We start from the raw sequence: 174767 nt of genomic DNA, 5'->3' as shown, positions 1-174767 counted from the left end.
ACCGAGTACGCCGTCGGGTCCGTCCTCGTCGTCGAGGACGGAGCACTGCACGGCATCGTCACCGACCGCGACCTCGCCCTGCGCGGCATCGGCGGCGGCCTGGACCCGACGGCACGGGTGGACGCGGTCATGTCGGTGAAAGCGGTCACGGTCGAGGCCGGCGACGACCTCCAGGTGGCCTACCGGACGTTCCGTCGCACCGGAGTCCGCCGGCTGCCGGTCCTCGACGCGGAGCGGGTGGTGGGCGTGCTCACGATCGACGACCTGCTCCTCGACGTCTTCCGGCGGCTCGCCGACCTGCTGGGTCCGGTCACCTGGAGCGTCCTGCAGGAGCCGCCGGGGCCGCCATCGAGGACGGGGGGTCCCGTATGAGCCCCGAACCGGCCCGGCTGGGCACGGCGGCTCTGCGCGAGGGCGGTCCACCGACCTGCGTCACGGCCCCGGCCCCGGAGCCGCCTGCCGACCAGCCGGGCGTCCCCGCGTCGTCCTTCCCCTGCCTGCCGGTGCCCGACGTCTTCACCGCCCTGGGCAGCTCCCCGCGCGGGCTCACAGCGCCCGAGACGGCCGCGCGGCAGGCCCGTTACGGCCCGAACGTGCTGCCCGGTGCGGGCCGCGGCCAGGTGTGGCGCCGGCTCCTCGCGCAGTTCACCGACCTCTTCGCGGTGGTGCTGCTTGTCGCGTCGGCGATCACCTTCCTCGCGTACGCCCTGGGGCGGCCTCGTGATCCGGCCACCCTCCAACTGGCCCTGGCGATCCTCGGGGTGGTGTTCCTGAACGCCGGTATCGGGTTCGCGCAGGAGTACTCCGCCGAACGCACGGCGCAGTCCCTGCAGGCGATGGTGCCGCACACCTGCCGGGTGCTGCGCGAAGGAGAGCGGAGGGAGCTGCCCGCGCGGGAGCTGGTGCCGGGCGATGTGGTGATCCTGGAGGCAGGGGACGCGGTACCGGCCGACTGCCGGCTGGTCGAGGCTCAGGAAGCGGCCGTCAACAACGCCGCGCTCACCGGAGAGAGCGATCCCGTCACGCGGGTCGCGGAGCCCGTGCCGTCGGGGCTAATGCTGGAGGCGCGCAACTGCGTGTTCATGGGCACCGATCTGGTCGCGGGCACCGGGAAGGCCGTCGTGTTCGCCACGGGTACGGCCACCGAGTTCGGGCGGATCTTCCGGCTCACCGCCGCCGCCCCGAGGCAGCAGACCCCGCTGCAGCGCCAGGTCGCCGCCATGGCCCGCCGGGTCGCGAGCGTCGCACTCGCGACCGGCGCCCTCCTGTTCGCGGTGCGCGTGCCCAGCGGGCAGCCGTTCGTCGACACGTTCGTCTTCTCGCTGGGCGTGATGGTCGCCCTCGTGCCGGAGGGCCTGCCGGCCACGCTGTCGGTGTCTCTGGCGATCGGGGTGCGCCGCATGGCCCGTCGGCACGCACTCGTCAAGCAGCTGCTCGCCGTGGAGGCACTGGGCTCGACCAGCGTGGTCTGCACCGACAAGACGGGCACTCTCACGCAAGCCGAGATGACCGTCGTACGGCTGTGGGCGGACGGTGTCTCGCACACCGTGACCGGAGTGGGATACGCGCCAGCCGGCGAGATCACCGACGCGGGCCCCGTACGGGAGTTGCTGCGGGCGGCGGCCCTGTGCAGCAACGCCCGGCTGGTGCCCCCGACCGGGAGAGACGCGTGGCGGGTGCTCGGGGACACCACCGAGGGGGCACTGCTGGTGGCCGCCGTGAAAGCCGGCCTGGATCCGGCACAGGAGGAGGCCCGTACGCCACGGGTGGCGGAGCATCCCTTCGACTCCGCACGCAAGCTGATGAGCACCGTGCACCGCGACGGCGACGGCACGTTCTTCGCGTACGTCAAAGGCGCACCGCTGGAACTGCTGGCCCGCTGCGATGCCATCGACCGGCGCGGCACGAGGACACCGCTGACGGACGCCGACCGCACCCAAGTGGCCGCAGCCGCGGACGGGATGGCCGGACAGGGTCTGCGCGTCCTGGCGGTCGCCCAGCGGCGGGTCGCCGGTCCCCGGCCGCCCCTCGGGGACGTCGAGTCGGAACTGACCCTGCTGGGGCTCGCCGGGATGTACGACCCGCCCCGGCCGGAGGTGCGGGACGCGGTGGACGCCTGTCGGCGGGCCGGTATCCGCATCATCATGGTCACCGGTGACCATCCCCTGACCGCGGAGGCGGTCGCCCGCCGCGTCGGTATCGTGCGCGAACCGGACCCGACCGTGGCGACGGGAAGCCAACTGGACGCGCTGGCTGACGACGGCCTGGACGCCCTGCTCGCGCGGTCCACCGAACTGCTGCTGTGCCGGGTCAGCCCCGAGCACAAGATGCGGGTCGTCACGGCGTTGCAGCGGCGCGGCGAGGTCGTCGCCGTCACCGGCGACGGGGCCAATGACGCCCCCGCCCTCAAGCACGCGGACATCGGCGTCGCCATGGGTGCCTCCGGTACCGACGTCGCCCGCGAGGCCGCCGTGATGGTGCTGCTCGACGACTCCTTCGCCTCCATCACCACCGCGGTGGGACTGGGCCGTTCGGTCTACCGGAACATCCGCAAGTTCCTGATCTACCTCTTCAGCCACAACATCGCCGAGCTCGTGCCGATCCTGGCGGCGACCTTCGCAGGGTTCCCGCTGGTGCCGATCACGGCCGTACAGATCCTCGCCATCGACCTCGGCTCGGACGTGCTGCCCGCCCTGGCGCTCGGCGCGGAGCCGATGGAGCCCTACGTCATGAACAGCCCGCCGAGGCCCCGCAAGGAACGGCTCTTCTCGGCGGCGGTCATGGGCCGGGTCCTCTTCCTCGGCGGCATCCAGGCCTTCGGCGTGTGCGCCGTCTTCTTCTGGCACATCCACGCCTCCGGCATCCCCTACGCGGACTTCACCAAGGCCGATCCCGTCTACCGGGAGGCGATCACCATGGTCCAGGCCGGCATCGTCGTCAGCCAGTTCTTCAATGCACTCGCGGTGCGCACCGACCGGCGGAGCGTCTTCCGGGCCGGGCTGCTGAGCAACCCCTGGCTGATCGGCGCCGGCTGCGTCGGTATCGCGCTGATGGCCGCCATCAGTTACGCGCCGCCGCTCCAGGCCGTCTTCCACACCGCTGCACTGGCTCCCGCCGACTGGGCGGTCCTGGCCGCGTTCGGTGCGCTGCTGCTGGCCGCCGAGGAAGCCAGGAAATGGGTGCTGCGGCGCCGGAGTGCGGCTCCGAAGGGAGGAAGGCGATGAGAGTCATCATCGTGGGGTGCGGCCAGGTCGGCGCCACCCTGGCCACGCAGTTGGTCACCGAGGGCCACGACGTACGGCTCGTCGACCGGCAGCCGAAGGCACGCAGAATGCTGCCACCGGGCTTCCCCGGCGCCTTCCACGTGGGCAACGGCTTCAGCCGCTCCGTGCTGGAGACGGCCGGAATCGCCCACGCGGACGCGTTCGTCGCGGTCACCTCCGGGGACAACAGCAACATCGTCAGCGCGCGGACCGCCAAGGAGACGTACCGGGTCCCGATCGTCCTCGCCCGTATCCACGATCCTCGCCGCGCGGACATCTACCGGGACCTGGGCATCCCCACGATCTCCAGCGTCCGCTGGGCCGTCGGCCGCATGCACCAGATGCTGCTGCACCGCCATCTCACCCCCGAACTCTCCTTCGGCAACGGCGAGACCATCCTCGTACGCTCGCAGCTGCCGGCCTATCTCGCCGGACGGCCGGTGACCGGCTTCGACGTCGACGGCGAAATCCGGGTCGTGGAGATCACCCGGGGCGGCCGCTCACTGCTGCCCGGGCACGGTGTGCTCGCCGAGCCCGGGGACCTGGTCACCTTCGCCGTCGCAGCGACCGCGCTGAGCCGGCTGCGCGGCTTTCTCGACAAGGAGCTGGGAACGTGAAGGTCCTCATCGCGGGCGCGGGCCGGCTCGGCACCCAGATCGCCCAGGTGCTGTCCGCCGCGCGCAATGTCGTCACCCTCGTCGAGTCCGACGACGACCGGGTGGCCCAGCTGGCAGACCTGCCGCATGTGCGCCTGGTGGCCGGGGACGCCTGTGAGCCGGACGTGCTGGAGCGCGCGGGAGCTTTCACCTCCGATCTCGTCATCGCCGCCACCGGCCGCGACGAGGACAACCTCGTCATCAGTCTGCTCGCGAAAGGGCAGTTCGGGGTGGGACGGGTGGCTGCGCGGGTCAACGAGGCGGAGAACGCCTGGCTCTTCGACGAGCGGTGGGGCGTGGACGTGTCGGTCCCCGCGGCGACCCCGCTCATCTCCCTCATCGAGGAGGCCACCGGCGCCACGGACACGGTGGCGCTCCTGCGCTTGAGCAAGGCGGGCGTCGAGGTCATCGAGACCGCGATCACCGTACAGTCCCGGGCCGCGGGGCGCGCACTGGGCGAGATCGCCCTGCCCGCCGGCACCGTGGTCGCCACCGTCGTACGCGACGGCCGGCCCACCGTCCCCGGCCCCGAGGTACGACTGCAGCCGGGCGACGAACTCCTGCTCGTCTCGCACGAGGCGACCGAGCAGGAGATCCACGCCGCCTTCCAGTGACCGCACGATCGGCTGACCGCACGATCGGCTGACCGCACGATCGGCTGACCGCACGATCGGCGGGGCAGTTCGCCTGCTGCGACGATGTCGCCGTCAGCGGCCGTAGCGCGTCACCCAGCCGGGCTCGACGCGTTCCCATTCGCGGTCCCAGTGGGAGAGACGGCTGCGGTCCATGCTTCTGCCGAGGGCCCACCACAGGCCGTAGGCGGTGGCAACGCCGCCGAACGACGTCGCGAAGGCCACCGCCGCACCGGCGGTCGCCGCGAAGTCCCGGCCCTCGGGGGGCGTGGCGATGGTGCCCTGGGCATCCAGCCACACGGTGGTGGCAGCCCCGCGGTGGAGCCAGGCCCGCACCGGCGCGACGCCCGTATGGCCGCCGTCCCGGTCGCTCCAGCCCACCGCGGCGTGGAAGCCGGACTGTGCTCCAGCACGGTCGTCGGCCGATCGTGCGTCGGTCACCAGACGCGCGGTGACGGGATGCAGTCGCGCCAGCTTCGCCTGCCGTGCATGTGTGTAGTGGCTGTACACCGCCTGCCCGGCGGCCCACGCCGTCAGCGGCAGCACCACGAGGGCGACGGCCGCCAGGACGACGCGAAGTCTGCGCTCCAGCCGGTCCACCGGCCGTTCCAGGGGGCTGCGTCTGTCGTCGGGTCCGTGCGGCGCCCGCTTGCCGGGCGAGCCGGAGGCGGGCCGGTGACTGGAGGGATCGGGTGTCCGCATGGCACGACCCTCCGCTCTGGAGTCGTCGGTTCCGTGTGCCCTCTCACCGTCCCGCGCCCCGGACCCGCCGGGTATGGGCCCCACGGTCCTCGTGAGTGCCGTTCGGCCCCACCCGGCCCGGTGCCTCGGGGTGATGATGTGTACGGAGGGATGATGAGCGAGCGCACCCAAGCCGACTCGCGTGCCGAGCGCGGTGACTGTGGTGCCGTGTTGCCGTGGGCCGGGAACGCGCGGCGAGGGACCACACGGCCGACAGTCGGCTCCGTCCGCTCGCAGGCCCGCGGTGCGGGTGGCGATCGGGTGCTGCTGCTCGACGGCACGTGGCGGCGTGTCGAGACGATCCGCGTACGGAGTCTGTTCGGCTGAGCTCACTGCCTCTGCGGTACGACCGCGACCGGGGACTGGGCGTGGTGCAGCAGTGTGTGGCTCACCCGGCCGAGCTGGAGTCCGAAGTGGCCCGCTCTGCGCCGTGCTCCGATGATCACGAGATCCGCGGCCGCCGACCGGTCCACGAGGATCTTGCCCGCCGGGCCCTCGACCGTCGTCCGGCGTGTCCGAACGTGCGGGTATTCGGCGCTCGGGGCTTCGAGCTGCGCGTCGAGAAGGGCGGAGGCTCGCGCTTCGTACTCTTCCACCGGTCCTGCGGCCGACAGCCGGTCGCCGCTCCTGTCGTAGGCGGGCGTGCGCCAGGCGCGCACCACGTCCAGGATGCAACCGCGCACCTCGGCTTCCCGGAAGGCGAACCGCACGGCCTCCGCGCACGTGTCGGCTTCGCCCAGGCCGAGCAGGATCCGCTCGTGCGTACCCGCGAGGCCCGCCCGGTCCCCCCGGACCACGACCACCGGGCAGTGTGCCCGGGCCGCCACGGCCAGACCGACCGACCCGAGCAGCAGGCCCTTGAGCGGGCCACGGCCCCGTGACCCCGTCACCACCGCGAAGGCGTGGCTGCCCTCGCGTACCAGGGCGTCGGCCGCGTCTTCCGGGATGATGTCGGTGGTGACCTTCACATCAGCGTTTCGCCGCGCGGCCCGGTCGGCCGCGGAAGCCACGATGTGCTCCGCCAGCACCTGCTCGGAGGGCCGTTCGTGGCCCACTGAGGGGAGACCGCCCTCGTAGCGCTCCCAGAGCGAGCCGTACACCAGCCTGAGCGGAAGACCGTGGCGGACGGCCTCGTCCACGGCCCAGTCGACCGCCGGCAGACATGAGTCCGATCCGTCGACGCCCGCCACCAGAGGGAGTGTCATGTTCCCCACCGCCTTTCGTGGAGCCGTCACATCGTGCAAGCACATGGGGGTGAACTTCACCGTCGCACCGCCGTGAGCGGAGTCGCGAGGGCGCTTCGGCCCGCGTCACAGGACCTTCGGCCCCTACGGCCCGTGGATTCAGTCGGATGCCTGCCTTACGGAGGTGGCGGCCCGGTCGATCAACTCGGGGAGCGCCGTTCGCACCGCTTCGCTCAGACCGGCGCCCAGTTCGACGTCGGCCACCTCCACGGCGTGCACCACGAGCCTTGGCGGCAGCTGGTCGAGGGCCTCCGCCAGGGCCAGGCACTCCCCCAGCCCGAAGGCATGGGTGCTTGCCGTCCCCCGCGCGTGGCCGCCTGCTTCGTCCGGTGTCAGGGTGTGCAGCTCGCCCGCCCTGGCCGACCGTGTGTGGAGGGCTTCCACGACGACCACGGTGTCCGCGCCGCGCCACAGGTCGAGCATGCGTGCGGGTTCACCGTCACTGACCACCAGGACGGTGTCGTCGGGAACCCGGCCCCGCAAAGCCTCCACCACTTCCGGGCCCGCCCCGTCGTCACCGCGCAGCGGATTGCCCACGCCGACCACCACGACCCGGCCGCTCATGTGTGTTCCACGGTGAGGTCGAGGAAGTGGGCGGCGCAGGAGATGCAGGGATCATGGTTGCGAATGGCTCGTTCGCACAGGTGGGTGAGTTCGTCGTCGTCGGCAGCGGGCCCCTCCCTGTCCAGGCGCGCCTGGACCGCCTTGCGTACGTCCTCCTCGATGGCCGTCTGGTTCTGGGCCGTGGGCGGGACGATGCGGGCCTCGGTGAGCGTGCCGTCCTCCGTGAGGGCGTAGCGGTGGTACAGCAGACCCCGGGGCGCCTCGGTGGCTCCGCGGCCGACACCCTGGCGCGGCAGGACCTCGACGGCCGGCAGGGGAGGTGGTTCGTATCCGTCGATGATCCGCAGGGCCTCCTCCACGGCATGTGTCACTTCCACGGCGCGTACGACGATGCTCCGGAAAGGGTTGTCGCAGACGGCGCCGGTCAGTGGGTCCCCCAGCCCGGCGTCCCGCGCCGCCTCGGCGGCCACGGGGTGCAGCCACCGGCCGTTGATCGCATAGCGGGCGATCGGGCCGGTCAGGTAGCGACGGCCGTCGAGCGTGGCTGTCAGGGCGGTGGAGTGGGGCACCTGCCCTTCCCGGACGTGCTGTTCGAAGTCGGGCAACTGGAACGCGCGCAGCGCAGGGCCCTGACCATGGGCGGTCAAGACCGTCGGCGTTCCGGAGTCGATGGCGTAGCGGCCGGGGTCACGCAACCCGAACAGATCGTGGTCACACACCGCGTCCGGAAAGTCGAACGCCGCCACCCAGCGGACGGTCTCCAGCGCGTCCTCGCGGGCCTGTCTCAGCCGTTCCGCGAGCGGGCGGAGTTCCTCCGGGGCCGGAGTCCGGTAGAAGCCGCCGACCCGGACATTGACCGGGTGGATGGGGCGGCCGCCGAGCTGTTCGAGGATCGCGTTGCCGGCCTGTTTGAGCCTCAGGCCGCGTTCCACGACGGCTCGTTGCTCGCGGGCCAGGCCCACCATGTCCGCATGGCCGAGAAAGTCCGGAGCGTGCAGCAGATAGATGTGCAGGGTGTGGCTCTCGATCCATTCGCCGCAGTACAGCAGGCGGCGCAGTTCCGCGAGAGGGCCGTCCACCGTGACACCGCAGGCGTTCTCGATCGCCTGGCAGGCGCTCATCTGGTAGGCGACCGGGCAGATGCCGCAGACACGAGCGGTGATGTCAGGGGGTTCGGTGTGGCCCCGGCCGGTCAGGAAGGCCTCGAAGAAGCGTGGCGGTTCGTAGATGCTCAGACGTGTCTCGGTGACGGAACCGCCCTCGACGCGCAGGTGGAGAGCCGCTTCGCCTTCCACTCTGGCCAGCGCGTCCAGCCGCAGGACACGGGTTCCGCGAGCGTTCATGCGGGCCTTTCCGGGCGGGGTTCGTCGTCAGGCCCGAGGGCTGTGCTGCCCCTCGGCCATGAGGTCGGCTACGGGGGCATATTCCGGCGACGCGGCGTTGAAGGTGCGGAAGACACGCTGGATGTCGTGCTCGCTCATCCCGTCGTGGCGCAATTCCTCGACCATGGAGCGCAGGTTGGGTTTGCGAGTCGGTCCGAAGCAGCCGTAGCACCCGCGTCCGAAGGCGGGGCAGATGGCGCCGCATCCGGCGTGGGTGACCGGTCCCAGACAGGGGGTGCCGTGGGCCACGGTGATGCAGGTGGTACCGCGCCTCTTGCACTCGAAGCAGACGCTGTGACTGGAGATCTGAGGCCTGCGCCCGGCCAGGTAGGCGGTGATGACCTCGACGAGCTGGCGGCGGTCGATGGGGCAGCCGCGCAGTTCGAAGTCGACCGGGACGTGGGCCGAGATCGGTGTGGAGGTCTCCAGGGTGGCGATGTACTCCGGCTGGGCGTACACCGCGGCGAGGAAGTCGTCCACGTCGGCGAAGTTGCGCAGTGCCTGGATGCCGCCCGCCGTGGCGCAGGCTCCGATGGTCACCAGGTACCGGGAGATGCGGCGGACGTGCTGGATCCGCTCGGCGTCCTCGGCGGTGGTGATCGAGCCTTCGACCAGGGAGAGGTCGTACGGTCCCCGGCCGGCCAGCCGCGCTCGCTCCCCGTCGGCGCCCTCGGCCGGGGTCATCTCCAGGAAGTGGTCGATCCGTACGCGCTCGGTGAGGCCGAGGAGTTCGTCCTCGCAGTCGAGCAGAGTCAGCTGGCAGCCGTCACAGGAGGCGAACTTCCACACGGCGAGCGTCGGCCGTGGGTCGGTACCCGGTCCAGGCTCGGTGGCCATGTCACAACTCCCTTACGTCACAGCTCCCTTACCAGGAGCAGCTGTGCCACACGGTCGTAGCCGACGACCGGCCCGTCCCGGCACAGCAGGAGCGGGCCGAGCTGGCAGTGGCCGCAATGGCCCGTGGCGCAGCGCATGTTCCGTTCCAAGGACACCTGGACGCGGTGCGGGACCAGGCCCCGGGCCACGAGGTCACCTGCCGTGTGCCGCATCATCACCTCGGGCCCGCACACCAGCGCGCAGGTCTGTTCGGGCCTCAGGTCGAGGCGGTCGAGGAGCGTGGTGACCACGCCCACCGCACCGCGCCAGCCCGCGCCGGGGCGGTCGACGGTCACCTCGACCCGGGCCGGGCCGCGCCAGCTCTCGATCTCGTCCCGGTAGACCAGGTCGGCAGGCGTACGGGCGCCGATGAGGATCGTGGGCCCACCGTACTCGGCCGGCCGGTCCAGGACCGCGTGAATGGCCGGCCGCAACGGAGCCAGCCCGATCCCGCCGGCGATCACCAGCACATCGTGGCCGGCTGCCGCATCGAGGTCCCAGCCGGCCCCGTACGGCCCGGTGAGCCCGACGGTGTCACCCGGGCACAGCCGGTACAGCGCGGCCGAGACCGCGCCCACCGCGCGCACGGTGTGCACGAGACCCCCGTGGCGGCCGCGCAGGGCGCTGGCCGATATGGGCACCGCGCCGACCCCGAACGCGTAGACCATCGCGAACTGCCCCGGTGAGAAGGGCGGGAGTTCCCGCCCGGCCGGTACCAGCTCGATCGAGCGGGTATCGGCGGTCTCCTCCCAGGCGTCGGCGACGCGGTACGGCAGCGGGGGCGCCACGGTGCTCATGGTGACTCCGGTGCCGATGGCGAGGCCCCGGACCGTGTCCAGTCGTGCAGGGCGGCGGCTTCCTCGGTGATGTCGATGCCGACCGGGCACCACACGATGCAGCGTCCGCAGCCCACGCAGCCCGACGAGCCGAACTGGTCGTACCAGGTGCCGAGTTTGTGGGTCATCCACTGCCGGTAGCGGCTGCGCGAGGAGGCCCGGACCGGGCCGCCGTGCAGCTGGGAGAAGTCCAGGTCGAAGCACGAGTCCCACAGCCGCCACCGTTCCGCGTGGTCGCCGGTGAGGTCGGTGACGTCCTCGGTGGTGGTGCAGAAGCAGGTGGGGCACACCATGGTGCAGTTACCGCAGGTCAGGCAGCGCCCCGCCACATCGTCCCAGCGGGGCGCGTCGAGCGTTCCGGCCATCAGCTCCCGCAGATCGGCTTCGGGCATGGTCCGTCCCATACCGTCCGCTGCCGCTGTGACGCCCGCGCGTGCCGTCTCCCGGGTTTCGGGGTCGGCCGGACGGCCGGGGAGTTCGGCCAGGATGTCGGCCCCTTCCGCGCTGCCGCTGCGGACCCAGAAGCGGTGCCCGTCCTCATCCACCACTTCGGTCATCACCAGGTCGTAGCCGCGAGAGGCGGCGGGTCCGGTGCCCATCGAGACGCAGAAGCAGGTGGCGCCGGGCTCCGTGCACTCGACCACGATCAGCAGTGCTCCGGAGCGCCGCCCCTCGTAGACGGGGTCGCGGTACGCCCCACCGGTCAGTACCCGGTCCTGGATGGCGATGGCCCGGAGGTCGCAGGGACGCACGCCCAGGAAGGCGTACCGGGGAGGCGTGACCTGGTCGGTCGTGAAGACCACCTGGTCGCCCACCCGGTCGGCGCTCCACTCCCGTACCCGCGACGGATGCAGGAACGACTTCCACGACTGGGGGCCCGCCGAGTTCGCGAAGGCCGCCCCGTCCGACCGCTCCCGCAACCGGTACCGCCCGGCCTCCAGCTCCACGCCCCACCCGTACGGCAGCTCGTCGGCCGACCGCAGCTCCGCCAGCACAATCGCGCCGTCCCGGACCGTGGGCCCGATCACGGTGAAACCGCGCCTGATCAGCTCGTCCACGAGCGCGGCCATTCCGTCCTTGCCCATGACGAGCCCGTCGGACGCGGGGGCATGGGAGGCGTTCGCACCGGCGTCGAGACTCATGACCGACCTCCACAGCGCTGCGGACGGCACGTTGATCCCTACCGTCCTTTCAGGCCCATGACCACAGCGTTTCCGGCATCGTCGGAGCGCCGACAGAGCCACACGGGCACGTGTCGGGTCCATTGGTCCCCTTGACCTGGTCGATACGACGATGATCAGCGCGCTCGGCGGTTCGGGAAGAGGAGGTACGTGTGACCCTCCCGGCCCCACTCCCCGTACTCGGGCGTCAGACCCGCGTCCATCGCCCGCAGACAGGGGCGGCCGATGTGCGCGTAGACCAGGCGTCCGACCCGGCTCCGTGCCGCTTCGGCGCCGACGTCACGCACGGGAGCGTGCCCGCCCACTCCACCGCGGAAGCGGATGGGACGGTCCCAGCCCGAGGCTTCGGCGAACATCAGGTCCGCGTCCGCCGCCCAGGCCGGGAAGGTCCAGAACTCCGGTGCCCACACAGCGGTCCCCGGCTCTGCCTCGATGCGATATCCGCAGGTGGGATGGGAGGTGTGCGCGACCGGCAGTGCACGGATGCGCAGCTCGCCGAGGTCCGCGTCCGCCATGTGCGGCACCAGCCCGCGCTCGGTGGCGAGACACCGCAGGGCGGAGCGGAGTTCGGCGTGCTCATCGGTGACGAGCCAGGCGTCCAGCCGGCCCTCGGGCGGCTCCGCCCCCGGGCCGCCGTCGAACGCGACGCGATGGCGTCCGCAGACGACCAGGAGGCCGGCCGGTGCGAAACGCGGGGAGGCCATCGCGCCCACGCCCAGCAGTGTGAGCCGCAGCCGAGACGCCATACGGGTCACCTCCCGGAAAGCGTGCCCCGGTCATCGTCTCAGGCAGGCGGCCGGCCGTGGGCCTGAGCCGTCCGGCCGGATACTCGGGCCGTTCGACCCAGTGCGCACGGGGTGGGCCGGGCGGATCGTCGAAGAAGGCCCCAAGGAAGGAGGGGGCGGCATGCGCTGGGAGACCATCCGGAAGGACGCGCTGCCCCGCGTCGCGCCCAATCTGCTCGACTACGGCAAGGAATGTGCGGCCTTCTCCTGGCCGGAGGCGCGGGCCAGATTGCAAGGGCTGCCCGGCGAGCGAGGACTGAACATCGCGCACGAGGCCGTGGACCGACATGCGGCATCAGCCCACGCGACAGCGGTCGCGCTGCGCTGTGTCGGGCGTGACGACTCGGTCACCTCGGTGACCTACGGGGAACTGGCCCGTACGACGGCACGGTTCGCCAACGTGCTCCGTGGCCTCGGCATCGGTCACGGCGACCGGGTGATGACGCTTCTGGGGCGGTGCCCCGAGCTGTACACCGTGGTCCTCGGCACACTGAAGAACACCAGCGTCCTGTGCCCGCTGTTCTCCGCCTTCGGACCGGATCCGGTCCTCCAGCGGATGACACTGGGCGACGCACAAGTACTGGTCACCACGGCGGAGCTGTACCGCAGGAAGGTCGCCGGGCAACGCGGGCGACTCGCCACCCTGAGCCACGTACTGATCGTCGGCGAGGGCGCGGACGACCTGCCCGGCACCGAATCCCTCTCCGCCCTGATGGCCGACGCTGCCGACAGCTTCACCATTCCACCGACCTCGCCCCACGACATGGCCCTGCTGCACTTCACGAGCGGCACGACGGGCATCCCCAAGGGCGCGGTGCACGTGCACGAGGCGGCCGTCGCCCACTACATGACCGCGCTCTACGCCCTCGACCTGCACCCGGACGACGTGTTCTGGTGCACCGCGGACCCCGGCTGGGTCACCGGCATGTCCTACGGGATCATCGCCCCGCTCATGCACGGCGTGACGGTCGTGGTGGACGAGGGCGACTACGACGCCCGCCGCTGGTACCGGATCCTCGCCGAGCAGCGGGTGAGTGTCTGGTACACGGCGCCGACGGCCCTGCGCATGCTGATGCGAACGACGCCGAGGACCGGGCCGTACGACCTGCCCCGCTCGTTCGACCTGAGCGCGCTGCGGTTCATCGCCTCGGTCGGCGAGCCGCTGAATCCCGAGGCCGTGGTGTGGGGACGGGAGGTGCTCGGTCTGCCGGTGCACGACAACTGGTGGCAGACCGAGACCGGCGCCATCATGATCGCCAACTTCGCCGCCTGTGACATCCGCCCCGGCTCGATGGGGCGTCCGCTGCCCGGTGTGGAGGCGGCCGTGCTGCGGCGCGGCGAGGACGGCCGGGCCGAGGTCGTCGCAGGGCACGTCACCATACTCGAAACACCGGGCGTGGAGGGCGAGTTGGCGCTGCGGCCCGGCTGGCCGTCCATGTTCCGCGGTTATCTGCACGACGAGCCGCGCTCCGCGGCGGCCTTCGCGGACGGCTGGTACCTGACCGGCGACGTGGTGCGGCGCGACGCGGACGGCTGGTACTGGTTCGTCGGGCGCGCCGACGACGTCATCAAGTCGGCAGGGCACCTGGTCGGGCCGTTCGAGGTGGAGAGCGTCCTGATGGAGCATCCGGCGGTCGCCGAGTCCGGGGTGATCGGCCGGCCCGATCCCGTGGCCGGGAACATCGTCAAGGCATTCATCACGCTGCGGCCGGGCTTCGACGCGACCGCCGCGATGCGGCAGGAACTGCTGGCCTTCGCCAGGCGCCGACTGGGCCCGGCCGTAGCGCCCCGCGAGATCGCCTTCGACCAGCACCTGCCGCACACCCGCAGCGGCAAGGTCATGCGCCGCCTTTTGCGGGCACGAGAACTCGGCCTGCCCGAGGGCGACATCTCCACCCTTGAGGACCCCACTCCGGAGGACGCCTCCACGGCGAGGACGGAGCAGCCCGCATGACCACCACACATACCCCGCGCACACCGCGGCCCGCGGCTCGGCCGAACCGTCAGGCCGCGCACCGCCTGGCCCTGCTGGAGGCGATGCTGCGCGTCCGCCGGTTCGAGGAACGCTGCGTGGAGCTGTACAGCGCGGCGCGCATCCGGGGTTTCATGCACCTCTACATCGGTGAGGAGGCCGTGGCCGTCGGCGTCAACGAGGCGCTCACGGACGACGACGCAGTCGTGTCGACGTACCGCGAACACGGCCACGCCCTCGCCCGCGGGGTTCCGGCCGAGGCGATCATGGCGGAGATGTTCGGCAAGGTCACCGGCTGCAGCCGGGGCCGTGGCGGCTCGATGCACCTCTTCGACGCCGGGCGCCGCTTCTACGGCGGCAACGCGATCGTCGGCGGCGGGCTCCCCCTCGCGGCCGGCCTCGCCCTCGCCGACCACTTGACCGGCCGGGGCCGGGTCACCTGCTGCTTCTTCGGCGACGGCGCCTTCGCCGAGGGCGAGTTCCACGAGACCGCCAACCTCTCCGCCCTCTGGGGGCTACCCCTGCTGTTGGTCTGTGAGAACAACCTGTACGCGATGGGCACGGCCTTGGCCCGTCATCAGGCCCAGACCGACCTCGCGCTGCGCGCGGCCGGGTACGGCATGGTCTCCTGGGCCGTCGACGGCATGGACGTGTTCGCCGTCGAGGGCGCGGCCCGACGGGCGGCCGAAGGCGTGCGTGCCGGGGGCGGGCCGCACTTCCTGGAGATGCGCACGTACCGCTTCCGCGCCCACTCCATGTACGACGCCGACCGTTACCGCGACAAGGCCGAGATCGAGCACTGGAAGGAGCGCGACCCGGTCGAGGGCCTCGCCCGGCGGCTGCGGGAGGCGAAGGAGCTGTCCGACAAGGCCCGTACCGCCATGGAGGATCGCCTGGCCGCCGAGATCGACCAGGCCGTCGAGGCGGCCGAACAGGCTCCCGAAGAGCCCGTAGAGGACCTGCTGAAGTACGTCACCAGCCCGGTGGAGGCGAGCCGGCCATGACCGCGACCCACACCCGCAGCGCCGAGCCCGCCGCCCCCTCCGACCGGAAGACGACCTACCGGGAGGCCATGCGCGAGGCCCTGCGCGAGGCGCTCCACACGGACGAACGGGTGTTCCTGATGGGCGAGGACGTGGGCCGGTACGGCGGCTGCTTCGGCGTCACCCTCGGCCTGCTGGAGGAGTTCGGCCCCGAACGGATCAGGGACGCCCCGTTGTCGGAGTCGGCGTTCGTCGGCGCGGGTATCGGCGCGGCCCTGGCGGGCATGCGACCGATCGTCGAGATCATGACGGTCAACTTCAGCCTGCTGGCCCTGGACCAGATCCTCAACAACGCGGCGACCCTGCTGCACATGTCGGGCGGCCAGCTGCCCGTGCCGATCGTGATCCGGATGACCACGGGCGCGGGACGCCAGCTCGCGGCCCAGCACTCGCACAGCCTGGAGGGCTGGTACGCCCACATCCCCGGCCTGCGGGTCCTGGCCCCGGCGACACTCACCGACGCCCGGTACATGCTGGCCCCTGCGCTCGCCGACCCCGACCCCGTGCTGATCTTCGAGCACGGCAGCCTGTACAACGTGTCGGGCGAGCTGCCCGCCGACGCAGGCCCGGTCGACATCGATCACGCGGCTGTCCGCCGACCCGGCACGGACGTCTCCCTGATCACCTACGGCGGCTCGCTGCCCAAAGCACTGGCCGCGGCCGACGACCTGGCGAGTGGCGGCATCAGCGCCGAGGTCGTCGACCTGCGCACCCTGCGCCCGCTGGACGACACCACCATCGGCGCATCAGTGGCGCGCACGCACCGTGCCGTCGTCGTCGACGAGGGCTGGCGCACCGGCAGCCTCGCCGCGGAGATCTCCGCACGCCTCACCGAACAGCACTTCTACGACCTCGACGCCCCCGTCGAGCGGGTGTGCAGTGCCGAGGTACCCATGCCGTACGCGCGCAGACTGGAGCAGGCCGCGCTGCCCCACGCCGACGGAATCGTCGCAGCCGCGCGCCGCGCGGTCGGCGAGCCCGCGCCGACCGGAGCCGACGAGGCGGAACGGCGGCCGGTCACCGGAAGGTCGGGCTGAGATGACCGCGTTCACCATGCCGTCACTCGGCGCGGACATGGCCGAGGGAGTCCTGCAGGAGTGGCTCGTGAGCCCCGGGGACCGGGTGCACAAGGGTGACGTCGTGGCGGTCGTGGAAACCGACAAGGCGGCCATCGAGGTCGAGTGCTTCGCGTCCGGGACCGTGGGACGGCTGCTCGTCGTGCCGGGGACCCGGGTGCCGGTGGGGACACCGCTCGCGGTGATCGAGGGCGAGGCGGCACCCGGCATGCGGACGGTGGTGGAAACAGCCGCCCGACACGAACATGAGAAGCCGCGCCGTAAGGCTGTCCGCGGACCGAAGACGGTCCAGGAGCCTGCACGCACGGCAACCCGGGAGGAGGTGTCCGGGCAGCCCGCACGGGCGACGGGCAACCCCGCGCACCCGCCGCTGGAAGTATCCGCCGGGACCGAGCCAGCCCTCGGACCGCTCGTGCGGCACCTGGCGGAGCTGAGGGGCGTCGACCTGACGGCACTGCACGGCACCGGGCCGGGCGGACGGATCACCCGCGCCGACGTGGAGCACGCTGCGCCGCCGCTCACGCCCAGGGTGCGGGCCACCCCGTACGCACGACGCCTCGCCGGTGATCTCGGCATCGACCTGACGGCGGTACGGGGCACCGGAGAGGGCGGGGCGGTGCGAGCGACGGACGTGCACGCGGCCGTGCACGCACGCGCCGCAGGAGATGAACCCGAGCGACCGGTTCGGCGCCGAGAGGACGGCGAACGACGTACGCGTGCAGCCGAACCGACCGACAGCCGCCCGGAAGAGCGCACGGACGCCATGCGCCGTGTCATCGCCGACCTCATGAGCCGCTCCAAGCGGGAGATCCCGCACTACTACCTGTCCACCACCATCGACCTCACGGCGGCCGAGGAGTGGCTGCACCGGATCAACCGCGGCCGTTCGCCCGCCGACCGCCTCGTGCCCGCGGCCCTGCTGCTGAAGGCCGCCGCGGTGGCGGTACGCGAGGTGCCGGGCCTCAACGGCTACTGGCAGAACGGCGGGTTCGTCCCCGCCGCCGAGGTCAATGTGGGTGTCGCGGTGTCGCTCCGGCAGGGCGGACTGCTCGCGCCGGTCATCCACCGCGCCGACACGTTGCCGCCCGACGCCCTCATGGCCCGCCTCAAGGATCTGGTCCAGCGCGCCCGGCGGGGACGGCTGCGGAGCAGCGACACGACTGGCGCCACCCTGACCGTCACCAGTCTGGGCGACCAGGGCGTGGAGACGGTGTTCGGTGTCATCCATCCGCCCCAGGTGGCCCTGGTCGGCTTCGGCGCGGTCGTCGAACGGCCGTGGGCCACCGGCGGCATGCTCGGCGTGCGTCCGGTGGTGACCGCGACCCTGGCCGCCGACCACCGGGCCACGGACGGCGCCGTAGGGGCGCGCTACCTCACAGCGGTCGACCGACTGCTGCAGAAACCGGAGGAGCTGTGAATCAGATGAAGCCTCTGAACAACGCGGAAGCTCTGTCCGTGGTCAAGGAGTCCATCGCTCAGATCATCCCCGACGCCGACTTCACTCGGGTCGAACCGGACGACAAGTTCCGCGACGTCCTCGAACTGGATTCCCTCGATTTCCTCAGCCTGGTGGAGCTGCTGTCCGAGCGCACGGGAATCCGTATCGATGAGGAGGACTACCCGGAACTGACCACGCTGTCGGCTGCCTCGCGGTTCCTGGTCGAGAGATCGAAGGACGGGACCGGCTCAGCGCCGTGAGCGCCCGCTGTTCATACGCGCCCTGTTTCACATACCCGCCCGGTGCCCCGGACGACAGCGACGGGACAGTGTGCCGACCACGCCGAGCGAGGTGGTGCGCGACTCGACCTCCAGCACCGTCGGCGGCTCACCGCTACCGGGCGGCTCAGTCGCGACGGAGCACGACTTTGACGGCGCCCGTGGTGGTGCCGTGTGCGAACACCTCGTAGGCGTCTTCCATCCGGTCGAGGCCGAAGGTGTGGGTGATCAACCGGGAGACGGGCAGGCGTCCGAACCTCATCAGGTCCAGCAACCGGGGGGTGGAGGACGTGTCGACCTGTCCCATGCTGATCGTCACGTTCTTGCGCCACAGGGACTCGAGATGGAGCGTCGCCGGTTTGCCGTGCGTGCCGATGTTGGCGATGTGCCCTCCCGTGCGGACGGCGCGTGTGCACAGCACGAAGCCGTCCGGATCGCCCGACGCCTCGATGACCACGTCGGCGCCCGGCCCCTCGGCCAGGTCGGCGATCATCTTCCCCGGCGATTCGGCGGCATCCACCCCCAGACGGGCGGCGGTCTCCAGCCGGGCGGAGGCCAGATCGACGGCGATGATCCGGCGGGGCGAGTAGAGCCGCGCGACGATGACGACGGCGAGACCGACGGGGCCCGCGCCCACCACCACGACGGTGTCTCCCGGGCACACATGTCCGTTCCGCACTCCGACCTCGTAGGCGGTCGGGAGGAGTTCCGCGAGCAGCACCGCGTCGTCGAGTGGGAGGTCCGAGGGACGCCGGGTGGTGGAGTGGTCGGCGAAGGGCACCCGCACCAACTCGGCCTGGGTCCCGTTGATCAGGTTCCCCAGGATCCATCCGCCGCCTCCGCGGCACTGCCCGTACATGGCGTCACGGCACTCCCGGCAATCGCCGCAGGCCGAGACGGACGACACGATCACTTGGTCGCCGGGGCGCAGGTGGTGGACTTCGCCGCCGATTTCCACGACCTCGCCGACGGCCTCGTGGCCGAGGACCGTCCCCGGCTTCACCTCGGGAAAGTCTCCCTGCCGGATGTGCAGATCACTGCCGCAGACGGTGGTGGCGTCGATACGCACGATCGCGTCGGTGGGCTCTTCGATCACAGGGTCCGGGACGGTGTCCCAGGAGGTCTGTGCCGGGCCGTGGTAGACGAGCGCTCGCACGGTACTCACTCCCTCGCTCCCCCACCTCCACGGTCACCCCCGCTGTGCTTCCGGGCAACACGGCGGCCCGTGCGCCGTCGTCGAGGCCAGGGTGCCGACTGATTGCGTGGCGGCGGCCTCCGTCTCGTACGAAGCTGGACATGGAACCCGGACATGAAGGTGAACGGTGCGACCGAGTGGCCGGGCCCGGCGTCGCCCGCGTACGGGATGAGAGGAGACCGGGCGGTGGCGATTCCCCTGGTGGTGGGTGTCGACGGATCCGAGGGGAGCCTTGAGGCGGTCGACTGGGCCGCCGACGAGGCTGCCTGGCATGGCGTCCTGCTCCAGCTTCTGTGCGCGGCGGCCGGTGAGCGTGAGGCATCCGCGGTGATCAGCGCCGCCTCGGCACGTGCCGGGAAGCGGGCTCCCGCGGTCCCGTTGTCCAGTGAGGTGTCGCACGAGGACGCGGCCTCCGCCCTGATCGACATCGGACGCAATGCCTTCGCGCTGGTCCTGGGGTGCAGAGGGTCTGGAGACCTCGACGACATGCTCCTGGGCTCGGTCGGCCTCGCCGTGGCGGCGCGGGCCGACTGCCCGGTCGTCGTGGTGCGCGGCACCGTGGAGCACCGTGATGCCCGGTTCGGGAACGTCGTCGTGGGTGTCGAGGACGGGGAGGGCAGCGGCACGGCCGTGGACTTCGCGCTCCGCGAGGCCCATGTGCGGCAGTGCCGGCTCGTGGCGGTGCACGCCTGGAGCGCACTGTCCGGGGCGTACACGACACCGCAGGCCCCGTCGTGGTTCCTGGAAGCCCATCGGCGCCCGCCGGCGCAGGTGCTGGACGACGCCCTGCGCCGTCCAGCGGCTCAGTACCGCGACGCCTCCGTGAGCCGACTGCTGATCGAGAAACCGGCGCGCCCGGCACTGCTGGAAGCCGCATCGACGGCGGATCTGCTGGTCGTAGGAGCCCGACGGCGGCTTGGGCATCCGGGTCTGCAACTGGGCCTGATCAACCACGCGCTGCTGCATCACGCGCCGTGCCCTGTCGCGGTGGTCCCCCAGAGGTGACGGCTATGGTGAGAAGACCCGGGGGACCGGCCGGCGACCTGCTGAAGGCCGGCCGCCCGGTTCCGCCGCGTCCAGCTCGCCCGCGTCTACTGACGGAATGTCACATACGAATGGACGTTGTGGAGTTCGGCGGGACTCGGCTGCGAGGCAAGGAGAGAGCGATGTCGCACACAGGAGAGTGGAACGTACGTCTGCACCTCTTCGAGGACGACAACGGAACGACGAAGGCACACGTGGTCCTGGACACCGGCGCCACGACGCTCACGGGCCACGGGGACGCCCACCGCAATCCGGCGGACACGAACGTGCCGGAGATCGGCGACGAGCTGGCGGCGGGCAGGGCCATGCAGGACCTCGCCCATCAACTGCTGAACACCGCCGAACGCGACATCCAGGGCATAGCGGCGTCCCAGTCCCGTCACATCGTCGGACGGACCGTGTGAACCCAGGCGGATTCAGACCTTGAGCTCACGTCCCGGTGGGTGAGTCGAGGGTGTCGTCCGTCCGGTGGGCGAGGTTCCCGGAGACCGAGACCACCCCGTCGACGCCACGGCACAGCTGCTCGACGACCGGAATCATGCTTCGGTACTCCACTGTGCCGGTGAGGGTGACCCGCCCGTCGCGCACCTCCGCGGTCACGTCCCGCGGATCGAGGCCCAGTGCGCGCCGCAGCAGGTCACCGGTGATCTCCTCGCGGATCGCCTCGTCCCGGCGCAGGAAGATCCGCAGCAGATCACCGCGGCTGACGATGCCCAGCAGCCGGTCCGCCTCGTCCACCACGGGCAGCCGCTTGACGTGCTGGCTCTCCATCAGGCGGGCGGCCTCGACCACGGTCCACTCGGGACGCGCGCACACCGCGGGCGCCGACATCAGTTCCTCGGCCCGGGACCCCTCGGCCTTGGCCCGCTCCCAGGCTTCCAGGTGCGGAAGGGGAGTCCGGCCCGACGGGTCGGTCTGGTCGGCGCTCTTGCGCAGCAGGTCGGCCTCGGACACCACGCCCATCGGGCGGTCCAGTTCGTCCACCACGGGTACGGCGGTGACGTCGTTCTCCTCCAGCAGTCTGACGAGCTCCTTGAACGGCGTGTCGCGCCGCGCCCGGACGACGTCCCGGGTCATGAGCTCCTCGACCGTTCGGTGGTGCATGGTGCCTCCCGGATCCGGGCCGCCCACCACGCGGTGCCAGGGCCCTCGCCCCGTGCGGCGGTGTGTCCCGCGTGGCAGGTTGGATACAGCACCATTCTGAGGAGAGGGCGGCGACCATGCGAGCTCACCTCGGCGACCAGCTCGTCATAGAAAGCCCCTCGACCGGCGCCGCCAGGCGCGACGGCGAGATCGTCGGACTCCACCACGCGGACGGCACGCCTCCCTACGACGTGCGCTGGTCGGACACGGACGAAGTCACGCTCGTGTTCCCCGGGCCCGACGCCCACATCCGCCATCTGGAGCAGGGACAGCCCGCGTCCACTCCCGTGGCACCACCAGGAACGGGTGAGGGGGCGACCGTGTCCACGGCCGTCCGCCCGACCGAGCCGGCGAATCCCGGCGACATCGGCCGGCGCGTGGGCGTCGAACGCCGCCGAAGGGGGCTCAGCCGGGAGGAGACGGCCGGCCGCGCCCGGATGTCGCCCGACTACCTGGCCTACCTGGAGGAACGGCCCGCCGACCCGACGTTGGCGACTCTCATCAGGCTGGCCGACGCGCTGGACACCACCGTCGCCGCACTCCGTGGCGGAGGCATCGATCTCCCGCCAGGTCAGGGGCACGCCCTGCTGCACCCCCGACTGCGGGACCTCAGTCCGGAGGAATGCCGCACCCTGCTCTCGACACACGGTGTGGGGCGCGTCGCGGTGACGGCGCCCGACGGCCGCCCGGCGGTCGTTCCGGTCAACTACGAGGTCGTCGACGACACCATCGCCTTCCGGACCGTACCCGACTCCGTGCCCGCGGCGGCCGTGGAGAGGGAGGTCGCTTTCGAGGTCGACCACGTGGACGAGGCGCTGAGCCAGGGGTGGAGCGTGCTCGCCGTGGGCCCCGCGAGCGTGGTGACGGATCCCGAGGCCGTGCGCAGCCTCACCCAGCGGGCTCACACCATGCCCTGGGCGGGTGGTGAGCGCGAGATGTGGGTGTCGATCCGGCCCACGAGCCTCACCGGCCGCCGGATCACCCCGGCGGATCAGTAGACGGCCACGGTTTCACTCGACGCCACCGAGCCGGGTCTCGACGCCTACCACGCCCTCCATCCCTCGGACGAGACGCTCGGCGACCCAGATGAGAGAGGTGTCGTGGACGGGTCCCCGCAGCGTGACGATCCCGTCCCGCACCGACACACGGATGGCATGAGCGAGCGTCGGGAACAGGTAGGACACCACCGTACGGCGGACTTCCTCCTCGATGTCCGCGTCCGGCCGCAGGAAGACCTGCAGCAGGTCGCCACGGCTGACGACGCCCACCGGCCGGTCCTTGTCGTCGACCACGGGCAGCCGCTTGACACGGTTCACGGCCATGAGACGAGCCGCCTGAGCCAGGGTGACGTCCGGGCGGACCGTGACGGCGGGTGTGCTCATCAGCTCCTCCGCCGTCATCCCCTCGGCCTTGGCCAGCTCGGACCGGTACCGGATCCGCTCGAGACGGGTGAGCCGGCGGCCCCGGAACTCCTCCTTGGGCAGCAGGTCGGCCTCGGACACCACACCGACGACCCGCCCGTCAGCACCCACGACCGGCACAGCACTCACATGCCGCTCCTCCATCACCCGGACGATCTCCTTGACCCGTACATCGCGCCCGACAGCCACCGCGGGCGCGGTCATCACATCGCTCACGATGTGCGGAGCGGCGACAGGCATGTCCTCGGTCCTCGCAAGGCGCGCTGGAAGGGCCGGCTCGGCCATCGCCTCCAGCATCACCACAATCCGGCCCGCGGCAAACCGGCCGGAGCCCCACCCGGTCCGGACCCGGTGGCGTGTCGCGGCGCCGCGCGGGCAGTGCGACGGTAGTCACAGGGGCTCTCGGCAGCCGGGCGGCGAAGGCGGTGACGGCGATGGAACTCCCACTGATCGTGGGCGTCGACGGGTCGGACTCCAGTCTGGCGGCGGTCGACTGGGCGGTGGACGAGGCGGCGCGACACGGGCTCGCCCTGCATCTTGTCCATGCCTCCCTGTGGGAGACCTACGAGGGAGCCCAACCGTCCTTCAGCACCGACCGCCCCGCCGGTGAGGTCATGGCGGAGCACATCGTCGCCTCCTGCCTGGAACGGGCCCAGCGTCGCAATCCCGAGGTGAAGGTGTCGGGCAGGGCGGTGCCCGAGGACGCCGTGTCCGCGTTGCTGCGCGCGGGGCCCGATGCGTTCGCTCTGGTCACGGGCTCACGCGGGCGTGGCGAGGTGGCCGGGATGCTGCTCGGGTCCGTCAGCCTCTCGGTGGCGGCGCGTGCCGTCTGCCCGGTCATCGTGATCCGTGGCGCTGAACCCAACTGTCAGGGAAGCTTCGGCCAGGTCGTGGTGGGGGTCGGGGACCCCACCGGAGGTGCGGGCGCCGTACGCTTCGCCGTGCGCGAGGCCGAGGTGCGCGGCTGCGCCCTGACGGCCGTACGGGCCTGGCGCAACCCCGTGCAAGAGCCTGTGGACCACATGCTGATCGCGGACGACGCGGCACGGCTGCGTGAGGAGCGGGCCTCGACCGCCCTGGAGGAGGCCCTGCGTGAGACCGTGGGGGAGCATCCTCGGGTCGATGTCCGGCGCCGGCCGCTGGAGGGTCCCGCACACCGCGTCCTGCTGGAGGCATCGGCCGAGGCCGACCTGATCGTCGTCGGCGCCCAGCGCCGGCACGGCCGCTTCGGTCTGCAGCTCGGCAGGGTCGCCCACGCCCTGCTGCACCACTCGCAGTGCCCCGTCGCCGTCGTCCCCCAGCCGGCCTGAGGCTCGCCACGCACACGCGGGCCTCCATCGTGCTCCGGAGAAGAGGGAAGCGTGGCGGATGTCGGAATGGACATGGGAGTGGACGGGCTACGACCCCGCTGCCGAGCGATTGCGTGAAGCGCTCTGCACGCTGGGCAACGGCTACTTCGCGACGCGGGGCGCGCTGCCCGAGTGCCGGGCGGGTCTGGTGCACTACCCGGGCACCTACGCGGCGGGGTGCTACAACCGCCTGGCGTCGACCGTGGCGGGGCGGCAGGTGGTGAACGAAGACCTGGTCAACCTCCCGAACTGGCTGCTTCTGCGGTTCCGTGTACGCCGCGGCGAGGGAGCATGGGGCCCGTGGTGCGCCCCCGGCACTCACACCCTCCTGGACCACAGGCACATCCTGGATCTGCGCCGAGGCACCCTCACCCGGTCCTCCCGCCACCACGGCGAGGAGACGGGCCTCCTCGGCGTCGAGCAAATCCGTCTGGTGCACATGGGGGATCCGCACCTGGCCGCACTGCGGACGGTCTTCACGGCCGAAGGCTGGTCAGGGGAGATCGAGATCGAAAGCTCCCTGGACGGCGAGGTGATCAACGGCAATGTGCACCGATACCGCGCCCTCGACCGCCACCACGTGACCCGTGTGCGGACCGGCGCGCAGGAGCCCCATACCGCCTGGCTGAGCTGCCGGACCAGCGCCTCGGACATCGCCGTGGCCATGGCAGCCCGGACGACGGTCGTCGCCGACCGTGCTCCGGCCTCGTCGGGGCTTCGTGCGACCCGCCACCGGGCCGTTCACCGCCTCGTCGTCCCGATCGTTCCAGGCCGGCCCGTCACCGTGGACAAGACCGTGGCGCTGCACACTTCCCGCGACACGGCGATCAGCGACCCGCTCGGCGAAGCGGTCGACCGCGTGAACGCGGCGGAGGACTTCCCCGCGTTGCTGGACTCACACGCCGCCGCGTGGGAGCGGTTGTGGCGACGCACGGACATGCAGGTGCCCGGCGAGGCCGGCCGCATCCTGCGCTTCCACCTCTTCCACGTCCTGCAGACGCTGTCGCCGCACACCGCGGACCTGGACGTGGGGGTTCCCGCGCGGGGGCTGCACGGCGAGGCGTACCGGGGCCATGTCTTCTGGGACGAACTCTTCGTCCTGCCCTATCTCAACCTGCACTTGCCGGAGGTCTCCCGGGCGCTGCTCGACTACCGGTACCGACGCCTGCCGCAGGCCTGCAAAGCGGCGGCCGCGGCCGGCCGGTCCGGGGCAATGTATCCGTGGCAGAGCGGCAGCAACGGCCGCGAGGAAACCCAGGAGTGGCATCTCAATCCCGCCTCGGGCCGCTGGCTGCCGGACCGCTCCCGGCTCCAGCACCACGTCGGCTCGGCGATCGCCTACAACGTCTGGCAGTACTGCGAAGCCACCGGCGACACGGAGTACCTGCACACCAGGGGTGCGGAGATGCTGCTCCAAATCGCCCGCTTCTGGGCGGACTTCGCGACCTTCGACCCCGACACCCGCCGCTACCGGATCCGCGGTGTCGCGGGCCCCGATGAATACCACGACGGCTACCCGGGTACCGACCGGCCCGGGCTGGACGACAACACGTACACCAACGTCACCGCCGCCTGGGTCCTCACCCGCACCCTGGAGCTGCTGCGGCGCCTTCCCGCATGGCGCCGCGAGGAACTGTTCGACCGGGTCCGGCTGAACTCCGACGAACTGCCCCGATGGGAGGAGATCTCGCGTCGGTTGCGGGTGCCGTTCCACCAGGGCGTCATCAGCCAGTTCGAGGGCTACGACGAACTCGCCGAACTCGACTGGGAGGCCTACCGAAAGCGCTACGGCACCATCCGCCGACTGGACCGAATCCTGGAGGCCGAGGACGACACGGTCAACCGCTACAAAGCGTCCAAGCAGGCCGACGTCCTCATGCTCGGCTACCTGTTCTCCCCCGTCGAACTGCAGGCTCTTTTCCGGCGTCTCGGGTACGACCTGGACGACGACATCTGGCGCAGAACCGTCGACTACTACCTGCGGCGCACCAGCCACGGCTCCACCCTCAGCGAACTCGTCCACGGCCTGGTCCTCGCCAAAGCACGACGGGCCGAGGCATGGCAGTATGTCCACGAGGCGCTGGAGGCGGACATCGCCGACATTCAGGGCGGCACGACTGGCGAGGGCATCCACCTCGGGGCCATGGCCGGCACCCTCGACCTGGTCCAGCGCGGTCTGACGGGACTGGCCACACGCGAGGACGCCCTGTGGCTGGACCCCGTGCCGCTTCCGGCACTTTCCGAGTACGGCTTCGCGTTGCGCTATCGCGGGCACTGGGGGGTCGGCGTGCGGCGCAGGAGCGGCCGACTCGAGATCAGTGTGCCCGACTCGGAGGAGTCCCCGATCCGGGTGGTACTGGCCGATCGTGCGGTGACCATCCGCCCTGGGGAGACCTGCTCGCTCGCGGTGCCGAACAGTTCGTCGCCATGAGCTGGCTCGGGCCAGGCCAGTAACGGGCGCCGACACCGACGACGAGGCGGTACTGCGGACCCTGGCCGCTGCGGCCGGTGTGGCGATCGACAACGCCCGGCCGTACGAGGACGCGCACCGCCGGCAGCGGTGGCTGCCGGCCAGCAACGAGCTGACCCGCAGCCTGCTGTCGGGCGCGGATCCGCCGTGGTGCTGGAGTCCATCGTGACCACCGTGCGGGAAATGGCCGGCGCGGACCTAGTCACTCTGGCGGTGCCGGTCGGCGATCGCGGAGAGCTGGTCATCGAGGTCGCCTCGGGAGCACCGGCGGAGCAGGTGCATGGGCTGGTACTGCCCGCCACGGCGCTGGCGGCGAAGGTCTTCGAGTCCGGTGAGACGATCACCAGCGACGCGTGAGCGCCGACCCACGCGCCGAGGGCGGCAGCGCCTCGGTGGTGGCGCTGGGACCGGCGTTCTTCGTCCCGCTGGGCACCCCGGAACATGTCCGCGGGGTGCTGCAGGTGGCGAACGTACCGGGGGCTTCGCTCTTCACCGACGCCGTGATCGACATGGTCACCGGCTTCGGCAACCAGGCCGCGCTGGCCATGCACGTCGCCGAGCACCGGTGCGCCACCGAGCGCATGCTCGTGTTGAACGACCGCGACAGGATCGCCCGAGATCTGCACGACCTGGTCATCCAGCGGCTGTTCGCCGACGCGCTGTCCCTGCAGTCCACGCTGGGCAGTGTCGCCGACCGCCCCCAGGTCGGCGAGCGGATCCAGCGCGTCGTGGGACGACCAGGATGACACCATCAAGATCATCCGATCCACCATTTACGGCCTGCACGAGCACGATCAGGCGCGTCGTGGCAGCGGGCCGCGCGCCCAGTTGGTGGCGGCCACCGAACGGTCAGCCGAATCGCTCGGCTTCACCCCGGCACTGCGCATGACCGGGCTGCTGGACACGGCCGTGTCCGCCGAACGGACCGAGCAGTTGCCGGCCGTGCTCGGCGAGGCCCTGTCCAACACCACCCGGCACGCACACGCCACCACGGTCGACGTCAGCGTCGAGGCCACCGACGCCGACCTGAAACCGCGTGTGGCCGACAACGGCCGCGGGATCGACCCGGCGGTCACCCGCCGCAGCGACCTGGCCAACCTCCGCAAGCGCGCGCAGGATCTGGGCGGCACTTTCAGCCTGTCCTCGAACCAACCGAGCGGCACCGTCGTCGAGTGGGTCGTCCCGCTGCCCTCCATGGCCTGATATGGCTACTGCTCGCCTTCACCGTCGATCAGACGCCTGTGGAGTTCCGTGGTCATCACATGGATGGCCCGGGTCAGCTCGGTGTTGGTCTTGAGCTCCAGCTCCTGCTCGACGAAGTCGTGGTCGGCCTTGATCTGCTGGAAGGCCGCCTGCCGGTTCTGACCGATCATGACGAATGTCGACAGGAAGATCGCTTCCAGCGACACCACGAGGGTCAGCGTCGGCCAGGGGCTCGATTCGAGGAACACCATCCAGACGGCGAAGACGACCGCGTGGATGTAGACGAACGGCATCGATCCGGCGAATCTGGTGATGGCGTCGGCGACACGCAGCTGGACGTCTTCGGTACGCCTGCGGTGGTGGACGACCACCGGGGTGGTGCCGGACCTCGGTCGCGGACTGACTCATCTCGGCACACCTCTCACGTGGCGATCACTCCGTTCTCAGCCGTCCCACGTCCAGTCCCCCACGTCGGGCAGATGCGGGCCGGACGGGCCGGGCTCAGCCCCCGACGCGCCGGCCAGAGCACCCTCCTGTCGTGCAAGGCCGCCGGCATCGGACAGGGACAGTCCCGCCGGGGCGACAAGGAGCGCGAACAGCTCGCCGGTCGCGGCCTCAAAGAAGCCCGGCAGCCCGGCGGACTTCACCTTCCCCCCGGCAGGGTAACCACCAGTTGCTCAGGTACGTCACACGGGCGAGCGGCCGTGCCCTCCAGCACTCCGCCACGGCCCGTACCCCGAGGCGTCCTGCGCCCGCAGCACCTGGGTGATGCAAGCAAGCGGCATCCCCACCGACCTCATCAGGCCGATCAACCAGGCCCGCTCCACCTGGTGCGCCCCGTACCAGCGCGCTCGCCCCGCTTCCGCCACCCGGGCGGGCACGAGCGGGGCCGCGGTCCCGTTACAGCCGCAGCGTCCACCGGCTCAGCCGGGTACGGACGTCCGGCTCTCCGATCGTGATCAATCCGTCTACCGGCCGAGCATGAGCTCTTCCCCAGGGGCACGGGCAAGTCACGGCCCGATCAGCGCCAGTCGGGCCCCGTCCCGGCGCTGCAGCCGTCCGCCCGGCGGCAGCGGCGCGCCGGGCGGACGGGCGGGACGAGGAAGCCGAGGGAGACGACGAAGGAGAGACGTCAGGTAGCCGGCTGCGGCATGCGCGTGCCGACCCGGGCACGGACCGCTTCGACGGCCTCCCACTGCTCGGTGTCCAGCACGGCCAGGGCTGCGGGGAACACGCCGTCCTGTTCCTTGAGGATGTGCGCACGCAGCAGGTCGAGCACCTCGATCAGGCGGTCCGGCCAGGTGGGATCGGTCAGGAACGGTCCGTCCGCCTCGGCCAGCACGGCCTCGATGCGGCGGTGCTCGGCCTCCAAGGCGGCGATCTTGTCGGGGAAGTCGGCGGCCAGGGCGGGGTACAGGCCCCGCTCCTCGACCTCGGTATGCGGGCCGAGCACGGCGGCGATCTCCCGGGCCAGCTCCGCCATACGCGTGACCTTACCGTCGCGCCGGGCATCGCGGACGTGGCTGATGAGACGCACCACCGTCTCGTGCTCCAGGGTCAGCTGGTCGATGGATTCCAGCGCCTGGCAGCCGCAGTACTCACACATCGAGCGATCCTCCTCTGATCAGTGGACGTGGGCTGCAGCGACGCGCTGGGTGACCGTGCGCCGTACCCCCGTGCCGGTGAAGAGCAGGGCCGCGGCGGCCACCGCCGAGAGCAGGACCAGACCGAGCCCGTACGAGCCGTAGGCGCCGCACAGCGAGCCCACCACCAGTGGCGGGACGAAGCCGCCGAGGCCGCCCGTGGCGCCCACGACGCCGGTGGCCGAGCCGACCTCGTTCGTCGGGGCGAGCAGCGCGACGAGGGCGAACGGCACCGCTGCCCGCGCCGAGCGCGGCGGCCATCGCCAGGAACGCGATCGTGCCCACCGGCGCCAGAGCGGGCGTGAACGCCTGGACGAAGGCTCCGGGCCCTGGATCTGCTTCAGGACGTAGCCGGGCGCGCCCGCCATGATCGAGTCGAGCAGCGCCTCCTCGTCGTCGAAGGAGGTGAGCATCAGGCAGGCCAGGTCCGGCATACGTGAACGCAGCTCACGGCAGACGGTCACGCCCTCGCCGTCGGGGAGCCGGACGTCGAGGACCGCCACCTGCGGGCGCAGCGCGGGTACGCGCACCAAGGCCTGCTCCACCGTGCCGGCCTCGCCGATCGCACTGATGTCCGGCTCGTCGTCCAGCAGGTCGCGCACCCCACGTCGTACCACCTCGTGGTCGTCCAGGAGGAAGACCCGGACCGGATCGCCGGGGCCGGGCCGCTCGCGCTCCGCTGTCACTTTCTCCACCGCTCCGCGTTCCTCACCGCTGTCCCTGCACGGACCGTACTGACCGTACTCGCCGGTTTCCGTACCGTGATCCTTGTCGAATCCGGGCCGAAGGACCAGGGCCGGTCGGCCCTGCTCTCACGGTGTTCGGCAGTAGGAGGGCACGGATCCCCGGCGGCTCCCCGGGTCCCGCACCGAGGGGAAGCGTCTCGCAGCCCGGCCGCTCCCCTGCCGTGGCGCCGCGGCGGGGCGGTCAGCCCCCGGAATCGGAGTCTCCCGGCCCTCCGGGGCACGGGCGGGTCGGCCCTCCTTCGTGCACGTCTCGGCCCTGGTCGGCGGCGCGGGCGGCGGCGAGGCTGAAGAACAGGGCGGCCGGTCTGCCGCCCTCCCGCCCGCACCGCTGAAGGAGGGAAGGACCATGAAGGCGCGCACCGTCGGCGAGGTCATGACCGACGAGGTCGTCCGCGCACGCCGCCAGACGCCGCTGGACCACCTGGCACGGCTGCTGGACCTGCACCGCATCAGCGCACTGCCCGTCGTCGACCACGACGACAAGGTGGTCGGTGTGGTCGCCGACACCGATCTCGCCCCCGGCTGCGCGGCCACGACGACCGCGGAAGAACTGATGGCGAGCCCCGCGGTCACGATTCATCCGGAACAAAGTGTCTCGGACGCCGCACGGCTCATGGAACGTCAGGGTGTCGATCGGCTCCCTGTGGTGGACGAGGAGGACCGTCTCATCGGCATCGCCACCCGCCGCGACCTGCTGCGGGTCTTCCTGCGTACGGACGAGGACATCCGCCGGCAGGTGATCGACGAGGTCCTGATCGCGGCGCTGGGTTTGCCATCCGGCGCGGTCGCCGTCTCCGTGCGGGACGGCATGGTCACGCTGGAGGGGCTCATCCACCGCCCAAGTGACGTCCCTCTGGCGGTTCGGTCGGCATGGCGCGTGGAGGGCGTCGTCGGCGTGGTCAACAGACTGGAACCCGGCATCGAAGACTGCAGCCTCAAGCAGTCGGCCGGGCACGGAAAGTCCTGAGCCCACTGCCGGAGGCGCGGTGCACGCCGGATGCATGTAGCCGGGGTTCGTAGCGCTGGATCGAGTCGCAGTCAGCGAACCTTGGCACTCAGGATGTTCACGCTGGCCGACGGTTGTCGACCACGACGAGCGAGGCGGTGCGCGGCTCCTGGATGGCTGGTACGCCACCTGGCGTCCAGCCACCCTGACCGACCATCTCGGGCGCTACGGGCCGCCCCCGGTCACCACGGTCGGTGGCAGCCGTACGCCCATGCCGCTGGTGGAGGCCGTCGAGGCGGCCGGGCTCACCGGGCGGAGCGCAAGCTTTCCCACGGCCCGCAAGTTGCGCGCTGTTGCGGAACGCCGTGGCCGTCGTCAACGCCATGGAGAGCGAACCGGCCAGCCGCAAGGACCAGTTCATGCTCACCGTCGCACCCCGCCTCGTGCTCGACGGTGCCGTACTGGCCGCAGCCACGATCTGCGCTGACACCATCCGGGTTCTTCCGGATGCGGGGGCATCCGGTGCGTATCCGGGTGCTGGAGCTGCTGCAGGACGGCCCGAAACCGGTGCGAGAACTGCTCGCGGCATCGAGGTCGAGCTGTCGAACCTCTCATAGCAGCCGACGGTGCTGCGCCGCTCCGGGATCGTCACCGCCACTCGCACCGGCACGACGGTGGTGTACGAACCGGCCGGCGATCATGTGGCCGAGCTGCTGACCGCCGCCCGCCGGATTCCCGCCCGCGGGTTTCGTCATGTCTTGTTGGGCTGCTCTCGCATCTGGATGAAGCGGCCGTGCCAGGCGTGGTACCAGACGTCACCGGTGCCGGAGTTGACCGAGAGCATACCGACGATGCGGTCGCCGCGGAGGGTGTGCAGGGTGTAGTAGCCGGGGAACCGGTCGGGTTCGGCGGCGTGCAGACCGGTGTGGTGCTCGCTCAGCCAGCGGTCGGCGATCCGCACCGCCTGGTCGGGCGCGATAGCCACGGCGCCGGATTGGCGGGGGCCGGGCATCATGCCGTAGGCGGTGTTCCACATCATGGCCGGGCCGAACTCCAGCCGGACCGTGCCGCTGCCGGGGTCGATGAGGACCTCGGTGGCGCGGCCGCCGTCAGAAGCGAGGAGCTGGGCATAGTAGCCGTTGCTGAACTGCATGACCTCCCCGACGCGCAGACCCCACCGGTCGGCGAAGCGCGCCGCGGCGCGGTCGGCGTCAGACAGGTTGTGCACTGCTCCACTGCGGGTCACCACGCCCATCATCGCCCTGGGACCTGACTGCCAGGAGGGAGAGCCGCCGCCCGCCGCCCAGACCAGGGAGACGATCAGCGCGGCCACCGCGGCGACCAGCACCGTCAGCGGAAGCCAGCGCCCACGGAACCCGGTCATCCCGGCCCCCGCTGGTACACGGCCAACTGCTTGCGGGCCTCGGTATAGGTGTCCGTGTCGATCTCGCCCGAGGCGTAGCGGCGGTCGAGGATCTCCTCGGGTGTCTCTTTCGGCGCAGGCCCGCGACTGGTGCCTTCGCCACGAGACGCGGGGTGCTGAACGAGACGGATCACCGCCCACACCGCCAGCGCAATCAGCGCAATCCACAGCAACGGCATGAAGGCCATCCACGCCCAGCCGCCGCCATCCCAGTACATCACCGCAGCCCACCTCCCCACGAGGCTCCTGCTATCTGCTCTCTCCACTCTCCGCACAAGCCCTGGACGACGGGAGGGCCCTTCGGCCCCCACGCCGGACCACTCGGCCTCGGCGCACGACTGGTGTCGCTCGGGCCACGTCCAGGTGAGTCCGAGCCCGGGGATGTGCACGGTTCAGTGACGCCGACGGCCGAGTGCGGCCGGGTCGCCGCCAGGCGGCCACCAGATCCTCCAAACTTGGTGGACAGCAAGTCAGGCAGGCCGAGCTTGCGTACATCGTTCGGCCTGTCGATCTCCGTCAGCAACGAGTCCAGCCGATTGCGGGTACCGCGGGCGAGCGTCCCGGAGAAGCCCGACCTCCGCCGGGAGCTGTGCCCGAGTGGTGAACACCTCTGAGCCCGGCCCCGTCAGGGGTCTGGGAGGATGGATCTCCTATGGTGATGAAGGTCTACTCGCCCAAGTTCAAGGCGGACGCTGTCGGGCTGTGCCTGTCGGACCCGAGCCGCACCTTCGAGGGCGTCGGCAAGGACCTGGGGATTAGCCGGAAGACGCTGCGCAACTGGGTGCGGGCCGAGCGGGTTCGCCGCGGCCAGGCCGACGCCATGATCAAGAGCACGAAGGACGTCCCGGTGAGCGAGGCCATCCCCACACACGCGATCGCCGCCAACACCGTCGGCCCCGTCGCACAGACGCACAGACGCACAGACGCACAGACGCACCGCGCGATTCTGCGCCGCGTTGAGGACGGATGCCGGCAGGTGTTCGCGGCGAAGCGGTACACCGCCGTTCGGCATCGACACCTGCCCACAGACGACGCAGCGCACCATGGAACGGTTCGCCGACCGCGACCTACATCCGTTCGTCGACAAGGACGGCTGCACATGGCATCCGTACTGCACAAAAGCTGCGTGCACCGTCGACTGACTGGACGCAACGAACCGTAAAGCCACCGTCGCAGGTGACCTTCGCTGCCGCAAGGTCGATACTGCCCACAGACGGGACAGGCGGCCCCCTCCATCGGGTAGCCGCCAATACCTGACGCCCCGTCACCGAAATCCGCACTGAGTCAGCAACAAACTCGCCACGACCAGCCGCGGACCGCAGCGCTCCGCCAAGATCAAATACCGCACTCACCACTGGCGACCTGCGATGACGCAGGTCCTGAGCTCTAGTGCTAAGCCCCCGAGGAGACACCGACGAAGATGTAGACGAACGTCATCGAACCGGCGAACCTGGTGATGGCGTCGGCAACACGGAGCTGGACATCTTCGGCACGCTTGGCGTGATGGGCGATCACCGCCGGGTGGTGCCGGACCTCGGTCGCGGAGTGGCTCATCTCGTTGCACCTCTCATATGGGCGATCGTGCTGACGGTACCCGAGGGCCGTCCGGCGGTGATCAATACCCTCTGCTGCCTGCACGCGCCCCGGCGGCCCTGTCGGGCATCGCATCGCCGGGGCGCGCCCGGGACAGGACCCGGCTGCTCAGCCGTCCCAGGTCCAGTCGGCCACCTCGGGCAGGTCCGTGCCGTGTTCGCGGATCCAGTCGTGGTGGCGCTTGCGGGCGTCTTGCATGTGCTGGCGTACGGCCGCGGCGCGGACCGCGAGGCCGGGGACACGGTCGATGACGTCCATGACGAGGCGGTACCGGTCGAGGTCGTTGCGCACGACCATGTCGAACGGCGTGGTCGTGGTGCCGATCTCCTTGTAGCCGCGCACATGCAGGTTGCGGTGACCGTCGCGCCGGTAGGCCAGACGGTGGATGAGCCACGGGTAGCCGTGGTAGGCGAAGAGGACCGGCTTGTCCGGGGTGAACAGCCCGTCGTACTCGAAGTCGCTCATCCCGTGCGGGTGTTCCTCGCTCGGCATCAGCCGGGCGATGTCCACGACGTTCACCACCCGCACCGCCAGTTCCGGCAGATGGCGGCGCAGCAGTTGGGCGGCGGCCAGAACCTCCTGGGTGGGCACGTCGCCGGCGCAGCCCAGCACGACGTCCGGTTCGCGTGAGCCGTCGTCGGTGCCGGCCCACTCCCAGATGCCGACGCCCCGGGCGCAGTGGGCCTCGGCCTGCTCCATCGACAGCCAGTCGAAGCAGGGCTGCTTGCCGGCCACGATCACGTTGACGTAGTCCCGGCTGCGCAGCGCGTGGTCGGCCACCGACAGCAGCGTGTTGGCGTCCGGAGGGAAGTAGACCCGTACGGCCTCGGGGCTCTTGTTGAGGATGTGGTCGACGAAGCCGGGGTCCTGGTGCGAGAAGCCGTTGTGGTCCTGGCGCCACACATGCGACGTGAGCAGGTAGTTGAGCGAGGCGATGGGGGCGCGCCAGGGCAGACGACGGGTCGTGCGCAGCCACTTGATGTGCTGGTTGACCATCGAGTCGACGATGTGGACGAACGCCTCGTAGCAGGAGAACAGTCCGTGCCGGCCGGTGAGGAGGTAGCCCTCCAGCCAGCCCTGGCAGGTGTGTTCGGAGAGGATCTCCATCACCCGGCCGTGCCGGTCGAGGTGTTCGTCCACCGGCAGGGTCACGGCCTGCCAGGCCTTGCCGCTGGCGGCGTAGACGGCCTGGAGGCGGTTGGAGGCGGTCTCGTCGGGCCCGACGAGACGGAAGTCGCGGCGTTCGGCGGTGGCCCGCATGACGTCCTGGAGCATGTCACCGAGGACGCGCGTCGGCTCGTGCAGCGTGGCGCCCGGCTTGTCGACCTCGACGGCGTGACGCTCCAGCGGAGGCAGCGGCAACTCCCGCAGCAGCAGGCCGCCGTTGGCGTGCGAGGTGGCGCCGAGCCGACGAGTTCCTTCGGGGACGCAGGCCAGTACCTCGGCGCGGGGGGCGCCGTGCTCGTCGAAGAGTTCCTCCGGGCGGTACGACCGCAGCCACTCCTCCAACTGCCGCAGATGCTCCGGGTTGTCCCGTACGGCGGCCAGCGGGACCTGGTGGGAGCGCCACGTGCCCTCCACGGGCAGGCCGTCGACCTCGGCAGGGCCGGTCCAGCCCTTCGGAGTGCGCAGTACGATCACCGGCCATCGGGGCCGGTCGGTGACTCCGCCTTCGCGCGCGGCGCGCTGGATCCCGGCGATGCGGTCCAGGGCGGTGTCCATGGCCCGGGCCATCGCGTGGTGGACGACACCCGGGTCGTGGCCGGTGACATGGATCGGGTCGTGGCCGTAGCCGCGCAGGAGCTCGTCGAGTTCCGTCTCGGGCAGCCGGGCCAGCACCGTCGGGTTGGCGATCTTGTAGCCGTTGAGGTGCAGGATCGGCAGCACGGCGCCGTCGTCGACCGGGTCGAGGAACTTGTTGGAGTGCCAGGACGCGGCCAGCGGGCCCGTCTCCGCCTCGCCGTCACCGATGACACAGGCGACGAGCAGGCGGGGGTTGTCAAGGGCGGCCCCGTACGCGTGCGAGAGCGAGTAGCCCAGCTCGCCACCCTCGTGGATGGAGCCCGGCGTCTCCGGGGCGACATGACTGGGCACCCCGCCGGGGAAGGAGAACTGCCGGAACAGCCGGGCCATGCCGTTCGCGTCGCGCGTGATGTCGGGATAGGTCTCGGTGTACGACCCCTCCAGCCAGGAGTTGGCCAGCACGGCGGGACCACCGTGTCCTGGGCCCCAGATGCACAGCGCCTCCAGATCGCGGGCCTTGATGACGCGGTTGAGGTGGGTGTACACGAGGTTCAGGCCGGGCGAGGTGCCCCAGTGGCCCAGCAGCCGCGGCTTGACGTGCTCCGGGCGCAGGGGCTCGGCCAGCAGTGGATCGGCCATGAGGTAGATCTGTCCGACGGACAGATAGTTCGCGGCGCGCCAGTGGGCGTCCAGGGACCTCAGTTCGTCATCCTCCAGCAGGGCGGGCGCCTGCTGCGTGTCGACGGACATCCGAGTTCCTTTCCTTCGGTCGAACTGTCGGGGAATCAGGTATGCCGGTCTGTACGACCCACCCTCCGCCGCCACGCCGAGAACCCGACAGGGGCCGTTCGGGCTACTCCGCGAGAGCCGACCGAATGGAGCAACGCGGCGACAGAAGTCCGGCGATGTCGCTCTCAGGTCAGCCCTCGGCGTGGGCCAGCCGCAGGTCGGGCCCGAAGACCTCGTAGCGGATGCTGCGCGCGGGGACGCCGGCGTGGAGCAGCTGGGTGCGCACGCCTCGCATGAAGGGGACCGAGCCGCACAGGTACACATCGGCGTCGGCGGGCACATCCAGGCTGTCGAGGTCCATCAGGCCCCGATGGGAACCGGGTTCGTCGGTCGCGTCCTGTTCGTACCAGAACTCGGCTCGCCCGTCCGGCAGTTGCTCCACCAGGCGCCGGGTCTCGGCGCGCAGGGCGTGGTCGGCCGGGCCGCGGTCGGCGTGCAGGACCCACACCGGCCGGGTCGAGCCAGTGGCTGCGAGGTGTTCGAGCATGCCGACCATCGGGGTGCAGCCGATGCCGGCGGAAGCGAGCACCAGCGGGGTCTCGGCGTCGTCGAGGACCACGTCTCCGAACGGAGCCGACAGGGTGAGCTCGTCACCGGCCCGTACGGTGCGGTGCAGCTGGTTGGAGACCTCGCCCTCGGGGGCACCGGCGACGCTCGCCACCCGCTTGACGGTGATACGCCGCAGACTGTCGCCGGGGGCGTTGGACAGGCTGTACTGGCGGGTCTGGTGGATGCCGTCGGGCATGAACACCCGGACGCTGACGTACTGGCCGGCTCGCGCCTGCGGAAGGGGGCCGTCGTCGGCTGGGCGCAGCAGGAAGGAAGCCACGTCCGGGGTCTCCTCCCGCCGCTCCACCACGGCCCATTGCCGCCACGGCTTGCGCGGGTCCACCTGTGCCTCCTGGTAGTGGCGGGCTTCCTGGGCTATGAGCGCGCCGGCCATCAGCCAGTACACCTCGTCCCAGGCGGCGGCCACGTCCGGCGTGACCGCCTCCCCCAGTACGTCGCCGATCGCGCGGAACAGGTACTTGTGCACGATGGTGTACTGGTCCTCGGTGACGCCGAGCGCCGCGTGTTTGTGGGCGATCCGGGACAGCAGCGCTTCCGGCCGGGCGTCGGGGTCGGCCAGCAGGGCCTGGGCGAAGCCCGCGATGGATGCGGCCAGGGCTCGGCGCTGCTCGCCGCTGGCCTGGTTGCCGCGGTTGAACAGGCCGTCCAGCAGCTCAGGCTGCTCGGTGAACATGGTGTGGTAGAAGCGCGTCGTGATCTCGTCCAGGGCCCCGCCGACGGCGGGCAGGGTGGCGCGGACGACAGCGGCCGACTCGGGCGAAAGCATGGGACTCCTCGGAGACACAGGGGTGCAGGCACGGAGAGGGACGGTGGTCACCGACCCAGCCGGTATCCGTCGCGCGGATCCGGCGGGCACATCGATGGTTGCGATGGAGCCCGCCCCGGGAACAGGGCCGAACTTCCCTGCGGACTGGGCCTGTCGGTCCGGTCCCCGGCGGAGCGTGTGCCGGCCGGCGGTCTGCTCATGCCAGGGGTGCCTTGAGTAGGCCGCGTCGGCGGTCATCCAACCGAGGGTGAGGAACGCGTAGTCGGCGTCGGCAAGGTCGTAGGTGCCGGGCCGGGCCACCGGACGTCCTGGATGCCCGCCTCCGCGGGGTCGAGGGCCGCGCGGGGACAGAGGTACGGCTGATCCGGCCGGAGGATCCGGCCGGAGCCGTTGATGCCGGCTCGTACGGTCATGGTGGTGAACCGTCTTCCGGTCAGGGACCTCAGGTAGTCCGGTTGCGGTCGCCGGGACCGGCGGTGGCGTACGTTCTTCGCGGGAACGTACGGTGGCGTCCTGGTGCCCGGTATGTGGTGCGTGAGTGACTCGGTGAGTCGTCGGGTGGTGAAGGGCATGTCCGGTAAGAAGACGGCGAAACTGACGCGTGAGGTGTACGAGAAGGAACTGCTGCGCCTGCAGACGGAGCTGGTGAAGCTGCAGGAGTGGGTTCGGGCCGAGGGTGCCCGGCTGGTCGTGGTCTTCGAGGGGCGCGACGCGGCGGGCAAGGGCAGCACCATCAAGCGGGTCACCGAATACCTCAACCCGCGTGTGGCGCGCATCGCGGCACTGCCCAAGCCGACCGAGCGCGAGCGCACACAGTGGTACTTCCAGCGGTACGTGGAGCATCTGCCGGCCGGCGGGGAGATCGTCCTGTTCGACCGGTCCTGGTACAACCGGGCCGGCGTCGAGCACGTGATGGGCTTCTGCACGCAGCAGGAGCACCAGCTCTTCCTGCGCCAGTGCCCGATCTTCGAGCGGATGCTCGTGGAGGACGGGATTCTGCTGCGCAAGTACTGGTTCTCGGTGAGCGACAGCGAGCAGCAGGAGCGTTTCCGGCGCCGTCTGGAGGATCCGCTGCGCCGCTGGAAGCTGTCGCCGATGGACCTGGAGTCGATCACCCGGTGGGAGGCCTACTCCCGGGCCAAGGACGAGATGCTGGTACACACCGACATCACCGAGGCGCCCTGGTACATCGTGGAGAGCGACGACAAGCGCCGTGCCCGCCTGAACACGATCGCCCATCTGCTGGACTCCGTGCCGTACCACGAGGTGCCGCCGCAGGTCCTGGAGCTTCCGCAGCGGCCACCGTCGACCGGCTACGAGCGCCCGCCGCGGGATCTGCAGACCTACGTCCCCGACCACACGGCGGGCCTCTGAGCAGCCGGTCATCTCGTCTCACGCCACTCCTGCGGGTTGGTGTGTCAGCCGTGTGAGACGACGGCGACGGGGGCGGTGGCGTGGTGCAGGACGGCGTGGGTGACCGTGCCGATGTGGGCACCGACCCCGGAGCGGCGGACGCGTCGGCCGACCACGAGCAGGCCGGCCTCGCGGGAGGCGTCGGTCAGGAGGAGCGAGGGGCTGCCGCAGCGGGACTCCGTGATCACCTCGACGTCGGGGTACTTCTGCCGCCATGGGCTCAGCACCTCGTCCAGGGCGGCGGCGTCGCTCCGCGCCACAGTCTCGGTGACCTCGGGGTCGGCGGCCATGCCGTAGGCGTAGTAGTAGGGCGGGTTCCAGCCGTGCACCACCCGTAGCGGCACCTCGCGGCGTGCGGCGGCATCGAAGGCGAACTCGATCGGCGCCGCGTCCGGGTCGGCGGTGTCCAGTCCGAGCAGGACGGGTCGGAACGGTGCGGCCGCGGCGAGGCTGCCCGCCCGGTCGCTCTCGTGCCCGTCCGCGGCCTGCTCGCCGGCACGAACCAGGACGACGGGCCGTTCGGTGTGCGCCACGACCGCGAGACCGACCGAGCCGACCAGGAAGCCGCCGATCCCGCCCAGGCCGCGCGAGCCGAGGACGAGCAGGTCGGCGTCCTTCGCGGCGGTGACCAGGGCTTCGGCGGGCCGTCCGGAGAGCTGTTCGGTGGTCACGTCGATGCCTGGGTGGCGCAGCCGCAGGCCTTCGGCTGCCTCGCGGAGGATCTTCTCGGTCCAGTGCCGGTAGGCCTCGACGCCCCGGAGCGGGGCCTGGGCCATCGGTTCCGGTACCGGTTCCCAGACCTGGACGAGTGTCACCGGCAGTCCGCGCAGCGTGGCCTCGCGGGCCGCCCATTCGGCCGCGGCGCGGCTCTCGGGCGAGCCGTCGAGGCCGACGGTAATGGTGCGGGGCATGTTCTCCACCTCCTGAATCGGCATCCCGAGGGGACCCGATTCCAGGGTCGTGTTCGGGGGGTTCTGCGAGGCAGGGGCCACTGGTCCTTCAGTAGGGACCATGGGCCCCGCGTGCGGGTCGGCGGGACGGGTCCGGGGCGGGATCCTTCCCGCCGGGTGCGGATCAGCGCAGCCAGGTGCGATCGCGGACGACCGGCAGCCGCACCCGCAGGTGGCCCAGGCCCCGGGCGGTGCCCGCGCGCGCTGCCGTCAGGGCGATCAGCGCGACGGCGTGGATCACGTGGGAGTCGGTGAACGGATTCGTCGACATGCGCGGTGATCCGTCCGACAGGTGCTTGGCGGGGGCCACTTGGCGATCCACCTCAGCACCATCATCGCCGTGAGGCTCCTTGCGCGAGTGGCTGGGGACGGGGCTCAGTCAGCCCAACTGGCCCACTGCTCAGGCCCGTTGACAAGGAATCAAGGGCCGTTCGGCCCACGGCACGGCCCTGTCGGCCCCTCGTCGGCAGCGCGCCGAGCCCGACAATGGAAGCCACGAACTGCAGCCGGTCGCTCGTATGACGCGGTGTCAACAGGCCTGGCTCGCATACCACGTCCTTACGGCTCGTTCGAGCTGGGGCGGTTCTTCCGCAGGCCCCGGGAGCCGTGAGGACATCCGCGCGGGCTTCGTGTCGGGGGAGGCACGATCCTCTCGCCACGGCCGCCGCCCTCGTCGATGTCGGGGGCGGCGGCCGCTTTCGGGTGCCGGGGAATTCAATCAGCGGTGGCTGCCTACGTCTTCGGCGCTCAGCGACCGTCCCGCCTCCGCCGGTCCTGGACCTGGGTGGCGATGACAGCGGCCTGGATGCGGCGCTCCACGCCGAGCTTGGCCAGCAGGCGCGAGATGTGGTTCTTCACCGTTTTCTCGGCCAGGTAGAGGCGCTCGCCGATCTGGCGGTTGGTCAGGCCTTCACCGATCAGGGCCAGGATCTCCTGTTCCCGGTCGGTCAGCCCTTGCAGGCCGTCCGGCTCCTCCTCCCGCTGCTGACCGCCGCGCAGCCTGGCCATCAGCTTGGTGGTGGCGTTCGGGTCGAGGAGCGACTGGCCCGCGGCCACGGTGCGTACGGCTGACACCAGGTCCGAGCCCTGGATCTGTTTGAGGACGTACCCGGAGGCGCCCGCCATGATCGAGTCCAGCAGGGCCTCCTCGTCGTCGAAGGAGGTCAGCATCAGACAGGCCAGCTCGGGCATACGGGAGCGCAGCTCCCGGCACACGCTCACGCCGTCACCGTCGGGCAGCCGGACGTCCAGCACCGCCACCTGCGGGCGCAATGCGGGAACGCGGACGACGGCCTGCGCCACCGTGCCGGCCTCGCCGATCACGCTGATGTCCGGTTCGTCGTCCAGCAGGTCGCGCACGCCACGCCGTACCACCTCGTGGTCGTCCAGCAGGAAGACCCGGATCGGGCTGCCCTGCTCGCCGTCCGCCATCGCATGCTCCTCGCTCCGCGGTCCATGCCGATGCCGTTCGTGGACGGGATCGGCCTCGCTCGCAAGATCCTTCCCCCGTCAGGGGCGAACGGCCAGGGCCGGTCGGCCCTCTTTCCCGCACGGTCTTTGCGGGCTGGAGACCGCGTCCGACCCGTCACCCGTGATCGTGTCAGCTCACTGCGCAAGAGAGGGCCCTGCCGGGACTGGTGCAAGGGCTTCGGAGAGGCGCACGTACATCTCGAATGCGCCATCCAGACCCGCTGCGCTCGCTACTCGCGCGGCGCGCGCCGAGGACACCCGCGGCCCGGACTGCCTCGAACGGGTCGAGAAGGAACCGTGCACCGGCCGGGCCGGTTTCGGTGCATCGGCCCGTTCAGCCACGGACCGACGGCGCGCCTGCCCGGGCACTGAGCACGCCTTGCGGCAGGTAGGCAGATCCCACGTGCAAGTCCCAGCCGTGTACCTGGACTGCCAGTGCGGCCGACACCCGATCATGATCACGCCAGAGGTGAGCTCGCGCTCAGGGGCTGGACGTGGATGAGCGGTGGGAGTTGAGTCGGGCGGCCTGGCGGGTCAGGTGGTCGCGTTCGGCGAGGTTGGGTGCCTTTCGGGCCGCCTCGGCGTACAGCTTGGCCGCCGTTGTCAGGTTGCCCGCGCGTTCGTGGAGGTAGGCCGCCACCGCGGTGTGGCGGGGCAGTGAGTCGTGCAACTCCGCGAGCGCCGCCAGGCCGGCACGCGGTCCGTCGGCCTCGCCGATGGCGACGGCGCGGTTGAGCCGTACGACCGGGCTGTCGGTCAGGTGCGTGAGCTCGTCGTACCACTCGACGATCTGCACCCAGTCGGTCTCCTCGGCGGCGGGCGCGTCGGCGTGGAGTGCCGCGATGGCGGCCTGGGCCTGGAACTCGCCCAGCCGGTCCCGGGCGAGTGCCGCTTGCAGGATCTCGACGCCCTCGGCGATCAACCCGGTGTCCCACCGGCTGCGGTCCTGGTCGGCCAGCGGCACCAGACTGCCGTCGGACGCGGTACGGGCCGCTCGCCGGGCGTGGTGGAGCAGCATGAGGGCGAGCAGCCCGGCCACCTCGGGGTGGTCGATAGCGGCCGCGAGCTGCCGGGTGAGCCGGATGGCCTCGGCGGCGAGGTCGACGTCGCCGGAGTAGCCCTCGTTGAAGACGAGGTAGAGGACGCGCAGCACGGTCGCGACGTCGCCGGGCTGGTCGAACCGTACGCCGGAGACGGTGCGCTTGGCCCGGCTGATCCGCTGCGCCATGGTCGCCTCGGGCACGAGGTAGGCCTGGGCGATCTGGCGGGTGGTCAGGCCGCCGACGGCGCGCAGCGTCAGTGCGACCGCGGACGCGGGCGTCAGCGACGGGTGGGCGCACAGGAAATAGAGCTGGAGCGTGTCGTCCACCGCGGGCGTGGGACCGGGCGCCGGCTCCTCGTCGACGAGGTCCTCACGCCGGCGGCGGGCGGTGTCCGCCCGGGTCGCGTCGAGGAACCGGCGCCAGGCCACGGTGACCAGCCAGCCCTTCGGGTCCCGCGGCGGGTCGGCCGGCCAGGCACGGACCGCCTCGACCAGTGCGTCCTGCACGGCGTCCTCGGCCGCCGCGAAGTCGGCTCCGCGGCGGACGAGGATCCCGAGGACGCTCGGCGTGAGGCTTCGGAGCAGGGCCTCGTCCACAGTGGTGGTCACTCGGTGATGGTGTGCGACGCGGCCAGGAACGGGCGCACCTCCAGCCACTCGTGGATCGGCTTGCCGCCCGCGCCGGGGGCGGCCGACAGTTCCCCCGCCAGCTCGACGGCGCGCTCATAGGTGTCGACGTCGATCACCATCCAGCCGGCGATGAGGTCCTTGGTCTCGGCGAACGGACCGTCGGTGACCGGCGGACGCCCCTCACCGTCGTACCGGACCCATGCCCCCTCGGGGGCGAGCGCCTGGCCGTCGACGAACTCTCCGGTCTTCTCAAGCCGGGCCGCGAAGTCGTTCATGTACTGCACGTGCGCCGAGATCTCCTCAGGCGTCCACTGGTCCATGGGCACGTCGTTGATCGGAGCCGGAGCGCCGCGGTAGTGCTTGAGCAGCAAGTACTTGGCCATCGTCGTTCTCCTCGGTGCTGGTGCGCCCCATTGTGGTCGCGTTCACCTCGGGGACGGAGCCGATCACGGCTTCTCGACATCACCGTCGGAAGTTTTTTGGGCTCTCGTGGATGAGTCACCTTCGTTCGGTATGGAAGTATGAGCGTTCGACTTGACGAACAGCGCTTCACAGCGATCCGATCAGTGAAGGACTGACGATGAACGACGTGCTGCCCTCCGTCGTGGAAGCCGTCGGGGCGACCCCGCTGGTGCGGCTCGACCGGATCACGAGCGGGCTCGACGGGACCATCCTGGCCAAGCTCGACTATCTCAACCCGGGCGGGTCCAAGAAGGACCGTGCCGCGAAAGGGATCATCGAGGAGGCCGAACGCTCCGGACTGCTCGGGCCCGGGCAACCCGTAGTCGAGCTGACCAGCGGCAACATGGGCACCGGACTGGCCATCGTGTGTGCCGTCAGGGGCCATCCGTTCATCGCGGTGATGTCCAGGGGGAACTCACCGGAACGAGCCCGGATGATGGCCGCGCTCGGCGCCGAGGTGGTCCTCGTCGACCAACTGCCCGGCTCCGTACCAGGGCAGGTTTCGGGCGGAGACCTGGAACTGGTCGACGCCGCGGCGCAGGAGATCACCCGGAGCCGGGGCGCGTTCCGCGCCGACCAGTTCCATCGCGACGGCAACTGGCTCGCCCATTACCACGGCACAGGCCAGGAACTGTGGCAGCAGACAGGCGGCGCCCTCGACGGCTTCGTCGACTTCCTCGGCTCCGGCGGGACATACGCGGGCGTCACCAAAGCCCTCAAGGAGCACAACCCGGCCGCGCTCTGCTACGTCGTCGAACCGGCCGGCGCCGCGGTCGTGGCCGGCCGGCCCCTCACCCACCCCGATCACCCGATCCAGGGAGGTGGCTACGCCATGAGCGACCTGGACTTCCTGACGGGTGTGCCGATCGACGGCTTCGTCCAGGTCACCGGTGCCGAGGCGCGAAGCGCCGCCCGCCAACTGGCCACCCGGGAAGGCATCTTCGGCGGCTACTCCTCCGGCGCCAACCTCGCCGCGGCCCTGAAACTGCTCGACGGCCGGATGCGGGGAAAGACCCTCGCCATCATCATCTGCGACTCCGGGCTCAAGTATCTCTCCACCGACCTGTGGGCCGACGTCTGAGACACCGCAGGACACCCAGGCACAGGCACCGGGTGAGCCACATCCCTCGTGGCTCACATGGTCGCCCGGGTGGGCGCCGGCGTCGTTGCCTTCGGCTCGGCGCGGTGGCGGGCCGCGCGGTCCAGTGCGTACTGGGCGGTGAGGCAGGCGGCGGTCCAGCAGGCCAGGAGGGTCAGCCCGGCCGCGAGGTGCGCTGCGTGGAAGTACGACGCTCCGCGCAGGGCACGGACGGCGATACCGGGTGGCATGCCATAGGCGAGGGGCTCCAGCCAGCTGGGCAGGTACTGCGGGGGCAGGATGCCGCCGCTGGATGCGTTGCCGAGGATGAGTAGGGCGATGGAGGCCAGCGGGATCCCGGCGGGCCCACAGGCGCGCATGATCAGGCCGGCGGAGGCGGCCAGGGCGAAGGCGAGCAGGGCGGTCACGGCCGCGGTGGTGGCGAAGGGGGCGGGGATCGCGCCGAGGCCGAGGCAGGCGATGGCGGCCACGGTCACGCCGGAGGCGACGGAGAAGGCGGCCATGCTGGCTGTGCGTGCCGCGAGGGCCATGCGGGGGGCGATCTGGTACGAGGACACGGCGAACAGGTAGCCGGCCAGGACGACTCCGAAGCAGGAGTAGAAGATCGACAGTCCGCGGGAGTCTTCGTGGGCCAGCGGTACGACATCGGTCACGGGGATCGGGTGGCCGAGCGCGGCGGTCAGTGTGGCCTGGACCGAGCCGGTGGCGGAGGGTCCCTGGGCACCGGCCACCAGCAGCTTCAGGTTCTGGTGCGCATCGGTGACGAGGGCGGCGGGGACCTCGTCATGCCTGATCGCGGTGCGGGCGGCCGCTGCCGTGGGGTAGCGGTGGAAGGTCATGGCCTGGCGGTCGAGGTCGTTGATCTCGAGTTCGACGCGGGCTGCGGCGCTGTCGGACGCGGCTACGCCCAGGGGCAGCCCGTGGGAGGTCGGCGCGTGGAACGCCGCGAGGAATACGGCGATGAACGCGGCGCCGACGAGCAGCGAGGTGATCACCGGGACGGTGATCGCTTTGCGGGGCGGGGCACCGGAGGCGAGGACCGGGGCGGGTATGCCGTGCTCGGTGTCGTCCAGGTGGTGGGGCTGGCGGTCGGCGTGGGCCGCGCGGTGGCGCGGCCGGCTGGGCTCGACGGCTGCCGGGGAGTTCAAGGGGGGCATGGTCTCTTCTTGTCGACGTCGGCTCGGCTGTGCCGACCGGGTGGTCGCGTGGGTGGTCACGGAAACCGGCGCGGGCCTGGGCCGGCGGATGCTGGTCTCCGCAGGAGGGCACGGGGGGCGGCTGCTCGGGGTGGTCTAGGGCCTGTCCGGCGGATCCTGTCGCAGACGCGGGGGCCTGATCTGCCGGACAGGCCCTAGAAGAAGCCGCCGTCGACGGGGAGGGTGCGGCCGGTGAGGTAGGCGGCGTCGTCGGAGGCGAGGAAGGCGTATCCGGCGGCGACTTCCCGCGGCTCGGCGAGGCGGCCGAGCGCGCCGTGGACCTCGAGCCACTGGGGCAGGGGCATGGTGCCGCGGAGTGCGGGGTGCTGGTAGCCGGGGGCGTGTTCGGCGGCCATGTCGGTCGCGGTGCCTCCCGGGGCGATGGCGTTGATGGTGATGCCGCGCTGTCCGAGCTCGGCGGACAGGTTGAGGACCATCGCCTCCACGGCCGCCTTGGACGCCGCGTACAGAGTGTGGCCGAAGACCGCGCGGGAGGCGCTGACGGACGAGGTGAGCACGATCCTGCCGCCGGCGCCCATGTGGGCGGCCGCGTGCTGGGCGGCGAACAGCTGGCCGCGGGTGTTCACGGCGAAGACACGGTCGAAGTCGGCCGAGGTGATGTTCTCCAGCGCGTCGAAGTGCTCGACGCCCGCGCACGAGGCCAGGACGTCGAGCCGGCCGAACTGGTCCATGGCTCGCTCGAACAGGGCCCTGGTCTGGTCGGGTTCGGCGACGTCGGCGCGTAGTGCGACGGCGCGGGCGCCCTCGGCGCTGAGGGCGGAGACGACTGCCTGTGCCGCCTGCTCGTTGCCCCGGTAGCCGATCACGACGGCGGCCCCCTCGGCGGCCAGCCGCGTCGCGACCGCCGCGCCGATACCCCGGCTGCCGCCGGTGACGACGGCGACTTTGCCTGTGAATCGCGAGCAGTGCCCTGCGGTCATCGGATGTGTTCCTTCCACTGGTGGGTGCGCCGCGCCGAGCTCCGCCCTTCGCCCGGTGCCGTCGTACACCGCGCAGGCGTGGCTGACGTGCAGCGCGTACACGGTGCTGACCTGCACCGCGTAGGCGCGGCTATGGCAGCGGGCGCCACGGCTCCGCTGTGGCGGCACGCCGAGGCTAACACTAACCGCAGGGATTCCTTCACTTATGGAGGTGTCGTAGTCTCTCGGCTGGCAGGCCACGACGACAGCAGGGGTGAACCAGTGACCGCCCGACCGGCCCAAGGGCGCGCGACCGCGCGGTTGCGCACCGACGCGGCTCGCAACCGCGCCCAGATTCTGAGTGCCGCCCGCAGTGCCTTCCTGGAGGCAGGGACCGCCGTTCCGCTGGAAGAGATCGCCCGTCGTGCAGGCGTGAACATCGCCACTCTCTACCGGCGCTTCCCGAACCGCGAGGCGCTGATCGCACAGGTCGTCGTCGACGGATTCGGCATCGTGCTGGACGCCGCACGGGCGGCGGCGACGTCAGCGCGGACGGATCCGCCCGCTGCCGTCCAGGCGTTCCTGCAGAGCGTGGTCGACAGCCGGGACATGCTCGTTCTGCCCCTGATCGGCGGCCCCCAGACCGACGCCCCGGAGGCACGCGAGCTGCAACGGGACATCGCCGCCGCCCTGGAAGACGTCCTCGAGCAGGGGCGCCGACACACCATGATCCGTGCGGACGTGACGGCAGTGGACCTGATCACCACCGCCGCGCTGCTGTGCCGCCCCCTCCCCCACCTTCCTCCCCAGCAGGCCGCCGCACTGACGGCGCGTCACCTCGGCGTCTTCCTCGACGGACTACGTCCCGACCCCTCCATCACCCTGCCCCCGCCCCCGAGCCACCAGGAAATGGCCGACCACCTCCTCGCGGGCCCCGCCGAGTCCACCCCGAGCCGAAACGGACGGGACTGACGGGGGAACGTCGGCGTCCAGGACACCCCCCGAGGATTACGGCGCCACGCTGGACTCCGGGGCCGGCGCGGCGTCCTTCCAGACGGTGTGGAAGGCCAGCCGCAGGCAGCCTGCGAGGGCCGGATGCTCGATGAAGAGGGTGGTGGTGGAACCCGCGCCGGCCACCGGGTCGGGCATGTCGCACAGGACCAGGGAAGCGTCGGCGATGACGAGCTTCAGGGGCAGTTCCGGGGCGAAGCGGGCCTCCTCCCCGGCTGCGGCGAAGCGCCGTACATGCTCGACCGTCTCGGGGTCGTCCAGGGCCTCGTCGAGGTAGAGCGCCCGGACGGTACCGCCCGCCCGGTGGAGTCGGTGGACCACCGCCAGGCCCTCCGTGTTCTCGGCGGGGGCGACGAACGGCGGCTTGCAGAAGGTGAGCAGCTCATGCCGCGCCTGCCGCTGGATGTCGGCGAAGCGCTCGGAGATCGCTTTGGGGTCGCGCAGGATCTCGATGTAGTCCAGCGGATCGGTGTGCTCCCGCCCCTGGGACCAGAGCGGCTGCAGGACACCGGCCAGCTCCTGCGAGACCCGCTCCAGCCGGTCGACGGACTCCCGTTGCACGGTCATCAGCCGGGCGAGGGCCAACTCGGGCGTGACGGCGGAGTATGTGGCCACCCGTCCGGCGTGTGCGATGACCAACTGCCGCCGTACGAGCGCGTCCAGCACGTCGTACACACGCTGGCGCGGCACGTCGGCTTCCCGTGCCACCTCGGCCGCCGTGTAGGAACCACGCCTGATGAGGGACAGGTAGACCCGTGCCTCATACCGGGGCAGCCCCAGTGACATGAGGTCGTTGATGGTTCCATCTTTCAGCTCCATGGCTGCACAAGGTATATGCCCGCGCTGAGAAGTTGGAGGCAAAGTTTTTCCAACTGCCTCTGTTCTCTTCGGCAAACAGTCAATAACCTCATCCATAGCCACCACTGACCGTGGTGGCAGCATCAGCAGTATGCCCGGAAGCAGGTTCCGCACGGCTACCCCCAACGGAAAGCGCTTGTCATGTACGTGGCATCGCCGCCCGGCCGCCGTCACGGAGCCACCCATCCCCCCACGGAGGGCAGTTCATTGCATTCTCATCGCAGAAGGAACTCCATACGTCGCGGCGCGCCCGCGCTCCTGTCTGCAGCAGCTCTGATCACCGGCGGTGTGGCCATCGCCACTCAGTCGTCGGCCTTCGCGACGACGACCCCCGCATCATCCACGGCCTCGACGGTGCAGACGCACCGGCTCTGTTCCCAGCCGAGCAAGCCCGGCTACATGGCCTGCCAGGCAGAGGTCCGCACCGACCTCGCCCCGCAGAAGACCCTCGGCCGGCACGACACCCCCAAGGGCTTCGGACCAGCCGACCTGCAGGCCGCGTACAACCTCCCCAAGGACGGCGGCAAGGGCGCCACCGTCGCGATCGTCGACGCGAACGACGACCCGAACGCCGAGAAGGACCTGGCGGCCTACCGGTCCCAGTACGGCCTGCCGGAGTGCAGCACCAGCAACAGCTGCTTCAAGAAGATCGACCAGGACGGCGGCTCGAACTACCCGACGCCCGACGCCGGTTGGGCCGGAGAGATCTCCCTCGACGTGGACATGGTCAGCGCGGCCTGCCCGCAGTGCAAGATCCTGCTCGTCGAGGCCAAGTCCGCGAACATGGACGACCTCGGTGCGGCCGTGAACCAGGCCGTCAAGCAGGGCGCCAAGTACGTGTCCAACAGCTACGGCGGCGGCGAGGAGTCCAACGACACCTCCGCCGACGACAAGTACTTCAAGCACCCCGGCGTCGCCATCACCGTCAGCTCCGGCGACAGCGGATACGGCGTCGAGTACCCGGCGGCCTCCCAGTACGTGACCGCCGTCGGAGGCACCTCGCTCAAGAAGGACAGCAGCACCCGCGGCTACTCCGAGTCCGTCTGGGGCACGTCCGCCGGCGGCAACGGAGCGGGCTCGGGTTGCTCGCAGTTCGACGCCAAGCCGTCCTGGCAGAAGGACACCGACTGCGGCAAGCGCAGCGTCGCCGATGTCGCGGCCGTCGCCGACCCGGCCACCGGGCTCGCCGTCTACGACACGTACCAGGCAAGCGGCTGGAACGTGTACGGCGGCACCAGCGCCTCCTCGCCGTTCATCGCCGGTGTCTACGCCCTCGCGGGCGCCCCGGGCGCCAGTGACGTCCCGGCCTCGTACCCCTACGCCCACCCGGACAAGCTGAACGACATCACCGAGGGCTCCAACGGGTCCTGCAGCAACTACCTGTGCAAGGCGGGCAAGGGTTACGACGGTCCGACGGGCCTGGGTACCCCGAACGGTGTCGCGGCCTTCACCAAGTAAGCAGAACATGAGTCCCACGCGGCAGGCCTGAGGCGACACCAACGGCCACCGGCCGTCGCTCACGGCTCCGCGGCACTTCGCCCCGTCGGTCCTCCGGCGGGGCGAAGTGCTGCCTTCGGCTGTGCCGAAGAACCTTGGGCATCCGTCGCGAGCGATCTGAAAGATGCCGCCGGCCGTGCAGCGCACCGCGGGCAAGCCAGTCGGCTTCGTGCCGGAACGGGCCTCTCACCAGGTACGACATCCGCTGCTGATCACTGGAAGTAGATGAGAATGCGTCCGGTGTTGCCGCTGTCGACCTCACGCCGGACGTACAGCTTCCTGATGTGCTTCTGATCCAGGAACGCGAGAACCCGGGCCTTCAGCCGCCCGGAGCCCTTGCCCGGAATGATCTCCACGACCCGCTCGCCCGAGTTGTTGGCTCTGAAGAGGAACTGGCGCAGCGCAAGTTCGATGTCGCGGTTGTTGCGGAAGATCGGGTGGAGATCGAGCGACAACATGCGGAGCCTCCTGGCGATGCGGCACGGGCGAGAGTCACCGCCGTAGAGCCTGCCATGCAAGAGGGGCCTTTGCCTCCGTGCTTCCATGCACCTGCTTCCATGGTGGTGCAATGTCGCATCGTGGAAATATGATGCCGCGAAGCGGAAAATATGACCTTGGGGGCTTGGGTATGCGGCGCCGCATGCGGATGGATGTGCACGGCTGCAGAGATGTGTCCGGGAAGGGGTGGGACAGGCGATTGCCGGCCCGTCCCCATGGGCGGGAACCGAGACGCGGCCTGGAGTTCGGGGTGCGCGTGCTGCGCGGCCTCGCCCAGGTCATGTTCCTGGACAACGCCTGGTCAGGCACTGTCTTCGGCCTCGCGTTGTTCACCGCGGACTGGCGGTACGGCGCCTACGGTGTGGGCGGCGCCGCTCTCGGCACCGGTGTCGCATGTCTGCTGGGCGTGGCCCGCGACCGGGTGCGGGCGGGGCTGGAAGGCTTCAACTCCTGTCTGATCGCGCTGTGCTTCGCCGTGTTCCTCGATGCGCGGAGGCCGGCCACGGCACTGCTCGCGGCCGCGGCCTGCCTCGTGGTCACCGTCGTCACGGCGGCCGTCGTCCAGCTGCTGCACGTCTGGAATTTGCCGACGCTGACCCTGCCCTACTGCCTGCTGGCGGGCGCCGTCACCGTGGCCGCGCCCGCCTTCCAGCGGATCTGGACCCGTGGCGGCAGCGTCGCCGCGCTGCCCCACGCGGCATCCGGACCCACCATCCTTGGACCGTACGACGTGGCAGGAGCGTTCTTGCGCAATCTGTCCCAGGTCTTGTTCATGGATCAGTGGTACGCGGGGGCTCTGCTGCTCGCGGGCCTCTTCCTGGCGAGCCGGGCAGCGGGGTGCGTGGCCTGTTGCGGCAGCGCGACGAGCATCCTGACGGCGTGGGCGCTCGGGGCACCGGCCGCACGGATCGCCGACGGCACGATGGGCTACAACGCGGTGCTCGTCGCATCGGCGCTGTGCGGGGTGTTCCTTGCGGTCACCCGAAGGACGCTGCTGTACGCGCTGCTCGGTGCCGCGACCGCGACCGCCCTCACCCCGGCCGTCGCCGCCCTCCTCGCCCCTTCCGGCGGCCACGCGTTCACCTGGCCGTTCGTGCTCACCACACTCGGCTTCCTGCTGGCCGCCCGCCGCTTTCCGCACCTGACCGTCCCGAGCGCCGACCGCGGTCCGGACCGTCCCGCCGACCCACTCCGCGACGACCGAGCCGCCGCCCGGAGGCAGCTCGGCTCCGCCTGAACGAGGTCCCGCTCGACTGGATGGACTGCCGCTGCGGTCGCCGCCCCAGCCGGAGCAGTGGGCGCGGAGGCCGTCGGTCGTAGTCGGCAGGGCGGTCAGGGCCAGGGATCGTGCCCCTGTTCCTGACCGCCCTGGGGTGGTTGGACTTCTTCCATGTGCGGTTGTGCGGTTGTGCGGTTTGCGGGCAGGAACTATCGCCCGTTGTCCGTCAGTTGCAGAAGTTGAGGAGGTCGAGGAGGCCGTTGCCGCACTTGTTTTCCTCCCCTCCCCCGCCGCCGCCGTAGGCCGGGGCGGCCTTTGTCACGACGTGCGTGGCGGGCGTCGCGGCCACGGCGGATGTGGCAGTCGCCACCCCCGCCGCACAACTGATGCCCACGGCGGCACACACCGCGAATACTCGCGGAATCCGGGAAACGGTCTTCTTGGGGTGAGGTGTAGTGATCATGAAATCACCATGCACACGCTCGCGACCGGTGTCGCGCCGAGCGCATCCGAGCGGGTGAGCAGCCCCACCAGAGGCGGATCAGAACTCGTATCCGGGTTACCCACGCGCGAAGTTCGCCGTGAAGCAAGGCGTCCCGGGACCGTCGCGCGGGCGAGCAGGCCCTCCCTTTCGGCGCCGTCGGCTCCCCGGGGCGCGGCGGCACGGACGGTCGCGGTCGCTTCACCTGCCCTGGCCGCGTGATGGCGCGGGACCCGTGACGATGACCTCACGCTGAAGCTCGGCCACTCGGTGCAGAGCCGTCCTGAAGGCGGCGTACTCCCACTCACCCAGTGCCCTCGCATGGCGCTCCTCGATGGCGCGCATGATCGAGGCGGCGGTCTGCATCTGGAGGAGGCCACGTTTCGGTGGGGTGGATCAGTTTGGCGCGGCGGTCCGCGGGGTCGGGTTTGCGTCCGAGGTCGTCGACGAGGGAGCCGATGACTTGCATGTGCTGTCCCGAGGCGCGGGCGAGTGCGCTGGGCCGGATGCCGTCGGTGCGCAGGTGGGCCAGGACGGCACCGGCGCGCGGCTGGATGTCGTCGAAGCCCTGCTCGGCGAGGGCGGTGAACAGTTCGCGTTGGACGGAGAAGAGGACCTGGGCCGCGAGCACGCCGAGGTCCGGCTCTGGGGTCGGGTGCCCTGTCAACGCCTCTCCCCTGTCGACGCTCGCCGCTCGTCCGCCGCTGGGCTGTCTGGCCGGCGAATTCACCGCCCGTCCGGCGGAACCGTTCGTCGCCGTCCGGCTCGCTGGCCAGGCCCGGACATCGCGGCCTCGACCCCCTCGCGCCATACCCGTTCCTCGCCGCTCCGCATACCCCAACCACGGTGGAGTCCTGCTCCCTGATGCCTTGCGCTGGTTGTGGCGGTCGGATGATCGCCCGGACCAGCCGGTCGGCTGGGGCGGGGCCACTGCGCAGAGGCGCCGGTCTCGGACCAGGGCCCAAAGCACGTTGACTCGGCGGCGGACGAGAGCGATCACGCCCTGGGTACGGCGTTTCTCCTCGGCCGGCTTTCGGTCGCAGAAGGTTCGGGAGTTGGGTCGTAGCGGACGCTCATCAGGGCGGACATGTAGAAGACTCGCTGGAGACCTCGGTGGCAGTGGCGGGGGCGGTGCAGGTTGCCGTTCCGCTTTCCGGAATCATTCGGTGCCGGAGCCAGGCCGGGAAAGGCCGCGAGTCCGTCCGGGCTGTCGAAGGCCGTGCGGTCGTCGCCGATCGCTGCGAGGAACTCGGCGCCCGGCAGCGGCTCGATGCCGGGCATGCCGGGCACGATGTCGGCCAGCTCGTGGGTCCGGAAGCGGGCCTCGATGAGCCGGCATTTACCGCGACCAGGTCCGCGATCGGGGCGTCGTGCCTGCGATCGCCCGGCGCGGCACTCGCCACGGCACCGGACTGGGCACCTACCGATGGGTGATCGAGCGGAGTTTCGCGTGGCTGCGCGGCTTTCGAAGTCTGCGGATCCGATGGGAACGACGGGCTGACACCACGAAAGGCTCCTCAAGCTCGCCTGCTGCCTGATCACCCATGGGCCGCGGCGCGGCCCCGGCGTGAGCAAACCTCGCCAGCCCTCCTCGGTCGCCCACCCTCAGCCTGACGACTTCTCGATCCGCGCCCGGCGGGCACCGTGGCCCAGCATCGGGATCGGGCGGTGCCCGGTCGGATCATGCTCGGGTGAGCACGATCTTCTTACCGCCGGCCCGTCCGGTAACCACCCGGGCGAACGCAGCGGGTCCCTGGCTCAGCGGCAGGGGTTCCGGTGCGAGTTTCAAGGTCTCCGTGGCAACCTGCTCCGCCAGCTGGACAAGCTGCGTGGCGTTGGGCTCGACGTAGAGGTCCCAACTCGTGATGCCTCGTTCCTCCGGAGGCGCGTCCGAGGTCAGGGAGCACAGCCGGCCGCCGTCCCGCACCAAGGGCAGGGCGGCTTCCGCCGTGCTGGTGGCGATGATGAGGGCGGCGTCGAACCCGCCGCGTACCTTGGCCGACCAGTTCGGGTCGTGGTAGTCGACGACCTCCATCGCTCCCAGACCGAGCAGGCGCTGTGCGGCGGCAGTAGACGCGGTCGCGGTCACCTCGATGCCCTTGGCCGCGGCGAGCTGGACGGCCAGGGCTCCGGTGGCCCCGCCTCCGTTGGTGATCAGGAGCCGCTGTCCTCGGCTGAGGTCCAGCTTCTCCAGGGCCTGCAACGCGGTGAGCCCGTTGACCGGCAGCGCCGCCGCGTGCACGGCGTCCAACCCGGGTGGGCAGGCTGCCGTGTGATCCGCGTTGATCAGAACGCGTTCGGCCCAGAAGCCGCTTCCCCCGGGCAGCGGGGCCTCGTGTGCGAGCACCCGGTCGCCTACGGCAAACCCGGTGACACCCGCGCCGACCGCCAGCACCTTGCCCGCGCCCTCGACCCCCAGCGCCGCCGGGGGGTGCAGCCCCACGTCCCAACCAGCGCCGTTCAGCAGTTCGTCCCACGGGCCGACCCCGGCCGCCTCAACCGCCACCAGGATCTGACCGGGCCCGGGAGATGACGGTTCGGGCAACTCCAGCAGGGCGACTTCCTTCTCGGCCCCGGACACTCCGCACGCCTTCACAGCAGATCTTTGTCCTCTCACTCAGTCCGACCGACCGGTAGGTACGGGCCGGAAACCCACAGCAGGCACCAGTGTCGACCTCGGGATCCCCTACAGAGTTCGCTTGCGGTCTCAGCCGCATCGGTGTCGAGCCTATGCAGCCAGTTGCCCGGGCATCTGGTCCATTTGAAGAGTGACCAACTGGGCCAATCGTGGAATAGACCTGCACCTGGACCTTGGGTCGGGTGCGGGCGTAAGTCACCGTGTTCGAATGGCGTACGTCACCGTGTCCGAACAGGGAAAGCGGCCCTCACGCTGCGGCAGCAGCAGCGCACTTCCCAATCCGCCGGCCGGGGCCGTCGTGGGGCGCCGGGCGGCCGAGCCACTCCAGCCATGGACGGCAGCCAGCCAAAAGCCACTCCCGGCTCCCCCAGGCGGTCTGACCGTACAAAGGGCTCGACCATCCCGTCCCTGGAACGTCAGGCCAACTACCGCTGCGAGTCACGTCCGTCGGCGCGCTGCAAGCAAGCCGCTCAACCACCACTCGACAAGGTGAACGGGCCTTCGAGAATCGGCGTGGTCAGCGCAACTGCCGCTAATTTCCGAGGGAATTGCCGGACGAGATCACAAGGACCATGCCCGTGTCACGCAAAGCCACCCCCCGCATTCGCACGACCGTATTGGCCCTCGGAACCGCACTCCTCTGCGCGAGCGCCCCCGCCGCCTACGCGACGTTTGTCGACGGAGGCGGGCGCCCGGCCCACGTCTCGGCGCCCGACAGAGCACCGGGTAAGCCCTACATCAAGACCGAGCTTCTGTTCGGAACGGCCAAGCCCGACGGTGGCTCTCCGGTGACCGGCAAGCAGTTCCACGCTTTCGTCGACGAGTTCATCACTCCGCGCTTCCCGGCCGGCCTGACCATCGAGGATGCTTCCGGCCAGTACCGGGACTCGCACGGGATCATCGAACGCGAGCGCTCGTACAAGCTCACTCTCCTCTACCCGCTGAACGAGGCCGACGCCGACAGCGGCAAGATCGAGAAGATCCGTGCCACCTACGACAAGCGGTTCCGACAGGAATCCGTGGCCCGCGTCGACGACACCGAGATCGTCGACTTCTGATCGGGCCACCTCACGAGCGGGCGTGGCCGGCAGCACGCTGTCCCACGTTCCGTGTCCGCCGGTCACATCCGCCGGGCGAAGACCATCCACGCGACGCCGAAGGTGCCCAACAGCCCGGCCCAGGCCAGCTCCAGGACGTTGCCGAGCAGGACGCCATGGACCACCATGACGAACGGGACGGTCAGCCACAGCCATCCGAAGTTCGGGAACGCGATCAGTTCCGACGGCCGCCCGCTCACGCCCGCCCACGACGCCAGGCCCAGGAACAACCAGGCCCCGCTCAGCCGCCAGGCCATCGAGTCCGAGGAGGGCGGGGAGTAGGTCTCGGTGTGGCCGTCCACCGTCATGCGTACCACCGCACCGTGCCAGCTCCGCAGGTCCACGGGGTCGCCCCGGTGTGCATCCTGGTACGTGCCCTCGTCGACGCCGAGCCACTGCGTGCGGTCCGGGCGGCGCACCCGAACCTCGTACCTGGTGGTGCAGTGCTCGACGCCGTTGCTGTCCGTGGTGCAGGACTCACTGGTGCGCCGGTCGACGACCGTGCCCGGCGCCGGCAGCAGACAGCCGTGGTGGGCCGTGCCGTGGCAGACGGACGCGTGCCGGAAGTCCATGACGTCGTCGTACTGCCCGGCCGCCCATAACGCACAGACGACGATCCCGCCCGCCGCCGCCAGGAGGATCAGCACCCGCAGCCACGGCCACAGCGGCTCGCGCCAGAAAGTCATCGTCGCGTCCCCCGAGCTTCTTCGCCGATTGGGTCGCTCTCCAAGTCAGATGACGCTCACCGGCCCCGACCGGTTTCCTGTCTCCGCCTCGCTCGGCCCGCACCAGACACCACCTTCCGCCGAACAGACGAAAGCGCCGGTCTCCCGACGTAGGTCCAAAGCCCGATTCGGCTCCCGTCGGGCACGTGGCAGGATCGCCCCATGGCACACTCCTGGCCCAGCCACCTCGACGTCGGAGCGGTCCGCTTCGCCCGGCCGACCGCGAAGTACGACGAGGTCCTCGTCTTCTACCGTGACGTCCTCGGCCTGCCGGTACTCGCCCAATGGCGTGGCCACCAGGGCTATGACGGCGTCGTCTTCGGCCTGCCAGGCACCCCGGTGCACATGGAACTTCTGCAGCACGGCGACCCACCCCGCATCCCCGAGCCGCACCCGGAGAACCAGTTGGTGCTCTACCTTCGCGGCACCGAAGCCGTCGCCGTCGCCGCCCGGCGGCTCACCGAGCAAGGGCGCAGCCCGGTTCCGGCCGCGAACCCCTACTGGCCGGAACACGGCGCGGTCGTCTTCGAGGACCCGGACGGCTGGCAGGTCGTGCTGGCGCCCTGGGTCTTCGGCGAAGAGCCCCCACCGGCTGGTTGAGTCGAGCGAAGGATCACGGGATCTCGCGCCGGCGTAGACCTGATCGCACTGGCGCCGGTCCGGGCCGGGAGCGGTCAGAGAGGGCCGCCCCTTTCGGGCCGCGGTAGCCGGGCCGCGAGGAGGCGTCGATGCCGACCTCGTAACGGACGCGGGGGTTGGTCCTGTTGCCGCGGACGGGGGCGCTCGTGGAGTGGATGGCCAGGCCGATGGCGTGGTCGGTGGGGGCGGCGAAGGTGTTGTGGACGATGGTGACGTGCTGAACGTCCTCGAACATCAGGGCCTGGGACGCCTTCAGGGTCTCGCAGTTGTTGTCGCGGATCGTGAAGTCGAAGGTGTGGGGGTTGGAGGCGCCGCGCACGGTGTTGTGCTGGATCTTCAGGTCGTCTCCGAAGAAGCGCATCCCGTCACCGTCGCCGCCGTGCGGGCTGGTCACGGTGTTGTTCCGTACGGTGATGTCGTCGCCGGTGATCTCGATGCCGGGCGCCTTGGGCCGGGTGACCCGGTAGTTCTCCACGATCACGTGGTTCGCCTCGACCGTGATGCCGGCGACCGTGCGACCGTGACCGTCGTACACGGCTGGGTGTGCCGTGGTGCCGCCGTGGGTGACGACGAGGCGCGGGTGCGCGGCGGCCGAGGCGGATGACGGGCACGACGCGGTCGCGCCCATGGCCGCTGCCGCGGCGAGCAGGGCGGCGGTCCGGAGCGCACGTCGTGATGAGGTCGGCATGGCGGGGAACGTAGGGCCGGGGTCTCGGGCTCGGTTGTCCATGGTGGCTCGCGGGCGGGGCTTCGGCCTCAGGTCGCCTCGACGAGGGCCAGGTCCATCGGGACGAGCGTCGTGGAGGCCAGCAGGGCGCGCAGGAGATGGTCGTTCAGGGCGTTGCCGACCGGTTCGCCGACCTCCTCGCGGGTCAGATACGGCACGCCATCGCGGGACAGCCGGGTGCGCACAGCGTTGACGATGTGCTCGACGCGCTTGTCCGTCCAGCCGGCCCCCGGTTGCGACTCGACGAGCTGAGCGGCCGTCTGCTTCCAGGTCAGCGGCTGCGGCTTCGGCTCGTGCAGCAGATAGCGCCGGCCGAGTACGACGAGGGCCAGCTTCTCCTGCTCGGTCAGCACCCACACCCGCGGCGGGCGGGTGGTGTCCGTGTGCCGGGGGCGCGGAGGCTCGTCGTCGGCGCCGGTGACGAAGACCTCGAACAGGTGCTCGCGTCCCCGCGAACCCTGGACGAACAGCGGGGTGTAGCCGGTGGACAGCGGAAGCGGTTCCTCGCCGCGGAAGAACAGCCGGCCCTCGGGGCAGCGGATCGGCAGCTGCCCGCTGGTGCTCAGCCACCACCGGCCGTCCCGATGCGTGAGCGTGCCCTGGTAGCGGCTGACGCGCGGATCGTCCTCGCCCAGACAGACGTGGACCTCGGGCCTGTTACGGCCGAACAGGACCTCGCGCCCCTCCCCCGGCCGGAGTGTGATGCCGCCGGTGAGCGCGAGGGCGAAGAGCGTGCCTGGCACCGGCGCGGAGACGCCGCGCGCCAGGCTGCCGTGGGTGGCGGGGAGAACTCGGGTTGGTGTCCGTGTCATGCCGGTTGGTGTCTGTGTCATGTCCGTATTCCGGGGCGGGTCTGTCGTCCGGCCAGGCTCATTGCCCATGCAGAGTCATTGTGTGGGGCGGCTCATTTGGCGGGCAGCCTCTTCGCGATGTTCTGTACGGCGGCGCCCGCGAGCGACTTGGCGCCGTCGCACACCGTGGCGTTCTGCTCCCCCTGCTGCTGAAGAGTCAGCCGGAACAGCTCGATGGTCGGCTCGCCGACGGAGTCCGTGAACGTACGGTGCGGTGTGTAGACGACGCAGCTGTCGTCCCCCTCCTCCTTGGGGGAGACATAGCTGGTCGTTCCGGCGACCCGCGCGGGCCGTCCGTTGTTGGACAGGTCGTTGTCCTGCGTGAACTGCAACTGCACGTAGGCGCGTTGACCGTCGGGGCTGGCCCAGTCACACGTCCAGTCGGCAAAGCCCCGGTCCTTCGGCCGCTGCGCGAGGCCGGGGACCTTCTTCAGCGTGGCCGGGTCCAGCACCGCGCAGGCGTTCAGCCGGCCCAGGGAGTCCGCGGGCCACGCCGCCGAACGCCGGGGTACCGGGCCCTTGTCCAGCACCGTGACCGCGTAGTCGACGGCGGCGTCCGACAGGGCGCACGGGTCGGGCGCGCCGGCTCCGTCCCGCTTGCCGCTGACCACGATCTGCTTGCGGTCGGGGGTCGTGATGAACCGCAGGCACTGGTCCCCGTCGCGCTTGAGGGACGCGACTTCGACGTTGCTGACTTTCCTGACGGCCACGCTGCTGTCGAACTGTTGGAGATCATTGCTGAAGTCGACCTCGGCGTCGGCGATCTCGCCCCCGCCGGAGTTCAGCACCAGTACGTCACACCGGTTCAACTGCCCGTAGGCGGGGGCGAGTTCCGTGTGACCGAAACGGCTCAGCGACGCGGCGTCCATCACCTTGCAGGGATCGGCGCTCGGGGCGTCGCCCAGGGCACCGGCCTGAGCCTGCGTCGTCGTCGAGGGCTTGGCGTCGGAGCGGTGCCCGGTGCCGCCCTTGTGCCCGAACGGCCAGAGACCGAAGAGAGCGAGCAGCCCGATTGCGAGCCCTGCTACGGCCAGGGCCGCCGCCATGACCGTCAGCGCGCGGCGCCGGCCGGTCAGCCGGCCACGCAGCTTCCGCGGCAGCCACAGCGTGAGGGACGACAGGGCCTGCGTAGGGCGGAGCCGCAGCGTCGCCCGCGTCGCCGACTCCTCGCTCTGGCTCTGGCTCTGATGCTCCTGGATGTATTCCTGGATGTGCGTGGGCGGCGGTGCGGCGCGCGTGAGCAGGCTGCGTGCCTCGGCGGCGTCCGGGCGGTTCCAGGGCTCGACCTGCAGCAGGGCGGTGAGCGGTGCGGTGAGCGGGCCCGCCTGCTGCGGGGCGTCCACGTGTCCTTCGAGGGCTCTGGCGAGATAGCCCATGACGTGCTGGAACTCCCCGTAGGGCGAGCGGCCTTCGACCGCCGCGAACAGGCCGGCGCCGAGGGAGAAGACATCGGCCTTCGCGTCCGGCGCCTTGCCCTTGGCCACCTCGGGGGCGAGATAGCGGGGCTTGCCGCGCACCGTGCCCGTCGTGGTGTGCGTGGCCGTCTGGGTGACCTCGCTCCACAGGGCCCGCGCGATCCCGAAGTCCGTCAGCCGAGCCACACCGTCATCGGTGACCAGGATGTTCTCCGGCGTCACATCGCCGTGCACCACGCCCTCGCCATGGGACTTCGCCAGCGCGGCCGCGATCTGGCTGCCGATCGAGCCGACCTCCTGCGGGGAGAGCGGGCCGCGCTCGTGCATCAGTTGGGCCAGGCTGCGCGAGGGCACGTATTCCATGACGATCCAGCAGGCGTCGCCCTCGGCGACGTAGTCGAAGACGGCTACGACGTTGGGGTGGTGCAGCCGCGCGGCGTACCGCGCTTCCTTCTTCAGCCGCTGGGCGGCCTTGGCGTCGTCCGGGCGGGCGCACTTGACCGCGACACGCCGGTCCAGCAGTTCGTCCCGGGCCTGCCAGACGACGCCCATCCCGCCCTGGCCGATCGGCTCCTGCAGCTGATACCGGCCCCCGACCCTGTAACCGGCCTCCGGTGTCACCGGCACCGCCCCACTCCCTGCCCACACCGACACGCCTGGTCCCGTACGGGTCACAGAGTGTACTCAGTGGCGATCAGCCCCAGGAGCCGTCGGGCCAACCGTCACAGGATCCCCCCAGGAGCGGATCACGGGCTGATGCCGCCCAACTGCCGTGTGCAGTACGGCGTTTGGCCGGCACCCTGCTCGATCGGCGGGCGCCGAGGGTGACCTGCGGCTGGGCTGTCGCGGTGGACTCCGCGATTGCGGCCGCCCAGGACAGGCCTGGCCGGGGCCCTGAAGAGGAGCCCCGGCCAGGCGTCGTGACCCAAGAGAAGAGCGCTGGGCAGCGCCCGGAAGGTCGACCGCGTGGCCTCATCGAGGGGCCACGCGGTTGAGGTCGCCGACCTCAGACCAACTGCGCGGACACGATCGTCACGGGCTCCACCGGCACATCGCCGTGCCCGGCTCGGGACGTGGTGCGCACTCCGTCGATCGCATCCACCACCTCGGTGCCCGCGGCGACCTTGCCGAACACCGCGTAGCCCCAGCCGTCCTGGCCCGGGTAGTTCAGAAAATCGTTGTCGCTGGTGTTGATGAAGAACTGCGCGCTCGCCGAGTGCGGGTCCGACGTCCGCGCCATCGCCACCGTGTACTTGTCGTTGTGCAGGCCGTTCTTGGCTTCGTTCTCCACCCGCTGCGGTGCGGCCTTCTGCTTCATGTCCGCGGTCATGCCGCCGCCCTGCACCATGAAACCGGAGATCACCCGGTGGAAGATGGTGCCGTCGTAGTGACCGGACCGGACATACTCGATGAAGTTCGCCACCGTCTTCGGCGCCTTCGACTCGTCGAGCTCCAGGGTGATGTCCCCGGCGGAGGTATTCAGCAAAACTGTGGTCATTCGGCCATCGTATGTCTCCGGCTCGAAGAACCACGGGAACGGCCCGAAGCCTTTCCAGGCTGTGTCCGGTGAGCATGCTCGCTTCACAGAGGACGGCCGGCCTCCTAAACTTCCGGGACGACGTGAGCTGGACCACACGTCGTGAGGTCTTCCGCCACAGCCGATGGAAGCGTAGGTTCCGTTTACCCCGCGAGAGCGTCCGCAAGGGCGCCGGTCCGCCAGTCCCGGGGCGGCGGACCAGCGGGGGCCAAAACCGCACACATCATCGGGCCGGGCCACAGCCCGGTGCCGCACCCATCTCCCCCGATCGGCGGCAGGTCGGACGCGAGGACCCAGCCGAGCGAAGGTGCGCCGCCGTGCCTCTTGGGTGGCCATCGGTGACCCACAGCGACTAGGGTTGCGATAAGCGATTGCTCAGGCACTTCGGGTGGCCTATGGGCGGCGATGCCAGGAGAGGGGCGAGGAGCCCGTGTCGGTCGTCGATGTGTGGATGCAGCACCCCACGCTCCGTCACTCCAACCACGAGATGTTCGAGTCGTTGCGTCGCTGGACGGGGCAGGGACTCCTGGAGGAGCCGTTGCCGGTCAAGGCCACTGTGGCCGCCATGGCCGCGGCAGACGTGGAGATCGGTCTTTCGGCGGCCTGGTACGGCCCTCAGGGCCCGCTGATCAGCAACGACGAGGTGGCCGAGTTCGTCGCCCAGTCCGACGGACGGCTGCGCGGGGTCGCCGGCGCGGACCTCTCCCGGCCCATCCAGGCCGTACGCGAACTGCGCCGCGCTGTTGAGGAGCTCGGCTTCCTGGCCCTGCGGATCGTGCCCTGGCTGTGGCAACTGCCGCCCACCGACCGGCTGTACTACCCGCTGTACGCCGCCTGCGTCGATCTCGGCATCCCCTTCTGCACCCAGGTCGGCCACACCGGCCCGCTGCGCCCTTCCGAAACCGGACGCCCCATCCCCTATATCGACCAGGTCGCGCTCGACTTCCCCGAACTGACCATCGTCTGCGGGCACATCGGCTATCCGTGGACCACGGAGATGATCGCCGTGGCCGACAAACACGTCAGCGTCTACATCGACACCAGCGCCTACACCGCCCGGCGCTACCCGCGAGAACTGGTCGACTATCTGCGCGGCCGGGGCCGCAGGAAGGTGCTGTTCGGCACCAACTACCCCATGATCACCCCGGCCCAGGCACTGGAACACCTCGGCGATCTCGACCTGGACGAAGAGGCCACCGAGCTGTTCCTGTCCGGGAACGCCCGCCGGATCTTCAACCTGTGATCGCACAGGTCGGCCCGGCCGGATCCCGACAGCGCGCCCCCCGGGTCGGCACGTGGAGGCGCGTCGTGAACGCGCGGTCACACTCGGCAAGCCCGCGGCCGGCCTTCGCTGGATCACGTCCGACGGGACGCACAAGGCGAGCGCCATCACATGGCGGGGCCAAATTCGCGCGACATGGCGTGACGACTCTGGAACGCTGACGCCCCGGATAGGTGCGGACGGTCTGCGCCGACAGGGAGTGGTGATCAGTGGGATTCACGCTTGAGGGCCCGGTTCTCGAAGGATCGCTCGTGCGTCTGGAGCCCCTGGGTCATCGCCATGCCGCAGACCTGGCTGCTTCGGCCGAGGAGGACCGGGGCGCATACCGGTTCACATGGGTGCCTCGGGCGAGCGAGGTCGAGGAGTACATCGACCTGCAGCTCGCTCGTGCCGCTGCCGGAAAGCTCGCTCCGTATGCACAGGTCGAGAAGTCGACGGGGCGGGCCGTGGGGGCCACCGCCTACTGGGATCCGCGGCTGTGGCCCACCGGGGACGGCCTCTGCGCGATCGAGGTCGGTTTCACCTGGCTGACCGCGTCGGCCCTGGGCACGGGACTGAACACGGAGGCCAAGTTCCTGCTGTTCCGGCACGCTTTCGAGAACTGGGGCGTGGCGCGCGTCGACTTGAAGACGGACGCACGCAACGGCCGTTCGCGAGCCGCTATCGAGAAGGTGGGAGCACGGTTCGAGGGCGTGCTGCGGAACTGGTCACGGTCGTGGGCGCCGGGCGAGGACGGTCTGCTCCGCGATTCCGCGATCTTCTCGATCACCGCGGCGGAGTGGCCCGACTGCCGTACCCACCTGGAACGGCGACTGGCTCGGATCCCGGACCGCCACCGAGGCGTCGACATCCTGGCCCACTCGCCGGACAACTGACGACGACGCGGCAGAGCGCGCCGAGCAGCGGCAAGTTCTCCCCCTGGTATCGCTTGAGCGGACGGTGTGTCAGATCCCGTTCCGTGCAGACTCATTGACCTTGATCGTCCACGTCCTTGGCCTCCATCTTCATATGTAGACGCTCCACCTCATGTGGGGACCTGGTCCATTGAGGCGATCGCGGTGCAAAGGGGAACAGGCCCATGCCACTGGTCGTCGTAGCCATCGGTGTGCTGATCCTGCTCTTCCTGATGACGAAGCTGAAGCTCAACGGCTTCGCCGCCCTGCTGCTGGTGGCCGTGGGGGTCGGCCTCGTCCGGGGCATCCCGCTGGAGAAGATCCCCGACGTGCTCTCCGAGGGCATCGGCGGGCAGATCGGCGACACCATGCTCACCATAGGGCTCGGCGCGATGGTCGGCCCGGTGATGGGTGACTCCGGCCCGCCCAGCGGATAGCCGGCAGACTGCTCGACCTGTGCGGGCCGCGCTGGGTTCAGCTCGCCATGGTGCTGTCCGCCATGCTGATCGGCGTCACCATGTTCTACGAGGTCGCCTTCGTCATCATCGTGCCGGTCGCCTTCACGCTCGTACGTGTCACGCGGGCGAATCTGCTGTGGGTCGGGCTGCCGATGTCGATCGCGCTGTCCACCATGCACAGCTTCCTGCCACCGCACCCCGGCCCGACCTCGGTCGCCGCGACGTTCCACGCCTCGCTCGGACTGACGCTGTTCCACGGCCTGTTCATCGCCGTCCCGGCCGGTGCGCTGATCGCTCTGATCTGGCCGCGGCTTCCGTTCATCCGGAGGATGGGCCCCTCCATACCCAGCGGCCTGGTCAGTGACCGCGTTTTCACCGACGAAGAGCTGCCGGGCATGGGCTGGTCGCTCTCGGTGGCCCTCCTGCCCGTCGTACTCATCGCCGGAGCCGCGGTGACCGACGTGGCCACCTCCGGGTCGGGGCCCGTCCTGCACTTCATCGCCTTCATCGGTTCCGCGCCCATCGCCCTGCTGCTCACGCTGGCCGTCGCGATCTGGGCGTTCGGCCCGCGGACCGGCCGCAGCCTGGAAGAGGTCAGTGCGTCCTGCCGGTCGGCCGCCCAGGCGATGGCGATGATCCTGCTCGTGATCGGCGCGGGCGGCGCCTTCAAGCAGGTCCTCGTGGACGGCGGGATCTCGGACTACATCAAGAACGCCACCCACGGCTGGTCACTGTCGCCGATCATCCTCGCCTGGCTCATCGCGGCCATCCTCCGCGTGGCCCTCGGCTCGGCGACCGTCGCCGTCGTCACCGCCTCGGGCGTGGCACTGCCGCTGCTCGCCGGCAGCGGAGTCCATCCGGAGATCATGGTCCTCGCTATACGACCATGCTCGCGGTCCTCGGCCTCGGCGGTGTCCTCGCCATGGAGTCGGTTCTGGACGCCCTCAACGTGTGAGTCCGGCCACGGGGGCGGGTCGCGAAGTGACTCATATCTTCCCTTACTTCAGGCAGGACTTGCGGACCAGGAGTGACTATGTGATGAAATCTGGCGATGCGTACCCCCCACATACACACGCATCAATCTGCTCAGTCGGACGGGCCACCCACCGCTCAGGTTCCGTCCGGCCGCAATCCATACGACGAATTGGCGTCGCTGGCGGACAATCCGCTGGACGACTTCCTGACCGAGGACGGCGCGGAGGCCCAGCAGGACGACGGCGAGGAGTCCTGGGAGCCGCCCAATCACCGGCGCGGCAGCCGTCGTCGTAATCGCGCCACCGGTCTGCCCACCATCGTCAGATTCCTCGTCTGGGTGCTGACCCTTGTCTGCCTCGTCGTCCTGGCCGACCGGTGGGCGCTGCTCTACGCCGAGCACAAGGCTTCCCAGCGGATCAAGGACTCGATGCATCTCGCCGCGGCCCCCGAGGTCTCGATCGGCGGATTTCCCTTCCTGACCCAGGTCGCCGCGGGGCGCCTGGACTCGGTCCGGATCACCGTCCCCGACATCCCCGCCCACCGAGTCACCCTCACCCAGGTCACCGCGACCGCCGACGACATACGCATCGACGGCGACGGACCGACCTCGGTGCGCGGCGCACTCGTGCGCCAGGTGCACGGCCAGGTTCTGCTGTCGTTCGCCGACATGAACCGTGAACTCGGCGCCTCGCAGGTGGCCTTCACGGCTCAGGGACCCGGCCGCGTGCAAGCCCAGGGCACGCTGCGCATCGGAGGCCGTGCCCTGAGCGTGCGGGCCGATGCCCAGATCCGGCGCGAGGGAGAACGCGGCATCGCCACCTCCGTGGACGGCATACAGCTCGACATCGACGACCTCGCGACATACCGGCCCGGCACCAGGCCCTCCGAGGGCCTCCACCTCACCCCCGCCTCAGCACGCCGTATCACCCGCGAGGCTGATCAGATCAAGTCGATGCTGACCGTCCCGGCGATCGTGCACCGCCTGGGTGTCCCCGACAGCGCGGTGAGCGCCGCGCTCCACGACGAGGACAAACTCCATCAACTCACCGGCGCGCCACGCTTCCTGCACGATCTGACCGAGATCAACCTCGTGGACGTGGCGCTCGCCCACCCGAGCCTCCTCAAGCGACTGGGCCTCGACCTGTCCCTGCTCACCACCCTGACCAAGCTCACCCGTCCCCAGATCGCCGACCGCTTCTCCTTCGCCTTCCAGTTGCCGAAACCGCCGGGAGGCTCGCTGCAACTGCAGCGCGTGGCCGTGGACAAGGACGGCATCCGCGCCGACGTGTCGGGGACGGGGCTGCTTCTGGGCCACTGAAGTCACCGCTCGTACGAGCGGGCACCTGATCTGCACCCGACGGCATCCCGTTGCCGACGGGCTCAGCCCCGCAGCGCGAACGCCTCCGCGATGTCGCCGTGTCCGGCGCCGGCCGCCAACAGCAGCCGGAGCAGCACCCGGGCCTTGTACGGGTCGAGGTATCCGCCGTCGATCAGCCCGCGCCGGCGCAGGTCCTGCTCCGAGCCGGGCGCACTGTAGGTGTGCCGCAGAACCGAACCGCTCCCGGTGCGGGAGGTCAGCACGACCGGCATGTGCTCGGCCAGCGTGCCGAGCCGGGGCGCGAGCACGCCGGGTACGTGACCGACGCCGAAGCCGGCGACGACCAGGCCGCTGTGCGTGGCCTCAAGCCCCTGGAGCTGTGTGCCGTCGTCGTCCAGGGTGACGACGTGCAGGGCGACGCGGGTGGCCTGGAGCCGCTCCCGGTCGAACCCGGCCGACAGCGGCTCATGCCGGGGCGGCGCGAGGAGCATCCGTACCCGGTCCTCGACGACGTGCCCGAGCGGACCGGTGCTCGGCGAGGCGAAAGTCGCGGTGCTCGTGCTGTGCGTCTTGCGCACCCATCGCGCCGCGTGTACCTCGTCGTTGAGGACGACCAGCGCACCCGCGCCGCGCGCCTCCCGTGCCATGGCGACGCGCACACCGGCGAGCACGTTCGCCGGGCCGTCCGCCCCCGCCATGGCCGGCTGCCGCATCGCGCCGGTCAGCACGAACGGCGCCTCGTGCGGCCACACCAGATCGGCCAGGAAGGCCGTCTCCTCCAGGGTGTCCGTGCCCTGCGTGACGACGACCCCGTCCGCGCCCTCGGCCACGGCCCGCGCGGCGACAGCGATGACATCGAGGATCTGCGCGAAGGTGAGGCTCCCACTGGGTACGGCGTGCACGTCCCGTACGTCCAGATGGACCCCCAGCTCCGCCAGACCTGGTACGGCCGCAGTGATCTCGGCACCGCTGAGCCGCGTCCCCCGCGCGGCGCCCGGCACCGATATCGTTCCCCCAAGTGCCAGCAGTACGACGCTCAACGCCCGCCCCCTCACACCGATTCCGCCGAGCGGAGACCCGCTGGGCGCCCCCAACGTACAACGCCTGTTTCACCGATCTGTTTGCGTCACCCGTCCCGCTCGGACGCCACCGCATCACGCCCACCGAAGGAGGGAGCTCTCCGTGGCCTCCGCGGAACCGTTCACCCGTATCAAGATCCGCGTCGCCGCAGCTCTGTTCAACGGCGATGAGATGGCGCTCATCCATCGCGCCAAGAACGGCCAGGACCAGTACACCCTGCCGGGTGGCAACGTCGAACCGGGCGAACCCGTCCTTGAGGCCCTTGCACGCGAACTGGACGAGGAGCTGGGCCTGAACGGCACGGATGTGAACAGCCCCCCGCAGCTGACCTGGATCCAGGACGCCATGGTCACCCGCCCCGGCGGCGCTCCACCTCGCAAACTTCACCTGGTCTTCCGCGTCCACATCTGCGACCTCGTCCGCGCCCGCTTGCGCACGGTCGAGTACGACGACGTCGTCGGTGCCGGCCACCTCATCTGGAGTCATTACAAGGACACAGCCGACAAGGCGCTGTTCCCACCGGTGCCCGTCGCCGAACTCCCCACCCCCAGCGCGCCGCTCGACGCCGCCCGATGCCTCCTGCCGACCCTGGACGACACCAACTACCACTGGATCTGAGCCGCCTGGGCCAACTGTCCGGGGCACCCCCTCGCCAGACGCAAGCGCGCAAGGAAGCCGAGACGTGGGGCCCGTGCAGCGTGGCCCCCCGGTGCCCCCTATGATCATGGACATGTCCGCCCTCCGTGAGCGTTCCGCACACAGTCAACTGACCCCAGGTGAGCAGCTCTTGGGGTACGGTTCCGTCGTCCCCGCCAGCAGCGCCAGAGGCGTCGGCATCGGCGCGGCCATCGCGAACCAGCTGGTCAACAACATCGGCGCTCAGTCCGCCCAGGTCGGCAGCATCGCCGCAGGGATGCCACGCACGTCCGGCGCGCTGCTGCTGCGCGTGACCGACCAGCGCGTCGGGCTGGTCCGGCCCCTGGACGGCACCCCGGTGTGGGAGGTGCCGCGGGCCTGGGTGATCCGGGTCGAACGCCGGCCCCGCACACAGCTGATGGCCCGCTTCCGGCTGCACTACTCCGACGGCTCCTGGCTCGCCTTCCTCACCATGCGGCGCCGTACGATCGAGCAGTTCCACTCACTCATCGGCTGATCCCGGAGCCGAGAACGACGCGGAGCCCGAGGCGGTCCTCCCGTACACGGCGTGCCATGTGGTGAGGCGGCGTTCGAGAGGGATGCGGTAGCAGGGGGTGACTCTGGTGCCATCGAGGAAGGCCAGGGCGTCCAGTTCCACGGCACCCCGTCCACCGAGCGAGCGGCTCTTCGCCTCCGCCTGGGCTGTGCGCCGGCGCGCTGCCGGGACTCGTACGGCTTGCCGGGGAAGGTGACGCACTGCTCACGCAAGTTGGTTGTCTCTACGGCGAGTTCCGCGGCAGTGGCCCCACCGCGCGCGGCCGGCGCCTCCAGCACAGGCCGCTCCACCACAGCGCAGCGGCGCTCGTCCCGGCCGGGCGCCCGTGCCCCGACCGCCGCCGCCATCGACCGCTCCGTCTGTCACGCCCCGCTGGTGTTCCCGGACTGGAGCGCATCCGCTGTGTGCGGCACACCATGTGCGTCGTCCCTGCCCATCTGGCCCCGGCGATCCAGTCCGCCACCATCCGCGACACCCACCGCCACCGAGCCCACGGCACAGCCCAGTTGCGCGGGCAGGACGGTCATTCCAGCGGTGTCGGGATCAGGTCAGTGGGTCGGGAGCATGTGCGCGTACATCTCCATGCCGCGTGCGCCGGCGAGCGGGCCGAGCAGCTTGGTCGAAACCTGCACCATGTGGCTCAGGCCGCGGCTACGGCGCACGCCACATCGGTCTCCTCAGTCCGCCAGGGCGCCCATCGGGTCCCAGGCCGGGAGGACGATCGGCGGTTGGTCGAGGGCGGCGGCCAGCTCCGGCGGAAGCGCGGAGCGTCGGACCGCGATCTCGAAGACATGCTCGCCGAACCACGAGTCGTTCATGGTCCAGAAGCCCTTGTCGGCCTTCTCCTCGCCCCAGCTGTTCTCCACCCGCCAACGGCGCGGGCTCCCGTCGACCACGTCGACGCCGGTGAACAGCATCGCGTGGGTCATCTGCGTGTCGTGGTACATCAGCCGGGTGGCCTTGTCCATGGTGAAGGGGGTGTCGTAGACGGCCGCGTAGTCGAAGAGCCCGGCGTCCCAGACGCCGGCGTCCGAGCGCATCATCTTGGTCACGTCACAGCCGAACCACACCGGCTCGCCGCCGACGATCGTGTCCATCGCCAGCCGCTTCAGCAGCTCCATCTCAGCGTTGAGATAGACGACCGGCGGGGCGTCCACGATGTTGCCGAGGTACTCGACGGTGAAGGTGCGGCCGACCGGGCTCGACTCCCGCGGGTCGTGCACCAGGCAGACATACTCGTCCAGCGGGAGCTGGACATACGAGGCGGCGAACTCCGCCGGGGTGAGCCAGCCGTCGCGGTGGAACGCCTTGTCCTTGTCCTCCCACTGCCACAGGAACCGCTGCGGAGGCGTGCCGAGGTGAATGCTGAGCACCCGGTGGACGGCGGCCAGCACCTCCCGCTTGTGCTCCCGCTGCGCTTCGACTCCCTCGGTGGCCCGCCCGCGCAGGTCGTGGGCGCCCTGGCGGAGGAGGGTCTTCAGGGCCCGGTTCATCGCCCGGGTCGCGGAGGAGCTGTCGGTCTCCGGCATGGCCGATTTGGGTACGAGACCGTGCTTGGCGACCAGCGCCACGAACATGTTCCACTGCCCGCCGTCACCGATCGGGTCCGCCAGCAGGTGCGCGACAGTACGGTCGTCCACATCCCGGTCCGAGGTCTCGATGATCGCCTCTAGGACATGGTTGGCCCGCTCGAACTTGTCCCACCAGAGCAGGTAGTTCTGGGAAAACTCGAAGTCCTTCACGCCCAGCTTCCGGGCGGCTCCGACCCGGAGCAGGTTGAGCCCGGCGAACATCCAACAGCGGCCGCTCTGCCTCTGGTTGGTGGCCTTCCAGTCGTCCAGGTGATGGGAGACGGAGTGGTCGATGCCGGTGAGGATCCGGCGGTCCAGGGCCACATCGTCCACGGCTGTCTGGGTGACGGCGTTCTGCATCAGCCGGTTCACCGGCCGGGCGGCGAACTCCTTCTCAAAGACATCAAGCTGATCCGGTGTCAGTCTGCGATCCATGGCCTGGCGGGAGTTGTCGTTTCCGAAGGACACAGCGTTCAGCCTCCCGTACCCAGTGATTCTCGAGAAAAGCGCGTCCTCACCGTTACACGGCCGTTCAGCCGGAGTCAACGGAGCATCGAGGGTGAGCCACCGCCACCGCGCGTCCGATCCGCGGTTCTCCCGCTTCCGCCGCGCCCGCTGAAGGGCAGTGCCCCTTTGGTTCAATGTGATCAAGCGGCAACTGCCGCCCGGTAATAGGAGATTCGATGACCACGACTCGCCCCACACTGATCGACGCCGCAGGTGACCTCGCCCCGACCTCCCCCGACAACACGGACTCCTGGTGGTTCTGCGCCAAGCTGCACGCCGGTGAGAAGGTCTTCTGGGTGAAGATCCACACGATCACGATGCAGGGCGTCTGTCACAGCACGGTCGCCCTGCGCGAGGAAGGCGACGGCCACGCCGGCGGCAGGTACGCCGACGAAGCCGTCGACGATGTGAAGGTGTCCGCGGATTCCCTCAATGTGCAGACATCGGTCCTCGCCGTGAGCGGAGACCTGGACCGACTCGAAATCTCGGGTACGACGGACACCGCGTCGATCCGGCTCACCCTGCGACGCGAGGAACCCGTCCTCTACAACGGCGGCGGTGGAGTCTTCCCCTTCTTCGGCGGGACCACCGGGCAGTACGCGCTGCCCGGCCTGATGACGTCAGGAACCATCACCGTCGAAGGCATCACGCATCAGGTCGACGGACGCACCTGGTTCGACCGGCAGTGGGTCGCCGGCATCACCCGGCCGCCGCGCTTCACCTGGCTCGGGCTCGACCTCGGCGGGGGCCGGTATCTGAGCGTCTGGGACACCGCGGGAGACGGCACGTCCTGGCTCACCCGACTCACGGCCGACGGCACACATCTGATCACTCACGCTCAGCGAACCGACCACGACGGCAACTGGGTTCTCGCCGTTCCCGCCCTCGACGCCTCCCTCGAAGTCTCCCATCAGGCACTCTCCGACGTTCCTGGCGCCTACACCGGCGCATGTCACGTGACCGGCACTCTCGCGGGAGAGGACATCACCGGACACGGCTTCACGGACGTCATCGGCTGATGCGGCTGATGTCCGCCGGGCGGAACGGACGGTTTGCGGAACGGACGGATTTACGGAAGCACTACGGCGAGGTTGTCCACCACGGCTCGTAGGCCGTCCTCGTGCTGTTGCGCGACACGTCTCTGTCGCGCGGAGCCGGGCCCGTTGAGCTGGACATCGCCCAGCCAGTCGCCGACACGCCGGTCGTCGCCGTGCCGGCTGAGGTGTGGCTCGACCCGTTTCCACAGCTCCTCGATCAGGCGGCCGACGGCCAAGGGGGCGCAGTCGCGGGTGTGGGTGCCGGGCAGGGCGCCGATCGGCCCCTGCCGGGCGGCCTGCCAGCACGCCGCCCGCAACAGCAGATCGGGGACCTCGGGCGCGCGTTCGCCGGCGCGTACCATCTCGACGGCGTGCGCGACGAGGGCGCGCACGAGCAGCGCGTACGCGGTGGTGGTCCCGGCGTCGGGCATCACGTCCGCGACGCGCACCTCGATGGTGGGGAGGTGTGCGGAGGGGCGCACGTGCCAGTAGAGCATGGCCGGATCCATCGCCGCTCCGCTGGCCACGAGTTGGTCGACGACCCATGCGTAGTGGGCCACACCACGCAGGTAGGGCGGAGGTCCCGCCGAGGGCCAGCGGCTCCAGACCATCGAGCGCCAGCTCGCATAGCCGGTGTCCGCCCCGTCGCTGTACGGGGAGTTGGCGGTGAGGGCCAGCAGCAGGGGCATCCAGCCGCGCAGGTGGTTGACCGCCTGTACGGCTTCCTCGCGGTCGGCCACGCCGACGTGCACGTGGCAGGCGTTCACTCCCTGCCCATGGACGACGGGTCCGAAGCGGCGGGCGAGGGCGCGGTAGCGTGCCTGGTCGAGGACGGGTGGCGGCCCGGGACGGCCGAGGACCGCCATGCCGCTGGGCACCAGCAGGCAGTCGTACTCGGCCGCGGCGACGGCCGCACCGGTGCGTAATCGTACGATTTCCGCCTCCAGTTCCACGGCGCTACGACACACCGCGCTGACGGTCTCCACCTGCGACAACGAGAGCTCGGGAGTGGCGTGCGGCCCGCCGAGGTGAGCGCGCGCGGCAGCCACGACGGACAGGGACCTGTGGACAGCCGACCGGCTGTGCCGGTCGGCCAGGACGAACTCCTCCTCCACCCCGAGCGTCGGCGGTGCGGGCGCCTCCGGTGGGAACCCGGGTCCGCCGGCGACGGCAGGAGTCATGGCATCAAACGGCTCTGGCACGTCCAGCCCCTTCCGAAAGGACACAGGACCCCGCTGTCCGCCCGTCGCGCTCTGCGCGGTTCGCGGCCCCTGCGCACGCCCTCGGGCGCAGGGGCCGCTCGCTGCCGAACAACGGGTGGGAAGGGCCATGCTGAGGGCTCGACGGGGCCGCTGCAAGCGGTTGCCCGGCCACCATCAGGGCAGGCAGACCGACCGTGACCCGTGCGTCGGCCGTGGACCAGAGCGCCGTAGGTGCACGAAGGGGGGAGAAACCGACCCGCCCGGCGCCCTTTCCGGCAGCTGTGCGCCATCTGTTGAATTCCTGTGTACGGGTTAATTGTGCGGGAGGCAATGCACAGCACTCCCCGGATTTAAGGCCAGGCAAGGCCAGTAAAGAATCTGCCTCGATCTGACAAGAATCTCCTTGAAAGTCGCCACTTCTCGATGGACGGGCTCGGACGGTGTCGAAGAATGCCGGGCATGGTTACGACAGTTCTCAGGCCGGCCGCCTCCCTACGCGCCGTTCGTCGCGCTCCGTGGCGGTCGCCGGCGGGCCAGCCCGGATATGTGCGTCCGACGCTGCTGGTCATCACCATGCTCGCGGCCGTGCTGTACACGTGGGGTATCGAGCACAGCCAATACCACACGTTTTATGCGACCGCCGCACGCAGCATGGCGGAGAGCTGGAAGGCTTTCCTCTACGGTTCTTTCGACCCGGGAAACTCCATCACCCTGGACAAATTGCCGGGGTTCCTTTGGCCACAAGCCATTTCTGCCCGTATCTTCGGATTTCATCCGTGGGCGCTGGTTCTGCCCCAGGTCCTGGAGGGAGTGGCCAGCCTGCTGGTGCTGCACCGCGTGGTGAGCCGATGGGCCGGTGTCCACGCGGCGCTGATCGCCGACGCGGCGTTCCTGGTGACCCCGGTGGCTGTGGGGCTCTTCCGCACCGCCGTCGAGGACCCCGCCTTCACCCTCTGCGTGCTGCTGGCGGCCGAGGCCACCCAGCGCGCCGCCGTGAACGGCCGCCTGCGCCCTCTGGTGATCGCGGGTGTGTGGGTCGGCGTCGGCTTCCAAGCCAAGATGCTGGAAGCGTGGGCGGTGCTGCCGGCGCTCGCCCTTGTCTACCTCGTCTCGGCGCCGATCGCCCTGCGGAAGCGGCTGATACATCTCGCGCTGTCCGCCGTGGTGATGACTGCCGTGTCGGTTTCGTGGATGCTCGCGGTGACGCTCGTCCCGGCCAAGGACCGGCCCTATGTGGATGGCACCACGAACAACTCCGCGTTCAGCATGGTGGTCGGCTATAACTTCCTGAACCGCTTCTCCTCACTCGGTATCAGCGCGGCCTCCACCGGCAGTGTGAGCGCCACGCAGGGCGGCGGAGGCGGCCGGCACGGCCAGGCGTCGCCTTCGGACAGCGGAGCCGGTGGCGCTGGCGGTGCCGTAGGGCGCGGGGCGGCCAACCGTCGTCCCACCGGGGCGGGCGGGGCGCAGGGTGCGCAGAACGCCGGGGGCCGGGCACTGGGGGCGGCGGCAGGATTCGGGTCCGGGGCCGGGGGCAGGTTCCGCGCCGGGGGCGGTTGGGGCGGTGACCAGAACGGCTGGTCGAAGATGTTCGGCGCGTCGCTGGCCTCGCAGACCGGCTGGCTGTATCCGATGGGTGCCTTCGCCGGAGTCTGTGGTCTCCTCTGGCGCCGCGGCAAGCCGCGCACCGACCGTCTGCGTGCCGGATTCGTGTTGTGGGGCACCTGGCTGGCCACATACTTCCTCGTCTTCAGCGCGGGCAGTGTCGGCGGCCACACGTACTACATGGGCGTGATCGCGGTCCCCCTCGCCGCGCTCACCGGTGGCGGCGTCGTTCTGATGTGGCGTGCCTACCGGGCGGACGGCCCCCGTGCGTGGGCACTGCCCGGTGCGGTGGCGGCGACGGCGGCATGGGGCGCGTACCTCGCCGGCCGGTTCCCGTCGTTCCTGCCGTGGCTGGTGCCCGTGGTGGGTCTGCTCGGTCTCGCCGCCGTCGTCATGCTGGTGCTGGCCAGGACCGTTCGTACCGCGTCCGGCGGCAGGCTCGCCCTGGTCGGGCTGGTCGTTTCCCTCGTGGCGATGCTCATCGCGCCGGGTTTCTGGGCGGCGCAGGTGCTCAGGCCTTCGTACCGGGACTCCGGGATGGGCGCGGTGGGCCCGTCCGGCATGAGCCGCGGCCACGGTTCTGTGACCTCGGCGGGTCGTCGTACCGGACGGGTGTCGTGGGCGGGCGGAACACAGCGCGGCCGGGCGGCGGGAGCCGACGGGACGCGCGGCCTGGGCGACTTCGGCGGCTTCGCCGGTGCCGGTGGCATCGGCGGTCCCGGCGGCTCCAGCATGGGCGGTCAACTCACCGCAGATCAGCGCAAGTTGCTCGCCTACACGTCCGCGCACCGCGGTTCGGCAACCTACGTCTTCGCCACCGCGAGTTGGAGCGGCGCGGCGCCGTACATCCTCGCCACCGGGGCCCATGTGCTGCCGCTCGGCGGCTTCAGCGGGAGGGTGCCGTTCCCGAGCACGGCGCAGTTCCGGCAGCTGGTCGACTCCGGCAAGCTGAAGTACGTGGTGCTGGGCGGCGCGGGGCGCGGTGGGGGCGGCATGTTCGGCGAGAGCAGTGGGAAAACGGCCGACGGGCAGATCACCGCATGGGTCGAGTCGTCCTGCCGTCGCATCCCGAACGCCGCCTACGGCGCCACCGAGCAGATTCTCTACCAGTGCCGTCCCGGGCGGTGACAGACAGCCTGATCGGGCACCTGGGCGCCCGGCCTTGGTGCCACCACCCGCCCTGGCAGTCAGGAGGACTCCGCCCCATGAGCAACGGCTACGCGTACGAGTACAAGGTCGTCACCTTCCGGGAGTCGCTGATCGGCGACGCACTGGACAGCGACAAGCTGGAGAAGATGCTGAACAAGCACGCCGAGGACGGCTGGGGCCTCAAGGCCGGCTGCTGACCTTCGAGCGCCCGGGCCGTCGGCACGAAGACACTCCGGGGTGCATGTGAGACCGTGGTGTCAGGTAATCCGCCTGCGGACGCGGCCGACACGATGGATCTCAGGGATCTGGCTGACAAGGACCGGGGCGATCCGTTCGGCATCATGTCTGCCGCCGTCGCCCTCGTGGATGCACGCGGCCTGATCCGGTACTGGAGTCAGCGGGCGGAAGGTCTTCTCGGGTATCCGGCGCCCAGCGTGCTGGGGCGGCCCGCCGCCTCGCTCCTCACGAGCGTCACGGGCGGGGACTCGACCACGGACTCACCGGTGTCCGCGCTGTCCGTGGCGGAGCGGATCGGGGAGGGCTGGGAGGGCCTGATCACCGCGCGTCACCGTGCGGGACACCCGGTCGAGCTGGCCGTACGGGTGTGTCCGCTGCGCGCGGAGCAGGGCTCCGTCTGGCTCGCCGTGGCATGTGAGGCCTCCGACTCGCGCCGGTGGGAACTCGACCAGGCCGTGCTGCGCGGCCTCCTGGAGGACTCGCCGATCGGCATCGCCGTCCTCGACAGTGAGCTGCGCTTCCAGTGGGTGAACCAGGTACTGGCTGCCATGGAGGGCCTGCCCGCGCACCTCGGGGACCACCTCACAGCCGCGGCCGCCGGACCGGGGCAGGTGCCGTCGGCCGTGGACTGGCAGGCGCGCCAGGCCCTGCTGTCGGGTCGGGCCACACCGGCCGTGGAGCATGTGCCGCCCCCGCAGGGCAGGAACCGCAGGAACTCGCATGGCCATCTCCGGCTCCGCTCGTCGTTCCCGCTGCGGGACGGCGACGGCAAGACGCTCGGGGTGTGTCACACCGCCGTCGACTTCACCGCCCAGGACCGGGCGCGCGAGCGGCTCGCGCTGGTCAACGAGGCGGCGCAGCGCATAGGCACCACACTGGACCTGGACCGCACGGTGCAGGAACTGGCCGAGGTCCTGGTGCCGCAACTCGCCGACTTCGTGGCGATCGACCTCTTCCAGGGCGTCCTCGCGGCCAGGGATCTCACCCCGGGGCCGGTCACCGGTGGCACGCTGCAGCGGGCGGCACACGTGTCGATCCACGAGGAGCAGCCGGAGGCGGTCGTGCCGATCGGGGGGCCCGCCGAGTACCCGCCGAAGTCGCCGCAGCAGCGTTGCCTGACCACGGGCCGGCCGATCCTCGATCCGGTGCTGGACCGCACGACATGGTGGCTCGCCGACGATCCGCAGCGCATGGCCAAAATCGTCGGTCTCGGTCTGCACACCCACCTGGTGGTGCCACTGCGGGCGCGGGGCACGACCATGGGCGTGGTCAGCCTGCTGCGCTGGGAGAATCCCAATCCGTTCGACGAGGACGACCTGCTGCTCGTGGAGGAGCTGGTGGCGCGGGCCGCGGTGTGTGTGGACAATGCCCGGCGTTTCGTCCGCGAGCATCACGCGGCCCTCGCCCTCCAGACCAGTCTGCTGCCCCCGGTCCTGCCCGATCACTGCGCCGTCGAGGTCGCCTACCGCTATCTGCCGACCGACGCCGAGGCCGGCGTGGGCGGCGACTGGTTCGATGTCATCCCGCTGTCCGGCGCCCGCGTCGCCCTTGTCGTGGGGGACGTCGTCGGCCACGGCATCCACGCCGCGGCCAGCATGGGCCGGCTACGGGCGGCGGTGCAGACACTCGCCGACCTCGACCTGCCCCCGGACGAGCTGCTCGCCCATGTCGACGATCTCGTCCTGCGCCTGGCGGACGAGGCGGAGGCGGCCACGGACGGACCGGTGGTGATCGGGGCGACCTGCGTCTACGCGGTCTACGACCCGATCTCGCGGAAACTCAATGTGGCGCGGGCCGGCCACCCCACCCCCGCCATCGCCCACCTCAGCGAACCGGTGGAACTGCCCGACATCCCTGCCGGCCCCCCGCTGGGACTGGGCGGTCTGCCCTTCGAGTCGGCCGAGATCGAGCTGGAGGAGGGCAGCGTCGTCGCTCTCTACACCGACGGGCTGATCGAGGCCTCGGACCGCGATGTCGACGTCGGCTTCGAGCGTCTCTGCTTCGCCCTGGCCCACCCCGACCGGCCGCTGGAGGAGATCTGCGACACGATGGTCCGCATTCTGCTGCCCGACCATCCGCACGACGACGTCGCGTTCCTCATCGCCCGGACGCGCGCCCTGGCCCCGGACCTCGTCGTCTCCTGGGAGGTCCCCGCCGACCCTCAGGCGGTCCACGAGGCGCGTGACAACGCCACTCGTCAGTTGGCCGCGTGGGGTCTGGACGACATCGCCTTCACCACCGAGCTGATCGTGAGCGAGCTGATCACCAATGCCATCACGCATGCCTGCGGACCGATCCGCCTGCGTCTGATCCACGAACGGACTCTCATCTGCGAGGTGTCGGACGCCAGCAACACCTCGCCCCATCTGCGCCGTGCCCGCCACACCGACGAGGGAGGGCGGGGTCTCTTCCTGGTCGCGCAGGTCGCCCAGCGCTGGGGCACGCGGTACACCGAGACGGGCAAAACCATCTGGGCGGAGCAGCTGCTGCCGGCCAAGGCTCCCTGCTGACGGCCGGCCGGTCGCCCGTCAGCGGACGGCGAGCGCTTCCAGCATCGTCTGTGCGGTGTCCGTCGCGTCGTAGCCCTCGGTCACGCCCGGCACCAGGACGATGTCGCCCTCGATGTGCCGTGCGCGCAGGGGCGCGATGGCCTGGTAAGCGTCGGAGTCCCACCAGGCGCGCGCCTTCGCGATCGACGGGAAGCCGATCACGACGACGTGCCCGGGCCATGCGCCCTCCTTCACCTCGTGCGCGGCGCCGTGGACCAGGAAGCGGCCGCCGTACGGTTCGAAGGTGGCGGTGATCCGCGCGATGTACTCGGCGATCTCGGGATGCGGGGCGGCTTCCTGAAGGTGAGCTATCGCGTAGGCGGTCATGGCGGCGTCCTTCCGGCTGGTCGGCTGCTGATGTGCACGATCCTGCCGCCCGGATGGGCCACGGTCGATGACCTGCCGGGTAATCAACGCGGAGGCACGGGTCACCGGATGTCGAGGAAGCGTCCGAGGTGTGCGGCGACCTCGTCCGGGGCCTCCACCTGGGGGTAGTGGCCGACGGCGGGTGGTCCGGTGAGTTCGACGACGGTGGCGGACGGCACCCGCTGTCTGATGCGCGCCAGCACATGGGCGCCGCTGATCGGGTCGGCGGGTCCCCAGAGGAACAGGGTGGGGCCCGAGTAGCCCTCCAGTGCCGGGACCCAGCGAGCCTCATGGGCGCGCCGCTCGTCGATGTAGCGCAGCAGCCGCGGAGCCAGCAGACGGCCTCCGTCATGGCTGATGCCCTCCCACATGGCATGCAGGTCGGTGTCCGGGACGGGTCTGCCCAGTACCTGGCGCATCGTCGCGCGGAAGCCGCGTTCGGTGACGGCGTGGGCAAGGAGCGGGCCGAGGGGGCCGTGGAGCAGCCGCTGTACGCGTACGGGCCGGTGCAGGTCCGGGTAGAGACCGCCGTTCAGCCAGGCCATGCGGGTGATCCGGGCGGGGCCGCGGGCGAGCAGTTCCTGGGCCACGCTGACGCCGTAGTCGTGGGCGACCAGAGCCGTGTCGGCGATGTCGAGGTGCCGCCAGGCGTCCTCCACCAGGTCGGCCTGTTCCAGCACCGAGTACGTGTGCCGTCGTGGTTTGTCGCTGTGCCCGAAGCCGAGCAGGTCGAAGGTGATGACCCGGTGCCCTCGCGCCGCCAGCCCGGGCACGATCGGGGACCAGTCGTGGGAGGAGGTGGGAAAGCCGTGGACGAGGGTCACGGGCGGGCCGGCGCCGGGACCGTCCTGGCGGACGAACAGCGTGCGCGGTCCCGTGCGCCCCTGAACGGTGATCCTGCTCCCTCCGGTGGCCCAGTGCGCGTTGGCGGGCATGGCGTTCTGGGACATCAGCGGCTCTCCCGTGTCGCGGCGAACAGGCAGGTCATGGCAGCGCGTTCGGCGTGTGTAGGCGCCGCTCCCCCGGTGTCAGACACGGCAGTACTCGGCACTTCACTCCGTGCGGTGGTGCGCTGAGCCATGTGCGATCCGACCGTCCATGAAGGGGCAGGGAGCACGGTGTCGCGGACGCATCGCCCGCGCCACTGGCGTCGGGAGCCGACGCGTCCACCGGACGCACTGTATGCGTCCGGTGGACGCCCCACAAGCAATGGTCTCGCGCGCGACTGGGCCTCCCACTCAGAGCTCCTGCGGCCGTCCGACGAATCCGTCGGTCGCGCATCAGCCGGCGAAGACCCTGCCCTGCTTCACGACGTAGTGCGCCGGCTCGGAGCAGCCGATGGACGGTGTGACCAGCAGGCTGACGGTGAGCGGCGCGGGCTCCGTGCTCGCGGTCGAGAACTCGCAGACGGCGCCGCTGCCGGTGAGCGGGTACCAGAACCACCCGTCGACATCGCCCACGGTGACCTGGTCGGACTCCTTCCAGCCGCCGTCGGTGTGCTTGTAGACCTGCAACCGTACGGAGGCGGCGTACTGGTCGTGCGTCGAGCGCAGCGCGGTCAGCGTGACCTTGTAGTCGCTGCCGAGGACGGTTGAGGCGATCACCTGGGTACCCGGTGCGGCGGTGCCGGCGCTGGACGCTCCGGCGCCGGCGGCCCCGAGACCGGCCGCCATGAGCAGAGTGCAGGCCGCGGCCGCGACGCCCCGAGTGTGGCGGGGTACAAGGCGCATGTCTTCCCCCCGTAAGAACAAGTTGGACCAACTGGCCGGACGGGTTCGTACGGTGATGAAGACCAGCCACCTGGTTCCAGGGTTGTACGGGGATCTGTACGCGCCGGGCATCCCCCGGTCAGCCACTTCCCGTCGGTGGCGGGTCAGGCGTAGAAGCGGGACAGGCTCTGCAGGACGGCGGCGGGCTTCGTGCCGCCGTCCAACTCGATCGTGCCGTCGACGGTGATCTGAACGCCGCCGGGCACGTCCTCGACCGAGGCGAGCCGGGCGAGGAGCCGGATGCGGGATCCCACCTTCACCGGTGCGGGGAAACGCACCTTGTTCAGGCCGTAGTTGACCTTGGTGGTCACGCCCTGCACGTCCAGCAGTCCGGTGAAGAGTGGGATGAACAGGGACAGGGTGAGGTAGCCGTGCGCGATCGGTGCGCCGAAGGGGCCCTGGGCCGCTCGTTCCGGGTCGGTGTGGATCCACTGATGGTCGCCGGTGGCGTCGGCGAAGGTGTCGATGCGCTCCTGGGTGACCTCGATCCACTCGCTGGTGCCGAGGTCGCCGCCGGCGAGCTTCTTCAGTTCGTCCAGACCGATGACGGTGATGCTCATAAGTCGCCTTACTTATCAGGTGGTTGAGATTCCGCAGAGGTGCCGCACGCGGGACTTGAGGAGTTTTCCGGAGGCGGTGCGCGGGAGTTCGTCCGTGACCACCACCGACTTGGGGATCTTGTACTTGGCGAGCCGTCCGGCCAGTGAGGCCAGGATTTCCTCCGGGTCCGGTTCGGCACCCGCGGCGGGGACGACGACCGCACACGGCACCTCGCCCCATGTGTCGTCGGGGACGCCGATCACCGCGCACTCGGCGATGGCAGGGTGGGCGAGGAGCAGGTCCTCGATCTCGGCGGGGTAGATGTTCTCGCCACCGGAGATGATCATGTCCTTGATCCGGTCGACGATGCGCACATAACCGTCCTCGTCGACCCGGGCCGCGTCCCCGCTGCGGAACCAGCCGTCCGCGAAGGCCGCTTCCGTCTCCTCGGGCAGCCCCCAGTAGCCGGGCATGACATGCGGTCCGCGCACCATGACCTCGCCGGTCTCGCCGACGTCGACCGGGGTCAGGTCGGGCCGTACGACCCGTACGTCGCTGAAGAAGTGCGGTACGCCGGCCGAGCCCGCCTTGTCGGAGGCGTGCTCCGCGTCCAGGAAAAGCGTGCCGGGCGCGGCCTCGGTCATGCCGTAGCCCTGGAGGAAGGTGAGCCCGCGCTCCTGGTAGGCGGCGATGAGCGGGGTAGGCACCGGTGATCCGCCGCAGGTGAGGATGCGGAGCGAGGACAGGTCGGCCCCCGCCCAGCGTGGATGCCGGGCGATCCGGTCGAACATCGTCGGCACCCCGAACATGAAGGTGATCCGGTGCCGTTCGATCAGATGGAAGGTGGCCTCGGGGTCGAAGGCCTCCACCAGGACACAGGTGCCGCCCTTGAGCAGCACCGGCAGGGTCAGCATGTTCAGGCCGGCGGTGTGGAACAACGGGGCGGAGACCAGGGCGCGTTCGTCGGCGATCAGGTCGTGGTCGACCAGGACGTTGACGGCGTTCCAGGTGAGGTTGCCGTGGGTGAGCATCGCGCCCTTGGGGCGGCCGGTCGTCCCCGAGGTGTACATGATGATGCAGGTGTCGTCGGGGGTGACGGGTTCGTCGATCGGCTCGTCGGAGGCGGCTGCCAGGGCTTGCTCGTACGCGTCGCCGGTCTCGACATGGATCCGTAGGTCCGTGCTGCCCGCCAGTTCCGCGACGAGTCCGGCCTGTGCGGGGCCGTGGACCAGCGCCTTGGCGCCGGAGTCGGCGAGCTGGTAGGCGATCTCGGGGCCGGCGAGACGGGTGTTGAGGGGGACGAAGACGGCGCCGAGGGTGCCGGCAGCGAACAGGGTCTCCAGGTACGCGGGGTGGTTGGGGCCGAGGTGGGCGATGCGGTCGCCGCGTCTGATGCCCCGGGCGCGCAGGGCGTGCGCGAGGCGGGTGACACGGGTGTGCAGGGTGCGATAGTCGGTCGGCCGTTCCTCGTGGATCAGGGCTGTGCGGTGCGGGGTCTTGCGGGCCCTGCGGGCGGGCCACGATCCCAGTCCCTCGTTGCGCATCTGACGCCCCTTACGATGTCGTCAGCCCGAGCAAACGGGCCGCGTTCTCCTTCAGGATCTTCGGCCTGACCTCGTCCTTGACGGAGAGCTTCGCGAAGTCGGCCAGCCATCGGTCCGGGGTCAGCACCGGGAAGTCGGAACCGAACAGGACCTTGTCCTGCAGCAGCGTGTTGGCGTAGTGCACGAGCTGCGGCGGGAAGTACTTCGGCGACCAGCCGGACAGGTCGATGTGCACGCCGGGCTTGTGGGTCGCCACCGCCAGGGCCTCGTCCTGCCAGGGGAACGACGGGTGCGCCAGGATGATCTTCAGCTGCGGGAAGTCGGCGGCGACGTCGTCCACGTGCAGCGGGTTGGAGTACTTCAGACGGATGCCGCCTCCGCCAGGGACTCCGGCGCCGATGCCGGTCTGGCCGGTGTGGAAGAGCGCGATGGTGCCGGTCTCCTCGATCACCTCGTACAGGTCGTACGCCACCGTGCGGTCGTTCGGGAAGAAGCCCTGGATGCCGGGGTGGAACTTGAAGCCCTTCACCCCGTACTCCTCGACGAGCCGGCGGGCCTGCCGCACACCCGCCTTCCCGCGGAAGGGGTCGATGGAGGCGAACGGGATGAGAACGTCCGCGTTGGCCGCGGCGGCCTCGGCGACCTCCTCGTTGGGGACGGGCGCGGTGCCGGTGGCGGACTCCGCGTCCACCGTGAAGATGACGGCGGCCATCCGCCGCTCGCGGTAGTAAGCGGCGGTCTCCTCCAGCGTGGGCTTCCGCTTGCCCGCGACCTTGAAGTAGGCGGAGGAGGCGTCGTGCAGGTCGTCGTCCAGGGAGGAGTGGCCCTTGGCGGAGACCTCGGCGTGGGTGTGCACGTCGATGGCGACGAGGTGCTCGATGTCCATCACGCCTCCGGGAGCTTCGGGGCCGGAATGCCGACCGTCTGGAGCTCCGCGCCGACCGATGCCGGGAAGGCGTCGGCCAGGGTCTGGGGAGTCCAGCCGCCGTCGGCGTAGGCGGCCCGGATCTCCTGCGGATGCGACCACAGCGCCACCTTGTCCCCGCCGATGCCGATGCACTGGCCGGTGATGCCGCGGGCGGCCTCGGAGGCCAGGAAGGGGACGAGGGCCGCGCAGTCCTCGGGGGTGCCGAAGCCCTCCCCCTGACGCAGGAAGGCCGGCAGCGGTCGGCCTTTGTGGAGGGCCTCGATGTACGGGGCGAAGGCGGGGATGGTCTCGGTCATCGCGGTGGCGGCGACCGGCACGATCGCGTTGACGGTGATGTCCGCGCGGGCCAGTTCCATGGACCAGGTACGGGCCATGGCGGCGATCCCGGCCTTGGCGGCGGCGTAGTTGGTCTGGCCGAAGTTGCCGCGCTGCCCGGCCGGGGAGCCGACGAGGACGAGGGTGCCGCCCTCGCCCTGTTCGCGCATGCGGACGGCGGCGGCGCGGGCGCAGGTGAAGGTGCCCCTGAGATGGGTGGTGAGCACCGCGTCGAAGTCGTCGTCTGTCATCTTCCACAGCACCTTGTCGCGCAGGATGCCCGCGTTGGTGACGAGGATGTCGAGCCGGCCGAACTCCTCGACGGCGCGCCGCACCAGCCGGTCGGCCGCCTCGGCGGTGCCGACCGCGACCACTTCGGCGACGGCGGTGCCGCCCGCCTCGGTGAGGGACTTGACGGCCTGTTCGGCCACGGCTTCGTCGATGTCGTTGACGACCACGGACGCGCCGTGGGCGGCGAGGGCGTGCGCATAGGCGAGGCCGAGGCCACGGCCGCTGCCGGTGACGACGGCGGCCTTGCCGGTCAGATCGATGGGGGGCACGAGCGGATCCCTTCGCATGGGGTGCGACTGCGAGATCGAAGCTAAGAGCAATAGTTGATGTCGTCAATAGTTGTCGGCGACCTTCAGGTGCGTCATGCTGGAATCCGCACACGAGACCGACACGCCTCAGGGGAGCCGAGAACAGCCCCCCGAGACCGAGACCAGGGAGCCCGCCATCGCCCGCAAGCACACCGAGAACCCGACCCCCATCGACGCGGACGAGCCCTGGATGCGGGCACTGCACGCGGACACGGGCTATCTGCTGTACCGCCTGGGCCTGCGTTCCGGTCAGCTGTTCAACGCGTTCCTGCAGGAGTCGGGGCTGCGGCTGCGGCACTACGCCGTGCTGCGCTTCCTCGCCACCTGCGAGGGCGCACTCCAGCGCGAGCTGAGCGCCCGGCTCGGCTACGACCCGAGCGCGATCGTCGGCCTGGTGGACGACCTGGAGAAGCAGGGCTTCGCCGAGCGCCGCCCCGCCCCGGACGACCGCCGCAGCCGCATCGTCGTACTCAGCGAGGACGGCCGCGCGTTCCTCCGCGACACGGACCAGGCCGGCCTGCGGGTGACCGAAGAGCTGCTCACCCCGCTCTCCCTCGCCGAACGGGACACACTGCACACACTCTTGCTGCGCGCCGCCGGGGACGGGCTCGACTGACACCGCGGCCGACGGGCGCCGGCCCTCCGGCCATGGCCGTCGGCCACCCCGCGCCCGACCCACCGCCACCCGCCGCGCGTGTCGAGGAGAGACAGGGCCTCGTAATGTATCCGCGTGACCGGTCCCGCCCCGCGCCCCCAGTCCCTCCTGCTCAGCTTCCTCGGTGACGAGGTACTGGGCCGTGGGGTGTGCGTGTACACGGGGAGCGTCATCGAGGTGTTCCGGCGCGCCGGTGTCGGAGAGCAGGCCACCCGGTCCACCCTCACCCGCATGGTCGGCCGCGGTCTGCTGAGCCGACGACGGGAGGGCCGTCGGACCTACGTCGGCCTCACCGACCGCTCGGAGGCGATCCTGCGCGACGGTGAGCGGCGCATCTGGAAGACGGGCGCGGTCAACCGGGGCTGGGACGGGACCTGGACCCTGCTCGGCTTCTCGCTCCCGGAGTCATGGCAACGCCAACGGCACGACCTGCGCTCCCAGCTGACCTGGGCGGGCTTCGGCGCCCTGTTGAACGGGCTGTGGATCGCACCGGGTGAGGTCGACGTCTCCGGGATCGTCGCCGAACTGGGCCTGGCCGCACAGGTGAAGGTCTTCCGCGCCCACGCGGACGCCGGGATGGACATCGCCGAGATGATCGACGACACCTGGGACCTGCACGAACTGGCCGTCCGTTACCGGGACTTCGACACCGCGTGGCGGCCGTACGCCTCGGGGCGCGCGGACCTGGCCGTCGAGGACGCCCTCGCGCTGCGCCTCCGGCTCACGGCCGAGTGGCTCCAGGTCATCCGCGGCGATCCCCGGCTGCCGGAACGACACCTGCCGGCGGACTGGCCCGCCGCCGGGGCGGAGAAGACGTTCCGCGTGGTACACGCCGCGCTGGAAGCACCCGCCCGGGACGCGGCGCGCCGGCTGATCGAGACGATTGCGGTGACGTAACGCCTGTGGCGCTCCACCGCACCACCGCACACTCGCACCGGAACCGATGTTGTGCATTCTATTGACGGCCGCGAGAAATTCGCCCTACATTCCTCCACGCCTTCGTTCAGTGCACTGAGCATCTGCGAGGTCTCCGTCGCTCCACAGTCACCCACAAGGAGCCACTCTCATGCCTGCCGGCATCCGCCCCCGAACTCCCCGCACTCGCCTCCGCATCGCCCTGGCCACCCTGGCCACGCTGACGTCCGCGACCCTCGTCACCTCCCCCGCGCCGGCCGCCCAGGCGGACACGGCGGCCACCGCCCACCTCACCGGCACACTGTCCGACGGCGCCACCTGGATCGCGGACGTCCCCACCCACTGGAACGGCACCCTGCTGCTGTTCAGCCACGGCTTCGGCCCCACCGTCGCCCAGGACGCCCCCTCCGCCGCCGTACGAAGCGAGTTGCTCGCCGAGGGGTATGCGATGGCCGGGTCGTCGTACGACCCCCATGGCTCGATGTGGGCTTTGAACAGCGCGGAACACGACCAGTTCGGCACGCTCGACGCCGTCACCGCGAAGCTCGGCACCCCACGGCGCACGCTGGCGGTCGGGCAGTCCATGGGCGGGCTCGTCAACGCGCAGATCGCCCGCGACGGCGCCGGACGCGTCGACGGAGCGCTCGGCCTGTGCGGGCTGGTCGCGGGCGGCACCGACCTGGACAACTACCAGCTCGACGCGGAGTACGCCATCGCCCGGCTGCTCCTGCCGGGGCAGGAGGCCGGCCTGGTCCGTTTCGGTTCCGCCGACGACGCGGCCGCCACCGCCAAGAAGCTCACCGACGCGGTCACCACCGCTCAGGCCACCCCGCAGGGCCGCGCCCGGATCGCGCTGGCCGCGGCCTTCCTCAACCTGCCCGCCTGGGCGCCCGGACAGGACCGGCCCGCCCCGTCCGACTGGGTGAGGCAGGAGGATCAGCAGTACGTGTGGTTCGCGCAGGGCATCCTGTCGTTCGTCGAGGGCGGCCGGTACGCCGTCGAGCAGTCCGCCGGCGGCAACAACTCCTGGAACCGGGGCGTGGACTACGCCCGACTGCTCGCCGGTTCCGTCCACGCCCCGCAGGTCCGCGCCTTGTACCGGACGGCCGGACTCGATCTGGACGCCGACCTCGCGTCCCTGACCCGGAGCGCCTCGATCACCGCCGATCCGGCCGCGGTCCGCGCAGCGCAGCGCACCTCCTCCGCCGGTCAGGGGCTCGGCGTACCGCTGCTGGACGTGCACGCGATCGCCGACAACCTTGTCCCGGTCGAGCAGGAACGGCAGTTCGGCGACCGGGTGCGCAGGGCCGGGGACGGTGCGCTGCTGCGGCAGGCGTATGTCGAGCGACAGGGCCACTGCACGTTCACCACTGCCGAGACCGTGGCCGCGCTGCGCGCGCTCGAACACCGCGTCACCACCGGCCACTGGGACGACGCCGCGACCCCGGGCGCGCTACAGAAGTCCGCCACCGCGCTCGGTCTGGACGGCGCGGCGTACATCCCGTACCGCCCGGCGCAGCTGACGGTCGGCCGCGACCGCCCCAAGTACCCCACCCACCACTGACGTTGGGACCCGCTCATGTCCGACGCTTCCACTGCCCCACGTACGCCCCTCCCCCTCGGCACGCTCGTCGCCGGCTGTCTGGCCGTCTGCCTCGCCCAGATCGGCCTCGCGATACCGGCCACTCTCAACGGCCTGTTCCAGGAGCACCTCCATCCGGTGGGCTCCCAACTGACCTGGATCTCCGACGCGTTCCTGCTGCCCGTCGCCGTTCTCGAACTCTCCTTCGGCGTGCTCGGCGACCTCTTCGGCCGCAAGCAGCTCCTCGTCGGGGGCGCCGCACTGCTGTGCGCGGGCGAGGTCGTCGCCGCGAGCGCCTCCGGCATCCACCAGCTGTGGGCGGGGCAGGCGCTGGCCGGTCTCGGCGCCGCCGCGCTCTTCCCCACCTCGCTCGCCATGATCGCCGCCGGCACACACACCGGTGCCCAGCGCGCCCGCGCCATCGCCCTATGGGCCTCCAGCCTGTCCGCGGGCGGCTTCCTCGCCCCGCTGCTCGGCGGGATCACCGGCACCTACGGCTCCTGGAGAGCGGCGTTCGCGGTCGTCGCCGTACTGGCTGCGGTCAGCGCTCTGGTGAGCCTGTGGCTCGCCACCAACTCTCTTGCGCCGGAGGGGCGTTCGCTGGACATCGGCGGACAGATCACGATCGGTGTCGGGCTGTTCGCCCTGCTGTACGCCGTCATCCAGGGGCCGACGGACGGCTGGGGGTCGGCTCCGGTGGTCGTGGCGTTCGTGATCGCCTCGGTGTTCGTGGGCCTGTTCGTGGTCGCCGAGAGCCGGGCCGGCTCCCCTCTCCTGCGCCTGGACCTGTTCCGTAACCGTTCCTTCGCGATCGCGTCCGTCGTAGCGGTCGTGGGCATGTTCAGCTTCCTGGGCACGGCCTACGCGGCGAGCATCCGGCTAGGCCCCATCCAGCACCAGAGCCCGATGCGCACCGCGTTCGCGTTCCTGCTGCTCAACGGCATCACCCCGGTCCTCACCCCGCTGACCTCCCGGCTGCTGCACCGCTTGCCCGCGCGGGCGCTGCTCACCGCCGGTCTGACACTGATCGCCGCAGGGGACTTCCTGGCCGCCGGGCTCGCCGTCGGCGACCGGAACCTGCCCGCGCTGATCCTGCCGCTCGGGCTGGTCGGGATCGGCTTCGCCTTCACGGTGTCGTCGATCACCGCGACCGCCGTCAACACGGTGCCGCTGCCGCTCGCGGGCATGGCCAGCGCGGCCACCAACCTGCTGCGCGACTTCGGCTTCACCCTCGGCCCCGCGGTCATCGGCGCGGTCGCGCTGAGCCAGGCGGCCTCGCGGGTGACCTCCTCGCTGACCACCTCGTCATCGTTGAACGCGGAGTCGAAGGCGGCGGCACACGAGGTGCTGAAGGAGGGCGGCCCCCTCGCCCTGAACTCCGTCCCCACCAACTCCCCGCCGGGCGCGGCCCGCACCTACGCCCTCGACGCCCTCGGCCACGGCTACGCGCTCGGGTTCGTGGTCTGCGGCTCGGCCGCCCTCTTCTCAGCGCTGCTGGTCGTGACGGCACTGCGCGGGCGTACGACACAGGAGGACGCGTCGCGGCCGGACGACGGTACCGAGCAATCGACCTCGCCGAGCGCTCAGACGCCGGCGAGCAGGCCGTCGAGTGGGGCGGGTACGCGGCCGGGGTCGAGGGCTTCGACGAGGACACGGCCGTAGCGGATCTTGCGCCCTTTCTTCGTGCCGAGGAAGCGCCGCAACTGCTGCTGTGCGGTGCGACCCCGCTGTGCGGGCTGGCGCAGGAAGGTCTGCAGGGCGCGCAGGTCGCCCTCCGCCCGGACGAGTTCCTCCACCCGTGCCACGCCCAGCGCGCGGATCAGCTCGTCCTCCAGATCCGCCGCGCAGACGAAGAATCCTTGCTCTGCCGCGCCGGCCCGATCCAGGCCGCGGGCGTAGTAGCCACGCTCCCGCTCGTCGCACAGTCCCGTGAGGCGAAGCCCCAGGCCCGTGGGCCCGAGAAGGCGTGCGAAGCGCCCGACGCTCATCGCACCGCCCATCGGCAGGACACAGACCCCTTCGGCCGCCAGATCCCGGCCGCGACGGGCGGCCAGCGCGTCGACCGCGGCGACATCGCTCGGCCCTTCGAGCAGAACGGCCGTCCGGACGGACAGCCGCGCGGCCAGCTCGCACGCCGGCTCGCCGGGACCACCGGCCGCCCACACGGTGACTGCCTCCCGGAACGCCCCCATGTCAGCCATGGAACGAGCCTCCGCCCTTTCCGGCCACCACGCCAGGGATTTTCCGCCGCCCGCGTCCGGCCCACCAGCCTCGGGGACACCTTGGTCGACCGTCGGCACGAAGCGCGACCGTCGTCGGCCAGGCGAGGATTCATCTGCTGAGTTTCTTCGTGAGACTGGCGCCTATCATCGGGAACATGAAACGAACGTCGTTCGCCAACTGGCCGTGTTCCATCGCTCGCACTCTTGACCTGCTGGGTGACCACTGGACGCCCCTCGTCGTACGGGAGGCGTTCTACGGCATTCACCGCTTCGACGAATTCCAGCAGGAGCTGGGCATCGCGCGTAACACCCTGACCGACCGGCTGCGCCGCCTGGTGGAGGAGGAGGTGCTGGAGAAGCGGCTCTACGAGAGCGAGCCGCCCCGCTATGACTACGTTCTCACGGAGAAGGGACGTGACCTCTTCACCGTGCTGGCCACGATGTCCAGATGGGGTGACCGTTGGCTGGCCGGCGAGGAGGGCGTCCCGGTCGTGTTCCACCACGACGCGTGCGGCCACGACACCACCGCCGAGGTGGTGTGCTCCGTCTGCCGCAGGCCCCTGGCGGCCCAGGAGACGTCGATGCGGATGGGGCCCGGCTATCCCGAGCGACTCAAGCGCAGACCGGATGTCGTGCGACGATTCGGGGCGGCCTGATCACAACCGCCGGCCCTGTGACGCCCCCTTGACAGGTAAGTCTCATATCGCAACTCTGAAGGTCACACCCCTTTACAGCGAGGAGGCCTGCGGACGTGGAGTGGACGGGCGCGCGCTACGTGGACAAACCCACGGTCGAGGTACGAACCTGGATCGACGCCACGACGGAGCGGGTGTGGGCACTGATCAGCGACATCACCTTGATGCCTGCCATGAGTGGGGAACTCGAGTCCGTCGCATGGCTCGACGGTGCCGATGCTCCGGCCGTGGGCGCCAGGTTCGTCGGCCGCAGCAGGCACGAGGCGTTCGGTGAATGGTCGACGACTTCGCATGTGATCGAGTGCGAACCGGAGCGGGTTCTCGCCTGGGCGGTGCAGGACCCCGCCACCCCCTCCGCGATCTGGCGCTTCCGCCTTCGCCCCGAGAACGGGGGGACGGAGCTTTCGGAGTGGATGCAACTGGGCCCGGGGCGCTCCGGGCTGTCCGTCGCGATCGACCGGATGCCCGAGAAGGAGCAGAAGATCGTGTTCGTGCGGCTGCGCGAGTTCGAGCGGAGCATCGCCTCGACGCTTGAGCACATCAAGAAGCAGGCGGAGGCGTGATGCGTACGGCCACCACGATCGAGGCCTCGGGCAGCGAGAACTGGGCTCAGCAGGCGGACTTCGTCGTCGAGGCGGAGAAACTGGGCCTGGACATCTGCTGGGTGGCCGAGGCCTGGGGCTCCGACGCCCCCTCCGCGCTGGGCTACTACGCCGCCCTCACCGACCGAATGCTCCTGGGCTCCGGCGTCATACAGCTGGGCACCCGCAGCCCGGCCGCCGTCGCACAGACCGCGATCACGCTGTCCAACCTCTCCGGTGGGCGCTTCCTGCTCGGGCTGGGCGCCTCGGGCCCGCAGGTGATGGAGGGCCTGCACGGGGTGCCGTTCGCCCGGCCCCTGCGCCGTATGCGGGAGACCGTCGACATCGTCCAGCAGCTGGTCAACGGCGGCAAACTCGCCTACTCGGGCAGGGAGTTCACCATCCCCCTGCCCGGCGGCGAAGCGGTGCCCATGCGGCTGTCCATGCGGGCCGAGCATCGCATCCCCCTCTATCTGGCGGCGCTGTCACCGGCCATGTTGCGTCTCACCGGGGAAGTCGCCGACGGCTGGCTGGGGACCAGCTTCGTCCCCGAAGGCGCGGACGGTGCCTACTTCGCCCACCTCGACGACGGCCTGGCCCGCAGCGGTCGTACACGCGGCGACCTGGACGTCTGCCAGGGCGCCGAGGTCGCCTTCGCGCCCGACGAGGAGTCCCTCGGCGCGATGACCGCCCGGCGCAAGAAGGAACTCGCCTTCAGCCTGGGCGGCATGGGCTCGGCGTCCACCAACTTCTACAACAACGCCTACAGCAGGCAGGGCTGGGCCGAGGTCGCCGCCGAGGTGCGTGAGCGGTGGCAGGCCGGTGACCGGGACGGCGCGGCGGCGCTGGTCACCGACGACATGGTCCTGGGCACGACGCTGATCGGCACCGCAGCCATGGTGCGCGAGCGGCTGCGGGTGTGGCGTGCCGCCGGCGTCGACACCGTGCGTCTGTACCCGGCCGGCGACACCATGGAAGCCCGGCTCGCCACCTTGGCCCAGGCGATCGAGCTGGTGCGGGAGGTCGACGGCTCCTGATGAGCGTTGCCGGTCACAGCGCCCCTCGCGCGGGTCACCGCAATTGCCAGTCGAGGCATCCCGAAAGGCGGCGGCTCCGCGCCCGGCGAGCGGGCGGCGTTCACGTGTCGGTGCGTACCAGGTCGAGCCGCGGAAAGGCCACCGGCTCGGGGGCACGGCCTGCCTGCAGTACATACGCGCACCCCGCCTCCTCGCTCGCCGCGATCTCGGCGACCGACGCCGCGATCTCGGCAGGCTCCGCCAGGGCGAAGCCCTCGCCGACGATGTAGTCGATCGCCTCCGGCGGCAGGATCGGCGTGCGGACGAACCCCGGGCAGATCGCATTGATCCGCACACCCTTGTCCCGCCACGTCGGGGCCAGCGAGCGGACCAACCCGATCACGCCGTACTTGGTGGCCGCGTACACCGGGTCGAAGGGCGCCATGCCGACCCCGGCCATGCTGGAGGTGACCACCAGTGAACCCCCGCCATGTGCGGACAGCACCGGAAGTGCCGCGTGCAGCCCGAACATCACGCCGTGCAGGTTCACCGCCAGCACCCGGTGCTGCCGCTCCGCGTCGTAGTCGTCCTGGCCGAACCCGCCGCCGTCGCCGATCCCGGCGTTGAGGTGGACGAAGTCCAGCCCGCCGTAAGCCGCCACGGTGGCGTCGATCAGCGCCAGGTTGTCCTTCTCCCGCGTGGTGTCGGTACGGACGAACAGCCCGCCCACCTCCTCGGCGACGGCGGCACCGCCCGCCTCGTCGATGTCCGCCACGACCACCTGCGCACCGAGGCGGCCGAAGTGCCGCGCCACCGCCGCACCGATCCCGCTCGCCGCACCCGTGACCACTGCTACCTGCGCCATGCCCCTGCTCCTCCGTGTTCCTGATGGACCGTCAGACCGCTGTCCCCGCCGCTGCGGCCTCGTTGTGGATGATGGCTATCCGGGCCGGCTTGCGCCCGTAGCGACGGCTGAAGACCTCCAGGGTCACGAACAGCGCGACGTACTGGAGCGTGGTCACCAGCATCACCGAGTCGATGGGCAGCGTGTAGGCGAGCACGACCCGCACGACCGAATCCAGCAGCAGACCCATCCCCCACACCACGGTCAGCAGCCGCATCAGCCGGCGGAAGGTGGGCGATGCCTGCCAGTTGCGTTCCAGCTCCTCACGCTTCTCTCCCTTCGCCACGGACGACAGGACCCGGTAGATGATCGGCTGCCCGCGCAGCGTGGCCAGGAACACCAGCCCGACGATTCCCGTCATCCAGCCGTCCTTGGCGAACATGAACCGTGGGCTCCCGGTCACCAGCGACAGCACCGCACCCAGGGCGACCATGCTGAGGACCAGGACGCCCAGCATCCCGACGCGCCGCTCCCGTGCCACTGTCAGCAGCGCCTCCACGGTCGGCGGCACGGCGCTCGCCAGCACCGCCCACCACAGGCCGACTCCGGCCGCCCGCAGGCCGTAGAACATCGCCAGCGGCGCAGCGACGTTCAGCACCAGGCTCTGCAGCAGCGGCCCGTTCGACGACCCCTCGGGCTTCTTCGCCATGTGCATCCCCGTCATGTCCTTCACCCTGACCCCTGGTTCGTGATCCGTGTCCGTTCTTGATGTCTTCGACGCTACGGACCCGCGGGAACGCGCACATTGGGCTCAGGCACCGAGTCGGAGTGGGGCTAGGCCCACCCCCGAGCGGGACCCGGACACACCCTGTCCGGCCTAAGTGCGCGTCACACTGGTGAACCGGTGCAGACGACGAACCGCGAAACCCTTTGGAAAGGCAGGCCGATGACCACCACCGCCGGACGCGCCGTCGGCACCGCCCTGCGGCGCTTCGGCCGGCGACACCGGGAACTGGGGTACTGCTGGGGAGTCGGCTGGTGCAGCCCGGCGGCCCTGGTGATGCTGTTCATCTGTCTGCCGGCCTGGCTCTTCACGGACGGTGACCCGGACCAGGGCTGGCTGCACGCGATGCGCAGGCTGACCGGCCTCTACCGCAGGGTGCCCGCGCGCTGGGGCGGTACGGCCGTCGTGAGCCCCTATCTCCATGACAGCCCACCGCGCGAGGACCCGGCCACCCGCCGTGACCTGTTCTTCCTCGCACTGGAGCCACTCATCGGGGCGGTGGTGCTGCTCGGCCCCAGCGCGATGGTGTGGTACGGCCTCTTCGACCTGCTCGCCTCGGGCATCGTCGCAATCTTCGGCGGCGAAGGCGGCGTGTCCCACGCCTCGGTGTTCGACGCACCGGCCGTGGCACTACCCAGTGGCCTCGCCCTCTACTACGCCGGGCTGCGGCTGGCCGCTCCCGCCTCGCGCCTGCACGCCCGCCGCTGGCTGCCCCGGCTGCTCGGCCCGGACCCTTCCGTCGCCGCCGAGGTGGAACGCCGCCGGCTGGCCGAACGGGTCGAGGAGCTGACCGAGACCCGCGCCGCCGCCGTGGACAGCCGCGAGGCGGAACTGCGCCGTATCGAACGCGACCTCCACGACGGTGCGCAGGCCCGGCTGGTGGCCATGGGCCTCGCACTCGGCGCGCTGGAGACACTGATGGAGACAGACCCGGACCGGGCGCGCGAGCTGGTGCGGCAGACGCGCGAGAACTCCGCGCGCGCCCTGACCGAGCTGCGCGCCCTGGTGCGCGGCATCAACCCACCGGTACTGGCCGAGCGCGGACTCGTCGACGCGCTGCGTGCGCTCGCGCTGGACGCCCCGTTGGAAGCCGAGGTCGCTGCCGACGGGCTGACGGGCCGTCCGGAGGGGCCGATCGAGGCGGCGCTGTACTTCGCCGTCGCCGAGCTGCTGACCAATGCGGCCCGGCACGGGGACGCGGCACACGCCCGCGTCGAACTGAGGCACACCGGCCAAGTGCTGCGCTGCACTGTGTGGGACGACGGTTGCGGGGGCGCCCACGAGGAGGAAGGGCCCGTGCTCGGGGCGGGCGGCAGCGGCCTGCGCGGCATCCGCCGACGCCTGTCGGCCTTCGACGGTAGCATCGCCATCCGGAGCCCGGCCGGAGGGCCGACCCTGGTGACGATGGAGCTGCCTTGCGTGTTGTCCTCGCCGAAGACCTCTTCCTCCTCCGGGAAGGGCTCTGCACCCTCCTGACGGCGCACGGCTTCACCGTGGCCGCCGCCGTGGCCAGCGGGCCGGAGCTGCGCCGCGCCCTGGCCGAGATGGAGTTGGACGTCGCCGTGGTGGACGTACGGCTTCCGCCCACCTTCACCGACGAGGGCCTGCAGGCGGCGCTGGAGGCCCGCCGCCGCCGACCGGGACTGCCCGTGCTCGTACTCTCGCAGCACGTCGAGCAGTTGTACGCACGCGAGCTGCTGGCCGACGGCACGGGAGGCATCGGCTATCTCCTCAAGGACCGAGTGCTCGGCGCCGCAGAGTTCGTCGAAGCCGTACGACGCGTGGCGGACGGCGGCACCGCCATGGACCCCGAGGTCGTGGCCAAACTGCTCGGCGGCCGCCACCGCGACGACCCCCTGGCCACGCTCACACCGCGCGAGCGGGAGGTGCTGGCGCTGATGGCCGAGGGATATTCCAACGCCGCCATCGCCGCCCGGCTGTTCATCAGCGAGAGCGCCGTCGGCAAGCACTCGGCGAGCATCTTCGGCAAGCTCGGCATCACCGCCTCCGAGGAGACCAACCGCCGGGTCCTGGCTGTGCTGGCCCATCTGAACGGGTCCGCCCGTCAATGACCCGCGCGGGTCAGCACTCCCTGTCGCTACCGCCTTCGCCGCGCCCGTACGTAGGTGAGCCACGGCCGCACAGCGCCGCGGCCGTTCAGCTCGAAGCCGACGTCAGTGACGAGCGTCTCCAGCAGGTCCACCCGGTTGTGTGCCATGGCGTGGGCCACCCCGCCGTGCACCAGGCGGCGGCCGATCCGGCTCTTCGGCGGCCGGAACTCCACCACCAGCAGCCGCCCGCCGGGCCGTAGCACCCGGTACATCTCGCGCAGGGCCGCGGGCCGCAGCTCCTCCGGCAGGTGGTGCAGCATCAGGCTGGTGACGACGGTGTCGAAAGAGGCATCCGGAAAGTCGAGGGACTCGGCGATGCCCTCCCGGTAGACACAGGGGGCACTGTCCGGGCGACTCCTCCTGCTGCGGGCGTACGCGAGGACCGGCGGCAACCGGGGGTGCGTGCCGCTGGAGTGCGTTCACTGGAGCGCGTTACTAGTGCGCTCTAGTGGCCCGTACTATGAGGCGGCCTACGGTCGGTGTCAATAGATATGTCAGGACGTTCCAACAAGGGTCGCCAAGGGCTTCAGGGGTTCTGCCCCAACAGCAGGCTGCCCAGCGCGGTGCGGCGATGCAGGACTGCCTTCCCGGCACGCTCGGTGGAGATCAGTCCGGCGCCGCGAAGGGCCGCTGTGTGGGCCGAGATCGTCGGGGCACTGACACGGAGCCGTCGGGCGAGTTCGGTCGTCGTACGTGCTTCGGCCAGCAGATGCAGCAGTTCTGCGCGCGTGTTGCCGATCACCTTGACCAGTGCCTGAAAGCCGGTGGAGCCGTCGGGCTGCGGCGGAAGGCCAGGGCCGACCGGGTAGGTGACCACGACCGGGCGGTCCGGGAGGTCACACAGCAGCGGCCCTCCGGCCCCGTGGAAGGTCGGCAGCAGGAGGAGCCCTCGCCCACCGACGTGGACTTCCCGAGGCATGCCGGGAAGTTCCCAGACGCTACCGTGCAAGCGCGCGCCGGGTAGTAGCCCGGAGAGCATCGAACCGACACCGCCTTCGGCGAGTTGCACGGCTCGGCGCACGAACTCGGCGCGGTGCAGATCCTGCACCTGTGCCCAGACAGGACCCAGCAGCGCCTCGAACGCCGCGTGCTGCGCGCGGTGGATCAGCCGCCAGGCCCGGCTGTCGCCCCGCCGCAGGTCGTGGATCCATGCCGGTGCGGGAATCCGGGTGGGCGCGTAGACACGCTCCAGTTCGGCGCTCACCACCTTGGGCGGGGCCGAGCGCACCTGTTCCAGAGCGTCCGGCAGGGAGTCCGCCATCACGTCCAGGAAGCTCGGCGCTCGCCCGGCCGGGACGAGATCCGCAAGCGGGTGGGCCGCCTCCGGCAGGGTACGCAGCGCCTTGCGTCGCCAAGATCCGTGCAGGAGTTCGCCGTCCTGGCGGCACATCATCGTCAGCGCCACGTGGAGTTCCTGGAGCGGGGCGGGCCGAGGCGCAAGGCTGACCTTGGCGAAGTCGTCCGGCGTGAAGTGGATCCGGAGCACGACGCCCCCTGTTCGTCGACACGGACGCCGTCCACGGCGCCATCCTTGAGCCTCCAAGCTAAACGATCGCCCACGCTGCGCCAGGCGGGCCAGCATGTGCCGCGTGACCCACGACTTCTCCCTCAGCCGACGCCTCGTCACCAAGTCCGCCCTGCTGGGCTCCGCCACGCTGTTGCTCGGTGCCGGGGGCCCTGCCCAAGCCGGATCCCGGGCCGCCGCCGCGGCACCGGCCCGGAACGATGCCGTACTCCGCCTGCCTGCGCCCACCGGCCGCCACCCCGTGGGGTGTCAGTCGGTCTACCTCGTCGACACCTCCCGGCCTGACCCCCTGACGCCCGAATTCCCGGTTCGGGAGCTGATGTTGACGGTCTTCTACCCGGCTCGCGACGTCACCGGACTCGCCCGCGCTCCGCAGCTCCCGCCGCGAGCGGCAGGCCTGTTCGGACGGATCGCTCCACTCGGCCCCCTCCATCTGCCGGCGGCGGGCGTGGACTGGCGTGCCACTCTGTCCCACTCGTTCGTGGGCGCCACACCGCGGCCGGGCCGGCGCCCGGTGCTCGTGTACAGCCCGGGTGGCGGCGACCCTCGCGGGTGGGGGACCTCCTTGGCCGAGGACCTGGCCAGTCATGGCGCCGTCGTCGTCACGGTCGACCACCCCGGGGACGCGGCCGCGGTCGAGTTCCCGGATGTCACCCCGTTCAGGCGGGATCGGGTTCGTATGACAGTCCTGCGCGGCGATCCGCGGGACCAGCCGTCCTTGTGGCGCACCGTGATCGACGCACGGATCGCCGACCTGCACTTCGTCCTCGACCGGTTCGAGCACGCGGCCGACCTGCCGCTGCCACATGGGCTCGCCCGCACGCTCGATCTGAGTCGCGTCGGCGTATACGGCCACTCGGCCGGCGGAAGTGCCGTCACCGAGGTGCTCTTCGAGAACCGGCGGGTCCGCGCCGGCATCAATCTGGAGGGTTACCTCGATTACCCGCCCACCACGCCCGGCGGCGCTGCCACGCCGTTCCCTGTGACGTCGGAGGGAGTGGACCGTCCGCTGTTCCTGCTGGGCAGTGCCGGGTTCAATCGCCGACGCGAAATGGATCGCTCCTGGTCGGCCCTGACTACTCGCTCGGGCCGACGGGTACGCACCGAGCGCATCGCCGACGCCAACCACTGGATCTTCACCGACTACGCCGCGGTGCTTCCGCAGCTCCAGACAGCAGGGCTGATGACAGCACGGCAACGGAACGCTCTGATCGGCACGGTCAGCCCTACGGTCTCGGTGCCGGAGATCCGCCACGCCGTCCGCGGGTTCTTCGCACAGCACCTGACCGCCCACTGATCCGCAAGAGCGGAGCTCAGGCGACATCTGCTTGTGGCGGCCCCTGCTGCAGGCGCGAAACCCGAGAAGCCAAGTGGGTTGGCAAGGAGGGAGGTTGACCACGTCTGCGTGATGCGCGGATGACTGGCGCGACGGGGGCGGCGCGGGCACGGCGGGGCCTCGTCGTGTGGGTCGCGGTGGCGGTCGCGGCCGTGGTGCCGGATCTCGGCGGCGGGGTGGCGTGGACGACGGAGCGGCCGCCATTCACGGCGGCTGCCGTCGTGCCGGGCGGTCGATGTGAATTGATCAGGATCGTGCAGGATATGGACGGAGGCCACTCTAGAGGCCACCCGTGCGGCACACAGCCAGCCTTGCCTTTGATCAGGCGCCAACTACCGCTCCTGACCTATGTTTTGCGGGCCTGCCGCGAGTCAGCTCACCCTCTCGCAAGGGGCCGTGCCTTATTCATTGACAGCGAAAAAGAACCTCTCTAAGTTTCCGGCCATGCGCTCGGCCCCCTCCCACGAGGCGCCCCCGGCGATGACGTCGGCCGCTTCCCTGGTGTTCACCACCCTGCTCTCCCACGGTCCGCTCACTCGGGCCGAGGTGGGACGGCGGACCAGTCTCTCGCCAGCCGCCGTCACCAAGGCGGTCCGTCCGCTGATGGAACTCGGCTATCTGGTCGAGGGGGTGGACGAAGAGGCGCGGCCCACGGTGGGACGTCCGGCCAATCTGGTCTGGGTGGAAGGGGGGACGGCGCTGTTCATCGGGATCAAGGTGACGGGGGACGAGATCATCGCCGTACTGGCCGATCTGCGCTGCCGTATCCGGATGGCCCGGCATGTACGGCTCACGGGCCGGGCTCCGGAGGCGGTGCTCCCCGCCCTCACCGCGCTGGTACAGGAGTTGCTCACGGAGGCCGACGGATTCGGTGTGCGGGTCCGTGGGCTGGGCATCGCGATCTCGGGGGACGTGGACCGCGCCGGTGGTGTGGTCCGTTACTCGCCCTTCCTGGAGTGGCGCGACGTTCCGCTCGCCGAGATCGCCGGGACCGCGACCGGGCTGCCGGTCACGGTCGACAACGACGTACGGGCGCTGACGGTCGCCGAGCACTGGTTCGGAGCCGGTGTCGGGCTCTCGGACTTCGCCCTGGTGACCGTGGGCGCCGGTATCGGGTGCGGCCTGGTGGTGCACGGGCGGGTGGTGTCGGGAGCGTACGGCGTGGCCGGCGAGATCGGGCACCTGTCACTCGACCCGCACGGCCCCGTGTGCCACTGCGGCAATCGGGGGTGCGTGGAGGCGATCGCGTCGGACCCCGCCATACTGCGCGCGGTGCGCGCGGCCACGGACCAGCCGGTGACCGACGCGGCCGACGCGCTGGCGCTGGCCCACAGGGGAGATCCCGCTGTCAGAGGGGTCTACGCACGGGCCGGCGAGGCGATCGGCCAGGCCATCGGCTTCTTGGTGAACATCCTCGGTCCCGAGCGGGTGATCATCTCCGGGGAGGGCCTGGCCGCCTACGACCTGGTGGCCGAGGGCATCCGGGACGCGTTCGCCGTGTCCGCCTTCGGTACCGCCGCGCAGTGCGATCTGACAACACGTCCCCTGCCCTTCGAGGAGTGGGCACGTGGGGCCGCGGCCACCGCCATTCAGTCCTTCATGGGATCGGGCATGTGGGAGGAGTGGCGATGAGCCGCAGAACGAAGAATCCCGCGGGAGGCAGGCACCGCACGGTGTTCCGGGTCTGCCCGGTGTCGGGCCGCCGCCGCAGCCGTGCCGCTCCCGACGCCCGCGGCGCGGGCGGCGGCTGAGCTGCCCGGTCCGCCTCTCTGACAGCCGGTTCTCGACCGACCGTCGTCTCTCCCCCGGCGTCCTTCCGGATACGCCGGTTCCCTTCTCCCGACAACGCCCGTCCCCCACCGGGTGCCACCGCGCGATTCCCGCAACAGCGGCTGCGCCCACCTCACCTCTGGAGGCGACCCATGCGGTCATCCCCGTACAGAGCCCTGCGCGGAGCCTTCCCCGGCTTCCCGCGACGTACCGTCAGATCGATGCTGGTCCTGGCCGTAACAGCCGGACTCGCCGTAGTCGTCCCGACCGCCGCCACCCAGGCCCTGGCCGTCTCCCCCAAGCCCATGCCTCCAGCCTCAAACTCGGCCGACGTCTCCTCCGAACTGGCCGCCAAGCCGTACATGGGCTGGTCCAGCTGGAGCATGCAGTCCTCGCAGTACCCGGGCCTGAACCCGGACGGCAACTACAGCTACCTGACCGAGGCGAACGTCCTGAAGCAGACGGACGCCCTCGCCATCACGCTCAAGAAGTACGGCTACGACTACGTCAACATCGACGCGGGCTGGTGGATGGACAAGAACTGGACGTCCGAGTTCGACCAGTACGGCCGGCAGACACCTGACCCGGTGCGGTTCCCCCACGGTATGAAGTCGGTCGCGGACCATATCCACGCCAAGGGCCTCAGGGCCGGCATCTACCTGCCCGTCGGCCTGGAGAAGGGGGCGTACGGCGGGGGCAAGGTGCCGATCCGGAACGCCCCCGGCTGTACCACCGCGGACGTCGTCTACCCGGATCTGCGCACCACCAACGGCTGGGACAGCGCCTACAAGCTGGACTTCGACAATCCGTGTGCCCAGAAGTACATCGACTCGCAGGCGCAGATGCTCGCGGACTGGGGCTACGACTTCCTGAAGCTGGACGGCGTGGGCCCCGGCTCGTCCAAGTCCGGGGACAACTACGACAACGTCGCGGACGTCGCCGCCTGGCACCGCGCCATCGCCGCCACCGGCCGCCCGATCCACCTGGAGATCTCCTGGTCGCTCGACATCGGTCACGCGGCCGACTGGAAGAAGTACTCCAACGGCTGGCGCATCGACACCGACGTCGAGTGCTACTGCAACACCCTGGTCACCTGGGAGAACTCGGTCAACGACCGGTGGGACGACGCCCCTGCGTGGAGCCACCTGGCGGGCCCGGGCGGCTGGAACGACCTCGACGCGATCGATGTCGGCAACGGAGCGATGGACGGCCTCACCAAGGCCGAACGGCAGAGCTACATGACCCTGTGGGCCATCAACAAGTCGCCTCTGTTCACCGGCGACGACCTCACCCGGTTGGACGGCTATGGCCTGTCCCTCCTGACCAACCAGGAAGTCATCGCCGTCGACCGGAACAGCTCACCCGTCGCGCGTCCGGTCACCCCGATGGGCGACCAGCAGGTGTGGGGAACCAAGAACGCCGACGGCACGTACACAGTCGCCCTGTTCAACCTGGGCGACTCGCCGTCCGCCGTCACCGCCGACTGGGCTTCCTTCGGCTTCACCGGCGCGGCCTCCGTACGCGATCTGTGGAATCACCAGAACCTCGGGACGTACAAGAAGAGGATCACCGTGACGCTGCCCGCGCACGGTTCACGGCTCCTCACCGTGAGGCCCGGCGGCAGCAGGCTGCTGACCACCGGCTACGAGGCCGAGTCCGCGGACAACGCCCTGACCGGCAACGCCTCTGTCGCCGTATGCGACGCCTGCTCCGGCGGCAAGAAGGTCGGCAACCTCTACCTCGACAGCAAGCTGCAGTTCAACGACATCAGGGTGAAGAAGGACGGCATCTACACCGTCAACGTCGCCTACGTCAGCGGCGACCCCCGCTCGGTGACCGTCTACTCCAACAGCGGCAACGGCACCAGCCTGAAGTTCCCCTCCACCGGCGACTGGAACACGGTCGACACCGTCAGCGTCCAGTTGGCTCTGAAGGCGGGCTCCAACACCATCACGTTCGACAGCGGCTGGGACTACGCACCTGACATCGACAGGATCGACGTACCCAAGACCCTCTGACGCCTCCGCGGGTCCCGGGGACACGACCGGGACCCGCGCCCGCGCACCCTCCCGCACGTGCCGTTCCCCCCGGACATGGAGTGCACACGTGGACATTCAGCACACCGCATCGCGCGACGACCACCCGAGCCGCAGGGGCTTTCTCGCTGTCGCCGCCGCAGCCGGTACCGCCGCAGCCCTCGGCGGACTGCCCGCCTTCACGGCCTCGGCGGCCCCCGTCCGGCCCACCTCCTCGCCCCTGCTGTCGCCGGCCGTCGCCGCGAGGAACCAGCTGTGGTGGCAGGAACCCGGCTCCCCCGGCTCGATGATCCGGCAGGGTCTGCCGGTCGGGAACGGGCGCCTCGGAGCGCTCGCGAGCAACGACCCCTCCAGCGAACTGCTGACGATCACCGACGCCACCCTGTGGACCGGTGGTCCGAACGACACCTTGCAGAGCGACGGCCAGTTCCCCTACGGCCGGGTCGACTTCGGCTCCCTGACCCTGCTGGCCGAGGTCACCGTCGGCATCCCCGGGCACGATCTGGGCGTCGTGGACAACTACCGTCGCACCCTGGACCTGGCCCAGGGCCTCGTCAGCGCGTCGTACGACCTGTCCGGTGTCACCCACCGGCGGCAGATCTTCGCCAGCCGCCCCGACGACGTCATCGTCCTGCACTTCTCCCAGCAGGGCGGCGGCACCTACACCGGTACCGTCTCGCTCGCCGGCACCCACGGCGAGTCCACCACTAGGGGCGGCGCCGGGCGCTGCGTCTCGTTCGGCGCCGCCCTCGCCAACGGGCTGGAGTACGGGGCTGCCGTCACGGTCCGCAGCGGCAGCGGGAAGGTCTTCGCAGACGGTACGTCGATCTCCTTCAGCGGCTGCAAGGACCTCATCGTCATCTTCAGCGGCGGCACGAACTACGCGCCCAACGCGGCGGCCGGGTTCCGTGATCCGTCCCTGGATCCGGAGCGCCTGGCGCGCACCAAGGTCCTCGACGCGGCGGGCCATTCCGCGAGCACCCTGCTGCACACCCATGTAGCCGATTTCCGCCCGGTGTTCGAGCAGCTGAGCATCAACCTCGGTACGTCGTCGGCCGCGCAGCGCGGGCTGGACACCTGGCAACGGGTGCAGGCCCGCTACCGGGACGATGTCCCGGACCCCGAACTGGAGGCGGCCTACCTGCAGTTCGGGCGCTATCTGATGATCTCCGGGTCACGGGGCGTCCTGCCGATGGGTCTACAAGGATCGTGGCTGGACGGCAACGACCCGGACTGGATGGGTGACTACCACACCGACATCAATGTCCAGATGAACTACTGGCTGGCCGACCGCGCCGGTCTGTCCGACTGCTTCGACGCCTTCACCGACTACTGCCTCGCCCAGCTGCCTTCCTGGACGGACATCACCCAGCGGCTGTTCAACAGCCCGAGCAACAGATACCGCAACTCCAGCGGGAAGATCGCCGGTTGGACGGTGGCCATCTCCACCAACCCCTATGGCGGTGGCGGCTGGTGGTGGCATCCGGCGGGCAATGCCTGGCTCTGCCACAACCTGTTCGAGCACTACACGTACACCCAGGACCGCGCCTACCTCGACAGGATCTACCCGCTTCTCAAGGGCGCCGTGGAGTTCTGGGAGGCACGGCTCATCACCACGACCGTCACCGACGCCTCCGGAGCCTCGCGCGAGGTCCTCGTCGCCGACAGTGACTGGTCCCCCGAGCAGGGGCCGCTGGACGCCAAGGGCATCACCTACGCGCAGGAACTGGTGTGGAACCTGTTCGGCGACTACCGCTCCGCGACCCAGGTGCTCGGCAAGGACACCTCCTACAGCGCGACGATCGACGGGCTGCGTCAGCACCTGTACCTGCCCGTGGTCAGTCCGAAGACCGGCTGGCTGGAGGAGTGGATGTCGCCAGACAATCTCGGCGAGACCACGCACCGGCACCTCTCGCCGCTCTTCGGTCTCTTCCCCGGGGACCGGATCCGCCCGGACGGCTCCACGCCGAAGGACATCCTCGCCGGAGCCACGGCACTCCTGACCGCTCGTGGCATGGACAGCTACGGCTGGGCCAACGCCTGGCGCAGTCTGTGCTGGGCCCGGCTGAAGAACGCGGAGAAGGCGTACCAGCTCGTCATCACCAACCTGAAGCCGTCGCTGGGCGGCGGCAACGGCAGCGCGCCGAACCTCTTCGACATCATGGACATGGGGCAGGGTCGCGGCATCTTCCAGATCGACGCGAACTTCGGCACCCCCTCCGCGATGATCGAGATGCTGCTCTACTCGCGGCCAGGTCATGTCGAGTTGCTGCCCGCGCTGCCCGCCGCATGGGCGGCATCCGGATCGGTTTCGGGTGTCGGCGTCCGCGGCGGCTTCGTCGCCGATCTCAGATGGAAGAACGGCAGGATCACGCAGTTGACACTGCGGAGCGTCGGCGGCCGTGACACGACCGTGTTTGCGGACGGCTCTTCACGGAGCATCAGCCTCAAGCCGGGCGAGTCCGTGACGCTGCGCACCTTCGGCTGAGGACGGGTCGGCAGACGTGGCCAGAGAGCCCCGAGGAGAAGAGTAGGAGAGATCGAGGATGTTCCCGGAAAAGGAAAGAACGGCGGCGGGTCGCCGACCGCGGCACAGATCCTTGCTGTCCGTGCTCGGCGCGGTGACCGGCATGGCCCTGACGGTCGTTCCGTTGAGCACCGCGCACATGGCGAGCGCCGCCACTCCGTCGGCGCAGGGCAAGGGCACACGGGTCAGCGCCTGGTCGCCCAGTATGACGGCCGGCGGCCCGTCCTTCGACCACGAAACCATCCGGATGGTGGTGCACAGCAGCATCGCGGGATCGGGCGCCCGCATCACCCTGTCCAATCGGTACAGCACCACCGCGCTCGTCGTCGGCGCCGTGGACATGGCCGTCCAGGCGAGCGGAGGCACGGCGACGCGCGGCACCATCCGGAACGTCACCTTCGGCAGGTCCCGTCACCTCACGATCCCGGCCGGCGCCGAGGAGGTCAGCGACATCGTCCCGATCTCGGTCAGCGCCGGGGAGAACCTGCTCGTCAGTCTCTACGTGCCCGGCAGCACGGGGATGTCGACCTGGCACTCCGACGCGTTCGACACCACCTACATCGCCTACGGCAACCACACGGGTGACGACAGCGCCGCCGCGTTCGGCACCACCAGGACCTCCTGGTACTACCTGGCCGGACTGGACGTCCGGTCGGCGACCGCGAGGGGCACCCTCGTCGCGTTCGGCGACTCCATCACGGACGGCTACCACTCCTCGACGGGCGCCTACACCCGGTGGCCCGACTTCCTGGGACGCCGGCTGCGCGCCGCACCGGGCCCGCAGAGGCTGAGCGTCGTCGACGCCGGTATCGGCGGCAACCGGGTCCTCACCGACGTCCCGAACCCGTGGCAGGGCGTCAGCGCTCTGAAGCGCTTCGGCCACGACGCGCTCGGCCAACCGGGTGTCAAGGACGTGATCCTCCTTGAGGGCATCAACGACATCGGCCGCAACGCCGGCCCCGACGGACAGCCGCTGACCGCCCAGGATCTCATCGACGGCTACCGCGCCCTGATCCACGAGGCGCATGCCGCCAACGTACGCGTCATCGGCGCGACCCTCATGCCCGACGAGGGCAACGGCTACTACACGCCTGCCGCCGAGGCGATCCGGCAGACCGTCAACCAGTGGATCCGTACCAGCCGTGCCTTCGACGGCGTCATCGACTTCGACCGGGCCATGCGTGACCCCGCGAACCCGGCCGCTCTCGACCCGGCATACGACTCCGGCGACCACCTCCATCCCGGCGACGCGGGCATGAAGGCCATGGCCGACGCGGTCGACCTGCGGCTCCTGCGCACCTGACGTACCTTCGGGGCTGGTGACCGGCACCAGCCCCTCCCCATGGACCAGCCCGTGGCCTCGCGGTTACTTGGCCCGAGCGCGCCGATCGTGCCTGTCCGTTCAAGCGCCTGAAGGCGACGGCTGATCTTCGACCAGGCGGCGAAGCCGTCCTGTGGTGAGCCGGTGCCCGGCGCGGCGGGAACGGCTCGTCGCCGGTGCCCGTGCGTTGGAGTAGGTGAACGCCTTGCTCCGCCCGGCCTCCGGTTCCAGGTTGTCTTCGATCTGGTCAGCTGCCGGGCCTTGAGACGGGTCTCCTGCAGGTCCATCAGGACCTCGGTCGCGTACATGTCTCGTCGTTCCGGCCCGGACCACTCCTGGTTCGCCCCGAACCGCCACGATCACGTCGAGGACACGGACGGCGCGCCGGGCCGCGTCCAGCGGGTCCCGGGCGTCGGCGCGAACGCGCGCGGACCCGGCGGCGGGCTCGCCGTCCCTGCCCACGTCCAGCAGGTTCCGCCCGCCTCCGGGACGGTAAGCACTCGACGAGGCCGACTGGTGAGGGATGGACGAGAAGCCGCCGATGAACTCGACGCCGCACCGGTGAGCGTGCGGCACCGGCCAGCTCGCCGGGGCCGCGGATACTGGGCGCCCGGACCAGAGGCGCGCTGCGCGTGCCATGTCCTCCGCCTCCGGGCGCAGCTCAGGCTTGGGGGGCGGTTCTCCGTGAGGTGCTCGGTGAACACGGACCGTACGATCGACGCCGCCCGGTTCGGGTTGTCCGAGCGTGCCGCACTGATCGCTGCCGCGCCGATCTCGCAGCATCCTGGCGGTCAGGTGGTGGGTGAGCAGAACCCGTCGGTTCGACGATGGGACGCGTACGCCTCCTTCGCGATGAGCCCCAGGGCGACGTCGGCCTGTGGTCCGGTCGGCCGGGCCGGTTGAGGACCGCGTCCCAGGCCCAGCCCGCCAGATCCTCGATCATCGCCCGGTCCGGCTTCGGCCGGAGCGCCACGAGGTCAAGCATGAAGCGCTCCGGGCGCGACTCCCACAACGCGTACCGGCACCGCGTACAGCGAGCTGAGCCCGTACGAGGACCAGGACCGCCACAACCGGAGCGGCCGCCGAAAGAATGCAAACCCCGTGTGCTGCCGTCACCGACGCAGGGAGCCGGCTCATGTGAAATGCGATTGCCGCCCCCTACGCCCGCTGACACGATTGCGGACGTGAAAACGGCTGAGAGTCCGGACTGCCTGATCGTGACCGGGATGCCGGGTGCCGGTAAGTCGACGGTGACCCGGCTCATCGCGGAACGTCTACCCCGCTCCGCCCGGCTCGACGGGGATTTCATCAGCAGGCTGGTCGTCGGCGGTCGCGTCGGAGCGCTCGGCGAGCCGGCCGAGGAGTCCGCCCGGCAAGTCGAGTTGTGCAACCGCAATCTGTGCACGCTGGCGAACAACTTCGCCGACGCCGGCTTCACGCCTGTCATCGACTGGGTGATCCCCGACCGTGCTCAGCTGGACTTCTTCGTCTCCCTCCTCCCGGCTCGCAGGGTCTTGTTCATCGTGCTCGCGCCGGGGATCGAGGTGTGCCGGTACCGCAACACCGTCCGGGACCCGCGGGAGCGGTTCGACTTCGACGGTTACGACGATCTCGACGCCGCCATGAAGCGCGAACTCGGCGATGTCGGCTGGTGGTTCGACACCGCGGCCCTTTCTCCGGAGGAGACCGCGGATCACGTCGTCCGGGAAGCCGGAATGGAGGCCGCCGCCGGGTGGCTGCGGCCTCCAGGGGTCACTTGGTGACCGAGTTGGAGTGCGCGCCGGTTCCGGCCAGGGCGCCGCCGGAGACGATGAGGTACTCCTCGCGGATCGGGCGCCCCGCGAACCAGGACTCCAGGATCTCGCGGGCGCCGGCGGCATAGCGGGCCTGCGCGGACAGGGCGGGGCCGGAGATGTGCGGGGTCATGCCGTGGTGCGGCATGGTGCGCCAGGGGTAGTCGGCGGGGGCGGCCCTCGTACCGCGGGCCCCGCCGCACGGTCGGTACGTCCAGCTCGTGCTCCAGCCGTCGTATCGCGGCCGACAGCGACGGCTGCGACACGTAACGGGCAGCCGCCGCGCGGGCGAAGTGACGTTCCCTGGCGAGTGCGACGCGATACTCCAGTTGACGCGGCAGCATGCGCGGCCTCCGCGAGGAGAGGGTGCGGTCGGCGTTCTGCGGTGCCGGATTCGAGGTTCAAGCGGGTCGGCGAGCCGCGTGTGCCAGGAAGTGGTGTGGGGCGTCCTCGTAGTACGTCAGGTCCCAGCCGGCGGTCAGTAATGCGGGGCGGAGGTTGTTCTCGGCCAGCGGGTCGTCCGGGTCGAGGGGGCGTCCGTGCCGGGCGGCGCGTTCGGCGCGGCCGGACGGGTGGAAGAGCAGCAGGACGCCGCCGGATGTGGTCACCCTGGCCCACTCGCGCAGTGCCGCCGAGGGGTCGGGAACGTGGTTGATGAGGCCCGCGCTGAAGACGCCGTCCACCGCACGCGCCGGCAGCGGCAGCCGACAGGCGTCGGCCAGCAGCAAGGAGCCGTCGCCGGCCCGGCCTTGGCGCACCGCGGCCGTGAGCATCGCCGGTGTGAGGTCGACTCCGACGACGAAGCCGCCGTCGCCGACCTGGGCGCGCAGTGCGGGCAGGACCCGGCCGGTGCCGCAGCCCACGTCCAGGACACGCTGGCCGGGAAGCAGTCGCATCCGCTCGGCGGCCGCCGCGTACCGGGGGGCGTCGTCGGCGAAGCGTTCCTCCCAGGTGGCCGCCCGCCGGGTGAAGAACGCGCGGGTCGCCGTCCGTTCTGCCCGCTCCGTGATGAAGGCGGCGAAGCACTTGAGTACGACGTCGCGGTGCCGGGCCAGGGCTGCCAGTGCCATCGGCTCCGGCGGCGCGGCCTCCGGCGGCTCCGCAGCCGAGGCCGCTCCTTCCGAGAGGGCGCCGGCGAGAGCGTACGCGGCCGTCTTGTCCGCCTCCAGGTGGAACTGGATCCCCCATGCCGAGCCGCCGATCCGGAACGCCTGCGCCGGGCGGTGCTCGCAGGACGCCAGCAGCGTGGCTTTCTCCGGAAGGTCCACCGTGCTGTCGCTGTGCCAGTGCGGCACCCGCAGCCGCTCCGGCACGGCCGCGAACAGCGGGTCGGTGTGCGCGGCGGCTGTCGTCCGTACGTCACCCCAGCCGATCCGCTCGCCGGTGCCGGGCCGGGTGGCTCCGCCCGCCGCGATCGCCAGCAGCTGAGCGCCCAGGCACACGCCCAGCACGGGCACCTCGGCCTCCAACGCGGCCCGCAACAGCGCCAGTTCCGCGCTGTGCCGGAGGGCGTCCGCGCCGGCGGAGTCGGGGCCGCCTGTCACCACCAGGGCCACCATGTCGTCCACCGTGTCCGGTAGCCGGTCACCCGCCCAGGCCCGGCAGACCTCGACCGGCAGCCCCGCCGCCCCGAGCCCGGCGCGGACGGCGTACAGCCCTTCCTGCGGTGTGTGCTCCAAGATCTGGATCACGGCCCACCACCTCCCGCTCGACCGTACCCGGACAGCGGGTTCGGACAAACGCAGATACGAGAAGAGGGGCAGGAAACGGATTGTATCTGCGGACTGTTCTCACTACTGCGCCCTGCAAGTGAGCTTGAGCATGCGCAGTCGGCCGACTGGCTCAGGCGGCAGGTGTGGCTCAGGCGTTGATCGGCCCGTCCGCTTCGCGCAGCACGCGGGCCTCGCGTCCGTCGAGGGCGGCGAGCACCTCGGCGCAGATGGCGAGTGCCGTCTCCGCCGGAGTGCGGGCGCCGAGGTCGAGGCCGATGGGGCCGTGGATGCGCTTGAGGTGTGTCTCGTCGAGGCCGGCCTTGACGAGATCGGTGGCGCGCCGGGCCTGGGTACGGCGTGAGCCCAGCGCACCGACGTAAGGGATACCGCTGGTCAACGCGGCGGACAGGACGAGGATGTCGACGTCCGGTTCATGGGAGAGGACGATGAGGCAGGCGGCGGCCGGGCGTTCGGCGAGCCGTCGTACGGCGTCCTGTGCGGCGGTCTCCACCGTGGCGTGCCAGCCCAGCAGTTGGGCCTGCGCGGTGAGCAGGTCGGCGAGTTCGCCTCCTCCCACGATGACCAGTTGGGGTACGGCTGGGAACGTCTCGATGAGGACGAGTCCGTCGTCCGTGTAGCGGGCGTCCCGACCGGCCCGGCGGCGGGAGAGCAGTTCCCGGGCGCGTGCGACGGCCTGGGCGGGCCCGTCATCGCCCTCCGGCGCCGTCGTCGCCACGGTGCTGGCCACCCGGGTCTGCCGCTCGTCCAGCTGGGTGATCAGCGCGACGTCGGCTCCCTCGGCCAGCAGGTCCCACCAGCGGGCGGGCACGGTGTGCAGGGATTGCAGCAGCACCTCGGCCTGGCCGCCGCAGGTCATGCCGGCTCGCTTCACGTCGTCGTCGTGGACGGAGACCTCACGTACGCACGCGGTGTGGCCCGCGGGCAGGGCAGCGGCTTCCCCGGCCAAGTAGTCGTCGAACACTCCGCGGTACAGGGTGCCGTAGCACTGACCGTCCTCGTCGATCAGGACCGCGTCAGCGGGGTGCCTGGGACCGAAGCCCTGCTCGGTGAGGGGGCGAGCGAGAACGCCTGTACGTCCCTGTGCCGCCCACTGCCGTGCCGTCTCCGCCAGCTCACGCATGATCGCGGTCCTCCTCGTTCCGGGCGTCGGCACCGGGAACCGCCTGGTCAGCGGCGGCACCGTTACGGGAATTCTAGTGAGGCGTCCCAAGCCGCGGCCGGCACGCGCGGCTCAAAGCCCGTAGTTGCTCAGCCGACGGCGGTCGGCGGCTCCGCGATTCCGATGAAATTCCAGGCCACGGGCCGGATACGGGCCGACCACCCCAGCGCGGTGAGGTCGTCCGTAAGCGTCCGGGCATCGTGGAACACCTTCACGATGCGGTACTGACTGCCGTCGTCCAGCCGACGCAGCGCCGCCGGGGCCGGCTGGTTCGCGAGGATTTCCTCCTCAGCGGCGGCGGCAGCGGCAGGACCGTCGTCGATGAAGATCGCTTTGCCGCCCGGCGCGAGCGCGGCGGCGACGGTGTCCCAGAAGTCGGCGAACCGCGTCGGCGGGACATGGGAGAGCCAGAAGGCGAAGAACACGGTGTCGTATCGGCGCGGCGGCTGCCATGCGAAGAGGTCGGCCTCGATGAAGCTGACCGTGGGCGACGCGGTGCGCGCCCGGGCGAGGGCCAGGACCTCGTCCGCCGCATCGACAGCCGTCACCGACCGTGCCCGCGCCGCGAGCCTGGCCGTCCACTGGCCCGTTCCGCAGGCCAGCTCCAGCACATCCCCGGCGATCGGGAGTTCGTCGACGGCAGCCAGCAAGTCCCGCAGTTCTTTCACCTGTTCATAGGGCCGGTCGTATTGGGCCGCGCCCGCCCTGTAGTAGTCCCTCTGCTCTGCCAGCAGGGCGTCGACATCCGGATCCATGCAGGTCCCCTCATCTCGGTACGGTCCGAGTGCGATTGACAACAGGCTTGCACAGTTCGTCGGCTCGGTGGCCAGGCTCGCGGCAGACCGCATCAGCCGGGCGTCAGTCTCCCGTCAGCAGGCCCTGCCAATCTGGTTCACGTGAACGGCACCGGACACGGACCGGGGCCGGGAACGAGGAGAGGTGCCCGGAGTGGTTGATCGGGGACCAGCGAGCATGCCTCATGGTCGGGCCCAACAGGCCCACGCAGGTTCGAATCCTGCCCTCTCCGCCCCATGGGATCACCCGGTCAGCATGGCGACTCTCACGAGGTGCGCACGCTGGTCAGCACCAGCGCCGTGCAGGGCATGGTGAAGCTGCCGCCCATCACGTCGATGGCGTCTCCGAGCCCGGCGAGGAGCGCATCCAGTTCGGCCGAGGGGAGCCGGCCATGGCCGCCGAAGGTCGGCACCTGGTCCAGCCACTCCTCGCGGGTGTAATGGCGGTCCCAACCGAAGTGCCACTGCTCGGGTTCGCCGAACGCGCCTGACTGCGCGAGCCCGTCGGAGGCCTCGGCCACCAAGCCCGCGTAGCTCGCCGGGCCGGCCATCGCCTGCCGGTAGATCGGCGAGTCGGGCAGCACCCGGGCGTACACCGCGGTGAACGCCTCCGCCACCTCGCGGGCGGGCCGGAACGCGTTCCGGAACAGGACCAGTCGGCCGCCGGGGCGGAGCGTCAGGGCCGCCTTGGCGGCGCCGGCCACCGGGTCGGTCCAGTGCCAGGCCGTCCCGGCGATCAGCGTGTCGAAGGTCCGGTCGGCCGGGTCCCCAGTCCTCGAACGTGGCGACCTCGACCTCAAGTCCCTTGTGGCGCGCGACATCCGCCATCCGCGGGCCGGGCTCCACCCCCAGCACCGTGCAGCCGGCGGCCTGGCAGGCCAGTCCGGCGATACCGGTGCCCGCGCCCACGTCGAGGACGTCGCGGCCAGGGCCGGTGGCGATGATGCGCCCACCTCTAAGCGGGCGCATGCCCACTCGACAACGGGTGAGCACGATTTCGCGTGAGAGGTGAGGTGTGCGGTGCCGGCAGGGATCGCTCGGCGCGACCCGCGTGGGCAACTGTTCACCGCCGCGGAGCGCGTGCTGCTCCGGGACGGGGCGAACGCGCTGACCAGCCGGGCGGTCACCAGCGAGGCGGGAGTCGCCAAGGGCCTGCTGCACCGGCACTTCGCGGACTTCGACGGCTTCCTCGTCGAGTTCGTCCTGGACCGCATCGGCCGGATCGAGGCTCGGGCGATCGCGCTGCGCGAGTCCGCCGGCACCGGCACGGTCGTCGACAACCTGACCCGCGCACCGACCGACCTGTTCGAGTCGATCGCCCTGAAGATCGTCGGGCTCGTCATCTCCCGCGACGCCGTACGCACCCGACTGCGCGAGGTCACAGGAGTCGGCATCCCGGTGCTGAGGGAGGCCACCCGACATGATCCGCTCCTACCTCGGCGCCGAGCGCGGACGAGGGCGGGTCGCAGCCGACGCCGGCATCGACGCACTCGCGCCCACGTTGATCGGCGCCGCCCATCTCCTGTTCGCCGGCCGGGAAGAACCTCCACCGGCGACCGGCGAGGTCGAAAGTGTCGTCACCACGGTCATCGCGGACGCCGCGACCTAGGCTGCTTCTTCCGGAACGGGTTCCCCCGGCCGCTCGGCCGTTTCTTCCGGAGCGAGTTGCGCCGGCCGCTCGGCCGTCGCCGCACCGCGTCGCGGACACAACGCGTCAAGCGGCGCATCAACGGGATTCCGTCCCGTTCTCAGGCGGCGACGGGGTCCTCCCAGCGGATCCGGTGGTCGTACTGCCAGGCCATCTTCTCGGGGGTGGCGAGGCGGGCGAACAGCGGCAGGAGAGCGTCCCGGACCACCCGGCCCACCGGCCCGGCGGCCTTGCCGCTGTTGCTGCGGGCGCCCTGGGCGATCACTCGCTCGACCCGGGCGCGGCGGGCACGCTCGTAGGCGGCGAACGCCTGGCCGTGGGGCAGGTCCCGCAGCGCGCGGGCGAGTTCCACGGCACTCTCCGCGGCGAGCGAGACGCCCTGGCCGGAGCTGGGCGAGGTGGCGTGAGCGGAGTCGCCGACCAGCACCATGCGGCCGCGGTGCCAGTGCGGGACATGCGGGAGATCCTCCATGGGACCGGCGGTGATCAGGTCCTCGGGCAGGGTACGCCGCAGCAGTTCCAGGGCGAGGACGCTGTCCCGGGCGAAGGCCTCGCCCAGCCGGTGCAGCCACTCCTCGTTCGAGGTCCGGCGCACCTGCTGCCATGTCAGGTAGGGGTGGGGAAGGTTGGCGAACCAGACGCCGGTGCCGTCGTCGAAGGACTGGTAGCCGAAGAACGCCCGGCGACCGAAGGCCATGTACATACGGTCGCCGGTGGGCGGCAGTCCGGCACCGTGGACCTGGGCGCCGAAGCCCAGCAGCCCCGAGTACCGCGGCTGGGGCGCCTGGGGGTCGATCAGCCTGCGCACCGTGGAGCGCAGGCCGTCGGCGCCTATCAGCACGTCGGCCTCCTCGCTGGTGGTGCCGTCGGCGAAGACGGCCCGGATCCCCGTGTCGCTCTCGCGGACGTCGGCCAGCCGATGGCCGTGGTGCACTTCGACGCCCTGGCTCAGGGTCAGGTCATAGAGCCGTCGGTACAGATCGGCGCGCCAGCTGAACTGCATGGGCTGGCGGATCTCGGTGATGGTCCTGCCCTTGTGGTTCTGCAGCACGATGGCGTTCATCGGGGCGCCGACCCGGTCGAGTCCGACCAGACGGAGTGCGGCACGGCCGTTGGGCGCGACACCCAGGCCGCCGCCTATGCCGTCGGCGGTCGTCGCATAGGACTCGTGCACGGTGGCCTCGATCCCGGCCCGGCGCAGCGCGAGGGCTGCGACGGGGCCGGCGATGCCGCCGCCCACCACGATGGCGGTGCGGGTGCGGGACATGTCAGTGGGTCCTCTCACGGGTGGGGTCGTCGATGACGGGCAGGCCGCCCTCCCGGTGGGCGCGGCGCAGGTCGTCCAGGTAGGCGCGGGAGCACATGGCGGTGAGCTGGGCGGTGCCGCCGCGCCGGATGCGGACCTCGCCGTCGGTGACCACTCCGGCCAGCCGCAGCCGTGCCGGGCCGGCGCCGGGCTGGGTGTCCCTCACCCGTCCGCGACGCCTGAAGGCGAGGTCCCAGCTGTCCACGGCGACGCCTTCGGGCAGCAGCAAGGTGACTGTGGCGGAGCGGAGGTCCAGCCGGACGGTGACCGGTTCGCCCCAGCCGATCTGCGGTGAGCGGAGGTCCAACACGACGGTGGCGCGGCGGGCGCGTACGTCGAACTCGGTGGCCTCGGTCCAGTGGCCCAGGTGCTTCACGGTGGCGTGGTCCGCATGGATGCGCTCTGCGGACGCGAGCGGAGTCGTTGTCGTCATGCCGAGATAGTTTCAGTGAAACTAGTATCTCGTCAACTAGTTGCTTTGAAAGTGGCTCCGGTAGGCTCTCGGCATGCGCAGCTCCCCTCTCGGCCTCACCGTTCTCTCGCTCCTGCACCTGCAGCCGCTGCACCCGTACGGCATCCAGCGGCTGATCAAGCAGTGGGGGAAGGACCAGGTCGTCAACGTCAGCCAGCGGGCGAGCCTGTACCGGACCATCGACCGGTTGCTCGAGGCGGGGCTGATCGCCGTGCGCGAGACCAGCCGGGATCAGCAGTACCCGGAACGCACGGTCTACGAGGTGACGGACGCAGGCCGTACGGCCACCCGTGACTGGCTGCGGGAGATGCTGGTGGCGCCGCGGGCGGACTACCCGGAGTTCCCCGCCGCGCTCTCCTTCACGATGATGCTGCTGCCACAGGAGGTTGCGGCCGATCTGTCCGCTCGTGCCGCACAAGTACGCGCCCGGCTGGGCGAGTTGGAGGCCGCCGCCGGGGGAGCCCGCCAACTCGCGCTGCCTCGGGTCACCATGCTGGAGGACGAGTACCGCCGCGCCGTACTGACCGCGGAGCTCGACTGGCTCGACGCGGTCACATCCGACCTCCGTTCCGGCGCACTCACCTGGGACTTCGAAACCCTGGCAGCCCTCGCCCGGGCTTCGTCCTGAGGGACCCGACACGAATCTCACCGGCTCCGCCGGCCGGTGTGGACGCCCGGCCCGCCCGGTGAGCGGATTGCCGTGCTGGGCAGGGAGTGCGCCGCCGTGACGGCCTTCGACCGGGCGGGGCGGATTTTCACTGTCTACCGGACGTTCAGCGGTTTGCCGGTCAAGCTGCTCGACCCGCGCTCTCTCACGACACCGACGACTGAGACCTGACCGGGCAGATCCCTCACGGCTGCCTGACCTGGACCAGCCTGCGTCCCAGCGGGACCTGTGCCCCCGTCACCTCCGTCATGCCGGACTGGCGGGGCCGGATCCGATGGGTCACCCGGCACGTCCTCGTCCACCGGCACGGGCGGACGTCCCCGCTGACCGGCGGCTGGTGTGCGAAAAGACAGCCCCATGGTCGAGAACAACTGCGGGCACGAGAACGTCAAGGAGGCGGCTGCGGCACCGTGCAGCTCGTAGGCACCTGTCTCGATTACGACAACGACTGGGCGCCGATCGCCCTGGGGCCGGACGACACCGCCTACGTCGGCGTCTTCGACGGCCTGGCCGCCGTGCGCGACGGTGGGTGTCCTTCGCGGGCGGTGCGGGCGAGGACATCGACCAGGGCCGCCAGCGTCGGCCGGTGTTCGGCGAAGGAGCGGCAGACCACCACGATGTGACGCTCCATCGTCTCCCGCAGTTCCAGGACGTCGAGACAGGACGGGCGCAGCCGGAGCATCAGATCGGTCACCACGCTGACCCCGACCCCGGCCTCGATCAGGGCCAGGGTGGCGGCCGTGTCCGTCACTTCGTGCAGCACCTGCGGTTCGAAACCGGCCCGGCGGCAGGCGGTGAGCACGGCGCGGCCGTAGTAGCTGCCGGCCGACGGCAGGATCCAGCCCAGTCCGCCGGCGTCGGCAAGCGAGATCTTCTTCCGGCCGGGCATCGCTCCGCAGGGCACCGCGAGCGAGAAGCGTTCCCTGGACAGCTCGGTCACCCGCAGGGACGGATCACGCGGGATCGGCACGTCCGGGTAGTCCAGGCCCAGGGCCAGGTCCACGGTGCCGCCGGCGACCGCGTCGTACACCTCGTCCACGTCCATGTCCCGGCTGCGCACGGTCACGCCGGGGTGCCGCTCGCGCACCTGGCGTAGTGCGGGCGGCAGGATCTCTGCGGCGGCCGTGGCGAAGAGCCCGATCCGCAGTGTTCCGGATATCTCGTTGCGTGTGCGCTCCAGTGCTTCGACGGCCTCGGCCTCCGTGGTGAGGATGCGCTCGGCGTGGAGGGCCAGGGTGGCCCCGGCGTCGGTGAGTTCCACACGGCGTCCCACCCGCCGCAGCAGCTCCGTCCCGGTGGCCTTCTCCAGTGCGGCGATCTGCTGCGAGACCCCGCCGGGCGTGTATCCCAGGGCTTCCGCGACCGCGGTGATGGTGCCACGCCTGGTCAGTTCCACCAGTGAGCGCAGCTGCGCACTCGTCCAGTCCATATAGGGAGCCTAAAAGATCAACGGCATGAATCGTTGATGGACGTCAATGGTCGGCTTGCTGCACGATGACGCGGAGACTGGTGATCGGCATCACTCTGTCACTGACAGCCCCGCCGCCCGGACACGACACCGTCCGGCGCGGTGGACTCCGGAAGGGAGTGGCCCGTTGTCCTCCTCCGACTTCCGCACCGTTCCGGCCTCCGCCGATGTCGTGATCATCGGTGGTGGCGTCATGGGTGCGAGCACCGCCTTCCACCTCGCCGAGGCCGGCGTGACGAACGTCGTGGTCGTGGAGCGCGGCAACCTCGGCTGCGGCAGTTCGGGCAAGCCGATCGGCGGTGTCCGCGCCCAGTTCTCCGATCCGCTCAACATCGAGCTGGGCAGCCGCAGCCTGCGTGCCTACCGGGACTTCCCCCGCCGGCCCGGCGCCGGCATCGGGCTGGACACCGTCGGCTACCTCTTCCTTCTCGACAGCGAGCAGCAGGCGACCGCCTTCGAGGCCGGGGTCGAGCTCCAGAACAGTCTCGACGTGCCGAGCCGCATGATCGACCCCGCCGAGGCCCGTCGCCTGTGTCCCTACGTCAGCACCGACGGCCTCGTGGCCGCCGCGTACTCCCCCACCGACGGACATGCCCGCCCCGCCCTGGTCGTCCAGGGGTATGCGCGGGCCGCGGCCCGGACCGGCGTCACCCTCGCCACCCACACCGCGGTCCTGGGCCTCGACACGGCCGCAGACCGCGTCGTCGGCGTGCACACCAGCCACGGCCGTATCGCGTGCTCCACCGTCATCTGCACGGCGGGGGCGTGGTCGGCGCACATCGGCGCCATGGCCGGCGTCGACCTTCCCGTCCGGCCGGTGAAACGGCAGCTGTCCTTCACCGCGCCGCTCACACCGCCCGCCCCGCGCATCCCGTTCACGATCGACTTCTGCTCGACCGCGTACTTCCACAACAGCGACGACGGCCTGCTGTTCGGGCTGGCCGACCCCGGCCAGGAGGACGGCTTCGACACGACCTGGACCCCGGAGTGGCTGGAACTGTTCCGCGCCGTCGTCCGCCGCCGCGCCCCGGCCCTGGCCGAGATGCGCACCGGCGACGGCTGGGCGGGCCTGTACGAGGTCACACCGGACCACAACGCGCTCATCGGCCGCTCCGGCCATCTGCCCAACTTCCTTTATGCCGCTGGGTTTTCGGGTCACGGATTCCTTCAAGCGCCCGCGGTCGGCGAAGTCGTACGCGACCTCTACCTGGAGCGGGAGCCGTTCACCGACATCTCCCCGCTCGGCGCCGACCGGTTCCGCCCCGGCCCCGGCGATCGCCCCGAAGCCCACATCGTGTGACAACCGACGACTCACCTGGTGTGACCCCGACCGAAAGGCCGAACCATGGCGACGATCAGTCAGTGGCGGCTGCGAGCCGCGTTCGCGGAGCGGCTGTCGCGCATGTACGGGCGGGAGGTACCCGCCTACACCACGCTCGTGGACGTCTCGCGCGAGGTCAACGAGGACGTCCTGCGCGCGCGAGGGGCCGACGCCGAACGCCTGGGGTCCATCAGCCGGGTGACCGCCGAGCGGCACGGGGCCATCCGCGTCGGCACACCGCGCGAACTGCGGCAGGTCGCCCGCGTCTTCGGCGCTCTCGGCATGCATCCGGTCGGCTTCTACGACCTGCGGGAGGCCGCCGCCAGCGCCGTGCCCGTCGTCTCCACCGCCTTCCGGCCGGTCGACGACGAGGAACTGGCGCGCAACCCCTTCCGGGTGTTCACCTCGATGCTCACCCCGGCCGACCCCCGCTTCTTCGACGCCGGCCTGCGCGCGCGCCTGGAGACCTTCCTCGCGGCTCGCGAACTCTTCCCGCCCGAGCTGCCGGCGCTGGCCGACCGGGCCGCCGCCGAGCGGGAACTGCCCGAGCAGGAGGCCGAGCGGTTCCTGCAGCTCGCCGTGGCGGCCTTCGAACTGTCCGCGGAGCCGGTCGACAAGGCCTGGTACGAGACGCTGGAGCGGATCTCCGCCGTAGCCGCCGACATCGGCGGCGTGCGCAGCACCCACATCAACCACCTCACACCGCGCGTCCTGGACATCGACGAGCTGTACCGGCGGATGACCGAGCGCGGCATCGAGATGATCGACACCATCCAGGGCCCACCGGCCTGGAAGGGCCCCGACGTCCTGCTGCGGCAGACCTCCTTCCGGGCCCTGGCCGAGACCCGCGCGATGCGCACCCCGGACGGCAAAGTGGTCAGCGGCGCCCTGCGGGTCCGCTTCGGCGAGGTCGAGGCCCGCGGCATCGCCCTCACCCGCGAGGGCCGCGCCCTGTACGACGACCTCCTCGGCCGCGTGGACGAGCAGGCCTCGCAGCACCCCTCGGAGCCGCGCGGTGACATCGCGCGCGCCGTATGGGAGCGGCACATGCCCGGCAGCGAACAGGAGCTGGCTGCCGAGGGACTGGCCTACTTCACGTACCACGTCAGCGCCGACCGGCCGCGCGACGGCAGCCGCCCGCCCGCCGATCTCGGCGCACTGGTGCGGCAGGGCTGGGTGCGGTCCGAGCCCATCGTCTACGAGGACTTCCTGCCCCGCTCCGCCGCCGGCATCTTCCAGTCCAACCTCAGCGGTGAGGGCACGCGCGACAACGACCGGCAGGGCATCGCGTACGACGCGGCCTGGCTCTCCGACGCCATCGGCCGCGACGTCCTGGACCCCTATGCCCTCTACGAGCGGCAGCAGAACCGCTCCCTCGCGCAGGTCGCCCGCGCACTCGACCTCACCGACACTCCCTCACCCAGTCAAGGACGGTCATGACCAGCACCCCACTGCCCTCCACGGACGAGCTGCGCGCCCGCGCCCTTACGTCACTCCGGAGCATCGGCGTCGACGTACCCAAGGGCGACGACCTCCACGCCCGTACGCCCCTCACCGGCGAGCACCTCTTCGGGCTGCGGGCAGCCACCGACGCCGCTACCGAAGAGGCCATCGCCGCCACCCGAACCGCCTTCCTCACCTGGCGTACCACGCCCGCCCCGCGCCGCGGTGAACTCGTGCGCCGTCTGGGCGAGTTGCTGCGCGTACACAAGGGCGATCTGGCCGACCTCGTCACCATCGAGGCGGGCAAGATCCGCTCCGAGGCGCTCGGCGAGATCCAGGAGATGATCGACATCTGCGACTTCGCGGTCGGCCTGTCCCGGCAGTTGTACGGCCGTACGATCGCCTCCGAACGCCCCGGCCATCGCCTGGCCGAGACCTGGCATCCGCTCGGCGTGGTCGGTGTCATCTCCGCGTTCAACTTCCCCGCCGCCGTGTGGTCGTGGAACACCGCCGTCGCCCTGGTCTGCGGCGACACCGTGGTCTGGAAGCCCTCGGAGTTCACACCGCTGATCTCCCTGGCCTGCGACCACCTGCTCGCCCGTGCCGCCGAGGAGGTCGGCGCGCCCCGTGATGTGCACCGCCTGCTCCTCGGTGACCAGGCAGTGGGCGAGAAACTGGTCGACGACCCCCGTGTCGCGCTCGTCAGCGCAACCGGCTCGACCCGTATGGGCCGCGCGGTCGGCCCGCGCGTCGCCGCCCGCTTCGGCCGCAGCCTGCTGGAGCTCGGCGGGAACAACGCCGCGATCGTCGCCCCGTCCGCCGACCTGGACCTCGCCGTCCCGGCCATCGTCTTCGCCGCGGCCGGCACCGCGGGCCAGCGCTGTACGACACTGCGCCGCCTGATCGTCCACCGCGACATCGCCGGCCCCCTCACCGAGCGGCTGACCAGTGCCTACACCAAACTCCCCATCGGCAACCCGTTCGACGACACCACGCTCGTCGGCCCGCTCATCTCCACGACGGCGCTGGACGCCATGCGCGACGCCCTCACCCGTGTCCAGGCCCGGGGCGGCAAGATCCTGGCCGGTGGAAACCGGCGCCTTGCCGAGGCGGCGCCCGCGGCGGCCTATGCCGAGCCGGTCCTCGTACGCGTCGACGAACAGACCGACGTCGTACGGGAGGAGACCTTCGCACCGATCCTGTACGTCCTCACCTACGACACCCTCGACGAGGCGATCGCCCTGCACAACGACGTCCCGCAGGGCCTGTCGTCCAGCATCTTCACCCGCGACCAGCAGGAAGCCGAGATCTTCCTGTCCGCCGCCGGCTCCGACTGCGGCATCGCCAACGTCAACATCGGCACCTCCGGAGCCGAGATCGGCGGCGCCTTCGGAGGCGAGAAGGACACCGGCGGCGGCCGCGAGTCCGGCTCCGACGCCTGGAAGTCCTACATGCGCTCGGCCACCAACACCATCAACTACTCCAGCGAACTCTCCCTCGCCCAGGGCGTGAGCTTCCTCTGACCCGTACCGCCGGGTGAGCGTCACCTCTGGTCGCGCAGGAAGGCAGGGATCTCGTCGCGGGTCGGGTAGTTCGGCAAAGGTGCCGGCTCGGCCTGCAGGAACGCGGTGATGACGGCGGCGGCTCGGTCGTTGTTGTCGTCCAGGCCGTTCCACAGGTGATGCCCGACTCCGGGCATGTACTGCGTGCGCTCGATGGCGGGGTCGTCGGCGAGGACGGCGGTCTCCCATTGCCGGAGCTGCGAGGAACACTCGGCGATCATCAGCATCGCGGGTGTCTTCGAACGCCTCAGTCGCGGTGCGAGGGAGGGCGTGTCCTTCACCGTCTGCTGGATGCGGAGGCTGGCAGCGGGGCTGAACGAGAAGTTCTGTGCCGTGTCTTCGGAGGGGATGCGGTGCGCGTCGCGTGCGCAGTAGGCGGAGGCGGTGTCGCCGCCGAGGTCGGCGGCGGTGAACGCGTTGTCGCCCTCGGCCTGTCCGATCAGTGCGGTGTCGGGGGTGAGCAGTCCGAGTCGCATGAGGCCGAAGGCCACGGCGTAGCGGGGGACGTGGGTCGATCGCGGTCCGGCCACGGCCGGCGCGAGGCCGCGCGCGGAGGGACGCCCCCGGTGCCCGCTGATCCTCGTCGTCGGGCCGTCCATCGGGCCGGGCTCGGCGATGATGGCCCGGTGCAGATGCGCGGCGACGGAGGGGTCGGCCAGAGCCCGGGTGAGCACGACCGCGCCTGACGAGAAGCCGAGGACGTCGGCCTTGCCCTTGTCCAGGCGGTGGATGAAGGCGCCGAGGTCACGGACCGATCGGGAGATCGTGTACTGGTCCATGGGGAGCAGGTCGCTCCGTCCGCCGCCGGCCTGTTCGTAGGTGTAGACGTCGTAGCCCTGACGGGCCAGGAGTTGCAGGAACCGGTGGTCGAGCACCGATATACCGCGGACCGGGCCGCCGTTGAGGTACACGAGCGGGATGCGGTGCCGGGTCCGGGGGTTCGCGGGCGGGTAGTGGTACACAGCGAGCCGGCTGCCGGTGCCCAGACTCCAGTGCTGCGTGGCCACGAACGGCAGGGCGGGCGGATACCGCCGGGCCGTGGGTGCGGTCGGGACGCAGACCGACGCCGTCAGCGCCGCCGCGACGGCCACCGGCACGAACGGCGCGAGCCGCGCCGCCCCGGTACGGCTCCGGCCCCGCCACAGTGCGGCGGCAGAAGCGGCTCCGAGGGTCGCCAGCCATGCGGCGAGTCCCGAGTCGGCCCCGTTGGTGAGGACGACCAACGCGAGAAAGACGACAGCCAGTGTCACGACGGCAGTCAGCGCCAGCAGCAGGCGTCCGGCGAAGCGGACAAGGCGTAGGGCGAACGTGGGCACGGTGAACCTCCGAGTTCCAGAACGACGTTTCGGAACAGTGTTTCAAAACGACGTTATCAAAGAAGGTAGGCTTCTCGTCATGGGCAGGCCCAGAACGAACGACGAGACCGTCAAAGAGCGCCTGGTGGCGTGCGCGACCGAGATGCTCGCCACCCATCCGCAGGAGTCGCTCACCCTCCGCTCCCTGGCCACCGCCGCCGGGACGTCGACGACGGCGGTGTACTCCCTGTTCGGGAGCAAGGACGGGCTGATCCAAGCGGTACGCGACAGCGCGGTCACCGGCCTGTTCCAGGACCTGTCGGCCGTGCCGACCTCCGAGGATCCCCTCGCCGACATCTACGCACTGGCCGTCGCGTATCGACGGTGGGGGTGCGGACACCGCCACCTGTACACGGTGCTGTTCGGAGGGGTGCAGCCCTTCGAGCCGTCGGGCGCGGTCGGCAGCCATGACCCCGTCGGGCCACTCATCGCCGCGATCGACCGGGGCGTGACCGGAGCCGTCCTCGCCGGCGAGGCGACGTCGATCGCCCTCTCGCTCTGGGTGACCCTGCACGGACTCGTGACACTCGAACTGGCGGGCGCCCTCGACGCCCCAACGGCCGGAGCCGCTTTCCGGCCGACGATTCAGGCCGCGCTGCGCGGCTGGACGACACCGGACGTGTTTCGCGGTCTTCGTCACGCCGAACCCGCTCCCTGACAGCGACCGTCCGGGCTATTTGCGTATCGACGCAACAACCGGCACACTCTTGGAGTCGGGTCCTGTGCGCGCAGAGCGTGTTCGGGGCGGAGCCACATCACGGAACGGAGGCAGCCATGGGTGCAGACCCTCCCAGTCCGCGCTGCCTCCAGGGCATTCGCTGACTTTCACCCGCCGCGGCCTTGAGGCCCCGGTGACTCTCACCAGCCGGGGCGCCTTGGCACCGGCTTCCCGCACCGGGCACGGCCTCGGGTCTCGACGAGGCGGCCGTGGCCGCCCGGGCGGGCCCTTCTTCCTTACCTGTATTTCCCATGCTGCCTGGGTGACCCCTGTCCTGCCGTCGGTGCGTTGGCCACGGCCGGGCATGCCGTCGTGCCCAGAGTGGGGGCGGAGGTCTTCGTGATGTGGATCCGTACGGACAACAAGCCCGCCGAGACGGTGGAGCGCACGCCGCTGGTGGCGAGGCTGCCCGGACGGCTGTCCCAGTTCTCCTGGGTGGACGCGGCGGTGGCCGCCGCCGTGCTGGTGATGCTCTATGTGGTGCTGCGCGTGGGGCACGGCACCACCGTCACCTTCAACACCCAGCAGAACGTGAAGGTCGACACCGATCCGGCACAGCTGCCGTACGACGCGGCCCGCTCGCTGCTGCGGATGTTCGCCGCTCTGGCGCTGTCGATCGTGTTCACCTTCGGCTACGCCTATGCCGCCGCCAAGAGCAGAAGGCTGGAGCGGATCCTCATCCCGGCCCTGGACATCCTGCAGTCCGTGCCGGTGCTGGGCTTCCTGACGGTTGCGGTGACCGGGTTCATCGCCCTGTTCCCCGGCTCGATGCTGGGCCTGGAGTGCGCGTCGATCTTCGCGATCTTCACCTCGCAGGCGTGGAACATGACGTTCGGCTTCTACTACTCCCTCACCTCTCTCCCGCGTGAACTCGACGAACTGTCACGGTCGTTCGGCTTCACCCGCTGGATGCGGTTCTGGAAGGTGGAGCTGCCGGCCGGGATGATCGGCCTGGTCTGGAACGGCATGATGAGCTTCGGCGGCGGATGGTTCTTCCTGGTCGCCTCGGAGGCGATCAGCGTCAACAACCAGCGGTACGCACTGCCAGGTGTCGGCTCCTACGCCGGTGCCGCGATCACCGACGGCGATCTGGGCAGGGTCGGCTGGGCCATCCTCACCATGGCGGTGATGGTGATCGGCGTGAACTTCCTGTTCTGGCGGCCGCTGACGGCGTGGGCGGAGAAGTTCAAGAACGAGCAGTCCGAGGCGAGCGAGGTCCAGCGGTCCGTCGTCCTGGACTTCCTGCGCCGCTCGCACTGGCCACAGTTGCTCGGCCGGGCGCTGCGCCCGGTGGGACGCGCACTGAGCACGGCCGGAGGGGTCTTCGGCCGCGACGACCGTCCGCTCGTCGTCGACCGCACGCGGCAGCGCACCGGCGACCTCGTCTTCACCGTGGTCGCCGGCGGGCTGATCCTGTGGGGCCTGCTCGACCTCGGCCACTACCTCTACGACCGCACCGGCCTCGGCGTGTTCGGCGAGCCGCTGCTGCTGGGCCTCGCCACCCTCGCGCGCGTGGTGGTGCTGGTGGCGCTGGCCACCGTGGTCTGGGTGCCGATCGGTGTGAAGATCGGCTTCTCGCCGCGGCTGACCCGGATCGCGCAGCCGGTGGTGCAGGTGCTGGCATCCTTTCCCGCCAACTTCCTTTTCCCGCTCGCGGTGTGGTTCTTCCTGAGGACCGGTCTGTCCATCAACATCGGCGGCACGCTGCTGATGGCGCTCGGCGCGCAGTGGTACATCCTGTTCAACACCATCGCCGGAGCCATGGCCATCCCGAGCGACCTGCGCGAGGCCATGGACGACATCGGCGTGCGCGGCTGGCAGCGGTGGCGGCGGCTGATCCTCCCGGGGGTCTTCCCGTCGTACGTCACCGGCGGGATCACCGCCTCCGGCGGCGCCTGGAACGCCTCGATCGTCTCCGAGGTCGTCACCTTCGGCGGCACCACCCTCACCGCCACCGGCCTCGGCGCTTACATCGCGCAGGCCACCGAGAGCGGCGACTACCCGCACCTGATCGCCGGGGTCGCGGTGATGAGCCTGTACGTCGTCGGGCTGAACCGGCTGCTGTGGCGCCGCCTGTACCGGCTGGCCGAGACCCGCTACTCCCTGTGAACTTCCTTTCACTGACAAGCATTTGGAGCACGTCATGGTGCTGAACGCCCTGCGCAACCTCCGCGCCGACCGCCAGGCCCGCGCCGGCCTCGCCCACCTGACCGCCGAAAGGCCCCGCCGTCCCGCCGACGGCGCGCTGCTGCTGGAGACCGTCGGCCTGACCAAGTCGTACGCCGGTGCCGACGGCGAACTGCCCGTCCTGTCCGGCATCGACCTCCAGGTGCGGGCCGGTGAGGTCGTCGCCCTGCTCGGCAAGTCGGGCTCGGGCAAATCCACCCTGCTGCGCTGCCTGGCCGGGCTGGTGCCTGCCAGCTCCGGCACCGTCGCCTACAAGGGCACTCCGCTCACCGGTGCCAACCCGGGTACGGCCATGGTGTTCCAGACCTTCGCGCTGCTGCCCTGGCTGACCGTGCAGCAGAACGTCGAACTGGGCCTGGAGGCCAAGGGAGTTCCGGCCGCGGAGCGCGCGGACGCCGCCCGGCAGGCCATCGACCTGATCGGCCTGGACGGCTTCGAGTCCGCCTACCCCAAGGAGCTGTCCGGCGGTATGCGCCAGCGCGTCGGCTTCGCCCGCGCCCTCGTCGTGGAGCCGGACGTGCTGATGATGGACGAGCCGTTCTCCGCACTCGACGTGCTGACCGCCGAGAACCTGCGCGGCGAGCTGATGGAGCTGTGGGAGTCGGGCCAGTTCCCCACCCGTGCCATCGTCCTGGTCACCCACAACATCGAGGAGGCCGTGCTGATGGCCGACCGGATCGTCGTCCTGGGCGCCCGGCCCTACGGCACGATCCGCGAGGTCTTCGAGGTCGGCCTGGACCGCCCCCGCGACCGCGACTCGGCCGCCTTCGACGACCTGATCGACCGCGTCTACCGCACCATGACCGGCCGCCAGAAGGAGGGCCGTGTCCCCGGCCGGCACGAGGCGGTGGAGCTGGAGAAGCGCACCCCGGCGAACACCCCGCTGCCCCCGGCCAGCGTCGACGGGCTGTCCGGGCTCGCGGAGATGGTCCTCCACCGCGGCGGACGGTGCGATCTGGCCGACCTCGCCGACGACCTCGGCCTGGCGGTGGACGACCTGCTCCCCCAGGTCGACGCGCTCGACCTGCTCGGCTTCACCACGCTCAGCGGGGACGACCTGCTGCTGACCGACACCGGCACGGCGTTCGCGGGCGCCGACGTCCAGGGGTCGAAGAAGATCTTCGCCGAGGCGGTCCAGCATGCCCCCCTGGTCACGCTGATCACCAGGAGCCTGCGGAGCAACCCCGGCGGCACCGTGCGCACCGGCTTCTTCCGCGACCTGCTCGCCCACCACTTCACCGCCGAACAGGTCACCCGCCAGCTGGAGACGGCCACCGACTGGGGCCGCTACGCCGAGCTGTACTCCTACGACGCCGAACCGCAGGAGTACCACCTGGACGAGAACGACGACACACGTCTGACCGCCACCGTCGCGGGGCGCGACTAGGGCCCCGGCAGGCAACGTTTGCCCGTCAGGGAGCGGCGTCCGGTGCGTGATCTCGGTGTGCCGGCCGGAGGCCGTACCCGATGGGCCGGGCGTCCGTGGGCGTTCGGCTCGGTGTAGCGAGAGGGCGTGCCGGGCGTCGCGACGGGGCGCACGTCGCCTGCCGGGGCCTGGGCCCTGTCTTCAAACTCCCGTCGTCCGCCCGCCGAGCAGGCGGGAGTCTCACGGCAGGGCCCAGGGCGGAGGCGTCAGTGTTCCGTGGCCGGCCGACGGGCCCTGGTCACCCGTGTGGGGGCGCTCCGCTCCTGTGGGGCGGCCGCTCCCACCGCTTCCGGCGTCTCTCCGTCCGCCGCGGCCATGGCCTCGTCCGTGGCCAGCACCGCGCTCTCCAGCAGCGCCCGTACCTGCGGGCCGGTGGCCCGGTAGAAGATGCGCGTGCCGTCCCGCCGCGAGGTGACCAGTCCGGCGGCGCGCAGCTTCGCCAGGTGCTGGGAGGTGGCGGCGACGTGCGCCTCGATCAGCTCGGCGAGGCGGCTGACCGGCAGCTCCCGCTCGCTCAGCGCCCACAGCAGCCGGTAGCGCGACGGGTCCGCGACGGCCTTGAGTACCGCCACCGACCGCTCGGCCCGGTCCTCGTCCCACGACGCTACTTGCGCTTCCATGCAAATATGTTAGCCGGTGATGCACACGACATCTCGGGGCGCACTTGTTGCGTAGATGTGCAAATATAGGGGAGTGTGATGTCCGCGGAGCGCCGTCGAGGGCGTGTCGTCCGAGGAATCGCGCTGTCCGAGAAACCGAGGAGGAGGTGAGCGACATGGATCGCAGCAGTAGTCCGGGCCACGATCGGCCCCACACCCCCGTGTCCCCCCACTCCTCGGGCATCCGGTAGACCCCGGCACCACGGCCGGGCAGCTGACCGCCATGCCCTCGACCTGTCCCGCTCCGGCGGGGCGAGGGGAGGTTCCCATGGCGAACCTGACCACCTTCGACTTCGCACTCCGTCTCACCGTCGGCGTCGCCTGCGGCGCCCTGATCGGCGTCGAGCGCCAGTGGCGCGCCCGAATGGCCGGACTGCGCACCAACGCCCTGGTGGCCGTCGGCGCCACACTCTTCGTCCTCTACAGCGAGGCGGTCGGCGACGCCGGCAGCCCCACCCGGGTCGCCTCCTATGTCGTCTCCGGCATCGGTTTCCTCGGCGGCGGGGTCATCCTGCGCGAGGGCGGAGGCGTGCGCGGCCTCAACACCGCGGCCACGCTGTGGTGTTCGGCCGCGGTCGGCGTGCTCGCCGCCTCCGGCCGGCTGGCGCTGTGCCTCATCGGAACGGCCACCGTGCTCGCCGTACACGTACTGCTGCGCCCCGCGGGCCGGCTGATCGACCGCGTCCCGCAGCGCGACCCCGACAACGAGGGTGTACGGGCCACCGTCCACCTGATCTGCGAGCGCAACGACGAGGCGCATGTCCGGGCGCTGCTGTCCCAGGCCCTCGCGACCGACGGGCTCGCGCCCACCGGGCTGCGGGTACGGCGCGACGACGAGGGGAGCACCAGCCTGCGGGCCGCGGTCGCCCTGAACGGTGACCCGGCCCGAGCCCTGGAGCAGCTCATCGCCCGCCTGTCCCTGGAACCGGGCGTGCGTGATCTGCACTGGCATCTGGACGACACGGTGCTCGACTCGGAGCGGGAGGCGGTGGCATGAGCGGCCTCGACACCCGAACCGCCCGCGACGCGGTGCGCCAGGCCGCCCGGCAACTGGCCGCGGACGCCCCGAGGCTCACCGCCGGCTCCGCGAGCGCCCTCAGGGCCGGGCTCGCCGTCCGCTCCGCGTGTCTCCGCCGAGCCGCACTCGCCGCCTGGCGCACCGGCGTACCGGAGGACGTGATCGCCGCCGACGGCCGCGTGCCGGTGACGGTCGTACGCCGCTGGATCGCGTCGGGGTGTCCGCGACACCCCGAAGACGGGCAGGCGGGCTGACGTACGCGGTGCCCAGGGGACGGAGAAGATCGGCGTCGCGGTCCCGGGGGCTCATCCGCCGACAGGGTGGCTTGCTGCCGGTCAGGCCAGGGGCAGGCGCATGAGCGTCAGGTCAAGCCAGCGGCCGAACTTGGTGCCGACCTCGGGCACCGTGCCGACATGCTGGAACCCGAACCGTTCATGGAGCCGGATCGAGGCGGTGTTCTCGGCTTCGATGCCGGCGATCATGACATGGTGGCCGGTCTCACGGGCTGCGGTGACGAGGGTGGCCAGGAGCGCGGATCCGATACCGAGCCCGTGCCGGCCCTCGCGGACGTAGACCGAGTTCTCCACCGTGTGCCGGTATCCCTCCAGTTCGCGCCACGGGCCGTAGACCGCGAACCCGGCCACCTCACCATCGGCCTCGGCGACGAACGCCGAGCCGCGCTCCAGATGGGCGGCCAGCCAGGTGACGCCCTACCCTCGGCCCGGGCAGCCCACTCATCACCGGTCTCGGACTCGCCGTCTTCGACGCCGGCTGCTTCGCCGCCCAGGCCGCCAACCAGAGCCGCATCATGGCCCTCTCCCCCGAACGCTCCGGCAGCCTGAGCAGCGTCTACCTCGTGCTGTACTTCACCGTCGGCGCGCTCGGCACCGCCCTCGCCGCACCCATGCTCAACACCCTGGGCTGGCAGGGCACCACCCTCACCGCCCTCGCCGCGCTCCTGCTCGCCGCCGCTCTCGGCAACCGTACGAGGTCCCGGGTCAGCCGCTGATGACGCCGGTGCGGGCGGTTTCGTCGACGTGGAGACTGAAGACGTCCGGGCGTGCGTAGTGCCCGGTGGGGTCGAAGTCGAAGCGGGCGCGGGCCAGTTCGTCGAGGTCGAGTTCGGCGCTGAGAACGCCTTCACCGTCACGCAGAGGACCGGCCAGCACCTCACCGAGGGGCGAGACGATGACGGAGCCGCCCGCGATGAGGACGGTGTCGGGCGCGTCGCCCTGGACGGGGTGGAGGCCGGCGGGTACGGCGTCGCGGCGCAGATACTGGCAGGCGCCGAGCACGAAGCACCGGCCCTCCAGGGCTATGTGCCGCATGGTGGCCTGCCAGGAGTCGCGGTCGTCCACGGTCGGCGCACACCACAGGTCGACGCCCTTGGCGTACATCGCCGTACGGAACAACGGCATGTAGTTCTCCCAGCAGATCGCCGCGCCGAGGCGGGCCGCACCGGTGTCGACGACCGGGAGGGTGGAGCCGTCGCCCTGGCCCCACAAGTACCGTTCCGCGGCGGTCGGCATGAGCTTGCGACGCAGGCCCAGATAGCCGTCCGGACCGAAGTGGAGGGCGACGCAGGCACGGCGGCGGAGGCACTGGACCGCCTCGGGCAGGACGTCGCCGCGACGACATGTGTCTCCACGATCACACGATGTCAGCCTCACAGGCGCCGGACCAGCCCCACCCCCGTCCTGCCATCAGGACTCCAGGACGCGGTCCGGCCCCAATGGCACCTCGTGCAGGAGGAGTCGGCTGCGCAACTCCCGTACCCCCAAGTCGGCCTTGAGCCGGTCGATGACCGTTTCGAACTCGCGGGCGTCGGTACAGGCCATGCGCAACTGGTAGTCGTAGTCCCCGGTCAGCCGCATCGCGCCGACGACCTGGGGCACTTGATGCAACTGGGCCTCGAAGGCCTGGCGGTCCACGCCCTCGCGCAGGCGGATGTCGCTGAGCAACTCCATCCCGCGCCCGAACGCCGCCAGATTCAGTTCGGCGCGGTATCCGCGGACGACTCCAGTGGCCTGGAGCCGGCGTACGCGGTCGGCGACGGTGTTGGCCGAGAGCCGGACCTTACGGCCCAGCTCCTGGTAGGTCGCCCGGCCATCGGCCAGGAGGATCGTGAGGATCTGCCGATCGATGCGGTCCATGCCACCATGCTACAAATACTCGACCAGATATGGATATGGCCGAGCTATTCTCGGCGTAGCGGTCCCATGCGCCGAGAAGTCCGAGCCAAAATCGGCGTCATCGGTGCCAGGCTCGCAGGCATGGAGATACTGCTCCTCCGGACCGCCCTCGCCCCCTCTCTCGTGCTCCTCGTCTCCGTCGTCGCCCGGCGTTCGGGCCCGCGCCGCAGCGGACTCCTGCTGGGCGCGCCCACGACGTCAGGACCGTTTCTGGCCCTCATGTGGCTCAACGGCGGGAGCCAGGCGGCCGCGCGTGCCGCGCACGGCAATGTCGCGGCACAACTGATCGTCGCGGCCTTCTGCCTCGTCTACGGCCGACTCGCCCCCGTCCTGCGCCCGGCTCGGACACTGACAGCGGCTCTGGTCTGCGCGGCAGGAGCCGGTCTGCTCGCGGCGATGTGCGCGAACGTCTGGCTCACGGCGGCGCTGGGCCTGGCCGTCATCTTCGCCGGTCTGCGAACCTGGCCCGCCCCCGCCCCCGCCTCCGGCCACACGGACCGGCAGCCGGACCACGCCCGACGCTGGGACATCCCGGTGCGGATGGCGGTGTCGGCCACGACCGTCCTGCTCGCCGTGCACGCCGCGGACGCCCTCGGCTCCTTCGCGGGCGGCATCCTCGCCGCCCTCCCGGTCCTGCTGGCCGTCATGGCTCTCTCCACCCACCGCTCCACCGGCGCGGCGACCGCCGCCGCGATGATGCGCGCCGCACTGACCGCCACCCCGTGCACTCTCGGCTTCCTCCTGATGATCTATACGGCCCTTGCCGCTTCGGTGACGAGGAGTTAGGGCAATGAGGCCCTCCAATAGGCTCCGCGGACCCGCCTTGAACACCATCGGTGGCGAAGCATCCGGGGGTGCTCGCCGATCTGCACGGACGGTCAAGCCACGGGCCCATTGCTCCTCTCCGGATCACGATGCACCTCACACTGCGCAGTCGTCGGTCCGCGGGCCGCCGTGGCGCACGTGCGCGAACTCGGCGCGCGGGAGAACGACCGCCATCCGCGGAAGACGTGCGGGCGATGCTCGAACCGGCTCGTCATCCCTCCCGTCGCCACGGCGGAGCTGTCCCGTGAACGAGGGACCCTTGAAAGCAGCGCGGTGCCTGAGATCCGGCACCTCGATCGGGATGCCCGTGGTGCCTGGCCCGCTGTTGGTGCCGCGGCACAGGCGGCGGCCGCGGTCGCTCGCCGCGCGCAGTTTCCCGCTCGGGCCACCACCGTCTCGCGCAGCTCTTGCCCAGGCCCTTGTCCGCGCCGCCGCGGCGACCTCCAGCGGGTGTCGAGCCTCCACTACGGCGATGGAGTGCAGCGGCATCTGCTCGATCTCTACCGCCGCCGTCCCCGTCCGGTCGGCTGCCCCGCGCTGATGCACGTGCACGGCGGTGGGTACCGTCAGGGCCGTAAGAGCACCCAGGGCGCCGCCCGTGCTGTACCTGTTCGTCGGCCGGGGCCGGGTCTGCGTGAGCGCCGACTGCCGTCGGCCGCTCCAGACAGGCGCGCCGCCCCGATTGCGGTGGGAGCGGCGGGGCCATCAGGATGTTGTCAGGTGGTGTCCATCGGTCGGCGCGGGCCCGTTTGGCCATAGTGGGCCAGGAAGTGGCGCGCACCTTCCCTGTGGCAAGGAGCACGGTATGGCCACGGACTCGCTCGGACGATTCATGGCGGCCCTGAACCCGGATAACCGGGAGGCCGTCCGCGCCAAGCCGCCTCAGGAGCAGAAGCGGCTTGCGGCGGCCTGGGAGCGGGAACTGGAAGCGGATGACGAACTCGACACCCTCGACGAGCTGTCTCCGCCGGCGGCGGAGGCGGAGGCGGCCCGCCGCGTCCTGGGCCGGGGCGCCGGCTAGAACCCCAGAGGGCTACTCCCCGGCCTTCGGCCAGGTCACGAGCGCCTACGTTACGTTCGGGGGCGTGACGACGACGGCGCCCGGTGCCGTGCCGTTCACCGCTCGAAGGGGCTGGAGCGGGGCGCTGGGACCGGTCACGGCGCGCGGTCGCTCCGCTGCGGAACTGGTGTCCGCGCCCACGCGGCACGGCGCTCGCCCTTGAGCGTCCCGGCCCGGAGGAACCCCACATGCGGGCCATTACCGTCCAGGACCACGACGCCGGTGTCAGCGGCCGCACCCTCACGGATCCGTCCCCCGCACGCCGCGGAGAACGACGTGATCGTGCGCGTCCCACGCGGCCGGATTCACCCCTGGTGAGTCGACCTGGCCAGGCACCTGGACCGACCGGGCCGGACGCGACCGCACGTCGAACGTGCCCGGCCACGAGCTGTCCGGTGTGGTCACCGCTACGCAAACAGCGTCGACCGCACCACGGCCGCCGCCCTGCCGATACGACCGTGGACCGTGCGCCGCAGTCCGACGAACACGTCCAGGCCCACCTCACCGACCACGGCACCGGCCCCCTCCTCCAGTTCCTGCGGCATCGACGCGCCGGCGCGCCACGTGCCCAGGTCTTCCGCAACGTCCTCTTCCGCGCCCCCGGACTCAAGCAGCGGCTCGGCGGCCGCACCGCGCTGAACGGCAACGACCCGCACATCCTGGTGGGGGCGTGAACGACTCCCCTGGGATGCACCACGGGGAGTTGGGCCCTGGCCCATGATGGGGGTGGCCCGCATGCCAATCAGGGCGGGCTCCGGGAGGGAGAACTCCGTGCCTGGCGTCCTGCACCGCGCCACCACCGACGTCTTCGTCGACGCCTCGACCGTGGACCTCGTCGGGGAGAGTCTCGTAGCGGAGTTCGAGCCGGACTGGACCCTCAACGGCCTGGCCGAAGCCGCCTCGGACACCGACGCCGACTGCGACACCGACTCCGGCGAGGAGGGCATCCATATCGTCTGCGGCCAGGAGATCGGCACCGTCCCCGTAACCTGTGAACTCTGGGACCACCAGCCACCCCTGGCCCCGGAGTCCTGGCAGGACATCGCGGAAATCTCCGCCCACTGGGCCTCCACCTTCCTCGGCTTCGGCATCGGCACCACCGGCCAAGACGACGTACCGGACTCCCGACTGCCCATCCGCCGTCCGGGCACCTGCCGCTTCCGCGTCCACGGCGTCCACCGCGACGGCGACGACCCCCGCCCGGACACCGCCGCGCGCGAGACCTACCTCGTCCAACTCTGACCCGCGCCACGCCAAGAGCCGACCTCCGTCAAGTCGACCAGCACCTTCGCAAGCGACTGGCGCGTCTGACAGGTTCGTCGCGGCGGGCACAATGGCGTCGTGGACCCGAACAAGCAGATCATCGTCGCCTTGGACTGCGACAGCCGTCCCGTCGCTGAGGACATCGTCGCCCGACTGGGCGAAGAGTGCCGTTTCTACAAGGTCGGCCTGGAGCTTCTCACCGCGGCGGGCCCTGATCTCATCAAGGACCTTGTCGCTCAAGGCAAGGAGGTCTTCCTCGACCTCAAGCTCTTCGAGATCCCGAACTCCGTCGCCGGGGCCGTGCGCGCCGCGGGGGCTCTGGGCGCCTCGATGGTGACGGTGCACAGCATGGGTGGTACGGCCATCATGGCCGCCGCTGTCGATGCCGCCCGCGCCTTCCCCGAACTGCGGGTCCTTGCCCTGACCGTGGTCACCAGCATGACCGACGCGGATCTTGCCGACATCGGCGTCACCGACTCGGCTGAGGAACAGGTGGTCAGGTTGGCCCGACTGGCCCGCAAGGCCGGCTGTCATGGTGTCATCGCCTCGCCTCAGGACGTCGCGGCCCTGCGTGGCCCTCTGGGCAGCGACGCTCTGCTCGTCACGCCCGGAGTCGCCCTGCCCGGTGACTCGTCGGCCGAGCATGCCCGTCCCGACACACCACGGGCCGCCGTCGCCGCCGGCGCGTCACACATCGTCGTGGGGCGAACGGTCACACGGGCCGCGGACCCGGCAGCCGCGTTCCACCTCGTCCGCACCAGCATCGTTCCGTGAGCGACACACGCAGAGAGCGCTGGCATGTTGGTCGCACACGCCGACTGCCGCAGTGGACCGACTGGTAGGACGAGGCACACGTCGCGCCCATGTTCCCCGATGCGAGGGTGCGGCAGGCCGTCGTCCAGGAGCAGCGCATCCCGGTGCCCGAGGGCTGGGACGATCACCCCTGCTCCTACTTGGCCCGCCACCTCGTCGGGTTCGCCCCTACGACGTGAATCATCTCGCGCTGAACCACACAACACCGCTGCTACGGAGGTCAGTTGGGGTTGTCGCCGTTGGTGAGGGTCTCCCAGGCCACGAAGAGGTTGTTGGTGCCGGCTGGGCGGTTCTGCTCGGTCAGGGTCTGGGTGTTGGCCATGGCGATGCCCAGGCGGTTGTGCAGAGCGTTGTAGCCGACCTCGGTGATGGGGCCGAGCCCTCGTTTGACGGATCCGCCGCACAACCAGCTCGGGACCGCGGCGCCCAGCTCGTACTTGGACTGGAAGCCGAGCGCCTGCCGCAGCCGCTCGCCGACGTCGGTGCCGTAGAGATCCTGGCCCTGGATCCGGCTGGTCTCGGCCACATGCGAGATGGCGGAGATGCCGTATCCGGTGTGTACGAAGTCGCGGCAGGTCTCCTGAGTCAGTCCGGTCACGAAGGTGGACTGGCCCTGCCAGTACGCGACGATCTTGTCCCGGGTGTTCAGGTTCTGACTCGGCACGGTCTTCGGCAGATCGCCGTCGGAGGGGAGGTACACATACGCGGCGGTGCGGGTGCGGAAGCGTGCCATGGCCGAGTCGTAGGACGCCTTGTCCTCCAGGAAGACGGAGATGCCGACGGCCGCCTCCATCATCGTCAGCTCCCAGTTCCCGTTGGAATTCGAGCCGTTGATGAGTTTGGCCAGATACACGTTGCGGAGGAGGGTGGCGAAGCGGCCGGCGTTCGGCCAGGTTCCGGTGTACGTGTGCTTGATGAGTTCGGCGGCCTTGGCCCAGGAGGCTCCGGCCCACGCGGTCTGGAGGGGCGCGTTGCTGTTGGTGTGGTTCGTGAGCGTGGCGGACCAGGCGTCCATCAGCTCGATCGCCTTTTCCGCGTACCGGTCATCGCGGGTGATGTACCAGGCGAGCGCGTCGGTGTAGGCGGCGATGGCGTCCTCTCGCTCGTCCGTGCAGCCGTAGTTGGGGTTGGAATACGGACCGCACTCGACGACCGCGCGGGGCTTGGGGGTGCGGCTGAGGCTCGCGTACGGGCCGGCCATCATCTGGTCGTACGCGCCCTTCCAGGGCTGTGCACCGGCGAGCACCTTGGCGCGCGCGAAGTCGAGTTGGGCGCGCGAGACGGTGACACCGGGGTGGACGAAGGCGGTGGGAGCGGCTTCCGCCCGCTGCGTGCCGGGCCAGGAGAGAAGGCCGGTGGTCAGCATGGCGGCCGCCGCGGTGAGCGCGAACCCGGATCGCGGGGACTTACGGCGGCGTGGTGCGGGTCTGCCCTGCATGTCCTGCATAAGACACGTCCTCATACGTGAACGATATGCGACTCCTTGAACAGTGCACTGACCGATGACCTTAGGTACGGACCAATAGGCCGTCAAGTGCCCAGGGAGCGCGCGACGTTCACATTGCCGCCTGGTGACGGCCGTGCCGGAGCAAGGGTGTGACGACCAGTGGGCCGAGGATCTGGCCGACGGGACCGGAACGACCGATACGAGCAGATCAAGGCTCTTGAACGCGACCTCGGGGCGCGGCTGTTCGACCGCGACCGCCGGCCGGTCACCCTCATTCCGGCGGCGTCCAACCTGCTCCCGCAGGTGCGCGACCTGCTGGCGCCAACCAACGGCCTAGAACGCCGGGCCGACGCATCGTCCGGTTCGGAACCGGCACGGCTGGGCTACGTCAACTGGCTTCCGCTCGATCCGATCACCCGTACTTCGGCGGTGGCGCAGTTCCACGTGAACGCCTGGGGCGCCACCTCGCGCGCGCAGGCCGCCCTCGTCGTCGACGGCAGTCTGGACCTCGCCGGTGCCGGGTCTACTTGCCCTGGTCCATGGTCCGGCGCGTCGGCGAAGCCCGTCCGGCAGTCCTGGCCGTCGTCGACGCCCTCTGCGCCACGGTCGCAGACCTCGGCGTCCATGGCCGTACGCCTGGCTGCCCATCGGCGATCCGCACCGGCGCCGACCGGCTGACCTGGGCATCGAGCTCAGTCTCGGTGCGCACCCTGGTCGGCTGAGAGGGAACTGAGAGGTGGCTGTGACAGGCTGACGCGCCCCATCCCCCTCAGGAGCACCTGAATGACTCTGATCAACGGTCTGCCCGCCCACGTCCTGCTGGTCCATGTGGTCGTCGTGCTGATACCGCTGACCGCGCTGGCCCTGGTGGCAGCCGCGCTGTGGCCGCGCGCCGCCCGTCGGCTGGGCATGCTGCTGCCCGTGCTGGCCTTCGTCGCCCTGGCCAGCGTGCCCCTGACCACGAACGCTGGTGAGTGGCTGGAACGGCATGTGGAGGAAGACGCCCTGGTACGCCGGCACACCGAGCTGGGCGACGGTCTGCTGCCGTGGGCTCTGGGCCTGTTCGTGCTGGCGGCGGTCGTGTGGTGGGCGGGGAGGCGCACACCCGCGGAGCCCGGACAGGGCGGCAGCGGCATGCGCTGGTCCGCCCTGCCGGTACGGATCATCGTCGGCGTGCTCTCGCTCACCGTCGCGGTGGGAGCCGTCGTGGACGTCTACCGGATCGGCGACTCCGGAGCGAAGGCCGCCTGGCACGACGCCTACTCGAAGACGGCGACCGGGTCAGAGAACGGCTCCTGAATCGACCGCCGCCTGCGCGGTACGCCGATGTCTTCTGGACGACATGTCGCGCCGACCGGCCGTCTCGCTGGGATCACGCTGCGTACACGCGGTGTACGAACTCCGCGAGCTGGTCGTCGGTGAGGTGCCGGGCGATGTCGGTCTCGCTGATCATCCCGATCATTCGCTTGTTCTCGACCACCGGGAGGCGCTTGATCTGGTGGCTCTCCATCTCCCGCAACGCCTCGGAGATGTCGGAGCCGGCGTCGATCCACCGTGGGGTGCCCTCGCACAGGTCACCGCAGGTCATCTGCGCGGGGTCGTGACCGTAGGCGACACACTTCACCACGATGTCGCGGTCGGTGATGATGCCGCACATCCGGTCCTTGTTGTCGGGGTCGCTGACCGGGAGTGCGCCCAGCCCGTGGTCCCGCATCATCTGTGCCGCACGGTCCAACGTCTCGTACCTGGGTATCCACTGGGCACCCGGGTGCATGATGTCCTTCGCAGTCGTCATCGCTCGTCCCTCCATCTCGAGCGTGGACAATTCGGCTCCCTCAAGGGGTCGCCGGTGCCGTGCACCAACCCATCGAGTACCCCTCGCACGGCCTGTAGCCATCGTGCGCGCGGCGCGTCGCGCATGTCTTGTTGGGCTTTCAATCGTGGGTTCGGCGAGCGCGGCGGGCCAGTGCGGGGTACGCAGTGAGTACGAGGAGACGACCGAGGTCTTCGGAGTCTTTCGGGGAAGTTGATGGCCATGAAGTCCGAGACGGTTGTGGTGCCGGCCGACGGCGCCGCACTCCCAGGTGATCTCGTGGTGCCGGAGTCCGCGGGTGCCGTGGTGCTGTTCGCGCACGGCAGCGGCAGTTCCCGGCACAGTCCGCGCAACCAGGCGGTCGCCGCGGCGTTGCGGGAGGCCGCGCTGGGCACCTTGCTGATCGATCTGCTCACCGAGGAGGAGGAACGCCGCGACGTCGTGACCGCCGAGCACCGCTTCGACGTCGCGCTGCTGGGGCGTCGTCTGGTGGCGGCCATGGAGTGGCTGGGCGACCGGCCCGGTACCAGTGAGCTGCCGATCATCCTCTTCGGTGCCAGTACCGGCGCCGCCGCTGCCCTGCGGGCCGCCGCCGAGCACCCCGACCGCGTCCTGACCGTGGTCTCCCGCGGCGGACGACCCGATCTGGCGGGCGACGCGCTGCCGGCCGTACGCGCACCTGTCCTGCTGGTCGTCGGCGGTAGCGACACCGAGGTGCTCCGGCTCAACGAGGAGGCCGCGCGACAGCTCCAGGCCCCCAGCACCCTGCGCGTCATCCCGGGAGCCACCCATCTGTTCGAGGAACCCGGCGCCCTGGAGCAGGTCGCGGACACGGTGCGGGAATGGTGCGTGGAGTGCCTGGGCGCGGCATCGGCTGAGTAGGAGAAGCTTGCGTCGGCCGCCGTTCACCGGCGGGTCTCCGGTCCGTGGGCGGCGTCCGGGGGTACGAGGCTGAGCATGCCGTCGGCCTCCACCTCTATGTGGACGCCCTTGCTGATCCGGTCGAGGGTCGTACGCAGCCATGCGCGGTCCTCGTCCGCCGCGGTCTCCAGCCGCATCCGGCGTGCCTGCAGCGGGAACATCCGTATGCCGGTCGGGCACCCGGTGTCCGCCGCCACCGAGACGAGGTAGCCGAGCCGGAGGTCGTCGCGGTACTCCTCGTAGCCTGAGATGCCCTCGTAGTCGTCGATGAAGTCACCGCAGCCGTAGAGGATCAGGTGGCCTCGGTACAACTCGACGGGGCGGGGATGGTGCGAGGAGTGTCCGTGGACGATGTCGACGCCGCCGTCGATCAGGGCATGCGCGAAGTGCTTCTGGTCGCGGGGGACGAGATAACCCCAGTTGGAACCCCAGTGCACCGACACGACGACGATGTCGCCCGGTCGCCGTACCCGGCGCACCCGCTGGAGGACGGCCTCGGCAGCCTCCGGTGACAGCGCACGTGCGTAGGCGACGCCGGGCCAGTCGGTGCTCGCGGCCCAGTCGGGCGGGACGCCGCTGGACAGCGTTCCGAGGGCGAACACCAGGATGCGGCGGCTGGCGCCGACGGGGACCTCAGCGGGCGCGTAGGCCTCGTCGGCGTCGCGTCCCGCGCCCGCGGTCCGCAGCCCCGCATCAGCGAGCGAGTCGAGCGTTTCCGCCAGGCCCGCCCGCCCGAAGTCCAGCACATGGTTGTTGGCCAGGACGCACACGTCGGGGCGGGCCACTGCCAGTGCGGGCAGGTTGGCCGGGTGCATCCGGTAGTGGACCGCCTTGCCCGGCGCGAACGCCGCACTGCGCGTGACCGCCGTCTCCAGATTCACGACCCGGGCTTCCGGGGCGGCCCGCTCCAGCACCCGCAGTGCCTCGCCCCACGGCCAGGCGGGGTCGACGGGCGCGGGGATCGGACCGCTGACCGCCTCGGCCAGTTCCACGTACGACCGGGCGTCCGTGACGTACCCCTCGCGCAGCACCGGATGTCCGGGGTGCGGGAGGATCTGGTCGACGCCGCGCCCGAGCATGACATCGCCGCACAGGAACAGCGTCACCACGCCGCCGCCCATACCCCCACCCTAGGCGTGCTTTCCGAGCCGGCTTCACATGTGCGCACGTTGCGGGGAACAGGTGGCGCTGGCCGGTGGGATCCGCCCGCGATACGGCGAACTTGTCCATACACCTTTTCTCCACGGACAGATCGATCGAAGTTCCCTCGGCTGTACCGGTGAGCACCTAGAGTCGCGCTGTCATGTACGCGACCCGACCGTTCAGGGGTCGGGACTACCCCACTTCCACCAGGAGAGCGCATGGTCTCGCGTCGTACAGCTACCGCCCTCACCTCCGCAGCGGCAGCTGCACTGCTCGGCCTCAGTGGCTTCGCGGCCCCCACCGCGAGCGCGGGCACCAGCACCGACCTCTCGGTGTTCGCCTGGAACGTCGATCTCGGCACCGCGATCGTCGACAGCACCCAGCACGAGAAGGCGGCCCAGCGCACCCCGACCATCGAGTCGATCATCCGTCAGCACAACGCCGACGTGGTGGTGTTGGACGAGAACTTCAACAACACCTCGACCCCCGACATCATCGGCAAGCTCGCCGATCTCTACCCGTACCACACCCCGGTCGTCGGCCAGACCTGCTCCGGGGGCGGCTGGACGGGCATCAGCGGCGACTGCTCCAACTCGCTGTTCGTCATCAACGGCGGCACGATGATCCTGTCCAAGTACCCGATCAGCGCGCAGTACGCCCACGTCTTCAGCAACTCCACCTACGGCACCTGGGACTACCACGCCAACAAGGGCGCCGCGCTGGTACAGATCGACAAGGACGGGGCCAAGAGCTGGGTGGTCGGCACCCATCTGCAGGCCGACGAGTCCGACACCTCCACCGACACGACCCAGTCCACGCGGCTCGCCCAGCTCAGGGAGATCCGCTCCTGGGTCGACGGCATCGTCGGTTCGAGTGCGCCGGTCCTGATCGGCGGAGACATGAACGTGGAGTACTACGGCGGCCAGTCGCGCGGCGACTACGCCAACGCCCAGAGCGCGGTGAACGGCGTGCTCGGCACCCCGGCCACCGACCCGGACCAGACCCTGCGGACCATGGACTGCCCGGTGTCCGCCTGGTGTCAGTACATGTCCGGCGTCGAGTCCTTCCCCAAGGACTACCGGGACGACCTCGACTACATCGGCTATCTCAACGCGCCGGGCCGCCCGGCGCCGGCCGCGATGTCCGCGGTCAAGGTGGACTTCGACCCCCAGTCCGGCTGGACCAGCGGGCAGACCGACACCAACGCTCCCAGCGACCACTACCCGGTCGAGGCGACGTTCCAGCTCAACTGAGCCTGGCCGCACCGGCGGTGAGAAATGCAGAACCCCCAGGTCCTACCTGGGGGTTCCCGCTGCGGCCACTGCCTCGGAGCACCGGTATCGGCTCGATCGCGGCGGACACTTCGACGAGAAGCGACTCGACCTGTGCTCCCCGGCGTGTGCCCCATTGCCGCCGGCGCATGCACAGTTGCCCGATCCGGGGCAATTCAAGGGCGCTGATCCACAGTCCGCCGCCCCAGTACACACCACCGGACGCCACCGGGACGCGCCGGGCGTCGAGTTCGGCGGCGGAGTCGGCATGGCCGTGCCAGGACCAGCTCGCCCTCTCACCGATGGGAGACGTCGGAGACCTGGGAAGCCAGGTAGGACCTCATGTCCTGGATATTCCCCAACGCCTTCCATCGACCGCCCTCTACGTGTCCGCCGGCCGTTCGGACGACCCCGTACCCGGCAAACCCCGCCTGTCAGCGACGCAGCGTCAGAAGCGCGGCGCCTGCGGTGTGTGCTGCGGTTCCGGGACAATGCTCTGGTTCACACCGGGGCTCTGACGGCCGGACACCTTGCAGGTGACGTCCTTCGCCGGGAGCTTCCCGGTGCTCAGGTAGGAGTTCACGGCGATGTTCGCGCAGGCATGCGGATCGCCGGAGTAGACGCCGTGGCCCTCGCCGCCCTGGACGAACACCATGCGCGAGCCCTTCAGGGCACGGTGCATACCCAGGCCGCTGACCAGAGGTGTCTGGGAGTCCCACTGGTTCTGGACGGTGAGCACACCAACGTCGTTGTTCACGGCGGTGACGGGTTCGGCCGGCTTGTTCCAGAACGCGCACGGCGTGATGTTGGAGCCGAAGTCGCCGTAGATCGGGTACTTGGCCTTGTTCTGAATCGCGTCATGCCGGTACTGCTCGGGGTCGCGCGGCCAGGCCGCGGTGTCGCCGCAGACGACGGACCAGAAGGCGGCCGAGCCGTTGTCGGCCGGCGTCTGTGCGGCGAAGGCCGCGCGCTGGGGCGTTCCCCGCTGATCGGCCGGTACGAGCGAACGGCCGGGGGTGGCATGGCCGTCGGCGGCTTTCATGAGGTTCATGACCGCCTCGGCCGCGTACTTGGGGCTGAAGAACTCGGCGCGCAGGGAGGCACGGATGTCGTCACCGGTGAGTTTCCGGCCGCCGTCGTCGATGGGAGAGCGGTCGGCCCGGGCGATCAGGTTCCAGAACGTCTTCTTCACCTTGGCCGGGGTGTTGCCGAGGTGGTAGGTGCGGTCGTGCTGCGCGGTCCACTTCGTCCAGCGGGTGAACGCCGGCTCGGTGCCCTCCGCCCAGACCTGGATCATGCCGCGCCACACCCGTGCGGGGTCGACCGAGCTGTCCAGCACCCAGCGGTCGGTCCGCTGGGGGAACATCTGCGCGTAGACGGCGCCCAGGTATGTGCCGTAGGAGTAGCCCAGGTAGGAGAGCTTCTTCTCGCCCAGGACGGCTCGGATGACGTCCATGTCGCGGGCGGTGTTGCGGGTGGTGATGTACGGAAGCCTGTCGCCGTTCTTCGCACGGCACTTCTCGGCGACGGTGCGGGCCCATGCGACGTCACGACTGAACGTGGCCGGCCGGTAGGCGTGTTCCGTGTTCTGCTCGGCGCCCTGGAGACCGCAGGTGACGGGGCTGCTGCGGCCCACACCGCGCGGGTCGAACCCGATGAGGTCGTACTGCTCCAGGACCTTCTTGGGCATCGCGCCCTTCATCATCACCGGCATGTCCAGGCCCTCGCCGCCCGGGCCGCCCGGGTTGAAGAGGATCACACCGTGCCGCTTGCCGGGGACGCTGGTCTGCATACGGGAGATGGCCAGCTTGATCGTCTTGCCGCCGGGGCGGCCGTAGTCGAGCGGGACCTCGATCGTCGCGCACTGTAAGGCGGCGGGCTGCGAGGCGTCACATCGCTGCCACGCCGGCTTCTGCTTCTCGAATCTGTTCAGCGGTTCCGCCGCGGATGCCTGCGCCGGAGCGAAGGCGGCGACCAGTGTTGCCGTGATCCCCACGGTGAACAGAGGCGCCACACGTCCTATCCGCACGATGGCTGTTCCTTTCTGTCGACTTACAGGACGTCACCACCCTTTCGTCTCCGCGCCGGTGCGCGGATCCGTCTGCCGGGCGACCTTGCTACGACTCCAGGCGTACGTAGAAAGAGACGTGCGGAGGAGAACCCACGAGGGCTGTTCACCGTCACATACGCAGCGGGACCGCGCGCCGGACGGTCGATCAGGAAGCGCCCGACGGCGGGGAATCCGAACCGACAGGCGATAGGCGGGCTCTCGGACGTAAGTTGTGCAAGGAACGATCGATCCACGCCATGACCGAGAAGCACACCACCACCGAGAAGACGGATTGCGACTGATGACCGACCCCGCGACGACACCGGAACCCGAGATGCGCCAGAAGATCGACACCTCGGTGCCGCACTCCGCCCGCATCTGGAACTACTGGCTCGGCGGCAAGGACAACTACACGGTCGACGAGCAGGCCGGCGACGCCTATACCGCCGTCTTCCCCGGCATCGTCACCATCGCCCGCAGCAGCCGTGCCTTTCTGCACCGCAACATCGCGTATCTGGTGCGGGAGGCGGGCATACGGCAGTTCCTGGACGTCGGCACGGGCCTGCCGACCGCCGACAACACGCATGAGGTCGCCCAGCGGCTCGCGCCCGAGGCGCGGATCGTCTACGTCGACAACGACCCGATGGTCCTGGCCCACGCCCGCGCCCTGCTCTACTCCTCCCCCGAGGCCGCGACCGCCTATATCGACGCCGACGTGACCGATCCGGACCGGATCCTCGCGGTCGCCGCCGAGACACTGGACTTCGACCGCCCGGTCGCGCTGATCCTCAGCAACATCCTCGGACACGTCGCCGATCACGCGCAGGCCCGCTCCATCGCCACCCGCCTGATGGACGCTCTGCCGTCGGGCAGCTACCTGTCCATCAACGACGGTTCACTCGGCGTCGACCCCGTCTTCGAGCAGGCCCAGGACGTCTACAACAACAGCGGTGCCGTCCCGTACAACCTGCGCACCGTCGAGGAGATCACCGCGTTCTTCGACGGCCTGGAGCTCATCGAGCCCGGCGTCGTCTCGGTCACCCAGTGGCGCCCGGCCCCCGGTTCGCCCACCCCGGAAGTCATCGCCGAACACGGCGGCCTCGCCCGCAAGCCGTAACCGGGCCTGGATCCGTCAGCTGATCGTCAGCTGTTCGAGGAGGCGCCGGCCGAGGGCGGCCTTGTCCCTGGACGGCGCCTCCCGCCCCATGATCGGATGGCGTGATGACATCGTTCTGGAAGGGCGAGCGGATACGCCTGCGCGGTATCGAGCCCGACGACTGGACCGGGTTCATGCGCTTCGCCGAGGACGAGGAGCACTTGGGAGACCTGCTGAACCCGCCGCGCTCCGCCGAGGGCTTCCGCGCCTGGACCAAGGAGCAGGCCACGGCCACACCCGACGGAGACTGCTTCCAACTCGCCATCGAGACCGTCGACACAGGCGAACTCGTCGGCGCCGTCGGCTCCTACCACGCCGACCCACGTGCGGGCTGGTTCGAGTACGGCATCACGATCGGCGCCGATCACCGGCGCAAAGGCCATGCCGCGCAGGCAGCCGTTCTGCTGTTGCGCTTCATGTTCGCCGAGCGGCGTTATCACAAGTGCGAAGCGCGGATCTTCGCGCACAACGAGGCGTCGTTGGCACTGCACCGACGGCTGGGTTTCGTCGAGGAAGGCCTGCTGCGGGATCGCGTGTTCCTCGCCGGCCGACACCGCGATCTCGTCGTGATGGGGATCCTCTCCGACGAGTTCGCCCACGTGCACCCGATGCGCGAGGCATAGCCCGCCTTCCTTCTCCGCCCCACCCGGCCGGCTCGGTCTTCTCCACGAGGTCCACCGCCAGGGCTGCGTACATGTGTCGGCGGGGCGAGTTGACCACTGGCGATACGGTCGTGCGGACGCCAGGGCGGTTCCACCTGTCCAACCGAACTTGGCTCGCGCCTCTGCCGAGGTCTTGTCGCGTGCCCCGTCACCGTATGAGCAGGTTACCGGCGGCGGCAGTCAGTCGCGGGGACGGAGGCTGGCTTCTTCGAGGTCCAGTTCGTGCTGGATCCGGCGCCGGGTGGGGTTGCTGATCTTGTTCGCTTCGTAGAGGCGCTGGAGCTCGGCCGCCTCGATGGCGATGAGTGTCCGGCGAATCTCGCGGTAGGCATCGGCAGGTCGGGCGTCCGGGTCGCTGTAGTGGGCGTCTTCGACCTGGTGGATGCGCGCTTCCAGATGACGACGGGCTTGTTTCAAGGCGGCCTGCGCAGCGGCGCCCAGATCGGCGAGCTCATCCAGATCGCCAAGCTGCTTGAGTTCTTCCAGAGCGGTGTAGGCAATGTGTCGGCGGGTCCGCGCCTCCTCGCGAACGGTGTGCTCGGGTTCCAGAGCGATGCCGGAGCGGCGGACGACGGGGGCCAGGGTGAAACCCTGGAAGACGAGCGTGAGCGCGACGGTCCCGGTGGTGAGCGTGAGAATGAGTGCCCGGTGCGGCAGCGGCGCCCCTGTGTGGGTGGCCAGGGGGATGGAGAGCGCGGCGGCCAGCGGCATGACGCCTCGGGTGCCCGCCCAGGACAGGACGGCCGGAACGCGCCAGGAGAGGCGGTTGTCGCCCGCCCTGTCCCGGTGGTGGATCAGGGCGGACAGCGGGAAGATCCACAGCAGGCGGATCGCCAGCAGGGTGAACGCGATCACCGGCACCCACAGTGGCCAGCCGTGCTCGTCGCGCGTGAGATGACGGACGGCCGAGGGGAGTTCGAGGCCGATCAGGGCGAAGACGACGCTCTCCAGCAGGAAGGTCACGGTGTCGTAGACGGCGTGGACCTGGAGGCGGACGGGGGCGTTGCTGAGCTTGTGTCCGGTGCTGCCGAGGACGACCCCGGACACGATGACGGCGGTCACCCCGGAGGTGTGCGACTGCTCCGCGATGACGTAGGACGCGTAGGGGGTGACCAGCGCGATGACGGTCTCCAGCATGGGGTCGTCGGTCCGTCTGCGGATCAGGGACACCACGGCGGCGACCGCCGCACCGATGAGGGCTCCTCCACCTGCAAGGATCAGGAACTGCAGGGCGGTCCCGGGCACGCTGATGGTGCTGCCGGACACCGCGGTGGCCACGGCGACCTTGTACAGGACCAGCGAGGTGGCGTCGTTGAACAGGCTTTCCGCCTGCACCATGGCCTGCACGCGCGGGGGGAGGGACAGGCGCCGGCCGAGCGCGGTCACGGCCACGGGGTCGGTGCTGGCCAGGACGGAGCCGAGGATGAGCGCGGTCGCAGCGGTGAGCGGAGTGATCGCATGGGCCACGTACCCGACGCCGATGGCCGAGGCGAGGACCAGGCCGAAGACCAGCCCGCTCACAGGCCTCCACACGGTGCGCAGGTCGCGGACGGAGATTTCCCCGGCCGAGGCGTGGAGCAGTGGCGGCAGCACCAGCACGTTGATCACGTGAGGCGGCAGACGAACTTCGGGAACCCAGGGCATCAGCCCCACGACCAGACCGGCAATCACGAGGAGTGATGGAGCCGGCAGGCTCCAGAGCCGGGCACCGGTCGCCACGGCTGTGGCCAGGACCACGAGCAACAGGACAACGGTCAGACCGGTCATGGAGCGTCCCCGGTGGGTTACGGTTTGTTACTACCCTCTGACCAGGTGCTTTATCAACGTAACCGACATCGGACGGTGATGCAGCCGACCTGGCGCAGCGACCGTCCAGTGTCCCGCCCATCCGGAGCAGGGCCGGCGCGGCGCCGAAAAGCTGCCGCCGCGGGCGGTGTGCGGGTCGACGCCGGACAACTCGGTCACACGCGCCAGGCGGATGTCGAGCGTGTGGTGCATGTTATGGGCCTGAGCTGTACAGCACCGGTCGAAGTCCCAGGGAGGACCGCGCCTTCGACGCGTGAGTGCCGACTGTGCTCGCTCATGATCGTCGAGTCCGTACTCGTGCGTGTGCATGGGGGCCGGGACGATGCGTTCTCGCATCACCGGATGACGGCGGCGGGCAGCTGATGAGGAGGCTGCTCGCTCGCGTACCTCGCGCGCATCTCCCGCGCCGACGGTCAGTGTTCCTGGGCCGTGGGGCGCACCATGATCTCGTTGACCGCGACATGCGGAGGCTGGGTGATCATGAAGGTGATGGCACGGGCGATGTCTTCGGCATGCAGCCAAGCGTTCTGCGGCACACCACGGGCGGCAGCGGCCCCGGGGCCGGTCGCCATCTCCGTCACCGTCATACCCGGCTCGATCAGCCCCACCCGGACGCCCATCCAAGCGGACTCGGCGGCGCCGACTTGACTCCCGCACCTCCGCAACGGCGACACAGGTCACGCGGGACCGCTCCCGCTTGCCGGGGTCCCGCCGCGGCGGGGCCGCCGTGGGCCAGGGTGGGGTGCCTGGCCGCTCCGGCTGCCGGGGGCTCGGAGCGGCGGCCCTGAGGACTGAGGGAGACCCGACGGACGTCGGTGACTTTGCCGAGCCCGGTCGATGTCGTGGGCGGTGACGATTCCACAGAGCCGACCGTCGTGCAGGACCAGGATGGGCAGTCCGCCGCCGGTGCCAAGGCGCTCCAGGACGGAGTTCAGCAGTTCCTCCGGTGCGGCGATGGTGCACCGTGACAGCGGTGCCGCGAGGTCCCCCACCCGTAGCGACTCGCGTCGTCCGGGTGGTACGACGGCCAGCTGACGCAGCTGTACGACACCGCTGGGGCGGCCGTCGAAATCCAACAGCGGCAGCACCGAGTGCCGGGCCCGGGAGGCCACCTCGGACAGGAAGCGGTCCACGGTCAGCCAGTCGGGGCCCGTGACGACCGGAGTGGTCATCGTCTGCTCGACCCGTACGCCGCGCAGGGCTGTGACCAGCTCGGCCCAGCGCCGCTCGGCCGCGGCGGCACTCGCCACGAACAGCCCGACGAGCATCAGCCACAGTCCGCCCGTCGTCCCCCTCACGAACGCCAGCCATCCCACCACGCCCAGCGCCATGCCCACGATCTGTCCGGCGCGGCCCGCCGCCCGCTGGGCCCGCTCGCGGTCTCCCGTACGCCACCACAGCACGGCCTGCAGCAGCCGGCCTCCGTCCAAGGGCGCGGCAGGCAACAGGTTGAAGACGCCCAGCAGCAGGTTCGTGCCACCCAGCCAGCCCAGCACGGCGACGGGAATCCGCCAGCCCAGCGCGGCCTGCACCGCGTACGCCGCCCCCAGCCCGATGCCGCCGAGGAGCAGGCTGGCGAGCGGCCCGCTGCCGGCGACCGTGAACGCGGCCCGTGCCGTCGCGGGCCGGTCCATCCGGGTCAGTCCTCCGAGCGCCCACAGCGTGATGTCCCGCACGGAGATCCCTGCCCTGCGTGCCGTCAGCCCGTGCGCCGCCTCATGCACCACCAGGCTCCCCAGCAGCAGCGAAGCACCGACGACGCCGGCAACCGCGTACACCACCGGCGCCTGGCCCGGCGCAGACCCTGGCAGGACCTGGCGGGCCAGTGCGTAGGCGAAAAGCAGCATGATCAGCGGCACACTCCAGTGCGCCCGCACCGCCAGTCCGCAGACCGTCCCGAGCCGTATCGAACCCTTCATCGCCATCACCGCCGACAGGTCGCCCCTGCGACTCCGAATCCGTTCACCTCCATGGTCCGCCACCGCCCTTCACGACCGGAAACGTCCGAGCGACACCACGCCACGAACCCCGGTGGCCCGCCCACGCCACGCGGGCGCGATCGCTGCCATGGATCTACCGTGGTCGATGTGGCGCCCATGAGCCGAACCGGTGCAGAGGAGGAGGCGGCGATGGAGGAGCACTTCGTCTGGGTCACGACCCGCCGTATTCAGCCAGGCGCTCTGGAGGACTTCGAGAAGGCGTGGCGGCCGGCCGGCCATCCGCAGGGCATGCGCCGCGCCTTTGCGTACTGGTCCGAGGACGGGCAGGAGATCACGGGGGTGTCCTTCTGGGATTCCAAGGAGGCATGTGACTCCTGGCGCGCCTCCGCATCGGAAACGCAGCGGCGTGCCGGCATGGCCCCGTACGTCGTCGAGGAGCGGGAGGGCTTCTACCACGGCCGGGAGCTCGTCATCCCCTGAGCGGTAGCCGTGTGCGAGCGGGGCCGTCGCACGCCGCCCGGCGACAGTGGCCGTCTGCTCGCTCCGGTGTCCCCGATGGCGGATGGGCGGCGGCTGTCCGTGCACCGCAAGGCCGCCACCGGCGCCTTCTACCCCGGACATCGCCGAACTGCCTGAAAATATATGGGAGTTAGGTCAGTCGGTGTGGATCCCCGGCATCCTCCGACGGCGTCGTGCGTGCTGGCTGACGTGCCCTGCAGCCACACGTCCACGATCACTGTGCCGGACCATCCGCACGGGTCCGGGCATCCGCACGGGTCCGGGCCGATGTGTAATTCCTGCCGGGAGACACTCTTCGGCGCGGTACCGGCGACGGTGACCTCGGCCGGAATCGTGCCTGCCGCCTCGCGCCGGAAGACCCCCCGGCTACGACCGGCTGCAGATGGACATCCGTTGCCGCATCGGCCGGTTCTACCTGGCGGCGGGGCGCTTCCACGAAGCGCGCGAGCAGTTCCACACCGTGGTCGACGTGTACAGCACCCCGTGCGCACCGCGCTGACCACTTGCCCGGTGGCTGGGGCCGCCACGCGTGATGGTCGACAGAGCCGCTTCGTCGCCACCTGCTCGACCGCCAGCCGTACAAGCGCTTCGAGGACCCAGGCCCGGCTACGGCGCCTACCGCCCGACCTGCCCGAATGGCTTCAGGAGACCGGTGCCGGCACCCGGCGGCGTGGTACGGGCGCGCCGGCACGTGGTCGAACGCGGTCGTGAGCCGGCGTTCTGATCCGGGACGGGACCGGGTGTGCGCCCGCGGCGGGACACCACCCCGAGCCACCTGACGAGGCCGACCGCGGATCGGCGATTGCTCTCCCTTCCGCAGTGGCGCTCAGTGATGTCCGTCGGAAACGGGCGGCTCGGCCGAACCTCGCGGGGCAACACCCGTCACCCGGGGTGAACTACCTGACCGCTGTCGGGGCCAACAGACAGGGATCGCCCGTCAGACGGTGAAACGGTCGGGATCAGAGGCTTTCCAGTCCGCTGCCCATGACTCCGGCGGATCGATCAGCAACTGGTCGGGGGCCAGCCAGTCGTAGAGCTCCGCGTAGGAGCGGACGGTTACCGGGTCCACGCGCCGTCGCAGCATGTGCGGGCGCAGTTCGGCGGGCTCGCTCACACCCAGCGAGGCAATGATCTGTTGCGCACTCTTCACCGTGGCGGACTGGAAGCGGTGAACCCGGATCGACTTGTCGTCCACGTTCAACGCTCGTGCTCGGCGCGTGTCTTGTGTGGCGACGCCGACCGGGCATGTGTTGGTGTGACAGCTCTGCGCTTGGATGCATCCGATCGCGAACATCATGGCACGTGCCGCGTTGGTGAAGTCGGCGCCCTGCACCATGCGCTTGACGATGTCGGCGCCGGTGGCCACCTTGCCGCTGGCGCCGATCTTGATCCGGTCCCGCAGGCCGGTGCCGACCAGGGCGTTGTGGACGGTGATCAGTCCCTCGGTGAGTGGACTGCCGAGGTGGTCGGCGAACTCCAGCGGGGCCGCTCCGGTGCCGCCCTCGGCTCCGTCCACGATGATGAAGTCCGGCGTGATGCCCTCTTCGATCATGGCCTTGCACACCGCCAGGAACTCCCGCCGGGAGCCCACGCACAGCTTGAAGCCGACCGGCTTGCCCCCGGACAGCTCGCGCATTTCGGCGATGAACCGGATCAGTTCCCGGGGTGTGCTGAAGACCTGGTGGTAGGGGGGCGAGATGACGGTCCGCCCCTCGGGAACCTCGCGTACCCGGGCTATCTCGGCGGTGACCTTCTCTCCGGGCAGCACCCCTCCGATACCGGGCTTGGCTCCCTGAGACAACTTCAGCGAGACACACTTCACGTTGTCGTGGGAAGCCTTTTCGGCGAACCGCACGCGGTCGAAACCACCGTCCGCGGCGCGACAACCGAAGTATCCGGTGCCGATCTCCCACACCAGGTCCCCGCCATGACGCAGATGGTACTCCGACAGGCCACCCTCTCCGGTGTCATGGGCGAAGCCGCCGAGGGCGGCCCCCCGGTTCAGAGCGAGGATGGCGTTGGCTGACAGCGAACCGAAGCTCATCGCCGAGACGTTGAGCAAGGACATGTCGTAGGGCTTGGTGCAGTCCGGACCGCCGATGCGGACGCGGGGCTCCTCCGATCGCACCGGGAGTGGCCTGATCGACGTTTCGAAGTATTCGTAGCCTTCGGCGTAGACGTTCCGCTCGGTGCCGAACGGGAGCTCCGCTTCGGCTCCCTTGGCGCGCTGATAGACGAGGCTGCGCACATCACGGTCGAAGGGACGACCGTCGTAATTACGCTCGATGAAATACTGCTGAAGTTCCGGCCGGATCGACTCCAGCATAAAACGGATATGCCCCAGTACCGGATAGTTACGCAAGACCGAATGGCGCTTTTGAAGCAGATCATGAGTACCGACTCCGGCTACCGCAGCACACAACACGGCGGCCGGCCACCACCAGGGCGACACGGTCAACGCCGAGGTGCCGAAGGAGATTGCCAGGGCGCCGATGACTGCGATGACTGCGATTCTGATCATGCGCGGGAACGTACAGCCTTCCCGGCCCGCGCCACCATCACCCAACCATGCGATGTCCGACACATGACGACCCCCTCGGGAAGCGACCCTGCGGATCCCGTCAGTAGGAACTCCTCAAAGGCGGGAACGAATTCATCCCCCTGGAGTGCAATGGGATGTGAAAGGTGTGGCTGGTCGGCAATTCCACGCAGCCGAGGTGACCGATCTGGCCGCGACGGGCGAGGACTCTCACGCAGCGCTGCGGGAGCGCGGACCGTCCGCAAGGTGCGGATTCCGGAAGGTACGGAGGCATGGGTTGCAGTCGGGTACGAGGCCGGCCGGGCCGCGCTTGTGGACCCGCGGTTGTCCAAGCAGTGGGAGAACGCCTCGCCTTCGCATGCTCGACTCCGATCCGCCGGACCATGAGCGGCTGCGCAAGCTGGTCGTCCGCGAGTTCACTGCCGTGCGCTGTCCACCCAGGCTGCGGCGTCTGCGGCCGGCGCATGGAATCCCATTGACCCACAACCGTCCCGGCTACCGGAACCGCCACGGCCACACCAGCGCCACCCAACCCAGCCCCGCCCGGGCTTCCGTCATCAGGCATCCGGTGCCACCCAGACGAGACGACCCGGATCGCGCACGGGCGACTCCGGTCACCAGGGCCTTCCGACGGGCCGGGCAGCGTGCGGCGGGGCCGATGCACTTGACGGGGGGTCTCCCGCCTCGCGGCGCGGGCGCTCGTCCGCGGCGCGGTGGGCTGCCTCGGCCGCGCCGAAGAAGTCACCACCCTTGCGCTTGGAGTCGTCGGTGCCCCACGCGCGGTCCCCGCGTGCCGGCACCTTCCGAAGATGCGGGATGTGCTTGGCGCAGTGGATGTACGCCTCCTCCACCGTGACCTCCACCCACAGCCGGGCCCGGCGACCGGGCGCGGGGTCGACCGGCAGGTCCGGTCGTTCGCGGCGCATCTCTTCGTCAGCGAGGACACGGGCCCGGCCGTTGACATGGAGGCCGATCCGGTCCTCAAGGAAGTCGATCATGAGAATGCCGACGTGCGGATTCTCCTGGATGTTGCCGAGGCTGGCGAGGACGCCGTTGCCGCGGTACTCGGGATAGGCCAGCGTCCTGTCGTCGAAGACCTGGACGAAGCCGGGAGGGCCGGCCCGGAAGGTGTTGTCGCACTCCCCGTGGCGGTCGGAGGTGGCAAGGAAGAACATCTCCTGCCGCGCCGCGAACTCCCGCATCCGCGGGTTCAGCCGGTCGAGCACCTGCTCGTCGTAGAACTTGGCGGCACGGTCCGTGGTGCCCATGCGCTCCTGGAGCCGGTGCTCGCCGTCACTGCCCGGGCGGTCGGGGCGGGAGGGGGGCCGGACGCGGCGGGCGTCCGGCACGTGGAGCCGCAGGTGCTGGATCGGAGCGCCGTCGGCGTCACGGACCAGGCCGGCGCCTTCGGCCCCGGACGCGGCCGCTCCTACGTCGCCCCGCCCGGCCTGCGGCGGCCCCGTGTCCACCACCGGGCGGGCTGCAGCCCTCCCCTCGGGACCTGGCTCCGTCCCACCACGCCGCCCCGGGACAGGGCCCGGGGCAGGCTTTCGGCCCGGGTCCCCGTGCCGGTCGCGGCCGGGGTGCCCGTCCAGGTTCAGGTGACCGTCCACGTTCCTCTGTCTCTCCTTCAGGCGCTGGTGTCGTGGCCGGGCGTGGCCGCGACCAGTTCTACGACGGAGTCGTGCCGTGACCGCCGGGAGGGATACCGACCCGCGCAAGAGTGGCCGCGCCGCTGTGGATCATGGCCGGGGGTCGGGACGGACAGCGTCACGGGCATGCCACGGGCCGAACCGTCCCGCGGCATCGGGCCGCTCACCGCCCGTCCGGTTCGCCAAGCCGTCGGAGACCGCCGAAGACCCCGACTCCGCCGCGGCCGCCGTCGGCCGGTGCGGGGGTCGAGGCCCCCGGTTCACCCGGTGAACAGCCTGTCGCTCCATGCCACCTCCGCGGGCAGACAGCCGGAAGTCCGAGCCACACGGGCCGATTTTCCGACCCGGGCTGACACATCCTCACGGTTCAACAGCGCACGACCGCCTGGCCGGGCCGGTCTCAGACCCTACCCGGCGGGGATGGATGCACAAGGGGCCGCTCCCCGGCGCATCCGCAAACCCCCGATTCATGCGGCACTGTCCGTAGCCGGGAAGATCCCGGTTCCGGATGGCCGGGTATGAATCGCCGTGGTCACCGTAATCGCCGTACCAGAAGTCGGGGCGGATTGCTCGGGCGCTGCCGGGTCTATCCCCCGCAACACCGTGCGCTCGGCCAAGCCCGCGCCAACCCGGCGAACGTGGTCCTCGCCTCCGCCCACGACACCGTCGTCACCCAGTGGCTCAGCACCATCGCCCACGGCCCCGCCGGGTCCTGAGGCACGGCCCATCCGCGCATCGACCATCAGCAGCGATGCGTGATCTGGCCTTCTGATCGGCCTTGGGCAGACTCGGGCCCGGAGCGATGGCACCTCGACGGCGCCGATCCGCTCGGAACGCCGGTCACCTGGCTCCCCTTTCTTGTGAAGACCCACGAAAAGCCTGGATAGCTTCGACTCATGAGACGTCTTTTTGCCGCTGTTATCGGCATGCTGCTGCTGACCGGATGCCAAGACGGAGCATCGGACGCTGCTGCTTCGCCGGCATCCTCGCCTTCTGCACAGGACGTTGCTCCACGCCAGTTCTATCTCACCGGCACGCCAGAAGTGGCCGAGCGCCGCTTCCGGAAACTGTCGACCTTGCTGACGTGGACGCGTGAAGTCGCCCCGCACAAACAGATCGGTTTTTGGGATCTGCTCGGCAACACCAGCCGCAGGTACTACCCGTTGGGCCGCGCCCTCGCGGCGCACGAGGATGCGTTCTTCCCCGGTCTTTACACAAGCTCGAAGGACAGCACAGCCAGCTGGCAGCACAGGCTCGATCAGTCCCTCGCCGAGGCCAGGCAGTTCGCCCCTGGCAAACCCGTGTACCCGTACCTGTGGCCCCAGTGCCGAGGCCTACATGCCGGGCAGTACATACCCCCCGCGCTCTGGTCGTACGAGCTTCAAGCCTCCAGCAAGGCCGCCAAGGCCGTCGTCCTGTGGGGAGGCGGCTCACACGGCAGCAGCAACACCGCTTGGGTCGGCGTACTCAAACGCTTCCTGGCCCACGGCTCGTGACTTCGGGCGAGGACCGGCCGACCGCCTGAGAGCCCGTACGGCAATTGACCCTCGCGGGCACAGCCGATGCCAGCGAGCAGCTGACGTCCCCCGCAGACCGTGCCACAGCGTGCCGGCAGAAGCGGTGAACAGCGGTCGAAAAAGGGCCCGATGAGGCAGCCGGAGCGGGGCGGTCATCGACCGTCTCCGCAGGTCAGAAGTTACGAGCGGGTCCAAGTACCCGTTGCCGCGACGAAGCCGTCGCCCTCCGTCCCGACCGTGAGAAACATCCCTGCCCCACTGGCGTCCCGTGGCCGTTGGTCAGCGACGGATCCGCGGCCGGGGAGGCGGTGCCGTCACTCCCCGAGCACCAGCCGCTCCAGCGCCGCCCGTGCCCGTGTGTCGGACCGTGCGCGGGCCGCGACCGCGACCGCGAGCTCCCGTACCCACTCGTCGAGCGCCACCGGGCGCCGCGAGAGCACCACGCCGCGAACCTCCTTGGCGACCTCGCCCTTGGGGTGCGGGCCCGCCAGATCGAGCACGAGACGCTGCTCGCCGAGGAAGACCTCGACCCGCTGGACGCGGCCGTCGCGCCCCGCGAGCCGGTCGGCCAGGCCCCGTTTGCGCTCCACGGCGACGGCCCCCGGCGGCAACGCCTCCGCGAGAGTCCCGGTGAGCACCCGGGCGTAGACCTCCAGGTCGGCGGCGTCCCTGCGCAGCGCGGCCGTCAGCAGGTCGATGGAGTCCGTTTCCCCGTTGGGCTCGAACGGGACAGGGTCATGTGGCGAGGTCATCGCGGGGCCTCTCGTGGTGTCCGGTTGATCCAGGTCTGCTGTCCGGCGCTCAGCCGTCCAGGCTGAGTACCATCGTCGGGCGCTCGATGACGTGGTCCTCGCGCAGTGGCCGTACGGCCGTGCCGATCGCGAAGAACTCGGTGGTGTGGCCGCCCCAGCGGTGGTTGTGCGCATTGAGCTGCACGCCGACGACGCCCTCCGCCCGCAGTTCCTCCGCCTCGTGCTGCATCCGTGCCATCGCCAGCTCCCGTGCGTCGTACAGTGCCTGTGTGAACTGCTCGATCTCCACGTTCTTGCCGATGTTGGAGAACATCTGCCCCATCTTCTGGTGCGCGATGTGGTAGACGCAGGTTCCCATCACCATGCCCAGCGGGGCGTAGCCGGCGCGGATGAGCGTCCAGAAGTCCTGGCCGTTGAGGTCCGATGTGAACGGCTGGCCCTTGAGGTTGCGCCAACTGCCGCCGTTGCCGCCCGGCGCCGGGTGATCGGCCTTGACAGCGGTGCCGATCGCGATGAACTCCGCGATGTCGTTGCCGAATTCACGGGCCTCCACGCTGAGCCGCACGCCCACGATGCCGTCCGCGCCCAGCTGAGCCGCCTCCGCCTCCATGCGGGTCATGGCCAGCTCACGGGCGTGGTACATCGCCTGGCTGAGCGTCGTCAGTTCCTGGTTCTTGCCCCAGCGGCCCAGTTGGATGCCCACGTGGTAGATCGAGCTGCCCAGCACGAGGCCGATGGGCCGGAACCCGGCCTCGCGCACCAGCAGGAACTCGTTGACCGACAGGTCGCTGGTGAAGATCGACCCCGGTCGGCCAGGCTGCAGTTCGGCCAGCCGCCGCATCGCGTCGGCCGGCACGCCCTGGGCGGACATGCCGTCAGGAGTGCCATCGGCGGGGTTGAAGACGGTCATGAACGGGTTCCCCTCATCACATGTCGGTGGCGGTGCGGCGCAGGGTCCGCCGGCGTCGTTCCGGGTCGAGCGGCATCACGGTGAGTGTGCGGCTCGGCTGCTCGCGTACCGTGAAGCGGGCGACGGTGGTACCAAGGAGCGTCGCCTCGGCCACATGGTCCTTCTGGTCGTTGTTGCCGCTGCGCATGCACGACTCGCCCCAGATGCGCAGGCGGCCCGCGGCGAGGATCACGCCGTCGCCGCCCCGCCGCCCGCTCTGCGCCCGCAGATGCGCACGGGCGTCGGAGCGCACCGCCTGCACGAGCTCGCTCCAGCCGCTCACCTCGGTGTTGCTCCACGAGCGCGTCTGTGCGCGGGTGGTGTAGTCGTCGTGGCGTACGCCGACGGACATCCCGTACAGCAGCTCCACGGGGACCCATCCCGCGGTCACCAGCTTCGCGAACCCCTGGCCGTCGAGGTGGCAGGTGAACGGCTGCGGCGCCCGTACCGTTCCGGCCGCGCGCACCGCGGTCCCGATCACCTTGAACTCCAGGCAGTTGGGCTGCGCCGCGAAGGGCGCCATCGTCAGCTGCGCCGCGACGACACCATCACCGCCGAGGCCCGAGCACTCCGCGGTCATCCGCTCAAGAGCCGAACGACGCGCCTGGTCGAGGACCTTGACGAGCCCGGCGGAGGGTGCGCCCTGTCCGGAGAGGGCAAGGGGCGCGGCACCGCCCCCGAAGGCATACCGTGCGCCGGCGTAAAGGCAGTCGTGATAGCCCCAGTACCGGCCGCTGCGGCCCACGTGATAGACGGCCGACCCCGTGACCTGGCCCACCGGCTCGAACCCCACGGCACGCAGTGCGGCGAACTCACCGGTGGACAGAGCCGAGGACCACGTCCCGCTGCCCCGCACCTCCGCAATGCGCGCGGCTGCCGCCGGTGGCAGCCCCGCCCCTGTCCATTCCCCGCTCATGGACACCAACTCCCCGCTTCGCGCCTTACCCAGAGGCATGGCTGCTCAAGTCTATGCCCGGCTGTCCGAGGCACTCGGGGAATGTGCGGATGACGCGCACGAGCAGCGGTGAACCGGACGTAAGGGCTGTGTGGCCGGCAGGAGCCAAGCATCCGTGCGCCGGCATGGGCCAGCTACCGCGCGCCGCACACCACGGCCCGCACCGACCCCTGTCCGCTGCCCCATCTGCCCGTCGTCATCGACGAGTTCGGCGAACTCCTTGTCGCCAGAGCGGACTTCATCGAGCTGTTCCTGTCCATCGGCCGTTTCGGCCGCTCCATCGGCGCACACTTGCTGTTGCCCAGCCGGCGCCGGCGCATCGAGGGCGGCAAGCTCAGGGGCCCGGAGACGTATCTGTCGTACCGGCCCGGTCTGCGCGCGTTCCCGGCGGGCGGGTCGCGGACCGTCCTGGAGCCACCGACGGCTTCCACCTGCCACCCCTGCCCCGCTTCGATCACCTGCATCACAAGGCAATTGCCCCTCCCTCGCAACCGGCGGTACACCCGGTGGTCACACAAGGCCATCAGAGTGTCATGTCCATGCGTGATTTCACTTGGAGGGTTCCTTGCTGACTCTGCGACGTCCTCAGCTGTCCTGGGCCAAGCGGTCCGCGGTGCTGATCGCCGCCATCGCGTCCGTGCTCAGCGTGTCCGCCGTCAACAGCCCTGCCGCGAATGCGGCGGTCTACAGCTCCTGCAGCATCGACGGATGCTCCGACGCGGCCTCGGCCAACTCGACCTGGTCCGACCTCGGCTACCCGACCAGCCGGGGCTGGTACGACTGGCCGGACGGCGAGTGCAGCTACGCGGGCGGCGAGTTCTACAACAACGACGGGCAGCTGCCTTCCGGTGACACCTTCTACGAGTACGACGTCTACCCGCGCGCCTGCGGCGCCCATCGGGACGCCTACCGGATAGTCGTCGACTCCAACACCGGCGCGGTCTGGTACTCGCCCAACCACTACACCGACTTCTACCAGCTCTGACACTCCAGCTGGACTTTCACGATCGGCATGCCCAGACCTGCGGGCGGCTGTCGTGAGCTGACGTCCCACCAGGGGCGGCCCTCGCGGGGCCGCCCCTCGCTCGGGGGTAGCCGCACCACGACTTGCGTGGGGCAGGAGAGCTGCCCCACAGCTCAAATTAGGTCACATGTTCGATTTTAGCCAAGCCGGATGAGCGCGGGTCTTCCCCAGGTGTGTCACTGAGCGCTCCGGTTGGCCATTGTGCGCCTCGGTTGGCCGCACTAGCACTCAGCGACCAAGCCTCAGGCGATCGGCCCAACGCCGAAAGCCCTCGTCACAGGAGGGCCAGAGGACGTCGACGCGGTGGCGGGCGGGCGCGAGGACGGCGACCCGGGTACGGCGCCTACCCTCGGCACGCTTGCGATCGTCGATCTGCCGGACTCCTCCCGCTCTCGCACGCCGAACAGCGCGGAGACGCAGAAGACCCGCTGGAGGCGGCGGTATGGATCACTGGGAGCGCCGGAGGTCTCCGCCGGCCTGCCGGAGTGGCGCGGAACAGGAGCGCCACCGAGAATGCCGGCCGGCCGGTCCGACGCAGGCGGCCGACTCTGATCCTTCAGAGCGCTATGCCCTCATTGCGTAGATATTCTGTGAAGTGTGATCGAGTCTGGACGGCCGCGGCTCCGTCGCCGCCACGGCCGGGGGAGGCTTGTGCGGCTGTCGCCGGTCATCCTGACCGCCGTCATCGCCAGCCTGGCGTACGCCACTCCCCCGCAAATGGCCTTCAGTCGCCTCCTGCCCGCGGCGCCGGCCCTCGCCGCCGCCATGTGGCCGGTACTTCCCACCGTCCTGCTGGGGACGGTCTGCCTCTTTCTGATGATCGGCCTCAGCATGGTGTTCCCCGGACTGGGGACGTGGTGGACGGCTGCGGGGATCATCGCGGTCACCGTGGCGGCCGCGTACGGAAGCCATGTCAGGCTCCAGCGGGAGCGGACCCTTTTCCAGGTGCGGCTCGTCGCCGACGCGGCGCAGCAGGTGGTGCTGAGTCCTATGCCGCGCCGCTGCGGGAACATCGAGATCGAGTCGCTGTATCTCGCGGCTGCGGCGGAGGCCCGTATCGGCGGGGACTTCTACGAGGTGGTCGACACGCGATACGGGGTCAGGCTGCTCATCGGTGACGTGCGGGGCAAGGGCCTGCCGGCAGTGGGGGCGGCCGCGGCGATCGTCAACGCCTTCCGGGAGGCAGCCTACGGCGAACCCGACATGGTCAGCGTCGCGCGTCGGCTGGACGCGAGCAGCACCCGTTACAACGCCGCCTTTCCCCCCGAAGGGCTGATGGAGCGCTTCGCCACCGCCCTTCTCGTCGAGATCCCGCACGAGGGCAGACGTATCGAGATCCTCAACTGCGGACACCCCCCGCCGCTGCTCCTGAACCGCGGCGAACTCCGTACCCTGGAGCCCTCCACCCCCTCGCCGCTGCTCAACCTCGCGGAGCTGATCGGCGATCACTACAACGTCGACACCTTCGACTTCGCCCCTGGCGACCTGCTGCTCCTCTACACCGACGGGGTCGCCGAGGCCCGCGCCCACGACGGCGAGTTCTTCCCGCTGGCGGCCTGGATGCGCCAACAGCCCCCGACACCGCCCCACGAGCTGCTCACGGCTCTTCACCGTGACCTCCTCCGCTACAGCAGAGGACGCCTAGACGACGACATCGCCGCCCTCGCCGTACGCCTGCGTGAACCCTTGGAGTAAGAGGGCATTCCTGTCTCCGAAGTCCGTCTGATCCGAAGACGCCGCAGAATCGCGCGAAGGGCGGCGGAGCGGTAGCCGCAGGCTAAATCACTTGCACATGACCGGCGCATCAAGACAATCGGCGCGTGCGCATTCTGTCCTTCCCCGAGCAAGAAACCCCCTCCGACCTGCGGGTGCAGGTGCGGGAACTCCAGGAGCAGGCGTGGCCTTCCCCGCCGGGGTCGCTCGCCCCTGCCGACACCCCGTCCCACGATCCGGCGCTACGACCGTTGTCGATGCTGCTGGTCGACGACGAGTCGACGGTGCTGGCCGCCCTGGACATCCTGTCCAAGGAGATCGTTCACGCGGGCCGGCGCTATGCCGCCGGAGGGCTGAGCACCGTCGTGGTGGCGCGGGAGAGCCGTGGTCACGGGTACGGCCGTCGCCTGGTGGCAGCGGCCCGGGAGACGATGGTCACGCGCGGGCTCGATCTGGGCCTTTTCACCTGCGACAGCCCGCTGCGGGCGTTCTACGAGGGCGCGGGCTGGCGGGTTCTGCCCGGCGCCGTACTGATCGGCGGGACACCGGGAGATCCCTTCCCCAGCGACCGGCCCGGCTTCGACAAGGTCACGATGGCCGGCTTCTTCTCGGCCGACGCCCGCCGGGCCGAGGCGTCCTTCCGGCACAGCCGGATCGAGTTGTATCCCGGGCAGATCGACAAGCTGTGGTGACAGCGGAGGGCCTGACCTCGTCCCGGCCGTCGGCGTTCGCCGGTTACGGCACCAAGACCTCCGCGTCGGCCTGTGTCGCGGTCGCGCGCTCCGGATGGGCCCACGCTTGGGTGCCGGAGCGCAGGATGACGCGGACGCGGGCGTAGTCGTCGACCTCGTAGGCCTCGGCCGCGGCCAGTTCCGTCTCGGTGAGCGCGAAGACGTGGCCCTCCACAGCGTCCTCCGGGTCCGGCGAGGCGACGACCAGGGGGTGACGGTCGGTGCCGCCGGCCTCGATCACGGCGGGGTCGGTGATCTGGATGGTCGTCACGCGATACCCGGGCAGTGCGTCGGGGCTGGAGTCGAGCCGGCGCCCGAACTGCGAGAGCCGGACCGCGGTCAGTTGCAGCGTGCCGTACGAGAACAGCTGGTGGACGGCCTGACCAGGTGCGGTCGGAGCAGCCGTGGAGCGAAGTCCCCTTCGGTGGATGAGTGTGTATGGATCAGGCTGTACGGGCGGATTCGGTGGCCAGGCTCAGGCTCTGGGCGACGGCGCGCGGGATGTCGACCACCGGGAAGAGGGTGTGCCGCACGGTGCGTTCGGCGTCGACGACGAGGATCAGGCGTTTGTGCCGGAGTCGGCCCGCGCCGCGGAAGGTCGGCAGGCGCAAGGCCGCGGCCAGCTGGTGCCGGGCGTCGGAGAGGAGGTCGTAGGGGACCTGTTCGGCGTTCGCGAACTCCGCTTGTTCGTATGGGAGTTGGGTGCTGATGCCGCGTACGTCCACACCCGCCCGCCGGAAGTCGGGCCAGGCGTCCCGGAAGAGCCGGTTCTCCAGCGTGCAGCCTGCGGCGCCGGGGATCGGCTCACCCCAGTCGACTCCTGTGCCGGGATAGGTGAACAGCACGGACGCGGCCGCGTCGGGTGCGACGAGGGGCAGGTCGGCGCCCTGCGTGCCGGGCAGTTCGAGGCCGTCGGGCAGGCGGGTGCCGGCCAGGGCGTGCACTCGGGCGTGTTCGGCGCCGCCCTCCGCGGCCGTCGCGGTGACGCTGCCGTCGCCCAGCACCCAGCGGTCACCCCAGTCCTGCATGGCGACCAGCAGCGGCAGCAGCGCGATCCCGGCGTCCGTGAGCAGGTATTCATAACGCACCGGCCGCCGTTGATAGAGGCTGCGGTGCAGGATGCCGTGGGCGACGAGACGGCCGAGCCGCTCGGTGAGCACCTTGCGGGACAGGCCGATCTCCGCGGCCAGCGCGTCGAACCGGACATGCCCACGGGCGACCTCCCGCAGCACCAGCACGTTCCACCAGTCCCCCAGGACCAGCGCGGCCTGGGCGATGCCACAGGTCTCGTCTGCGTTGTGCATCCTCATGCACCCATAGTAGGTTCCTTTTCGGGACTCACTTTGTTCGTCAACGGAACTTTCCTGGGCGCTTTTCTGGAGAGAACTCGTCGCTCGCCGCAAGGCGGGCCCAGCGTGAGGAGTTGCAGCGTGACCGCCATCAGCCGGGTCGTCGCACGGGAGATCATCGACAGCCGGGGCAATCCCACGGTCGAGGTCGACGTAGAACTCAAGGACGGCTCGCTCGGCCGCGCCGCCGTCCCCTCCGGAGCCTCCACCGGCGCCCGCGAGGCCGTGGAACTGCGCGACGGCGACCCGACCCGCTTCCACGGCAAGGGCGTACGACGGGCCGTGGACGCGGTGAACGAGAGCATGGCGGATGCCGTGATCGGACTAGACGCCGAGGACCAGACGACCGTCGACCGCACCATGATCGAGCTGGACGGCACGGACACCAAGTCGCGACTGGGCGCCAATGCCCTGCTGGGCGTCTCCCTGGCCACCGCCAAGGCCGCCGCGGCCGCTCACCGCCTGCCGCTGTACCGCTATGTCGGCGGAGTCGACGCCCGTCTGCTGCCGGTACCGATGATCAACATCGTCAACGGCGGTGCCCACGCCGACAATCCGCTCGACTTCCAGGAGTTCATGATCGCTCCCATCGGTGCGGCCGGCTTCGCCGAGGCCGTCCGTATGGGCTCAGAGGTCTTCCACACCCTGCGCAACTCCCTGCGCGCCGCCGGTCACAGCGTGAACGTCGGCGACGAGGGCGGTTTCGCGCCCGATCTGCGCACCGCCGACGAGGCCCTGGACTTCGTCGTCCGCGCCATCGAGGAGACCGGCTACAAGCCCGGCACCGACATCACCCTCGTGATGGACCCGGCCACCTCCGAGTTCTTCCGCGACGGCGGGTACGACTACGCGGGCGAGGGCGTCCGGCGCACCCCTACCGAACACGCCGACTACCTCGCCGGTCTCGTCGACCGCTACCCCGTCGCCTCCATCGAGGACCCGATGGCCGAGGACGACCACGCGGGCTGGCGGGAGCTGACCGCCCGGCTCGGCGACCGCTGTCAGCTCACCGGCGACGACGTCTTCTGCACCAACGAGACACTCCTGCGCGCCGGCATCCGGGACGGGATCGCCAACTCGATCCTGGTGAAGGTCAATCAGATCGGCACCCTCACCGAGACCCTGGCCACCATCGCCACCGCCCACCGCGCCGGCTACACGGTCGTCATGTCCCACCGCTCGGGCGAGACGGAGGACACCACCATCGCCGACCTCGCCGTCGCCACCGGCTGCGGCCAGATCAAGACGGGATCGCTCTCCCGCGCCGACCGCACCGCCAAGTACAACCAACTCGTCCGTATCGAGGAGGAATTGGGCACCCAGGCGCGCTACGCGGGCCGGGAAGCCCTGGGGCTGCGCCGCTGACAGCCAGACGAGGACAGCTCCTTCGGGATTACAGCGGCCCGGCTATCGCACGGCAGCCGCTCGGATCAGGGCGTCCGCCGCGGTCGCGATGTCCGCCTCGCCACTCCAGCGGCCCAGGGACAGCCGCAGTGCGCCCAGTGCCCGTTCGGCGGGCAGACCCATGGCGGTCAGGACGGGCGAGGGCTCATGGGTGCCGCTGTGGCAGGCCGAACCGGTCGAGGCCGCGATCTCGGGGCAGGCGGCGAGGAGTTCATGCCCGCGAGCGCCGTCGATGGAGACATTCAGTGTGTTCGGCAGGCGGTCCTCGGCCGGGCCGTTGAGACGGACGCGGCCGGGCAGGCCCTCCGTCAGTCGCCGGTGCAGGCTGTCCCGCAGTGCGGCAAGCCGCAGCGACCGGCCGTCGGCGAGATCCCCGGCGGCGAGCCGAGCGGCAGTGCCGAGGGCGACGGCCAGCGCCACGTTCTCGGTGCCGGCGCGCAGGCCGCGTTCCTGACCGCCGCCGTAGACGACCGGCTCCAGCGGCACGCCCTCGCGTACGTACAGGGCAGCAGTGGCCTTCGGCGCGTACATCTTGTGCCCGACCACGGTCAGCAGATCCACGCCCAGGGCCCGTACGTCGAGGGGGATCTTCCCGGCCGCCTGGGCGGCGTCGCAGTGGAAGAGTGCGCCGTGGGCACGGGTGAGGGCGGACAGGGCGGCGATGGGCTGGTGGGCGCCGGTCTCGTTGTTGGCGGCCATCACCGACACCAGCACGGTGTCCTCGGTGAGGGCGGCGGCCAGTGCGGCCGGGGCGACCAGCCCGTCACCGTCGACCGGCAGCACCGTCACCCGCGCGCCGTGCAGGCGCTCCAGGCCACGGGCCGTCTCCAGCACCGCCGGATGCTCGGTGACCTGAGTGATGACGTGGTGCCGGGTACGACCTGACGCCAGCACCACGCCGCGCAGAGCGAGCAGGTCGGCCTCTGAGCCCGAGGACATGAAGACCACCTCGGCCGGGCGCGCGCCGATCAGCGCGGCCACCTGAGCTCGCGCCTCGTCGAGCGCCCGGCGGGGTTCGGTGCCGTAGGAGTGACTGCTGGAGGGGTTGCCGAAGAAGTCGGTCAGGTACGGCAGCATCGCCTCGGTGACCCGTGGGTCGACCGGTGTGGTGGCGTTGTGGTCGAGGTAGACCGGGTGGTCGAGGTAGACCGGGTGGTCGAGGGAGACCGGCTCTCCGGCCGACCCTCGCCGAGCCGACCCCGGCCGGGACAGGTGCGCGTCGGTCACGTCAGCTCCGCCGCGTCCACCGGCAGCTCGGCCAAGCGCCATTCGAGCATGCCGTCGTTGAGGCGGATGGCGTGTCGTCCACGGTCGGTCAGGAGGCGGACGGCGTCGTACGCGAGGACGCAGTACTCACCACGGCAGTACACGACGATCTCGGTGTCCTCGGGCAACTCGTTGATGCGGTCCGCCAGTTCGTCGACCGGGATGGAGAGCGCGCCCGGGATGTGCCCGGCCCGGTACTCCTCCACCGGCCGTACATCGAGCACCGTCACCTCCCCTGCCGCTACGCGCGCGTGAAGTTCCGCGCGGCCGACCTCCACGGCTCCGTCGTCACCGAGGTAGGCGTCGCGGGCGGCCGGCACGGCGGCCTGGTGCCTCTCCGCGACCTTGCGCAGCAGGGCGAACAGCAGGGCGACGTCGTCCCCGGCGAGCCGGTAGTGGATGCGCACGCCCTCCCGGCGGGTGGCGACGAAGCCGGCCTGCTTGAGCGTCTGCAGGTGCGCCGACGCGGTCGTCAGGTTCAGCCCGGCCGCCTTCGCGAGGGCGTCGACGGTTCGCTCGCCCTGGGCGAGCAGGTCGAGCAGTTCCAGGCGCTTTCCGCTGGCCAGCGCCTTGCCGCTGGCGGCGAACGCGTCGTACAGCCGCGCCTTCGAGCCGGTTGCCGTGGTCTCCGTCATGGCTTCCTCCATAAATCCATGGAATATTGTAGATGACGTACCGGACCTTGGAGGAACCACCGTGGGCATCGCCGACGACTTTCTGATCCCACTCGTCGACGAAGGGCTGGGCAACAGCGCCTATCTGGTCGATCTGGGCGACGGCCGGGCCCTGGCCGTGGATGCGAGCCGCGATCTGCGTGCCCTGCACGCCGCCGCCACCCGGCGCGGACTGCGTGTGGCGTTCGCGGCCGACACTCATCTGCACGCCGACTTCCTGTCCGGGGCCGTCCAGCTCGGCCACGACCACGGGGCCACGGTGCTGGCCTCGGCCGCCGGACGTCGTGCCTTCGAGCACCAGGGTCTGGCGGACGGCGACGAGGTCGATCTGGGCGGGCTGACGCTGCGCGCCCTGGCCACCCCCGGGCACACCGACGAGCACCTGTCCTTCCTGCTGCTGGACGGCGACCGCCCGCTCGGGGCGTTCACCGGCGGCTCGCTGATCGTGAACTCGGCCGCCCGCACCGATCTCCTGGGCGCGGAGCGCACCGAGGAGCTGGCCCGCGCGCAGTACCGCTCCCTGCGGCGGCTGACCCGGCTGCCGGACGAGACGGCGGTGTGGCCCACCCATGGAGCGGGGTCGTTCTGCTCCGCCCCGCCCGGTACCGAGCGCACCACCACCGTCGGCGCAGAGAAGCGGGCGAACCCGCTGCTCGCCGCGCTCGACGAGGACGCCTTCGTGGCCCGGCTGATCGCCGGCCTCGGCAGCTACCCCGCCTATTTCGACCGGCTCGCCGAGCTCAATCGGCGTGGCCCCGCGGTCCTGACCGCCGTACCACTACTGCCCGCCCTGGAGGCCGGTCAGGTGCGTGCGCTGCTGGCCGACGGCGGCCACGTGGTCGATGTCCGTCCCGCGGCCCGGTACGCCGCCGGACACATACCGGGGTCGCTCTCCATACCCCTGCGCGACCAGTTCGCCACCTGGCTGGGGTGGCTCCTGCCCGGCGATGCCCGCATCGCCTTCGTCGCCGACGAGGAGCAGGATCTGTCGGAGATCGTCTGGCAGGCGTACAAGATCGGCTACGAGCGTCTCGCCGGCCGTCTCCCGGGAGGCATGACCGCCTGGCAGGAGGCCGGCCTCCCCACCTCTGCCACCGCGTTCGTCACCGCCGACCAGGCGCCGGCGGCCCCGTACGTCGACGTCCGGCAGGAGGCCGAGTACGCCGCCGGGCGCGTGCCCGGCGCTCTCCACCTCGAACTCGGTGCCCTCGCTGCCCATGCCTCCGAGGTCCCGCACGGCGCCATCGTGGCCTGCGGGCACGGGGAGCGTGCCATGACCGCCGCCAGCCTCCTGGAACGCGCCGGCCACAGCGGCCTCACGGTGCTGAACGGCGGCCCCGGCGACTACGCCGCCGCCCACGGCCGGCACCTCATCGAGGGCGGCGCCCGATGAGCACGACGACCGAGCCCGCGGCCAAGTCCGTTCGGCTGGGACTCCGGGAGAACTGGCTGCAGTTCACGCTGCTCGTCGTCGTCAACGTCTGTGTCGGCGGCCTGGTCGGACTGGAACGCACCACGGTCCCGCTGATCGGTGCCCACACCTTCCGCCTCACCAATGACCTGGCCGTCTTCTCCTTCATCATCGCCTTCGGTCTCACCAAGGCCCTGACCAACCTGGCCGCCGGTGCGCTCACGGCCCGCTTCCGCCGCAAGCAGCTCCTCGTGACCGGCTGGCTGATCGGCGTCCCCGTGCCGTTCGCCCTCGCGTGGGCGCCGTCCTGGGGCTGGATCGTCGCCGCGAACGTCCTGCTCGGCCTCAACCAGGGCCTGACCTGGTCGATGACCGTCAACATGAAGATCGATCTCGTCGGCCCGGCACGGCGAGGACTGGCCACCGGCCTGAACGAGGCGGCCGGCTACACCGCCGTCGGCACCACCGCCCTGGTCACCGGCTATCTCGCCACCGCCTACGGCCTGCGCCCCGTCCCGGAACTCATCGGGGTGATCTTCGTCGCCGCCGGGCTCGGCCTCGCCCTGATCGTCCGCGACACCGCCGCGCACGTCGCCCTCGAACTCTCCCAGCACACCAAGCCACTGCCGTCCAGCGAGAGCACGGCACTGGGTGCCACGTTCACCCGGACCTCCTGGCACCACCGGTCGCTGCGCGGCGCCAGCCAGGCCGGTCTGGTCAACAACCTCAACGATGGCCTCACCTGGGGCGTCTTCCCGTTGCTCTTCACCGACCACGGTCTCGGCCTCGCCGCCGTCGGGCTCGTCAAGGGCCTCTATCCCATCCTCTGGGGCCTCGGCCAGATCCCCACGGGCCACCTCTCGGACCGCATCGGCCGCAAGCCCCTCATCGTCACCGGCATGCTCGTCCAGGCCACCGGATTCGTCCTGGCTCTCGCCCTACTGGACACCCCGCTGCTGGCGGGCGTCCTCTCCGCCATCGCGCTCGGACTCGGCACCGCAATGGTCTACCCGGCCCTGATCGCCTCGGTCTCCGACCACGCCCACCCGGCCTGGCGGGCCAACGCACTGGGCACCTACCGCTTCTGGCGCGACATCGGCTACGCCGCGGGCGCCGTCGTCGCGGGTATCCTCGCGGACGCCCTCGGCCTGAACGCCACGGTCATCGCCGCAGCGGTCCTCACAGCGGGTTCCGGTCTCCTCGCCGCCCGATGGATCAGCGAACCCGGGGCGGGTGGACTGGAGGGTCAGCGCTTGGTCACCACGCAGTAGGGCGTTGGCCGGGTCGCTCACCTTGGATCTCTGCACGGCGTCGCGCGGTACGCCGTCGCCCGGACAACGCCCGCCGCCTGTGGACCCTGCCCCAGGATCTGCTGGCGCAGGCCGGCTGACAACGCGGCCGGGGCTGGAGATCAGGGCACCCGCAGGGGTGAGATCGCGAGGCGGACAGAGGTGACGGCGCCCTGCTCGACGGTCTTGATCAGCTCGGCCGGGACCTTGCCTCTGCCTCAGCCGCCGGTGTGGCGCTGCAGGTGCGTGTGAATGGCGCCGGAGGCTGGCCGTCTTTGACCGGCCGTAGGCCAGCCACGGGTCGTAAGGGCGGAAGGCGAAGTTGACGTCGTCCCACACGATGGGTGACTGCTAGTGGCCGGTGGAACTCACCATGGCGACAGGCGCGTTGCCGTCGGCGGCGAGCGCGTCGTGCAGGCCGTGGGCGAGGGCGAAATGGCCGACGTGGTTGTTGGTGAACTGCTACGCCCAGCCCTGCCCGGTGTACTGACTGGGGCAGGCCATGACGCCGCGTTGTTCACCGGGACGTGCAGCGGGCCTGCCAGACGACGGTGAAGACAGAAATGGACGCGGAGTCGGTGAGGTCGAGGCGTGCGACATGCGCCTCCTGGTTGCCGGTCGTGCCGGTGATGTCCTTGGCGACCCTTTCGCCCGGCCACGTCCCGGACTGCGAGGGTGACGGCCGCGCCGGTGCCGGTCAAGGCACGGGCGCTCGCGGCCCCGAGACCGAAGGAGGCGCCGGTGACGACGACACGGCGGGCGGTGAGGTGTCTGACGGCGTTCAGGGCGTGAGGATGCGGTCCTGTTCCACCGGGGGCGTGCCGTCGTGCCGTCGCAGGGCCTTGCCGGAGCGGATCAGCTCGCCGTAGAGGGGAGGATCGACGTGCTCGGCGAAGCTCGGGTCGAGCACGGCTTCCGCGGCCCGGGCCGAGGACTGGGCTTCGCCGTAGTCGCTGAACCAGGGGCGGGAGGTGGCGGTATCGACCCCGACCATGCCGGGGCACACGGCCGCGATGAGGGTGTCGGTGGCGAGGTCGTGCGCGTGGCGTTCGGCGGCGAGCGCGCGGACAGCGGCGACCTGGGCCACCCTCACGGCACGTTCAGCCAGATCGGCCAACCCGCCTCCTGGACGGTCCGGTTGTGGATGGCGCTGCGCGAGGACTCGACGGCGTACTCGACCTGGTCCGGGCTCGCTCCGTCGAACGGGTGGTGCAGCCGTGGGTCGAGGTGACCGAGGGTGCCGAGGCCGCTGGCGACGACGATCAGCAGGCCGCCCGGGCGAAGGGCGGGACCGAAGAGCGCAGGATCGCGTGTGTGGCGGTGCTGGAGACATCGACGAACTCGTGGCCCGCTCCGCTTGCGACTCCTCGGGCAGCAGGGGGGCGACCGCGTTCGAGAAGATGCTGTCGACCCCGCCGTACGGTGCCCAGAGGTCTTCGCCGAGATGGGCGATGGCCTCGGTGTCCGTGACATCCAAGACCCGGGCCTCGACGCCGGCGCGCGTACCGCGCCACCGGGCGACCTCGTGAGCGGCGTCCCTCACGCGCTGCGGGCTGGGCCCCGTGAGCAGGACCAGGTCGTCCGGGTTCATAGGGGCCGCCGGTCCCTCGACGAGAGCGCGGCCGAGCCCTTGGTCTGCGGTCCGTGGTGTCCGGCCACGGAGCCTCCGCAAAAACCTGTTGGTGGACCATGGCGACCCCTGCTACTTTTCCGGAGGCCGTGCCAGAGAACGAGGAGGTGGTACCCGTGAACACAGTATCGACATGGGTGCTCCCCTCCGGGGTCGCGGTCGGACGATAGGTCGTCCGGGAGCGCCGTTCAAGAGCACTCCCGAAAGGCACGACCATGCGATTCACTTCCGAACAGCGCCTCGACGACGGCGTCCTCGAACGCGCATTCACCCTCGGCGAGATCCCCGGCACCCTGTGGACGCCTGAGTCCGCACCGTCCGCACCGGCCCCGCTGATCCTGATGGCCCACAACAACGGCCTGCCCAAGGGGGAATCCCGGCTGGTGGCCCGGGCCCGGCACTCCGCGGCGTACGGCTACGCGGTGGCCGCCATCGATGCCCCCGGGTGCGGTGACCGGCCCCGTTCCGCCGCCGACGAGCAGGCTCGCGCCGACCTCCGCCGGGCGATGCAGGCCGGCGAGCCGGTCGATGAGATCTTCGAGTCCTTCATCGGCCCACTGGTCGAAGAGGCGGTCCCGGAATGGCGGACCACCCTGGACGCCCTCCTTTCGCTGCCCGAGATCGGCGGCCCGGTCGGGTACTCGGGGTGGACCGCCGTCGGCATTCGGCTGGCGGTGGTCGAGCCGCGCATCGCGGCCGCCGGCTTCTTCGCCGGGGGTTACGTGCCCCGCGCCCAGCGCGAGGAGGCCCGGCAGGTCACCATTCCGCTGCTGTTCCTGCTGCAGTGGGACGACGAAGGGAACCCCCGGCAGCGGGCCCTGGACCTGTTCGACGCCTTCGGCAGCAGGGAGAAGACGCTGCACGCCAATCTGGGCGGGCACACCGGCACCCCGTGGTTCGAGAGGGAGGACGGGGACCGGTTCTTCGCCCGGCACCTGAAGTAGAGCCGGGCCCTCAGGCCGCCAGCAGACTGTAGGCGGTGTCGGCCAGGATGCCGCTCATCGAGGACAGGTCCCGGCCCTCCTCGATGGCGGTGGCCGGCAGCTGCACAACCGCCCCGATCGCGGCGGTATCCGCCATCGGCGGTACCGGCCGGTCGGGGCGGCGCGTCTCCGGATTTACGTCGGTGAAGGTCCCGTTGGTGTTGGTGGCATGATCCGTTCCAGGAGCCGACGGCTGGTAGGCCGAGGTGGATTGGCCCCCGCTGCTGATTCCGGTGCGCCGCGGCACGCTTGTCGCGCAGGAAGGTCAGGGTGAGATCGATGCCCTCGATCTCGCCGAGCCGGCCTTCGACTTCGGCGTGCTTGCGCCGAAGGATCAGGTCCGCCTGCACTGTCGCGCTCGACCCGCATGTGCCCGGCCGCCGGTCCGCGGTCATCGACACTCTCGGTCACGGTGAACTGATCGGCTGATCCTGGCACTTCGGGCCCTGCCGCTGGCACCTGGGCGGCGAGGCCATGAGCCCGGTGCGGGCCTGGGAGTTCGATGCCGACGCCGGGCGGGCATGGTGCGGCGAGGACTCCGAGTTCGGCCTGGCGATCGCCGTCTGGGTCGGGCGCGTGGTCACCCAACGGCTGCACGCCTCCCGGGTCCGGCTGCTCGGTCTCTACGCGCCTTACGGCAGCGGTGATGCGGCCTGGCCCCGGCCCTGTGAGGAGCAGCCATGGACCGCAGCGCGCACCGGGTGAGTGGCGGATCTTCTGCCCGAGCAGAATGCGCCACGCCGTCCTGGGCCGAGCGCATCAGGGCGTTGTGGCGCCGGCGCCAGAGGTGGGAAGGCCGGCGGCGCGGTCCCGGCGGCGGGGCGGTCCGGACAGGGCGCAGTGCACGTCCACGACGCCCGGCACGGCCCGTGCGAGGCGCGCCGCCAGGGTGATCAGGGCGGTTTGGCAGACGCGGCCGGCCAGCGTGACGACGCCGTCGTGCACCTCGACGCGGATGGCGGCGGTGTACGGGCCGAAGAGACGTACGACGATCTCGCGCCGGACCTCCTCGGCGATGTCGTCGTCGTGCCGCAGGAAGACCTTCAGCAGGTCGGAGCGGCTGACGACGCCGCGAAGAAGGCCGTCACGCCCGACGACCGGCAGTCGCTTGACCCTGGTGCGGGCCATGAGGCGCGCGGCGTGGGCGAGCGTGGCGTCGGGTGCCACGGTCAGGGCCGGAGCAGTCATCAGCTCGGCCGCAGTCACGGCGTCCGCCTTGCGGACCTCGGCGGGGTGCCGTACCTGCCCGTTCCGGCCGATGTCTCCGTCGCCGTACTCCTCTTCGGGCAGCAGGTCGGCCTCCGAGACGACACCGACGACGTGTCCGGCATCGTCCAGCACCGGCAGGGCGCTGACCCGCCACTCGTGCATGACCTGCACGATGTCCTTGAAGCCCGCCCCTGGGCGCAAGGCGACGACCCGGTGCGTCATCACGTCGTTCACGAGGGCCGGAGTGCCGTTCATGGCATCCTCCAGAGGCTCCGATGCTGTCTTCGGACAGCTTCAGGCTGCGCCGGCGGACGGTCGGCGGCATGGGCCGAGTGGGCCCGATCGCATGCCTCGTCGGCCCGGCCCACCTGGCGCACGGGCTCCGGCGAGGAGGCTCATTCGGCGGGCAGTGGCACCCACCACTCCAGTGCGGCTCCGCCTCCCGCGGGACTGGTCACCTTGAACCGCCCGCCCAGCCTTTCGGCCCGCTCGGCCATGTTGAGCAGTCCGCTGCGCCGGCCGCCGGACGGGATGCCGACGCCGCTGTCCGAGACCTTCAGGCGCACCTCGCGGCCGTCGGTCGTCAGGACCACCTGGGCCCGGTCGGCGTGGGCGTGCCGGGCGATGTTGGTGAGGGCCTCGGTCAGCACGGCCACGACATGGTCGGCTATCTCGGGCGGCACATCGG

Annotated in this window: 166 protein-coding genes and 14 pseudogenes (1 of these 180 only partly in view); 93 read left to right on the top strand and 87 right to left on the bottom strand. The window is 70.4% G+C overall.

What is annotated here, in order from left to right; translation table 11 throughout:
• The 4 genes from AV521_RS19920 to AV521_RS19905 form a co-directional block, all read left to right on the top strand.
• The coding region (locus AV521_RS19920; RefSeq protein ID WP_076089788.1) for a CBS domain-containing protein at positions 1–372 on the top strand (372 nt) is incomplete at its 5' end.
• Positions 369–3224 carry a cation-transporting P-type ATPase gene (locus AV521_RS19915; RefSeq protein ID WP_256725632.1) on the top strand — a complete coding sequence of 952 codons (2856 nt, stop codon included), beginning with the start codon at positions 369–371 and terminating at the stop codon, positions 3222–3224. The genes AV521_RS19920 and AV521_RS19915, both read left to right, overlap by 4 nt.
• Positions 3221–3880, top strand: a complete 660-nt coding sequence (locus AV521_RS19910; RefSeq protein WP_076089787.1) for a TrkA family potassium uptake protein — start codon at positions 3221–3223, stop codon at positions 3878–3880. Before AV521_RS19915 ends, AV521_RS19910 begins: the two co-directional genes overlap by 4 nt.
• Positions 3877–4533: a TrkA family potassium uptake protein gene (locus tag AV521_RS19905; RefSeq protein WP_076089786.1), complete on the top strand. Its 657-nt coding sequence runs from the start codon at positions 3877–3879 to the stop codon at positions 4531–4533. The genes AV521_RS19910 and AV521_RS19905 overlap by 4 nt, the downstream gene beginning before the upstream one ends.
• A 93-nt stretch (positions 4534–4626) precedes the next feature.
• On the opposite strand, the gene AV521_RS19900 is transcribed toward AV521_RS19905, so the two are convergent.
• From AV521_RS19900 to AV521_RS19860, 8 genes are all read right to left on the bottom strand, one after another.
• Positions 4627–5253: a hypothetical protein gene (locus AV521_RS19900; protein WP_076089785.1), complete on the bottom strand. Its 627-nt coding sequence runs from the start codon at positions 5251–5253 to the stop codon at positions 4627–4629.
• Positions 5254–5621: 368 nt separating this feature from the next.
• Positions 5622–6497, bottom strand: coding sequence for a universal stress protein (locus tag AV521_RS19890; RefSeq protein ID WP_079249334.1), 876 nt, complete (start codon positions 6495–6497; stop codon positions 5622–5624).
• Positions 6498–6635: 138 nt separating this feature from the next.
• A complete protein-coding gene (locus tag AV521_RS19885) occupies positions 6636–7100 on the bottom strand; it encodes a hydrogenase maturation protease (RefSeq protein ID WP_076089782.1) in 465 nt (154 codons plus the stop codon).
• Positions 7097–8443: a Ni/Fe hydrogenase subunit alpha gene (locus AV521_RS19880; RefSeq protein ID WP_076089781.1), complete on the bottom strand. Its 1347-nt coding sequence runs from the start codon at positions 8441–8443 to the stop codon at positions 7097–7099. Before AV521_RS19880 ends, AV521_RS19885 begins: the two co-directional genes overlap by 4 nt.
• A gap of 27 nt (positions 8444–8470) precedes the next feature.
• Complete coding sequence (locus AV521_RS19875; protein WP_076089780.1) at positions 8471–9319, bottom strand: oxidoreductase; 849 nt, start codon at positions 9317–9319, stop codon at positions 8471–8473.
• Positions 9320–9336: 17 nt separating this feature from the next.
• Positions 9337–10155 (bottom strand): FAD/NAD(P)-binding protein, encoded by an 819-nt coding sequence (locus AV521_RS19870; RefSeq protein WP_076089779.1) that lies wholly within the window; start codon positions 10153–10155, stop codon positions 9337–9339.
• Complete coding sequence (locus tag AV521_RS19865; protein WP_076089778.1) at positions 10152–11336, bottom strand: 4Fe-4S dicluster domain-containing protein; 1185 nt, start codon at positions 11334–11336, stop codon at positions 10152–10154. Before AV521_RS19865 ends, AV521_RS19870 begins: the two co-directional genes overlap by 4 nt.
• Positions 11337–11491: 155 nt before the next feature.
• Positions 11492–12121, bottom strand: coding sequence for a hypothetical protein (locus tag AV521_RS19860; protein WP_076089777.1), 630 nt, complete (start codon positions 12119–12121; stop codon positions 11492–11494).
• Positions 12122–12281: 160 nt separating this feature from the next.
• On the opposite strand from AV521_RS19860, the gene acsA reads away from it, so the two are divergent.
• Genes acsA through AV521_RS19835 form a run of 5 tightly spaced genes read left to right on the top strand, consistent with a single transcriptional unit; the run spans position 12282 to position 17949 of the window.
• Positions 12282–14114, top strand: coding sequence for an acetate--CoA ligase (gene acsA / locus AV521_RS19855; protein WP_076089776.1), 1833 nt, complete (start codon positions 12282–12284; stop codon positions 14112–14114).
• A complete protein-coding gene (gene pdhA / locus AV521_RS19850; RefSeq protein ID WP_218639361.1) occupies positions 14111–15136 on the top strand; it encodes a pyruvate dehydrogenase (acetyl-transferring) E1 component subunit alpha in 1026 nt (341 codons plus the stop codon). Before acsA ends, pdhA begins: the two co-directional genes overlap by 4 nt.
• On the top strand, positions 15133–16212 hold the full coding sequence (locus tag AV521_RS19845) for an alpha-ketoacid dehydrogenase subunit beta (protein ID WP_076089775.1): 1080 nt from the start codon (positions 15133–15135) through the stop codon (positions 16210–16212). The genes pdhA and AV521_RS19845 overlap by 4 nt, the downstream gene beginning before the upstream one ends.
• 1 nt (position 16213) lies before the next feature.
• Positions 16214–17668 (top strand): dihydrolipoamide acetyltransferase family protein, encoded by a 1455-nt coding sequence (locus AV521_RS19840; RefSeq protein ID WP_076089774.1) that lies wholly within the window; start codon positions 16214–16216, stop codon positions 17666–17668.
• Positions 17669–17673: 5 nt separating this feature from the next.
• The gene (locus AV521_RS19835) at positions 17674–17949 is read left to right on the top strand and encodes an acyl carrier protein (protein WP_076089773.1); all 276 of its coding nucleotides are present in this window, start codon (positions 17674–17676) and stop codon (positions 17947–17949) included.
• Between the two features lie 145 nt (positions 17950–18094).
• Here AV521_RS19835 and AV521_RS19830 read toward each other — a convergent pair whose 3' ends face one another.
• On the bottom strand, positions 18095–19123 hold the full coding sequence (locus AV521_RS19830) for an alcohol dehydrogenase catalytic domain-containing protein (protein WP_076089828.1): 1029 nt from the start codon (positions 19121–19123) through the stop codon (positions 18095–18097).
• Between the two features lie 225 nt (positions 19124–19348).
• Between AV521_RS19830 and AV521_RS19825 the strand changes: the two genes are divergently transcribed.
• Positions 19349–20167 (top strand): universal stress protein, encoded by an 819-nt coding sequence (locus AV521_RS19825; protein ID WP_076089827.1) that lies wholly within the window; start codon positions 19349–19351, stop codon positions 20165–20167.
• Positions 20168–20328: 161 nt separating this feature from the next.
• On the top strand, positions 20329–20610 hold the full coding sequence (locus tag AV521_RS19820) for a DUF1876 domain-containing protein (RefSeq protein WP_076089772.1): 282 nt from the start codon (positions 20329–20331) through the stop codon (positions 20608–20610).
• 25 nt (positions 20611–20635) lie between these two features.
• Here AV521_RS19820 and AV521_RS19815 read toward each other — a convergent pair whose 3' ends face one another.
• Entirely contained in the window at positions 20636–21310 is a 675-nt protein-coding gene (locus AV521_RS19815) for a CBS domain-containing protein (protein WP_076089771.1), read from the bottom strand.
• Between the two features lie 116 nt (positions 21311–21426).
• On the opposite strand from AV521_RS19815, the gene AV521_RS19810 reads away from it, so the two are divergent.
• Positions 21427–22347 (top strand): DUF1918 domain-containing protein, encoded by a 921-nt coding sequence (locus AV521_RS19810; protein WP_076089770.1) that lies wholly within the window; start codon positions 21427–21429, stop codon positions 22345–22347.
• Between the two features lie 12 nt (positions 22348–22359).
• Here AV521_RS19810 and AV521_RS19805 read toward each other — a convergent pair whose 3' ends face one another.
• A complete protein-coding gene (locus AV521_RS19805) occupies positions 22360–23010 on the bottom strand; it encodes a CBS domain-containing protein (RefSeq protein WP_256725631.1) in 651 nt (216 codons plus the stop codon).
• A 194-nt stretch (positions 23011–23204) separates the two neighbouring features.
• On the opposite strand from AV521_RS19805, the gene AV521_RS19800 reads away from it, so the two are divergent.
• The 6 genes from AV521_RS19800 (at position 23205) to AV521_RS52710 (ending at position 27792) form a co-directional block, all read left to right on the top strand.
• Positions 23205–24080 (top strand): universal stress protein, encoded by an 876-nt coding sequence (locus AV521_RS19800; protein ID WP_076089769.1) that lies wholly within the window; start codon positions 23205–23207, stop codon positions 24078–24080.
• Positions 24081–24138: 58 nt separating this feature from the next.
• The gene (locus AV521_RS19795; RefSeq protein ID WP_076089768.1) at positions 24139–26550 is read left to right on the top strand and encodes a glycoside hydrolase family 65 protein; all 2412 of its coding nucleotides are present in this window, start codon (positions 24139–24141) and stop codon (positions 26548–26550) included.
• A gap of 79 nt (positions 26551–26629) precedes the next feature.
• Complete coding sequence (locus tag AV521_RS52725) at positions 26630–26758, top strand: hypothetical protein (protein WP_371917049.1); 129 nt, start codon at positions 26630–26632, stop codon at positions 26756–26758.
• Complete coding sequence (locus AV521_RS52720; RefSeq protein WP_107480957.1) at positions 26755–26946, top strand: hypothetical protein; 192 nt, start codon at positions 26755–26757, stop codon at positions 26944–26946. Before AV521_RS52725 ends, AV521_RS52720 begins: the two co-directional genes overlap by 4 nt.
• Positions 26943–27335 (top strand): histidine kinase, encoded by a 393-nt coding sequence (locus tag AV521_RS52715; RefSeq protein WP_371917048.1) that lies wholly within the window; start codon positions 26943–26945, stop codon positions 27333–27335. Before AV521_RS52720 ends, AV521_RS52715 begins: the two co-directional genes overlap by 4 nt.
• Positions 27274–27792 (top strand): ATP-binding protein, encoded by a 519-nt coding sequence (locus AV521_RS52710; RefSeq protein ID WP_256725630.1) that lies wholly within the window; start codon positions 27274–27276, stop codon positions 27790–27792. Before AV521_RS52715 ends, AV521_RS52710 begins: the two co-directional genes overlap by 62 nt.
• Positions 27793–27797: 5 nt before the next feature.
• Here the strand turns inward: AV521_RS52710 and AV521_RS19785 are convergent, their stop codons facing one another.
• The 4 genes from AV521_RS19785 to AV521_RS52275 form a co-directional block, all read right to left on the bottom strand.
• Positions 27798–28163, bottom strand: a complete 366-nt coding sequence (locus AV521_RS19785; protein ID WP_076089767.1) for a DUF1003 domain-containing protein — start codon at positions 28161–28163, stop codon at positions 27798–27800.
• Positions 28164–28235: 72 nt separating this feature from the next.
• Positions 28236–28439: a hypothetical protein gene (locus AV521_RS19780; protein ID WP_076089766.1), complete on the bottom strand. Its 204-nt coding sequence runs from the start codon at positions 28437–28439 to the stop codon at positions 28236–28238.
• Between the two features lie 485 nt (positions 28440–28924).
• The gene (locus AV521_RS19770) at positions 28925–29398 is read right to left on the bottom strand and encodes a hemerythrin domain-containing protein (protein ID WP_076089764.1); all 474 of its coding nucleotides are present in this window, start codon (positions 29396–29398) and stop codon (positions 28925–28927) included.
• 18 nt (positions 29399–29416) lie between these two features.
• Positions 29417–30130, bottom strand: a complete 714-nt coding sequence (locus AV521_RS52275; RefSeq protein ID WP_305965177.1) for a response regulator transcription factor — start codon at positions 30128–30130, stop codon at positions 29417–29419.
• Positions 30131–30527: 397 nt separating this feature from the next.
• Between AV521_RS52275 and AV521_RS19755 the strand changes: the two genes are divergently transcribed.
• A complete protein-coding gene (locus tag AV521_RS19755) occupies positions 30528–31148 on the top strand; it encodes a CBS domain-containing protein (RefSeq protein ID WP_107480956.1) in 621 nt (206 codons plus the stop codon).
• A 486-nt stretch (positions 31149–31634) separates the two neighbouring features.
• Positions 31635–31861 (top strand): annotated as a pseudogene (locus tag AV521_RS49360) (ArsR/SmtB family transcription factor); the annotation flags it as partial.
• Between the two features lie 17 nt (positions 31862–31878).
• Here AV521_RS49360 and AV521_RS19740 read toward each other — a convergent pair.
• Both AV521_RS19740 and AV521_RS19735 read right to left on the bottom strand, forming a co-directional pair.
• Positions 31879–32511, bottom strand: a complete 633-nt coding sequence (locus AV521_RS19740) for a hypothetical protein (protein WP_076089763.1) — start codon at positions 32509–32511, stop codon at positions 31879–31881.
• Positions 32508–32771: an SHOCT domain-containing protein gene (locus AV521_RS19735; RefSeq protein ID WP_076089824.1), complete on the bottom strand. Its 264-nt coding sequence runs from the start codon at positions 32769–32771 to the stop codon at positions 32508–32510. Before AV521_RS19735 ends, AV521_RS19740 begins: the two co-directional genes overlap by 4 nt.
• 431 nt (positions 32772–33202) lie before the next feature.
• Here AV521_RS19735 and AV521_RS50985 point away from each other — a divergent pair.
• Positions 33203–33359: pseudogene (locus AV521_RS50985) on the top strand (transposase); the annotation flags it as partial.
• 583 nt (positions 33360–33942) lie between these two features.
• Here the strand turns inward: AV521_RS50985 and AV521_RS49355 are convergent.
• The 3 genes from AV521_RS49355 to AV521_RS19720 all read right to left on the bottom strand — a co-directional run bounded on the left by AV521_RS49355 (position 33943) and on the right by AV521_RS19720 (position 38011).
• A complete protein-coding gene (locus AV521_RS49355) occupies positions 33943–34104 on the bottom strand; it encodes a hypothetical protein (protein ID WP_179023208.1) in 162 nt (53 codons plus the stop codon).
• A 147-nt stretch (positions 34105–34251) separates the two neighbouring features.
• Entirely contained in the window at positions 34252–36636 is a 2385-nt protein-coding gene (locus tag AV521_RS19725) for a phosphoketolase (protein ID WP_076089761.1), read from the bottom strand.
• A 169-nt stretch (positions 36637–36805) separates the two neighbouring features.
• On the bottom strand, positions 36806–38011 hold the full coding sequence (locus AV521_RS19720) for a globin domain-containing protein (protein ID WP_076089760.1): 1206 nt from the start codon (positions 38009–38011) through the stop codon (positions 36806–36808).
• Positions 38012–38581: 570 nt separating this feature from the next.
• Here AV521_RS19720 and ppk2 point away from each other — a divergent pair.
• Positions 38582–39385, top strand: coding sequence for a polyphosphate kinase 2 (gene ppk2, locus AV521_RS19715; protein ID WP_076089823.1), 804 nt, complete (start codon positions 38582–38584; stop codon positions 39383–39385).
• 44 nt (positions 39386–39429) lie between these two features.
• On the opposite strand, the gene AV521_RS19710 is transcribed toward ppk2, so the two are convergent.
• The 5 genes from AV521_RS19710 to AV521_RS19690 form a co-directional block, all read right to left on the bottom strand.
• The gene (locus AV521_RS19710) at positions 39430–40335 is read right to left on the bottom strand and encodes a universal stress protein (protein WP_076089822.1); all 906 of its coding nucleotides are present in this window, start codon (positions 40333–40335) and stop codon (positions 39430–39432) included.
• A 163-nt stretch (positions 40336–40498) separates the two neighbouring features.
• On the bottom strand, positions 40499–40645 hold the full coding sequence (locus tag AV521_RS49350) for a hypothetical protein (protein WP_179023232.1): 147 nt from the start codon (positions 40643–40645) through the stop codon (positions 40499–40501).
• Positions 40646–41121: 476 nt separating this feature from the next.
• Positions 41122–41805: a response regulator transcription factor gene (locus AV521_RS19700; protein WP_076089758.1), complete on the bottom strand. Its 684-nt coding sequence runs from the start codon at positions 41803–41805 to the stop codon at positions 41122–41124.
• Positions 41806–42325: 520 nt separating this feature from the next.
• Positions 42326–43483, bottom strand: coding sequence for an RNA polymerase sigma factor (locus AV521_RS19695; protein ID WP_076089757.1), 1158 nt, complete (start codon positions 43481–43483; stop codon positions 42326–42328).
• 8 nt (positions 43484–43491) lie between these two features.
• On the bottom strand, positions 43492–43899 hold the full coding sequence (locus AV521_RS19690) for a YciI family protein (RefSeq protein ID WP_076089756.1): 408 nt from the start codon (positions 43897–43899) through the stop codon (positions 43492–43494).
• A 197-nt stretch (positions 43900–44096) separates the two neighbouring features.
• On the opposite strand from AV521_RS19690, the gene AV521_RS19685 reads away from it, so the two are divergent.
• Positions 44097–45059, top strand: coding sequence for a PLP-dependent cysteine synthase family protein (locus tag AV521_RS19685; RefSeq protein WP_076089755.1), 963 nt, complete (start codon positions 44097–44099; stop codon positions 45057–45059).
• Between the two features lie 53 nt (positions 45060–45112).
• On the opposite strand, the gene AV521_RS19680 is transcribed toward AV521_RS19685, so the two are convergent.
• Positions 45113–46234 (bottom strand): hypothetical protein, encoded by a 1122-nt coding sequence (locus tag AV521_RS19680; RefSeq protein WP_076089754.1) that lies wholly within the window; start codon positions 46232–46234, stop codon positions 45113–45115.
• 194 nt (positions 46235–46428) lie between these two features.
• Positions 46429–47214: an SDR family NAD(P)-dependent oxidoreductase gene (locus AV521_RS19675; protein ID WP_076089821.1), complete on the bottom strand. Its 786-nt coding sequence runs from the start codon at positions 47212–47214 to the stop codon at positions 46429–46431.
• A gap of 261 nt (positions 47215–47475) precedes the next feature.
• On the opposite strand from AV521_RS19675, the gene AV521_RS19670 reads away from it, so the two are divergent.
• Positions 47476–48165, top strand: coding sequence for a TetR/AcrR family transcriptional regulator (locus tag AV521_RS19670; RefSeq protein WP_179023230.1), 690 nt, complete (start codon positions 47476–47478; stop codon positions 48163–48165).
• 36 nt (positions 48166–48201) lie between these two features.
• On the opposite strand, the gene AV521_RS19665 is transcribed toward AV521_RS19670, so the two are convergent.
• Positions 48202–49023 carry a TrmB family transcriptional regulator gene (locus AV521_RS19665; protein ID WP_076089752.1) on the bottom strand — a complete coding sequence of 274 codons (822 nt, stop codon included), beginning with the start codon at positions 49021–49023 and terminating at the stop codon, positions 48202–48204.
• A gap of 327 nt (positions 49024–49350) precedes the next feature.
• On the opposite strand from AV521_RS19665, the gene AV521_RS19660 reads away from it, so the two are divergent.
• Positions 49351–50520 carry a S8 family serine peptidase gene (locus AV521_RS19660; protein WP_305965176.1) on the top strand — a complete coding sequence of 390 codons (1170 nt, stop codon included), beginning with the start codon at positions 49351–49353 and terminating at the stop codon, positions 50518–50520.
• Between the two features lie 251 nt (positions 50521–50771).
• Here AV521_RS19660 and AV521_RS19655 read toward each other — a convergent pair whose 3' ends face one another.
• Positions 50772–51017, bottom strand: a complete 246-nt coding sequence (locus AV521_RS19655) for a Smr/MutS family protein (RefSeq protein ID WP_076089751.1) — start codon at positions 51015–51017, stop codon at positions 50772–50774.
• 290 nt (positions 51018–51307) lie between these two features.
• On the opposite strand from AV521_RS19655, the gene AV521_RS19650 reads away from it, so the two are divergent.
• Positions 51308–52294: an urea transporter gene (locus tag AV521_RS19650; protein ID WP_256725629.1), complete on the top strand. Its 987-nt coding sequence runs from the start codon at positions 51308–51310 to the stop codon at positions 52292–52294.
• A gap of 208 nt (positions 52295–52502) precedes the next feature.
• Here the strand turns inward: AV521_RS19650 and AV521_RS48685 are convergent, their stop codons facing one another.
• The 3 genes and pseudogenes from AV521_RS48685 to AV521_RS19640 all read right to left on the bottom strand — a co-directional run.
• Positions 52503–52739: a hypothetical protein gene (locus AV521_RS48685; RefSeq protein WP_143658629.1), complete on the bottom strand. Its 237-nt coding sequence runs from the start codon at positions 52737–52739 to the stop codon at positions 52503–52505.
• A gap of 322 nt (positions 52740–53061) precedes the next feature.
• Positions 53062–53424 (bottom strand): MarR family winged helix-turn-helix transcriptional regulator, encoded by a 363-nt coding sequence (locus AV521_RS19645; protein ID WP_256725628.1) that lies wholly within the window; start codon positions 53422–53424, stop codon positions 53062–53064.
• Between the two features lie 252 nt (positions 53425–53676).
• A pseudogene (locus tag AV521_RS19640) lies at positions 53677–54092 on the bottom strand (transposase); the annotation flags it as partial.
• A 5-nt stretch (positions 54093–54097) separates the two neighbouring features.
• On the opposite strand from AV521_RS19640, the pseudogene AV521_RS19635 reads away from it, so the two are divergent.
• A pseudogene (locus AV521_RS19635) lies at positions 54098–54297 on the top strand (transposase); the annotation flags it as partial.
• A gap of 141 nt (positions 54298–54438) precedes the next feature.
• Here AV521_RS19635 and AV521_RS19630 read toward each other — a convergent pair.
• Positions 54439–55338: an NADP-dependent oxidoreductase gene (locus AV521_RS19630; RefSeq protein WP_179023228.1), complete on the bottom strand. Its 900-nt coding sequence runs from the start codon at positions 55336–55338 to the stop codon at positions 54439–54441.
• A 635-nt stretch (positions 55339–55973) separates the two neighbouring features.
• Between AV521_RS19630 and AV521_RS19625 the strand changes: the two genes are divergently transcribed.
• Complete coding sequence (locus AV521_RS19625; RefSeq protein ID WP_256725627.1) at positions 55974–56453, top strand: DUF3574 domain-containing protein; 480 nt, start codon at positions 55974–55976, stop codon at positions 56451–56453.
• Positions 56454–56515: 62 nt separating this feature from the next.
• On the opposite strand, the gene AV521_RS19620 is transcribed toward AV521_RS19625, so the two are convergent.
• Positions 56516–57178: a hypothetical protein gene (locus AV521_RS19620; protein ID WP_076089747.1), complete on the bottom strand. Its 663-nt coding sequence runs from the start codon at positions 57176–57178 to the stop codon at positions 56516–56518.
• 201 nt (positions 57179–57379) lie between these two features.
• On the opposite strand from AV521_RS19620, the gene AV521_RS19615 reads away from it, so the two are divergent.
• Positions 57380–57817, top strand: a complete 438-nt coding sequence (locus AV521_RS19615) for a VOC family protein (RefSeq protein WP_076089746.1) — start codon at positions 57380–57382, stop codon at positions 57815–57817.
• 13 nt (positions 57818–57830) lie between these two features.
• On the opposite strand, the gene AV521_RS19610 is transcribed toward AV521_RS19615, so the two are convergent.
• The 4 genes from AV521_RS19610 to AV521_RS19595 form a co-directional block, all read right to left on the bottom strand.
• The gene (locus tag AV521_RS19610; protein WP_079249324.1) at positions 57831–58544 is read right to left on the bottom strand and encodes a right-handed parallel beta-helix repeat-containing protein; all 714 of its coding nucleotides are present in this window, start codon (positions 58542–58544) and stop codon (positions 57831–57833) included.
• Positions 58545–58612: 68 nt separating this feature from the next.
• Entirely contained in the window at positions 58613–59395 is a 783-nt protein-coding gene (locus AV521_RS19605; RefSeq protein WP_107480954.1) for an FHA domain-containing protein, read from the bottom strand.
• A gap of 92 nt (positions 59396–59487) precedes the next feature.
• Complete coding sequence (locus tag AV521_RS19600) at positions 59488–61476, bottom strand: serine/threonine-protein kinase (protein WP_076089743.1); 1989 nt, start codon at positions 61474–61476, stop codon at positions 59488–59490.
• 379 nt (positions 61477–61855) lie between these two features.
• The gene (locus tag AV521_RS19595) at positions 61856–62347 is read right to left on the bottom strand and encodes a peptidylprolyl isomerase (protein ID WP_076089742.1); all 492 of its coding nucleotides are present in this window, start codon (positions 62345–62347) and stop codon (positions 61856–61858) included.
• 469 nt (positions 62348–62816) lie between these two features.
• On the opposite strand from AV521_RS19595, the gene AV521_RS19590 reads away from it, so the two are divergent.
• The 4 genes and pseudogenes from AV521_RS19590 to AV521_RS19575 all read left to right on the top strand — a co-directional run bounded on the left by AV521_RS19590 (position 62817) and on the right by AV521_RS19575 (position 67312).
• Entirely contained in the window at positions 62817–63629 is an 813-nt protein-coding gene (locus AV521_RS19590; protein WP_076089741.1) for an amidohydrolase family protein, read from the top strand.
• Positions 63630–63877: 248 nt separating this feature from the next.
• Positions 63878–64543: a GNAT family N-acetyltransferase gene (locus AV521_RS19585; RefSeq protein ID WP_076089740.1), complete on the top strand. Its 666-nt coding sequence runs from the start codon at positions 63878–63880 to the stop codon at positions 64541–64543.
• A gap of 203 nt (positions 64544–64746) precedes the next feature.
• Positions 64747–65974: pseudogene (locus AV521_RS19580) on the top strand (gluconate:H+ symporter).
• Between the two features lie 189 nt (positions 65975–66163).
• On the top strand, positions 66164–67312 hold the full coding sequence (locus AV521_RS19575; RefSeq protein WP_256725626.1) for a DUF2993 domain-containing protein: 1149 nt from the start codon (positions 66164–66166) through the stop codon (positions 67310–67312).
• A 62-nt stretch (positions 67313–67374) separates the two neighbouring features.
• Here AV521_RS19575 and AV521_RS19570 read toward each other — a convergent pair whose 3' ends face one another.
• Complete coding sequence (locus AV521_RS19570; protein WP_076089739.1) at positions 67375–68352, bottom strand: asparaginase; 978 nt, start codon at positions 68350–68352, stop codon at positions 67375–67377.
• A gap of 142 nt (positions 68353–68494) precedes the next feature.
• Between AV521_RS19570 and AV521_RS19565 the strand changes: the two genes are divergently transcribed.
• Together AV521_RS19565 and AV521_RS19560 are read left to right on the top strand one after the other, a co-directional pair.
• Entirely contained in the window at positions 68495–69010 is a 516-nt protein-coding gene (locus AV521_RS19565; protein ID WP_076089738.1) for an NUDIX domain-containing protein, read from the top strand.
• Positions 69011–69122: 112 nt separating this feature from the next.
• Positions 69123–69545, top strand: coding sequence for a hypothetical protein (locus tag AV521_RS19560; RefSeq protein ID WP_143658628.1), 423 nt, complete (start codon positions 69123–69125; stop codon positions 69543–69545).
• A gap of 716 nt (positions 69546–70261) precedes the next feature.
• Here AV521_RS19560 and AV521_RS19555 read toward each other — a convergent pair.
• Complete coding sequence (locus tag AV521_RS19555; RefSeq protein WP_218639360.1) at positions 70262–71623, bottom strand: aminopeptidase C; 1362 nt, start codon at positions 71621–71623, stop codon at positions 70262–70264.
• 215 nt (positions 71624–71838) lie between these two features.
• On the opposite strand from AV521_RS19555, the gene AV521_RS47735 reads away from it, so the two are divergent.
• Positions 71839–72681 (top strand): lipocalin-like domain-containing protein, encoded by an 843-nt coding sequence (locus tag AV521_RS47735; RefSeq protein WP_107480953.1) that lies wholly within the window; start codon positions 71839–71841, stop codon positions 72679–72681.
• 50 nt (positions 72682–72731) lie between these two features.
• On the opposite strand, the gene AV521_RS19540 is transcribed toward AV521_RS47735, so the two are convergent.
• A complete protein-coding gene (locus AV521_RS19540; RefSeq protein ID WP_076089736.1) occupies positions 72732–73880 on the bottom strand; it encodes a glutamate--cysteine ligase in 1149 nt (382 codons plus the stop codon).
• Positions 73881–74447: 567 nt separating this feature from the next.
• On the opposite strand from AV521_RS19540, the gene AV521_RS19535 reads away from it, so the two are divergent.
• From AV521_RS19535 to AV521_RS19525, 3 genes are all read left to right on the top strand, one after another.
• Positions 74448–76634 (top strand): glycosyltransferase family 39 protein, encoded by a 2187-nt coding sequence (locus AV521_RS19535; protein WP_256725625.1) that lies wholly within the window; start codon positions 74448–74450, stop codon positions 76632–76634.
• A gap of 77 nt (positions 76635–76711) precedes the next feature.
• Entirely contained in the window at positions 76712–76852 is a 141-nt protein-coding gene (locus AV521_RS19530; RefSeq protein WP_079249321.1) for a DUF4177 domain-containing protein, read from the top strand.
• Between the two features lie 144 nt (positions 76853–76996).
• Positions 76997–79402 carry a SpoIIE family protein phosphatase gene (locus AV521_RS19525; protein ID WP_076089814.1) on the top strand — a complete coding sequence of 802 codons (2406 nt, stop codon included), beginning with the start codon at positions 76997–76999 and terminating at the stop codon, positions 79400–79402.
• Positions 79403–79420: 18 nt separating this feature from the next.
• Here the strand turns inward: AV521_RS19525 and AV521_RS19520 are convergent, their stop codons facing one another.
• The 7 genes from AV521_RS19520 to AV521_RS19490 all read right to left on the bottom strand — a co-directional run bounded on the left by AV521_RS19520 (position 79421) and on the right by AV521_RS19490 (position 85463).
• Entirely contained in the window at positions 79421–79768 is a 348-nt protein-coding gene (locus AV521_RS19520) for a DUF1330 domain-containing protein (RefSeq protein WP_076089735.1), read from the bottom strand.
• Between the two features lie 101 nt (positions 79769–79869).
• The gene (locus AV521_RS19515) at positions 79870–80757 is read right to left on the bottom strand and encodes an alpha/beta fold hydrolase (protein ID WP_256725624.1); all 888 of its coding nucleotides are present in this window, start codon (positions 80755–80757) and stop codon (positions 79870–79872) included.
• Positions 80758–81087: 330 nt separating this feature from the next.
• Positions 81088–81537, bottom strand: a complete 450-nt coding sequence (locus AV521_RS19510) for a hypothetical protein (protein WP_076089734.1) — start codon at positions 81535–81537, stop codon at positions 81088–81090.
• Positions 81538–81680: 143 nt separating this feature from the next.
• Positions 81681–82136 (bottom strand): MaoC family dehydratase, encoded by a 456-nt coding sequence (locus AV521_RS19505; RefSeq protein ID WP_076089733.1) that lies wholly within the window; start codon positions 82134–82136, stop codon positions 81681–81683.
• A gap of 15 nt (positions 82137–82151) precedes the next feature.
• Positions 82152–83660, bottom strand: a complete 1509-nt coding sequence (menE, locus tag AV521_RS19500; protein WP_076089732.1) for an o-succinylbenzoate--CoA ligase — start codon at positions 83658–83660, stop codon at positions 82152–82154.
• Between the two features lie 10 nt (positions 83661–83670).
• Positions 83671–84546 carry an amidohydrolase family protein gene (locus AV521_RS19495; RefSeq protein WP_076089731.1) on the bottom strand — a complete coding sequence of 292 codons (876 nt, stop codon included), beginning with the start codon at positions 84544–84546 and terminating at the stop codon, positions 83671–83673.
• Positions 84546–85463: an SDR family NAD(P)-dependent oxidoreductase gene (locus AV521_RS19490; RefSeq protein ID WP_076089730.1), complete on the bottom strand. Its 918-nt coding sequence runs from the start codon at positions 85461–85463 to the stop codon at positions 84546–84548. The genes AV521_RS19495 and AV521_RS19490 overlap by 1 nt, the downstream gene beginning before the upstream one ends.
• Positions 85464–85692: 229 nt before the next feature.
• Between AV521_RS19490 and AV521_RS19485 the strand changes: the two genes are divergently transcribed.
• The 4 genes from AV521_RS19485 to AV521_RS19470 all read left to right on the top strand — a co-directional run bounded on the left by AV521_RS19485 (position 85693) and on the right by AV521_RS19470 (position 90316).
• Positions 85693–86118 carry a MarR family winged helix-turn-helix transcriptional regulator gene (locus AV521_RS19485; RefSeq protein ID WP_076089812.1) on the top strand — a complete coding sequence of 142 codons (426 nt, stop codon included), beginning with the start codon at positions 85693–85695 and terminating at the stop codon, positions 86116–86118.
• A 108-nt stretch (positions 86119–86226) separates the two neighbouring features.
• Positions 86227–87054 (top strand): PaaX family transcriptional regulator C-terminal domain-containing protein, encoded by an 828-nt coding sequence (locus tag AV521_RS19480; protein ID WP_079249319.1) that lies wholly within the window; start codon positions 86227–86229, stop codon positions 87052–87054.
• A 169-nt stretch (positions 87055–87223) separates the two neighbouring features.
• Positions 87224–88636 (top strand): alpha/beta hydrolase, encoded by a 1413-nt coding sequence (locus AV521_RS19475; protein ID WP_076089728.1) that lies wholly within the window; start codon positions 87224–87226, stop codon positions 88634–88636.
• Between the two features lie 15 nt (positions 88637–88651).
• Positions 88652–90316, top strand: a complete 1665-nt coding sequence (locus AV521_RS19470; protein ID WP_079249318.1) for an MFS transporter — start codon at positions 88652–88654, stop codon at positions 90314–90316.
• Here the strand turns inward: AV521_RS19470 and AV521_RS19465 are convergent.
• Positions 90238–90855: a TOPRIM nucleotidyl transferase/hydrolase domain-containing protein gene (locus AV521_RS19465; protein WP_076089727.1), complete on the bottom strand. Its 618-nt coding sequence runs from the start codon at positions 90853–90855 to the stop codon at positions 90238–90240. The genes AV521_RS19470 and AV521_RS19465 overlap by 79 nt on opposite strands.
• Positions 90856–91031: 176 nt before the next feature.
• On the opposite strand from AV521_RS19465, the gene AV521_RS19460 reads away from it, so the two are divergent.
• The 3 genes from AV521_RS19460 to AV521_RS19450 all read left to right on the top strand — a co-directional run bounded on the left by AV521_RS19460 (position 91032) and on the right by AV521_RS19450 (position 93189).
• On the top strand, positions 91032–91532 hold the full coding sequence (locus AV521_RS19460) for a helix-turn-helix domain-containing protein (protein ID WP_076089726.1): 501 nt from the start codon (positions 91032–91034) through the stop codon (positions 91530–91532).
• A 95-nt stretch (positions 91533–91627) separates the two neighbouring features.
• Positions 91628–92134: an SRPBCC family protein gene (locus AV521_RS19455; RefSeq protein WP_076089725.1), complete on the top strand. Its 507-nt coding sequence runs from the start codon at positions 91628–91630 to the stop codon at positions 92132–92134.
• On the top strand, positions 92134–93189 hold the full coding sequence (locus tag AV521_RS19450) for an LLM class flavin-dependent oxidoreductase (protein ID WP_076089724.1): 1056 nt from the start codon (positions 92134–92136) through the stop codon (positions 93187–93189). The genes AV521_RS19455 and AV521_RS19450 overlap by 1 nt, the downstream gene beginning before the upstream one ends.
• A gap of 100 nt (positions 93190–93289) precedes the next feature.
• Here AV521_RS19450 and AV521_RS19445 read toward each other — a convergent pair whose 3' ends face one another.
• Together AV521_RS19445 and AV521_RS47730 are read right to left on the bottom strand one after the other, a co-directional pair.
• Positions 93290–94033, bottom strand: coding sequence for an SDR family NAD(P)-dependent oxidoreductase (locus tag AV521_RS19445; protein ID WP_076089723.1), 744 nt, complete (start codon positions 94031–94033; stop codon positions 93290–93292).
• Positions 94034–94064: 31 nt separating this feature from the next.
• Positions 94065–94736 carry a VC0807 family protein gene (locus AV521_RS47730; RefSeq protein WP_143658627.1) on the bottom strand — a complete coding sequence of 224 codons (672 nt, stop codon included), beginning with the start codon at positions 94734–94736 and terminating at the stop codon, positions 94065–94067.
• Positions 94737–94958: 222 nt separating this feature from the next.
• Here AV521_RS47730 and AV521_RS19435 point away from each other — a divergent pair, with 222 nt between their 5' ends.
• Positions 94959–96272 carry a sensor histidine kinase gene (locus AV521_RS19435; RefSeq protein ID WP_076089721.1) on the top strand — a complete coding sequence of 438 codons (1314 nt, stop codon included), beginning with the start codon at positions 94959–94961 and terminating at the stop codon, positions 96270–96272.
• Entirely contained in the window at positions 96212–96868 is a 657-nt protein-coding gene (locus AV521_RS19430) for a response regulator transcription factor (protein ID WP_076089720.1), read from the top strand. Before AV521_RS19435 ends, AV521_RS19430 begins: the two co-directional genes overlap by 61 nt.
• 26 nt (positions 96869–96894) lie before the next feature.
• On the opposite strand, the gene AV521_RS19425 is transcribed toward AV521_RS19430, so the two are convergent.
• Positions 96895–97299, bottom strand: coding sequence for a class I SAM-dependent methyltransferase (locus AV521_RS19425; protein ID WP_076089719.1), 405 nt, complete (start codon positions 97297–97299; stop codon positions 96895–96897).
• A 134-nt stretch (positions 97300–97433) separates the two neighbouring features.
• The gene (locus AV521_RS19420; protein ID WP_076089718.1) at positions 97434–98393 is read right to left on the bottom strand and encodes a helix-turn-helix transcriptional regulator; all 960 of its coding nucleotides are present in this window, start codon (positions 98391–98393) and stop codon (positions 97434–97436) included.
• A 103-nt stretch (positions 98394–98496) separates the two neighbouring features.
• Here AV521_RS19420 and AV521_RS19415 point away from each other — a divergent pair, with 103 nt between their 5' ends.
• The 8 genes from AV521_RS19415 to AV521_RS19390 all read left to right on the top strand — a co-directional run bounded on the left by AV521_RS19415 (position 98497) and on the right by AV521_RS19390 (position 109185).
• Positions 98497–99729: an alpha/beta hydrolase gene (locus AV521_RS19415; RefSeq protein WP_256725623.1), complete on the top strand. Its 1233-nt coding sequence runs from the start codon at positions 98497–98499 to the stop codon at positions 99727–99729.
• A 483-nt stretch (positions 99730–100212) separates the two neighbouring features.
• Positions 100213–101400, top strand: a complete 1188-nt coding sequence (locus tag AV521_RS19410; RefSeq protein ID WP_179023224.1) for an ROK family transcriptional regulator — start codon at positions 100213–100215, stop codon at positions 101398–101400.
• Entirely contained in the window at positions 101397–101519 is a 123-nt protein-coding gene (locus tag AV521_RS50980) for a hypothetical protein (RefSeq protein ID WP_256725622.1), read from the top strand. The genes AV521_RS19410 and AV521_RS50980 overlap by 4 nt, the downstream gene beginning before the upstream one ends.
• A gap of 171 nt (positions 101520–101690) precedes the next feature.
• Positions 101691–103556: a carbohydrate-binding protein gene (locus tag AV521_RS19405; protein ID WP_076089715.1), complete on the top strand. Its 1866-nt coding sequence runs from the start codon at positions 101691–101693 to the stop codon at positions 103554–103556.
• A gap of 88 nt (positions 103557–103644) precedes the next feature.
• Positions 103645–106062: a glycoside hydrolase N-terminal domain-containing protein gene (locus AV521_RS19400; RefSeq protein ID WP_076089714.1), complete on the top strand. Its 2418-nt coding sequence runs from the start codon at positions 103645–103647 to the stop codon at positions 106060–106062.
• Positions 106063–106183: 121 nt separating this feature from the next.
• A complete protein-coding gene (locus tag AV521_RS19395) occupies positions 106184–107404 on the top strand; it encodes an SGNH/GDSL hydrolase family protein (protein WP_256725621.1) in 1221 nt (406 codons plus the stop codon).
• A 714-nt stretch (positions 107405–108118) separates the two neighbouring features.
• Positions 108119–108325: a hypothetical protein gene (locus AV521_RS48680; protein ID WP_143658626.1), complete on the top strand. Its 207-nt coding sequence runs from the start codon at positions 108119–108121 to the stop codon at positions 108323–108325.
• A 281-nt stretch (positions 108326–108606) separates the two neighbouring features.
• Entirely contained in the window at positions 108607–109185 is a 579-nt protein-coding gene (locus AV521_RS19390) for an AAA family ATPase (protein ID WP_256725620.1), read from the top strand.
• Here AV521_RS19390 and AV521_RS19385 read toward each other — a convergent pair.
• The 5 genes and pseudogenes from AV521_RS19385 to AV521_RS19365 form a co-directional block, all read right to left on the bottom strand.
• A pseudogene (locus AV521_RS19385) lies at positions 109175–109390 on the bottom strand (NAD-dependent formate dehydrogenase); the annotation flags it as partial. The gene AV521_RS19390 and the pseudogene AV521_RS19385 overlap by 11 nt on opposite strands.
• Position 109391: 1 nt before the next feature.
• A pseudogene (locus AV521_RS19380) lies at positions 109392–109559 on the bottom strand (LysR family transcriptional regulator); the annotation flags it as partial.
• 57 nt (positions 109560–109616) lie between these two features.
• Entirely contained in the window at positions 109617–110906 is a 1290-nt protein-coding gene (locus AV521_RS19375; protein WP_076089712.1) for a methyltransferase domain-containing protein, read from the bottom strand.
• 169 nt (positions 110907–111075) lie between these two features.
• The gene (locus AV521_RS19370) at positions 111076–112068 is read right to left on the bottom strand and encodes an XdhC family protein (RefSeq protein ID WP_076089711.1); all 993 of its coding nucleotides are present in this window, start codon (positions 112066–112068) and stop codon (positions 111076–111078) included.
• Between the two features lie 128 nt (positions 112069–112196).
• Positions 112197–112862 (bottom strand): trans-aconitate 2-methyltransferase, encoded by a 666-nt coding sequence (locus tag AV521_RS19365; RefSeq protein ID WP_076089710.1) that lies wholly within the window; start codon positions 112860–112862, stop codon positions 112197–112199.
• A 178-nt stretch (positions 112863–113040) separates the two neighbouring features.
• Here AV521_RS19365 and AV521_RS49345 point away from each other — a divergent pair.
• Positions 113041–113134 (top strand): annotated as a pseudogene (locus tag AV521_RS49345).
• Positions 113135–113167: 33 nt separating this feature from the next.
• On the opposite strand, the gene AV521_RS19360 reads toward AV521_RS49345, so the two are convergent.
• Entirely contained in the window at positions 113168–113701 is a 534-nt protein-coding gene (locus AV521_RS19360) for a hypothetical protein (protein ID WP_256725619.1), read from the bottom strand.
• A 220-nt stretch (positions 113702–113921) separates the two neighbouring features.
• On the opposite strand from AV521_RS19360, the pseudogene AV521_RS19355 reads away from it, so the two are divergent.
• Positions 113922–114510: pseudogene (locus AV521_RS19355) on the top strand (TetR/AcrR family transcriptional regulator).
• A gap of 139 nt (positions 114511–114649) precedes the next feature.
• Here the strand turns inward: AV521_RS19355 and AV521_RS19350 are convergent.
• Positions 114650–115816: an NAD(P)/FAD-dependent oxidoreductase gene (locus AV521_RS19350; protein ID WP_076089709.1), complete on the bottom strand. Its 1167-nt coding sequence runs from the start codon at positions 115814–115816 to the stop codon at positions 114650–114652.
• A 1-nt stretch (position 115817) separates the two neighbouring features.
• Positions 115818–116288 (bottom strand): hypothetical protein, encoded by a 471-nt coding sequence (locus tag AV521_RS19345; protein WP_076089708.1) that lies wholly within the window; start codon positions 116286–116288, stop codon positions 115818–115820.
• 73 nt (positions 116289–116361) lie between these two features.
• Between AV521_RS19345 and AV521_RS19340 the strand changes: the two genes are divergently transcribed.
• Complete coding sequence (locus AV521_RS19340; RefSeq protein WP_076089707.1) at positions 116362–116955, top strand: PadR family transcriptional regulator; 594 nt, start codon at positions 116362–116364, stop codon at positions 116953–116955.
• Between the two features lie 523 nt (positions 116956–117478).
• On the opposite strand, the gene AV521_RS19335 is transcribed toward AV521_RS19340, so the two are convergent.
• A complete protein-coding gene (locus AV521_RS19335; protein WP_076089706.1) occupies positions 117479–118423 on the bottom strand; it encodes a LysR family transcriptional regulator in 945 nt (314 codons plus the stop codon).
• 166 nt (positions 118424–118589) lie between these two features.
• Here AV521_RS19335 and AV521_RS19330 point away from each other — a divergent pair, with 166 nt between their 5' ends.
• Genes AV521_RS19330 through AV521_RS19320 form a run of 3 tightly spaced genes read left to right on the top strand, consistent with a single transcriptional unit; the run spans position 118590 to position 122749 of the window.
• Positions 118590–119762, top strand: a complete 1173-nt coding sequence (locus AV521_RS19330) for an FAD-binding oxidoreductase (RefSeq protein ID WP_076089705.1) — start codon at positions 118590–118592, stop codon at positions 119760–119762.
• Between the two features lie 45 nt (positions 119763–119807).
• Positions 119808–121223, top strand: a complete 1416-nt coding sequence (locus AV521_RS19325; protein WP_076089704.1) for a VOC family protein — start codon at positions 119808–119810, stop codon at positions 121221–121223.
• Entirely contained in the window at positions 121220–122749 is a 1530-nt protein-coding gene (locus tag AV521_RS19320; protein ID WP_076089703.1) for an aldehyde dehydrogenase family protein, read from the top strand. Before AV521_RS19325 ends, AV521_RS19320 begins: the two co-directional genes overlap by 4 nt.
• Positions 122750–122769: 20 nt before the next feature.
• On the opposite strand, the gene AV521_RS19315 is transcribed toward AV521_RS19320, so the two are convergent.
• Positions 122770–124104 (bottom strand): alpha/beta fold hydrolase, encoded by a 1335-nt coding sequence (locus AV521_RS19315; RefSeq protein WP_076089702.1) that lies wholly within the window; start codon positions 124102–124104, stop codon positions 122770–122772.
• Between the two features lie 79 nt (positions 124105–124183).
• Between AV521_RS19315 and AV521_RS19310 the strand changes: the two genes are divergently transcribed.
• From AV521_RS19310 to AV521_RS19300, 3 genes are all read left to right on the top strand, one after another.
• Complete coding sequence (locus AV521_RS19310) at positions 124184–124801, top strand: TetR/AcrR family transcriptional regulator (RefSeq protein ID WP_076089701.1); 618 nt, start codon at positions 124184–124186, stop codon at positions 124799–124801.
• 402 nt (positions 124802–125203) lie between these two features.
• Positions 125204–126970, top strand: coding sequence for an ABC transporter permease subunit (locus AV521_RS19305; protein WP_076089700.1), 1767 nt, complete (start codon positions 125204–125206; stop codon positions 126968–126970).
• Between the two features lie 34 nt (positions 126971–127004).
• On the top strand, positions 127005–128435 hold the full coding sequence (locus tag AV521_RS19300; protein ID WP_218639359.1) for a nitrate/sulfonate/bicarbonate ABC transporter ATP-binding protein: 1431 nt from the start codon (positions 127005–127007) through the stop codon (positions 128433–128435).
• A 245-nt stretch (positions 128436–128680) separates the two neighbouring features.
• Here the strand turns inward: AV521_RS19300 and AV521_RS19295 are convergent, their stop codons facing one another.
• Positions 128681–129094, bottom strand: a complete 414-nt coding sequence (locus AV521_RS19295) for a metalloregulator ArsR/SmtB family transcription factor (protein WP_076089699.1) — start codon at positions 129092–129094, stop codon at positions 128681–128683.
• Positions 129095–129401: 307 nt separating this feature from the next.
• Between AV521_RS19295 and AV521_RS19290 the strand changes: the two genes are divergently transcribed.
• Both AV521_RS19290 and AV521_RS19285 read left to right on the top strand, forming a co-directional pair.
• A complete protein-coding gene (locus tag AV521_RS19290; RefSeq protein WP_076089698.1) occupies positions 129402–130130 on the top strand; it encodes an MgtC/SapB family protein in 729 nt (242 codons plus the stop codon).
• Complete coding sequence (locus AV521_RS19285) at positions 130127–130405, top strand: hypothetical protein (RefSeq protein WP_076089697.1); 279 nt, start codon at positions 130127–130129, stop codon at positions 130403–130405. The genes AV521_RS19290 and AV521_RS19285 overlap by 4 nt, the downstream gene beginning before the upstream one ends.
• 81 nt (positions 130406–130486) lie before the next feature.
• Here AV521_RS19285 and AV521_RS19280 read toward each other — a convergent pair.
• Positions 130487–130861 (bottom strand): annotated as a pseudogene (locus AV521_RS19280) (N-acetyltransferase family protein); the annotation flags it as partial.
• A 98-nt stretch (positions 130862–130959) separates the two neighbouring features.
• Between AV521_RS19280 and AV521_RS19275 the strand changes: the two are divergent.
• Positions 130960–131160, top strand: coding sequence for a hypothetical protein (locus tag AV521_RS19275; protein WP_256725616.1), 201 nt, complete (start codon positions 130960–130962; stop codon positions 131158–131160).
• Here the strand turns inward: AV521_RS19275 and AV521_RS19270 are convergent.
• Both AV521_RS19270 and AV521_RS19265 read right to left on the bottom strand, forming a co-directional pair.
• Positions 131150–131821 (bottom strand): nitrilase-related carbon-nitrogen hydrolase, encoded by a 672-nt coding sequence (locus tag AV521_RS19270; RefSeq protein WP_079249312.1) that lies wholly within the window; start codon positions 131819–131821, stop codon positions 131150–131152. The two genes, AV521_RS19275 and AV521_RS19270, sit on opposite strands and share 11 nt — an antisense overlap.
• 33 nt (positions 131822–131854) lie before the next feature.
• Positions 131855–132304 (bottom strand): Lrp/AsnC family transcriptional regulator, encoded by a 450-nt coding sequence (locus tag AV521_RS19265; protein ID WP_076089696.1) that lies wholly within the window; start codon positions 132302–132304, stop codon positions 131855–131857.
• Between the two features lie 120 nt (positions 132305–132424).
• Between AV521_RS19265 and AV521_RS19260 the strand changes: the two genes are divergently transcribed.
• The 7 genes and pseudogenes from AV521_RS19260 (at position 132425) to AV521_RS46645 (ending at position 136483) form a co-directional block, all read left to right on the top strand.
• Positions 132425–133129 (top strand): hypothetical protein, encoded by a 705-nt coding sequence (locus AV521_RS19260; protein WP_143658625.1) that lies wholly within the window; start codon positions 132425–132427, stop codon positions 133127–133129.
• 844 nt (positions 133130–133973) lie between these two features.
• Complete coding sequence (locus tag AV521_RS19255) at positions 133974–134189, top strand: hypothetical protein (RefSeq protein ID WP_076089694.1); 216 nt, start codon at positions 133974–133976, stop codon at positions 134187–134189.
• Between the two features lie 227 nt (positions 134190–134416).
• Positions 134417–134631, top strand: a pseudogene (locus AV521_RS50970) (NADP-dependent oxidoreductase); the annotation flags it as partial.
• Positions 134632–134686: 55 nt separating this feature from the next.
• Complete coding sequence (locus AV521_RS48675) at positions 134687–134902, top strand: hypothetical protein (RefSeq protein ID WP_305965179.1); 216 nt, start codon at positions 134687–134689, stop codon at positions 134900–134902.
• A gap of 97 nt (positions 134903–134999) precedes the next feature.
• On the top strand, positions 135000–135470 hold the full coding sequence (locus AV521_RS19245) for a hypothetical protein (protein WP_076089693.1): 471 nt from the start codon (positions 135000–135002) through the stop codon (positions 135468–135470).
• Positions 135471–135569: 99 nt separating this feature from the next.
• On the top strand, positions 135570–136265 hold the full coding sequence (gene pyrF / locus AV521_RS19240) for an orotidine-5'-phosphate decarboxylase (protein WP_076089692.1): 696 nt from the start codon (positions 135570–135572) through the stop codon (positions 136263–136265).
• A gap of 89 nt (positions 136266–136354) precedes the next feature.
• Positions 136355–136483: a hypothetical protein gene (locus tag AV521_RS46645; RefSeq protein WP_256725615.1), complete on the top strand. Its 129-nt coding sequence runs from the start codon at positions 136355–136357 to the stop codon at positions 136481–136483.
• 41 nt (positions 136484–136524) lie between these two features.
• Here AV521_RS46645 and AV521_RS19235 read toward each other — a convergent pair whose 3' ends face one another.
• The gene (locus AV521_RS19235; RefSeq protein ID WP_076089809.1) at positions 136525–137742 is read right to left on the bottom strand and encodes an alginate lyase family protein; all 1218 of its coding nucleotides are present in this window, start codon (positions 137740–137742) and stop codon (positions 136525–136527) included.
• A gap of 168 nt (positions 137743–137910) precedes the next feature.
• Here AV521_RS19235 and AV521_RS19230 point away from each other — a divergent pair, with 168 nt between their 5' ends.
• Entirely contained in the window at positions 137911–138429 is a 519-nt protein-coding gene (locus tag AV521_RS19230) for a LysR family transcriptional regulator (RefSeq protein ID WP_076089691.1), read from the top strand.
• Between the two features lie 105 nt (positions 138430–138534).
• Positions 138535–139050: a DUF2231 domain-containing protein gene (locus tag AV521_RS19225; protein WP_076089690.1), complete on the top strand. Its 516-nt coding sequence runs from the start codon at positions 138535–138537 to the stop codon at positions 139048–139050.
• A 73-nt stretch (positions 139051–139123) separates the two neighbouring features.
• Here AV521_RS19225 and AV521_RS19220 read toward each other — a convergent pair whose 3' ends face one another.
• The gene (locus tag AV521_RS19220) at positions 139124–139546 is read right to left on the bottom strand and encodes a CBS domain-containing protein (RefSeq protein ID WP_076089689.1); all 423 of its coding nucleotides are present in this window, start codon (positions 139544–139546) and stop codon (positions 139124–139126) included.
• Positions 139547–139786: 240 nt separating this feature from the next.
• Between AV521_RS19220 and AV521_RS19215 the strand changes: the two genes are divergently transcribed.
• Positions 139787–140446, top strand: coding sequence for a dienelactone hydrolase family protein (locus tag AV521_RS19215; RefSeq protein ID WP_076089808.1), 660 nt, complete (start codon positions 139787–139789; stop codon positions 140444–140446).
• A 23-nt stretch (positions 140447–140469) separates the two neighbouring features.
• Here AV521_RS19215 and AV521_RS19210 read toward each other — a convergent pair whose 3' ends face one another.
• Positions 140470–141606 (bottom strand): CapA family protein, encoded by a 1137-nt coding sequence (locus AV521_RS19210; protein WP_076089688.1) that lies wholly within the window; start codon positions 141604–141606, stop codon positions 140470–140472.
• Positions 141607–141846: 240 nt separating this feature from the next.
• On the opposite strand from AV521_RS19210, the gene AV521_RS19205 reads away from it, so the two are divergent.
• Entirely contained in the window at positions 141847–142881 is a 1035-nt protein-coding gene (locus AV521_RS19205; RefSeq protein ID WP_076089687.1) for a sphingomyelin phosphodiesterase, read from the top strand.
• Positions 142882–143347: 466 nt separating this feature from the next.
• Here AV521_RS19205 and AV521_RS19200 read toward each other — a convergent pair whose 3' ends face one another.
• Positions 143348–144928 (bottom strand): alpha/beta hydrolase, encoded by a 1581-nt coding sequence (locus AV521_RS19200; protein WP_076089686.1) that lies wholly within the window; start codon positions 144926–144928, stop codon positions 143348–143350.
• Between the two features lie 322 nt (positions 144929–145250).
• Between AV521_RS19200 and AV521_RS19195 the strand changes: the two genes are divergently transcribed.
• Together AV521_RS19195 and AV521_RS19190 are read left to right on the top strand one after the other, a co-directional pair.
• Entirely contained in the window at positions 145251–146066 is an 816-nt protein-coding gene (locus tag AV521_RS19195; protein ID WP_076089685.1) for an SAM-dependent methyltransferase, read from the top strand.
• Positions 146067–146170: 104 nt separating this feature from the next.
• Positions 146171–146728, top strand: coding sequence for a GNAT family N-acetyltransferase (locus AV521_RS19190; RefSeq protein WP_076089684.1), 558 nt, complete (start codon positions 146171–146173; stop codon positions 146726–146728).
• 219 nt (positions 146729–146947) lie between these two features.
• On the opposite strand, the gene AV521_RS19185 is transcribed toward AV521_RS19190, so the two are convergent.
• From AV521_RS19185 to AV521_RS19175, 3 genes are all read right to left on the bottom strand, one after another.
• Positions 146948–148534, bottom strand: a complete 1587-nt coding sequence (locus AV521_RS19185) for a Na+/H+ antiporter (protein WP_076089683.1) — start codon at positions 148532–148534, stop codon at positions 146948–146950.
• 452 nt (positions 148535–148986) lie between these two features.
• Positions 148987–149181, bottom strand: a complete 195-nt coding sequence (locus AV521_RS19180; protein WP_256725614.1) for a hypothetical protein — start codon at positions 149179–149181, stop codon at positions 148987–148989.
• Between the two features lie 69 nt (positions 149182–149250).
• Positions 149251–150492, bottom strand: a complete 1242-nt coding sequence (locus AV521_RS19175; protein ID WP_079249329.1) for a site-2 protease family protein — start codon at positions 150490–150492, stop codon at positions 149251–149253.
• A 177-nt stretch (positions 150493–150669) separates the two neighbouring features.
• On the opposite strand from AV521_RS19175, the gene AV521_RS19170 reads away from it, so the two are divergent.
• Complete coding sequence (locus AV521_RS19170) at positions 150670–150993, top strand: hypothetical protein (protein WP_256725613.1); 324 nt, start codon at positions 150670–150672, stop codon at positions 150991–150993.
• A 976-nt stretch (positions 150994–151969) separates the two neighbouring features.
• Here AV521_RS19170 and AV521_RS19165 read toward each other — a convergent pair.
• The gene (locus tag AV521_RS19165; protein WP_076089681.1) at positions 151970–153553 is read right to left on the bottom strand and encodes an FMN-binding glutamate synthase family protein; all 1584 of its coding nucleotides are present in this window, start codon (positions 153551–153553) and stop codon (positions 151970–151972) included.
• 632 nt (positions 153554–154185) lie between these two features.
• Positions 154186–155043 (bottom strand): pyridoxamine 5'-phosphate oxidase family protein, encoded by an 858-nt coding sequence (locus AV521_RS52705; RefSeq protein ID WP_256725612.1) that lies wholly within the window; start codon positions 155041–155043, stop codon positions 154186–154188.
• A 746-nt stretch (positions 155044–155789) separates the two neighbouring features.
• Between AV521_RS52705 and AV521_RS49340 the strand changes: the two genes are divergently transcribed.
• Together AV521_RS49340 and AV521_RS19155 are read left to right on the top strand one after the other, a co-directional pair.
• Positions 155790–155939, top strand: coding sequence for a hypothetical protein (locus AV521_RS49340; RefSeq protein WP_179023222.1), 150 nt, complete (start codon positions 155790–155792; stop codon positions 155937–155939).
• Between the two features lie 180 nt (positions 155940–156119).
• Positions 156120–156719 carry a hypothetical protein gene (locus AV521_RS19155; RefSeq protein ID WP_143658624.1) on the top strand — a complete coding sequence of 200 codons (600 nt, stop codon included), beginning with the start codon at positions 156120–156122 and terminating at the stop codon, positions 156717–156719.
• A 335-nt stretch (positions 156720–157054) separates the two neighbouring features.
• Here AV521_RS19155 and AV521_RS19150 read toward each other — a convergent pair whose 3' ends face one another.
• The 3 genes from AV521_RS19150 to AV521_RS19140 are packed head-to-tail and all read right to left on the bottom strand — an operon-like array spanning position 157055 to position 159357.
• Positions 157055–157492: a hypothetical protein gene (locus tag AV521_RS19150; protein ID WP_076089679.1), complete on the bottom strand. Its 438-nt coding sequence runs from the start codon at positions 157490–157492 to the stop codon at positions 157055–157057.
• A gap of 49 nt (positions 157493–157541) precedes the next feature.
• Entirely contained in the window at positions 157542–158402 is an 861-nt protein-coding gene (locus tag AV521_RS19145) for a heavy metal-binding domain-containing protein (protein WP_256725611.1), read from the bottom strand.
• Positions 158403–158418: 16 nt separating this feature from the next.
• Complete coding sequence (locus AV521_RS19140) at positions 158419–159357, bottom strand: heavy metal-binding domain-containing protein (protein WP_076089678.1); 939 nt, start codon at positions 159355–159357, stop codon at positions 158419–158421.
• 192 nt (positions 159358–159549) lie between these two features.
• Between AV521_RS19140 and AV521_RS50960 the strand changes: the two are divergent.
• The 4 genes and pseudogenes from AV521_RS50960 to AV521_RS19120 all read left to right on the top strand — a co-directional run.
• Positions 159550–159857: pseudogene (locus tag AV521_RS50960) on the top strand (hypothetical protein); the annotation flags it as partial.
• A gap of 104 nt (positions 159858–159961) precedes the next feature.
• Positions 159962–160381 carry a ribonuclease domain-containing protein gene (locus AV521_RS19130; RefSeq protein WP_079249310.1) on the top strand — a complete coding sequence of 140 codons (420 nt, stop codon included), beginning with the start codon at positions 159962–159964 and terminating at the stop codon, positions 160379–160381.
• A 690-nt stretch (positions 160382–161071) separates the two neighbouring features.
• Positions 161072–162115 carry a PP2C family protein-serine/threonine phosphatase gene (locus tag AV521_RS19125; protein ID WP_107480952.1) on the top strand — a complete coding sequence of 348 codons (1044 nt, stop codon included), beginning with the start codon at positions 161072–161074 and terminating at the stop codon, positions 162113–162115.
• A 125-nt stretch (positions 162116–162240) separates the two neighbouring features.
• A complete protein-coding gene (locus AV521_RS19120; RefSeq protein WP_076089675.1) occupies positions 162241–162825 on the top strand; it encodes a GNAT family N-acetyltransferase in 585 nt (194 codons plus the stop codon).
• Between the two features lie 43 nt (positions 162826–162868).
• Here the strand turns inward: AV521_RS19120 and AV521_RS19115 are convergent, their stop codons facing one another.
• Entirely contained in the window at positions 162869–163231 is a 363-nt protein-coding gene (locus AV521_RS19115) for a gamma-glutamylcyclotransferase family protein (RefSeq protein ID WP_076089674.1), read from the bottom strand.
• Between the two features lie 76 nt (positions 163232–163307).
• Complete coding sequence (locus tag AV521_RS19110; protein ID WP_076089673.1) at positions 163308–164174, bottom strand: winged helix-turn-helix transcriptional regulator; 867 nt, start codon at positions 164172–164174, stop codon at positions 163308–163310.
• A gap of 120 nt (positions 164175–164294) precedes the next feature.
• Between AV521_RS19110 and eno the strand changes: the two genes are divergently transcribed.
• A complete protein-coding gene (gene eno / locus AV521_RS19105) occupies positions 164295–165578 on the top strand; it encodes a phosphopyruvate hydratase (protein WP_076089672.1) in 1284 nt (427 codons plus the stop codon).
• A 42-nt stretch (positions 165579–165620) separates the two neighbouring features.
• Here eno and AV521_RS19100 read toward each other — a convergent pair whose 3' ends face one another.
• Positions 165621–166844, bottom strand: coding sequence for a cysteine desulfurase family protein (locus AV521_RS19100; protein WP_256725610.1), 1224 nt, complete (start codon positions 166842–166844; stop codon positions 165621–165623).
• Positions 166841–167518 (bottom strand): metalloregulator ArsR/SmtB family transcription factor, encoded by a 678-nt coding sequence (locus AV521_RS19095; protein WP_076089671.1) that lies wholly within the window; start codon positions 167516–167518, stop codon positions 166841–166843. The genes AV521_RS19100 and AV521_RS19095 overlap by 4 nt, the downstream gene beginning before the upstream one ends.
• A gap of 61 nt (positions 167519–167579) precedes the next feature.
• On the opposite strand from AV521_RS19095, the gene AV521_RS19090 reads away from it, so the two are divergent.
• Positions 167580–168950 carry a rhodanese-like domain-containing protein gene (locus tag AV521_RS19090; RefSeq protein WP_256725609.1) on the top strand — a complete coding sequence of 457 codons (1371 nt, stop codon included), beginning with the start codon at positions 167580–167582 and terminating at the stop codon, positions 168948–168950.
• Positions 168947–170239: an MFS transporter gene (locus AV521_RS19085; RefSeq protein WP_076089670.1), complete on the top strand. Its 1293-nt coding sequence runs from the start codon at positions 168947–168949 to the stop codon at positions 170237–170239. The genes AV521_RS19090 and AV521_RS19085 overlap by 4 nt, the downstream gene beginning before the upstream one ends.
• Before the next feature lie 799 nt (positions 170240–171038).
• On the opposite strand, the pseudogene AV521_RS19080 reads toward AV521_RS19085, so the two are convergent.
• Positions 171039–171848 (bottom strand): annotated as a pseudogene (locus AV521_RS19080) (carbonyl reductase).
• A 254-nt stretch (positions 171849–172102) separates the two neighbouring features.
• Between AV521_RS19080 and AV521_RS19075 the strand changes: the two are divergent.
• Positions 172103–172831: a dienelactone hydrolase family protein gene (locus tag AV521_RS19075; protein WP_076089669.1), complete on the top strand. Its 729-nt coding sequence runs from the start codon at positions 172103–172105 to the stop codon at positions 172829–172831.
• A gap of 10 nt (positions 172832–172841) precedes the next feature.
• On the opposite strand, the gene AV521_RS50950 is transcribed toward AV521_RS19075, so the two are convergent.
• Positions 172842–172967 (bottom strand): hypothetical protein, encoded by a 126-nt coding sequence (locus AV521_RS50950; RefSeq protein WP_256725608.1) that lies wholly within the window; start codon positions 172965–172967, stop codon positions 172842–172844.
• A 251-nt stretch (positions 172968–173218) separates the two neighbouring features.
• Here AV521_RS50950 and AV521_RS19070 point away from each other — a divergent pair.
• Positions 173219–173575: pseudogene (locus AV521_RS19070) on the top strand (hypothetical protein); the annotation flags it as partial.
• A 54-nt stretch (positions 173576–173629) separates the two neighbouring features.
• Here the strand turns inward: AV521_RS19070 and AV521_RS19065 are convergent.
• Entirely contained in the window at positions 173630–174334 is a 705-nt protein-coding gene (locus AV521_RS19065) for a CBS domain-containing protein (RefSeq protein ID WP_076089668.1), read from the bottom strand.
• 140 nt (positions 174335–174474) lie between these two features.
• A protein-coding gene (locus tag AV521_RS19060; protein ID WP_076089667.1) for a GAF domain-containing protein crosses the window boundary here: on the bottom strand, positions 174475–174767 show its 3' portion. Its footprint extends 1426 nt past the window's final position; 293 of the gene's 1719 nt are visible here — the last part of the coding sequence; its start codon lies off the right edge, out of view — the gene reads right to left on this strand; it ends in the stop codon at positions 174475–174477.

Origin of the sequence: Streptomyces sp. IMTB 2501 (assembly GCF_001953885.1) — a bacterium.
Lineage (GTDB): Bacteria > Actinomycetota > Actinomycetes > Streptomycetales > Streptomycetaceae > Streptomyces.
Note: the sequence above shows the minus strand (reverse complement) of the source record. Positions and strands in the feature narration are given on the sequence as shown.

Excerpts from the sequence above, each read along its gene's own strand:
- AV521_RS19915 (WP_256725632.1), top strand. The coding sequence starts at position 369 with ATGAGCCCCGAACCGGCCCGGCTGGGCACGGCGGCTCTGCGCGAGGGC.
- AV521_RS19910 (WP_076089787.1), top strand. The coding sequence starts at position 3,221 with ATGAGAGTCATCATCGTGGGGTGCGGCCAGGTCGGCGCCACCCTGGCC.
- AV521_RS19900 (WP_076089785.1), bottom strand. The coding sequence starts at position 5,253 with ATGCGGACACCCGATCCCTCCAGTCACCGGCCCGCCTCCGGCTCGCCC.
- AV521_RS19890 (WP_079249334.1), bottom strand. The coding sequence starts at position 6,497 with ATGACACTCCCTCTGGTGGCGGGCGTCGACGGATCGGACTCATGTCTG.
- AV521_RS19885 (WP_076089782.1), bottom strand. The coding sequence starts at position 7,100 with ATGAGCGGCCGGGTCGTGGTGGTCGGCGTGGGCAATCCGCTGCGCGGT.
- AV521_RS19880 (WP_076089781.1), bottom strand. The coding sequence starts at position 8,443 with ATGAACGCTCGCGGAACCCGTGTCCTGCGGCTGGACGCGCTGGCCAGA.
- AV521_RS19875 (WP_076089780.1), bottom strand. The coding sequence starts at position 9,319 with ATGGCCACCGAGCCTGGACCGGGTACCGACCCACGGCCGACGCTCGCC.
- AV521_RS19870 (WP_076089779.1), bottom strand. The coding sequence starts at position 10,155 with ATGAGCACCGTGGCGCCCCCGCTGCCGTACCGCGTCGCCGACGCCTGG.
- AV521_RS19865 (WP_076089778.1), bottom strand. The coding sequence starts at position 11,336 with ATGAGTCTCGACGCCGGTGCGAACGCCTCCCATGCCCCCGCGTCCGAC.
- AV521_RS19860 (WP_076089777.1), bottom strand. The coding sequence starts at position 12,121 with ATGGCGTCTCGGCTGCGGCTCACACTGCTGGGCGTGGGCGCGATGGCC.
- acsA (WP_076089776.1), top strand. The coding sequence starts at position 12,282 with ATGCGCTGGGAGACCATCCGGAAGGACGCGCTGCCCCGCGTCGCGCCC.
- pdhA (WP_218639361.1), top strand. The coding sequence starts at position 14,111 with ATGACCACCACACATACCCCGCGCACACCGCGGCCCGCGGCTCGGCCG.
- AV521_RS19845 (WP_076089775.1), top strand. The coding sequence starts at position 15,133 with ATGACCGCGACCCACACCCGCAGCGCCGAGCCCGCCGCCCCCTCCGAC.
- AV521_RS19840 (WP_076089774.1), top strand. The coding sequence starts at position 16,214 with ATGACCGCGTTCACCATGCCGTCACTCGGCGCGGACATGGCCGAGGGA.
- AV521_RS19835 (WP_076089773.1), top strand. The coding sequence starts at position 17,674 with ATGAAGCCTCTGAACAACGCGGAAGCTCTGTCCGTGGTCAAGGAGTCC.
- AV521_RS19820 (WP_076089772.1), top strand. The coding sequence starts at position 20,329 with ATGTCGCACACAGGAGAGTGGAACGTACGTCTGCACCTCTTCGAGGAC.
- AV521_RS19815 (WP_076089771.1), bottom strand. The coding sequence starts at position 21,310 with ATGCACCACCGAACGGTCGAGGAGCTCATGACCCGGGACGTCGTCCGG.
- AV521_RS19810 (WP_076089770.1), top strand. The coding sequence starts at position 21,427 with ATGCGAGCTCACCTCGGCGACCAGCTCGTCATAGAAAGCCCCTCGACC.
- AV521_RS19805 (WP_256725631.1), bottom strand. The coding sequence starts at position 23,010 with ATGCCTGTCGCCGCTCCGCACATCGTGAGCGATGTGATGACCGCGCCC.
- AV521_RS19800 (WP_076089769.1), top strand. The coding sequence starts at position 23,205 with ATGGAACTCCCACTGATCGTGGGCGTCGACGGGTCGGACTCCAGTCTG.
- AV521_RS19795 (WP_076089768.1), top strand. The coding sequence starts at position 24,139 with ATGTCGGAATGGACATGGGAGTGGACGGGCTACGACCCCGCTGCCGAG.
- AV521_RS19770 (WP_076089764.1), bottom strand. The coding sequence starts at position 29,398 with ATGTGTGAGTACTGCGGCTGCCAGGCGCTGGAATCCATCGACCAGCTG.
- AV521_RS19755 (WP_107480956.1), top strand. The coding sequence starts at position 30,528 with ATGAAGGCGCGCACCGTCGGCGAGGTCATGACCGACGAGGTCGTCCGC.
- AV521_RS19740 (WP_076089763.1), bottom strand. The coding sequence starts at position 32,511 with ATGACCGGGTTCCGTGGGCGCTGGCTTCCGCTGACGGTGCTGGTCGCC.
- AV521_RS49355 (WP_179023208.1), bottom strand. The coding sequence starts at position 34,104 with ATGAGCCACTCCGCGACCGAGGTCCGGCACCACCCGGCGGTGATCGCC.
- AV521_RS19725 (WP_076089761.1), bottom strand. The coding sequence starts at position 36,636 with ATGTCCGTCGACACGCAGCAGGCGCCCGCCCTGCTGGAGGATGACGAA.
- AV521_RS19720 (WP_076089760.1), bottom strand. The coding sequence starts at position 38,011 with ATGCTTTCGCCCGAGTCGGCCGCTGTCGTCCGCGCCACCCTGCCCGCC.
- ppk2 (WP_076089823.1), top strand. The coding sequence starts at position 38,582 with ATGTCCGGTAAGAAGACGGCGAAACTGACGCGTGAGGTGTACGAGAAG.
- AV521_RS19710 (WP_076089822.1), bottom strand. The coding sequence starts at position 40,335 with ATGCCCCGCACCATTACCGTCGGCCTCGACGGCTCGCCCGAGAGCCGC.
- AV521_RS49350 (WP_179023232.1), bottom strand. The coding sequence starts at position 40,645 with ATGTCGACGAATCCGTTCACCGACTCCCACGTGATCCACGCCGTCGCG.
- AV521_RS19700 (WP_076089758.1), bottom strand. The coding sequence starts at position 41,805 with ATGGCGGACGGCGAGCAGGGCAGCCCGATCCGGGTCTTCCTGCTGGAC.
- AV521_RS19690 (WP_076089756.1), bottom strand. The coding sequence starts at position 43,899 with ATGGCCAAGTACTTGCTGCTCAAGCACTACCGCGGCGCTCCGGCTCCG.
- AV521_RS19685 (WP_076089755.1), top strand. The coding sequence starts at position 44,097 with ATGAACGACGTGCTGCCCTCCGTCGTGGAAGCCGTCGGGGCGACCCCG.
- AV521_RS19680 (WP_076089754.1), bottom strand. The coding sequence starts at position 46,234 with ATGCCCCCCTTGAACTCCCCGGCAGCCGTCGAGCCCAGCCGGCCGCGC.
- AV521_RS19675 (WP_076089821.1), bottom strand. The coding sequence starts at position 47,214 with ATGACCGCAGGGCACTGCTCGCGATTCACAGGCAAAGTCGCCGTCGTC.
- AV521_RS19665 (WP_076089752.1), bottom strand. The coding sequence starts at position 49,023 with ATGGAGCTGAAAGATGGAACCATCAACGACCTCATGTCACTGGGGCTG.
- AV521_RS19655 (WP_076089751.1), bottom strand. The coding sequence starts at position 51,017 with ATGTTGTCGCTCGATCTCCACCCGATCTTCCGCAACAACCGCGACATC.
- AV521_RS48685 (WP_143658629.1), bottom strand. The coding sequence starts at position 52,739 with ATGATCACTACACCTCACCCCAAGAAGACCGTTTCCCGGATTCCGCGA.
- AV521_RS19620 (WP_076089747.1), bottom strand. The coding sequence starts at position 57,178 with ATGACTTTCTGGCGCGAGCCGCTGTGGCCGTGGCTGCGGGTGCTGATC.
- AV521_RS19615 (WP_076089746.1), top strand. The coding sequence starts at position 57,380 with ATGGCACACTCCTGGCCCAGCCACCTCGACGTCGGAGCGGTCCGCTTC.
- AV521_RS19610 (WP_079249324.1), bottom strand. The coding sequence starts at position 58,544 with ATGCCGACCTCATCACGACGTGCGCTCCGGACCGCCGCCCTGCTCGCC.
- AV521_RS19605 (WP_107480954.1), bottom strand. The coding sequence starts at position 59,395 with ATGACACGGACACCAACCCGAGTTCTCCCCGCCACCCACGGCAGCCTG.
- AV521_RS19595 (WP_076089742.1), bottom strand. The coding sequence starts at position 62,347 with ATGACCACAGTTTTGCTGAATACCTCCGCCGGGGACATCACCCTGGAG.
- AV521_RS19560 (WP_143658628.1), top strand. The coding sequence starts at position 69,123 with ATGTCCGCCCTCCGTGAGCGTTCCGCACACAGTCAACTGACCCCAGGT.
- AV521_RS47735 (WP_107480953.1), top strand. The coding sequence starts at position 71,839 with ATGACCACGACTCGCCCCACACTGATCGACGCCGCAGGTGACCTCGCC.
- AV521_RS19540 (WP_076089736.1), bottom strand. The coding sequence starts at position 73,880 with ATGACTCCTGCCGTCGCCGGCGGACCCGGGTTCCCACCGGAGGCGCCC.
- AV521_RS19530 (WP_079249321.1), top strand. The coding sequence starts at position 76,712 with ATGAGCAACGGCTACGCGTACGAGTACAAGGTCGTCACCTTCCGGGAG.
- AV521_RS19525 (WP_076089814.1), top strand. The coding sequence starts at position 76,997 with ATGTCTGCCGCCGTCGCCCTCGTGGATGCACGCGGCCTGATCCGGTAC.
- AV521_RS19520 (WP_076089735.1), bottom strand. The coding sequence starts at position 79,768 with ATGACCGCCTACGCGATAGCTCACCTTCAGGAAGCCGCCCCGCATCCC.
- AV521_RS19515 (WP_256725624.1), bottom strand. The coding sequence starts at position 80,757 with ATGTCCCAGAACGCCATGCCCGCCAACGCGCACTGGGCCACCGGAGGG.
- AV521_RS19510 (WP_076089734.1), bottom strand. The coding sequence starts at position 81,537 with ATGCGCCTTGTACCCCGCCACACTCGGGGCGTCGCGGCCGCGGCCTGC.
- AV521_RS19505 (WP_076089733.1), bottom strand. The coding sequence starts at position 82,136 with ATGAGCATCACCGTCATCGGTCTGGACGAACTGAAGAAGCTCGCCGGC.
- menE (WP_076089732.1), bottom strand. The coding sequence starts at position 83,660 with ATGCGCAACGAGGGACTGGGATCGTGGCCCGCCCGCAGGGCCCGCAAG.
- AV521_RS19495 (WP_076089731.1), bottom strand. The coding sequence starts at position 84,546 with ATGGACATCGAGCACCTCGTCGCCATCGACGTGCACACCCACGCCGAG.
- AV521_RS19485 (WP_076089812.1), top strand. The coding sequence starts at position 85,693 with ATGCGGGCACTGCACGCGGACACGGGCTATCTGCTGTACCGCCTGGGC.
- AV521_RS19475 (WP_076089728.1), top strand. The coding sequence starts at position 87,224 with ATGCCTGCCGGCATCCGCCCCCGAACTCCCCGCACTCGCCTCCGCATC.
- AV521_RS19470 (WP_079249318.1), top strand. The coding sequence starts at position 88,652 with ATGTCCGACGCTTCCACTGCCCCACGTACGCCCCTCCCCCTCGGCACG.
- AV521_RS19465 (WP_076089727.1), bottom strand. The coding sequence starts at position 90,855 with ATGGCTGACATGGGGGCGTTCCGGGAGGCAGTCACCGTGTGGGCGGCC.
- AV521_RS19460 (WP_076089726.1), top strand. The coding sequence starts at position 91,032 with ATGAAACGAACGTCGTTCGCCAACTGGCCGTGTTCCATCGCTCGCACT.
- AV521_RS19450 (WP_076089724.1), top strand. The coding sequence starts at position 92,134 with ATGCGTACGGCCACCACGATCGAGGCCTCGGGCAGCGAGAACTGGGCT.
- AV521_RS19445 (WP_076089723.1), bottom strand. The coding sequence starts at position 94,033 with ATGGCGCAGGTAGCAGTGGTCACGGGTGCGGCGAGCGGGATCGGTGCG.
- AV521_RS47730 (WP_143658627.1), bottom strand. The coding sequence starts at position 94,736 with ATGACGGGGATGCACATGGCGAAGAAGCCCGAGGGGTCGTCGAACGGG.
- AV521_RS19435 (WP_076089721.1), top strand. The coding sequence starts at position 94,959 with ATGACCACCACCGCCGGACGCGCCGTCGGCACCGCCCTGCGGCGCTTC.
- AV521_RS19410 (WP_179023224.1), top strand. The coding sequence starts at position 100,213 with ATGCGCTCGGCCCCCTCCCACGAGGCGCCCCCGGCGATGACGTCGGCC.
- AV521_RS50980 (WP_256725622.1), top strand. The coding sequence starts at position 101,397 with ATGAGCCGCAGAACGAAGAATCCCGCGGGAGGCAGGCACCGCACGGTG.
- AV521_RS19405 (WP_076089715.1), top strand. The coding sequence starts at position 101,691 with ATGCGGTCATCCCCGTACAGAGCCCTGCGCGGAGCCTTCCCCGGCTTC.
- AV521_RS19370 (WP_076089711.1), bottom strand. The coding sequence starts at position 112,068 with ATGCGTGAGCTGGCGGAGACGGCACGGCAGTGGGCGGCACAGGGACGT.
- AV521_RS19365 (WP_076089710.1), bottom strand. The coding sequence starts at position 112,862 with ATGGATCCGGATGTCGACGCCCTGCTGGCAGAGCAGAGGGACTACTAC.
- AV521_RS19350 (WP_076089709.1), bottom strand. The coding sequence starts at position 115,816 with ATGTCCCGCACCCGCACCGCCATCGTGGTGGGCGGCGGCATCGCCGGC.
- AV521_RS19345 (WP_076089708.1), bottom strand. The coding sequence starts at position 116,288 with ATGACGACAACGACTCCGCTCGCGTCCGCAGAGCGCATCCATGCGGAC.
- AV521_RS19340 (WP_076089707.1), top strand. The coding sequence starts at position 116,362 with ATGCGCAGCTCCCCTCTCGGCCTCACCGTTCTCTCGCTCCTGCACCTG.
- AV521_RS19335 (WP_076089706.1), bottom strand. The coding sequence starts at position 118,423 with ATGGACTGGACGAGTGCGCAGCTGCGCTCACTGGTGGAACTGACCAGG.
- AV521_RS19325 (WP_076089704.1), top strand. The coding sequence starts at position 119,808 with ATGGCGACGATCAGTCAGTGGCGGCTGCGAGCCGCGTTCGCGGAGCGG.
- AV521_RS19320 (WP_076089703.1), top strand. The coding sequence starts at position 121,220 with ATGACCAGCACCCCACTGCCCTCCACGGACGAGCTGCGCGCCCGCGCC.
- AV521_RS19310 (WP_076089701.1), top strand. The coding sequence starts at position 124,184 with ATGGGCAGGCCCAGAACGAACGACGAGACCGTCAAAGAGCGCCTGGTG.
- AV521_RS19305 (WP_076089700.1), top strand. The coding sequence starts at position 125,204 with ATGTGGATCCGTACGGACAACAAGCCCGCCGAGACGGTGGAGCGCACG.
- AV521_RS19300 (WP_218639359.1), top strand. The coding sequence starts at position 127,005 with ATGGTGCTGAACGCCCTGCGCAACCTCCGCGCCGACCGCCAGGCCCGC.
- AV521_RS19295 (WP_076089699.1), bottom strand. The coding sequence starts at position 129,094 with ATGGAAGCGCAAGTAGCGTCGTGGGACGAGGACCGGGCCGAGCGGTCG.
- AV521_RS19290 (WP_076089698.1), top strand. The coding sequence starts at position 129,402 with ATGGCGAACCTGACCACCTTCGACTTCGCACTCCGTCTCACCGTCGGC.
- AV521_RS19285 (WP_076089697.1), top strand. The coding sequence starts at position 130,127 with ATGAGCGGCCTCGACACCCGAACCGCCCGCGACGCGGTGCGCCAGGCC.
- AV521_RS19275 (WP_256725616.1), top strand. The coding sequence starts at position 130,960 with ATGGCCCTCTCCCCCGAACGCTCCGGCAGCCTGAGCAGCGTCTACCTC.
- AV521_RS19265 (WP_076089696.1), bottom strand. The coding sequence starts at position 132,304 with ATGGACCGCATCGATCGGCAGATCCTCACGATCCTCCTGGCCGATGGC.
- AV521_RS19260 (WP_143658625.1), top strand. The coding sequence starts at position 132,425 with ATGGAGATACTGCTCCTCCGGACCGCCCTCGCCCCCTCTCTCGTGCTC.
- AV521_RS19255 (WP_076089694.1), top strand. The coding sequence starts at position 133,974 with ATGGCCACGGACTCGCTCGGACGATTCATGGCGGCCCTGAACCCGGAT.
- AV521_RS46645 (WP_256725615.1), top strand. The coding sequence starts at position 136,355 with ATGTTCCCCGATGCGAGGGTGCGGCAGGCCGTCGTCCAGGAGCAGCGC.
- AV521_RS19235 (WP_076089809.1), bottom strand. The coding sequence starts at position 137,742 with ATGCAGGGCAGACCCGCACCACGCCGCCGTAAGTCCCCGCGATCCGGG.
- AV521_RS19225 (WP_076089690.1), top strand. The coding sequence starts at position 138,535 with ATGACTCTGATCAACGGTCTGCCCGCCCACGTCCTGCTGGTCCATGTG.
- AV521_RS19220 (WP_076089689.1), bottom strand. The coding sequence starts at position 139,546 with ATGACGACTGCGAAGGACATCATGCACCCGGGTGCCCAGTGGATACCC.
- AV521_RS19215 (WP_076089808.1), top strand. The coding sequence starts at position 139,787 with ATGAAGTCCGAGACGGTTGTGGTGCCGGCCGACGGCGCCGCACTCCCA.
- AV521_RS19210 (WP_076089688.1), bottom strand. The coding sequence starts at position 141,606 with ATGGGCGGCGGCGTGGTGACGCTGTTCCTGTGCGGCGATGTCATGCTC.
- AV521_RS19205 (WP_076089687.1), top strand. The coding sequence starts at position 141,847 with ATGGTCTCGCGTCGTACAGCTACCGCCCTCACCTCCGCAGCGGCAGCT.
- AV521_RS19195 (WP_076089685.1), top strand. The coding sequence starts at position 145,251 with ATGACCGACCCCGCGACGACACCGGAACCCGAGATGCGCCAGAAGATC.
- AV521_RS19190 (WP_076089684.1), top strand. The coding sequence starts at position 146,171 with ATGACATCGTTCTGGAAGGGCGAGCGGATACGCCTGCGCGGTATCGAG.
- AV521_RS19185 (WP_076089683.1), bottom strand. The coding sequence starts at position 148,534 with ATGACCGGTCTGACCGTTGTCCTGTTGCTCGTGGTCCTGGCCACAGCC.
- AV521_RS19175 (WP_079249329.1), bottom strand. The coding sequence starts at position 150,492 with ATGAAGGGTTCGATACGGCTCGGGACGGTCTGCGGACTGGCGGTGCGG.
- AV521_RS19170 (WP_256725613.1), top strand. The coding sequence starts at position 150,670 with ATGAGCCGAACCGGTGCAGAGGAGGAGGCGGCGATGGAGGAGCACTTC.
- AV521_RS19165 (WP_076089681.1), bottom strand. The coding sequence starts at position 153,553 with ATGATCAGAATCGCAGTCATCGCAGTCATCGGCGCCCTGGCAATCTCC.
- AV521_RS19155 (WP_143658624.1), top strand. The coding sequence starts at position 156,120 with ATGAGACGTCTTTTTGCCGCTGTTATCGGCATGCTGCTGCTGACCGGA.
- AV521_RS19150 (WP_076089679.1), bottom strand. The coding sequence starts at position 157,492 with ATGACCTCGCCACATGACCCTGTCCCGTTCGAGCCCAACGGGGAAACG.
- AV521_RS19145 (WP_256725611.1), bottom strand. The coding sequence starts at position 158,402 with ATGACCGTCTTCAACCCCGCCGATGGCACTCCTGACGGCATGTCCGCC.
- AV521_RS19140 (WP_076089678.1), bottom strand. The coding sequence starts at position 159,357 with ATGAGCGGGGAATGGACAGGGGCGGGGCTGCCACCGGCGGCAGCCGCG.
- AV521_RS19110 (WP_076089673.1), bottom strand. The coding sequence starts at position 164,174 with ATGAGGATGCACAACGCAGACGAGACCTGTGGCATCGCCCAGGCCGCG.
- AV521_RS19095 (WP_076089671.1), bottom strand. The coding sequence starts at position 167,518 with ATGACGGAGACCACGGCAACCGGCTCGAAGGCGCGGCTGTACGACGCG.
- AV521_RS19085 (WP_076089670.1), top strand. The coding sequence starts at position 168,947 with ATGAGCACGACGACCGAGCCCGCGGCCAAGTCCGTTCGGCTGGGACTC.
- AV521_RS19075 (WP_076089669.1), top strand. The coding sequence starts at position 172,103 with ATGCGATTCACTTCCGAACAGCGCCTCGACGACGGCGTCCTCGAACGC.
- AV521_RS50950 (WP_256725608.1), bottom strand. The coding sequence starts at position 172,967 with ATGGCGGATACCGCCGCGATCGGGGCGGTTGTGCAGCTGCCGGCCACC.
- AV521_RS19065 (WP_076089668.1), bottom strand. The coding sequence starts at position 174,334 with ATGAACGGCACTCCGGCCCTCGTGAACGACGTGATGACGCACCGGGTC.